The 228255-nt window shown below is 57.8% G+C and carries 215 protein-coding genes, 1 tRNA gene and 1 pseudogene (2 of these 217 cut by a window edge); 121 read left to right on the top strand and 96 right to left on the bottom strand.

Annotated features, from left to right (window positions below; genetic code table 11):
- From pth to ACNSOI_RS04555, 7 genes are all read right to left on the bottom strand, one after another.
- On the bottom strand, positions 1-516 hold the 5' portion of the coding sequence (pth, locus tag ACNSOI_RS04525) for an aminoacyl-tRNA hydrolase (RefSeq protein WP_106693435.1). 75 nt of this gene lie to the left of the window's left edge; 516 of the gene's 591 nt are visible here — the first part of the coding sequence; it begins with the start codon at positions 514-516; its stop codon lies off the left edge, out of view.
- A 21-nt stretch (positions 517-537) separates the two neighbouring features.
- The gene (locus ACNSOI_RS04530) at positions 538-1176 is read right to left on the bottom strand and encodes a 50S ribosomal protein L25/general stress protein Ctc (RefSeq protein WP_061333314.1); all 639 of its coding nucleotides are present in this window, start codon (positions 1174-1176) and stop codon (positions 538-540) included.
- A gap of 165 nt (positions 1177-1341) precedes the next feature.
- Positions 1342-2292 (bottom strand): ribose-phosphate diphosphokinase, encoded by a 951-nt coding sequence (locus tag ACNSOI_RS04535; protein WP_061333292.1) that lies wholly within the window; start codon positions 2290-2292, stop codon positions 1342-1344.
- A 52-nt stretch (positions 2293-2344) separates the two neighbouring features.
- A tRNA-Gln gene (locus ACNSOI_RS04540) sits at positions 2345-2419 on the bottom strand.
- 22 nt (positions 2420-2441) lie between these two features.
- Entirely contained in the window at positions 2442-3305 is an 864-nt protein-coding gene (gene ispE / locus ACNSOI_RS04545) for a 4-(cytidine 5'-diphospho)-2-C-methyl-D-erythritol kinase (RefSeq protein ID WP_420195212.1), read from the bottom strand.
- A gap of 4 nt (positions 3306-3309) precedes the next feature.
- Positions 3310-3936: a lipoprotein insertase outer membrane protein LolB gene (gene lolB / locus ACNSOI_RS04550; RefSeq protein ID WP_420195213.1), complete on the bottom strand. Its 627-nt coding sequence runs from the start codon at positions 3934-3936 to the stop codon at positions 3310-3312.
- Positions 3936-5687 (bottom strand): tetratricopeptide repeat protein, encoded by a 1752-nt coding sequence (locus tag ACNSOI_RS04555; protein ID WP_420195214.1) that lies wholly within the window; start codon positions 5685-5687, stop codon positions 3936-3938. The genes lolB and ACNSOI_RS04555 overlap by 1 nt, the downstream gene beginning before the upstream one ends.
- 234 nt (positions 5688-5921) lie before the next feature.
- Between ACNSOI_RS04555 and hemA the strand changes: the two genes are divergently transcribed.
- The 4 genes from hemA to ACNSOI_RS04575 are packed head-to-tail and all read left to right on the top strand — an operon-like array spanning position 5922 to position 9898.
- A complete protein-coding gene (gene hemA / locus ACNSOI_RS04560; RefSeq protein WP_061333296.1) occupies positions 5922-7211 on the top strand; it encodes a glutamyl-tRNA reductase in 1290 nt (429 codons plus the stop codon).
- Positions 7208-8296 carry a peptide chain release factor 1 gene (gene prfA, locus ACNSOI_RS04565; protein ID WP_420195215.1) on the top strand — a complete coding sequence of 363 codons (1089 nt, stop codon included), beginning with the start codon at positions 7208-7210 and terminating at the stop codon, positions 8294-8296. The genes hemA and prfA overlap by 4 nt, the downstream gene beginning before the upstream one ends.
- Positions 8286-9140 carry a peptide chain release factor N(5)-glutamine methyltransferase gene (gene prmC / locus ACNSOI_RS04570; RefSeq protein WP_420195216.1) on the top strand — a complete coding sequence of 285 codons (855 nt, stop codon included), beginning with the start codon at positions 8286-8288 and terminating at the stop codon, positions 9138-9140. Before prfA ends, prmC begins: the two co-directional genes overlap by 11 nt.
- Positions 9141-9151: 11 nt before the next feature.
- Positions 9152-9898: a HesA/MoeB/ThiF family protein gene (locus ACNSOI_RS04575; RefSeq protein WP_420195217.1), complete on the top strand. Its 747-nt coding sequence runs from the start codon at positions 9152-9154 to the stop codon at positions 9896-9898.
- 136 nt (positions 9899-10034) lie between these two features.
- On the opposite strand, the gene phrB is transcribed toward ACNSOI_RS04575, so the two are convergent.
- Positions 10035-11426 carry a deoxyribodipyrimidine photo-lyase gene (gene phrB / locus ACNSOI_RS04580; protein WP_420195218.1) on the bottom strand — a complete coding sequence of 464 codons (1392 nt, stop codon included), beginning with the start codon at positions 11424-11426 and terminating at the stop codon, positions 10035-10037.
- A 140-nt stretch (positions 11427-11566) separates the two neighbouring features.
- On the opposite strand from phrB, the gene ACNSOI_RS04585 reads away from it, so the two are divergent.
- From ACNSOI_RS04585 to ACNSOI_RS04620, 8 genes are all read left to right on the top strand, one after another.
- Positions 11567-12379, top strand: a complete 813-nt coding sequence (locus ACNSOI_RS04585; RefSeq protein WP_420195219.1) for a hypothetical protein — start codon at positions 11567-11569, stop codon at positions 12377-12379.
- A gap of 22 nt (positions 12380-12401) precedes the next feature.
- Complete coding sequence (locus ACNSOI_RS04590; protein WP_420195220.1) at positions 12402-13289, top strand: mechanosensitive ion channel family protein; 888 nt, start codon at positions 12402-12404, stop codon at positions 13287-13289.
- Complete coding sequence (locus ACNSOI_RS04595) at positions 13270-13761, top strand: ATP-dependent zinc protease (RefSeq protein WP_420195221.1); 492 nt, start codon at positions 13270-13272, stop codon at positions 13759-13761. Before ACNSOI_RS04590 ends, ACNSOI_RS04595 begins: the two co-directional genes overlap by 20 nt.
- A 2-nt stretch (positions 13762-13763) precedes the next feature.
- Positions 13764-14669 (top strand): 30S ribosomal protein S6--L-glutamate ligase, encoded by a 906-nt coding sequence (rimK, locus tag ACNSOI_RS04600; RefSeq protein ID WP_058091875.1) that lies wholly within the window; start codon positions 13764-13766, stop codon positions 14667-14669.
- Between the two features lie 6 nt (positions 14670-14675).
- Entirely contained in the window at positions 14676-15743 is a 1068-nt protein-coding gene (locus ACNSOI_RS04605; RefSeq protein ID WP_420195222.1) for a succinylglutamate desuccinylase/aspartoacylase family protein, read from the top strand.
- 14 nt (positions 15744-15757) lie between these two features.
- Entirely contained in the window at positions 15758-16183 is a 426-nt protein-coding gene (locus ACNSOI_RS04610; protein ID WP_058091873.1) for a secondary thiamine-phosphate synthase enzyme YjbQ, read from the top strand.
- Positions 16184-16379: 196 nt separating this feature from the next.
- Complete coding sequence (locus ACNSOI_RS04615) at positions 16380-16667, top strand: DUF4258 domain-containing protein (protein ID WP_413639359.1); 288 nt, start codon at positions 16380-16382, stop codon at positions 16665-16667.
- Complete coding sequence (locus ACNSOI_RS04620; RefSeq protein WP_319635263.1) at positions 16668-16892, top strand: type II toxin-antitoxin system MqsA family antitoxin; 225 nt, start codon at positions 16668-16670, stop codon at positions 16890-16892.
- A 332-nt stretch (positions 16893-17224) separates the two neighbouring features.
- Here ACNSOI_RS04620 and ACNSOI_RS04625 read toward each other — a convergent pair whose 3' ends face one another.
- The 3 genes from ACNSOI_RS04625 to ACNSOI_RS04635 are packed head-to-tail and all read right to left on the bottom strand — an operon-like array spanning position 17225 to position 21685.
- Entirely contained in the window at positions 17225-18883 is a 1659-nt protein-coding gene (locus ACNSOI_RS04625; RefSeq protein ID WP_420195223.1) for an acetolactate synthase large subunit, read from the bottom strand.
- Positions 18880-20067 carry an L-lactate dehydrogenase gene (locus tag ACNSOI_RS04630; protein ID WP_286254111.1) on the bottom strand — a complete coding sequence of 396 codons (1188 nt, stop codon included), beginning with the start codon at positions 20065-20067 and terminating at the stop codon, positions 18880-18882. The genes ACNSOI_RS04625 and ACNSOI_RS04630 overlap by 4 nt, the downstream gene beginning before the upstream one ends.
- A gap of 4 nt (positions 20068-20071) precedes the next feature.
- Complete coding sequence (locus ACNSOI_RS04635; RefSeq protein WP_286254112.1) at positions 20072-21685, bottom strand: FAD-binding dehydrogenase; 1614 nt, start codon at positions 21683-21685, stop codon at positions 20072-20074.
- Positions 21686-21775: 90 nt separating this feature from the next.
- Here ACNSOI_RS04635 and ACNSOI_RS04640 point away from each other — a divergent pair, with 90 nt between their 5' ends.
- Entirely contained in the window at positions 21776-22780 is a 1005-nt protein-coding gene (locus tag ACNSOI_RS04640; RefSeq protein ID WP_106693464.1) for an AraC family transcriptional regulator, read from the top strand.
- A 2-nt stretch (positions 22781-22782) separates the two neighbouring features.
- On the opposite strand, the gene ACNSOI_RS04645 is transcribed toward ACNSOI_RS04640, so the two are convergent.
- From ACNSOI_RS04645 to ACNSOI_RS04660, 4 genes are all read right to left on the bottom strand, one after another.
- Positions 22783-24723: a CocE/NonD family hydrolase gene (locus ACNSOI_RS04645; RefSeq protein WP_420195224.1), complete on the bottom strand. Its 1941-nt coding sequence runs from the start codon at positions 24721-24723 to the stop codon at positions 22783-22785.
- 177 nt (positions 24724-24900) lie between these two features.
- Complete coding sequence (locus ACNSOI_RS04650; RefSeq protein ID WP_058091755.1) at positions 24901-26286, bottom strand: PhoH family protein; 1386 nt, start codon at positions 26284-26286, stop codon at positions 24901-24903.
- Between the two features lie 24 nt (positions 26287-26310).
- Positions 26311-26802, bottom strand: a complete 492-nt coding sequence (locus tag ACNSOI_RS04655) for an HPP family protein (RefSeq protein ID WP_072677927.1) — start codon at positions 26800-26802, stop codon at positions 26311-26313.
- A gap of 104 nt (positions 26803-26906) precedes the next feature.
- The gene (locus ACNSOI_RS04660) at positions 26907-27638 is read right to left on the bottom strand and encodes an START domain-containing protein (RefSeq protein ID WP_286254118.1); all 732 of its coding nucleotides are present in this window, start codon (positions 27636-27638) and stop codon (positions 26907-26909) included.
- A gap of 137 nt (positions 27639-27775) precedes the next feature.
- Between ACNSOI_RS04660 and ACNSOI_RS04665 the strand changes: the two genes are divergently transcribed.
- Complete coding sequence (locus tag ACNSOI_RS04665) at positions 27776-28783, top strand: DUF2804 domain-containing protein (RefSeq protein WP_420195225.1); 1008 nt, start codon at positions 27776-27778, stop codon at positions 28781-28783.
- A 14-nt stretch (positions 28784-28797) separates the two neighbouring features.
- Here the strand turns inward: ACNSOI_RS04665 and minE are convergent, their stop codons facing one another.
- The 5 genes from minE to ACNSOI_RS04690 all read right to left on the bottom strand — a co-directional run bounded on the left by minE (position 28798) and on the right by ACNSOI_RS04690 (position 31358).
- On the bottom strand, positions 28798-29049 hold the full coding sequence (gene minE, locus ACNSOI_RS04670) for a cell division topological specificity factor MinE (protein WP_061332319.1): 252 nt from the start codon (positions 29047-29049) through the stop codon (positions 28798-28800).
- A gap of 3 nt (positions 29050-29052) precedes the next feature.
- Positions 29053-29865: a septum site-determining protein MinD gene (gene minD / locus ACNSOI_RS04675; RefSeq protein WP_061332318.1), complete on the bottom strand. Its 813-nt coding sequence runs from the start codon at positions 29863-29865 to the stop codon at positions 29053-29055.
- A 64-nt stretch (positions 29866-29929) separates the two neighbouring features.
- Positions 29930-30694, bottom strand: coding sequence for a septum site-determining protein MinC (gene minC, locus ACNSOI_RS04680; RefSeq protein WP_106693471.1), 765 nt, complete (start codon positions 30692-30694; stop codon positions 29930-29932).
- Between the two features lie 23 nt (positions 30695-30717).
- The gene (locus tag ACNSOI_RS04685) at positions 30718-31080 is read right to left on the bottom strand and encodes a HopJ type III effector protein (RefSeq protein WP_072677923.1); all 363 of its coding nucleotides are present in this window, start codon (positions 31078-31080) and stop codon (positions 30718-30720) included.
- Positions 31080-31358 (bottom strand): DUF1244 domain-containing protein, encoded by a 279-nt coding sequence (locus ACNSOI_RS04690; protein WP_058091762.1) that lies wholly within the window; start codon positions 31356-31358, stop codon positions 31080-31082. The genes ACNSOI_RS04685 and ACNSOI_RS04690 overlap by 1 nt, the downstream gene beginning before the upstream one ends.
- A 115-nt stretch (positions 31359-31473) precedes the next feature.
- Between ACNSOI_RS04690 and dinB the strand changes: the two genes are divergently transcribed.
- Both dinB and ACNSOI_RS04700 read left to right on the top strand, forming a co-directional pair.
- The gene (gene dinB, locus ACNSOI_RS04695; RefSeq protein ID WP_058091763.1) at positions 31474-32538 is read left to right on the top strand and encodes a DNA polymerase IV; all 1065 of its coding nucleotides are present in this window, start codon (positions 31474-31476) and stop codon (positions 32536-32538) included.
- Between the two features lie 164 nt (positions 32539-32702).
- Positions 32703-34115: a pectin acetylesterase-family hydrolase gene (locus ACNSOI_RS04700; protein ID WP_286254128.1), complete on the top strand. Its 1413-nt coding sequence runs from the start codon at positions 32703-32705 to the stop codon at positions 34113-34115.
- Here ACNSOI_RS04700 and ACNSOI_RS04705 read toward each other — a convergent pair.
- The 3 genes from ACNSOI_RS04705 to ACNSOI_RS04715 are packed head-to-tail and all read right to left on the bottom strand — an operon-like array spanning position 34088 to position 36597.
- Complete coding sequence (locus ACNSOI_RS04705; protein ID WP_286254130.1) at positions 34088-34765, bottom strand: hypothetical protein; 678 nt, start codon at positions 34763-34765, stop codon at positions 34088-34090. The genes ACNSOI_RS04700 and ACNSOI_RS04705 overlap by 28 nt on opposite strands.
- Before the next feature lie 55 nt (positions 34766-34820).
- The gene (locus tag ACNSOI_RS04710; RefSeq protein ID WP_061332312.1) at positions 34821-35384 is read right to left on the bottom strand and encodes a phosphatase PAP2 family protein; all 564 of its coding nucleotides are present in this window, start codon (positions 35382-35384) and stop codon (positions 34821-34823) included.
- Positions 35350-36597, bottom strand: a complete 1248-nt coding sequence (locus ACNSOI_RS04715; RefSeq protein WP_061332311.1) for a glycosyltransferase family 4 protein — start codon at positions 36595-36597, stop codon at positions 35350-35352. The genes ACNSOI_RS04710 and ACNSOI_RS04715 overlap by 35 nt, the downstream gene beginning before the upstream one ends.
- 86 nt (positions 36598-36683) lie before the next feature.
- Between ACNSOI_RS04715 and ACNSOI_RS04720 the strand changes: the two genes are divergently transcribed.
- From ACNSOI_RS04720 to ACNSOI_RS04735, 4 genes are all read left to right on the top strand, one after another.
- Positions 36684-37721, top strand: a complete 1038-nt coding sequence (locus ACNSOI_RS04720; protein ID WP_106693479.1) for an NADP(H)-dependent aldo-keto reductase — start codon at positions 36684-36686, stop codon at positions 37719-37721.
- A gap of 223 nt (positions 37722-37944) precedes the next feature.
- Entirely contained in the window at positions 37945-38280 is a 336-nt protein-coding gene (locus ACNSOI_RS04725; protein WP_106693480.1) for a hypothetical protein, read from the top strand.
- A gap of 145 nt (positions 38281-38425) precedes the next feature.
- On the top strand, positions 38426-40651 hold the full coding sequence (locus ACNSOI_RS04730; RefSeq protein WP_061332308.1) for an acetyl-CoA hydrolase/transferase C-terminal domain-containing protein: 2226 nt from the start codon (positions 38426-38428) through the stop codon (positions 40649-40651).
- A complete protein-coding gene (locus ACNSOI_RS04735) occupies positions 40638-41114 on the top strand; it encodes an FKBP-type peptidyl-prolyl cis-trans isomerase (protein WP_058091769.1) in 477 nt (158 codons plus the stop codon). Before ACNSOI_RS04730 ends, ACNSOI_RS04735 begins: the two co-directional genes overlap by 14 nt.
- Here the strand turns inward: ACNSOI_RS04735 and ACNSOI_RS04740 are convergent.
- The gene (locus ACNSOI_RS04740; RefSeq protein ID WP_420195226.1) at positions 41074-41889 is read right to left on the bottom strand and encodes a lysophospholipid acyltransferase family protein; all 816 of its coding nucleotides are present in this window, start codon (positions 41887-41889) and stop codon (positions 41074-41076) included. The two genes, ACNSOI_RS04735 and ACNSOI_RS04740, sit on opposite strands and share 41 nt — an antisense overlap.
- A gap of 17 nt (positions 41890-41906) precedes the next feature.
- Positions 41907-42668, bottom strand: a complete 762-nt coding sequence (locus ACNSOI_RS04745; RefSeq protein ID WP_061332336.1) for a GNAT family N-acetyltransferase — start codon at positions 42666-42668, stop codon at positions 41907-41909.
- A 241-nt stretch (positions 42669-42909) separates the two neighbouring features.
- On the opposite strand from ACNSOI_RS04745, the gene ACNSOI_RS04750 reads away from it, so the two are divergent.
- From ACNSOI_RS04750 to glpK, 3 genes are all read left to right on the top strand, one after another.
- Positions 42910-43644, top strand: coding sequence for a response regulator (locus tag ACNSOI_RS04750; RefSeq protein WP_058091771.1), 735 nt, complete (start codon positions 42910-42912; stop codon positions 43642-43644).
- Between the two features lie 58 nt (positions 43645-43702).
- Complete coding sequence (locus ACNSOI_RS04755) at positions 43703-45277, top strand: ATP-binding protein (RefSeq protein ID WP_420195227.1); 1575 nt, start codon at positions 43703-43705, stop codon at positions 45275-45277.
- Between the two features lie 259 nt (positions 45278-45536).
- Positions 45537-47018 carry a glycerol kinase GlpK gene (gene glpK / locus ACNSOI_RS04760; RefSeq protein WP_420195228.1) on the top strand — a complete coding sequence of 494 codons (1482 nt, stop codon included), beginning with the start codon at positions 45537-45539 and terminating at the stop codon, positions 47016-47018.
- A gap of 9 nt (positions 47019-47027) precedes the next feature.
- Here the strand turns inward: glpK and ACNSOI_RS04765 are convergent, their stop codons facing one another.
- Together ACNSOI_RS04765 and argF are read right to left on the bottom strand one after the other, a co-directional pair.
- Positions 47028-48101, bottom strand: coding sequence for an ABC transporter ATP-binding protein (locus ACNSOI_RS04765; protein WP_058091774.1), 1074 nt, complete (start codon positions 48099-48101; stop codon positions 47028-47030).
- A 3-nt stretch (positions 48102-48104) separates the two neighbouring features.
- Complete coding sequence (gene argF / locus ACNSOI_RS04770) at positions 48105-49019, bottom strand: ornithine carbamoyltransferase (protein ID WP_061332303.1); 915 nt, start codon at positions 49017-49019, stop codon at positions 48105-48107.
- 210 nt (positions 49020-49229) lie between these two features.
- Here argF and grxD point away from each other — a divergent pair, with 210 nt between their 5' ends.
- The gene (gene grxD / locus ACNSOI_RS04775) at positions 49230-49556 is read left to right on the top strand and encodes a Grx4 family monothiol glutaredoxin (RefSeq protein WP_061332302.1); all 327 of its coding nucleotides are present in this window, start codon (positions 49230-49232) and stop codon (positions 49554-49556) included.
- An 8-nt stretch (positions 49557-49564) separates the two neighbouring features.
- Here grxD and ACNSOI_RS04780 read toward each other — a convergent pair whose 3' ends face one another.
- The 4 genes from ACNSOI_RS04780 to ACNSOI_RS04795 form a co-directional block, all read right to left on the bottom strand.
- Complete coding sequence (locus ACNSOI_RS04780) at positions 49565-50323, bottom strand: TonB family protein (RefSeq protein ID WP_420195229.1); 759 nt, start codon at positions 50321-50323, stop codon at positions 49565-49567.
- A 5-nt stretch (positions 50324-50328) separates the two neighbouring features.
- Positions 50329-52542, bottom strand: a complete 2214-nt coding sequence (locus ACNSOI_RS04785; RefSeq protein ID WP_342631974.1) for a DUF1631 domain-containing protein — start codon at positions 52540-52542, stop codon at positions 50329-50331.
- 161 nt (positions 52543-52703) lie between these two features.
- Positions 52704-54005: an HlyC/CorC family transporter gene (locus tag ACNSOI_RS04790; RefSeq protein WP_420195230.1), complete on the bottom strand. Its 1302-nt coding sequence runs from the start codon at positions 54003-54005 to the stop codon at positions 52704-52706.
- A 75-nt stretch (positions 54006-54080) separates the two neighbouring features.
- A complete protein-coding gene (locus ACNSOI_RS04795) occupies positions 54081-54887 on the bottom strand; it encodes a cytochrome C assembly family protein (RefSeq protein ID WP_420195231.1) in 807 nt (268 codons plus the stop codon).
- Positions 54888-55046: 159 nt separating this feature from the next.
- On the opposite strand from ACNSOI_RS04795, the gene ffh reads away from it, so the two are divergent.
- From ffh to ACNSOI_RS04865, 14 genes and pseudogenes are all read left to right on the top strand, one after another.
- Entirely contained in the window at positions 55047-56435 is a 1389-nt protein-coding gene (gene ffh / locus ACNSOI_RS04800) for a signal recognition particle protein (RefSeq protein ID WP_106693498.1), read from the top strand.
- 165 nt (positions 56436-56600) lie between these two features.
- Positions 56601-56840 (top strand): 30S ribosomal protein S16, encoded by a 240-nt coding sequence (rpsP, locus tag ACNSOI_RS04805; RefSeq protein WP_058091782.1) that lies wholly within the window; start codon positions 56601-56603, stop codon positions 56838-56840.
- Between the two features lie 29 nt (positions 56841-56869).
- Positions 56870-57397, top strand: a complete 528-nt coding sequence (rimM, locus tag ACNSOI_RS04810; RefSeq protein WP_152437468.1) for a ribosome maturation factor RimM — start codon at positions 56870-56872, stop codon at positions 57395-57397.
- 3 nt (positions 57398-57400) lie between these two features.
- On the top strand, positions 57401-58159 hold the full coding sequence (trmD, locus tag ACNSOI_RS04815) for a tRNA (guanosine(37)-N1)-methyltransferase TrmD (protein ID WP_152437469.1): 759 nt from the start codon (positions 57401-57403) through the stop codon (positions 58157-58159).
- A gap of 25 nt (positions 58160-58184) precedes the next feature.
- On the top strand, positions 58185-58541 hold the full coding sequence (gene rplS, locus ACNSOI_RS04820; protein ID WP_022988899.1) for a 50S ribosomal protein L19: 357 nt from the start codon (positions 58185-58187) through the stop codon (positions 58539-58541).
- A gap of 98 nt (positions 58542-58639) precedes the next feature.
- Positions 58640-59545, top strand: a complete 906-nt coding sequence (gene xerD, locus ACNSOI_RS04825; protein WP_230713728.1) for a site-specific tyrosine recombinase XerD — start codon at positions 58640-58642, stop codon at positions 59543-59545.
- A 90-nt stretch (positions 59546-59635) separates the two neighbouring features.
- Positions 59636-60370 (top strand): thioredoxin fold domain-containing protein, encoded by a 735-nt coding sequence (locus ACNSOI_RS04830; protein ID WP_152437471.1) that lies wholly within the window; start codon positions 59636-59638, stop codon positions 60368-60370.
- Between the two features lie 143 nt (positions 60371-60513).
- Entirely contained in the window at positions 60514-61815 is a 1302-nt protein-coding gene (locus ACNSOI_RS04835) for a homoserine dehydrogenase (RefSeq protein WP_152437472.1), read from the top strand.
- 11 nt (positions 61816-61826) lie between these two features.
- Entirely contained in the window at positions 61827-63227 is a 1401-nt protein-coding gene (gene thrC, locus ACNSOI_RS04840) for a threonine synthase (RefSeq protein WP_420195232.1), read from the top strand.
- A gap of 6 nt (positions 63228-63233) precedes the next feature.
- Positions 63234-64967, top strand: coding sequence for a single-stranded-DNA-specific exonuclease RecJ (gene recJ / locus ACNSOI_RS04845; protein WP_420195233.1), 1734 nt, complete (start codon positions 63234-63236; stop codon positions 64965-64967).
- A 265-nt stretch (positions 64968-65232) separates the two neighbouring features.
- A protein-coding gene (gene prfB / locus ACNSOI_RS04850; protein ID WP_420195234.1) for a peptide chain release factor 2 occupies positions 65233-66328 on the top strand; the annotation gives its coding sequence in 2 pieces (ribosomal slippage) (positions 65233-65304 and positions 65306-66328; 1095 coding nt in all).
- Between the two features lie 51 nt (positions 66329-66379).
- The gene (gene lysS, locus ACNSOI_RS04855) at positions 66380-67915 is read left to right on the top strand and encodes a lysine--tRNA ligase (RefSeq protein WP_420195235.1); all 1536 of its coding nucleotides are present in this window, start codon (positions 66380-66382) and stop codon (positions 67913-67915) included.
- Between the two features lie 4 nt (positions 67916-67919).
- On the top strand, positions 67920-68666 hold the full coding sequence (gene ung / locus ACNSOI_RS04860; RefSeq protein ID WP_420195236.1) for a uracil-DNA glycosylase: 747 nt from the start codon (positions 67920-67922) through the stop codon (positions 68664-68666).
- Positions 68667-68724: 58 nt separating this feature from the next.
- Positions 68725-69234, top strand: a pseudogene (locus ACNSOI_RS04865) (transposase).
- Positions 69235-69487: 253 nt separating this feature from the next.
- Here ACNSOI_RS04865 and ACNSOI_RS04870 read toward each other — a convergent pair.
- The 9 genes from ACNSOI_RS04870 to nadB all read right to left on the bottom strand — a co-directional run bounded on the left by ACNSOI_RS04870 (position 69488) and on the right by nadB (position 79340).
- On the bottom strand, positions 69488-69979 hold the full coding sequence (locus ACNSOI_RS04870; protein ID WP_420195237.1) for a hypothetical protein: 492 nt from the start codon (positions 69977-69979) through the stop codon (positions 69488-69490).
- A 2-nt stretch (positions 69980-69981) separates the two neighbouring features.
- Entirely contained in the window at positions 69982-70872 is an 891-nt protein-coding gene (locus tag ACNSOI_RS04875) for an RHS repeat domain-containing protein (RefSeq protein ID WP_420195238.1), read from the bottom strand.
- A 20-nt stretch (positions 70873-70892) separates the two neighbouring features.
- Positions 70893-74354: an RHS repeat domain-containing protein gene (locus ACNSOI_RS04880; RefSeq protein WP_420195239.1), complete on the bottom strand. Its 3462-nt coding sequence runs from the start codon at positions 74352-74354 to the stop codon at positions 70893-70895.
- 57 nt (positions 74355-74411) lie between these two features.
- Positions 74412-74720, bottom strand: coding sequence for a hypothetical protein (locus ACNSOI_RS04885; protein ID WP_420195240.1), 309 nt, complete (start codon positions 74718-74720; stop codon positions 74412-74414).
- Between the two features lie 303 nt (positions 74721-75023).
- Complete coding sequence (locus tag ACNSOI_RS04890; protein ID WP_058091731.1) at positions 75024-75857, bottom strand: HDOD domain-containing protein; 834 nt, start codon at positions 75855-75857, stop codon at positions 75024-75026.
- A 102-nt stretch (positions 75858-75959) separates the two neighbouring features.
- Entirely contained in the window at positions 75960-76943 is a 984-nt protein-coding gene (locus ACNSOI_RS04895; protein ID WP_420195241.1) for a YgfZ/GcvT domain-containing protein, read from the bottom strand.
- A gap of 28 nt (positions 76944-76971) precedes the next feature.
- Positions 76972-77433, bottom strand: coding sequence for a hypothetical protein (locus ACNSOI_RS04900; RefSeq protein WP_420195242.1), 462 nt, complete (start codon positions 77431-77433; stop codon positions 76972-76974).
- Positions 77417-77689 carry a succinate dehydrogenase assembly factor 2 gene (locus ACNSOI_RS04905; protein WP_061332284.1) on the bottom strand — a complete coding sequence of 91 codons (273 nt, stop codon included), beginning with the start codon at positions 77687-77689 and terminating at the stop codon, positions 77417-77419. Before ACNSOI_RS04905 ends, ACNSOI_RS04900 begins: the two co-directional genes overlap by 17 nt.
- A gap of 43 nt (positions 77690-77732) precedes the next feature.
- A complete protein-coding gene (gene nadB / locus ACNSOI_RS04910; protein WP_420195243.1) occupies positions 77733-79340 on the bottom strand; it encodes an L-aspartate oxidase in 1608 nt (535 codons plus the stop codon).
- Between the two features lie 139 nt (positions 79341-79479).
- On the opposite strand from nadB, the gene rpoE reads away from it, so the two are divergent.
- The 13 genes from rpoE to pdxJ all read left to right on the top strand — a co-directional run bounded on the left by rpoE (position 79480) and on the right by pdxJ (position 92870).
- Complete coding sequence (gene rpoE / locus ACNSOI_RS04915; protein WP_061332282.1) at positions 79480-80169, top strand: RNA polymerase sigma factor RpoE; 690 nt, start codon at positions 79480-79482, stop codon at positions 80167-80169.
- A 15-nt stretch (positions 80170-80184) separates the two neighbouring features.
- Entirely contained in the window at positions 80185-80748 is a 564-nt protein-coding gene (locus tag ACNSOI_RS04920) for a sigma-E factor negative regulatory protein (protein ID WP_420195703.1), read from the top strand.
- Between the two features lie 16 nt (positions 80749-80764).
- Positions 80765-81817 (top strand): MucB/RseB C-terminal domain-containing protein, encoded by a 1053-nt coding sequence (locus ACNSOI_RS04925; RefSeq protein WP_420195244.1) that lies wholly within the window; start codon positions 80765-80767, stop codon positions 81815-81817.
- The gene (locus tag ACNSOI_RS04930) at positions 81814-82263 is read left to right on the top strand and encodes a SoxR reducing system RseC family protein (protein ID WP_420195245.1); all 450 of its coding nucleotides are present in this window, start codon (positions 81814-81816) and stop codon (positions 82261-82263) included. The genes ACNSOI_RS04925 and ACNSOI_RS04930 overlap by 4 nt, the downstream gene beginning before the upstream one ends.
- A gap of 81 nt (positions 82264-82344) precedes the next feature.
- Positions 82345-83823, top strand: coding sequence for a DegQ family serine endoprotease (locus ACNSOI_RS04935; protein WP_420195246.1), 1479 nt, complete (start codon positions 82345-82347; stop codon positions 83821-83823).
- A 116-nt stretch (positions 83824-83939) separates the two neighbouring features.
- The gene (locus ACNSOI_RS04940) at positions 83940-86666 is read left to right on the top strand and encodes a bifunctional diguanylate cyclase/phosphodiesterase (RefSeq protein ID WP_420195247.1); all 2727 of its coding nucleotides are present in this window, start codon (positions 83940-83942) and stop codon (positions 86664-86666) included.
- 103 nt (positions 86667-86769) lie between these two features.
- A complete protein-coding gene (lepA, locus tag ACNSOI_RS04945) occupies positions 86770-88572 on the top strand; it encodes a translation elongation factor 4 (protein WP_061332334.1) in 1803 nt (600 codons plus the stop codon).
- A 15-nt stretch (positions 88573-88587) separates the two neighbouring features.
- Positions 88588-89376: a signal peptidase I gene (gene lepB / locus ACNSOI_RS04950; protein ID WP_420195248.1), complete on the top strand. Its 789-nt coding sequence runs from the start codon at positions 88588-88590 to the stop codon at positions 89374-89376.
- A 25-nt stretch (positions 89377-89401) separates the two neighbouring features.
- Positions 89402-89788 (top strand): DUF4845 domain-containing protein, encoded by a 387-nt coding sequence (locus ACNSOI_RS04955; protein ID WP_072678269.1) that lies wholly within the window; start codon positions 89402-89404, stop codon positions 89786-89788.
- On the top strand, positions 89785-90474 hold the full coding sequence (gene rnc, locus ACNSOI_RS04960; protein ID WP_061332276.1) for a ribonuclease III: 690 nt from the start codon (positions 89785-89787) through the stop codon (positions 90472-90474). The genes ACNSOI_RS04955 and rnc overlap by 4 nt, the downstream gene beginning before the upstream one ends.
- Positions 90474-91391 carry a GTPase Era gene (gene era / locus ACNSOI_RS04965; RefSeq protein WP_420195249.1) on the top strand — a complete coding sequence of 306 codons (918 nt, stop codon included), beginning with the start codon at positions 90474-90476 and terminating at the stop codon, positions 91389-91391. Before rnc ends, era begins: the two co-directional genes overlap by 1 nt.
- Before the next feature lie 7 nt (positions 91392-91398).
- Complete coding sequence (gene recO, locus ACNSOI_RS04970; RefSeq protein ID WP_319636416.1) at positions 91399-92139, top strand: DNA repair protein RecO; 741 nt, start codon at positions 91399-91401, stop codon at positions 92137-92139.
- Complete coding sequence (pdxJ, locus tag ACNSOI_RS04975; protein ID WP_061332273.1) at positions 92136-92870, top strand: pyridoxine 5'-phosphate synthase; 735 nt, start codon at positions 92136-92138, stop codon at positions 92868-92870. The genes recO and pdxJ overlap by 4 nt, the downstream gene beginning before the upstream one ends.
- 7 nt (positions 92871-92877) lie before the next feature.
- Here the strand turns inward: pdxJ and ACNSOI_RS04980 are convergent, their stop codons facing one another.
- A complete protein-coding gene (locus ACNSOI_RS04980; protein WP_420195250.1) occupies positions 92878-95748 on the bottom strand; it encodes an ATP-binding protein in 2871 nt (956 codons plus the stop codon).
- Positions 95749-95973: 225 nt separating this feature from the next.
- Here ACNSOI_RS04980 and cysM point away from each other — a divergent pair, with 225 nt between their 5' ends.
- The 5 genes from cysM (at position 95974) to ACNSOI_RS05005 (ending at position 101904) form a co-directional block, all read left to right on the top strand.
- Positions 95974-96867, top strand: coding sequence for a cysteine synthase CysM (gene cysM / locus ACNSOI_RS04985; RefSeq protein ID WP_420195251.1), 894 nt, complete (start codon positions 95974-95976; stop codon positions 96865-96867).
- A 41-nt stretch (positions 96868-96908) separates the two neighbouring features.
- Complete coding sequence (rlmD, locus tag ACNSOI_RS04990) at positions 96909-98252, top strand: 23S rRNA (uracil(1939)-C(5))-methyltransferase RlmD (RefSeq protein ID WP_106693528.1); 1344 nt, start codon at positions 96909-96911, stop codon at positions 98250-98252.
- 85 nt (positions 98253-98337) lie between these two features.
- Positions 98338-100575 carry a GTP diphosphokinase gene (relA, locus tag ACNSOI_RS04995; RefSeq protein ID WP_106693529.1) on the top strand — a complete coding sequence of 746 codons (2238 nt, stop codon included), beginning with the start codon at positions 98338-98340 and terminating at the stop codon, positions 100573-100575.
- Positions 100572-101411, top strand: coding sequence for a nucleoside triphosphate pyrophosphohydrolase (mazG, locus tag ACNSOI_RS05000; RefSeq protein ID WP_420195252.1), 840 nt, complete (start codon positions 100572-100574; stop codon positions 101409-101411). The genes relA and mazG overlap by 4 nt, the downstream gene beginning before the upstream one ends.
- A gap of 148 nt (positions 101412-101559) precedes the next feature.
- Positions 101560-101904 carry a hypothetical protein gene (locus ACNSOI_RS05005; RefSeq protein WP_061332269.1) on the top strand — a complete coding sequence of 115 codons (345 nt, stop codon included), beginning with the start codon at positions 101560-101562 and terminating at the stop codon, positions 101902-101904.
- An 80-nt stretch (positions 101905-101984) separates the two neighbouring features.
- On the opposite strand, the gene ACNSOI_RS05010 is transcribed toward ACNSOI_RS05005, so the two are convergent.
- A complete protein-coding gene (locus tag ACNSOI_RS05010; RefSeq protein WP_138437761.1) occupies positions 101985-102218 on the bottom strand; it encodes a hypothetical protein in 234 nt (77 codons plus the stop codon).
- 104 nt (positions 102219-102322) lie between these two features.
- On the opposite strand from ACNSOI_RS05010, the gene ppc reads away from it, so the two are divergent.
- From ppc to ACNSOI_RS05040, 6 genes are all read left to right on the top strand, one after another.
- Positions 102323-104968 carry a phosphoenolpyruvate carboxylase gene (ppc, locus tag ACNSOI_RS05015; protein ID WP_420195253.1) on the top strand — a complete coding sequence of 882 codons (2646 nt, stop codon included), beginning with the start codon at positions 102323-102325 and terminating at the stop codon, positions 104966-104968.
- A gap of 57 nt (positions 104969-105025) precedes the next feature.
- Complete coding sequence (locus ACNSOI_RS05020) at positions 105026-106396, top strand: HDOD domain-containing protein (RefSeq protein WP_058091708.1); 1371 nt, start codon at positions 105026-105028, stop codon at positions 106394-106396.
- A 228-nt stretch (positions 106397-106624) separates the two neighbouring features.
- Positions 106625-107278, top strand: coding sequence for an adenylate kinase (adk, locus tag ACNSOI_RS05025; protein WP_061332267.1), 654 nt, complete (start codon positions 106625-106627; stop codon positions 107276-107278).
- A 33-nt stretch (positions 107279-107311) separates the two neighbouring features.
- Positions 107312-108016, top strand: coding sequence for a tRNA (adenosine(37)-N6)-threonylcarbamoyltransferase complex dimerization subunit type 1 TsaB (gene tsaB / locus ACNSOI_RS05030; protein ID WP_106693534.1), 705 nt, complete (start codon positions 107312-107314; stop codon positions 108014-108016).
- Between the two features lie 103 nt (positions 108017-108119).
- On the top strand, positions 108120-108494 hold the full coding sequence (locus tag ACNSOI_RS05035) for a hypothetical protein (protein ID WP_061332265.1): 375 nt from the start codon (positions 108120-108122) through the stop codon (positions 108492-108494).
- Positions 108494-109318 (top strand): class I SAM-dependent methyltransferase, encoded by an 825-nt coding sequence (locus tag ACNSOI_RS05040; RefSeq protein ID WP_106693536.1) that lies wholly within the window; start codon positions 108494-108496, stop codon positions 109316-109318. The genes ACNSOI_RS05035 and ACNSOI_RS05040 overlap by 1 nt, the downstream gene beginning before the upstream one ends.
- A 29-nt stretch (positions 109319-109347) precedes the next feature.
- On the opposite strand, the gene plsB is transcribed toward ACNSOI_RS05040, so the two are convergent.
- A complete protein-coding gene (gene plsB, locus ACNSOI_RS05045; RefSeq protein ID WP_420195254.1) occupies positions 109348-111819 on the bottom strand; it encodes a glycerol-3-phosphate 1-O-acyltransferase PlsB in 2472 nt (823 codons plus the stop codon).
- Between the two features lie 140 nt (positions 111820-111959).
- On the opposite strand from plsB, the gene nudC reads away from it, so the two are divergent.
- Together nudC and murI are read left to right on the top strand one after the other, a co-directional pair.
- On the top strand, positions 111960-112790 hold the full coding sequence (gene nudC, locus ACNSOI_RS05050; protein ID WP_420195255.1) for an NAD(+) diphosphatase: 831 nt from the start codon (positions 111960-111962) through the stop codon (positions 112788-112790).
- Positions 112790-113635: a glutamate racemase gene (gene murI / locus ACNSOI_RS05055; RefSeq protein ID WP_082780564.1), complete on the top strand. Its 846-nt coding sequence runs from the start codon at positions 112790-112792 to the stop codon at positions 113633-113635. The genes nudC and murI overlap by 1 nt, the downstream gene beginning before the upstream one ends.
- Here the strand turns inward: murI and ACNSOI_RS05060 are convergent.
- The 4 genes from ACNSOI_RS05060 to ACNSOI_RS05075 all read right to left on the bottom strand — a co-directional run bounded on the left by ACNSOI_RS05060 (position 113613) and on the right by ACNSOI_RS05075 (position 119729).
- Positions 113613-114620, bottom strand: coding sequence for a DUF2156 domain-containing protein (locus tag ACNSOI_RS05060; RefSeq protein ID WP_061332260.1), 1008 nt, complete (start codon positions 114618-114620; stop codon positions 113613-113615). The two genes, murI and ACNSOI_RS05060, sit on opposite strands and share 23 nt — an antisense overlap.
- A gap of 45 nt (positions 114621-114665) precedes the next feature.
- On the bottom strand, positions 114666-115319 hold the full coding sequence (locus ACNSOI_RS05065) for a class I SAM-dependent methyltransferase (protein ID WP_061332259.1): 654 nt from the start codon (positions 115317-115319) through the stop codon (positions 114666-114668).
- Between the two features lie 234 nt (positions 115320-115553).
- Positions 115554-117731 carry an EAL domain-containing protein gene (locus ACNSOI_RS05070; protein WP_420195256.1) on the bottom strand — a complete coding sequence of 726 codons (2178 nt, stop codon included), beginning with the start codon at positions 117729-117731 and terminating at the stop codon, positions 115554-115556.
- A 21-nt stretch (positions 117732-117752) separates the two neighbouring features.
- The gene (locus ACNSOI_RS05075; protein WP_420195257.1) at positions 117753-119729 is read right to left on the bottom strand and encodes an HDOD domain-containing protein; all 1977 of its coding nucleotides are present in this window, start codon (positions 119727-119729) and stop codon (positions 117753-117755) included.
- 227 nt (positions 119730-119956) lie between these two features.
- Between ACNSOI_RS05075 and ACNSOI_RS05080 the strand changes: the two genes are divergently transcribed.
- The 5 genes from ACNSOI_RS05080 to ACNSOI_RS05100 all read left to right on the top strand — a co-directional run bounded on the left by ACNSOI_RS05080 (position 119957) and on the right by ACNSOI_RS05100 (position 127469).
- The gene (locus tag ACNSOI_RS05080) at positions 119957-121273 is read left to right on the top strand and encodes an AAA family ATPase (RefSeq protein ID WP_420195258.1); all 1317 of its coding nucleotides are present in this window, start codon (positions 119957-119959) and stop codon (positions 121271-121273) included.
- 254 nt (positions 121274-121527) lie between these two features.
- Positions 121528-123066, top strand: a complete 1539-nt coding sequence (locus tag ACNSOI_RS05085; protein WP_420195259.1) for a fatty acyl-CoA reductase — start codon at positions 121528-121530, stop codon at positions 123064-123066.
- Between the two features lie 301 nt (positions 123067-123367).
- Positions 123368-125317 (top strand): acetate--CoA ligase, encoded by a 1950-nt coding sequence (gene acs / locus ACNSOI_RS05090; protein WP_420195260.1) that lies wholly within the window; start codon positions 123368-123370, stop codon positions 125315-125317.
- 41 nt (positions 125318-125358) lie between these two features.
- The gene (locus tag ACNSOI_RS05095) at positions 125359-126024 is read left to right on the top strand and encodes a LuxR C-terminal-related transcriptional regulator (protein ID WP_058090659.1); all 666 of its coding nucleotides are present in this window, start codon (positions 125359-125361) and stop codon (positions 126022-126024) included.
- A 356-nt stretch (positions 126025-126380) separates the two neighbouring features.
- Positions 126381-127469: a fatty acid desaturase family protein gene (locus tag ACNSOI_RS05100; RefSeq protein WP_420195261.1), complete on the top strand. Its 1089-nt coding sequence runs from the start codon at positions 126381-126383 to the stop codon at positions 127467-127469.
- 350 nt (positions 127470-127819) lie between these two features.
- On the opposite strand, the gene ACNSOI_RS05105 is transcribed toward ACNSOI_RS05100, so the two are convergent.
- Positions 127820-128797 (bottom strand): D-2-hydroxyacid dehydrogenase, encoded by a 978-nt coding sequence (locus ACNSOI_RS05105; RefSeq protein WP_286254204.1) that lies wholly within the window; start codon positions 128795-128797, stop codon positions 127820-127822.
- 204 nt (positions 128798-129001) lie between these two features.
- Between ACNSOI_RS05105 and ACNSOI_RS05110 the strand changes: the two genes are divergently transcribed.
- The 3 genes from ACNSOI_RS05110 to ACNSOI_RS05120 all read left to right on the top strand — a co-directional run bounded on the left by ACNSOI_RS05110 (position 129002) and on the right by ACNSOI_RS05120 (position 131084).
- Positions 129002-130228: a pyridoxal phosphate-dependent aminotransferase gene (locus ACNSOI_RS05110; protein ID WP_058090650.1), complete on the top strand. Its 1227-nt coding sequence runs from the start codon at positions 129002-129004 to the stop codon at positions 130226-130228.
- A gap of 6 nt (positions 130229-130234) precedes the next feature.
- Complete coding sequence (locus tag ACNSOI_RS05115) at positions 130235-130426, top strand: CPXCG motif-containing cysteine-rich protein (protein ID WP_058090649.1); 192 nt, start codon at positions 130235-130237, stop codon at positions 130424-130426.
- 85 nt (positions 130427-130511) lie between these two features.
- Positions 130512-131084 carry a DUF1439 domain-containing protein gene (locus ACNSOI_RS05120; protein WP_058090648.1) on the top strand — a complete coding sequence of 191 codons (573 nt, stop codon included), beginning with the start codon at positions 130512-130514 and terminating at the stop codon, positions 131082-131084.
- 83 nt (positions 131085-131167) lie between these two features.
- Here the strand turns inward: ACNSOI_RS05120 and ACNSOI_RS05125 are convergent, their stop codons facing one another.
- Positions 131168-132427 carry an aspartate aminotransferase family protein gene (locus tag ACNSOI_RS05125; protein ID WP_058090647.1) on the bottom strand — a complete coding sequence of 420 codons (1260 nt, stop codon included), beginning with the start codon at positions 132425-132427 and terminating at the stop codon, positions 131168-131170.
- Positions 132428-132470: 43 nt separating this feature from the next.
- Positions 132471-133625 (bottom strand): isocitrate/isopropylmalate dehydrogenase family protein, encoded by a 1155-nt coding sequence (locus tag ACNSOI_RS05130; protein WP_106693557.1) that lies wholly within the window; start codon positions 133623-133625, stop codon positions 132471-132473.
- A gap of 199 nt (positions 133626-133824) precedes the next feature.
- Between ACNSOI_RS05130 and ACNSOI_RS05135 the strand changes: the two genes are divergently transcribed.
- Together ACNSOI_RS05135 and ACNSOI_RS05140 are read left to right on the top strand one after the other, a co-directional pair.
- Entirely contained in the window at positions 133825-134589 is a 765-nt protein-coding gene (locus ACNSOI_RS05135; RefSeq protein WP_208622790.1) for an EAL domain-containing protein, read from the top strand.
- 25 nt (positions 134590-134614) lie between these two features.
- Positions 134615-134971, top strand: a complete 357-nt coding sequence (locus tag ACNSOI_RS05140) for a hypothetical protein (RefSeq protein WP_072677863.1) — start codon at positions 134615-134617, stop codon at positions 134969-134971.
- Here the strand turns inward: ACNSOI_RS05140 and ACNSOI_RS05145 are convergent.
- Positions 134965-135867, bottom strand: a complete 903-nt coding sequence (locus ACNSOI_RS05145) for a LysR family transcriptional regulator (protein WP_106693559.1) — start codon at positions 135865-135867, stop codon at positions 134965-134967. The two genes, ACNSOI_RS05140 and ACNSOI_RS05145, sit on opposite strands and share 7 nt — an antisense overlap.
- 147 nt (positions 135868-136014) lie before the next feature.
- Between ACNSOI_RS05145 and ACNSOI_RS05150 the strand changes: the two genes are divergently transcribed.
- The 5 genes from ACNSOI_RS05150 to ACNSOI_RS05170 all read left to right on the top strand — a co-directional run bounded on the left by ACNSOI_RS05150 (position 136015) and on the right by ACNSOI_RS05170 (position 140869).
- Complete coding sequence (locus ACNSOI_RS05150) at positions 136015-137226, top strand: acyl-CoA dehydrogenase family protein (RefSeq protein WP_106693561.1); 1212 nt, start codon at positions 136015-136017, stop codon at positions 137224-137226.
- 261 nt (positions 137227-137487) lie between these two features.
- The gene (locus tag ACNSOI_RS05155; RefSeq protein WP_138437741.1) at positions 137488-138309 is read left to right on the top strand and encodes an SDR family oxidoreductase; all 822 of its coding nucleotides are present in this window, start codon (positions 137488-137490) and stop codon (positions 138307-138309) included.
- 21 nt (positions 138310-138330) lie between these two features.
- Positions 138331-139395: a phosphotransferase family protein gene (locus tag ACNSOI_RS05160; protein ID WP_420195262.1), complete on the top strand. Its 1065-nt coding sequence runs from the start codon at positions 138331-138333 to the stop codon at positions 139393-139395.
- Positions 139395-140084, top strand: a complete 690-nt coding sequence (locus ACNSOI_RS05165; RefSeq protein ID WP_420195263.1) for a histidine phosphatase family protein — start codon at positions 139395-139397, stop codon at positions 140082-140084. Before ACNSOI_RS05160 ends, ACNSOI_RS05165 begins: the two co-directional genes overlap by 1 nt.
- 14 nt (positions 140085-140098) lie before the next feature.
- A complete protein-coding gene (locus tag ACNSOI_RS05170; RefSeq protein WP_420195264.1) occupies positions 140099-140869 on the top strand; it encodes an SDR family oxidoreductase in 771 nt (256 codons plus the stop codon).
- A 77-nt stretch (positions 140870-140946) separates the two neighbouring features.
- On the opposite strand, the gene ACNSOI_RS05175 is transcribed toward ACNSOI_RS05170, so the two are convergent.
- Positions 140947-141813 (bottom strand): DUF6279 family lipoprotein, encoded by an 867-nt coding sequence (locus ACNSOI_RS05175; RefSeq protein ID WP_420195265.1) that lies wholly within the window; start codon positions 141811-141813, stop codon positions 140947-140949.
- 366 nt (positions 141814-142179) lie between these two features.
- Here ACNSOI_RS05175 and ACNSOI_RS05180 point away from each other — a divergent pair, with 366 nt between their 5' ends.
- The 7 genes from ACNSOI_RS05180 (at position 142180) to ACNSOI_RS05210 (ending at position 148289) form a co-directional block, all read left to right on the top strand.
- The gene (locus ACNSOI_RS05180; RefSeq protein WP_420195266.1) at positions 142180-143577 is read left to right on the top strand and encodes a DUF4397 domain-containing protein; all 1398 of its coding nucleotides are present in this window, start codon (positions 142180-142182) and stop codon (positions 143575-143577) included.
- A 145-nt stretch (positions 143578-143722) separates the two neighbouring features.
- A complete protein-coding gene (locus ACNSOI_RS05185) occupies positions 143723-143899 on the top strand; it encodes a periplasmic nitrate reductase, NapE protein (protein WP_072677854.1) in 177 nt (58 codons plus the stop codon).
- An 8-nt stretch (positions 143900-143907) separates the two neighbouring features.
- A complete protein-coding gene (gene napF, locus ACNSOI_RS05190) occupies positions 143908-144405 on the top strand; it encodes a ferredoxin-type protein NapF (protein ID WP_420195267.1) in 498 nt (165 codons plus the stop codon).
- Complete coding sequence (locus ACNSOI_RS05195; protein ID WP_138437734.1) at positions 144398-144721, top strand: chaperone NapD; 324 nt, start codon at positions 144398-144400, stop codon at positions 144719-144721. Before napF ends, ACNSOI_RS05195 begins: the two co-directional genes overlap by 8 nt.
- A complete protein-coding gene (gene napA, locus ACNSOI_RS05200) occupies positions 144718-147222 on the top strand; it encodes a nitrate reductase catalytic subunit NapA (protein WP_420195268.1) in 2505 nt (834 codons plus the stop codon). Before ACNSOI_RS05195 ends, napA begins: the two co-directional genes overlap by 4 nt.
- Positions 147223-147234: 12 nt before the next feature.
- Entirely contained in the window at positions 147235-147705 is a 471-nt protein-coding gene (locus ACNSOI_RS05205) for a nitrate reductase cytochrome c-type subunit (protein WP_058090636.1), read from the top strand.
- Entirely contained in the window at positions 147705-148289 is a 585-nt protein-coding gene (locus ACNSOI_RS05210; RefSeq protein ID WP_072677850.1) for a NapC/NirT family cytochrome c, read from the top strand. The genes ACNSOI_RS05205 and ACNSOI_RS05210 overlap by 1 nt, the downstream gene beginning before the upstream one ends.
- A gap of 25 nt (positions 148290-148314) precedes the next feature.
- On the opposite strand, the gene dacB is transcribed toward ACNSOI_RS05210, so the two are convergent.
- Positions 148315-149889, bottom strand: coding sequence for a D-alanyl-D-alanine carboxypeptidase/D-alanyl-D-alanine-endopeptidase (dacB, locus tag ACNSOI_RS05215; RefSeq protein ID WP_396631692.1), 1575 nt, complete (start codon positions 149887-149889; stop codon positions 148315-148317).
- 267 nt (positions 149890-150156) lie between these two features.
- Here dacB and ACNSOI_RS05220 point away from each other — a divergent pair, with 267 nt between their 5' ends.
- Together ACNSOI_RS05220 and ACNSOI_RS05225 are read left to right on the top strand one after the other, a co-directional pair.
- Positions 150157-150927: a glutathione S-transferase N-terminal domain-containing protein gene (locus ACNSOI_RS05220; RefSeq protein ID WP_106693583.1), complete on the top strand. Its 771-nt coding sequence runs from the start codon at positions 150157-150159 to the stop codon at positions 150925-150927.
- A 92-nt stretch (positions 150928-151019) separates the two neighbouring features.
- Positions 151020-151433, top strand: a complete 414-nt coding sequence (locus ACNSOI_RS05225; protein WP_061333361.1) for a GFA family protein — start codon at positions 151020-151022, stop codon at positions 151431-151433.
- Here the strand turns inward: ACNSOI_RS05225 and ACNSOI_RS05230 are convergent, their stop codons facing one another.
- From ACNSOI_RS05230 to ACNSOI_RS05265, 8 genes are all read right to left on the bottom strand, one after another.
- Positions 151434-152555 carry a PQQ-dependent sugar dehydrogenase gene (locus ACNSOI_RS05230; protein ID WP_286254242.1) on the bottom strand — a complete coding sequence of 374 codons (1122 nt, stop codon included), beginning with the start codon at positions 152553-152555 and terminating at the stop codon, positions 151434-151436.
- 134 nt (positions 152556-152689) lie between these two features.
- Entirely contained in the window at positions 152690-154828 is a 2139-nt protein-coding gene (locus tag ACNSOI_RS05235) for a TonB-dependent siderophore receptor (protein WP_106693587.1), read from the bottom strand.
- A 197-nt stretch (positions 154829-155025) separates the two neighbouring features.
- The gene (locus tag ACNSOI_RS05240; protein WP_420195269.1) at positions 155026-155829 is read right to left on the bottom strand and encodes a (2Fe-2S)-binding protein; all 804 of its coding nucleotides are present in this window, start codon (positions 155827-155829) and stop codon (positions 155026-155028) included.
- Positions 155816-157846, bottom strand: a complete 2031-nt coding sequence (gene fhuB, locus ACNSOI_RS05245) for a Fe(3+)-hydroxamate ABC transporter permease FhuB (RefSeq protein WP_286920520.1) — start codon at positions 157844-157846, stop codon at positions 155816-155818. The genes ACNSOI_RS05240 and fhuB overlap by 14 nt, the downstream gene beginning before the upstream one ends.
- Complete coding sequence (locus tag ACNSOI_RS05250; RefSeq protein ID WP_420195270.1) at positions 157836-158774, bottom strand: iron-siderophore ABC transporter substrate-binding protein; 939 nt, start codon at positions 158772-158774, stop codon at positions 157836-157838. Before ACNSOI_RS05250 ends, fhuB begins: the two co-directional genes overlap by 11 nt.
- Positions 158764-159537, bottom strand: a complete 774-nt coding sequence (locus ACNSOI_RS05255; RefSeq protein ID WP_106693593.1) for an ABC transporter ATP-binding protein — start codon at positions 159535-159537, stop codon at positions 158764-158766. Before ACNSOI_RS05255 ends, ACNSOI_RS05250 begins: the two co-directional genes overlap by 11 nt.
- A 62-nt stretch (positions 159538-159599) precedes the next feature.
- The gene (locus ACNSOI_RS05260; RefSeq protein ID WP_286254250.1) at positions 159600-161402 is read right to left on the bottom strand and encodes an ABC transporter ATP-binding protein; all 1803 of its coding nucleotides are present in this window, start codon (positions 161400-161402) and stop codon (positions 159600-159602) included.
- 84 nt (positions 161403-161486) lie between these two features.
- Entirely contained in the window at positions 161487-161939 is a 453-nt protein-coding gene (locus ACNSOI_RS05265) for a YaiI/YqxD family protein (RefSeq protein ID WP_106693594.1), read from the bottom strand.
- 300 nt (positions 161940-162239) lie between these two features.
- Here ACNSOI_RS05265 and ACNSOI_RS05270 point away from each other — a divergent pair, with 300 nt between their 5' ends.
- The 7 genes from ACNSOI_RS05270 to ACNSOI_RS05300 all read left to right on the top strand — a co-directional run bounded on the left by ACNSOI_RS05270 (position 162240) and on the right by ACNSOI_RS05300 (position 167744).
- Positions 162240-162779 carry a histidine phosphatase family protein gene (locus ACNSOI_RS05270; RefSeq protein WP_244178163.1) on the top strand — a complete coding sequence of 180 codons (540 nt, stop codon included), beginning with the start codon at positions 162240-162242 and terminating at the stop codon, positions 162777-162779.
- Between the two features lie 40 nt (positions 162780-162819).
- Positions 162820-163158: a zinc ribbon domain-containing protein YjdM gene (locus ACNSOI_RS05275; RefSeq protein ID WP_420195271.1), complete on the top strand. Its 339-nt coding sequence runs from the start codon at positions 162820-162822 to the stop codon at positions 163156-163158.
- A gap of 34 nt (positions 163159-163192) precedes the next feature.
- On the top strand, positions 163193-163702 hold the full coding sequence (locus ACNSOI_RS05280) for a phosphate-starvation-inducible PsiE family protein (protein ID WP_106693599.1): 510 nt from the start codon (positions 163193-163195) through the stop codon (positions 163700-163702).
- Positions 163703-163916: 214 nt separating this feature from the next.
- Positions 163917-164996 (top strand): pyruvate dehydrogenase (acetyl-transferring) E1 component subunit alpha, encoded by a 1080-nt coding sequence (gene pdhA, locus ACNSOI_RS05285; RefSeq protein ID WP_420195272.1) that lies wholly within the window; start codon positions 163917-163919, stop codon positions 164994-164996.
- A complete protein-coding gene (locus ACNSOI_RS05290; RefSeq protein ID WP_420195273.1) occupies positions 164993-165997 on the top strand; it encodes an alpha-ketoacid dehydrogenase subunit beta in 1005 nt (334 codons plus the stop codon). The genes pdhA and ACNSOI_RS05290 overlap by 4 nt, the downstream gene beginning before the upstream one ends.
- 10 nt (positions 165998-166007) lie before the next feature.
- Positions 166008-167132 (top strand): dihydrolipoamide acetyltransferase family protein, encoded by a 1125-nt coding sequence (locus ACNSOI_RS05295; protein WP_286254257.1) that lies wholly within the window; start codon positions 166008-166010, stop codon positions 167130-167132.
- Positions 167133-167246: 114 nt separating this feature from the next.
- A complete protein-coding gene (locus ACNSOI_RS05300) occupies positions 167247-167744 on the top strand; it encodes a copper chaperone PCu(A)C (protein ID WP_061333345.1) in 498 nt (165 codons plus the stop codon).
- Positions 167745-167818: 74 nt separating this feature from the next.
- On the opposite strand, the gene ACNSOI_RS05305 is transcribed toward ACNSOI_RS05300, so the two are convergent.
- Positions 167819-169546, bottom strand: a complete 1728-nt coding sequence (locus ACNSOI_RS05305; RefSeq protein ID WP_420195274.1) for an alkyl sulfatase dimerization domain-containing protein — start codon at positions 169544-169546, stop codon at positions 167819-167821.
- 83 nt (positions 169547-169629) lie between these two features.
- Here ACNSOI_RS05305 and ACNSOI_RS05310 point away from each other — a divergent pair, with 83 nt between their 5' ends.
- Positions 169630-170583 (top strand): arsenic resistance protein, encoded by a 954-nt coding sequence (locus tag ACNSOI_RS05310; protein ID WP_420195275.1) that lies wholly within the window; start codon positions 169630-169632, stop codon positions 170581-170583.
- Positions 170584-170598: 15 nt separating this feature from the next.
- Here the strand turns inward: ACNSOI_RS05310 and ACNSOI_RS05315 are convergent, their stop codons facing one another.
- Complete coding sequence (locus tag ACNSOI_RS05315; protein ID WP_106693606.1) at positions 170599-170877, bottom strand: SelT/SelW/SelH family protein; 279 nt, start codon at positions 170875-170877, stop codon at positions 170599-170601.
- A 98-nt stretch (positions 170878-170975) separates the two neighbouring features.
- Here ACNSOI_RS05315 and ACNSOI_RS05320 point away from each other — a divergent pair, with 98 nt between their 5' ends.
- The 4 genes from ACNSOI_RS05320 to ACNSOI_RS05335 all read left to right on the top strand — a co-directional run bounded on the left by ACNSOI_RS05320 (position 170976) and on the right by ACNSOI_RS05335 (position 174507).
- A complete protein-coding gene (locus ACNSOI_RS05320; RefSeq protein ID WP_374813245.1) occupies positions 170976-172208 on the top strand; it encodes an RNA polymerase sigma factor in 1233 nt (410 codons plus the stop codon).
- Between the two features lie 144 nt (positions 172209-172352).
- Positions 172353-172712 (top strand): YciI family protein, encoded by a 360-nt coding sequence (locus ACNSOI_RS05325; protein ID WP_420195276.1) that lies wholly within the window; start codon positions 172353-172355, stop codon positions 172710-172712.
- Between the two features lie 15 nt (positions 172713-172727).
- A complete protein-coding gene (locus ACNSOI_RS05330) occupies positions 172728-173081 on the top strand; it encodes a DUF1428 domain-containing protein (protein ID WP_420195277.1) in 354 nt (117 codons plus the stop codon).
- 106 nt (positions 173082-173187) lie between these two features.
- Complete coding sequence (locus ACNSOI_RS05335) at positions 173188-174507, top strand: serine hydrolase domain-containing protein (protein WP_420195278.1); 1320 nt, start codon at positions 173188-173190, stop codon at positions 174505-174507.
- 15 nt (positions 174508-174522) lie between these two features.
- Here ACNSOI_RS05335 and ACNSOI_RS05340 read toward each other — a convergent pair whose 3' ends face one another.
- Positions 174523-176715 carry an OsmC domain/YcaO domain-containing protein gene (locus ACNSOI_RS05340; RefSeq protein ID WP_420195279.1) on the bottom strand — a complete coding sequence of 731 codons (2193 nt, stop codon included), beginning with the start codon at positions 176713-176715 and terminating at the stop codon, positions 174523-174525.
- Between the two features lie 24 nt (positions 176716-176739).
- Here ACNSOI_RS05340 and ACNSOI_RS05345 point away from each other — a divergent pair, with 24 nt between their 5' ends.
- A complete protein-coding gene (locus ACNSOI_RS05345; protein WP_199008221.1) occupies positions 176740-176967 on the top strand; it encodes a hypothetical protein in 228 nt (75 codons plus the stop codon).
- On the opposite strand, the gene ACNSOI_RS05350 is transcribed toward ACNSOI_RS05345, so the two are convergent.
- Complete coding sequence (locus ACNSOI_RS05350; RefSeq protein ID WP_286254278.1) at positions 176964-177797, bottom strand: zinc-dependent peptidase; 834 nt, start codon at positions 177795-177797, stop codon at positions 176964-176966. The genes ACNSOI_RS05345 and ACNSOI_RS05350 overlap by 4 nt on opposite strands.
- A 42-nt stretch (positions 177798-177839) precedes the next feature.
- Positions 177840-178259 carry a universal stress protein gene (locus ACNSOI_RS05355; protein WP_286254280.1) on the bottom strand — a complete coding sequence of 140 codons (420 nt, stop codon included), beginning with the start codon at positions 178257-178259 and terminating at the stop codon, positions 177840-177842.
- Positions 178260-178345: 86 nt separating this feature from the next.
- Between ACNSOI_RS05355 and ACNSOI_RS05360 the strand changes: the two genes are divergently transcribed.
- A complete protein-coding gene (locus ACNSOI_RS05360; RefSeq protein ID WP_286254281.1) occupies positions 178346-178666 on the top strand; it encodes an antibiotic biosynthesis monooxygenase family protein in 321 nt (106 codons plus the stop codon).
- Here the strand turns inward: ACNSOI_RS05360 and ACNSOI_RS05365 are convergent, their stop codons facing one another.
- Complete coding sequence (locus tag ACNSOI_RS05365; protein ID WP_106693616.1) at positions 178667-179638, bottom strand: ribonuclease Z; 972 nt, start codon at positions 179636-179638, stop codon at positions 178667-178669.
- Positions 179639-179709: 71 nt separating this feature from the next.
- On the opposite strand from ACNSOI_RS05365, the gene ACNSOI_RS05370 reads away from it, so the two are divergent.
- From ACNSOI_RS05370 to ACNSOI_RS05380, 3 genes are all read left to right on the top strand, one after another.
- A complete protein-coding gene (locus ACNSOI_RS05370) occupies positions 179710-180081 on the top strand; it encodes a YidH family protein (RefSeq protein WP_058090609.1) in 372 nt (123 codons plus the stop codon).
- A gap of 37 nt (positions 180082-180118) precedes the next feature.
- A complete protein-coding gene (locus ACNSOI_RS05375; RefSeq protein ID WP_061333335.1) occupies positions 180119-180973 on the top strand; it encodes a crotonase/enoyl-CoA hydratase family protein in 855 nt (284 codons plus the stop codon).
- Positions 180974-181042: 69 nt separating this feature from the next.
- Entirely contained in the window at positions 181043-181561 is a 519-nt protein-coding gene (locus tag ACNSOI_RS05380) for a CPBP family intramembrane glutamic endopeptidase (protein ID WP_244178159.1), read from the top strand.
- On the opposite strand, the gene ACNSOI_RS05385 is transcribed toward ACNSOI_RS05380, so the two are convergent.
- The gene (locus tag ACNSOI_RS05385; RefSeq protein ID WP_106693620.1) at positions 181551-182450 is read right to left on the bottom strand and encodes a LysR family transcriptional regulator ArgP; all 900 of its coding nucleotides are present in this window, start codon (positions 182448-182450) and stop codon (positions 181551-181553) included. The two genes, ACNSOI_RS05380 and ACNSOI_RS05385, sit on opposite strands and share 11 nt — an antisense overlap.
- Before the next feature lie 88 nt (positions 182451-182538).
- On the opposite strand from ACNSOI_RS05385, the gene ACNSOI_RS05390 reads away from it, so the two are divergent.
- Together ACNSOI_RS05390 and ACNSOI_RS05395 are read left to right on the top strand one after the other, a co-directional pair.
- Complete coding sequence (locus tag ACNSOI_RS05390; RefSeq protein ID WP_106693622.1) at positions 182539-183144, top strand: LysE/ArgO family amino acid transporter; 606 nt, start codon at positions 182539-182541, stop codon at positions 183142-183144.
- 94 nt (positions 183145-183238) lie between these two features.
- Positions 183239-185530 (top strand): putative bifunctional diguanylate cyclase/phosphodiesterase, encoded by a 2292-nt coding sequence (locus tag ACNSOI_RS05395; RefSeq protein ID WP_420195280.1) that lies wholly within the window; start codon positions 183239-183241, stop codon positions 185528-185530.
- Between the two features lie 7 nt (positions 185531-185537).
- On the opposite strand, the gene ACNSOI_RS05400 is transcribed toward ACNSOI_RS05395, so the two are convergent.
- Complete coding sequence (locus tag ACNSOI_RS05400; protein ID WP_420195281.1) at positions 185538-186593, bottom strand: alpha/beta hydrolase; 1056 nt, start codon at positions 186591-186593, stop codon at positions 185538-185540.
- 85 nt (positions 186594-186678) lie between these two features.
- Here ACNSOI_RS05400 and ACNSOI_RS05405 point away from each other — a divergent pair, with 85 nt between their 5' ends.
- The 3 genes from ACNSOI_RS05405 to ACNSOI_RS05415 all read left to right on the top strand — a co-directional run bounded on the left by ACNSOI_RS05405 (position 186679) and on the right by ACNSOI_RS05415 (position 188753).
- Complete coding sequence (locus tag ACNSOI_RS05405) at positions 186679-186993, top strand: DUF2007 domain-containing protein (protein WP_420195282.1); 315 nt, start codon at positions 186679-186681, stop codon at positions 186991-186993.
- A gap of 92 nt (positions 186994-187085) precedes the next feature.
- Complete coding sequence (locus tag ACNSOI_RS05410) at positions 187086-188090, top strand: CobW family GTP-binding protein (RefSeq protein WP_420195283.1); 1005 nt, start codon at positions 187086-187088, stop codon at positions 188088-188090.
- Positions 188091-188093: 3 nt separating this feature from the next.
- Positions 188094-188753, top strand: a complete 660-nt coding sequence (locus tag ACNSOI_RS05415; RefSeq protein ID WP_058090601.1) for a hypothetical protein — start codon at positions 188094-188096, stop codon at positions 188751-188753.
- 34 nt (positions 188754-188787) lie between these two features.
- Here ACNSOI_RS05415 and ACNSOI_RS05420 read toward each other — a convergent pair whose 3' ends face one another.
- The 3 genes from ACNSOI_RS05420 to ACNSOI_RS05430 all read right to left on the bottom strand — a co-directional run bounded on the left by ACNSOI_RS05420 (position 188788) and on the right by ACNSOI_RS05430 (position 192818).
- On the bottom strand, positions 188788-189630 hold the full coding sequence (locus tag ACNSOI_RS05420) for a DUF6160 family protein (RefSeq protein ID WP_138437703.1): 843 nt from the start codon (positions 189628-189630) through the stop codon (positions 188788-188790).
- A gap of 102 nt (positions 189631-189732) precedes the next feature.
- Complete coding sequence (locus ACNSOI_RS05425; RefSeq protein ID WP_420195284.1) at positions 189733-191547, bottom strand: choice-of-anchor D domain-containing protein; 1815 nt, start codon at positions 191545-191547, stop codon at positions 189733-189735.
- A gap of 248 nt (positions 191548-191795) precedes the next feature.
- Entirely contained in the window at positions 191796-192818 is a 1023-nt protein-coding gene (locus ACNSOI_RS05430; RefSeq protein WP_420195285.1) for a helix-turn-helix domain-containing protein, read from the bottom strand.
- Positions 192819-193010: 192 nt separating this feature from the next.
- On the opposite strand from ACNSOI_RS05430, the gene ACNSOI_RS05435 reads away from it, so the two are divergent.
- The gene (locus ACNSOI_RS05435; protein ID WP_420195286.1) at positions 193011-193670 is read left to right on the top strand and encodes a class I SAM-dependent methyltransferase; all 660 of its coding nucleotides are present in this window, start codon (positions 193011-193013) and stop codon (positions 193668-193670) included.
- Here ACNSOI_RS05435 and ACNSOI_RS05440 read toward each other — a convergent pair.
- From ACNSOI_RS05440 to ACNSOI_RS05460, 5 genes are all read right to left on the bottom strand, one after another.
- Entirely contained in the window at positions 193667-194689 is a 1023-nt protein-coding gene (locus ACNSOI_RS05440; protein WP_420195287.1) for a PA2778 family cysteine peptidase, read from the bottom strand. The two genes, ACNSOI_RS05435 and ACNSOI_RS05440, sit on opposite strands and share 4 nt — an antisense overlap.
- Positions 194686-195045 (bottom strand): PA2779 family protein, encoded by a 360-nt coding sequence (locus ACNSOI_RS05445; RefSeq protein WP_228704057.1) that lies wholly within the window; start codon positions 195043-195045, stop codon positions 194686-194688. The genes ACNSOI_RS05440 and ACNSOI_RS05445 overlap by 4 nt, the downstream gene beginning before the upstream one ends.
- 135 nt (positions 195046-195180) lie before the next feature.
- Positions 195181-196626: a phospholipase D family protein gene (locus ACNSOI_RS05450; protein WP_420195288.1), complete on the bottom strand. Its 1446-nt coding sequence runs from the start codon at positions 196624-196626 to the stop codon at positions 195181-195183.
- 37 nt (positions 196627-196663) lie between these two features.
- The gene (locus ACNSOI_RS05455; RefSeq protein WP_420195289.1) at positions 196664-197407 is read right to left on the bottom strand and encodes a glutamine amidotransferase; all 744 of its coding nucleotides are present in this window, start codon (positions 197405-197407) and stop codon (positions 196664-196666) included.
- A gap of 15 nt (positions 197408-197422) precedes the next feature.
- Positions 197423-198151 carry a YebC/PmpR family DNA-binding transcriptional regulator gene (locus ACNSOI_RS05460; RefSeq protein ID WP_058091693.1) on the bottom strand — a complete coding sequence of 243 codons (729 nt, stop codon included), beginning with the start codon at positions 198149-198151 and terminating at the stop codon, positions 197423-197425.
- 182 nt (positions 198152-198333) lie between these two features.
- On the opposite strand from ACNSOI_RS05460, the gene ACNSOI_RS05465 reads away from it, so the two are divergent.
- The gene (locus ACNSOI_RS05465) at positions 198334-198756 is read left to right on the top strand and encodes a tetratricopeptide repeat protein (RefSeq protein ID WP_354447546.1); all 423 of its coding nucleotides are present in this window, start codon (positions 198334-198336) and stop codon (positions 198754-198756) included.
- A gap of 25 nt (positions 198757-198781) precedes the next feature.
- Here ACNSOI_RS05465 and ACNSOI_RS05470 read toward each other — a convergent pair whose 3' ends face one another.
- Positions 198782-199582: an MBL fold metallo-hydrolase gene (locus ACNSOI_RS05470; RefSeq protein ID WP_106693643.1), complete on the bottom strand. Its 801-nt coding sequence runs from the start codon at positions 199580-199582 to the stop codon at positions 198782-198784.
- Positions 199583-199769: 187 nt separating this feature from the next.
- The gene (locus ACNSOI_RS05475) at positions 199770-200198 is read right to left on the bottom strand and encodes an SRPBCC family protein (RefSeq protein ID WP_058091690.1); all 429 of its coding nucleotides are present in this window, start codon (positions 200196-200198) and stop codon (positions 199770-199772) included.
- A gap of 168 nt (positions 200199-200366) precedes the next feature.
- Here ACNSOI_RS05475 and ACNSOI_RS05480 point away from each other — a divergent pair, with 168 nt between their 5' ends.
- The 3 genes from ACNSOI_RS05480 to ACNSOI_RS05490 are packed head-to-tail and all read left to right on the top strand — an operon-like array spanning position 200367 to position 206023.
- The gene (locus tag ACNSOI_RS05480; RefSeq protein ID WP_420195290.1) at positions 200367-202475 is read left to right on the top strand and encodes a type VI secretion system Vgr family protein; all 2109 of its coding nucleotides are present in this window, start codon (positions 200367-200369) and stop codon (positions 202473-202475) included.
- Positions 202441-203307 (top strand): DUF4123 domain-containing protein, encoded by an 867-nt coding sequence (locus ACNSOI_RS05485; RefSeq protein WP_286254322.1) that lies wholly within the window; start codon positions 202441-202443, stop codon positions 203305-203307. Before ACNSOI_RS05480 ends, ACNSOI_RS05485 begins: the two co-directional genes overlap by 35 nt.
- Positions 203291-206023, top strand: a complete 2733-nt coding sequence (locus ACNSOI_RS05490; protein ID WP_420195291.1) for a LysM peptidoglycan-binding domain-containing protein — start codon at positions 203291-203293, stop codon at positions 206021-206023. The genes ACNSOI_RS05485 and ACNSOI_RS05490 overlap by 17 nt, the downstream gene beginning before the upstream one ends.
- Before the next feature lie 18 nt (positions 206024-206041).
- Here ACNSOI_RS05490 and ACNSOI_RS05495 read toward each other — a convergent pair whose 3' ends face one another.
- Positions 206042-206800 carry a formylglycine-generating enzyme family protein gene (locus ACNSOI_RS05495; RefSeq protein WP_420195292.1) on the bottom strand — a complete coding sequence of 253 codons (759 nt, stop codon included), beginning with the start codon at positions 206798-206800 and terminating at the stop codon, positions 206042-206044.
- Between the two features lie 370 nt (positions 206801-207170).
- Here ACNSOI_RS05495 and ACNSOI_RS05500 point away from each other — a divergent pair, with 370 nt between their 5' ends.
- Positions 207171-207869: a DUF3592 domain-containing protein gene (locus ACNSOI_RS05500; RefSeq protein ID WP_420195293.1), complete on the top strand. Its 699-nt coding sequence runs from the start codon at positions 207171-207173 to the stop codon at positions 207867-207869.
- On the top strand, positions 207830-208507 hold the full coding sequence (locus ACNSOI_RS05505; RefSeq protein WP_420195294.1) for a DUF3592 domain-containing protein: 678 nt from the start codon (positions 207830-207832) through the stop codon (positions 208505-208507). Before ACNSOI_RS05500 ends, ACNSOI_RS05505 begins: the two co-directional genes overlap by 40 nt.
- A gap of 88 nt (positions 208508-208595) precedes the next feature.
- Here the strand turns inward: ACNSOI_RS05505 and ACNSOI_RS05510 are convergent, their stop codons facing one another.
- Positions 208596-209921 (bottom strand): S8 family peptidase, encoded by a 1326-nt coding sequence (locus ACNSOI_RS05510; RefSeq protein ID WP_286254332.1) that lies wholly within the window; start codon positions 209919-209921, stop codon positions 208596-208598.
- A 90-nt stretch (positions 209922-210011) separates the two neighbouring features.
- Positions 210012-210377: a thiol-disulfide oxidoreductase DCC family protein gene (locus ACNSOI_RS05515; protein WP_420195295.1), complete on the bottom strand. Its 366-nt coding sequence runs from the start codon at positions 210375-210377 to the stop codon at positions 210012-210014.
- A gap of 215 nt (positions 210378-210592) precedes the next feature.
- On the opposite strand from ACNSOI_RS05515, the gene ACNSOI_RS05520 reads away from it, so the two are divergent.
- The 3 genes from ACNSOI_RS05520 (at position 210593) to ACNSOI_RS05530 (ending at position 214128) form a co-directional block, all read left to right on the top strand.
- Positions 210593-211696: an AI-2E family transporter gene (locus tag ACNSOI_RS05520; RefSeq protein ID WP_420195296.1), complete on the top strand. Its 1104-nt coding sequence runs from the start codon at positions 210593-210595 to the stop codon at positions 211694-211696.
- Between the two features lie 252 nt (positions 211697-211948).
- Positions 211949-213100, top strand: coding sequence for an alcohol dehydrogenase catalytic domain-containing protein (locus ACNSOI_RS05525; RefSeq protein ID WP_420195297.1), 1152 nt, complete (start codon positions 211949-211951; stop codon positions 213098-213100).
- A complete protein-coding gene (locus tag ACNSOI_RS05530; protein ID WP_420195298.1) occupies positions 213097-214128 on the top strand; it encodes a proline racemase family protein in 1032 nt (343 codons plus the stop codon). The genes ACNSOI_RS05525 and ACNSOI_RS05530 overlap by 4 nt, the downstream gene beginning before the upstream one ends.
- Before the next feature lie 11 nt (positions 214129-214139).
- Here the strand turns inward: ACNSOI_RS05530 and ACNSOI_RS05535 are convergent, their stop codons facing one another.
- From ACNSOI_RS05535 to ACNSOI_RS05555, 5 genes are all read right to left on the bottom strand, one after another.
- The gene (locus tag ACNSOI_RS05535; RefSeq protein ID WP_420195299.1) at positions 214140-214622 is read right to left on the bottom strand and encodes a VOC family protein; all 483 of its coding nucleotides are present in this window, start codon (positions 214620-214622) and stop codon (positions 214140-214142) included.
- A 207-nt stretch (positions 214623-214829) separates the two neighbouring features.
- Positions 214830-215651, bottom strand: coding sequence for an ABC transporter permease subunit (locus ACNSOI_RS05540; protein ID WP_072677799.1), 822 nt, complete (start codon positions 215649-215651; stop codon positions 214830-214832).
- A complete protein-coding gene (locus ACNSOI_RS05545; protein ID WP_061333489.1) occupies positions 215644-216573 on the bottom strand; it encodes an ABC transporter permease subunit in 930 nt (309 codons plus the stop codon). The genes ACNSOI_RS05540 and ACNSOI_RS05545 overlap by 8 nt, the downstream gene beginning before the upstream one ends.
- Positions 216574-216577: 4 nt before the next feature.
- Positions 216578-217660: a polyamine ABC transporter ATP-binding protein gene (gene potA / locus ACNSOI_RS05550; RefSeq protein WP_416376628.1), complete on the bottom strand. Its 1083-nt coding sequence runs from the start codon at positions 217658-217660 to the stop codon at positions 216578-216580.
- A 38-nt stretch (positions 217661-217698) separates the two neighbouring features.
- Positions 217699-218805 carry a polyamine ABC transporter substrate-binding protein gene (locus ACNSOI_RS05555; protein WP_058091669.1) on the bottom strand — a complete coding sequence of 369 codons (1107 nt, stop codon included), beginning with the start codon at positions 218803-218805 and terminating at the stop codon, positions 217699-217701.
- Between the two features lie 266 nt (positions 218806-219071).
- Here ACNSOI_RS05555 and ACNSOI_RS05560 point away from each other — a divergent pair, with 266 nt between their 5' ends.
- Positions 219072-220037: a hypothetical protein gene (locus ACNSOI_RS05560; RefSeq protein WP_420195300.1), complete on the top strand. Its 966-nt coding sequence runs from the start codon at positions 219072-219074 to the stop codon at positions 220035-220037.
- Here the strand turns inward: ACNSOI_RS05560 and ACNSOI_RS05565 are convergent.
- The 9 genes from ACNSOI_RS05565 to ACNSOI_RS05605 form a co-directional block, all read right to left on the bottom strand.
- On the bottom strand, positions 220017-221204 hold the full coding sequence (locus ACNSOI_RS05565) for an ABC transporter permease (RefSeq protein ID WP_420195301.1): 1188 nt from the start codon (positions 221202-221204) through the stop codon (positions 220017-220019). The two genes, ACNSOI_RS05560 and ACNSOI_RS05565, sit on opposite strands and share 21 nt — an antisense overlap.
- Positions 221204-222349 (bottom strand): ABC transporter permease, encoded by a 1146-nt coding sequence (locus tag ACNSOI_RS05570; RefSeq protein ID WP_420195302.1) that lies wholly within the window; start codon positions 222347-222349, stop codon positions 221204-221206. The genes ACNSOI_RS05565 and ACNSOI_RS05570 overlap by 1 nt, the downstream gene beginning before the upstream one ends.
- Before the next feature lie 25 nt (positions 222350-222374).
- The gene (locus tag ACNSOI_RS05575; protein ID WP_354447507.1) at positions 222375-223352 is read right to left on the bottom strand and encodes an HlyD family secretion protein; all 978 of its coding nucleotides are present in this window, start codon (positions 223350-223352) and stop codon (positions 222375-222377) included.
- Entirely contained in the window at positions 223349-224782 is a 1434-nt protein-coding gene (locus tag ACNSOI_RS05580; protein WP_420195303.1) for a TolC family protein, read from the bottom strand. The genes ACNSOI_RS05575 and ACNSOI_RS05580 overlap by 4 nt, the downstream gene beginning before the upstream one ends.
- A gap of 230 nt (positions 224783-225012) precedes the next feature.
- The gene (locus ACNSOI_RS05585) at positions 225013-225450 is read right to left on the bottom strand and encodes a DUF7282 domain-containing protein (RefSeq protein ID WP_420195304.1); all 438 of its coding nucleotides are present in this window, start codon (positions 225448-225450) and stop codon (positions 225013-225015) included.
- Positions 225451-225554: 104 nt separating this feature from the next.
- Entirely contained in the window at positions 225555-226313 is a 759-nt protein-coding gene (locus ACNSOI_RS05590) for an anti-sigma factor (RefSeq protein WP_420195305.1), read from the bottom strand.
- Positions 226310-226918, bottom strand: a complete 609-nt coding sequence (locus ACNSOI_RS05595; RefSeq protein ID WP_286254358.1) for a sigma-70 family RNA polymerase sigma factor — start codon at positions 226916-226918, stop codon at positions 226310-226312. Before ACNSOI_RS05595 ends, ACNSOI_RS05590 begins: the two co-directional genes overlap by 4 nt.
- A 7-nt stretch (positions 226919-226925) precedes the next feature.
- Entirely contained in the window at positions 226926-227459 is a 534-nt protein-coding gene (locus ACNSOI_RS05600; RefSeq protein ID WP_286254359.1) for a hypothetical protein, read from the bottom strand.
- 82 nt (positions 227460-227541) lie between these two features.
- On the bottom strand, positions 227542-228255 hold the 3' portion of the coding sequence (locus ACNSOI_RS05605) for an XdhC family protein (protein ID WP_106695215.1). Its footprint extends 267 nt past the window's final position; the window shows 714 of its 981 coding nt (coding positions 268-981); its start codon lies off the right edge, out of view — the gene reads right to left on this strand; it ends in the stop codon at positions 227542-227544.

Genomic DNA, 228255 nt, shown 5'->3' on the forward strand with positions numbered 1-228255 from the left:
TCGCATGACTTCGTCGAACACGGCGCCCAGTTGCTCGGCTTCCTGTTTGCCGAGCCGGCCCAGTACAAAGCCGGTGACCTTACGGCTGTCGCCGGGATGGCCGATGCCAAGGCGTAGTCGCTGGAAGTCGTTGGTGCCGAGGTGGGCAATGGTGTCCCGCAGGCCATTATGACCACCGTGACCGCCGCCTTTCTTGAGTTTGGCCGTGCCGGGAGGCAGGTCGAGCTCGTCGTGGGCAACCAGAATCTGTTCAGGAGAGATCTTGAAGAAGTCCGCGAGGGCCTTGATGGCAATGCCGCTGCGGTTCATGAACGTGCTGGGGTTCAGGAGGTGCAGGTCGAGACCCTGCCACTGAATGCGGGCGTAAAGCCCGTGGTACTTCCGTTCGGGGCGTAGCGTCTGGCCCGCATGGCGGGCCAGCGCTTCGACGAACAGGGCGCCGGCGTTGTGGCGGGTATTCTCGTAGTCGGCGCCGGGATTTCCCAGGCCAACCACCATGACAATATCCTGTGCCATTCGCCTTTGCCCCCGGAGTGATTACTCCTCGCCGCCTTCCTCGCCTTCGGCGTCCGCGGCGTCGTCCGCCTTGGCACCTTTCGGCTTGTGGATAGAGGCAACCGGCTGGTCGTGGTCTTCACCCTGCAGCAGGGCAGCAACACGAACGCCTTTCGGCAGTTTCAGATCGCTCAGGTGGACAACCTGGTCCATGGCGACGTCAGTCAGGTCAACTTCGATGAACTCAGGCAGGTTCTGCGGCAGACAGATAACTTCCACTTCGGTCATGGTGTGGGAAACAATGCCACCCTGAAGTTTAACGGCCGGCGCTGTGTCTTCGTTCAGGAAGTGCAGCGGTACGTTAACGTGGATCTCGTGATCCTTGTCTACGCGCAGGAAGTCGGCGTGGGTCAGCAGCAGCTTGTACGGGTGGCGCTGCAGATCCTTCAGGATCACGCTTTCTTTTTTGCCCTGAATGTCGATGGTCAGAATGTGAGAGAAGAAGGCTTCGTTTTCGAGGGCCTTTTTCAGCTCGTTGTGCCAGATGGAGACCGGCGTTGCGTCTTTTCCGCCACCGTAGATGATGGCCGGGATTTTACGCTCTTCGCGACGCAGGCGGCGGCTCGCACCTTTCCCCTGATCGTCACGAGGAAATGCTTCAATAAGGAATTCCTGAGACATGGTATGTACCTCGTTGTTCATCTGAACGGCCCGCGACCAGGCTCGGGACAGATGAGTTCTTTGAATGACCGGATTTTTCCGATCGACTAAAAGAGTCGGGAGCCCTGTTGGACTCCCGACCCGAAAACTGCCTTTAAAGTCTGAGTGTTACGGAGCTTGGCCCGTTCAGACGTTCTCAAACATGGCGCTGATGGACTCTTCGTTGCTCACGCGACGAATCGATTCCGCAAGCAGTCCAGCCATGCTGAGGGGGCGGATTCTAGCACAATTTTTGGCTTTGTCACCCAGTGGAATGGTGTCGCACACCACCAGTTCGTCCAGCTCCGAGTTGTTGATGTTCTCGACAGCCGGGCCGGACAGCACCGGGTGGGTAATATAGGCGACTACGCGGGAGGCGCCGTGCTCTTTCAGGGCGTTGGCTGCCTTGCACAGGGTGCCGGCGGTATCGACGATGTCGTCAACCAGAATGCAGGTTTTGTCTTTGACGTCACCGATGATGTGCATTACCTGGGAAACGTTGGCCTTCGGGCGGCGTTTGTCGATGATGGCCAGGTCGGCATCATCCAGACGCTTGGCAACGGCGCGGGCACGTACAACACCGCCTACATCCGGAGATACCACGACAAAGTTTTCGAACCGCTGCTTTTCGATGTCTTCAAGCAACACCGGGGTGGCGTAGATGTTGTCCACCGGGATGTCGAAGAAGCCCTGAATCTGGTCAGCGTGGAGGTCGACGGTCAGCACACGGTCGACGCCGATGCTGGAAATCATGTCAGCAACCACTTTGGCGCTGATGGCTACCCGGGTAGAGCGAACGCGACGATCCTGGCGGGCGTATCCGTAGTAAGGGATAACGGCGGTGATCCGTGTGGCGGAAGCGCGGCGCAGGGCGTCGGCCATCACGATCAGTTCCATCAGGTTGTCGTTGGTGGGGTAGCAGGTGGGCTGGATAATGAAAACGTCGTGACCACGAACATTTTCATTGATCTCAACGGTGGTCTCACCATCGCTGAAACGGCCAACGGTGGCCTGGCCCATGGGAATATGCAGTTTCCTGGCAATATCGCGCGCCAGTTCAGGGTTGGCATTGCCAGCGAAGATCATCAATTTGGACACGACAGCATCCTTCTCAGTATCGGCGTTTGATTCAGAAGAAGCGGGAGAAAGGTGGCTGGGGTGGCAGGATTCGAACCTGCGCATGACGGGATCAAAACCCGTTGCCTTACCACTTGGCGACACCCCAATATCATCGTGCTTTCTTGGCATCATTTCAGCTCTGTCAGCTTTTTGTGCAGAGGTGAATGGTTCACCCCTTTAGCTACGAACCCCGTGATGCCGGAGGGTTTGCTTTCCCAGATAATCCGGGCTGCGGATTCTGTCGGGAAACGTCCAAAAATGCAAGCCCCGGTTCCGGTTAATCTTGCAGGTCCGAATTGTGAAAGCCATTCCAGGCTCTTTTTAACCTCAGGATACAGTTTTCGAACTACATCCTCACAGTCGTTTCGGTACCTCGAGGCGTCTCCCTCAAAAGCGGGCGCTATTTTCATTTTTGGGGTGTCCCTTGTCAACCCTTCTTCCGAAAAAATCTTCCCGGTGTTTATTTCGCAGTCAGGCTTGAGGACCACAAACCAGTCTTCCGGCGGATTGGCGGGCGTGAGCTTTTCGCCCACCCCTTCGCCAATGGCGGAGCGGCCGCGAACGAACACCGGCACATCGGCGCCCAGATCCAGGCCCAGCTCGGCAAGCTCGTCTTCATCAAGATGCAGTTCCCAGAGGTGGTTAAGTGCCACCAGGGTGGTCGCGGCGTTAGAGCTGCCGCCACCGAGGCCGCCGCCCATGGGAAGTCGTTTTTGAATGCGGATCGTCACGCCGGGCAATGCATGGCTGGCGCGTTCGGCCAGGGCACGGGCTGCGCGAATAATGAGGTTGTCGTTGTCAGGTACCCCGGGAACCGGTTCCTCAAGGCGTATGCGGGCATCCCCCGGGGTCAGGGTGAAGGTGATCTCGTCGCCGTAATCGAGAAACTGAAACAGGGTTTGCAGTTCGTGATAGCCATCGGGTCGTCTGCCCACGATGTGCAGGAACAGGTTGAGCTTGGCCGGCGAAGGCAGGGTAATGCTGCTACTCACGTGCTCAGTCCTTTCTCTGCCAGTCGCTGATTACCACTCGAACGCGCTTGTCGTCCTTCAGGGCGGTGATTCGGGCGGGGAGCCGAGGCAGGTCATCAATGAACGCCTGCCAGCGATCGTAGCGGATTTCCCAGCCGTCCTGGCGAATGATGGCTAGCCGTTGCTGGTCATCGAACAATAACCGGAAATTGCCGTCTGGTGCCGGCAGGCCACGAATCCACCAGGCCAGGTTGTCGATGGGCAGCTGCCAGCCAGTTGCGGCCTGTACGAGCTGTTCCGGGTTCGTTGACTGGTAGGTGTCGCCGTTAGCCAGTTGCAGTTCGAGAAATCCCGGTGTTCCGCGCAGGCTGGTGCTACCCATTCCGAGAAAGGACGACGATAGCGCCAGGTCGTATTGCTCGCCTTGCTGTTCCCAGTGATTAATCACTGCGGTGCCGCTGTCCGATGGTTGGCGCACCGCAAGTTTCCCGGAAAGCTGCCAGTGATTGAATTGACCCAGTGTGCGGGACTGTTCAGCCCAGTTGGCTGGGGGTTGGTCGGTCATGCCTTCCGGGAGTGGTTCCAGCTGAATGGTGGTACAGCCGCCCAGCAGGCTCAGTACCAGCAGGGCGGCGAATAAATTCTTCAACATCAGGAGTTTCCGTTGCCGGTCAGGCGTTGGATGGTTTCAATCAGAATGTCGTGGTCCGGATCCTGTTCCAGGCCTTCCTCCCAGATAACGCGGGCCTGTTCCTCATTTCCGCTGACCCAGAGGGCTTCGCCGTAATGGGCGGCTACTTCCGGGTCCGGGTAGGCGGCCCAGGCGTCGGCCAGGTATTCGAGGGCGGTTTCGGTGTCGCCCTGGCGAAACAGTACCCAGCCCATGCTGTCGAGAATGGCGGGATTATTCGGGTCCAGGGCCAGTGCCTGTTCGATGTAACTGCGGGCTTCATCCAGGCGCTCGGTACGAATGGTCAGGATATACCCGAGCGCATTCAGCGCCACCGCGTTGTCTGGTTGATTCGATAAGATGGCCCTGAGGTCCTCTTCCGCCAGTTCGGTGTTGCCGAGAGAGTCGTGCAGCATGGCGCGGGCATAACGGATTTGAATGTTTTCAGGAAAGGCCTCAAGGGCATGGTTGGCGGCTGCCATGGCGTCTTGTTCGCGCTGCTGGTCGAGCAGCAGGTTGACTTCAAGGAGCCAGAAATTTTCAGCCTGTCCCGGGTTTGACTCCCTCAGTGTGTCAATCTTGGCAAGTGCGCTTTCCAGATCCCCTGTCTCGGCTTGCAGTTCACTTGCCCGGGCGAGGGCGGGGAAGAAGTAGTTTCCGCCTTCTACGCTCATGTAGTAACCGATGGCGTGGGTGATGTTGCCCGCATCTTCCTCTATGCGGCCAAGGTAGTAGCTGGCTTCATCGGTGTGGTGGCCCTGTTCGATCAGTTCCGTAAGCTCCTCTCTGGCCAGCTCCGGCTGACGATTTTCCAGGGCAACCAGAGCGAATGACAGCCGCAGCCCCGGGGTCTGGGGATAGCGTTTGACCAGTCGCTCGAACTCGTCCTGGGCAGCCTGAAGTTCTCCCTCGTTAATCAGGATGCGGCCGTAAAGCGTGCCCAGTTGCCGGTTGGACGGGAATCGCCGGGTGTTTGTGGTCAGGTAGGTCAGGGCTTCTCTTGTTTGACCGGTCTGGTACAGCAGGTCGCCTTTGAGTGCGATGGCGGGCTGGAAGTTGGGTTGCTGGTTGGTGAGCCGCTCAATGCGCTCCAGGGCCTGCTCCGGGGCGCCGGTGATTTTCAGGAGCAGGGCAATGCTGTACTCAAGCTCGGGATTGCCCGGGTGCCGTTCAGCCAGTCGCTCGTATAGCTGCAGCAGTTCCCGTTGCTGGGCCGGTGGCAGGTTGGCAGACATCGCCGCCAGGCTGTCAAAGTCCGCGTCCTCTCCCTGCTCCATAATGCGTTCCATGTGGACCAGAGCGGTTTCAAGATCCTGGCGTTTGACCGCCTGAATCGCGGAAACCCGGTGTGCCAGCAGGTTGTCGGGCTCCAGTTGCAGCCATAGGTCTGCCAGTTGCTGCTGCGCGTTATCGGCATTCAGGGACTGGGCAATGCGCATGGCACGGGTGATGACGCCGCGATCTTTTGAGGTTTTGGCTGCCTGCAGGTAGTTGACCAGGGTTACGTCGTAGCGCCCTCGCTGGGCGGCAATCTCCGCCGCCAGGAGTTGGTAAAGCACTTCCGGCTCGAAATCCGCATAACGAATCTCTTCCTGTGGCGTCGGGGTGACCACTATGGGAGTAGGTTCATCAGCCTTTGGTTCTGTTGTTTCGGAAAAGCTGGCGCAGCCGGGCAGGGCGGCAATGGTGAAGGCCAGCAGGCTGGTAACCAGATACGGTGCGGATTTTTGCATGCAACTTCCCGTGTGCTGTCGGCAGTACGTCAGAGTATGTTCTGTTCTGCCGTAGAATTGAGGCAGATCGGGTTTAGGCCGTGGCCGAGCCTCTATAATGGCATAAGCATTATAACTTGCCCAACCTGTCCGCAGTTCCCGAAGGCGGCGTGTTTTCGGGTGGCAGGCGGTGGCCCTCACCGGTAGAATGGCACAATATGATCCACGACTGGCATAAGGTTTTTTAACCTCGAAATGGCATTGCTGACACTGGGAATCAATCACCGAACCGCACCCGTGGAGATCCGCGAACGTGTGGCTTTTACCCCGGAGCGGATGGCGGAAGCCTTCTCGGAACTCCGGGCGGCGTCCGGTGCCAGCGAAGCGGCTATTCTGTCTACCTGCAACCGCACGGAGCTTTATCTGGCCGGGGACGACGACTGCGCGCCCACGGTGCTGCGCTGGTTGGCCGGTTTTCACGAGCTGGATGTGGCCGACCTGGAAGAAGTGCTCTACGTTCACCGGGATTCCGAGGCCGTTCGCCATATGATGCGCGTAGCGGCGGGGCTGGATTCCATGGTGCTGGGCGAACCGCAGATCTTCGGGCAGTTAAAGGATGCCTACTCCCTGGCCCGCGAGCACGGTGCCACCGGCTCTTTCCTGTCCCGCCTGTTTGAGCAGACGTTCTCGGTAGCCAAGCGGGTTCGAACCCAGACAGCCATCGGGGAAAACCCTGTGTCAGTGGCCTATGCCTCTGTCAGCATGGCGCATCATATCTTTGCCGACATGTCCCGCAACAAGGCGTTGCTGATTGGCGCGGGCAAAACCATTGAACTGGTCTCCCGCCACCTGGCCGATGCCGGCGTGAGAGACTTCCTGGTCGCCAATCGCACCCTGGAACGAGCCCAGGCGCTGGCCGAACTGCACGGTGGCAAGGGCATTGTGCTGTCGGAAATTCCCGATCACCTGGCGGACGTCGACATCATCATTTCCTCCACGGCCAGCCCGTTGCCAATACTTGGCAAGGGTGCGGTGGAGCGCGCGTTGAAGAAGCGCAAGCATCGCCCGTTCTTTATGGTCGACATTGCGGTACCCCGGGATATTGAGCCGGAGGTTGGGTCGCTGGCCGATGTGTATCTTTATACCGTCGACGATCTGCGGCAGGTAATCGAAGAAAACATCCGCTCCCGTGAAGGTGCTGCCCGCGAAGCCGAGAACCTGATCAGCAGTGGCGTGCAGGAATTCCTGGATCAGCTCCGGGCCCTGGATGCGGTCTCTACCCTGAAGGTGTTCCGCCAGCGTGCCGAACTGCTGCGGGATGTCGAATCTGAAAAGGCCCTGCGTGCTCTACGCAACGGCGTCGATCCCGAGACCGTCTTGCGCAGCCTGGCGCGGGGCCTCACCAACAAACTGCTTCACCAGCCCTCTGTGCAAGTGCGTAAAGCCATGGCCGAGGGCCGCACCGAAGTTACCGAATGCCTGCGGGAGCTGTATCAGCTTGATGCCCTGGAAGCTGACGAGCCCACCACCACGGAAAAATTATGAAGCCATCGATCCAGTCCCGCCTCGAACAGCTTGTTGAACGGTTCGAGGAGGTCAACGCGTTGTTGAGCGATGCCTCGGTGATTGCTAACCAGGACAAATTCCGGGAACTGTCCCGGGAATTTGCTGAGATTGAACCGGTGGTGAAGTGCTTCCAGGCCTGGTGTCAGTCCCATGATGACATCGCGGAAGCGAAAGAGCTGGCCAAAGACGGCGATGCCGACATGCGTGCCATGGCGGAAGAAGAACTGGCCGCCGCCGAAGCGCGTAGTGAAGAGCTTGATGAAGAGCTGCAGCGATTGATGCTGCCGAAAGACCCGAACGACACCAAGAATGTGTTCCTGGAAGTGCGCGCCGGTACCGGCGGTGACGAAGCCGCGATTTTTGCCGGCGACCTGTTCCGCATGTATTCCCGTTATGCGGAAAAACACCGTTGGCAGGTGGAAGTGCTGAGCGAGAACGAGGGTGAGCACGGCGGCTATAAAGAAGTCATCGCCCGGGTGTCAGGAGATGGCGTCTACGGAACGCTCAAGTTTGAGTCTGGAGCCCACCGGGTGCAGCGGGTGCCGGAAACCGAATCCCAGGGCCGCATTCACACCTCCGCCTGCACCGTGGCCGTGATTCCGGAGGCCGATGAATCCGAAGCCATCGAAATCAACAAAGCTGACCTGCGGGTAGACACCTTCCGCTCCTCCGGCGCCGGTGGGCAGCACGTCAACAAAACCGACTCTGCCATCCGCATTACCCACCTGCCCACCGGTATTGTGGTGGAGTGCCAGGAAGAACGTTCGCAGCACAAGAACCGCGCCAAGGCCCTGAGCCTGCTGGCGTCCCGGCTGCAGAATGCCGAGCTGGAGAAACAGCAGAAGAGCATGGCGGAAACCCGCAAAAGTTTGGTGGGCAGTGGCGACCGCTCGGAACGTATTCGCACCTACAATTTCCCCCAGGGCCGGGTGACTGACCACCGCATCAACCTCACCCTGTACAAGCTGGATGAGGTGATTGCCGGGGATCTCGACGCCGTGGTGGTCCCCCTGCAACAGGAACACCAGGCTGAATTGCTGGCAGAACTGGCCAATGAGCAGTGAGTCCTCGCTGACCTGTGAAACCCTTCTGAATAACGCCATTGAACAGATCGGTGGGGAATCCCCCCGACTGGACGCCGAATTACTCTTGAGCCACGTAACCGGCCTGGGCCGTACCAGCTTCCGCGCCTGGCCCGAGCGGGAAGTAGCCCCTGATCAGGCGCAAGCGTTTCGCGAATTGGTGGCTGAACGAGTCAAGGGCTTACCCATCGCCTACCTGCTGGGACAGCAGGAATTCTGGTCCTTGCCCCTGAAAGTCAGCCCCTCCACCTTGATTCCCCGGCCAGACACCGAGTGCCTGGTGGAAGCCGCGCTGGAATTGCCTCTGCCTGAAAACGCCCGTGTGCTGGACCTGGGCACCGGTACCGGTGCCATTGCCCTGGCATTGGCCAGTGAAAAGCCGCGGTGGCAGATCATGGCCAGCGATCGTGTTGAGGAGGCCGTCGAACTGGCCCGGGAAAACAGCCGCTCCCTGCAATTGCCGATCACCGTAGTGCAGAGTCACTGGTTCGACCAGATCCCCGAAAGTGGCTTTGACCTGCTGATCTCCAACCCGCCCTATATACCCGCCAGTGACGGTCACCTGCATGAAGGCGACGTACGCTTTGAACCGCCATCCGCGTTGGTGGCGGGTGATGATGGCCTGGATGACATCCGGTTGCTGGTCACCGAAGGCCTCAAACGCCTGAACCCCGGCGGCTGGATGCTACTGGAACACGGTTACGACCAGGGTGAAGCTGTTCGGAATTTGTTTGCCGCAGCCGGATGGCGCAACATAGAAACCCGCCGGGACTACGGCGGAAATGACCGAATGACCCTGGCCCGGAAACCTGCCAGCGACCAGTAGCGAGATCTCTCATGCTCAGCGACGAAGAACTGCTCCGATACAGCCGCCAGATCCTGATGCCCCGGTTCGACATCGCCGGCCAGGAAAAACTCAAGGCCGCCCATGTGCTGGTCATCGGCGCCGGTGGTTTGGGTTGCCCGGTTGCGTTGTATCTGGGCTCAGCCGGCGTTGGCCATCTGACCCTGGTAGACGACGACCAGATCGAACTGGCTAACCTGCAACGGCAGATTGCGTTTGAGCAGAGCTGGCTTGGCGATTCAAAAGCGGAGCGCCTGGCGGAGCGGGTAAGGGCGATTAACCCGGAGATCACCGTTAATGCGGTGAATCGGCGGGTGGATGGCGACGACCTCAAACAGCTGGTTGCCGAATCCACTCTGGTCCTCGATTGCACCGACAACTTCAATACTCGCTTTGCCCTGAACCGGGCTTCGGTCGCCAACAAGGTCCCGCTGGTATCCGGTGCTGCCATCCGTGGTGAAGGGCAGTTGTCTGTTTACGATCCGCGGCAGGCGGATAGTCCTTGTTACCATTGTCTGTATCCTGAGCAAGGCAATGAAGACCTGACTTGTTCCGAAGCCGGTGTTATTGCCCCGTTGGTAGGCATGATCGGTTCAGCTCAGGCCATGGAAGCAATAAAGGTTATCTCGGAAGTGGGCAAACCATTGGTAGGTCGTTTGCTAATCCTTGATGCCTGGCAGATGGAATGGCGGGAAATGAAGCTGGCTAAAGATCCTGATTGTCCGGTGTGTTCCTCGTGATTTCGGAGTAAGGCAGGGTTGGGGGAGGCCTTTCCAAAACACGCCGTGAATACATCCCTGTAGGCTCCGCTCCGCCATCCCTGGCTCCGCAGGGTTTTGGAAAGGCCTCCCCCAACCCCGCCTGCCAACTTCTGAGTTAGTCCTTTAGCGCCTGAAACTTTGCGATGGCTTCCTTGCGACTTTCTTTCAGATCGACAATCGGTTTGGGATAGCCTTTTGGAATAATGCCCCCCTTTGCCGGCTCATGAATCCGTTTGTTATCCAGCTTGGCCAGCTCAGGCACCCACTGCCGAATAAACTCCCCCTTCGGGTCAAAGCGCTCGCTTTGTGTTACCGGATTGAACACCCGGAAATAAGGTGCTGCATCGGTGCCCGTTGAGGCACTCCACTGCCAGCCGCCATTGTTGGAAGCCAGAAAACCATCCACCAGATTCTGCATGAACCAGGCTTCGCCCAGCCGCCAGTCGATAAACAGGTTCTTGGTCAGGAACATCGCGGTGATCATCCGCAGGCGGTTATGCATCCAGCCGGTTGTCTTTAGCTGACGCATAGCCGCGTCCACAATCGGGATGCCTGTTCGGCCGTCTTTCCAGGCTTCAAAGTGGTCTCCCGGCTCATTCCATACCAGCGCCTCCGTTTCTGGTTTGAATGCCCGGTGCATGCTGACGCGCGGGTAGTGATAAAGAATGTGAACGTAAAAATCCCGCCAGGCGATTTCATTAATCCACGTCTCGATGCCTTCGCCCGAAATACCGGACTGCCGTGCGGCAATCAGGCACTGGCGGCCGGATAATACGCCATTGGCCAGATAAGGCGAGAGTTGGCTGGTGCCGTCCACGGCCGGGAAGTCCCGGTTATCTTTATAGCCCTTGGCCCTTTCCGTCAGGAAATGGTCCAGTTGCTGATGGGCGGCGTCTTCGCCGTTGGCCACCAAGGGTTTCGGTGCATCTTTGAACGGTGCGGGCAGGGTGTCGGTTTGCTCGGCTTCTACCTCTGGCCCCATGGACGACGGCGCCGGGTACAGGGTGGGCTGGGTTTCCTCTATCCAGCTGCGCCAGCGGCGGGAGAACGGGGTGAATACCGAGTAGGGTTCGTTCTGCTGGGTCAGAATCTGGCCCACCGGGGCTACGGTCTGGTCGCGGTACTTGGCAACCCGAATACCCAGGTTTGTCAGCCGGTCGTAGGCCTGTTTGTCTCGGCGGCGCTCGTTGACGCCGTACTCTTCATTAAAGTGCAGGCCTGCAATCTGATGTTGTTTGCAGAATGCTTCCAGCTTGTCGAGGCTTTCAGTGAAGGTATCCGCGTACAGAAATGACAGGGTAATGCCCAGCTTGGCCAGCTGGCGGGCCAGGACATTGGCGTGCTCAAGCACGAACTGAACCCGCGCAGCGGACCAGTCGTGCTCCTGCCATTGCCCCGGCGTCACCAGGAAACAGGCCTTCACGGGCTTGCTGCGGGCGCAGGCGGCGGTGAGGGCGGCGTTATCGGCCAGGCGAAGATCGTTGCGGAACCAGACCAGTTCTGTCATCGGGAGAGACTCCCCTGAGTGTAATGCATAGTGGAAATTACAGCCGGTAAATCGTTGATTGGTATATTCGCTGTAACTACCGGATTGGATTATAGTTAAGCAGACCAGCCGGCTATCCAGAAAGGAGTTTTTTCCTCGGCATGACTGACGTTACCGAAAGCCAGCGCGATGGTGTCTGGGCGCACCCCTATCAACTGGCTTCCGGCCAGACTCAACAACACGAACTCGGCTATACCCGTTTATGGGTGACACTGCTGGATATGGAATGGCAGGTACGGGTGCAGAAGCTGGTCCCAGATACCGATCCGATCACTTGGTACGAGACCATCGGGCATACGCTGCCATCCGGTGCTATTTCAGAGCAGCGCTTCGTACGCACCGGTGACAACGGCATGTTACGTTACATACCGGCCATGGCACCGTTGCCAACGGTGATCAAACCCCACCAGCCACTAACCATCCCGGCTGGAGCAACCTGCGTTATCTATGTGGGCACCACGCTGTGGATGAAAATCTGTGTGGGAGATTCAGCGTCGGAGCTAATGGAGCTGCCCCTGGCAACTCCGTCCATGACCTGGTTGGGGCGTAACACCATGCAAGGTGAGTTGTGTTATGCATCAGCCACTTATGGGCGCCTGGCACTTGAGGCTGTCCCCAAGCGGCCGTGGCGGGCATTGACGCCCGTTACCATTATCAATCGTCGCCAGAAATCATTGTTGGTGGAACGCTTCAGCCTGCCAACGCCGTTGTTACCAGTCTACCGTAATGATAAAGGTCGGCTCTGGACTCCAGGTGTAACGGTGGAATCCGACACCGATATGAATTCTGCCAGCCTACACATTGAATCATCCGTTACCGCAGTGGCAGGGCCATGTGAACTTATCGCACCAGCCCGCGAACAGATGGCCCGGGGGCGCAGGCTGGTTCGAGCGTTTGATCATATCTTCGGCTGATGACGAGTTAAGGAGTTTCTGAGTGCTAGAGGCAATACAATCCACCGTCGTTCAGCTTGCCAGCGGTATCGCGTGGGGTAAGTGGTTGTCGGCAGCCGTCCTTCTGTTGCTGGGGCTTTTGATCGGCTCTTTGGTGTCGCGTAATGTCGGCCGTTTGGTCGAGAAACGCACCACCAGACACCATCAAGCCATTATCCGCCGGGTGTTTTTCTATCTGGTTTTCATTATCTTCGGTATGGCCGCGCTGCGAGAGGCCGGTTTCTCCCTGGAGGTGGTGCTTGGTGCCGCGGGTATTCTGACTGTGGCCATCGGCTTTGCCTCGCAAACGTCGGCTTCCAACATCATCAGCGGCTTGTTCCTGGTGATGGAAAAGCCCTTTGAGATAGGGGATATGATTGAGGTTGATGCCACCGCAGGCGAGGTTATCGCCATCGACCTGCTGAGTGTAAAGATCCGAACCCCGGACAATCTGTTTGTGCGGGTGCCTAACGAAACCCTGATCAAAAGCCGGGTAGTGAATCGGTCCCGCTTCCCGATTCGGCGAATTGATTTGAGTGTGGGTATCGCTTACGCAGAGGATGTGGAGCGGGTCAGGGACTTGCTGCTGGGACTGGCACAACAGAATGCGGTTTGTCTTGAGGACCCCAAACCTTTCGTGCTCGTGACTGGTTTCGGAGCATCATCCGTGGACCTGCAATTCTCTTTCTGGGTACCCAAAGACAAGTTCTTCGAGGGCCGTGGTGGCATGATGGTGGCCATCAAGAAAACACTGGACCAGCAGGGTATCGAGATTCCGTTCCCCCATACCAGCATTTATGCCGGTAGCCATTCCGCGCCCTTCCGTGTGCAACTGATGGGCCCGGAACAACAGAAAGATAAGGACTCCCCGGATGTCGCGCGAGACAACTGAAGCAATCAAGACCACTCAACCCATCCAGGCGGATAGCAAGATCGCTCTGGGATGGCGGGAATGGGTGGCCCTGCCGGATCTGGATATTGGCCGCATCAAGGCGAAAGTGGATACCGGTGCGCGCACATCGTGCCTGCACACCTTTCGCACCGAACCCTACACGGAGAACGGAGAGCGCAGAGTGAAGTTCTGGGTTCATCCCGTTCAGAACGATCTGCACCACGTGGTGGAATGCGATGCCAAAGTGCTGGATGAGCGAACGGTGTCGGATTCCGGTGGCCACAAAGAAATGCGGCTGGTGATTGAGACCACCCTGGTGGTGGGTGATCAGAGCTGGCCGATTGAAATGACACTGACAAACCGGGATTCCATGCGGTTCCGGATGTTGCTGGGCCGTACCGCCATGGCGGGCCGCTCCCTCGTTTACCCTGAAGCTTCCTACCTGGCCGGCAAACCGGCATTAAGGATCTGAATATGAAAATTGCGGTACTGTCGCGAAACCGTCACCTGTACTCAACCCGGCGTCTGGTGGAGGAAGGCATTAACCGTGGCCACGAAGTGAAGGTGATCGATGCCCTGCATTGCTCCATGAACATCACCTCTGCGAACCCGTTGATCCATTATCACGAAGAAGTGCTGGAAGACTTCGACGTGGTGATTCCCCGGATTGGTGCCTCGGTCACCTTCTACGGCACCGCCGTGCTGCGCCAGTTCGAGATGATGGGGGTGTTTCCGCTGAACGAATCCGTGGCCATTACCCGTTCCCGGGATAAATTGCGTTCCCTGCAACTGCTGGCCCGAAAGGGCGTGGGCATGCCGGTCACCGGTTTCGCCAACAAACCGGACAACGTGCCGGAGCTGCTGAAGATGGTGGGCGGCGCGCCGGTGGTCATCAAGCTGTTGCAGGGTACCCAGGGTATCGGCGTGGTGCTGGCGGAAACCCGCAAGGCGGCAGAGAGTGTGATTGAGGCCTTTATGGGTCTGAAGGCAGACATCCTGGTGCAGGAGTTCATCAAGGAAGCCGGCGGCGCTGACATCCGCTGTTTTGTGATCGGTGACAAGGTGATTGCGGCCATGAAACGCCAGGGCGCCGAGGGTGAGTTCCGCTCCAACCTGCACCGGGGTGGCACGGCTTCTCTGGTGCGGATTACTCCGGAAGAGCGCCGCACCGCCATTACCGCCGCCAAGGCCATGGGCCTGAACGTGGCGGGTGTGGACTTGCTGCGCTCCAGCCGTGGCCCACTGGTGATGGAAGTAAACTCCTCGCCGGGCCTGGAAGGCATCGAGAATGCCACCGGCAAGAACGTGGCAGGCATGATCATTAACTGGACAGAAAAGAACTACAAACCTTGGAAAACCAAAACCCGGGGCAGGGGATAAGCGCGCATGGCAAGAGCACCGTTTGAAATCGCTGGCGTACAGGTAAAAGCCGGTACCCGTGAGACTGTGGAAGTCCCGGTGGCCAAACTCTATACCCATACACCGCTGCACATTCCTGTGGAAGTGGTGCACGGCCGCCGTGACGGCCCGGTGCTGATGGTGTGTGGTGCGATTCATGGCGATGAAATCAACGGTGTGGAAATCATCCGCCGGGTGTTGAAAAACGGCGCGCTCCGGCACCTGCGGGGCACGCTGGTGGCAGTTCCTATCGTTAACATCTTCGGATTTGTGCAGCGCACCCGTTACCTGCCGGACCGCCGGGACCTGAATCGTTGCTTCCCGGGCTCGGAAACCGGTTCGCTGGGCGGCCGCATTGCCTACCTGTTGCGTACCCAAATTATGGAAAAGGTCACCCACATTATCGACCTGCACACCGGGGCCATTCACCGGTTCAACCTGCCGCAGATTCGCGCCGAGCTGAAAAACCCGGAAACCTCCCGCATGGCCGAAGCCTTTGGCGCGCCCATTATTATCAATGCCGGTTTGCGGGAAGGCAGCCTGCGGGCCTACGCTGATTCACTGGATATTCCGGTGATCACCTTTGAAGGTGGCGAAGCGCTGCGCTTTGATGATGTAGTGATTGCCAGCGGCGTAAAAGGCATCATTCGGGTGATGCGGGAGCTGGAAATGGTACCTGCCAAGAAAGGCCCGAAAGCGCCGAAAAAACGCTCGGAAACCGCCGCCAACTCACAGTGGGTGCGGGCAGATATGGACGGTATCATGCGCCCGGTGGCCAGCCTTGGCCAGAAAGTGCGTAAAGGCCAGAAACTGGCCATGGTGGCGGACCCCTTCGGCGAAACCGAAGTGGCTATTACCTCGCCCTGTTCCGGCATTGTGATCTGCGTGAACAACCTGCCACTGGTGAACGAAGGCGAGGCCATCTATCACATCGCCCGCTTCGACGAGCTGGGCGAAGCTGAAAAAGCCATGGACTACTTCCGCAGCTCCTTCGAGAGCGAAGTGTCGGAAGACGCGGTAGTGCCCGTACACCCCTGGGACGAACTGCAAAAATAACCGGAGTTGGTACTATGATCTGGCACCAGAACACCATCGAACTGGCCCCGCTGCCCAGGGGGTTTCACCTGGTCACCAATGAAATTCTGGCCCAGGCGCCGGAACTGACCAACTGCGAAGTGGGGCTACTGCACCTGTTTATCCAGCATACCTCTGCTTCCCTGGCGGTCAACGAGAATGCCGATCCCGATGTGCGGGGCGACCTGGAGCGCCATTTCAACGTTATGGTGCCCCAGAATGCTCCGCATTATGAACACACCATGGAAGGCCCGGACGACATGCCGGCCCACATCAAGAGTGTGATGATCGGCCCGTCACTGACGCTGCCCATCAGTCACGGCCATCTGGCCCTGGGCACCTGGCAGGGTATTTATGTATGTGAACACCGCGATAATGCGGGTAGCCGGAAGATTGTGGCGACGTTGCAGGGGCGTTGGTGAGCGTTTGTAACCTAAAGTGGCAACCGAATGGATATGTAGCTAGCGTTGCTGAAGAGCGGTCTCGTACATTGCTGGTATTCAAACACGATTCACCACTTGGCAATGCGCTTGCCAGGAATTTCAGCGATTACAAAGTCACAGTCAAAGAGGACCATCTGCCTCATGCAGTATCGATATCAGGGAGAGTACTTCAGGGATGAAACAATGTACGTCAGTCAAGTTTAGCGGCCATGCACTCAGGCGCATGTTCGAGAGATTGCTGTCTACGGAAGAAGTCATATTCACTATACAGACCGGTGAAAGGATAACGGGCTATCCTGACGATAGACCCCACCCGAGTGAATTGCGCCTGGGGTGGGTAGACGATAAGCCTGTTCATGTTGTTGTGGCACAGAATCAGGAGAACAATGAGTGTTACGTGATAACTGCTTATGTGCCATCACCGAAAATCTGGAATGAAGACTTCAAAACCAGGAGAAACTGAATGAAATGCGCAATCTGTAAAAACGGCGAAACCCATTCTGGCACCACCACCGTCACTATGACACGAGGGGAGGCAACCATTGTTGTCAAAAATGTGCCCGCTGAGGTGTGTGATAACTGTGGTGAGTATTACCTCGATGAGGCAATCTCCGCGAAAATTCTGACAATGGCGGAGGAGGCGATCAAGCAGAACCACGAAGTAGAAGTGATTCAATTCGCTGCCTGAGTTAAGGGTTTCCTCACTATGCAGGATGAAAAGCTCGTTCCGCTCTCTGTGCTGTAACAAACTACGCGGTTTCCTAAATAAACCTTCAGTGCGTTTTTCTATAGGCTTGCAAATCTTTTTTTTTGCAGGCCGAAATGCCGGCCCGGTATTCTCTCCAGGAACTCCGGAATTACCTTGAGTTAGCAAAAACGTCCACCCAGCGTCTGAAATCGTTGGCGGGTGAGTTGACGGCCGAGGTCAGCCGCTACCGTGTGTAGTACAGATCAGAGTCTTGTGTGAGGTTTTAGCCGGGCGCAGCCATTCTCGGTGGCTGCGCCCTTTCATCTAGCCCCTCAGGGCGCAATCTTCTTCTTAAGCGCCTTGGTCAGAGGCCTTGGCAGGCTCGGCAGCGATTTCAGCAGCCAGGGCAGAACCTTTCTTTTCACGCCATTCAGGGATTCCGGCACTACTGCTTCGATCAGGTGGGGGCCGGGGTTGTGTTTGGCGTATTCCATGGCTTTGATCAGTTCTTCGGCGGTGGTCACCCGGGTGCCGTGCACCCCCATGCTCTGGGCCAGCAGCGCGTAGTTGGTCACCGGGCCACTGATGTCGAGTTGAGACTTGGCCTTGGCCCCGGCTTCTTCTGCGCCAACCCGTTCCAGCTCCACGTTCAGGATGGAGTAGGAGGCGTTGTTGAAGATGATGGTGGTCACGTTCAGGTTTTCCCGGGCCATGGTCCACAGGGCCTGGTTGGTGTACATGGCGGTGCCGTCACCGATCAGCGCGTAAACCTGGCGGTCGGGGCAGGCGATGGCCGCACCGACCGCGTTCGGCATGCCTTGCCCGATGGCGCCACCGGTGAGGGTGATCATGTCGTGCCTCGGCGAGCCGGCGGTCATGGCGTTGAGCATCAGGCCGGAGGTGATGGATTCGTCCACAATGATGCTGTTCTCGGGCATCAGCTCGCCCACCGCCCGGCAAACTTTTTCGGCGGTGAGTTTGCCTTTGGGCAGGCCGGGGCGTCCAGGCGCCTGCAGCTTTGGTTGGGCGCTGCTGGCACCCAGGGTATCGGCCAGCTTCTTGAGGCTGGCGGTGGCATCCTGTTCCGGAGTGCTCAGGGTGTGCGCGGTGCAGTTGTCGGGCACCAGGTAACTCTGTTTGCCTGGGTAGGCGAAGAAGGATACCGGCGCCTTGGCATCCACCAGAATCAGATGGTCGAACTCGGAAAGCTGCAGGGTAGCGAGTTCTGCCAGGTAGGCAATCCGCTCCACCGGCGGCAGGCCGGCGCCCCGTTCGATACGGGTCGGGAAGGTTTCAGCAAACAGGGTGACACCCTTGTGGGCGGCAATGCGGGCTGCTTCCAGCAGGGCGGGCTCACGCAGCGCTCGGCCACCCAGCAGCAGAGCGGTTTTCTTGCCGCTGCCAATGGCCTCGGCGGCCGCCTTAACAGCGTTATCTTCAGCGGCAGGCGCTTGCGGTTGAGTGGGTGCGGCACAAGGTTTGCCGCCTTCGCCCCAGGACACGTCTGCCGGCAGAATCAGCGTGGCGACCTGGCCCGGCAAACCCCGGGCCGCAGTAATGGCTTCGGCGGCGTCCTGGCAAAGGGCTTCTGTACTTTGTGACGTGCGCACAAAATTGGGGGAGATGTTGCGGGCCACGGTTTCGATGTCAGACTGCAACTGGGCGTCGTATTTCACATGGTAGGTGGCATGGTCGCCAACAATGTTGACCACTGGCACCTTGCCTTTGCGGGCGTTGTGCAGGTTGGCCAGGCCATTGCCCAGGCCGCAGCCCAGGTGCAGCAGGGTGGCGGCGGGTTTGTCGGCCATCCGGGCGTAGCCGTCGGCGGCACCGGTGGCCACGCCTTCAAACAGTGCCAGTACCGCTCGCATTTTGGGTTCGCTGTCCAGAGCGGCGACAAAATGCATTTCGCTGGTGCCGGGGTTGGTAAAGCAGACTTCAATACCCGAATCCACCAGGGTTTTCATGAGTGCCTGAGCGCCGTTAGTCATTGTTGTTCTCCAGCTTGGGTCAATGTGTGTGTGTTTGGCAGGTCCAGGTGGGCCGCGCTGATGTCGGCAATTCGGGTGACGCCGGTCAGGGTCATGGCCAGTTTCAGTTCCTGCTGCCAGGTGTTCAGGAGTCGGGTTAATCCGGCCTGGCCTTCCGCCGCCAGGGCCCAGGCCCAGGGCCGGCCAACCATCACGCCGTTGGCCCCCAGGGCGAGGGCGCGGAAAACGTCCACGCCGTTGCGGATGCCGCCATCCACCAGGATCTCGGTGTCTTTACCAACGGCGGCAACAATATCAGGGAGTTTGCTGGCGGTGGCGGCTACACCGTCGAGCTGGCGACCGCCGTGGTTGGAGACCACGATGCCATCGGCACCTACGTTGACGGCTGCCTTGGCATCGTCCACCTCCAGGATGCCTTTGAGGATCAGCTTGCCGGGCCAGCGTTCCCGCAGCCATTCGATGGCCTGCCAGGTAACGGAGGCGTCGAACTGGGTATCCACCCACTGTTTGAAGGAATCCAGATTGCTGGCCTCGGGCACCGCGTCGCTGAGGTTGCCGAAGGTCAGCGGTTTGCCTTTTATGGCCACTTGCCAAAGCCATCCCGGCCGCGACAGCAGTTGCTGTGCCTTGAGGGCGACGGAACGGGCACCGCTGCTGTCCAGACCGTTGCGGGTGTCCCGGTGTCTGGGGCCGGGCAGGGGCAGGTCGATGGTGAAAATCAGGGTCTGGCAGCCGGCATTCCAGGCTTTTTTCAGCAGGGTGTCTACGTACTCCCGGTCACGAATCATGTACAACTGGAACCAGAAGGGTGCACTGGCGGCGGCTTTCACTTCTTCCAGTGGGCAGATGCCAACGGTAGAGAGGGTGAACGGCACGTCGGCGGCATTGGCGGCTTTTACCGCCTGGGCTTCGCCGCGCTGAGCCATCATGCCGGCCAGCCCCAGGGGCGCCAGGGCAACTGGCATGCTGCAGGATTGGCCGGCCAGCTGGGCGCGGGTGTCTACGTTGTCGACATCAATCAGAACACGCTGGCGTAGGGCGATCTCTTGCCAGCCGCTGACATTGGCCCGCAGGGTTTGCTCTTCGGTGGCACCGCCGTCCAGATAGTCTGCGAGGAAACGGGGCAGTTTACGGCGGGCGAGGATCTGGTAGTCGGCGGCAGTGGCCGGATAACTCAAGGGCATGGTGTCAGCCTCCGTGGGTGATGGAACGGGCGGCCGCCCGGGCAGTCAGAATGCAACCGGGCAGGAAGGTGCCTTCCAGTGATCGCTTGCCGTTGCTGCCTCCACCACCAAAACCGGCCGCTTCGCCCACGCAGTAAAGGCCTCGGACGGGCTGGCCGCCGGCATCCAGCACCCGGCTTTGCAGATCGGTGCGCAGGCCGCCCAGGCTCTTGCGGGTGGTCAGTTGCATGTGAATGGCGATGAAGGGGCCGGCCCCAGGCTTCTGCAGTGGTGCCGGTTTGCAGGTGCGCAGCCGGTCCGGGCCCCATTGGCGGGCGTGGCGTATCATGCGGATTTGCGGGTCGTTGTTCAGCTGGCTGCCTTTGCTGAAATTGGCATCGAAGGCATCGGCGGTGGCTTTCAGAGTGGCAGCGTCAATGTCCAGAGAGCAGGTCAGGGCGTTCATTTTCTTCCCCAGCCCTTCCAGGGTGTCATCCACCAGGAAGTGCCGGCTTTCGTTCTGCATCTGATTCACCAGTGGTTTGTTGCCCAGCAGCAGTTCTTTCAGGAACAGGGGGAATTGCTTGTCCCGGATGCGGGCGTTGTGTTCGGCACCGGAGATGGCAAATTCTTTCAGGGCGATACGCCGGTTCAGCAGGTGCCAGGTCCAGGGTTTTTCCTGTTCGGCCACGCGCTGGCAAAGCCAGTGGGTATCGAAGCCGGTCACCAGGGGCTCCGGCCCGATGCGCTCGCCCCGGTGGTTCAGCCAGAGTGCGGATTTACATGGAATGGTAGACAGGCCGTGGCCCGGGAAATGCGGATAGGGGTGGGGGAAGCCCGCTGCATAGTTCCACATTTCGCCGGCGTGAGTGATGCGCGCGCCCAGGTGATCTTTGGCCCAGTGATGCAGTTTGCCATCGGCAAACGGGTGGGCACCGTTAAGCATGGTGGCAGGTTGCGGGCGATGTTTGGGCCAGTTGGCCCGGCATTCGGCGTGGCTGCCGTTGATGCCGCCCATGGCCAGCACCACATTGGCGGCCTCAAACAGGACCTCTTCGCCGGTTTCTTCGTTGATGGCAATGGCGCCACAGACCTCGCCCGCCTGATGGTCCAGCCCGGTGATCCGGTGGCGGTGATGAATGGTGAGGCGGCCGCTGGCATTTTCCTCATGCAGGGCGTTAACCATGCAGCGCACCAATTCCCGGGAGGTGCCCCAGGTGACGTGGTAGCGGGGCACACTATTGCCATCGCCAAACCGGCCACGTTCTACCCAGTTCACCGCCGGCATGAATTTAATGCCCTCGTTGGCGAGCCAGTCGTGCACCTCGGAGCGGGAATGTTCAACGTAGTAGCGGGCCCACTGCATGGGCCATTCATCATTGGGGTCCAGTTCACCAAAGCGCAGCCAGTCCTGAAGGGCCAGTTCCGGGGAGTCGGCAATTCCCATACGCCGCTGTAGCGGGGTGTCGATCAGCGCCATGCCGCCAAAGGCCCACAACGCGAGGCCGCCAAAGCGTTCGGGGGTATCCCGGTCAACGATGGTAACAGTCTTGCCCGCCCGCAGGGCTTCGAGGGCGGTAACCATGCCCGCCAGGCCGCCGCCGGCAATCAGGATGTCTGAGCAATCAGGTTTTGCCATGGTGCATGTCCAAAATGTGTTTTTGGTTTTGTTGTTACAGACCATATAACGCTATGATCGGATCTGAATTGACTTCAGAGGCCAGAATAATTGACTTTAGAAGCCACCGTTTCCATGGGGTGGGTCAACACCGTGATCGATGCCGCTCGCCGTCTGGGGGTTGGCGACACCGTGTTGCTCGAAACTGCAGGCTTGCCAGCACAGGCACTGGCCTGGGAGCGCTGGCCCATCGATTTCATTACCCGGCTCTGGCACGCCGCCGAACGCTGTACCCACGATCCAGGCTTTGGCCTGAAAGTGGGCACGGGCGTGCGCCCGGCCAGCATTGATGCTGTCAGTTTCGCCATGCAGAGTGCGGCGACGCTGCGTGAAGCCATTACCCTGGTGCAGAAGTATCAGCGTCTTATCTCCGACGGTGGGCGCTTCCAGATGTTGCCCGGTAGCCGGGGTACCTGGATTGTCTACCATCCAAGGCAGGGCCGGCTGGCGTTCAGTCCCCACCAGATTGAGGCCGTATTGTCGGCGGTGGTCAGCCTGACAGACTGGATAGCGGGATCGGCGGTGCGGCCGGTGCGGGTGCAGTTCAGCCAGGCCCGGCTGGGGCCGGTTCGCGGTTATCGGGAGGTGTTTGGCTGCCCGGTGGATTTTGAGCAGGCATTCAGCGGGCTGCTGGTGAGTCATGAGGTGCTGGACAAGCCCCTGCCACAGGCAGACCCGGCCCTGGCTCAGGTACACGAGCAATACAATGCCGGGCGATTGGCGGCTTTGGAAAAGGGCGCAGTGTCGGCAGAGGATCTGCGGCAATGGCTGGTGGCCCGTGTCGGACCCACGTTACCCCGTCGGGCAGAGGCAGCGGGAGCGCTGGGTATCAGTGAGCGGACGCTGGCGCGCAGGCTGGAGACTCAGGGTTACACGTTTAACAGCTTGCTGGATGAGGTGCGCCAGGAACTTGCCCTGGCGGCCGTGCGAGAATCCCGCCAGTCCCTGGCGGATATTGCACTATCCCTCGGCTTCGCCGAGCCGAGCACGTTCTACCGGGCCTTTCACCGTTGGACCGGAATGCCCCCGGCGCGCTGGCGCCGGGAGCTACCTTAGTTCTATCGGATCGATGCGAGCCGCTCTTGACCGTCGGAGGTCAGGATCGGCAGTGCCACTTCGCCGGAAACCTGGACCGTCGAAACCACCAGGTCGCGGGAGAAGGCACCCACAAACGTCGGGTGCTGGCCGTAAATCATCAGTACCAGGCGGTCACCCTCGCTCAGCCGCTCTGCAATGCCCGTGAGCTGAACCTGGTGGCTGCCCAGGCCGCGAATTGGCTGGACCTGCTCGTCAATCAGTTCCGGTGCACCAAATCCGTTCTTGATCACGCCAACCCCGACAAACAGGATGGCGTCGCAGGTGCCCAGGCTCAGAATCGGATCAGAACTTTCAAGGCAGGCATTATCCAGAGTATCCAGGCCAAGACTGACATTGAGATCGACGGTGGGGATGCCGGCAATCACGCCATCCTCCGGCATGGTGGTCAGGGGAACGATGGTGGGCAACACGCCGGCCGGGCCGATCAGCGCGGAAACCGGTAATGACGCTCCGAGAATGTCACGGGCAATCGGGAAGACCTGACCGCCTACGGTCACCTCCGGTGCTGATACCGCATCTCCGGGTGACAGGGTGTAGCAGATCTGCTGGCCGGTGGTGATCACATTGTCTGCGTTACCTTTGCCTAGCAGCTTTTCGTTGAACCAGGCCACGGTCGCCCGGTTGATCTCGATATCACCACAACTGGCCAGGGCGTTCAGGCCGGCGGCAGGCAGTTCGGGCACTGCGTCCAAGTAGAAATCAAAGCTGGCCAGGGTTTCCTGAATCAGCCCCACGTTGGGTGCCAGGTAGTGATGGCTGAACGGGTAGGTCAGCAGCCTCACGTCGCCACCGGCTTTCTTCATCGACAGGTAGTTTTCAAAGGCTTCGTTAAACGGGAACAGGCTGTCGCGCATGCCCTGGAACATCAACACATCCACCGGGTAGGGCGTGCTCTGGGGTGTCTTGATGATATAGCGGCCATCGCTGGTGATGGGCAGCTGGCCGGTGATCGGGTCAAGCAGGTACTCCTGGCTGTTGCCGCTGTCGAACAGCTCCAGCCCGCGCTCGTTGTCCGAGAAGTAGCTGGGGCTGTGGTAGTGGAAGAAGTCCAAAGCGGCCTCGGGGAACCGATTGCCGACAATGCCATCAATCAGCGTGCTCCGAATAAACGGGTCCATGGCGCCGCCGGTGCCGGCATCACCGGCCAGGGACAGGAACGCTGCCCAGTAGTTCTTGGTGACGCTACCCTGGTTCAGGCTGTAGGTGAGATCGTGCCAGGTGATCTGGGGCACCATGGCGTCCATGCGTTGATCCGGGTCCACGTTATACAGCAGATACTGGAAGCCACCGCCGTAACTGCCACCCACGCCACCCAGCAGCAGGTTGTTGTCTCGGTACTTCAGGTAGTCCAGGTGGGTTTCGGCCCAGTCGACAATCTGCACCAGGTCTTCGCCTTCAAAGTCCGGGTCCATCACCCGAACCGTTCCGCCGCTTTCGCCGTGGCCGCGTTGATCAATACTGATAACGGCGTAGCCCGCGTCAATCAGTGGCTTGATCGGTGCCAGCGGATCATCACCTGCGGTTGTGGTGCGTGACCCACTGAAGCCATGGCCCTGCAGTATCAGCGGGTGCTTGGTATCGCAGTCGAACAACGAGGGTTCGAATACCTCGAACACGATGGCGGCACCGTCCACGCGGGATGGCATTTCTACCCGGTAGCTCCGGCCGCCAGCCAGGTCGGTTCCCTGGTTGCACGAGGCGGGCTCGAGCGCGCTGGTGCTGGCCGGCATGGGGCGGCTGATGGCTCTGGCGGTCGGTTGCGGTTGGCTGGCTTGTGGCGTGCTGGCCTGTACACCGGGATTGTTGGTTTCCGATGCGGCGTCGTTGCCACCACCGCCGCCACAGGCAGTCAGAAGGGCAGCGCTCAAGCCGGTGATTGCGAACTTGGTCAGATGGTTCATCGATTTGCCTTATTGTGAGTTGTTGTAACGACAGGTGTCGGAATGTGACAGAGTTCACAATAAGGCGGAAAGAGGGGCGGCACGATGGCCAGTCTGCCGGCTAAAAATGGCGAGAGGGCCAAAAGGCCCTCTGCGACAAGTGTCAGATTTGGCCGGCAGACGGAGCCGGCGATGGGGCTAGAGGTTAGCTTCGGCGAACTCCGCCAGCACCGACCTCGGTACACCCTGCAGGTGGATGTGGCCGCCGTGGCGGAAGCCCTTGAAGCGCTCGGTCATGTAGGTCAGGCCGGAGCTTAGCGGGCTCAGGTAAGGCGTATCAATCTGCGCCAGGTTGCCCAGGCAAATCACCTTGGAGCCGTTACCAGCGCGGGTGATGATGGTCTTGATCTGGTGCGGCGTCAGGTTCTGTGACTCGTCAATAATGATCAGGCTGTGCTGGAAGCTGCGGCCGCGGATGTAGTTCATGGATTTGAAGTGCAGCGGTACCTTGCTGAGGATGTAGTCGACGCTGGCAGTCATGTTCTCATCGTCTTCGTGCAGGGCTTCCAGGTTGTCCACGATGGCGCCCAGCCAGGGCTCCATTTTCTCTGCCTCGGTGCCCGGCAGAAAGCCGATGTCTTCGTCCAGCCCCTGGGTGGACCGGGTGGCGATGATCCGCTTGTAAAGCTTGCTGGCCACGGTCATTTCAATACAGGCGGCCAGGGCCAGGATGGTTTTGCCAGAGCCGGCGGAGCCGGTCAGGTTGACCAGGTGGATGTCTGGGTCCAGCAGCAGGTGCAGAGCCATGGCCTGGTAGATATCCCGTGGCACCAGCCCCCAGACTTCCTCGTTCATCAGGTCGTGTTGGTGCAGATCTTTGATCACCAGCTGGTCGTCGGAGATGTCCACCACCTGGCCGACAAAACCGTGCTCATCAATCACGAACTCGTTGATGTTCAGTCTGGCCAGTTCGCCCTCGCGTTTGAGCAGGTGTTCGGTGACCCCTTCACGCTGTACCGTTTCTACCTTGGCGATGTTATCCCAAAAGGAGTTCTGGAACTCCTTGTAGCCTTTGGGTAACAGATCGATGTCGTCCAGCAACTGGTCGTTGTGGTAGTCCTGAGCCTCTACGCCAAAACCCCGGGCTTTCAGGCGCATGTTGATGTCTTTGCTGACCAGGATGATGTCGCGGGATTTATGCCGGGCCTGAAGGGCGGCCAGGGTATTGATGATCTTGTTGTCGTTCAGGTGCTCCGGCAGGGAATGAGTGCCGATGCCCTCGGTGCTCATGATGATCGACAGGGTGCCCAAAGGCTCTGCCTTTTTACCGCGAACAATCGGTACCCCTTTTTCAATCACTTTCGGGCTGGCATCGCCCAACAATTTGTCGATGTTGCGAATGGCCTGGCGGCAATCGGCGGCGACGGTCTGCTTGCCGGATTTGAGGCTGTCGAGTTCTTCGAGGACCGTCATCGGGATGATGACGTCGTGTTCTTCAAAGTTCAGGAGGGCGTTCGGGTCGTGTATCAGGACGTTGGTGTCGAGGACGTACATTTTTCGGCGAGCTTGCGGTGCTCTTGGCATAGGTAGGGCTACCTCTCTGGTGGCTCAGTCGTTCTCGGCGCAGCGTTGCGTCAGTTCCTTCTGGGAAATCAGCTTCAGCATATCGTAAGTGGTTATGATACCGGTAATTTTTGAATCCCTGGTGACAAAAATACGGTGCAGGTGTTCGCGCATCATGATATTGGCAATGTCTCGCACCGGGGTATCTTCGTCAACCGACAATACGATGGGTGTCATGATATCGCGCACTTCAACCGGCACCTTGCCCATTTCCTCGAAGATGACCATGCGCAGTCGACGGGCTTCTTCCTGCTCTTCCGGGGTCAGGCTGGGCTGGCCCTCGGAGCGAGTCGCATTCCAACGGAATTCGGTGATGTCCTTGAGCGTCGCGATGCCGATAATATCGCCGTTGTCGTCTGTTACCGGGCTGCCGGTGATTTCGTTGTCCGTCAGAAAACGCGCCAGCCGGTCCATGGTCCAGTGGTGCGGTACGGCTTTAACGGTCGGGGTCATGATCTCATGGGCGAGAACGCTCATTGGTGGGCTTCTTCCATTTGCAGTCCTTTTGATGAAGCTTAGCCGTTCCTTGGCTGTCCGTCACCCCTGTCTCTGTGTCTTGATCAACCCTTGGTCTCGGTTGGTCAGCGGTCAGCGGGGACGACCGCCTGGAGATTGCCGTTTTCGCCCCATTCAAGTTGGTAGCCCTGATACTTGTCTTCTTTGGCCACGGCCTCCAGCGCTTGCAGGGACTTCACTGGAATGTCGACCAGCAGATTATTCACCAGCCAACCGGGGAGGGCTCCGTTGGGTTCCGTGTGCTGAACCCAGACCATACGGGTTTTGTCGCCGTTCGGGGTGAAACGGTAAAGGGTGTCTGAGCGATCAACCCGAACCCGGCTGTTGAATTCCGCCCGCATACCCGGCACGGCATTCAGGTCCATCACCACTTCACCGGTGTCGCCGTTGCCCCGGGTGCGTATGCGCAACACGTAATCCCGATCGGTCACCGGCCAGGGCATATCGTTAACGGAGTAAGCGTAGCGATCGTGGAAGTCGCCCTGGCCAAAGGCATAGGATTCGGTACAGTTATGGACCCATTCCTTGCAGGATTCGGGATTGATCATCACTGCCATCAGGTTTTCCAGGGGAACGTCCAGATCGGCCACGGCCTTGAAGGCCTGAAAGCCGGAATTGCTTTGGTCCATGGTGTAAATACGAACGTTGTCGACTTCCTTGCGCAGGGTCCACTCCCGGGCATCCTCTGGCGGGAGAGGCGGGTGGTCACTGGCCAGGCTCGGCAGGGTCAGAAACATGAGTGTACTCAGTACGCCTGCCACCATGCCTTTGAAGCCATGGGCTCTGGTTATTGTCATAAGCTACACTTCCGTGATGAAGGTGTGCTGAGTCTAACATGGAGCCGGTTTCTGCTTTTCGGCAGGAATAAGGGATTGTGAACCAGGTAGCGTACTGTTGCGCTACAACTTATGAATGGCCTGATCTGACGGTAATTATGAACAAGAAGAACCTGATTGATACCAAGGGCAGAATTGCACCAGGGGTGCTGGAACAGCCGGTTGAGACCATTAACTACATGGATTTTGACCTGCGGACGGTCATGGACCGGCCGCGGTCCCGATTGGCTCGCCGTTGGCGGTTCAACCAGTTCCAGTTTGTCAGTGCCATGGCGCCGGGCTGGGTGTTCGGCATGGCGATTGTGGACCTGAAACTGGTGGGCAACGGTTTTTTCTATCTGTTTGATTTTGAAAGCGGTCAAATGTTTGAGCAGTCGTTCATGCAGCCGCTGGCCCGGCACACCGATATTGAACCCTATCCTGAACATGGTCATGCCCGGTTCCGCAAAGGTGGCGTGTCGTTGGCCATAGAGCCGGCCACCGGAGGCCGCAACATCCGGGTGACGGCCCCGGGTAACATTCAGGTGGACCTGGAGTTGCAAGACACCGATCAACCCCTGAGGCTGGTCTGCCCGGCGGGCTACAATGGCTGGGTTTTTACCCGCAAATCGGCCGGGGTTCCGGTTGAGGGGGAGGTGCGTTGGGGCCAGCAGGTATGGCGCTGTGATGAGCAAACCCGCGGCTCTATCGATTGGAGTTGTGGCTTCATGCGCCGGGAAACTGCCTGGAATTGGGCCTGTCTGGCCGGGGTAACGGAGCGAGGGGTGTCTGTGGGGCTTAATCTGGCGGCCGGTGTGAATGAAACCGGGATGACCGAGAACGCCCTGTGGCTGGATGGCCGGTGTGTGAAGCTGGGCGCCGCCCGCTTCGAATTTGACCGGTATCGGCCGGGTGCCGATTGGCGGGTTACCACCGAGGATGGCCTGGTGGACCTGAGCTTTGAGCCTGCAGGCACGCGCAAGGAACGCCTGAACGCTGGCGTGCTTGCCTCCAATTTCCGGCAGTTTGTGGGCACGTTCCGGGGAACGGTCAGAGATGAGGCGGGCCAGTCAGTCCCCGTAGGCGGGCTGCGGGGACTGATGGAAGACCACTATGCCCGCTGGTAAGGCGGGCGCAGTGATTATTTTTCCGGCAGGGTGACGTTCAGTTCCAGTACCGAGCAACTTTCGTTACGGTCCACGTCCACCTGAACCATATCGTCACTGATCTGCACATATTTGCGAATCACGTCCAGCAGCTCCTTTTGGAGCTGCGGCAGGTAATCCGGCATGTCACGCTGGCCCCGTTCGTGGGCCACGATAATCTGCAACCGTTCTTTGGCAACGCTCGCAGTATTGGTCTTCTTGCTTCGGAAATAATCCAGAAAACTCATCCCTTAGCCCCCTTTGAACATCCGTGAGAAGAAACCTTTTTTCTGGGAGGTCATGAAGCGGTGTTCCCGCTCCTCTCCCAGAAGCCGGGCAACGGCGTCGTCGTAGGCCTGGCCGGCATCGCTCTGGTCTTCCAGAATCACTGGCAGGCCCTGGTTGGAGGCGTTTAGTACCACCTGGCTCTCCGGGATCACGCCCAACAGCGGTATCGCCAGAATTTCCTCGACATCGGTCACCGACAGCATCTCGCCGCGTTCTACCCGGTCAGGGTTGTAGCGGGTCAGCAGCAGGTGTTCCTTGACCGGGTCCTGTCCCATCTCGGCGCGCCGCGACTTGCTCTGGAGGATGCCCAGAATGCGATCGGAATCCCGTACGGAGGAAACTTCAGGGTTGGTGACCACAATGGCCTCATCGGCATAGTACAGGGCCATCAGAGCGCCATGTTCAATGCCCGCCGGGGAATCGCAGACGATGTAATCGAAGGTTTCCGACAGTTCGTTGATGACCTTTTCCACACCGTCTTTGGTCAGTGCTTCTTTCTCACGGGTCTGGGAGGCGGGCAGAATAAACAGCGTGTCTACCCGTTTGTCTTTGATCAGCGCCTGGTTGAGTGTGGCTTCGCCCTGGATCACGTTGACGAAGTCATAGACCACGCGGCGCTCACAATTCATGATCAGGTCCAGGTTGCGCAGGCCCACATCGAAGTCGATTACGACGGTCTTGTGGCCGCGCTTGGCAAGGCCGGTGCTGATTGAGGCGCTGGTGGTGGTCTTGCCAACGCCGCCCTTTCCTGAGGTAACGACAATGATTCTAGCCAAGGTTCAGTTCCTGTTTCGCAGTGGATTCGTCATGTCTTCAACGTTGTTATTGGCTGTCACAACATCAGGCCTTGTCCAGTGGCGTCACCACCAGCAGGTCGTCCCTGAGCTGGATCTGCACAGCGCTTTTCCAGCCATTGTCCTGAAGATCTTCGGAGATTTTATAGTGTCCGGCGATGGACACAAGCTCTGCTTCAAGTGACTGGCAGAATACCCGGGCGGTTTCAGCTCCGTGGATGCCTGCCAGCGCGCGCCCCCTGAGTGGTCCGTACACGTGGATATTGCCCGCGGCGAGCACTTCGGCACCGGCCTGAACCGGGGCCAGAATGATCAGGTCCCCTTCCGGCGCATAGACCTGTTGGCCAGAGCGAACGGTCTGGCTGATGATCTTGGCCGGCGCCGGTTCGCTGGTGGGAACGTCAGCGGGGCTGGAGGTCTCGGCTTCCGACTTGGTGGCCTCATCAGGTTGCGCCCGGGCCGGCGCCTGTTCGCGCAGGCTACTGCCGGGAAACAGCGCCAGTGAGGCTCCGCGTGCCAGGCGGCGCTGGTCGTCGTTGCCGGCACGAACGCCGATCACATGGATGTTATGGCGGCGGCAGGTACCAATCATCTTGAAGAAGTCCAGCTCACTGTCCAGCCCTTCGTATTTCTCCAGGCTGATCACCAGGGGTATATCTTTGAAAAATCCCGGAGCCTGGCTGATCTTGTCCCGGAGATTGGCTTCGAACTCGTCGTTGTCGAAGTAATAAAGTTCCAGGGCTGTCAGCGAAACAGAGGCACTTTTCAGCTGGAAACTCTGTTTTAGCCCGGAGGCGGCGGTATCGCTCATGAATCAGTGTCTTCCCTGGTGGCTTACTGGTTGGGTTCGTTGCGGGCTCGCAGTGGCTGCTGATCAAACCGGATGCCAGACCAGCCTGTGCTGATGAACTGGCGGATGTTGCCATGGCTGTCGCCGGTTGGGTCGCCCAGCACCTGCTGATAGTGTTGGGCAAACAGGTTCAGGGTATCCGCCTCGCTCAGGTTGCAGTACTGGCCCAGTGCGAACACCCGGCAGGAACCGGCATTTTCACCGGCATCGTTTCTCAGCGGGCCATTGTTGAAGCCCGTGGGCTGAAACTCGAAATGCTGGTCGATCAGCGCCAGGGTGTCATCAAAATTGGCGTGGCCCGCGTCGAGGGAAGCCAGGTGGATGCGCACTGTCTCATTGATGTTCATTATTTGTGATCCTGCTTCGGACCAATCTGATATTTTTCTTTCCACTGCTCATAAGGCATGCCGTAGATTTCTTCCCGGGCGTCCGGATCGGATAGCTCAAAGCCCCTTTCCTGTGCTTCTGCCCGGTACCATTTGGACAGGCAGTTGCGACAGAAGCCCGCCAGGTTCATCAGGTCAATGTTCTGCACGTCGGTATTCTGGCGCAAATGCTCCACCAGGCGCCTGAAAGCAGCGGCTTCGATCTCAGTGCGGTCAGACTCGGGTATGGGGTTGGTCATGGGGCCTCGCAGATGACGTTCCGGTTTGATGTTAGGGTTCCTGACATTCTCTGCATGTTAGCTTAAGATACAAGGCTGTATAAATGTACAGATTGTTTACGCGAGCCCACGGACCATGCCCCAGCGCAAGATCATTCATGTGGATTGCGACTGCTTCTATGCGGCGGTCGAGATGCGCGACGACCCAACGCTGAGGGACGTGCCCCTGGCGGTTGGCGGCGCCGAGGGCCGGGGCGTGGTGACGACTTGCAACTACCGGGCAAGGGCCTTTGGTGTGCGTTCGGCCATGCCCGGCAGTGAAGCCCGCAGGCTGTGCCCGGGGCTGGTGACCGTGCCACCGGATATGGCGCGATACCGGGCGGCGTCTCAGCAAGTCATGGCCATTCTCCGGGAAATGACCGATCTGGTTGAGCCTCTCTCACTGGATGAAGCTTTTCTGGATGTGTCTGACATAACCGAACACCGGGGCAGCGCCACCCTGATGGCCCGGCATTTGCGAGAGCGGGTCCGGCAGGAAGTGGGGATTACCATCTCCGCCGGCGTGGCCCCGAACAAGTTTCTGGCCAAGATTGCCAGTGACTGGCGCAAGCCCGACGGCCTGTTTGTGATCACGCCGGAGCAGGTGCCGGAATTTGTCGAATCCCTGCCGGTGGAAAAACTGTTTGGTGTGGGCCAGGTGACGGCCGCAAAGCTGCATTCCATGGGCGTGAAAACCTGCGGTGACATGCAGTTGCTGGGGGTGGACACCCTGATTGAGAAATTCGGCAAGCAGGGCTACCGGTTGTTTGAAATGGCCGCAGGCCGGGATGAGCGGCCGGTAATCGTTTCGCGGGTGGCGAAATCGGTCAGCGTGGAGCGGACGTTTTCCCAGGATCTGCCGGACAAGACCGCCTGTGAAACCGTGATGCCCGCCCTGGTGGCGGATCTCAATCTGAGACTCGCCAGGAAAGGGCGGCAGAAACCCATCCACAAGCTGTTTGTGAAAATCCGCTACAGTGATTTTTCAACCCATACCCTGGAGCGGGTACGGGAGTCGGTGGCCGAACCCGAGGTTGCCGATTACCAGCCCCTGCTGGATGAACTGGTTACCCGGGCTGATCGCCCGGTCCGTTTGTTGGGGGTGGGTGTGCGTTTTCGCAACGATGAGGCACCGGTTACCCAGCTGAGGCTGTTCGACTGATCTTTTCCCAAGTGGCTATATCCCCGCCTTTTTTAGTGTAAATCGGTCTTGCGCTCTCTTTGACGTGACATTGTGTCATATCTAGTTTTAGGTTGACGATTTCCTGCTGTAATCGTTGCGGGCCAAGCCCGCCCATTAAAATAACAAGTGCAGGAGAGCAAAATATGAACAAGCCTGACAGGTGGTCCCGGTGTCGCCATAGCGCGCTGGCCGGGTTGTTATTATTAGCCTTTGCCGCCCCCGCCGCTGCGGAACTTGGCGACTACGGGTTCTGGCGAACCCTCGGCAATCTGGTTGCGCCTCCCGGAGCGGATAATCCGGTTACCTCTGACCAACGCCAGGGAGAATACCCCCTGCTGGCAAATCCGCCCGGGTACAACGACGGCTTTTCGCCCGGTGCCTACTACCAGTGGCAGACGGTTCCACTGGCTCCGGAAACCGGGGCGGTATGTGGCAACGGTTCCGAATACAAGTTCTTTGTAAACCGGGTGCCCAACACCTCCAATACGGTGGTTTATTTTGAAGGCGGCGGTGCCTGCTGGGACTATGAAAGTTGCAGCGGTCAGACTGGCATTCGTGGTGCCCGGAACCCCGATGGCATACCGGACGACTACCTGTCGTTGTTGAACCCCGGCGCAAGCCTGGTCAGCCCGTTTGTAGTGCGCCTGCACCCCTGGAGCCGGGTGAAAACCCAGAACTGGAATATGGTCTACGTGCCTTACTGCACTGGCGACATCTACTCCGGTGACCGGGTAGCGGTGTACCAGGACCCGGAGGGTGAGGCTGAACCATTGGTCTGGCACCACAACGGGCTGCGTAATAGCCGGGCGGTGATTTCCTGGTTGAAAGACAATCTTCAGCGGCCCGGGCAGATGCTGACAACTGGCTGCAGCGCAGGTGGCATCGGTGGCTTGACAAACTATTATCCGGCCCGCCGGGACATGGCGCCCACCCGCAGTTTTCTGATCAACGACTCCGGGCCGGCATTCAATGCGCCGGTAGGGGCAGATCCACAACAGTACCCCTCGGTCTTGCTGCAGGGTTTGATCCGGCAGGTGTGGGGGCTGGATCAGGTCAATGGGCCTCTGGCCTATCTGAAGTCTGGTTTGCCCGGATTGAACCTGAATGACCTGGGGTCGCTGTATCCCGCCCTGGCCAGCGCATTACCTCAGGACCGCATGGGGCATACTCATTTCTGGCGCGACCTGAACTACTCATCCTATTCCTACGAACGTTTCTTCGATGACATCGAACAGGCGCCGGATCAGGCTACCAAGGAGACCCTGCTTCACCAGAAATGGGCGCAGGATACCGAACGCCTGAAAAATACCCTGGCCGGGCTGGATAACTTTGGTTACTACCTGCCCATGTTCCGGGATGTGAATGAAAGCCACTGCACCTCAATCATCGAGTTCGCCAATTCGGATATTCAGGAACTGGGCCTGGAACTGGACCACTTCGTGAACAACGTGATGAACGGCAGCGGTTCGGTTATGCAGGCTTCAGAGACCGACACGGTGGCGGATTACAACAAACCGTTCAATCTGCTCTACTGGTCGCTGGACCAGTTGCTCTGAGGGTCTGGTTCGGGCTGGCCCATGGTCTCGATCCGCGCTTCTAGCAGGCGTTGACGCAGATACTGGTCTCGGGTCAGCCCTCCGGGTATTCGGTCCAGGGCCATGACCTCTTCAACAATCGCTTTCTCCCGGACCTTGTAGCGATCAAACTCGGGTTTGGGGGCCGACCGCCAGGCCTCAAGGCGCGCCTCAGACCGGGCCTGATAGCGTTCGATCAGTTCTGTGGCCGCCGCCTTGGCGGCCGCTTCGTCCTGCTCCAGCAGCTGTAGCAGGGCGAGCCTCACCATGAGCGCTTCTGGCGCGCTGACCTGGGTTTCCTGCTCGTAGCGGGCCAGCTGCTGTTCCAGTTGGTCGGCCCGGTTCTGTCGTTGCTGGGCGTCCAGTTCGGCTGCTTCCTGGAAAAAGCGTTGCAGCTCTTCCTCGAAATCGAGTCGTTGGGCGAACTGAATGATTCTGGGGTCTTCCAGCAATGCCTGTTGCTCGGGGGTCAGATCGATCGGTACTGGCGTGTCGGCAGGGGCGTGTGAAAGGGGATCATTGGGGGCACCGTCGTCGACCTGCCCTGGCGGTGTGTCGGCCGGTCCAGGCCAGAGTAACACCAGTGCTGCTGCGGTGGCCACGGCAATGATGAAGGGTTTTCCGTGCTTCATGACGGGCTCCGGCAATAAGGCTTCGGAACCAGTTTAGACCAGATTCTCAGGGACACTAAAGCGTGGCGAAAGTCGCTCCGAACATCAGGACTGACACCCAGCCCATGCCTGCGCCGATGACAGCCCCCGCGGCAACATCGCTCGGGTAGTGCAGGCCCAGAACCACCCGGGAGGCGGCTACCGATAGGGTGAAGGGCAGAACATACCAGGCGGCCACTGGCATGGCGACGAACAGCATGGCCTGGAAACAGGCTGCATGCAGGGTGTGCCCGGAAGGGAAGCTGTATCGATCCAGCGGTGGTGTGCCGCAATTGATGGCCGGAAACGAGATAAACGGGCGCTCCCGGATAAGTTTGTGTTTCAGGCCTTTGTAGGTGAGGGTGCAGGTGAGTCCGGTAAAGGCCATCAGCACCGCCAGCCCCAACCCCTGTTCCGGAGCCAGCAGCGGCAGGGCGAGGATCAGTGCATACCAGAACCAGCCGTCGCCAAGTCGGCTGACGACCCGGAAATAGCTCAGTACAGGCCGGAACCTGACTGCACGGTTGATGGCCTGGCACAGCGCATACTCGCGCTGGTCTGCCAGGTCAAAGAAGCGAGATGCCTTGTTTGTTGATGCCATGGTATCGGGCCTGTGCCGGTTGGTTGAGTACCAGGTGTTCAAATTGTTCAATCTGGCTGTTCCAGCTCAGATCCAGCGCATCCAGGCGGGCCTGGGCGCGAACCCGGCTCAGAAGGGTGGGTTGGTCAGCCAGTCGCAGTGCGTGGTTGATAAAGGCTTCGTCCTCCGACAGCTCTGCTTTCAGACCATTTTCTTCGTGGCGAAGGTGTTCAGCGGCTGCCGCGTCGTCAAAGGCGACCACTCCGAGCCCGCTGGCCATGGCTTCAAGGACCACGTTGCCAAAGGTGTCGGTTTTGCTTGGAAACAGGAACAGGTCGCCCGAAGCATAGTGCCTGGCCAGATCCTCTCCGCGCTGGGTGCCGCAGAAAATGTATTCCGGGTGGCGTTCCGCCAGTTGTTTGCGCATTGGGCCGTCTCCCACAAGAATGAAGCGGGCATTGGGATGGAGGCCCCGGATCCGTTCAAAACAGGCGACCGCCATGCGCAGGTTCTTCTCGGCGGCCAGTCGGCCCACGTAGAGTACTGCCCGGTCACTGTTGGTCAGCCCCCAGCGGGCGCGCAGGTCGTGGTCACGCTTGTGGGGAGTGAAGCGATGGCAGTCCACGCCGCGGCTCCACAGGCCAGTCGGGTGGATGCCCATGGCTTGCGTAACCGCTTGCATTTTGCGGGTTGGTACCAGAGTGATGGCGGTCCGGTTGTGGAACCAGCGGCCATAGGCGCAGAGTAATCGTTCCAGACCGCCGGCACCGTAGTAACGGGAGTAGCTATGGAAATTGGTGTGAAAGCCGGACGACACCGGGATGCCAAGATTTCGGGCGGCGGATACCGCCGCTACGCCCAGCGGTCCCTGGGTGGCAACGTAGATGGCGTCTGGTCGTTGGCTTTGCCAGAGTTTTTTCAGGGTGGCCGGGCGCGACACGCCAAACTGCAGATCGCTGTATCCGGGCAGGGGCAGGCCGGTGACCACCAGCTCACGGGTAAAGAGGCCGTCACCGGTGCTTTCAAACAACCCTTTCTGCTCATGGGCCTGCTTTGGCCTCACCACCGTGATCTTGTGCCCCCGTTGCATCAACCCCTGGCACAGGTGCTTCAAGGTGTTGGCCACGCCGTTGATTTCCGGCGGAAACGTCTCCGAAACAATGGTAATGTGTTGCGGGCGCCGGTCAGTCAGCTTGGGGTTGGTCACGGTGCGTCCTGAATATGTCGCTGTCATGCTTCTACTATGGAAATCCGGCATGACAGCCATGCGACAACTTTGTGACATTCCCTTTACGTCTTCTATGTGCACGAGGAGATCTCATGCAAACGCGAAAACTTGGACAAACCGACATCGATGTCAGTCTGATCTGCCTGGGAACCATGACCTGGGGGGAGCAGAACACCGAGCAGGAAGCGTTTGAACAACTGGAATACGCCATCGGGGCGGGTATCAACTTCATCGACGTGGCCGAGATGTACCCGGTGCCGCCACGGGCGGAAACTCAGGGCCTGACCGAGACCTATCTGGGCAACTGGCTTGCCCGAAGAGGGCGCCGGGAGGATCTGGTGATTGCCACCAAGGTGGCCGGACCGGGCAATGGTTTGAGTTATCTGCGCGGCGGCCCGAGACTGACCCGGGAGCATATTCGCGAAGCCTGTGAGAGCAGTCTGGCGCGCCTGCAAACCGATTACATCGACCTTTACCAGGTGCACTGGCCAGACCGCAGTGCAAATTTCTTCGGCAAGCTGGGGTATCAGCGTAACCCGGACGAAACCTCGACCCCCATCGAGGAAACTCTGGGCGCCCTCGATGAGCTGGTCAAAGAGGGCAAGGTGCGCCACGTTGGCCTGTCCAATGAAACGCCGTGGGGGACCATGGAATATCTGCGCCTCGCTCGCGAGAAACAGTGGCCCAGGGTGGCTTCCATCCAGAACCCCTACAGCCTCCTGAATCGGTCTTTCGAGCTGGGCCTGGCGGAGTTTGCCCACCGGGAAAGCACCGGCTTGTTGGCCTATTCACCCCTTGCGTTCGGTATGCTGACAGGTAAGTATTTGGGTGGAAAATGGCCAGAAAAGGCCCGCTTGACGCTTTACGAACGCTTCAGCCGATACACCGGGGAGCGGGCTGCTGATGCAACCCGTGCCTACGTGGAGCTGGCCCACCACCATGGGCTGACCCCGGCGCAGTTGGCGCTGGCCTGGGTGAATAGCCGCGAGTTTGTGACCAGTAACATTATCGGTGCAACCACCATGGACCAGTTGAAGGAAAATGTCGGGTCTGCGGATATCCGGCTAAGCCCCGACCTGGTGGCGGCGGTGGAGGCTATTCATGATGAGTTTACCTACCCCTGTCCCTGAGTGGGGTAGCCTACGGTGAGGTTGCCCTGTTTCCGGTTTCTCGGGGCAGGGCGGTTACAGATTGCAATATAAGTGATCATTTGTTGACAAAAAAGTGACCAGTTTGCGTCGAGCTACTGGCGCATTTGTGTACAAAGTCACACCATTTTCAGGGACAATCATTAGACTTTGGTACTGAAGCGTTAATGTTCCGAAATCATTTTTCCGGGTGCTTGTTGTCATCATGATCATTCGTCTGTTTATCGCCCTGCTGGCCCTCAACTTCGTCGCGTTCGTAGTGCGCGCCGAAGCCGCTGAGCCTATTCTGGCCGATCGTATGATGGCTGAGCGTGATGACATGGTATCGGCCGAGGAAATCTACGAGCTTCAGGAATGGATGTCTGGAGACTATGAAGACGACCACATGGATGCCTTTGCGGCTATTGGTTCGCGTTTGTTGAGTATCGGATTGAGCCGCCGCGCGCAGCAGAAGGTCTACGCATCTGACCCCGCGCAGCCTGATCATGGCATTGGTCTGTTGAACGAGGGTGCGGCCCTTAACCTGCGCTGGCGCTTCTGAACCACCTTCAAGGCCCCTGTTTTACCCGTATCTTGCCACGTTACTCCCACCAATCAGCCAATCTCATGACCTGACGCATTGTCAGCTTCATTCTGTCGTGTGATCATCGACCCCGTTGCGATTCTCAAACAGTGGAGAGCTGGTGATGGCAGAACAGAACGGAGTCTATTACGACGACGCGAATGCGTGCGTGGACCGGGTAATCGAACGGGTAGGCAAGCGCATTACGCTGGGGTTGCCTCTCGGTCTTGGTAAGCCAGTTCGCTTTGCGAATGCCCTTTACCAGCGCGCCAAGGATGATCCGGAAATCCAGCTGCATATAGTCACTGCGTTGTCGTTGCTGGCTCCCGAGGGCGCATCGTCGCTGGAAAAGCGTTTTCTGGGGCCTTTTACCAAGCGCCTTTATGGCAACATTCCTGAGTTGGACTACGCGCGAGACGTCAATCGGAACCGGTTGCCAGACAACGTGACTGTCTCGGAATTCTTCTTCAAGGCCGGCAGTTATCTCAACAATCAGAGCCAACAGCGCCACTACGTTTGCACCAACTATACCCACGCCGTCCGGGATCTGATGGCGCAGGGGGTCAATGTGTTGGGCCAGTTGATGTCGCCTGGTGAAGATCATGGTCAGCCAGGACACCTAAGCTTCAGTTGTAATCCGGATTTGACCCTGGACATCCTGCCGCTGCTTCGGGAACGGGAAGCCGCTGGCACTCCGGTGGCCATGGTGGCAGAGCTCAATCACCACCTGCCGTGGTTCGGGCATCACGCCGAGGTTGAAGCCAGCCAGTTTGACGTGATCCTGTCTCACCGGGCCTCCGACTATCCGTTATTCTCCGCGCCCCAGATGGCGGTGAGCCCGGCGGACCACCTGATCGGGTTTTACGCTAGCAGCTTGCTGAAGGATGGCGGCACCCTGCAGGTGGGGATCGGGTCTCTTGGCGCCGCCCTGGTGCACAGCGCCATCATCAGACACAAACATAATGACGCCTGGAAAGCCGTGTTCGACCACCTGCAGGTGCAGGATCAGTTTCCGGTGGTGCAGGAGTATGGTGGTACAGAACCTTTTGAACAGGGACTGTATGGGTGCAGCGAAATGATGGTGGACGGTTTTGTCTACCTGCTTCAGGAAGGTATTCTCAAGCGCGAAGTCTACAATCATCCGGAATTGCAGAACCTGATCAACCGGGGTGAACTGACCGAGACCCCAAGCCTGGAGGCCCTGGACGTTTTGCACAACGCAGGCCTGATTGCCTCACCATTGCGGGCGCGGGATGTGAACTGGCTGGTCCGGCACGGGGTGCTGCGCGACCATGTTGAGTTCAAGGGCGGAAGGATACGACTCAATGAGGAGGTGTCGGTTGAGGCAGATCTATCCAATGCCGACACCCGCAAGGCGCTCGAGGCATTGGCGCTGGGTGACAGGCTGGCTGGTGGGATTGCCATGCACGGTGGTTTCTACGTTGGCCCGGAGAAGTTCTATCAGGCCCTGAGAGAGCTTTCAGACGACCAGCGCGACAAGATCTGCATGACCAGCGTTAATTTTATCAACCACCTGTATGACCATCGCTTTGGTGATCAGAAGCTCAAGGTGGCACAGCGGGTCCATGGACGGTTTATCAATTCGGCGATGATGTACACCCTCAACGGTTCGGCGGTGTCGGACGGGCTGGCGGATGGCCGTGTGGTGAGTGGTGTTGGCGGCCAGTACAACTTTGTGGCCATGGCCCATGAGTTGCCGGGGGCTCGCTCCATCCTGGCCCTGAGGGCCACGCGGGTCTCCGGTGGTAAGACCGTCTCGAACATTGTATTCAACTATGCCCACTGCACCATCCCAAGACACCTGAGGGATATCGTGATTACCGAATACGGCATCGCGGACCTTCGCGGGCAGTCCGATGAACAAGTGTTCCTCAGGCTGATCCGGATTGCCGACTCCCGATTCCAGGAGTCATTGCTGGCGCAGGCCAAGAAAGCGGGCAAGGTAAAAGCGGACTTCAAACTTCCAGCACACTGGCGCCAGAATACCCCTGAGAAAGTCGCCCGGGCCCTGAAGGCCGGGGGGGAAGGCGACTGGTTCCCGGCCTTCCCGTTTGGCAAGGATTTCACCGACGAGGAATTGAAGTTAGGGAAAGCCCTTAAGGGGCTGAAAGCCGCAACGGCTACTCCCCGTGGTAAACTGGCGACCATCTGGCAGGCCCTTAAGGCGGACGACGAAGAAGGGCGCTATGACGCCCTGCTTGATCGAATGGGTTTGAAAAAGCCGTCAGGATTCCGGGAAAAGCTGGACCGGAAGCTGGTAATCCATGGCCTGCAAAAACTCGAACCCGTAAAGAAACAGGAAACAAAACAAGCTGATGCAAGCCGATAAGCCGCAACTAAAGCCCGAAGTATTCACTGTCCATTACGTGCTCAAGAACCGTATAGGTGAGCTGGTGGATACCTCGGAAGGCAGTGAGCCACTGCATTTCCTGTACGGCACCCCGGAAATCATAGCGGGCATCCAGGAAGCGGTGAAAGACCGCCGGGTGGGCGATTGTCTCGAAGTCACTATCCCCCCTGAAATGGCCTACGGAGACTACCGCGAAGACCTGGTCCGCAAGGTGCCCCGCTCGCTTTTTGAAGGTGTGGAGAACCTGCAGGTTGGTATGAAGTTCCAGACCAACTCCGGCGACCAGGCCCAGGTGGTGCAGGTGGTGTCCATCGATGGCAACCTGGTGAAGGTAGATGCCAACCATCCGCTGGCTGGCTTTACCCTGTATTTTGACCTGGAGATCGTCGGTCGCAGAGAGGCTACGGAAGACGAGGTAGCCCAGGGGCGCCCGCTGTTCTGAGGCCGGTGGGCGTGGCCTCGAATTCGCCTGCGTGAATATGCTTCAAACCGGCACTGATCTGCTGATGGATTAAAGCGGTCAGGGCGATACTCGATTCCGAGCGGGCCGGGTCTATGGCCGGGTGAATCACCACATCCACCTGGGTCGGCGGTTGCCTGAGCAGCCGGATCAGGTGGGTATGGAAACTGTCGTCACCGATGAATGGGGCGATCGGATCCGGACGATGTGCTCTGCGGTAACCGATGGTTATTGGCTGGATAGGTGTGTTGGCGTCGCGGGCGGCGGCCAGCAAAAAACCGTGGATCGGCAGCACTGCCAGTCCCGAGCTGGTGGTGCCTTCCGGAAACACCAGGACAGACTCGCCGGTATTCAGGCATCGGCTGATCTCCGATTTTATTCGCCTGGCCTGGCCGCTTCCGCGCTGGATGAACAAGGTGCCGGCTTGCCTTGCGAGCCAGCCGATAATTGGCCAGTTGCCCACCTCAGCCTTGGACAGGAACCTCAACGGCGTTATGCACCCCAATATGGGAATGTCAGACCAGCTGATGTGGTTGGCAACGTAGAGTGCGTGGGCTTCCGTGGGCTGGCCGTGCACCCGGATACGGAACCCGAGGCACTGGCAGGCCCGACGGAAGCAGAAAGCGGCCCAGGGTGAACGGTCGACAGGTTGTCGCCGGAACAGGTCGACCAGTTTCAGGGTGATGGCCAGGGCGCAGGTGCCTGCCAGAAACACCAGGAACCCAGTAAGCCGGATTAGTAATCGTATCCACCCCATCTGCTGCTCCTTTGCCTTCAGGCAGTGCGCCCCATGAAATGCCGGCTATACCTGGCGGTCAGTTTGCTGACTTCCAGAACCACCAGCAGGTCCGCGCAGCGGAAGTCCGGGTCCCAGCAGGGTTCTCCACAGACCCTTGCGCCAAGGCGCATGTAGGCGCGAATCAGGGCTGGCACGTCATCGCTGTGTTCGTGTTCGGCGCGGGTCAGGTGTGGCAGGGCCCGGAGTGGGGTTACCCGGAATGCAGGCGCGGCAAGGTATTCATTCTGCAGGTGCCGTGCTATCCGCCAGGCTTTCATGCCGCCATCGGCCATGCTGATACTGGCGCAGCCAATCAGATAGTCCACGTTCCGGCTATCCAGGTATTCTGCCAGGGCTGCCCACAAAAGGGTGATGGTGCCGCCATTGCGGTAATCGGGATGAACGCAGGTCCTGCCCAGTTCCGCAAGGGTGCCCGGCAATTTACCCAGGTTGCTCAGATCGAACTCGCCTGATGAATAGAAGCCGCCAACCGAAGGCACGTCGCTCTGGTGCAGGATGCGAGTGGTTGCAACCACTTCACCGGTGCCGGCATCGGTAACGATCAGGTGGTCGCAAAGGGCGTCGTAGGCATCGGCATCTATACCCGGCGTGGTGGCGCCCAGATCACTGCCATACTCCTCGGAGAAAACCCTGTAACGCAGTCGCTGGGCGGTTTCGATGAGTTGTGGGCACCGTGTCAGGGTGGTTTTCAGCTGGCGCCCACGGCGCGGCTGGGAACGGGCGATTTGTGCTGTCATGGCCTTGGCCTCTTGTTTCAATCACAAGCCAAGGCTATGAAGCTCCTGTGACAGTGAGGTGAACTGCCGGTGACGTCTGTATGACAATGGCCGGGATCTGCCACAAACCGGATTTGTGTCACAGGCTGTAACCCTATGACCGTTCCATGTATATTTCTGAATAGCATGTATAATTGCTGTAACGGTACGTTGCCTGTATTGTCGGGTGGACGACCCCAAAAACCGGAATAAAAAAACAGAGATGGATGGCGTGGAACAGACAAACGAGAGTTGGCGAATCCTGATCGTAGAGGACGATGAACGGCTTGCGGACCTTACCCGCGAGTACCTCGAAAACAACGGGCTGACAGTCTCCCTGGAAACTCACGGTGGAGCCGCAGTTGAACGAATCCGTAATGAGCAGCCAGATCTTGTTGTGCTGGATCTCATGTTGCCGGGCGAAGACGGCCTGTCGATCTGCCGTCGAGTCAGGCCCTTCTATTCTGGCCCCATCATCATGCTCACTGCCCGAACCGACGACCTGGATCAGGTACTTGGTCTGGAAATGGGGGCTGATGATTACATCGGCAAGCCGGTACAGCCAAGGGTTCTGCTGGCCCGAATCCGGGCCATGCTCCGGCGGATGGAAACCGCCCCTGCCGGTAATCCGGAGGAAGGTGGTGAGGAGCCTGTGCGCCTGCAGTTCAATGACCTGGTGGTTGATCGCTCCATGCGGGAGGCCTGGCTCAGTGAAGAAAGCATTGACCTGACCAGCGCAGAATTTGACCTGCTTTGGTTGCTGGCCAGTAATGCCGGTCGGGTGCTCAGCCGTGAAGAGATCTTTACCGCCTTGCGTGGTATCGAGTACGACGGCCAGGACCGCTCCATTGATGTTCGGGTGTCCCGTATAAGGCCGAAAATCGGAGATGATCCCATTCACCCTCGTCGAATAAAAACGGTGCGCAGTAAAGGCTACCTGTTCGTAAAAGAAGCCTGACCGTTTTTCCGCGGCCTGTCCTCCCTGGTGGGCAGGCCGTGTTACCAGGGTAGGCCCAATGTCCCTGAAATTTTTCCTGACAGTCTATGCTCGCCTGGCCGGTGTCACCGCGCTGGTCATTCTGCTGTGTGTTCTTCTGTTCAACGGTATCAACTCCGTTCGTCATCAATTCTGGCATGAACGGTTCGCGGACCCTTTGATGCGCTGGCTGGCGGCGACGCCCGCGCCCACAAGGCAGTATCACTGGATGCCCTCCCTGTTCGACCTGCGTTCTGGCCCGCCGGAACAGTTCGACCTGGACAAAGTGGCCATGGAGCGGCTGGGGTATGGGCAGGTGGTGGCGCAACGTACCGATGTTGGGTTTCGTTATCTGGTTCGCTCTTTCGAGGGTGGCCTCGTTAGCCTGCGCCTTGAGCAACCATACCGGGAAATGGCCCAGGCAGTTGCCCTGGTGGTTCGATGGCATTTGGAAACGGTGAGCGCTGAGCAGCGGGCCGATGTTGCCTCGCAACTGGCGGAGGCCCTGGGCGTGCGTGTTGAACCGGTACAGGACCTGAAGGCGTTGCCCAATCAGGACGTTATTGAAGACATCGCCAACACGGGGCTGGTGGTTTTCAATGAGCAGGGCACCCGAAACACCCAGGTGCTGCTGCGTCTTGAGGAAGGTGATCTGGTTGTTGTTCGCATGCCGTCACCGTTCAATCCCTGGGCCTGGCCAATGATTGTCTTGCTTGGCATCGTGGTGGGCTCGGTGCTGGCGGCAGCTCTGTTCCTGGCCATGAGGTTTGTCGATGGCCATCTCCGGAAGGTGGAATCTGTGGCAGTGCGTATTGGCCGTGGCGAAATGGGCGCCCGGGTGGAGTCTGAGGATGGCACACTGGTGTCGCGGCTTGCCTGTTCGTTTAACAGTATGGCGGAGCACATACAGCGGCTGGTTCAGGTTCAACGGGAAATGATCCACGCCGTTTCCCACGAGTTGCGCACTCCGGTAGCCCGAATTCGCTTTGGTGTCCAGATGATCGAATCCGGAAGCAGCCCGGAGGTTCTCGAGAAGCAGCTGGACGGTATCGATGGTGATATCCAGGAGCTCGATGAGCTGATTGATGAAATACTGACCTACGCCCGCCTGGAGCAGGGTGGGCCGGTGTTCAGCTTGCGGGAGGACTCGGTAACAGACCTGGTTCGGCAAGTGGTTTCTGAACAACAGATGATCCGCCCGGAGATCCGGATTGAGTGTCGTATAGATGAGGAATCCGAGCGTTGGGCCCTGTCGGATGTGGAGCCCAGGTACATCCACCGGGCTATCCAGAATCTGGTGGGCAACGCTGGCCGGTATGCTGCTGGCCGGGTGTTGGTGAACTGCCATCTTGACGAGGACAACTGCCGGGTTGACGTGGAAGACGACGGCCCGGGGATCCCCGAGCAAGACTGGGAGAAGGTGTTCACCGCCTTTGCCCGGCTGGATGACAGCCGCACCAGAACCTCGGGTGGCTATGGCCTGGGGTTGTCCATCGTAAGGCGCATTCTTTACTGGCATGGCGGTCAGGCCTTTGTTGGGCGCAGTGACGAGCTCGGGGGCGCGCGATTCAGCCTGGTTTGGCCAAGACGTAAGCCGGATGACGCCATTTTGTGAGCCAGTGCTCACGACCTCACCTGATGTAACAAAGCTCTACAGAATAGCTACTGAATCCGTCAGCTTCCGGGCTGAGAATAGACAGCGTAAGGGATGACTTTTGAGGTTGTAGTTCTTACGAACTTTCCTTGTTTCATTCGTCATTTGAGGGCCGGATTTATCCGGCCCTTTTTTTATGCAAAATTTCCCGCCAATAGTGGTTATTCACACTCGGACTGCTCTCGGACTGGTAGACTCTCCTGAAAAAAAGGAGATCTGAATGTCCCGCTATTTGCTTGCCATTGATCAGGGTACCACCAGCTCCCGGGCCATCGTTTTCGATGCCAGGGGTACGCAGGTGGCAGTCGCCCAGCAGGAGTTTCACCAGTATTTTCCCCGAGACGGCTGGGTTGAACATGACGCCGTGGAGATATGGGACAGCACCCTGGCGGTGTGTCGCGAGGCTTTGGACAAAGCCGGGGTCCAGGCGTCTGCCCTGGCCGGCATCGGGATTACCAATCAACGGGAAACGACGGTTGTATGGGACCGTGAGACCGGCGAGCCGATCCACCATGCCATTGTCTGGCAGGATCGCCGCACCGCTTCGTTGTGCACCAAGCTCAAGTCGGATGGCCATGAGGCCCTGGTGGTTGAACGTACGGGCCTGCTGATTGATCCATACTTTTCTGCCACCAAGGTTGCCTGGCTGCTGGACAATGTGGAAGGTGCCCGCAAGCGAGCTGAAGCCGGTGAGCTGGCGTTTGGTACCGTCGATACCTGGTTGTTGTGGAACCTGACCAATGGCCAGTCCCATTGCACCGATGCCACCAACGCATCACGAACGGCCCTGTTCAATATCCATAAACAGGACTGGGACGATGATCTGCTGGCGCTTTTTCGGGTGCCCAAAGCGTTGCTGCCAGAAGTGCTCGACTGTGCGGATGAATATGGCGATACCCACGCAGATTGGCTTGGGGCACCGGTCAAGGTGGCGGGCATTGCCGGTGATCAACACGCCGCGCTGATCGGGCAGGCCTGTTTCGAACCTGGTATGGCCAAGAGCACCTACGGAACGGGCTGTTTTCTGATGCTCAATACCGGTGACGACGCCCTGCGTTCGGAAAACCGGTTACTGACCACCATGGCTTACCGGCTAAACGGTAAGCCATGCTATGCCATCGAAGGCAGTATTTTTGTTGCTGGCGCCGCCATGCAATGGCTCAGGGACGGTCTACGCCTGATTACTCACGCCAGCGAGTCGGCCGGCCATGCCGAAACGGTGGGTGTGGATAACCCGGTTTATCTGGTGCCGGCGTTCACCGGGTTGGGGGCTCCCCACTGGGACCCGAATGCCAGGGGCGCTATCTTGGGCCTGACCCGTGATACCGGTATTGCTGAGATTGTCACCGCCGGACTGCAGTCAGTGTGTTACCAGACCAAGGATCTGGTGAGGGCCATTCGTAACGATGGCGCGCGCCTGGAGTCGATCCGGGTAGACGGCGGCATGGCGGTAAACGACTGGGTAATGCAGTTTCTCTGTGACATTCTTAACGTGACCGTTGATCGGCCAAAGGTAACAGAAACCACCGCCCTGGGCGCGGCGTATCTGGCAGGACTGCAGACCGGAGTGTTCGAAAGCCTGGAGCAGATTTCCGATATGTGGGAGTGCGAGCGGCAATTCCGGCCGGATATGAAGCCGGCGCTTCGGGAATCGCTGTATGCAGGCTGGCTGGATGCAGTCGAGCGGGTCTGCAACAACTGACCCGCTCTCTCAACTGGTGCGTTCGAAGGCAATCAGGTGATCGGCTTCGACACGCACCGGCACGTGTTCACCCATGTGGAAGTCCAGGTGGCTCCGGAACAGGGCCTCGAATTCGGTATCTTCCGAGCACCGGAACCGATACAGGGTTGACGTGCCTGCGAAGGTTTTCTCCACCACTTTCGGTTTCAGGTCGGAGTGCTCATCGTAGACGATATCGTCCGGGCGAATCAGAACGTCCAGTAACGTGCCCGGCTTCCATTTATAGGCCCGGTTGCCGTGGATAACGCCCAGTTCGGATTCAATGGTGTCCGGCCCCAGGGCGGTACCGGGAATGAAGCCGCCCTGGCCAACGAAGCTGGCTACGAAGCGGTTGGCGGGTTCGTGATACAGGTTGTAGGGTACGTCCCATTGCTGCAGAGTGCCGTCTTTGAGCACGGCCACCTGATCGCACATGGCAAACGCTTCCTGTTGGTCATGGGTGACGAGGATAGCGCTGATGCCGAGTGTTTTCAGGATATCCCGTACATCCAGGCTCAGCCGGCGCCGAAGGTCGGTATCCAGGTTCGAGAACGGCTCATCCAGCAGAATCAGCGTTGGCTCTGGCGCCAGTGCCCTGGCCAGGGCGACCCGCTGTTGCTGGCCGCCGGATAGCTCGTGGGGATAGTTATTTGCCAGGTCCTGCAGGTGTACAAGGTTGAGCAGCTCCATGACCTTCTGGCGACGTTCGGCCTTGGTCATGTTCCTCAGGCCAAACCCGACGTTATCGGCGATGGTCAGGTGCGGGAATAGCGCATAATCCTGAAACACCATGCCGATACGACGCTTTTCAGGAGCCAGGGTGCGCCCGGGAAGGCTGATTGCCTGGGACTGGAGCTGGATTTCCCCGCTGTTTAAAGGCAAGAAGCCGGCCAGGGCTCTGAGAATGGTGCTTTTGCCACAGCCACTGGGGCCGAGCAGGCACCCAATGTCGCCGTGGCTCAGGGCGAAGCTAACGTCTTTAACGACAGAGTCGCCGCCATAGCCGCAGGACAGGTTGTTGACTTCCAGCAGCCAGTCGGCCGGTGGCAGCAAAGATTCAGGCATGGATCAGTCCAGGCGGTTAAGAATGAGGAACTCGAGCAGGGCCTTCTGGGCGTGCAGGCGGTTTTCCGCTTCATGCCACACCACTGAACCCGGGTGCTCCATCATGTCGGCGGAAATCTCCTCGCCACGGTGGGCAGGCAGGCAGTGCATGAACAGGGCATCCTTGGCGGCCACAGACATCAGTGCCGGGTTGATCTGGTAGTCCTGAAAGGCTTTCTCTCGGGCCTTCTGCTCGTCTTCCTGGCCCATGGAGGCCCAAACGTCGGTGACCAGCAGGTTGGCACCCTTTGCAGCGTCTTCCGGTGTGCGCACCACGGTTACGCGATCACTGTGGGCTTTCAGCAGGTTACTGTCTGGTTCATACCCTTCCGGGCAGGCCACGTTCAGGTGAAAATCGAACTGGGCCGCCGCGTTGATGTAGGAGTGGCACATATTGTTGCCATCACCAATCCAGGCAACGGTAGCTCCGCGGATGCTGCCGCGATGTTCACGGTAGGTTTGCATATCCGCCAGCAGTTGGCACGGGTGGAATTCGTCGGTCAAGGCATTGATCACCGGCTTGCTGGAAGCCGAGGCAAAGCGCTCAACGGTTTCGTGGGCAAAGGTCCGAATCATCACCGCATCCACCATGCTGGATATCACGATGGCGGAGTCCTCGATGGGCTCGCCCCGGCCAAGCTGGGTGTCCCGGGGCGACAGGAACATGGCGGTACCACCGAGCTGGGTCATGCCCGCTTCAAAGGATACCCGTGTGCGGGTGGACGACTTTTCAAAGATCATCGCCAATACCCGGTTTTTCAGGGAATCCCGGGTTTTACCCGCATGCCACTCTTTACGAAGCCTGGACGCATGATCAAGGAGCTGTTCCAGCTCACTGGTGGTCATGTCGTTCAGAGTCAGAAAATGTCTTGCCGCCATGAAAGGCCCCTGTTTCAAGGAAACTGCTGTACGGTTAGCATCTGAAAAGGGCATCAAGTCTAGCCCTTCACAACCCGTAAAACAACGCCGGGGGTGGGGTGGTTGCTCTGGGTCAAACACATCGGTTTGGTGGCTAATCGACCAGCCGTGTACAATGGCGGTTAAGTGCCGTGTAACGGTAAACCTGATTTCAACCAGAGGTATGAGTTCATGGATATCAATGAAACCATCAAGAGCCAGCTCGAAGAGAACCCGGTCATTCTTTACATGAAGGGCACTCCGCAGGCACCGCAGTGCGGTTTCTCCGCCCGTACCGTTCAGGCTCTGATGGCGTGCGGTGAGCGGTTTGCGTTCGTGAACATTCTGGACAATCAGGAGCTGCGCGAAGCCCTCAAAGTCTATTCAAGCTGGCCGACTTACCCGCAGCTCTACATTGGTGGTGAGCTGGTGGGCGGTTGTGACATTGTTCTGGAAATGTCCGAGAGCGGTGAGCTGGCCAAGGCGGTTAAAGACGCGGTCAAGCAAGCCGAAGCCTGAGCTTTCTTTTAGCGGCGCTTCGGGGTGAACACCAGCTTTACCTCGAAGCGGTCCCGCTCTTCTCCTTTTGGCTCCGGATAGGGGCTGGCAGCCAGCGCGGCACGATACGCTGCATCATCAATCCCCTGGATACCCGTCGATTCCACAACCCGTGCCCGGGTCAGCGCGCCATTGGCGAGCAGTCTTAATTCCAGTTCCATCGTGAGTGTCTCCTGCAGGCCCGCTATTGCAGGCACTCGCTCCTGTTCAAGTTGTTCCGCCAGATGGGTGGCCAGCAGAATCAGGTACGGGTCCTGCTCTGACGGCGACAGGGTTATCCGCTGAATCGCTTCCGGCTCGTCTTTGGTGGTTGAGGTTGACGGTGTGGATGCCATCGATTCAGGACTGGCCGGACGCCGTTGTGAGCGGGGCCGGCTGGTTTCGGTTCTGGCTGCTGGTTCTGGGGTGGGCCGGGCGGTTTGGGTCGAGACTGGCTCGGCAACAGGTCGGTTTGCTGAGTCGGTCGTGATTTGCTCAGGGGCCTCAACGGTAAAATCCGGATGCCTCGGGGGTTGTGGTTCAGCGGCGTTGGGGCTGGATGCGGTGCTGGTTTCGGAGGCCGGGGACTGGAGAGTAAACACCAGGCGATGACTGAACTCCCGGGCTTCCCTCAGGGGTGAGGGAAGCCCGGCCAGTAGCAAGGTGTGCACTGTCAGGGCCAGGGAGATGGCCAGAATCAGCCGATAGGACGCCGGGATCGACGGAGGTCGAAGGCCTGGCTCTGACATCGCAATCAGGCGGTTTTGGTGCGCAGGTTGCCCACGACGGCATTCAAGGCGCGGTCAATCAGGGCACCCTGTTCCAGAAGCGTCAGGCGGCCCCGGCGCATTTCGTGGGCCAGCTCCACCCTGGTTTTCTCGATCACCTTCAGGCCCATGCGATTAACGAACACGAAACAATCGGCCTCTTCGATAACCGCAGACAGTTTACATCGGAAGCTGGTACCGTTGACCAGCTTGAACTCAACCCAGTTGCCGATCTCGATGTCATCCAGCTTCGCTACATACTCCGCAATGGCAGCATCTTCCAGTTCCTGCTGGCGCTCAACGGCGGTCTGATGCACGGTGGGCGCTTCTTCTTCGATCTCTTCAGGGCTGTCCTGGCGTGCCTCGATGGCCGCATTGGTGCGGAAGGCTTCCGCCAGTTCGTGCTTAAGCTGCCCCATCATCTGGTCCAGACGGGAAGCGTTGTAAGACACTTCCTCCAGCCCGGCCCGGAGTGTCTTGAGTAAGGCAGGAACAACCCGGACCCATTGATCCCGCTCTTCGTCTTCCTCGTGGGGATGCAGGCACCAGATCAGGTCGTCTACCACCCGGGCCGTCTCGTGCCAGCGGTGCTCGGTGTCGTCACGCAGGTAAGCGAGAAACATGACCCTGCTCCAGCCATTAATCAGAATATCGTGAACCGGCTCGGGCAGGCGGTATCGGGAGACTTTTTCTTTGATCAGCCGGTCGACCGCTTCCTGGGCCTTCTGGGACTTGATGCGGCCCCGTTCAGACTCCCGGGTACGTTGTTCCACCAGAGACGCCTTGCGGTTTTCGCGCTCCAGGAACTGTTCGAACTCCTGGTTCAGTGTTTCGAACAGGGCGACATCGCCGTCAAATTCATTGAGAATTCGCTGCACAACGTTATGAATCTGGCCATAGAGCTTGTCTCTGGCTTTTTCATCACTGGAGCTCCAGCCAATACCGGCACGGGCAAGGGAGTTGAGCAGTTTGCGGGCCGGGTGGGTAGCTTTGCTGAAAAAGCTCTTGTCCTTGATGACCACTTTCAATATCGGAATCTGCAGCCGGCTGATCAGTACCTGTACCGGAGCAGACAGGTTGTAGTCATCCAGTATGAACTCGAACAACATGGAGACCAGGTTGATCAGGTCTTCGTCTACTTCATTCAGGGCCGGCTTGCGTCCATCCTGGCCTTCGGCTCTTGCCAGCAATTGCTGCACGATCTGCCGGAGATCCAGTTCCACCGGTTTGCCGGTGCTTAGATCTTCGCTGTCCTGAAGGTTGTCGTAGCTAGGCAGGGAATTGAGCATATCTGCCAGTTCAGGTCCTCCGACTACCCGCAGGGCCGGGTCCGCACTACGTGGAGGCAGGCCTGAATTGGCCCTCTGCAGCGCCAGCATCTGGCGAATCTGATCAAACAGGGCGGTGTCTTCAGGTCTCTGCTCGTAAGCGGCGGCCTCACCGCCTCCGGCCTTGGGCGCTTCGCCCTGCGCTGGCTTGCCCGGGGCTTTTTGCTGTTGGCCAGCCTTGCCGTGGAATCGGAAGTTGGGGATGACGCCGGCCTGGATCAGTATTCGGTTGGCTTCATCCAGCAGCATGCCCAGGTTGGACACCACGTAGCGGTCAAACTGCTTGAGAACGATCAGCCGCTCCCTGATCTGGATCTCCAGCGCCTGGATGGCCTCGGTGAAAGCGCTGCACAGGTGTTCCGGTGCCATTGGGTTAACCGGCACCTCTTCAGTGGCGTCCGGGTACACTTCGGTGAATCGCGCCTGCAACTGAATCAGGGGGCCCTGGAAGTGTGCCTTGGCCTTGGTGATCATGGCATTCAGGGCAACCTGTTCTTCCAGGTCGTCATTGCCGACCAGCGACAGGGTGTCTGCACTTGCCTGTTGGGTGGTGTCCGGCGTTTGCAGCTGTCCGGCGTGGGGGGGATTAGCAAAGAATTGGGCAACGGCGTTCTGGAAATGCCGCTCAACCCCTTTGCGCTTTATGCGGATTTCCCGCATCGCTTCAAAGTACCGGTTCTGCTCGTTGTTACTACGGGCATTATTCGCCAGTTCGAAGAGTGAATCATCGACAGCGTCAAAAGCCCCTTGCAGCAAATCTCCCAGTCCCGCGACAACCGTGTCACGGATACGGGTTACCTCCGCAGGAACCGGCCGGGAGCTGGCTGCTTCCCGGTGCTCGCGGAGGTAATGTATGCCGGACTGCTTGTTCATGGCCGACTCCTGTTTACGCCTCAACCGGATACATGACCGAGCTTGCTCTTCTTCTATTCTGAATTATTGGTTAAATTTAGCGCATTTTTGGTTGGATTAACATGAATAAACGCTAACCTGGGACGTCATTCAAAAAGCCGGCCTCATCGGCCGTGTCCGGTTCACCGAGCCGGGCGGGGTTCCAGGGCCGGCCGAGACCGTTTGCCGAGGCGTTTGGGGTGCACAATCGCCGCTTTCACCACGTTGTCCTTGATCTGCAGCACTTCCACTCGATGGCCGCCTACCTTGAGGCAAACGTTGGTTTCCGGAATGTTTTCCAGGGTTTCGGTGATCAGGCCGTTCAGGGTTTTCGGACCGTCGGTGGGCAGTTTCCAGCCCAGGGTCTTGTTGATGGATCTGACCGCCGCACCGCCGTCGATGATATAGGTGCCGTTATCCTGTGGGATAATGTCTTGTGAGGTGGCGGAGTAATCGGTGGTGAACTCGCCCACAATCTCTTCAAGGATGTCTTCCAGCGTGGCCAGGCCCAGAACTTCTCCGTATTCATCCACCACGATGCCAAAGCGGCGGCGGCCTTTCTGAAAATTGAGGAGTTGAGTGTTCAGGGGGGTGCTTTCCGGGATGAAATAGGGCTCCTGGCTTAACTGCATCACCATAGCTTTGTTTATCTCCGGCTCCTGCAGCAGTTTGGCGGCACTGCGCAGGTGTAGTATTCCCTGAATGTTGTTGATGTCTCCCTTATACACAGGCAGGCGAGTGTGCTGGCTGCTTCGGAGTTGGCGAATGATGGTGTCCGTGTCGTCGTCCAGGTCGATGCCCGCCACTTCGTTGCGGGGCACCATAATGTCGTTCACGGTCACTTTTTCCAGGTCCAGAATGCCTACCAGCATGTCTTTGTGTTTGGCGGGTATCAATGCGCCGGCCTCATTAACAACCGTTCTGAGTTCTTCCCGGCTCAGGTGGTCCTCTGTGGCCTGAGCTGAGGAAACGCCGAGCAGACGCAAAATGCCGGTTGTAAACAGATTAACGGCCCACACCAGCGGGTAGAGGATTTTCAGTAGCGGCCTCAGCACGTAGCTGGCGGGAAAAGCAATTTTCTCCGGGAACAGGGCGGCCAGTGTTTTCGGGGTCACTTCAGCAAAGATCAGGATAACGATGGTGAGCAGTACGGTGGCGACAGCAATGCCGGCATCACCCCAGATCCGGATGGCGATCACAGTAGCGATGGCCGAGGCGAAGATGTTCACGAAATTGTTGCCGATCAGGATGACGCCAATCAGCTGGTCGGTCCTGCTAAGGAGTTTCTGCGCTCGGCGTGCGCCTTTGTGGCCGGTTTTCGCCATGTGTTTCAGGCGGTACCGGTTGAGGGACATCATTCCCGTCTCTGAGCTTGAGAAGAAGCCCGACAGGATAATCAGACCGACAAGAAGAATGAACAGCGCCGTCAGCGATGTTTCGTTCAAAAGAAAAGCCCTTATGTTGACGACAAGAGTGGAAAATAGGGTGAGTTGGTTTGTAGTGTCAAGCTATTCGGGTGATCAGCCGCCTCTCTGGAACAGAAGTTCCAGCACGAATTTGCTGCCATAGAATGCCAGCATCAGCAGAGCGCACCCCGCCAGAGTCCACCGGCTGGCGGTCATCCCCCGCCAGCCTTTGGTGTAGCGGCCCACCAACAGCCCGATAAACACCATCAGTGAGAGCATGGAAAATAGTGTTTTGTGGGCCAGGTCCTGGGCAAACAGGTCTTCGATGAAGACTGCGCCAGTGACAATGGCCAGTACCAGTAGGACAACGCCCGCCCAGACCATTTCGAACAGCAGGGACTCCATGGTTTGCAGTGGTGGCAGGTTGCGGACCAGCAGGCTGTTGTAGTTGTGTTTGAGCTGCCGGTTCTGGAAATACAGCAGTACCGCCTGAATGGCCGCCAGGGTGAACAGGCTGTAGGCTGTCACTGACAGCGCAATGTGCGACAGCATGCCATAGCTCTGGTCCGGCACAAGGCGGGAAGGGGTCTGGGTGATCAGTGTCATCACAATCGTCAGTGCCGCGATTGGGTAGGCCCCGAGGAACAGGCTTGCGACGGGCTTGGTCAGGTTCAGTCCCAATAACAAAAACACGATCAGCCAGGAAATGAGCACGGAACTTTTGAAAAAGCTCAAATCGAAGCCGCCATCCATGTGCACGGTCTGGGCAATCAGCAGGCCATGGCCAATCAGTGCCAGGATGCCAATCAGGGTGGTGATGGCCAGATTACTCTGTACCCGCCCCCTGAAATGCAGAGCCTGCAGGGCGGTTCCAACGCTGTAAAGAAAGAGTGCGGTAACCGCGAGAATCAGCGTTCCCATGACATCCTTAGTGTGTTGCCTTGTAATGAAAGCGGGCACGGAGTTGTTCAGAGGCTCCGTAGTCTGGGTATAATGTCGCGATTATGCAACAGGAATCAAGCAGCCCGGGCTGGCTTCTTGATTTGTGTGAACAATTTCTCCGGGGTACGGAAGAGCAACATGTTTGAGAACCTCCAGGACCGGCTATCCGGTAGCTTGCGCAAGATCTCCGGCCAGGCACGCCTGACCGACGACAACATCAAAGACACGCTTCGCGAAGTTCGTATGGCGCTGCTGGAAGCGGACGTCGCGCTGCCGGTAGTCAAGGATTTCATCGAAGGTGTCCGGCAGCGGGCTATTGGTCAGGAAGTCCAGCGCAGCCTCACGCCGGGCCAGGTGTTTGTAAAGGTTGTCCAGCAGGAGCTGGAGCGTGTGATGGGCGAGGGCAATGAATCCCTCAACCTGTCTACCCGGCCGCCGGCGGTGATCATGATGGCCGGCCTGCAGGGGGCTGGTAAAACCACGACGGTCGCCAAGCTCTCCCGCTTCCTTAAAGAGCGTCAGAAAAAATCCGTGCTGGTGGTCAGTGCCGATATCTATCGGCCGGCGGCCATCCGGCAGCTGGAAACCCTGGCCGGTGAAGTGGGTGTCGAGTTTTTCCCCAGCACCACCGAACAGGACCCCGTGGACATTGCGAACGGGGCGATTGAGGCGGCGCGCCGCAAGCATATCGATGTGGTGATTCTCGATACCGCCGGGCGTCTGCACGTAGACGAGCAGATGATGGGTGAGATCGGTCGGCTGCATAAGGCCGTGAACCCGGTGGAAACCCTGTTCGTGGTTGACGCCATGACCGGTCAGGATGCCGCCAATACCGCCAAGGCGTTCAACGATGCCCTGCCGTTGACCGGTGTGGTGCTGACCAAGACCGATGGCGACGCCCGGGGCGGCGCGGCGCTGTCTGTACGCCATATCACTGGCAAGCCGATCAAGTTCCTGGGTGTTGGTGAGAAATCCGATGCCCTGGAGCCGTTTTATCCAGACCGTGTTGCGTCCCGCATTCTGGGGATGGGGGATGTGCTTTCCCTTATTGAGGAAGCAGAGCGCAAGCTGGATAAACAGAAGGCCGAGAAACTTACCAAAAAGATCAAGAAGGGTAAGGGCTTTGATCTGGAAGATTTCCGTGACCAGCTCCAGCAAATGAAAAATATGGGCGGCATTGGTGGCCTGCTGGATAAGTTGCCGGGCATGGGGCAGATGGCCCAGATGGCGCAGCAGCAGGTAAATGACAAGTCGGTTGGCCAGATGGAAGCCATCATCTGCTCCATGACGCCCAAGGAGCGCCGTTACCCGGATGTGATCAACAACTCCCGCAAACGCCGCATTGCCGCCGGCTCCGGTACCCAGATACAGGATGTGAATCGACTGCTGAAGCAGCACAAGCAGATGCAGAAGATGATGAAGAAATTTGGCAAGAAAGGCGGAATGGCCAACATGATGCGTGGTCTTGGTGGTATGATGCCGCCCGGCGGCGGTGGTGGTGGCATGCCCCCGTTCGGCCGTATGTAAAAAGCCTTACATATAAAATGGGGAAACCGAGCGTTTCCCTGTTTTCATTGGCGCTTTTTTGGCATAGAATAGCGCCCCTTTCGAGTATGGGTCTTCTCGTCAGCCGCCAGTCGGCATGGTGAGAATCGTACAAAGTTCGTACAACAGAACAGGATATTGGTCGAAATGGTAACAATCCGTTTGGCTCGTGGCGGCTCCAAGAAGCGCCCGTTCTACCATCTGACAGTCACTGACAGCCGTAACTCCCGTGACGGCCGTTTCATTGAGCGTGTTGGTTTCTTTAACCCGGTTGCCCGCGGCCAGGAAGAGCGTCTGCGTGTAAATCGTGAGCGCGTTGATTTCTGGCTGGGCCAGGGCGCCCAGGCAAGTGATCGCGTTGCCCAGCTGCTCAAAACTGCTGGTTAATTGCACGTGAAGACCGGGGTTTGACAGGCATGACACAGCATCCACAGGAAACTGTGATCGGCCAGATCACCTCGGTGTTCGGGGTCAAGGGTTGGCTTAAAGTCTTCTCTTACACTGAGCCCCGGGAAGGGATACTCACTTATCGTGACTGGACTCTGGTTCTTGACGGTAAGCGTATCCCGGTAAAGCTTGAGGAAGGTCGCCGCCAGGGGCAGGGGATCGTCGTCAGGCTTAAAGGTATAGATGACCGTGAGCTGGCCCGCTCCTATGGCGGTGCCGAGATCCGGGTTCCAACCGAGCAGTTGCCGGAATTGCCTGAAGGGGAATTCTATTGGCACCAGCTGGAGGGGCTTGAAGTGTTCACGGTTGAAGGTGAGTGCCTGGGTAAGGTGCATCACCTGCTGGAAACAGGCTCCAACGATGTCCTGGTGGTGCGCGCAACGGCGAGCTCCATTGACCAGCGCGAACGGCTTATCCCCTATCTGCCTGATCAGGTGGTTCACGGGGTGGATCTGGACAACTCGCGCATGGTGGTCGACTGGGATCCGGAGTTCTGACGGGTGTGGATTGGCGCGGTCAGTCTGTTCCCGGATATGTTTTCTGCGGTGACGGATTACGGTATTACCGGCAGGGCAGTTCGTGAAGGGTTACTGACCTTCAGCTGCTGGAATCCCCGGGATTATACCCACGACCGACATCGCACGGTGGATGACCGGCCCTATGGCGGCGGCCCCGGAATGCTGATGAAAATTCAGCCCCTCCGGGATGCCATCCATGAGGCCAGGGCATCGGCACCCGGCAAGGCCTGTGTGGTCTACCTTTCGCCACAAGGTGAAAGGTTGGATCAGTCGGTGGTGGAGTCTCTGGCCGCCGAACAGCAGCTGATTCTCGTTGCCGGTCGTTATGAAGGCGTTGATGAGCGCCTGATATCGGCGGAAGTCGACCGGGAAGTGTCTCTGGGGGATTTTGTACTCTCAGGTGGCGAACTGGCGGCGATGGCTGTGATTGATGCGGTAACACGCCTCATCCCCGGAGCGCTGGGTCATGCGCAGTCAGCGGAGCAGGATTCCTTTGCTGACGGTTTGCTGGATTGTCCGCACTATACCCGGCCCGAGGTTTACGAAGGTCAGGCGGTGCCGGAAGTTCTTTTGGGCGGTCACCATGAACAGATCCGGCGTTGGCGATTGAAAGAATCGTTGAGGCGAACCCGGGAGCGACGCCCCGACCTGCTGGAAAAGCGGGTGCTTACGGAAGAAGAGCGTCAGCTTCTGGAAGAAATTTTGAACGAACCGGGTGTCTCTGAGTCATCAGGGCATTGAAAGATTGGGTATCAGGAGCATTACGATGAGCGGCAAGAACAACATCATCAGTCAACTTGAAGCAGAACAGATGACCAAGGAAATCCCTGCGTTCGCGCCGGGTGACACCGTGGTTGTTCAGGTTCGCGTAACTGAAGGTAACCGTGAGCGTCTGCAGGCGTTTGAAGGCGTGGTTATTGGCAAGCGCAACCGTGGCATGAACTCTTCCTTCACCGTTCGTAAGATCTCTTACGGCGTGGGCGTTGAGCGTACTTTCCAGACCTTCTCCAAGCTGATTGACAGCGTGAGCGTGAAGCGTCGTGGTGACGTGCGTCAGGCCAAGCTTTACTACCTGCGCGATCTGTCTGGTAAGGCAGCTCGTATCAAGGAAAAGCTTAACTGATTCAAGCCCCTGGCTAATCAGTTGCAAAAAAAGCAGCCTCGAGGGGCTGCTTTTTTTATGCTGTAATGCCTACAGGCAGCAAGTGAAGAGGTATAACCTTGCCCCGGCCAGACGATGAGCAACTGATAGCCCGGTTTTCCGATGCCATCTGGCTGGAAGACGGCTTGGGTGAGAAGACCCGTCAAGCCTACGCCAGCGATTTGTTCAGGCTGGCCGATTGGTTGCAGGCCCAGCCCGGTTCGCCAACGCTCCGTGCTGCCCGGCGCACCGATCTGCTGGCCTGGATGTCGAGGGGGTTGGCGGATGGTATCAAAACCAGTACCGCGGCCCGGCGGTTGTCTGGTATTCGTCGTTTCTATCGTTTCCTGCTGCGTGAAGGTTTGATCGCCGAAGATCCGACGCTGAGAATCGACAGTCCGCGGTTGCCCAGGCGGCTGCCGGATACCCTGACAGAAGATGATGTAGATGCCTTGCTCACAGAGCCGGACCCACAGGAGCCGATTGAGCTGCGCGACCGGGCTATGCTGGAAATTCTATACGGTTGCGGACTGCGGGTGTCGGAGCTGACCGGGTTGACCGTTGATCAGGTCAATTTGCGCCAGGGGGTTGTTCGTATCAGTGGCAAGGGTGGTAAAGAGCGGTTGGTGCCGCTGGGCGAGGAGGCCGTGGACTGGTTGGTTCGGTACATGAAAGAGGCCCGAAACGAATTGTTGAAAGGCAAAAGTAGCGACGCCCTGTTTCCTGGTAATCGGGCCACGGCCATGACGCGCCAGACCTTCTGGCACAGAATCAAGCATTATTCCGTTCGTGCGGGCATTCGCAAGCCCATTTCACCGCATACCCTGCGACACGCCTTTGCCACGCACCTGCTCAATAACGGGGCCGATCTGCGGGTGGTGCAGATGTTGCTGGGACACTCCGATCTTTCCACGACTCAGATCTACACCCATGTGGCGCGTCAGCGGCTTCAGGATTTGCACCAGGCGCACCATCCCCGGGGTTAATCTGGTATGTTAGCCGGATGAACTTTTGCTGAGTGGCGGTGTCGCATCACAAGGTTTCGAAATTACAAACACAGAAGGTAAGTTAAACCGATGAATCTGAATATTGTGGCCGTTGTGGCGGGTCTGGTGATGTCACTGACCTGGGTTTCCGGGGCGAGTGCTGCCGACACCGAGGATCAAATTGCCAAGCGCCTGATGGATGCGGTGCCTGGTCTGAAAGTGACCTCGGTGCGGGAGTCTGAGGCGGCAGGCCTTTACGAAGTGCAAAGCAACAATGGCGACACCATTTACACCACGGCCGACGGTGTATACCTGCTGACCGGTGATCTGTTGAAGATTACCGACAACGGTATTGCCAACGTGTCAGAGGCGTCGCGGGCCGGGCAGCGGCAAGAGCAGATGGCGGCGTTTGCCGGCAAGGGTGTGATTACCTACCCGGCCAAGGGTGAGCAGAAGGCGGTGATTGATGTGTTTACCGACATTGATTGCCCCTACTGCCGGAAAATGCACGATGAAGTGCCGCAGTTAAACGAATACGGTATCACCGTGAACTACTACGGTTTCCCCCGTTCTGGCCCGGGAACCCCATCATTCAGAAAGTATGAGTCGGTCTGGTGCGCCGAAGATCAGCGGGAAGCAATGGACGCCGCCAAGGGTGGCAAGTCTGTGGCCCAGAAAACCTGTGATAACCCGGTTGAAGAACAGTACCGCCTGGGTGGTCAGGTAGGGGTCACCGGTACGCCGGCCATTCTTCTCGAAGACGGTAACATGGTCCGGGGCTACGTACCTGCGCGAAACCTGGCCGAAGGTCTCGGGATTCTGTAATTTTCCCCGGAGCTGTCGCACAGCTCCGACGTTTATCGTGTTAACTGCAACTGATTCGGGGCTTATTCAGAGGGCCCCGAATCGGTATACTATTGCCCTTTGTTGCAATCCATCAGCACCCCATCGGGATCAGAGGTGAGAGCTTGAAAGACGTTAATGTCGGAATTTGCGGACTGGGAACCGTTGGCGGCGGTACATTCAATGTCCTGACTCGCAATGCCGCGATTATTGCGGGGCGTGCGGGCTGCAATATCCGGATTACCCGGGTGGCCAGTCGCCATAGCCGGGATGACCTGGAGCTTGGCAGCGTTCCTTTCAGCACCGACATCTTCGATGTGGTGAATGACCCTGACATTGACATAGTGGTTGAGCTGATTGGTGGCTATGATGCCGCCAAAGAGCTGGTACTGGCCGCGATTGCCCAGGGCAAGCATGTGGTTACCGCCAACAAGGCGCTGATTGCCGTGCACGGTAACGAGATTTTTGAGGCGGCCGAGAAAGCCGGCGTTGTTGTCGCCTACGAAGCCGGCGTTGCCGGTGGTATTCCGGTGATCAAGGCGGTGCGTGAAGGCCTGGCGGCCAACCGCATCGACACCATTGCCGGCATCATCAACGGCACAGGTAACTACATCCTGACCGAAATGCGCGCAGGTCGTGAATTTGGTGAAGTGCTTAAGGAAGCTCAGGCCCTGGGTTACGCAGAGGCAGACCCGACCTTCGATGTGGAAGGCATCGATGCAGCCCACAAGCTGACCATCCTTGCAGCGTCAGGTTTTGGCGTTCCGCTGCAGTTCGAGAAAGCCTACACCGAAGGCATTTCCGGCATTACGCCTTACGACATTTCCCATGCCGAGCTGCTCGGCTATCGGGTAAAGCACCTGGGTATTGCCCGTCGCCGTGATGACGGTATTGAATTGCGTGTCCACCCAACGCTGGTGCCGCAAAGTCACCTGATTGCCCAGGTGGATGGCGTGCTCAATGCGGTGCTGGTAGACGGCGACGCAGTAGGGCAGACCATGTACTACGGCCCCGGTGCCGGTGACGAGGCCACAGCATCTGCGGTGATCGCAGACATTGTTGACGTGGCCCGCGCGGTTGCCAGCAACAGTCAGCAGCGTGTTCCCTATCTGGGCTTCCGCCCGGAGGCTCTGGAAGACCTGTCGGTCCTGCCAATGGAAGATGTGCAGTCGGCTTACTACCTGCGTATTCAGGCCTTTGACCATCCGGGTGTGCTGGCCAAGATTGCCGCGATCCTGAGTGAGCATGGCATCAACATCGAATCGATCATGCAGAAAGAGTCCGAATTCAAGGATGGCCGCATCCCGGTCATCATCCTGACCCACACGGTTCAGGAACGCCAGATGAACCTGGCCATCGAGGAAATGGAAGCCCTGGCCGACATCGATGGCAAGGTTGTCCGTATTCGCGCTGAAAACTTTAACTGACAGGTACGCACGTGAGATACATCAGTACACGGGGTGAAGCGCCCGCTCTGGGCTTTGAAGACGTTCTTCTGACAGGCCTGGCTACAGACGGCGGCCTGTATGTGCCGGAATCACTGCCGCACTTCAGTGTGGAAGAAATCCGCAGCTGGCGTGGGCTCCCTTATGCAGAGCTGGCTTACAAGGTGATGTACCCGTTTGTGGAAGACGCCATTCCGGCGGATGATTTTCGCAAGATGCTGGGCGAAACCTACAGCGTATTCAGTCACCAGGCGGTCGCGCCCCTGGTGCAGCTGGACACCAATGAGTGGGTGATGGAGCTGTTCCGGGGCCCCACGCTGGCGTTCAAGGACTTTGCCCTGCAGCTGTTGGGTCGACTGCTGGATTACGTCCTTGAGAAGCGCAAGCAGCACGTGGTGATTATGGGTGCCACCTCCGGTGACACCGGCTCTGCCGCCATCGAAGGGTGCCGCCGTTGCGAGCATGTGGATATCTTTATCCTGCATCCGTACCAGCGAGTATCGGAAGTACAGCGCCGGCAGATGACTACGGTGCAGGGTGACAACATCCATAACATCGCGGTCAAGGGGAACTTCGACGACTGCCAGCGCATGGTAAAAGAAAGCTTCGGCAACCAGTCATTCCTGGGTGGCAAAACCCAGTTGGCAGCGGTGAACTCCATCAACTGGGCGCGGATCATGGCCCAGATTGTTTACTACTTCCAGGCGTCCCTGGCCCTGGGTGGCCCGGACCGCAGCATGGCGTTCTCGGTACCCACCGGCAACTTCGGGGATATCTTTGCCGGTTACCTGGCCAAGAAGATGGGCTTACCCATCAGCCAGCTGGTGATTGCCACCAACCGCAACGACATCCTGCATCGCTTCATGAGCGGCAACAAGTATGAGCAGCATCAGCTGGAGCACACTTTGTCGCCGAGCATGGATATCATGGTGTCCAGCAACTTCGAGCGCCTGCTGTTCGACCTGCACGGCCGTGACGGTGCGGCGGTGAAAGATCTGCTGGAGCGGGCAGCCAAGGGTCCGGTCAGCATCGAAGACTACCGCTGGAAGCACGCCCGCAAGCTGTTCGACAGCGACGCAGTGGACGACAAAACCACCTGCGACACCATTCGGGACATCTACGAGAAGAACGAATACCTGCTGGACCCGCACACCGCCATCGGCGTGCGCGCCGCCCGCAACTGCCGCCGCGACAGCACTGTACCGATGATTACCCTGGGTACCGCTCACCCGGCCAAGTTCCCGGACGCCATCGCCGAGTCTGGCCTGGTTGTAAAGCCGCAACTGCCGGCCCACATGGCGGACCTGTTTGAGCGGGAAGAGCGCTACACCGTGCTGGATAACAACGTGTCCGAGGTGCAGGGCTTTATCGCCAAGCATTGGAAGAACGCCTGATCCGGCATGACTCCTAAAAAAATCCTGCGTCGTCCCCAGCCGTCCGACGTGACGGGCTGGGGGCAAAACCTGCCCCCCATTCTTCGCCGCCTGTACGCCGCCCGCGGTGTGCATTCCGACGACCAGCTCCAGTACACCCTGAAACACCTGGCGTCGCCCATGCAGTTGCGTGGCATAGATCGCGCGGTTGAACTGCTGGCCGAGGCCGTTGCCCAGAAGCAGCGGGTGATGGTGCTGGGGGATTTCGATGCCGATGGCGCTACCAGCACTGCCGTCGCCATGCTCGGGCTGTCCATGCTCGGTGTTGCAGCCATCGATTTCCGGGTGCCCAGCCGCTTCTCCGATGGCTACGGCCTGACGCCGGGCATCATTCACCGGTTACAGGAAGAGGGCGACCTGCCCGACTTGCTGGTGACCGTCGATAACGGTATTTCCGCCATCGAAGGTGTGCGTGCTGCCCGGGAACTGGGCATCAAGGTGGTCATCACCGATCACCACCTGGCCGGTGACGAACTGCCAGACGCCGACGCCATCGTTAACCCCAATCAACCGGGTTGCCCATTCCTGAGCAAGAACGCCGCCGGTGTCGGCGTGATGTTCTACGTGCTCACCGCCCTGCGCAAATACCTACGGGACAACAACCTCCTGCCAGACCCGGAGCCCAACCTCGGCAACCTGCTGGATCTGGTGGCCCTGGGTACCGTGGCAGACGTAGTACCGCTGGACCACAACAACCGGATTTTTGTCGAGCAGGGCATCCGCCGCATTCGCAAGGGCGAAGCCCGGCCGGGCATCCTGGCCCTGCTGGAAGTGGCGGGCCGTGACTACACCGAAATCAGCGCTACGGACCTCGGCTTCGTGGTTGGCCCGCGCCTGAACGCCGCCGGCCGGCTGGATGACATGAGCATCGGCATCGCCTGCCTGCTCGCCGACAGCCGCGACGAAGCCCTGCGCCTGGCCCGGGAGCTGGACAATTTCAACCGCGAACGCCGCAGCATCGAAAAAGATATGAAAACCCAGGCCCAGGACCTGCTGGCTTCCATGTCTCTGGATATTGAAGGCCTGCCCTGGGGCCTGGCGCTGTTCGACCAGGACTGGCACCAGGGCGTAATCGGCATCCTGGCCGCCAGAATCCGCGAACAGACCCATCGCCCCACCATCGCCTTCGCCCCCGATGACGACGGCCAGCACCTGAAAGGCTCTGCCCGCTCCATCCCCGGCCTGCACATCCGCGACGCCCTGGCTGTGGTAGACGCGAAAAACCCGGGCCTGATGAAAAAATACGGCGGCCACGCCATGGCCGCCGGCATGACCATTGCCCGGGACGACCTCGAACGGTTCAGCAACGCCTTCGACCAGGCCGTGCGCGATACCCTGAAACCGGAAGACCTGGAAGCCGCCATCACCACTGACGGCCCCCTGACACCGGACGAACTGAACCTGGACACCGCCTACCTGCTCAAACGCGCCGGCCCCTGGGGGCAGCATTTCCCGGAGCCGGTGTTTGATGGCGAGTTCCGGGTAGTAAGCCAGCGGATTGTCGGTGAGAACCATCTAAAACTGGTGCTGCAGCCGGTTGAGGGCGGCGGCATTATTGATGGTATTGCGTTCAACACCGGGCCGGAAGTGCCGGACTTTACCCGGAGTGGCGCGCGGGTGGTTTATAAGCCGGATGCCAATACTTTTCGGGGGAGAACCAACCTTCAGTTGTTGGTGGATTATCTGGAGCCATTGGGCTGAACTCTCGTTGGAGATCGGCGCTAGAGAAGGGTGGGGTCTGACCCCGAGGGGTCAGACCCCTTTGTAGCCGGCGAGTGGGGAACCCCAGAGCTATGTCTGGGCGCGGGGTGGGCGGAAAGGTTCTCACTCACACTGTGCTTGCACCAGAGCTCAAGCCCACAGCCTGAATACTCCGTACTTTCCGCCTGCTGATTTACCCCGCAAATTCCGGTAGAATCCGCCCTCTGTTTTTATCGCACCATTTTCCAAAGCGAGACAAGGTTTCATGGAAATTAATCCCATAGTGACGAAGATCAAAGAGCTTCGCGAGCGCACCGAAGCGCTGAGGGGGTATCTTTGACTACGATCAGCGCAGTGAACGACTGGTCGAAGTAGAACGGGAACTCGAACTCCCCACCGTATGGGACGATCCTGAGCGGGCCCAGAACCTGGGCAAAGAACGCTCTGATCTTGAGCTGATCGTCAAAACCATCGACAACCTCACCAACGGCCTGGCAGACGCAGAAAGCCTGCTCGACATGGCCGTGGAAGAGGATGACGAAGGCACCGTCCAGGAAATCGAGGCCGACCTCGAAGGCCTTGATAAAGAGCTCGAAAAACTCGAGTTCCGCCGTATGTTCTCCGGCGAAATGGACGCCAACAACGCCTACCTCGACATCCAGGCCGGCTCCGGCGGCACCGAAGCCCAGGACTGGGCCAACATGCTGCTGCGCATGTACCTGCGCTGGGCCGAGCGCCGCGGTTTCAAGTCCGAAATCGTTGAGCTTCAGGAAGGTGAAGTGGCCGGTATCAAGAGTGCCACCATTCACATCCAGGGCGACTACGCCTACGGCTGGCTGCGCACCGAAACCGGCGTACACCGCCTGGTGCGCAAATCCCCGTTCGATTCCGGTAACCGTCGCCACACCTCCTTCTCTTCCGTGTTTGTGTCCCCGGAAGTGGATGACAGCTTTGAAATCGAAATCAACCCGGCGGATTTGCGGGTCGATGTGTACCGCGCCTCCGGTGCCGGTGGTCAGCACGTTAACCGGACCGAATCCGCGGTACGACTGACCCACAACCCCACAGGGATCGTTGTTGCCTGCCAGGCCGGCCGAAGCCAGCACCAGAACAAAGACCAGGCCATGAAGCAGCTCAAGGCCAAGCTCTTTGAGCTGGAAATGCAGAAGCGCAACGAAGAGAAACAGAAAGCCGAAGACTCCAAGTCTGACATCGGCTGGGGTAGCCAGATCCGTTCCTACGTGCTGGACGACAGCCGTATCAAGGACCTGCGCACCAAGGTGGAAACCAGCAACACCCAGTCGGTGTTGGATGGCGACATCGACAAGTTTATCGAAGCCAGTCTGAAGATGGCGCTGTAACCAGCGCCGTTCACCCACACCCGGACAATCCCGACTTCTTAGTGAGCCAACATGACTGAACACACCCAGAACGCTGCACAGCCCGAGGACAACAAGCTGATTGCCGAGCGACGCGCCAAACTGGCGACCATGCGCGAGCAGGGCAATCCGTTCCCGAACGACTTCCGTCGCGATGCCACCGCTGCCGAGCTGCAGGAAAAATACGGTGACAAATCCAAGGAAGAGCTGGAGTCCCTGGGTATCAAAGTGGCCATTGCTGGCCGCATGATGCTCGACCGCAAGGCGTTCAAGGTAGTTCAGGACATGACGGGCCGCATCCAGATCTACGCCTCCAAGGATGTCCAGAAAGACACCAAGCACTGGGATATGGGCGACATCGTGGGTGTGCGCGGTACCCTGTCGAAATCCGGCAAGGGCGACCTGTACGTCACCATGGACGAGTACCTGCTGCTGACCAAGTCCCTGCGCCCGTTGCCGGAGAAGCACAAGGGCCTGACCGACACCGAAGCCCGCTACCGTCACCGGTATGTGGACCTGATGGTGAACGAAGACAGCCGCCGCGTGTTCCATGCCCGGTCGAAGATCATCAACGCCATGCGCCAGTACTTCACCGAGCGCGACTTCATGGAGGTGGAAACCCCCATGCTGCAGGTGATCCCCGGCGGCGCCACCGCCCGTCCGTTCGTGACCCATCACAACGCCCTGGGCATCGACATGTACCTGCGCATTGCCCCGGAGCTGTTCCTCAAGCGCCTGGTGGTTGGCGGCTTTGAGCGGGTGTTCGAGATAAACCGCAACTTCCGCAACGAAGGGCTGTCGACCCGGCACAACCCCGAGTTCACTATGGTCGAGTTCTACCAGGCCTACGCCGACTACAACGACCTGATGGACCTGACCGAAGACATGCTGCGCACCATCGCCCAGAAGGTGCTGGGTACCACCACGGTGATCAACACCCGGGTGCTGAAAGACGGTAGCGAAGAAACCATCGAATACGATTTCGGCAAGCCGTTCGAGCGCCTGACCGTGGTGGACGCCATCCTGCGCTACAACCCAGACATCACCCGCGAGCAACTGGCAGACGACGCACAGGCCCGTGCCGTGGCGAAGAACCTGGGTATCCACGTGAAGGACATCTGGGGCCTGGGCAAGGTGCAGATCGAGATCTTCGAGGCCACGGCTGAGCATCGCCTGATGCAGCCCACCTTTATCACCGAGTACCCGAAAGAGATCTCTCCGCTGGCCCGTTGCAAAGACAGCGACCCGTTCGTCACCGAACGCTTCGAGTTCTTCGTCGGCGGCCGCGAAATCGCCAACGGCTTCTCCGAGCTCAACGACGCCGAAGACCAGGCCGAACGCTTCCAGGCCCAGGTGGCCGAGAAAGACGCCGGCGACGACGAAGCCATGTTTTACGACGACGACTACGTGATGGCGCTGGAATACGGCCTGCCGCCGACCGCCGGTGAGGGCATCGGTATCGACCGCCTGGCCATGCTGCTGACCAACTCGCCGTCCATCCGCGACGTGATCCTGTTCCCGGCCATGCGCCCGGAGCACAAAGCCGAACAGAAACCGGAAAGCGAGTAAGCCCATGCACCCTGCCGAGGCACTGGCTCAACAACTGAAGCCCGGCCGCGGCTGGGATGATTGGCTGGCGGACGAGTTCCGTCAGCCCTACATGCTGCAACTGGCCGAATTCCTGGCCGCCCAGGAACAGGCGGGCAAAGTACTGTTCCCGGAGCAGAGACACTGCTTCAACGCCCTAAACAGCACACCGCTGAACCAGGTCAAAGTCGTCATCCTCGGTCAGGACCCCTACCACGGCCCCGGCCAGGCCCACGGCCTCTGCTTCTCCGTCCGCCCGGGCGTGCCCACGCCGCCGTCGCTGGTCAATATCTTCAAAGAAATCGAAACCGACCTGGCCATCCCCCCCCCAGACCACGGCTGCCTGCAACCCTGGGCAGAGCAGGGCGTATTACTCCTGAACGCGGTGCTCACCGTCGAACAGGGCAACGCCGGCGCACACCAGAACAAAGGCTGGGAGACCTTCACCGACAAAGTGATCGAAACCGTCAACCGGGAGCGGGAGGGCGTGGTGTTTCTGCTCTGGGGCAGCTACGCCAGAAAGAAAGGCCGGCACATAGACCGCAATCGTCATCTGGTTCTGGAAGGACCGCACCCGTCACCGCTGAGTGCTTATCGAGGGTTTTTCGGTTGTCAGCACTTCTCGCAAGCTAATGACTGGCTGGAGAAACAGGGAATAGCTCAAGTTGATTGGGCACTGCCTAGCCGGGATGAGTTGTTGGAAAGGTACAACAAGCCCCCTCTGTCAGCCTAGTTGTCCAGTTGGCGGTTTCGCATGAATTTAACTAGTCAGGGGCGGCATGGGAGCATTCATGCCACGCTATTCCGAAGAGCGTAAAGTCGCCGTGTTGAAGAAGTTGTAGCCTCCGCATAACCGAAGTGTCGTGTCGGTGGCGGCAGAGGAAGGTATATCCGATGTGACTCTGTATAGTTGGTTGAAACAGTGTCGAGAACAAGGAATGCCCGTGCCAGGTACTCGTAATACTGGGGAGGACTGGTCCACGGAGGCCAAGCTGGCCATTGTCGTTGAAACGGCCTCTATGTCCGAAGCCGAACTCAGCGCCTACTGCCGTGAGAAAGGCCTGTATCCGGAACAAGTGCAGCGCTGGAATGAAGCCTGCCTTCAGGGCGCTGGCATGCAACAAGACCAGGATAAAGCGGCTCAGAAACAGGAACGAGAGTCCCGGAAGGCCATCAGAAAGCTCAAAGCGGAGGCGCGCCGCAAAGACAAGGCTCTGGCTGAAACCACTTCGCTTCTGGTGCTATCAAAAAAGCTCGAAGCCTTGTACGGCGAAGACCCGGACAGCAGCGAGGACGACTGACGCCGTTGGAGGAACGTACAAGGCTCCTTGAGCTGTTTGATGAAGCCGTTGCCGGTGGCGCAGCCTAATACAAGCTCATAATGGCCTGTGCTACAAATTGATCCAATTCCTGGCCGTTAAGCCCGAGCATCTCACGCCTGGCAGGGATGATTTGCCACAACCCGCTTGCACCATAGGCAATCTCCCGGTATTCCGTTTATGTACTCTTCCAGCTTGGCAGTGAAGGCGACCAGAGATCTTCCCGTGACGTGCGTCAATGACTAATCTTTCGCACGACACAAGGCCCGCCTGTGTGTTTTTCGGAAACTTGAATCATATCTGGATAGTTCTCCTCATCTCTATACTCGATCAAGGCTCCCGTACCGTTGGAGAAAAAAAGCTCTACTCCAAACTCGCCCGGGAATTCGTCTGTCGAATCCATAGCCTTGAGGAGCAGTATTTGCTTAACTTCCTGACCTAATCTCTCGGCCCAGAAGGAATTCTTTGAAACATCTCTTTGCTCATAACTATCTCCGTAGCGACTCATAGCGCCTGATGCGATGCCAACACTGAAAGCTTCTGTGTTCGAAAAGAAATGCACTCTCGAGCCATCGCTGATCGTAAATTCAACCGGTCCATCGCCCTTTTGTTCAAATTCAGACAAATCCATATCACTTTTAAAAAGTTGGCGCTGTACAGAAATTATCTTTTTACCAATCAGATTTTCAAGAAGTCCCAGGTTCTGCGAAGGAATCGAGTTATTCATAGTCAATCCGCTTTCAGATTTACAAACGTGTCGAATTTTCCGTCGATCGTGCGAACACCTCTTCCCGTACTTTGGTTAAATACATCTCGAACAGTTTTTCCATTCCGTGTTTTAGTTCTGACGATGGGGTTTCTAGCGCTTAATGTTTGACGGATAAGTCTATTTGCAGTCTCTTGCGTTTTTGGAAGGCCGGAAAATGCTTGGTCTCCACGATCCACCTTTTTCTTTAAAGCCTGTAAAGAACGAGTGTCACGAGAACCAGGACGTGCCGGACGTAGAGCACTCGCCACAACGTCATCAATATTCCTCGTGACCTTGGAACCCATCAAACCCATTCTCATTGATGAGCCAACTACTTTGACGCCTGTCACGCCAAAGGTTCCGGCACCAGAACGATTGATCGAGTCTGAAGTCTCCTCCATCGTTGCCACTTCAAGACCGACTCCCAAGGCCTCCAGAGCAATGACTCCCAGGATTGGGACAACAGGGAAAGCCAATTCCCCGTTCTGATCCGCATAGCTATAGGGATTATTGTTTCCGTACGCATACCGATTGAACGAGTGAATGTTCGTTTCGTGCCACTCCACCGGATCTATGCCGGTAAAACGTCCGATCGACGAGGTGTACCAACGGGCCTTGTGGTCGGCCAGGCCCGTCTCTTCATCCAGCCAGTTGCCGGTGTAGCCACGCTCGTCGGTGTTAGTAGTAAGCTTGAGCCCCCAGGGGCCATAGGCCTGTTGCCAGACAACCGCTCCTGTGTCGTCCGTTGCCGCAATGGGCGAGCCCAGATGGTCATTGTGGTAGTAGGTCACCACCTCAGCGGCGCTGAGGGGCAAGGCGGTAAAGGCGAGCACCGCCAGGGCGGCCAGGGTATTGAGAATAGAGTGTTTCATGGTGTTGTCCTCCCTAACGGTTACTGGCCGACGACAGCGGTGTCATCAACAACCTTCGCAGCGGTCTGCGAGTCCACGTAGATGTATTCCTTTAAACCGGCCGACGGGTCATATTCGCCCAAAAGATCACCCATCAGGCTGTACAGCACGTGAGTGGTATCTGTAGGCGTACTCCGGCTGACCCTGGTGTTGGCACCGTCGTAGGTGTAATCGATCACCTTGGCCCCATTGTCGATCGAGGCGAGATTCTTTGCGCCGTCATACACCATGATGTTCGGCCCGTCGCTGGTCATGTTGCCACGGGCATCGTGGGTCAGGGTGAAATAGAACGTGGGGAAGACACGATAGGCCAGCTTGTCGTCGCTGTAATAGTAATCCTGCAAGCTGCCGTTGCGGTCTCGCGTATCGATGTTTCCACGGCCATCGTAGGTAATCGTTTCCGTGCCCCAGGAGCCGGTTGCGGAGGTCATTCGGTTTACATCGTCATAACCAATAGCGCGGTTATGAAGTGCCCCGGCGTTGTCGACGATGCTGGTGATATTCCCAACGTTGTCGTAACCCATATCCAGGTCCACAAAATCCACCTGGCCGTTGTCCGAAACCAGAGTATCCGGGCGCAGCCGATTGTCCAGGGTCTGGGTAGTCACCACGCCATTGGCGTAGGTCATAGTGGATACGGCACCTGAAGGGTGCCTGTCTACGGATGTTACATACGGTGCTGCCTGAGTCTGCCAGCCAAGGGCGTTGGTGCCGTAATTCACAGTACGTCCACTGGGATAGGTGACCGAGGTCAGTTGATCAAGATTATCTATGCCGTAGTTGGTTTCATACGTGGCACTGCCGACTGTGAGCGATTCACCGTCGAGGTTATCGTTTTCGTCGTAGGTATAGCTGCGAATGGCTGCGGAACTGGCCACCGAAGTCAGATTACTGTTGTTGTCATAGGTGAACGTGGCTGTTGGAGTTCCGTCAGAATAGGAGATGGTTTCCAGCCTGTTCATACCATCGTAGGTTCGCGTTTCGATAATTCCACTGGTACCAATTTCCTTGCTGGTCATATTGCCCAAATTGTCCCGCCCGTAAACGGTTGCGCCGGTTTCCTGATGGACCTCCTGCACAAGGAAACCGCGTGCATCACGTATGTACTGGCGGGCGTAGCCAAAAAGCCCCCCATCTGCCTGGATTTCGCCTTGAAAAACCCTGAATACTTCTCCTAATCCATCACGGCGGATACTCGTACCGATGTTTTCCGGCGAAGTTATATCGAGCAGCCAGTTGTCGTTCATGGTGCCATGGCTTGCAATGATCTTGATGGTTTCGTTGCCATTTTCATCTGTTTCGCGAACCTCGAACCCGCTTGGGTAAGAGTAGGTTCTTGATGTCTGGTCAGGAAAATCGATGCTCGTTACGCGTTGAAGTGCATCATACGAGATGTTTTTGCCTTGGGCGCTGTTTGGGTAACTCTCAAAGGTAATATTGCCAATGGCGTCGCGGGCCTTGGTCATTTCCACAAAAGTATTGGCGTTTGTGTCCTCCCTCTTGAGCCCGAGATCTCGCCAGAACCCGTCGAATAAGCGAGTCTCCTTATAGCTTCCGCGAGTAAGAACCGCTGAATCGTCGTTGTAAGCAATTGATACGTCTGCGTGTATCGGAAAAGTGATCCCCGTCAGACGATTCAGACCGTCCCAGGTATAGGTCGTGGTATGTCCTCGTCCGTTTGTTGTTGACTCTAGGGTTCCGTTCGCATTAACCACTCGCGATTCGCTGATTCCCTCAGGAGTAACGATGATCTGAGGCGCTCCCCGGTAATAGTTTGAAAAGCTGGTAACGTGATCGTTGGCATCGGTTACTGTTGCAACATCTCCCTCCGGTGTATAGGTGTACGTTGTCAGGACGCCCGACTTATCTTCTGTCAGAAGATTGCCAGATGAATCATAGGTCCTGTTGATGACCCACTGTGTGACTGGTGCGTTGTTTGGGTAGTCGATCATCTCCTGTGTGACGAGACCTAATATCCAGTTACTCGCAGAGTGGCTGTAGGTGCGAGTACGAGAGCGATCTGTTGTGGCTGTAGTATTCGTTGTCTCGACGATGCTTTGTGGCATTCCGTAGGCATCAAAGTTGGAATACTGCGTTTCAACGGACGTGCCCTGTCGCCAGTGACTCACGTTGGTCAGCAATGGTGCCTGAGTGTTATTGTCAATCCTGCTGGTATCACGCCCATGCCAGAAATTTTCAGTGGAAAGAAGCATGCTGCCATACTGGTAGCTGTACTGCTCCAGCTTATTCCCCTGAAGGTCGTACACTTCCTCGTATCGCTTGGTCCCGATCTCCCAGACATTCGCGCTGGTGGTGTAACCAATATGATAAAAGATCCGCTCATGGTCGGGGGTCACCACATGGGTTTCATCATACCCATATTGGCCATCGTAGGCGGGTATGTAGCTATAAGCCCAGGTTCCGGGTGTTATATCGCGGCCACCATTCTGCTTGCCTGTTACCACTGTTGTTGCTTTCTGGGCGCCAAAATCGAAATACACATAATCATAGTCGTAATCGATGGTGCCGCCCGAAGGGTAGGTTACCGTGTCTACGGCTAAGCTACCGGCATCTCCGTTGGTGGTCATCGGATAATAGGTATACTGCCAGCTCTCACCATCGGGGCGGGTGACCGTGGTTAGTTGGGGAAATTCTGGAATCGTGTTATTCGTGTAGGAGTGGACATAACTCCACGTCTGGCCATTGGCCGTGATAGATGTAAGCCGAGTATTATCACCGCCAACGTTGGTGTAATTGTATTCCACGGTACGCCCATCACTGGCTGTAATCGACTCAATATAGGTGATGCCGTAGAGGTTAGTGTTGTAGTCGATCTCCATCCAGTTGCCATTGGCATCTTCAACCCGGGTGGTGTAAATCTTGAGCCCTGTAGAGTCGTGGTCCCGGTAATCCATGGTGTAAGTGGTGCCGTCCGGAGACTTAACGATTACGTCGTTATTATTATTACAGTTGGCACTCCACCACTGCTTTGTGATCAGCTCAGGACTGTGTTGGTTCGCCAGAACAAGCAGTTGGCGGCTGCCGTCTGCAAGTTCGAGCGATGGGTTGTCTCTTACGGATACTGACCAGAGGTTCTGATTGCAGATTTTGTCGGTATGGGGATCAGATGCCACGATGCGGCCAAAGTGCATACTCCAGCCATATCCGTACGGACTGTAGGGCAAAAATGCATCCTGAGGATTGTTGTAGATCCGGTTTATGTGGATATCAAAACCGCCGTTCCCTGGAACAATCAGATCCGTATAACTCAACTGTAGTTGGCCCGAGAACGGATCTATATGTTCTCCGAAGTTTTGGTTGATGGTTTCCTTAAACGGATTCAAGCCGGGTTCTTCGTAATAATCCCTGATGTTGGCATGGGTTGAAGTGGCAATCACTGTGCTTGCAATCAGGCAGGACACGATCTGAGCGTGAAATGACATTTGTCACCTCCATGTGGTTTGGGCATGTGCGTGGCTGGGCGCCAACTAAGTTTCTTTTTAGAATCCGAAGCTTGGATCTTCGATGACCGGTCGTGCCTTGATTTTTGGCGCTTCGGTTTGCGTTAGAGGCTTGTGAGCGGCTGTTTTCTTGGATAAAGCTGCCTCAGGAAGTGTTTTAATCTGTCGTTCTGAGTTATTGAGCGAGGAAGGCCGTTGGTCGGATAGAAACTCTCCGAGCGAACCAATGGCGGCACTTGAGGGCTGTATAGTCTGGCTGGCACTGGCCGGAATTTCAGTCGAGTTATCTGCGAGAGCTGCAGCAGAGCCGAGAAAGATAAGGATAGGAACAATGATTGTACGATTCATAAACCCACTCCATGTGAAACTGATTAATCCCTGTACAAAATGAAGTTAGGACATGGTCGATAATTGTGCAAATCAATTTACAAAACGAAACAGATGTCATCGAACGGACATGTTTTGGGGAAACATGCGTATTCTGAAGTGGAACTGCAATTTGGCTGATAACTTCAGGAGACCTTAGGCTGAATCCGTAGTAGATCCAGTCCAAGTAAGAAGCATCCTGCGAGTGCTTTTGGCTGAGCGAGCGCTAGCTTCGCTCTCGCGGCAGAAGCGGGAGCGACCTTCCAATCAAAGTATCGGTAGTTGTCACTGAAGCAACGCCATCGCCGCTTCCATCTGAGCGTTGAGATCCTCCTCCTCGCTCATGTCGATATTCGGATCCAACCCCAAACGCCCAAAGGCGGGAATGGTATTCCAGTCCATCTCCGTCCAGGGGTGATCGGTACCCGCCACAAGTTGCAGATTCGCCACCATCACCAGATCGGCATAATCCGCCGCCGGCACCTCGCGCTGGAAATTGGCATACTCCAGCGGCACATTCTGAAGATCGCTCGGGAAATCCCACTTCTTGAGAATCAGCGCGCCAATGCGCGGGTGCAGCTGATCAATGACATTATCCAGCATGATACTACTGATCTGGATGTCCCTGTCCTCCACATAGCGCAGAATAGGCAGCACCCCAATCAGGTGCACAAGCCCCGCCAGCGTGGCCTGATCCGGTTTGAGCTTGGTGTAATGCTGGGCCAGAACGTGGCATACGCCGGCCACTTCAGTGCTGGTTTGCCAGGTGGCGCGCAGCCGCTTGTCGACCATGTCTGAGGTGGCCTGGAACATCTGCTCCATGGCCAGACCCATCGCCAGGTTGCTGGTGTAGGCCATGCCAAGGCGGCTGACCGCCATGTTAAGGTTTTCAATCGCGCGGCTACCCCGGAACAGCGGGCTGTTGCACACCCGGATAATCCGGGCAGAGAGGGCTGTGTCGTTACTGATGACCTTGACCAGGTCAGCGATTGCGGAGTCTTCGGACTCGGCGATGTCCCGAACCTGAAGCGCCACCTCCGGCAGGGTTGGCAGCACCAGTTTGTCGTTCTCAATGGCGTCGGTCAGGTCAGCCTTGATGGTATCTACAATGTTGGCCATGGTCAGTAACGTTCCGCTTGTCTGGGTGCGCCGCTCGCGCGCACGGGGTAAACCGGTATGTGGTTTAATTTATAGCAAATTTTTCCGGTTTTTCCTGTCAACTTATGTATCTGCCTGCGTTGCGGGCTGTTGCTCGGGCACCGGGTAAGGCAAGGGGCGCATGGTCACGGTCACCGAGTCCATGCCCTCCAGCGCCAGGGTGCCTTGCTGAGCGTCGTGCCGGATAACCGCCAGCATCTCTCCCGCCTGGTCAGACGTGAGCTCTGCGTTAACTACCTCGCCAACGCTCTTGCCCTCGCACAGCAGCCTGGTGCCGGGTTCCGGCGCAGTGTCGGAACCCTCAAAACGCAAGCGGAACAGGCTCTTCTTGAGCTGCCCCAGAAAGTGCATTCTGGCGATTACTTCCTGGCCGGTGTAGCAGCCCTTTTTGAAATGAACGCCTTGCAGGTGTTGCAGGTTGAGCATCTGCGGAACATAGGCCTCCCGGGTCTGGGCCGTTAGCCAGGGCACGCCGGCGGAAATGCTGGCAGCGTTCCAATGTGCCATGGGCAACTCGGGCAGTTCCTCCGGTAGGGGTTGATCTCCCTCAAGCTGCCACCATTCGTAGCGGGCCGTCTGGTCACTGGTATCCTCGATTCGAATCAGGATTCCGGAACCGGTGGCCAGCGTCTGCCCCGGCCGGGAAAGCGATTCGGCTGCGTCTCCGCAGGCAGCGATGGCGGCTGGTTTACCGGTCAGGCCAAGGATTCGGGCGGAAGGCAGCACGTCCATGCTGGTTCCGCGGAACAGCATCAGGTACTTGCGGAGGTGGCTCAGGGTGTCATCCGCGAGTTCTGTATCCAGGTCCATCACCAGATCCTGGCCATGCCGCACCATGCGGGTCACACAGTAGGCTCGTCCCTTGGGTGTGCAGGCGGTTGCCCGCAAAGACTGGGTCTGTGTCACCTCATCCACATGCTGGGAAAACTGGCCCTGGACAAATTTGTCGGCGCCCGGGCCGCTGATGCACACCACCAGTCTGTTGGTGAGCTGGGTGTACCCGGCGTCAGACGAATAGTGTGGCCGAGGGTTTTCCGTGGGGTTCATCGTGATCTCCATGTTGGGTCAGCGGAGTTCAATGTGCGTTACGTGTATGGCCGATTCTCAGCCATACGCGCAGGCGTCGGAACTCAGGCTCGGGAGCATTGGCCTGGAATGGCCCGATCTTGCCGGTAATCATTACCATGATGCTACCTGATTTGGAGTCTTGGGGGTGGAGTTTCAAGATCAGGCAGGACGCACCCAGGGTACTTGAGGCGCAGACCCGAACGGATGTCTCGTGGCCATCGCCGAACTGACAGGTTATGCCGCCGCTGTCGGTGCGCAGGGCCTTGACGGCCCTGGGACTGCGTAACAGGCCATAGCGCCGGAAGTTTCGCCAGGCGAAAGCGATTGTGACCGGCACTACCATCAGTAACCAGAGGCTGGTTTCCAGTGCCGCACCAAGGGCAAAAGCGCTGAGCAGTATCCAGGGTGCACTGGCCAGCAGGCCCGTGATGCCGGAGGGGGAGAGAGTCAGATCAATCCGGCTGGACACGGTTCAGGATGATATCAACGATGCGCTGAAGATCCGGGTCTTCCGGCCGGCTGCGTTGCATGAACCATTCGAACATATCGGTGTCTTCGCAGCTCAGCAGTTTCTTGTATCGGGCCTGGTCGTCCGGCTCGAGATCCCGGTACGCTTCCTCCAGGAAGGGCAGCAGCAGAACATCCAGTTCCAGCATGCCCCGGCGGCTGTGCCACCACAGGCGGTGAAATTCGGTATGGTCGTTGGACGCATTGGTGTCTGACATAGTCGGTTGCCTTGAAAAAGAGTGGAGTCTCCCTGTCAGCCCGTCAGGGAGACAGCGTGCGATAAGTGGTGGGTACCAGAACCGTGTCTTGCGGATCGTTCAGCAGGCCCGGGTAGTCCAGTGTGTAATGCAGGCCGCGGCTTTCCTTTCGCTGCAGGGCCGAGCAGATGATCAGGTCGGAAACCGTCACCAGGTTACGCAGCTCGATCAGGTCATTGGTAACCCGGTAATTGCTGTAGAACTCGCCGATTTCCCGGGACAGCAGATCCACCCTGTGCTTGGCCCGCTGCAGACGTTTGGTGGTGCGCACAATGCCCACGTAGTCCCACATGAAATGACGTAATTCGTCCCAGTTGTGAGAAATCACAACGTCTTCATCGGAGTCCCGTACCTGGCTTTCATCCCAGTCCGGTGCGACGGGCGGCTCCGGTATGTCGGATTCCCTCCGGGCAATGTCGGCGGCAGCGGCGCGTCCGTACACCAGGCATTCCAGCAGGGAGTTGCTGGCCATGCGGTTGGCACCGTGCAGGCCGGTGAAGGCAGCTTCGCCCACCACATACAGCTGGTTGATGTCGGTGCGAGCCCGTTCGTCGCTGACAATGCCGCCGCAGGTGTAATGGGCGGCCGGCACCACCGGAATGGGCTCCCTGGTGATGTCGATGCCAAACTCCCGACACTTTTCATAAATGGTGGGGAAGTGGTGCTTGATGAAATCCGCCGGTTTGTGGCTGATGTCCAGGTACAGATGGTCGGCACCCAGGCGTTTCATTTCATGGTCGATGGCCCGGGCGACGATATCCCGGGGCGCCAGTTCGGCACGTTTGTCGAAACGGTCCATGAATCGGCTGCCGTCTGGCAGTTTCAGTACGCCGCCTTCACCGCGAACCGCCTCGGTAATCAGAAACGATTTGGCATGTGGATGGTACAGGCAGGTGGGGTGAAACTGGTTGAATTCCATGTTGGCCACCCGGCACCCGGCCCGCCAGGCCATGGCGATGCCGTCGCCGGATGCACCGTCCGGATTGGTGGTGTAACGGTAGGCCTTGGAGGCGCCGCCGGTGGCAATCACGGTAAATCGGGCGCGGAACAGTTCTACGTGATTGTCTTCCAGGTTCAGTATGTAAGCGCCTACGCATCGGTTGCCTGGCAGGGCGAGTTTGTGGTTGGTGATCAGGTCGACTGCTACCCGGCCCGCTTTAAGATCAATATTGGGGCGAGCCTGGGCCTGGCTGGCCAGTGTGGTCGACACCGCATGGCCGGTGGCATCGGCGGCATGGATGATGCGCCTATGGCTGTGGCCACCTTCCCGGGTCAGGTGGTAGTCTTCGCTGTCGTCCTGGCGGGTAAACTTTACGCCCGAATCAATCAGCCACTGGATGCTCTCTTTGCTGTGCTCCACGGTAAAGCGCACGGCATCTTCATGGCACAGGCCGCCGCCGGCGTTGAGGGTATCCAGGATATGGTTTTCAACGGAGTCGGCATCATCAATCACCGCAGCAATGCCGCCCTGGGCCCAGAGTGTGGCGCCGGAGCTGATGTCTGCCTTGCTGACCACGCACACGCTGAGGTGCTCTGGCAGATTGAGCGCTACGGTCAGACCGGCAGCGCCGCTGCCGATAATGAGAACGTCGTATTCGAAGGACTGTGGCATTGAGTCGTTATCGCGGGCCATAATGTGGACGTGTATTGAACTAAACTTTACGCTTGCTGTCTATTTGGCCTGATGGATAAGCCGCCCGCCGGTTGCTGTCCAGGACCATGGGTTCATGATCGAACGCCGGAAGAGCCGAATGACACAAGCAGCAAATCTTATCAAGGCCACTCCGTTGGCTACCAAGACAGGACATTCTGTTACGTCGTCCATGACTCCTGATAACGACTGGAAACCGGGTGAGCAGACCGACAGTCAGACGGATCTGCAGTTGGTGCGCAAGGTTCGCAATGGCGATCGTGCGGCCTTTGATCTGCTTGTGGTCAAGTATCAGTCGCGGGTGGCCTCCATCATCAGTCGATACGTCTACGACAGCCAGGAAGTAATGGACCTGACCCAGGAAACCTTTGTCAAAGCGTTCCGGGCGGTCGAGCGGTTTCGTGGCGACAGCGCGTTCTACACCTGGCTGTACCGGATTGCCGTTAATACCGCCAAGAACTACCTGGAAGCCCGCGGTCGCCGGCCCCAGGGGTCTGCGGACTCGGCGGACGCCGAGAATTTCGACGACGGCGGTCGGCTGCGGGATGTTGCTTCCCCGGAACGGCTTTTGCAGCGGGAGCAGCTGCAAAAAGCACTGTCGGAAGCAATAGCAGGCCTGCCTGAGGAACTTCGCTCCGCTTTTCTGCTCAGGGAATATGATGGCCTGAGTTATGAGGATATCGCCCGGATTCTGGAATGCCCGATCGGAACTGTTCGGTCGCGGATCTTCAGGGCCCGGGATGCAGTGGACCGGCACTTGGGTCCCTTGCTCAATCATTCAGTGACGTAAATGAGGTTGCATCCGATGGATGAGCGTCTCAGAGAAACCCTGTCCGCGATGATGGACGACGAAGCAGATGAACTATCGGTTCGTCGCCTGTTGTCTCATGGTAATCAGGATGAGGTCAGAAACCAGTGGCAACGCTGGCAACAGGTTCGTGACCTCATGCATGAAAGTCATGGCCCTGAAGAGGGCGTCGATGTGGCGGTGGCTGTACGTGAGGCCCTCGATGGTCATGTACGCCCTGAACCTTCAAGGCTCAAGACTCAGGTTGCCGCAGGCTCCTACTGGCGATGGCCGGTGGCGGCGATGGTCGTTATGGCTCTGGTCATCGGATTTGGCGCCGGCGCCGGATGGGATGGGCAAACCCAGGAGCCGGTGGCTGCGGTGGCAGTGACTGAGCTGTCTGATGAGGATGCACTGGCTTTATCTGCCAGGGTAGAGGAAGTTGCCTTGCAGCGCCTGGACGAAGAGCAGCTTAAACAGATGCGCCAGTTTATGCTCGAACACGCACAGCATAACAGTGTTGGCGCAGGCCGGGGTTCTGTTGGTTATGCCCGGCTGGTGAGTGCCAGCAGTGGCTACTGACGTTGGGGAACGGACGATGAAGTGGGTGGTGAGCAGTTTGGTGTCCCTGGGCCGAAGCGTGTTCGCCGGTGTGCTTGCCGGAGTGTTGATCATGCTGCCTGTTCACGGAGCCAATGCTGAGACGAGCAACGAACTTGCTTCTGCAGATCCCGCTGATGCGATGTCGTGGCTGGAGCGCCTGGGCCCGGCTTTGAACATGACTTCTTACCGAGGTGTCTTCGTCTATGCCCGTGGGGATCAGGTCCATTCCATGAAGATTGCCCATCGGTTTCGGGATGGCCAGGTGGAAGAGCGACTGGTCATGCAGGATGGCGGCAGTGGCGAGATAGTCCGTAAAGGTATGAATGTGGTTTGTGTGCTCCCTGACCGTGGTCGGGTGAGCCTTGATGAAGTGATTCCCTCCGGCCCGTTTGCCGAGGCATTCACAAGTCAGCTGATGCCGTTTGGGCAATGGTATCGCTCGGAGCTTGCTGGTGAAGATCGCATCGCCGGTTATGATGTCGTGACCATCGCGTTAACCGCCCGTGATGACGAGCGTTACAGTCATCGGCTGTGGATGGAAAAAGACACCGGCTTGCTGGTCAAGAGCCAGGTGCGTGACGGTGACGGGGAAGTGCTGGAGCACTTTCAGTTTACCAGTCTCGAAATTACCGATGAAATCGCCGACGAGGAGCTGGAAATACAGACCCGAGGGCGCGAAATAACCCGCACACTGGCAACCAGAGACCCTCAGCAATCGGTGGTCGGCCGCATGAGCGGCTGGACTCTCAACTGGCGGCCGGAGGGCTTCGCACCAGCGGCCGCGCCGCGGTCTGGCAAGGGCAAAGCGGTCGCGTTTTCTGACGGGCTGGCGGCCTTTTCGGTGTTTGTCGAACCGGTTGGCCAGTTGAAAATGCCGACAGGGGCCTCGCGGGTGGGGGCAACCACCATATACATGCGCGAGATCCTGGTCGCCGACAGACCGTTTCTGGTTGCCGTTGTGGGCGAGATTCCCCCGCGTACTGCCCGGAAAGTGGCAGACGCCGTTGAAATAGATGACGCCCTTGCCTTGGAGCTATCAGGCCTGTGATCACCGAGACTGGCAAAGTGGTGGCTCTGAGTGGCGACAGCGTCTGGGTGCAAACCATCCGTGCCAGTGCCTGTGAGAGCTGTTCCGCCAGGGCCGGTTGCGGCCAGAGGGTGTTGGCCAAGGTATCCGGAGGGCGGGCAAATCAGGTTCTGGTGGAGAATACCGTGGGTGCCAGGGTGGGGGATGAGGTGGTGATCGGTATCGATGAACAGTCACTCCTCGCGGCATCCCTGGCTGTGTACGGTGCTCCGCTGCTGCTGATGGTGCTGGCCAGTATCGCCGGTTATCGATGGTTGGGTGGTACTGACGCTGCGGCCATCTTGGGCGCGCTTACAGGGCTGGGGGCAGGATTCTGGTGGGTACGTCGATGGCAGCGTCGGAGTGGTGATCAATACCAGCCGCGGCTGATCAGAGCGAACAGTGCTCATTCCGTGACATGTCTGTGAATCCTACCGTTTTGTAAGTTGAAAAACGGGTTTCCGGCCCCAGAATTACGACGTGATTACAAGCAGAACACGGGGGTCCACATGCCGAGATCAAACACAGAGGTTGCCCGTCTTGCTCCAGTCCGGAGCGCAGGACACTACTGGGCGGCCCTACTGATGCTTTCCGTCATGGTTTCAGTTTTCTGGAGCCAGTCCCTCGCCGCGCGCGGCTTGCCGGACTTTACCGAACTGGTTGAAGAGAACTCCAGCGCGGTAGTGAATATCAGCACCACAAGTGAGCCGCGTAATCAGGGCTCCCGTTTCCAGGGATCGCCGTTCGATGAAAGGCAGCTTGAGCAGTTGCCGCCGTTCCTTCAGGAATTTTTTCGTGGCCCGCAATCACCGTTCGGCGGCTCGCCCCGTTCGCAGCAGCCCCAGCGTTCCATGGGCTCCGGCTTCATTGTGTCAACAGACGGTTATGTACTCACCAACAACCATGTAGTGGAAGGTGCTGACGAGGTCATAGTGCGGTTGAACGACCGTCGTGAATTCCAGGCTACCATTGTCGGCACCGATCCCAGCTCAGACATGGCCGTGCTGAAGATTGAGAACGGTGAGGATCTGCCCGTGGTCAAGGTGGGGCGTTCACGTGACCTCAAGGTTGGCGAATGGGTTTTTGCTATCGGTTCTCCGTTCGGTTTTGACTACACGGTTACGGCAGGCATTGTCAGCGCCCTTGGCCGTTCATTGCCCTCCGAAAACTACGTGCCATTCATCCAGACAGACGTGGCAATCAACCCCGGCAACTCCGGTGGGCCACTGTTCAATCTTGATGGCGAGGTAGTGGGTATCAACTCCCAGATCTATACCCGCTCCGGTGGGTTCATGGGGGTTTCCTTCGCCATTCCCATTGATGACGCGATGAACGTATTCAGCCAGATCCGGGACAAGGGCAGTGTTGCGCGGGGCTGGCTTGGTGTGTTGATTCAGGAAGTAAACCGGGACCTGGCGGAATCTTTTGGCCTGAAACGCCCGAGGGGCGCGCTGATTGCGGAAGTCATGCAGGGGTCGCCGGCTGAGAAGGGAGGCCTGGAATCCGGAGATATCGTGCTGGAATACAACAGCGAGCCGGTTCAGTTGTCATCAGACCTGCCGCCGCTGGTGGGCCGGACGCCGGTGGGCGAATCGGCCCGGCTGACGGTACTGCGGGGTGGCCGGGAAATTGAGTTGGATGTGACCATTGGCCGCTTGCCGGAAGATGGCGATGACAGCTCAGACCCCGTGGTTGGTGAAAACAATGCGCCGTCACAGGACCCGCTGGGCCTGGCGGTTGAATCCCTGACGCCGGAGCAGGCCAGTGCTGCCGGTGTTCAGGGCGGCGTGCTGGTGACCCGGGTAGGCCAGGGGCCGGCAGCGGAAGCCGGGATTCGTTCCCGGGACATCATCACCGAGATTAATCGCGAACAGGTGCGCTCAGTGGAGGATTTCCGGAACGCCACCCGGAAGCTGCCGTCAAACCGGGCGGTTTCGGTCAGAATCGTCCGCCAGGGCCGTGCCATCTATCTGGTGATGAAGCCCTGACACCCTAGAAAACAGGCGTTTCGCAAGCCCCCGGTGTCTTTGACGACAGGCCCGGGGGCTTTTGCTATAATCGCTCGAACTGATAATAAATGGGGTCATGGAACGGACCGTAAACAATGATGACCAGCAAGGAACTTCCCCTCAGACAGCTTCTGCAATTACGCCATGCCTGGATTGCCTGGCTTGTGTTCGTTGTTGCCGTAGCCGCCACCGTGCTTCTATGGCAGGTTTCAATCCGCCTTGTGGAAGACCGCACCGAGGCCCACTTTCGAACCCAGTCCCTGCAGCTGAAAAGCGCCATTGAAGAGCGGTTGCTCAATTATGAGCAGGTGCTGGCAGGCAGTTCCGGTTTGTTCTCGGTAGCCGGGGAAGTCACCAGGGAGCAGTGGCGGGAGTATGTCGAGAAAGTCGATATCGACCGTTACTACCCGGGTATTCAGGGTATCGGTTATGTGCAGCGGATTGGCGTTCGGGATATGGCCGATCACATTGCTTCGGTGCGGGCCGAAGGTGTCTATAACTATCTGGTCAAGCCGCTTGGTACAGGCCCGTTCTATTACCCTATGGTGTACCTGGAACCGGGCACAGATCGCAACCGCAGGGCGCTGGGTTATGATGCCTTCAGTGATCCCATCCATCGGGTAGCAATGGAAAAGGCCCGGGACGATGCTGTGCCAACCGTGACGGGGAAGGTGGTTCTGGTTCAGGAATCGTTGGCGGAAGACCAGGCCGGGTTCCTGATGTACTACCCGGTGTACCAGGGCGGAGAAATTCCGGACATCCGCGCAGAACGGCGAATGATGCTGTCTGGTTATGTGTTCAGTGCCTTCCGGATGAATAACCTGATTGATGGCATTGTCGGCCTTATCTCTCCCTTTCTTGACGTGCGGATCTACGACAGCGGTGTGGTCGCCCGGGATACTCTGATGTATGGCTCCAACCTGGGATCGCTGGACAATGAATTCAGCTTTGAAATGAGCCAGACCATCTCCCACGGCGGCCGGGACTGGCTGTTGCAAACCCGTTCAACACCTGCCTTCGACTTTCTGGCGGCAGACCCTCGCCCACCGATTGTGCTGGGGTCCGGGTTGGCCATCAGTGCTTTGTTGTGCCTGTTTGTGCTGGCGCTGATTCGTTCCCGGCTGATCGCCCAGATCAGCGCTGGCCGTTACCGGGCCATTACCGAAGGAGCTGCCAATGTCACGCTGGTGATGGATCGTCGTGGTGAGCCGCTTTATGCCAGCCCGTCCAGTCGGGACATCCTGGGCTTCGACCCCGACAAGGTTCATTCCATGCAGCTGGAAGCCCAGGTGCATCCGGACGACCTGCCCCTGCTGCAGCGCGGCTTTGAGGAATCCATGCGTGCGCCGGGCAAGCAGATGCCGGTCGTGCGGGCTCGTATCCGGGATGCTGAGGGCCAGTGGCGTGACATGGAAGGCACCTATACCGCCATGTTGTCGGTGCCTGGTGTGAATGGTGTAGTACTGAGCCTGCGGGACCTGACCCAGCTCAAGGCTGCCCAATCCGAGTTGCACCGCCTGGCGTTCTACGACCCGCTCACCGGGCTGGCAAACCGTCAGTTGTTCCGGGACCGGCTGAACCACGTGGTACGCCGGAGTCGCCGCAGTGGTGAACCAGCGGCGCTGATGTTCCTGGATCTCGATGGTTTCAAACGCATTAACGACACTCTGGGGCACGACGCCGGGGACGAACTGCTGAAGCAGGTGGCGCTGTGGCTGGAAGGCTGTGTGCGTGAGGAAGACTCGGTGGCCCGCCTGGGCGGTGACGAGTTTGTGGTGCTGCTGTCCCAGATCAGTGGGCCGGATGCCGCCGGTAAGGTGGCAGAGTCCATACTCCGGCGCCTGTGCCAGCGAATCCGCCTGAACGACCACGAAGTGGGTATTACCGTGAGTATCGGTATCACCATGATCCCTCACGACAGCGAGGATGCCGGTACCCTGATGAAATACGCAGACCTGGCCATGTACCGGGCCAAGGAGCTGGGCCGCAACACTTATCAGTTCTTCACCCCGGCCATGAATATCAAGGCCGCCCGGCGCTTGCTGCAGCAGGAAGAGCTGGCCACGGCCCTGGATGGCGATCGGTTTGTTCTGCACTATCAGCCCAAGATTGATCTGATCAGCCAGCGGGTGATCGGCGTGGAAGCTTTCCTCCGCTGGCACCATCCGGAAAAGGGGCTGGTGTCGGCGCAGCAGTTCATCAACCTGGCGGAAGAGACCGGTCTGATTGTCCGGCTGGGGGAGCTGGCCCTGCGGCAAGCGTGTATTCAGGTGCAGGCGCTGGAGCGGGCAGGTTTCGAATCCCTGAAGATGGCGGTCAATCTGTCGGTGCGACAGCTGACCGACTCCGGTTTCCTGGACATGATTCGTCAGGTCATTACGGAAACCGGTGTGTCTCCGGAGCGTCTGGAACTGGAAATGCCGGCAGAGCTGTTGAATGAAGACCCGCGTATGCTGCGCGAATTACTGGTGTCGTTGAACGATCTCGGGGTTTGCCTGATCCTGGATGACTTCGGGACCGGTTCCTGCTCGTTGGTCGCGTTACAGCAGCTCCCGCTGGACGTTATCAAGATTGATCATCGGTTCATCCGGGACATTCCCTACAACGTCAGTGCCACGGATGTGGCGTCTGCTGTCATTGCGCTGGCCAAGAAACTGCATCTGACGGTTGTGGCCGAGGGGGTTGAAACCCTGCAGCAGCTCCAGTTCCTGAAATCCGCCGGTTGCGCCCAGTGCCAGGGCAATCTGTTCAGTTACCCGCTGGACGAAGATGCCTTGATCGGGTTCCTGATCCGGCAGTACGAGAAGCCGCTTATTTCCTGATCATGGCAATGGCGGCCCGTTACCGGTAAAATCACGCCGTTCCCGGACCCGGTAGCGGCCATTCCGGGCTCAATCCTACGTCTTATATGAGTAATCATTGTCTGTGACTGAACTGAGCCGAATCCGTAACTTTTCCATTATTGCCCACATTGACCACGGTAAATCCACACTGGCGGATCGTTTTATCCAGATCTGTGGCGGCCTGACAGACCGTGAAATGGCTGAACAGGTTCTTGATTCCATGGATCTGGAACGGGAACGGGGCATCACCATCAAGGCCCAGAGCGTGACGCTCAACTACACCGCCAAAGACGGCGAAACCTACAAGCTGAATTTCATCGACACCCCCGGTCACGTGGATTTTTCCTATGAGGTATCCCGTTCCCTCTACGCCTGTGAGGGTGCGCTGCTGGTGGTAGACGCAGGCCAGGGTGTGGAAGCCCAGTCGGTGGCCAATTGCTATACCGCCATTGAGCAGGGCCTTGAAGTGGTGCCGGTACTGAACAAGATGGACCTGCCCCAGGCGGAGCCGGAGCGGGTGGCGGCGGAAATTGAGGATATCATCGGCATCGAAGCCGCCGATGCGGTGCGCTGCAGTGCCAAAAGCGGTCTGGGCGTGGAAGATGTACTTGAGGATCTGATCAGGAAGATTCCGCCGCCGAAGGGTGACCGCAGTGCACCTCTGCAGGCGCTGATCATCGATTCCTGGTTCGATAACTATCTGGGCGTGGTATCCCTGGTTCGGGTGACCGAGGGCGTTCTGCGTAAAGGCGACAAGATTGTCATCAAGTCCACCAAGAAAGCGTGGAATGCCGACAAGGTAGGTATCTTTAATCCGAAGCCCACCGACACTGATGTTCTGGAAGCCGGTGACGTAGGCTTTGTGGTGGCGGGTATCAAGGATATTCACGGTGCACCGGTGGGCGACACCATCGTGCATCAAAAGTTCGCCGACGAAACCCCGATGCTGCCGGGCTTCAAGAAGGTTCAGCCGCAGGTATACGCAGGCCTGTTCCCGGTCAGCGCTGACGATTATGACGACTTCCGGGATGCCCTCGAAAAGCTGACGCTGAACGACGCCTCCCTGTTTTTTGAGCCTGAGAATTCTGACGCCCTCGGTTTCGGGTTCCGCTGTGGTTTCCTGGGCATGCTGCATATGGAAATTATCCAGGAGCGGCTGGAGCGTGAGTACGATATCGATCTGATTACCACCGCGCCCACGGTAATCTATGAAGTCATTACCAAGCAGGGTGAGACTCTGTCGGTGGACAACCCCTCGCGGCTTCCGGATATTGGCTCTATTGAGGAAATGCGTGAGCCCATCGTGGAGGCGAATATCCTGGTGCCCCAGGAACACCTGGGTAATGTTATTGCCCTGTGTGAAGAGAAGCGGGGTGTTCAGAAGAACATGCACTTCATGTCGACCCAGGTTCAGCTCACCTACGAGTTGCCGATGGCGGAAGTGGTGATGGATTTCTTCGACCGGATCAAGTCTGCCAGCCGAGGTTTTGCCTCGCTGGATTACCACTTCGTGCGGTTCCAGCAGGCCAATTTGGTTCGCCTGGACGTGTTGATTAACGGTGAACGGGTCGACGCCTTGGCATTGATCGTTCATCGGGATCTGGCGCACCGCAAGGGGCGCCAGCTGATCGAGAAGATGAAAGAGCTGATTCCCAGGCAGATGTTTGATATCGCCATCCAGGCGGCAATCGGAACCCAGGTGGTGTCACGGGTTACGGTCAAGGCATTGCGCAAGAACGTTACCGCCAAGTGTTACGGTGGTGACGTCAGCCGGAAGAAGAAACTGCTTCAGAAGCAGAAAGAAGGTAAAAAACGTATGAAGCAGCTAGGCAATGTCGAGGTGCCTCAGGAAGCGTTTCTTGCTGTATTGAAAGTGGATAACTAAAACTAAGGCTCCCGGATGGATATTGATTTTCCGCTGGTACTGGTGGTTCTGACCTTCGCGACTGGATTGATCTGGCTGGCGGATATAGTGTTTTTCAGTAAACGTCGGCAGGCAGCTGGCCCTGACGTTGGCAGTGCCGCGTCTGATGAAAATGCCGAAATCAGTGAACCCTGGTTGGTCGACCTGAGCCGATCGTTCTTCCCGGTGCTGGCCATTGTTCTGGTGCTTCGCTCGTTTCTGGTAGAACCCTTTCAGATTCCCTCCGGTTCGATGCTGCCGACCCTCGAAGTTGGTGATTTTATCCTGGTGAACAAGTACGCCTACGGGCTCCGGTTGCCAGTGGCCGGCACCAAGGTGGTGTCGATGGGTAATCCCGAGCGTGGTGATGTCATGGTGTTCCGTTATCCGGAGGATGGCGCCACCAACTACATCAAACGAGTGATTGGTTTGCCGGGTGACCGGGTGCGCTATCGCGATAAACAGCTGTTCATCAATGATGAACCGGTGGCCAGGGAGTTTGTGGCCCGTCTTCCGCCAATGGAGCGCTGGCGTGAGGAAGTGGGTGGTGTGGAGCACGATGTGTATCTGACCCTGGGCCGGGTTGCAGGCAACGGCGAAGGTGAATGGCTGGTGCCTGATGGCCATTACTTCGTCATGGGGGACAACCGGGACAACAGTAACGACAGCCGGTTCTGGGGCACAGTGCCCGATGAGCTTGTGGTCGGGAAGGCCTTCGCCATCTGGATGCACTGGAAATCGCTGACAAGTCTGCCATCTTTTGATCGAGTGGGTAGCATTGACTAACCCCGTTGTGCCGGAGACAAACATGATGAAAAAGAATAATCCCGTCGGATTACAGCAGCAGGGCGGTAGCGCCCTGACCATGCTGATTGTGGCGATGTTTTTTGGCAGCCTTCTGGCCCTGGGGCTGAAAATCGGCCCTGCCTATCTGGACGATTTCACTATCCAGGAGGCACTGGAGGGTCTTGATGGCACCGAGGGTTTGTCGCGAATGGGGCCGGCGGAAGTGCGCAACCTGATTAACCGGCGCCTGAGTGTCAATAACGTCAGGGGTTTTGACGCCAAACAGATCAGTGTTGAAAAAAATGGCGAGTTCGTGGTCATCAAGGTTGACTACGAGGTTCGCAACCATCTATTCGGAAATGTGGACACCATCGTTCATTTCCAGCATGAGTATGAGTTAAAGGGACAGTGAGTTCACAACCAGATCTGGATCAGTTGCAGCGTCGTATCGGATACACCTTCAAGGAGCCCGAGCGGTTGCTGCTGGCCCTGACCCACAGAAGTTACGGGAACCAGAATAATGAACGCCTGGAGTTCCTTGGGGATTCCATCGTTAATATGGTGATTGCAGAACACTTGTACCTGCACTTCGAGAAAGCCCGTGAAGGTCAGTTGAGCCGGCTCCGAGCGCGGATGGTCAAAGGCGTGACCCTCGCCGAGATTGGTCGCGAATTCCAGTTGGGCCAGTATCTCCGGCTGGGCTCCGGTGAGCTTAAAAGTGGTGGCTACCGGCGCGAGTCGATTCTGGCGGATGCGGTGGAGTCCATCATCGGTGCCATTTACCTGGACAGCGATTTTCATACCTGCCGTGAGCAGGTGCTGCGCTGGTTCGAGCATCGCCTGGCCAATCTGGACATTCAGGACACCCAGAAAGATCCGAAAACCCGGTTGCAGGAATACCTGCAATCCCGGCAGTTCCCGCTGCCTCGTTACGAAGTGATCTCCGTCGACGGTGAAGCCCATGAGCAGACGTTCCACGTCTCCTGTGCCCTACCGTCACTGGATCGAAAGACCAGCGGCACCGGTAGCAGTCGGAGAATTGCTGAACAGCAGGCTGCCCGCAATGCCCTAAAGCAACTGGGCGTGGAGAACTCCTGATGAATGATATTACCCGCCCAGAGAATCCGGACAGCCGTTGTGGTTTTGTCGCCATTGTTGGCCGGCCGAACGTGGGAAAATCCACGCTTCTGAACCATATCCTGGGCCAGAAACTGAGTATTACCTCCCGCAAACCCCAGACCACCCGACATCAGGTGCTGGGTATCAAGACAGACGGGCCGGTACAGGCCATCTATGTGGATACCCCCGGTATGCACGAAGACGAGCCCCGCGCGCTGAACCGTTATATGAACAAAGCGGCGTCGTCTGCCCTGATCGACGTGGACGTGGTGGTGTTCGTGGTGGACCAGCTGGCGTGGACCACAGCCGATGACATGGTGCTGGAGAAATTGTCGCGGTTGAAATGCCCGGTTATCCTTGCAGTTAACAAGGTGGACAAGGTTGAGAACCGGGACAAACTGCTGCCGCACCTTGAGGCACTGTCCAAAAAGCGGGAATTTGCCGAAATTATCCCTTTGTCTGCGTTGAAAGAAACCAACCTCCAGCCACTGGAGGAAGCTGTGGGACGTTTTCTGCCCCAGAGTGTGCACTTCTACCCGGACGATCAGATTACGGATCGCAGCGAGCGCTTTATGGCGTCGGAGATGGTGCGGGAGAAAATTACCCGCCAACTCGGGGCTGAATTGCCTTATTCCGTGGCAGTAGAGATCGAAGAGTTCAAGCACGAGGGGAAAACCCTGCATATCTCGGCCCTGATTCTGGTGGAACGGGAAGGCCAGAAGAAAATCATTATCGGTGACAAGGGCGAGCGCCTGCGCCGCATTGGTCAGGAAGCCCGAGTGGATATGGAACGCATGTTTGGCTCCAAGGTCATGTTACGTTTGTGGGTGAAGGTAAAGCGCGGCTGGGCCGACAGCGACCGGGCATTGAAAAGCCTTGGTATGAGCGATTTCTGAGGTCGCTATGAAGGGAGCGGTGCAGCAGGAGCCCGCTTATGTGATTCACCGGCGTCCCTGGCGGGAAACCGCCTTGCTGGTGGATCTGTTTACCCTGAACCATGGCCGAATGAGTCTGGTGGCGCGCGGCGCCAACAGTGCCAAAAGCCCCCTCAAGGCCCAGCTGCAGCCGTTCCAGCCGTTAATGGTGGACTGGACCGGCAAAAGTGACCTGAAAACACTGGTGCAGCTTGAGGTTCGATCGGCGCCGCTGCTTTCGCAACCCCGTGCCTTGTACAGCGGCCTCTACATCAATGAATTGCTTCAGCGCATTCTGCCAGCGGCAGACCCTCATCCCACCCTGTTTGCGAGTTACATAGAAAGCCTGCAGTCTCTCGCGACACTGGCGGCCAAAACCGATGTAGAGCCAATATTGCGGCACTTTGAACGGGCGTTTGCCGGGGCCCTCGGTTATGACTTTGCCTGGGACGAAGCCACCGATACCGGCTTGCCTGTGGAGGCCGGTGGGTACTACGGTTATGATCCGGTGCAGGGTATTGTGTCTGCCACTGCGTCCGGGGTTCGCTTGCAGCAGATTCCGGGCGAGGCTCTGCTGGCCCTGGCCGAAGGCGACTTTTCCGGTGAGGTGCCGCGCAGGACGGCCAAGCGGATCATGCGTATTCTGATGGACTATCTGTTGCAGGGTAAGCCGTTACACAGCCGCAATCTGTTCAGCCATTCCGTTTCATCATCAGGGAGAACCCCATGAATTCCAGAGTGTTGCTCGGTGTGAATATTGACCACGTGGCCACATTACGCCAGGCCCGCGGCACCCGCTACCCGGACCCGGTTCAGGCGGCACTGGTGGCCGAGGAAGCGGGGGCCGATGGTATTACCATTCACCCCCGGGAAGACCGCCGTCACATTCAGGATCGTGATGTACTGTTGCTGCGCGAAGTCCTGCAAACCAAGATGAACCTGGAAATGGCGGTAACCGACGCCATGCTGGCTTTTGCCGAACAGGTGCGTCCGGAATGTGTCTGCCTGGTGCCGGAGAAGCGCGAAGAGCTGACCACCGAAGGTGGCCTGGATGTCGACGGCCAGGAAGAACGTGTGGCCAAGGCCTGCGATCGCCTGGCAAAGATCGGGGCCGAAGTGTCACTGTTCATTGACCCGGACCCGGTTCAGATTGACGCAGCGGTACGCTGTGGTGCGCCGGTTGTCGAGCTGCACACCGGCGAATACGCCGAAGCGCAGGACCCGGCCGTTCGGGAAAAAGCGTTCAAACAGCTGGCCGATGCCGTCGCCTATGCCCGAAAGAAAGGGTTGATTGTGAACGCTGGCCACGGCCTGCATTATCACAACACCGAGCGGGTGGCGGCGATTCCGGGTATTAACGAGTTGAACATCGGCCACGCCATTGTTGCCAGGGCAGTGTTCACCGGACTGAAAGAGGCGGTCAGGGAGATGCGCGCCATTCTTGAGCGCGCCCGGCCCTGATCCGACCTCAGGTGGTCTCCGGCTGGCGTTGCTGTTCCCTGAACAGTTGCTGCCAGTCGGTTTGTTCACTCCAGATCTGCAGTCGGTCCATGGCTGCCAATAGCTGGTCTTTCTGTAGTTCCATATCCGGCGCCTGGCACTTCAGTGCGGTTTCAAAACGGTTGGCGGCGGTTCTCAGCTCCGGTACGCCGCAGTAGCGGGTTGCGCCGTGGAGCTTGTGTACGCATTCAAGCAGCTCGTCGGTGTCATTGTTGTTCCACAGATCGGCTACCCGCTCGATGTCGGTGTGCAGCTGTTCCAACAACATGCTGAACAGTTCTTCCGCCAGGTCGGCCTTGCCAGCGGCCAGTTGAATGCTTTCATCAACACTCACGCAGTCCTGCTGCATGCGACGGTTTGATGGCCGCAGGGTGCGGCGGGTATCCCGGACTTCCGAGATTTTGAAACTGTCGTTGCTGCTCTTGCAGTCATAACCCGTGTATTCGCGAATCAACTGGACCAGCTGTGTGCTGCTGATCGGTTTTGGCATGTAACCGTCGAAGCCCTGCTGGGTCAGCCGTTCCTGCTCGTCGGCCAGGGCGTGTGCGGTCAGCGCGATGATTGGAGTGTGGTGTGATCCCGTGTCGAGGTCCCGGATACGTGCCGTGGTTTCCACGCCGTCCATGCCTGGCATTTGCAGGTCCATGAACACCAGGTCGAAGGGCTTTTGCCTGGCCTTGGTCAGTGCCTCGAAGCCGCTTGAGGCGCCCTCGGCTTCAAGCCGGCAGTCCTGCAGCAGGGTCATCACCAGTTTCAGGTTGGCGTCGTTGTCATCCACGGCCAGTACACGAGGGACTCTCGAAGGGCCGCTGCTTCTCAGTGGCAGGGACACTTCTCCTGCTCCCTGGTTGCTGGCCTGGATGCCGTGGATCAACAGCAATAGCTCGTCGTAGAAGGCGTCCCGGCACACCGGTTTGGTAAGGTGTCCGCTGGACAGTCCGGACAGCGGCGTGTCGTGGGTTTCCAAGGTGGGGGTCAGCAGCAGTGTTCGGCAGTCCCGCTCCACTTCCAGCGAACGCACCATGTTGCAGTACTGGCTGGAGTTCAGCAGGTGGCGGGTAATGCCGATAATGGCGGCGGCGTAGCCTTCCTGCTTCCGCTGGGCCTCCTCCACGTGTTCTACCAGGGCGGCTGGCGAGGACACCCGTTGTACCGCCACGCCCCAGTCCCGTAACAGGTGTTCGACCGCGAGCCCGGTGGTTTTCTGCTGTTCGAGGTAGATAATCCGCTCGCCGCGCAGGGCGTCTTTCGGCGCGCTGGTATCGGCAGCGGCAGACAGTTCCGGCGTGAGGGTAAACCAGAAGGTAGAGCCCTTGCCGAGTTCGCTTTCCAGGCCAATCTTGCCGCCCATCTCCTCCACTAGTCGCTTGGAAATGGCCAGTCCAAGCCCGGTGCCGCCATACTGCCTGGCGGTTGAGGCGTCGGCCTGGCTGAAGGCATTAAACAACGACTGCTGCTGGGCCCGGGACAGGCCCACTCCGGAGTCCGTGATGCTCAGGCGCAGGGTTACCCGATTACTGTCGGGTGTTTCGTCTTCCAGGCTGGCCCGCAGCACCACTTCACCGGTCTGGGTGAATTTGATGGCGTTATTAACCAGGTTGGTGATGACCTGCTTTACCCGCAGCGGGTCACCCATGATGTTGTCCGGTACATCGTTATAGACAAGCGGCACCAGGTCCAGGTTCTTGGCATGGGCCGCCGGTGCCAGCATGACCATCACCTCTTCCACGATATCCCTTAGCTGGAACGGTACCCGGTCAAGAATCAGCTTGCCGGCCTCGATCTTGGAAAAATCCAGGATGTCGTTAATGATCGTCAGCAGAATCTCGGACGATTTCCGGATGGTGTTCAGGTGGTCCCGTTGCTGGCGGGGCAGGGGGCTTTTCAGCAGCAATTCGGTAAAGCCGATGATGCCATTCAGGGGCGTGCGGATTTCGTGGGACATATTGGCCAGGAATTCGGACTTGATCCGGCTGGCTTCCAGGGCTTCCTTGCGGGCGAAATCCAGTTCGATATTTTGAATTTCAATGGTTTCAAGGGTTTCACGGAGGTCCTCTGTGGCCTGGTCGATGTTCTGCTGCATTTCCGCCTGGGCCTTGCTGAGCTCGGAGGCCATGTCATTCAGGCCGGATTCCAGCTGTTCGAATTCGGGGCCTGCACTGGTGTACACCCGGGTATCCAGCTTACCTTCCTTGAGCCGGGCTACGGCTTCATTGAGCTGGAACACCGGATCGGTGAAGGCCCGGCTCAGGCGCAGGGCTATGGCCATGCTGAGCAGTACCCCGCCAATCACCAGTAGCAGGGAAATCAGTAGCGCCTTGTAGGTTTCCTTTTCGGTGCGGACATGGGACATCTCCACCGCAACCCAGCCCAGCGGTTCCTGTAGCCGGGTAGCCGACTGCCGGACGTCCGGGTCCAGCATGGTTTCAATCATCAGGTCCTGGAGAAAAACCGGTGTCACAAACCGGGTGCTGCTGCCCCGGGTAATCTTTACCGCCAGGTCGGGTTTCAGGGAGGATTCGTCGATGGCATCGGCGCCCCCCGGGCCGGTATGGAGCAAACGCCGGCCGTCAGGTGAGAAGAACGTGATCGAACGGACATCCTGCTCTTCCAGCAGGGCGTTGGACAGGCTGCTCAGCAGGCTGCGGTTGGCAGTGAACAGGCCATACTCGGAGCCGGCAGCAAGCTGGCGGGACAGGGATTCACCTCGATCCCGGAGCAGGTTCTCGATGTTGTTGACCCAGCTGTAAGTGAAAAACAGCCCCAGTAACAAAGTGGTCAACAAGGTGGGAACCAGCGTTACCACCAATACTTTTTTGCGAATGCCCCAGCGCCGCATAATATGTTCCTGCTAGTTTCCTGAGCCTGGCCGGGCCTATCTTGCCCGAAACCGGCACTTCCCTGTGTAATGATCATAGTTGATCTGAATCCCGAAAACTGTGGTAGAGGTTCCGGGAACAAACAGTTATAGCCGCGGGTCATGGATATAGCGACAAGCTGTATTGGGACAATGCGGCCATAACGCGTATGATTCGAACCCAAAAGTGTATCACAGGGTTTCGCTATGATTTTCCCGACCATTGAAGATTATGTAGGGCATACCCCTCTGGTTCGTTTACAGCGTCTGCCGGGGGAAACCTCCAATGTTATTCTGGCCAAGCTGGAAGGCAACAACCCAGCCGGGTCGGTGAAGGACCGGCCGGCCATTAGCATGATTCAGGAAGCCGAACGCCGTGGTGAAATAAAGCCGGGCGATACCCTGATTGAGGCGACATCCGGCAATACCGGTATTGCCCTGGCCATGGCTGCGGCAATCAAAGGTTACCGGATGGTTCTGATCATGCCGGCGAACATGAGCGAGGAGCGCCGCGCCTCCATGCGGGCATACGGAGCGGAGATCGTGACCGTCAGCAAGGAAGAAGGCATGGAAGGGGCACGGGACCTGGCTGCGCGGATGGAATCCGAGGGCAAGGGCAAGGTGCTGGACCAGTTCAGCAACCCGGATAACCCGCTGGCCCATTACCGCACCACCGGCCCGGAAATCTGGGAGCAGACGCAGGGCAAGGTGACTCACTTTGTCAGCTCCATGGGGACCACCGGGACCATTATGGGCGTGTCCCGTTATCTGAAAGAGCGAAATCCCGATATTCAGATTATTGGGTTGCAGCCAGAAGATGGTGCATCCATCCCCGGTATCCGCCGCTGGCCCGAGGCCTATTTGCCGTCGATTTACGACGCTGCCCGGGTAGACCAGGTGTTGGACATTGGCCAGAAAGAAGCAGAAGACACCATGAGGGCGCTGGCCGCCAAAGAAGGAATTTTCTGTGGCGTGTCGTCCGGTGGCTCCATTGCCGCTGCCCTCAAATTATCCCGTGAGGTTGAAAACGCGGTGATCGTGGCCATTATCTGTGACCGCGGAGACCGATACCTGTCTACCGGTGTTTTTCCCGGCGCCTGAACCGGTCATCCAAGCCGGCTACACAAGAGAGATTAACCCCTATGAGTAAGCGTCGCCGCAAGGTTCTGCCCCAGGAACCGGTGCGTTGTGAAATTGAAACCCTTGGCCACGACGGCCGGGGCATTGCCCGGGCCGAAGGTAAAGTCCAGTTTGTGGACGGTGCTCTGCCCGGTGAAACGGTGATGGCAAAGATGGTCAGCACCCGAAGCAAGTTTGATGAGCTGCGTACCCTGGAGGTTCTGGAAGCGGCTCCAGACCGCCAGCAACCGCCCTGTGACTTTGCCGACCTTTGTGGTGGCTGCAGCCTTCAGCACATGAGCGCCGATGCGCAGATCCGGTTCAAGGAAGACACGCTGAGGGAGCATTTTGCCCATTTTGGGGGCATCGAACCCCAGGAGTGGGTTGAACCCATGCGCTCACCCGCTACCCTTGGCTATCGTCGCAAAGCCCGCCTGGGCGTGCGCTATGTGAAAGCCCGGGAGTCGGTGCTGGTAGGATTCCGGGAAAAGCGTAACAGCTTTCTAACGGATATTGACCGTTGTGTGGTGCTGGACCCGCGTATTGGTGATCGCATCAAGCCCCTGCGGGAACTGCTGCATGGCATGGTGGCTTTCGACCGGATTGCCCAGGTAGAAGTGGCCTGTGGTGATGATGTGGCGGCCATGGTGTTCCGTAATATGGACGAACTGGTTCCCGAAGATCGGGAAAAGCTGATTGCCTTTGGTCAGGCCCATGACTTGCATATCTATCTGCAGCCCAAGGGCCCGGATACGGTGCACCGCATCTGGCCGGAATCGTCCGGTCGTGATGGTGAGCGCCTGAGCTACAGCCTGGACGAGTTTGATCTGACCATGAAGTACCATCCGATGGACTTCACTCAGGTCAATGCCGGTATCAATCAGAATATGGTTCATCGTGCAGTGGAGTGGCTGGATGTTCAGCCCGGTGAGCGGGTGCTGGATCTGTTCTGTGGCCTGGGTAACTTTACCCTGCCATTGGCTCGCAAAGGTGGCCGGGTGGTTGGCGTCGAAGGCGATGATGCCATGGTGGTGCGTGGCCGCGAGAACGCACAGCTCAATGGTCTGGATAATGTGGAATTCTTTGGGGCCGATCTGCACGGTGACTTTACCGGGCAAAGCTGGGCCAAAGAGGGTTTCGACAAGATTCTGATCGACCCGCCCCGGTCTGGCGCGGAAGACATCTGCAAGTACCTCACGGCGTTCGGGGCCAGCAGGATTGTCTATGTCTCGTGTAATCCGGCCACTCTGGCAAGAGATGCCGGCGTCATGGTGCGCAACGGTTATCGCCTGGTGCGCGCAGGTGTGATGGATATGTTCCCCCACACTACCCATGTCGAATCCATTGCTCTTTTTGAGCGTGAATGACTCTGACTGATCAGTCGACAGTCAGATGCCGGGGCGCCAGGATCGCGACCCGGGTAACCGGAAAATCAGCGGGTATGCCTCTGCTATGGTAAAAGTTCGGGAAGATTATTCGGTCACTGGTGATGGCGAGATCGACATTGATCGTTGTGTTCGCCACATCGCTGAACAGACGCACCTGGATAATCCGGAGCAGCTCCGGCAGGCCTGTGAAAAAGCGGCCAGGATTGCCGTGCAGGCATTCAGAGAGGATCGCCTCTGGGCGCCCGGCTCCAGTAGTTTCCGTACGGGTCTGGAAATGGCACAGGTGCTGGCCGAACTGCATCTGGACCAGGCCAGTCTGGTGGCTGCGGTGTTGTACCGGGCCGTGCGTGAAGAGCGGGTACCCCTGGAAGAGATCCGCAAGGAATTCGGTGACGAAGTCGCCGGGCTGATCAATGGTGTGCAGCAGATGGCAGCCATTTCGTCGGTGCACCACCCGCTCAAGGGCAATGTGCTGGGCCAGAGTGAAGGGCAACTCGACAATGTCCGGAAAATGCTGGTTACCATGATTGACGACGTCCGGGTTGCGTTGATCAAACTGGCCGAGCGGACCTGTGCGATTCGGGCCGTCAAGGATGCGCCGGAAGAGAAGCGCATGCGGGTGGCCAGGGAAGTCTTCGATATCTACGCGCCCCTGGCACACCGGTTGGGTATTGGTCACATCAAATGGGAGCTGGAAGACCTGTCTTTCCGGTACCTGCACAGCTCAGCGTACAAGAAGATCGCCAAGCTGCTGGATGAGAAGCGGCTGGACCGTGAAGGCTATATCCGGCGAGTAATCGAGACCCTGCAAACCGAACTTCAGGCCTCCGGTATCAAGGGTGAACTCTCCGGCCGGGCCAAGCATATCTACAGTATCTGGCGCAAAATGCGCCGCAAGGGTATCGACTTTTCCCAGGTCTATGATGTCCGTGCGGTGCGCATCCTGGTGCCGGAAGTGCGGGACTGCTATGCCGCTCTGGGCATTGTTCACACCTTGTGGCGGCATATTCCCAACGAGTTTGACGACTACATCGCCAACCCCAAGGAGAACGGCTACCAGTCGCTCCATACCGCGGTGATCGGCCCCGAAGGCAAGGTGATGGAAGTGCAGATCCGCACCCATGCCATGCACGAGGAAGCTGAGTTAGGTGTTTGTGCCCATTGGTTGTACAAGGGCACCGACAAGAACAACAAGTCCACCGGTTACGACGCCAAGATCAACTGGCTGCGGCAGGTGCTGGAGTGGCAGGAAGAGTTGGGCGACTTGTCTGGTTTGGCTGATCACCTGAAGTCAGACGTCGCCTCGGACCGGGTTTATGTCTTCACCCCCGAGGGCCACGTGGTCGACCTGCCCCAGGGTGCCACACCGGTGGATTTCGCTTATCGGGTACACACCGAAATCGGTCACGCCTGCCGGGGTGCCCGGGTGAACAGCCGGATCGTTCCTCTGACCTATCCGCTGAAAACCGGCGACCAGGTATTTATCCTCACCTCCAACAACCCGGCGCCGAGCCGGGACTGGCTGAACCCAAGCCTGGGCTATATCCAGACATCCCGGGCCAGGGCAAAGGTTACCCACTGGTTCAAGCAACAGAATCGTGACCGTAATATCACAGACGGCCACGCTATCCTGGAAGACGAATTCAAGCGTTTGTCGCTGTACGATGTTGATCTGGGGGATTTGGCCAAAAAGGTGAATTACCACTCGCCAGACGATATGTTCGCCGCCATTGGGGCCGGCGATTTGCGGCCTGCGCACGTGGCGAACGTGGCCCAGCAGATGCTGGAGCCGAAGTCTGAACAGCTCGACCTGAAGCTGACCACTGCCCGCAAGAAGGATTATGACACCGAGTCAGACATCCAGATTCTGGGTGTGGGCAAACTCAAGACCCAGGTGGCCAAGTGCTGCAAACCGCTACCGGGTGATGCGATTGGCGGATATATCACGGTTGGGCGTGGTGTCACCGTGCACCGACAGGACTGCCTGACCTTCCTCAGCCTGAGGGAATTCGAGCCCAACCGGATCATCGAGGTGAACTGGGGTGGCAAGCCGGCCTCTGTGTACCCTGTCGATATCGAAATCGAAGCTTACGATCGCTCGGGGCTGTTGCGGGATATAACCCATGTGTTGTCGTCATCCCGCAGTGACGTGCTGGCCCTGAATACCTTGACCAACAAGGATGAGAACATCGCTACCATGAGGGTGACGGTGGAAATCTCCAGCCTGGAACAGTTGGCGCGGTTGCTGGCCCAGATTCGCAACCTGCCGAACATCATCGACGTAAGGCGAAAGCGCGGATGAGCTATTCCATTGATGACCTGAAAACCCTGATGGCCCGGCTCCGGGAGCCAGACACGGGCTGCCCCTGGGACACCCGGCAGACGTTCGCCAGCATCGTGCCCCACACGATAGAAGAAGCCTACGAAGTGGCCGACGCCATTGAACAGGCGGATTACCCGCATCTGAAGGATGAGTTGGGAGACCTGCTGTTCCAGGTGATCTTCTACGCTCAGATGGGGCGTGAGGAAGGGCATTTCGATTTCGATAGCATCGTTGATCACCTGGTCCGCAAACTGATTCGCCGGCATCCCCATGTCTTCCCTGAAGGCACTCTGGAAAGCCGCATTGACCCGAGCAACCGTCCCAGCGAAGCCTGGATCAAGGAGAGCTGGGAGCGTATCAAAGCGGAGGAGCGGGCCGAGAAACCTGTTGTTGAGTCTTCGGTCAGCCGCCTGGATGGCATTGCACGAACCCTGCCGGCCATGGCCCGTGCCGAAAAATTGCAGCGCCGGGCTTCGCGCCATGGCTTTGACTGGCCTGAGGTTGGCCCGGTCTTCGACAAGCTTCACGAGGAGATCGATGAGCTGAAAGACGCATGGCAGGCCGCCCAGAATGGTAGTGGCGACCAGGATGCGGTCGAGGATGAACTGGGTGATCTGCTGTTCGTGTGCGTGAATTTGGCACGATTCATGAAAGTGGATCCTGAGCAGGCCCTGAACCGAACGAACCGCAAATTCGACGCACGTTTTAGGGCGATCGAGGCGGTGCTGGAAAGTGAGGGGCGTGATCTGGATGAGGAGTCCCTTGAAGCGCTGGATGCCATATGGCAGAAGGTCAAGGGGGTTGAAAACCGTTAACGGTCAGTGCCTCGGAACAGTAGCCGATAAGTACAATCCGTTACCAATTTTCAGTCACTGAAATGTCATTCTTCGTCTACACTTCTAGTACGGCTTGCACCATATCGGTGCGCTGTACCGTCAGATAAGATGCAGGGGTGAAGGCACCATGAAAATCAAAGATCTGGTCAAGCATTGGGACAAGCACGGTCGTGGTCGGCTCACTCGTGATGCCGCGTACCTATCGTTGTCTGACCAGCATCACGAGCTGTTGCAGAAAGTGGCAGCGATGTATCCGATGAAATCCTCTCAAGACCTGATGCGTGATCTGATCTCCGCTGCGCTTGATGAGCTGGAAACCAGCTTTCCCTACGTTCAGGGCGACAAAGTGGTTGCTTATGATGAGGATGGTTTTGAGATCTACGAAGACCAGGGGTTGACTCCGCGGTTTGTAGCCCTTAGCCAGAAGCATATCAAGCGGATCAAAGCCCGCCAGCTTGAATCCGTGGCCTGACGCCAGCACCGATTCAGCTCACCACCGGGTTTCCATCAACCCAGGCGCCGTGCGCTTGGGTTGATGTCTGCTCATCTATATTACTTTCCCTTGTCTGCCAGGCGATCCTTCAGCGGCCCCTGAGTAATCAGGTCGTCCAGGGCAGCGGCAATCATGTCATTGAGAATCTCGCTTTCGCTGCGATCTGGATAGAGTTCCGCCAGCGCGGCTACCCGGGCGGCGTCTTCAAGGGGCAGGCGCAGATTGTATTCGTGTGTACGTTCCATCGCCTGTTTTTCCTGTTCCCAGTGCTGGGGCAAATCGGTCACTTTCATGGTGGCTCCTTGGGGCGAGGGGATTGAATCGCCAATAGACTTTTCGAACGGATCCTTAGTATCGTAAGTTTACTTCGTCTCCGTCAATTCAGAAGGAACTCAACGTGACCGAACTGCACCCCGATCTGCGAGAAAATGTGCGTCTGCTGGGCGAATTGCTGGGCCAGAGCATCCAGCGTTTTCCCGGGCAGGACTGCTACGAGCGGATTGAGGAAATTCGCGCGGCCGCCAAAGCCGACCGTCGGCAGGAGAGTGGCTCCGGGCAGCGCCTGGTAACACTTCTGGGGCAACTGAGCGACGATGAACTGTTACCGGTCACCCGCGCCTTCAACCAGTTTCTCAACCTGGCGAACCTGGCCGAGCAGTACCATGGCATTCGCCGTAAGCAGGGACACCCTTCCGACCTGATGGTGGAGTCCCTGGGCGAGGTCTTCGAGCGATTGAAATCCGGAGGCGTTGATCCGGAGGAATTGCACCAGCGGGTGGCGGACCTGCGGATCGAGTTTGTGCTGACCGCCCACCCGACGGAAGTTGCCCGCCGTACCCTGATTCTCAAATACGACGAAATGTCGGATTGCCTGGCCCGGCTCGACCACGACGATCTGATGCCGGCGGAGCGTGATGAGATTGTGGCCCGCCTGTCACAGCTGATTACTGAGGCCTGGCACACCGACGAAATCCGCCATGAGCGGCCGACGGCTGTGGACGAGGCCAAGTGGGGCTTTGCGGTCATCGAGAACAGCCTCTGGCAGGCATTGCCCAGATTCCTTCGAAGCCTGGACCAGTCACTTTCTGATGCAACGGGCAAAGGCCTGCCCCTGCAGAATTCCCCGATTCGCATTGCCTCCTGGATGGGAGGGGACCGAGACGGTAACCCGAACGTGACTCACGATGTGACTCGTCAGGTCTTCCTGCTGGGCCGCTGGATGGCTGCCGATCTTTACCTGCGGGATATTCAGGCTCTGAGGGCCGAGTTATCCATGTGGCAGGCCAGTGATGAACTGAGGGCGCGGGTTGGTGATTGCCGGGAACCCTATCGTCAGGTACTGGCCGAGTTGAGGGAGCGCCTGGTCCGTACCCGGGACTGGGCCGAGGCCGGCGTTAAAGGCCGGGTGGCGGACGAGACCGGTATCCTGTTTGAGAACGAAGACCTGACGGCCCCCCTGGAGCTGTGTTATCGATCGCTGATGGATTGCGGCCTGGCGCAAATTGCCAACGGCCCGCTGTTGGACACCATTCGCCGTGCTCACACATTCGGACTGCCGCTGATTCGCCTGGATATCCGGCAGGAGGCTTCCCGGCATGCGGAGGCAGTGGCAGAGATGGTGGATTATCTGGGGCTGGGAGACTATCTGTCCTGGTCGGAAGACGACCGGCAGGCATTCCTGCTGCGCGAGCTGCAAGGCCGCCGGCCACTGGTGCCCCGCAACTGGGAACCCTCAGAGTCCGTCAAGGAAGTGCTGGCTACCTGCGAGGTGGTGGCGGGCCAGACCCCGGAAGCGCTGGGCTCCTACGTTATCTCCATGGCCAGCAAGCCTTCGGATGTATTGAGCGTGATCCTGCTGTTGCGGGAAGCGGGAATGAAGTTCCCGATGCGTGTGGTGCCGCTGTTTGAAACCCTCAGCGATCTTCAGGGCGCGCCAGACAGCATGGCTGCCCTGTATCAGGTTGATTGGTACCGCGAATACTGTCAGGGCCGCCAGGAGGTGATGATCGGCTATTCGGACTCGTCCAAGGACGCCGGCCAGCTGATGGCAGCCTGGGCCCAGTACCAGGCCCAGGAAAAACTCACCCAGGTGGCCCGCCAGTATGGCGTGCACCTGACCCTGTTCCACGGTCGCGGCGGCACGGTGGGCCGTGGTGGCGGCCCGGCGAACCGGGCGATTCTGTCGCAACCGCCGGGATCGGTGAACGGCAGTTTCCGGATTACCGAGCAGGGGGAAATGATCCGATTCAAGTTCGGTTTGCCCCGGCTGGCGGTACAAAGCCTTACCCTGTACACCACTGCCGTCATTGAAGCGACCCTGGCGCCACCGCCACAACCCGAGGACAGCTGGCGCGAGATGATGGACTGGCTGACGGAGCGTTCCCTCAAATCTTACCGGGAAGTGGTAAGGGAGAACCCGGATTTCGTGCCTTATTTCCGGCAGGTTACACCCGAAACGGCGCTGGGTAAGCTGGCCCTGGGCAGTCGACCGGCGCGCCGGAAAGCCACCGGTGGCGTGGAGAGTTTGCGAGCCATTCCCTGGATTTTTGCCTGGACCCAAATGCGCCTGATGCTGCCCAGCTGGCTGGGCAGCGATGTGGCCCTGGAGGAAGCCGCCCGGCACCAGCGCCTGCCAGAGCTGCGCGAGATGATGCGGGGCTGGCCGTTTTTCCGCACCTATGTCGACATGCTGGAAATGGTGCTGGCCAAAGCCGACCTGCGCATTGCCAGTTATTACGAGCAGACCCTGGTGGAGGATGAAAGCCTCAGGGCCCTGGGGAGTAGCCTCAGGGAACGGCTGAACGGCTGTATCGAGCGTGTGCTGGAGCTCAAGGATCAGCAAGCCCTGTTGGAGAGCGAACCGGTGTTTGCCCATTCCATGAGAGTGCGCAACCCCTACACCGACCCCTTGCATTACCTTCAGGCGGAATTGCTCAAACGCGACCGCGAAAGTGAGGGCAAAGGTGAGGTGCCGGATATGGTGGAGCGGGCGCTGAAAGTCACCATGGCAGGCATCGCCGCTGGTATGCGTAATACGGGCTAACGTGCATAATAACGCCGGGGCCAGAAAGCCCTGAACCGGATAAAGGAGTCTTCCCCGTTGGCACTGTCAGAGCGACTGTCGCATTACCTCGCCCGTAAGGGTATCAGCTATCAGCAGATCGAAATTGCACCGGTAAGCAATCTCGATGCGGCGGTTCTTGCCTCTGGCAAGCCCCAGCATGATTTTATCCAGCCCACGCTGCTGATCGACATCAATGGTGTGGTCATGGCGGTGCATCGCTTCGACAGTACGTTGGATATGGACACCCTGCATCAGTTTACCGGGCGTCGCCTGCAGCCGCTGACCGCGCGCCAGACGGCGAGGCTGTTTGGCGACTGCGAGCCAGGATTCGTGCCACCGGTCGGGAATGCCTGGGATCTGCCGGTGCTGATTGACGAAGATCTCACCACCGCCGACCAAGTGGTGTTCTCAGCTGGCACCAACGATACCCTGGTTGTGATGGATGGCCGCTCGTTCCGGTTGGCACTGGCGGGTGCTCGCGAAGGGCACCTGGTTATCCGGGGGCAGGGTAATGGTTCCCGTGGCGCGCTGAGCCTCGACGAAGTGGCTGACAAACTGCAGAAACTCTATCGTCTTCCGCCCATGCCGGCGCTGGCGTTGCGGATTCTGCGCCTGACCGCCAATACGGAAGCCACCGCCAGAGAGCTGGCGGAACTGATTGAGTTTGACCCGAGCATGACGGCCCAGATCATGCGCTACGCAAGGTCGGCACTGTTCAATTACCCTGGCCAGATCAACTCTGTTCAGGAGGCCGTTACCCGGGTGCTGGGGTTTGATCGGGTCGCCCATATTGCCATGGGTATTGCATCGGTGAGGGCTTTTGATGTGCCTAGGGGTGGAATGCTGGGCATGGATAATTTCTGGCGTCACTCACTTTACTGTGCCTTCCTGTGCCAAAGCCTGGCGGCGCGTTCGGGCCGGGACAAGGGGCTGGCGTATCTGTGCGGGCTGTTGCACAACTTTGGCCTGTTGCTGGTGGGGCACCTGTTTCCCTCTGAATTTCAGGAACTGAACGCTCTTCGGGAGATCAACCCTGAAGCAAGCATGCATTCACTGGAACAGGAAGTGTTTGGCCATAGCGAGCGCCAGGATATCCTGGCGGTTGGCCATGGCGCCATTGGCGGTATTCTGCATCGGCTCTGGCAACTGCCGGAACCTGTCATCAAGGCTGCAGGCATGCACCAGCACCCGGGTTACCATGGTGAGCATGAAGAGTATGTTTTGATGGTCCAACTGGCGAATGCCCTGCTGAAAGAGCAGGGTATTGGCGACGAGTTCAACCCGGATGATATCCCCGCACTGACAGAAGCGCTTGGCCTGGAGCCAGCAACACTGGCGCTGGTTCAGGAGGAAATCCAGGCCGTTGCAACCGACCTGGATGTGCTGGCGTCGTCGCTTGCATCCTGAGCAAAACGGCGTCAGGCTTCTGTGCCTGAAGCCCCCTGTGTTCCGGTAATTCCAACCATGATACGGAGGTCGACTTTCTCTGTCGGGGCGGACTTCGTATAATGCTGCCTCAATTTTGGGCAGGCGCGCCAGCAAGTGGGCCTGGAGGCCCTGAGAGGTTGTCGCAAAGGCGACGGTTTTTGCCGCAACTTTTCAAACGATAATATAAGACAACGGGAGCACAACGTTATGAGAATCATCATGTTAGGCGCGCCAGGCGCTGGAAAGGGTACTCAGGCTCAGTTCATTACCGAGCGTTTCGAGATCCCCCAGATCTCTACAGGCGACATGCTCCGTGCCGCCGTCAAGGCCGAGTCCGAGCTGGGCAAACAGGTCAAGGAAGTGATGGCCTCCGGTGGTCTGGTGTCTGACGATATCATCATCGCCCTGATCGATGAGCGTATTCAGCAGCCGGATTGCAAGAACGGTTTCCTGCTGGACGGCTTCCCACGCACCATTCCCCAGGCTGAAGCGCTGAAGAACCAGGGTATCGCCATCGATTACGTGGTGGAAATCGCCGTTGAAGACGAAGAAATTGTCAGCCGTCTGTCTGGCCGTCGCGTGCACGAGGGCAGTGGCCGTATCTATCACGTGAAATACGATCCACCCAAAGTAGAGGGCAAGGACGACGAGACCGGCGAGCCGTTGGTACAGCGTGAAGACGACAAGGAAGAAACCGTACGCAAACGCCTGAACATCTACCACGAGCAAACGGCGCCGCTGATTGGCTTCTACCAGGACTGGGCCAGCAAGGCACCTGCCGACGCGCCCAAGTACGTGCGCGTGGAAGGCATTGGTAGCCTGGACAGCATCCGCGACCAGATCCTGTCCCAGCTTAAGTAATCGAAACCGGAGTAGCCCGGGAGGCTTGATTCTGTGAAGCTTTTAGCACTGGATACGTCTTCTGAGGGCTGCTCCGCCGCTCTATGGCTGGATGGCCAGATCAGCGAGCGGTTTGAACTGGCCCCACGGGGCCACACCCGCCTTCTAATGCCCATGGTTCGCGAACTGCTCGCCGAACAGGGGCTTTCCCCGAACGATCTTGACGCCCTGGCTTTTGCCCGCGGCCCGGGCTCTTTCACCGGTTTGCGTATTGCGACCGGGGTTATCCAGGGGCTGGCCTGGGGGCTTAACTTACCGGTTGTGCCGGTGTCGTCGCTGTCGGCTGTCGCCCTGGACGCCATTGAACAGCACCAGTTGGCCGATGGTGAACACATTGCGGTGGCCTTTGATGCCCGTATGGGCGAAGTGTACTGGGGTACCTTCCTGTGTCAGCAGGGGTTGCCGGTGTTGATCGGCGAGGAGCGGGTCTGCCCGCCCGGGGCGGTGAGCCTGCCGGACTCAGACGTATCAGCGAACTGGACTGGTGCCGGCCAGGGCTGGACATTAAAGGGCGATATGCCCGAAGTGGTGGTCTGCCGGATCAGAGCGGTGGATGACACCCTGGTGCCCCGGGCCGCCATGGTGGCACGATTGGCAGAACAGGATTTTCGCCATGGCATCGCGGTGCCGGCGGAGCTGGCGCAGCCGGTCTATATCCGGGATGAAGTGGCCTGGAAGAAACTGCCCGGTCGTGCGTGAAAGGTCGTTTTCTGATCAGAAATGTTGCCGCCTGCCTTTCCAAGAGGCCCTGGTTCTTCCATAATGCAGCAACACACTTGAACCGTTTCTGTGGTTGCGCATTATGATCGGTGGTATTAATCCGGCCAATTCCTCCCTGATTCAAACGGGTAACAACAACCCGGCACGAGAGCGTACCGATGTCGCCAGGTCCCCGGCCGCTTCTCCCCAGGCCCCCGGCGCCGAGTCGGTTCGCCGTGACCTGAATGCGCCCCAGCAAAGCCGGGATACTGCTCCCGGTAACCAGACGGCTAGTGAAGCGACCGATCGTCGCGTTGAAGCCCGCAGGGCCGCTGAGGATGCCCGGCTTGAACGATTCCGCGCCGACGAGCTGCCTTTGCCAGCCTCAAGAGCGCTTTCGACCTTTGCCGGTGTGGCCGCCGCCGGGCAGGAATTCGAGGGTGGCTCGGTTATTTCCGGTATCGACATTCTCGTCTGATGCCAAACCCTTCCCATGATACTTGCCACTCCCTGACGGCGACCGTTGCCGTTGGTTGCAGCCCGCTGGGTGACCAGATGGCTGCACGACAGTTGGCGGAAGAGCTGGAGTTGCGTTGGCTGGGTATCGTCAAACCCAAACAGGTCCGGGAATTTCCGGTGCTGCTGTACATGGACGACGAAGGGCTTGCCCTCCAGTTGACCGGCAAAGGGGCGCCAGGACCGGTGCGGGCGGAGTTTGTGACCGGCAAAATGGGCTACCGTCGAGAGCATGGCGGCGGTACCGGCCAGTTGGTGGCCCGGGCGGTTGGTTTGCAGAAAACCAGGGCCCAGCTGCACGTACTGGATGCCACTGCCGGCCTCGGCCAGGATGCTTTCGTGCTTGCCAGCCTGGGTTGCCGGTTAACCCTGCTGGAGCGAAACCCGGTGATCCATGCCTTGCTGGCAGATGGCCTGGCAAGGGCCGCACTGAATATCGATTGCGCGCCCCTGGTGGCGCACATGCAGCTTGAAGCCGGCAGTTCCATTGACTGGCTTGAGAGCGCCGGCAAGGATGCGGCGGATGTGGTGTATCTGGACCCGATGTTCCCCCACCGGGACAAAGCCGCCCTGGTCAAAAAGGAAATGCAGGTGTTCCGGCAGGTTGTGGGAGACGATGACGATTCTGAACAGCTGCTTGCCGCAGCCCTGGCCTGTGCCCGTTACCGGGTGGTTGTGAAACGCCCCCGGAAGGCGCCCGCGGTGGCGGGGCCGGAGCCCACTACGCGGCTGGAAGGTAAAAGCAGCCGATACGATATCTATTCCATCAAGGCGCTGCCGGCCTGAGATAACCCGGGCCGGCCCGCCTCAAAGACTTACGCATCCAGCATGGTGACCTGCTGAATGGCTTGTCTTTTCTCAACGCTCAATACCAGCCGGGCATCTTCGGCCACCTCATCCAGACCTTCTCCGTAACAAAGCAGGCCGTTGTCATCGGTGGTCAGCACGCCGGTTTTTTGCATATTGGCGATGAAGTTCCGGAACAGGGTTTTGTCGAAGAACTCCGGCGCATTAAGGCCAAACAGGATAGACATCCGCTCGGCCAGCAGCGTGCTTTGCTCTTCCAGTTCCGCCGCGGTCAGTTTGCCCGAACCATACTTGCGGAGAATGCCCAGGGTAATGTGGTAGCGCTCCAGGGTCTGGATGATAAACCGGGACAGGATGCGGGCCCGCAGCATGGCTTCGGTGCCTTCTTCGGGGCGGCCCAGGCGCTCGTCATCCAGTTGGATAACCAAGCCCTGATCAATCAGCACGTCGATCCACTTGTTAATAACCGATTCCACTTCATCCTGACCGAATTTCAGGAACAGTTCGGACTGCAGGTAAGGGTAGGCAACACTGGTAAGGAACAGAACCTTGTCTCTGCGCAGGCTGGTTTTGTTCTCGAACAGGCTGACAATCAGCGCCGGCAGTGCAAACAGGTGCTGGATGTTGTTGCGGTAGTAAGTCATCAGAATGGCGTTGGCGCCTTCCAGGGCAATGATATCGCCCAGTTTCTGGGGTTGGCGGGTGATCAGCCCCATGTTCTCACAGTAAGCAACCCATTCCCGCGCAGAACCCTCTGGCAAGGTGACGGTGTTGGCGTACGGGTAGGCCCTGAGCAAGTGGGCATACTGGTCCATCAGCCTGATCAGCTGCCCCTCATCCATGGCCAGGCGCTCGGTGCCCAGTAAAACCGTGGCGGTCATGCCAATCGGGTTGACCGCCACCGAAGCGTTGATGTTGCTGGCTACCCGCTTGGACAGTTCATCCACGGCCTCGGTGAGCCACGTAGGCCGGTACTCGGCGTCGTAAGCCTCGCTGCGCCAGCTTTCATGGACTTCGTCCAGAACATCGGCCAGTGGTATGGCGTCACCAAAGTTCACCGCTACCCGGCCGAACGAGTTGGTCAGTTTCCGGGCCGTCTTGGCCAGGCCGAAGACGCTCTCCTTTTGTTTCTTCTTGCCGCGCAGCTCGCCCAGGTAGGAGCGGCCCTCCATCACTTTCTCATAACCGATGTAAACCGGCACGAAGACGATGGGTTTGCGGTGATCCCGCAGGAAACTGCGCACCGTCATCGACAGCATGCCCGGACGTGGTGGCAGCATGCGCCCGGTGCGGGAGCGGCCGCCCTCGACAAAGTATTCCACCGAGTAGCCGCGGGTGAACATCACGTGCATGTATTCGTTGAAAACCGTGGCGTACAGCGGGTTATCCCGGAAGCTGCGGCGCATGAAGAAAGCCCCGCCCCTGCGCAGGATAGGGCCAACAATGGGCATGTTCAGGTTGATGCCGGCGGCAATGTGGGGTGGCATCAGGCCGTTCTTGTAAAGCACGTAGGACAGCAACAGGTAATCGATGTGCGAACGATGGCAGGGAACATAGACCACGGCATGGTCCTGGGCGACTTCCTTGGCCACCTTGATGTTGTTGACGGCGATGCCGTTGTAGATGCGGTTCCAGAGCCAGGCCAGCGCCAGTTCCAGGAACCGGATGGTCACGATGGACATGCTGGCGGCAATTTCGTCCGCGTACTTGTAGGCTTTGGCGCGAACCTTTTCAGGCGGGATGTCGTCTTTGGCGGCGGTTTCCCTTATCGCTTCCTTGACAGCCTGGGTGCGCACCAGGCCTTCCACCAGGGTACGGCGGTGAGACAGGTCAGGCCCCAGCACCGCCTGGCGAACCCGGCGGAAATGGGTGCGCAGAATACGTGCGAGTTTCCGCTTGGCTTTTTCTTCGTTGTTCCGGTATTCGTCGACCACCTGTTTGAGTGACAGGGGCTGGTTAAACTGCACATAGGTGTTGCGACCATGCACCAGAATGATCAGGAACTTCTGCAGCCGCCCGGCAACCGACCAGGTGTCTGACAACAACAGCTTGACCAGGGATTTCTCTTTATCCGGAGAACGGCCCCAAAACAATGAGACAGGAACAATCTGTACGTCCTGTTCGGGATGCTCCAGGCCAAACTGCACGAGGCCGGTGAACTCTTTGGTGGGAACCGGGGTTTGCCGACCTCCGCTGAACGGCCCGCCAATGCGTTTGTACAGATAGAAAAAGGAGTGGGCCGGCCCGTTTTTTACGGGCAGGCTGTCGGTTGCGCCGGGCAGTCGGGCATGGATGACCTCTTGCTCCAGCACCAGGCGGCTGGACAACGAGCTGTATTGGAGCACATAGCACACCGGTTTGTCCGGATCGAGCCCCAGGGCCTCCAGGGTATTGCCGCTGACATCGGTCCTGACCCATAAAAACAGGATCTTGCGGAAAAGAGACAGGATCAGGCTGCGAATGCCCTGATAAAGTCGCATAAGATGTTACTCCGGTACTGGAAACAGGCGCCAAGTTTAACGGGTTGAGGCGGGTGCGGAAAGCGGTATACAGATTCTTGGTAGTGATTGTGATGTGTTACATTGCCGCTCAGACAAACGGTTGCTGATAAGGCAAAAGCATGGTGAGCAAAAGCGAGCAGTGGTTGCCGGGCTGGCATGAGGACGCCCCAGTGCAGGGGGACCTGCTTCTGGCGTTTTCCGGAAACAATGTCCTTAAGCCGGATAACGGCTGGTTGTTGGCCTGGGGCGGTCCGGAAATGGGCGACAGTCGCCCGGAGGCCCTTGCGCTGGGTACCTGGAATGGCCGGCGTCTGTTTGTTTGTACCTTGCCAGACTCCGGGCTACCTGGCGCCCAGTTGGTTACCTTGAGGGACGCCCTGCTGGTGTCACCCGACGCGCCTGCAGATTTGCTCAGTACCGGCTTCCAGGTATTGCAGTGGTGGCAGGATCACCGCTTTTGCGGTCGCTGTGGAGAGCGAACCGAGTCACATCCCCGGGAGCGGGCTCGCTGGTGCAGCCGTTGCAATATTCCCTGGTATCCCCGAATCGCACCCTGTGTGATTGTGGTTATCCGGCGCGGCAGCCAGTTCCTGCTGGCGAGTTCTTCCAGGGTGACCCGGAATTTCTACAGCCTGATTGCCGGTTTTGTCGAGCCAGGGGAAAGCCTTGAGCAGGCCGTGGCCCGGGAAGTAAAAGAAGAGACCGGATTGGACGTTGGCAACATCCGCTACCGGAGTTCCCAACCCTGGCCTTTTCCCCATCAGATGATGGTGGGCTTTTTTGCCGATTTTCAGGGTGGCGAACTCAGCCTGCAGGAAGATGAGCTGGCGGATGCCGGCTGGTTCAGTGCCGACGATCATCCACCCATTCCGCCCGATACCACCATTGCCGGCCGCCTGATCAGTGCCATGAAACAGGAAATTGCCGAGAATGGGAGCGATGCCGGATGATGGCCGGGGCGTCTCCTCGGGTGCTGGTATTCGATTCCGGGGTTGGCGGGCTCAGCGTGGCTGCCCGAATTCACCAGTCGCTTCCCGGTGCGGACCTGGTGTATCTGGCGGACAACGCTGGTTTTCCCTACGGCGGTCAGAGCGAACAGGTGGTGATTGAGCGCTGCTGCTCTCTGATCCGGCAAAGTCTGCAACAGTCGCCTTGTGACATCATCGTGGTGGCCTGCAACACCGCCAGCACGGTGGTGCTTCCGCACCTGCGGGCCATGACGGAGCTGCCGGTTGTGGGTGTGGTGCCAGCTATCAAGCCCGCCGCCGCCTGCACCGTAAATGGTCGGGTTGGGCTACTGGCAACGCCGGCAACGGTACAGCGACCCTATCTGGACAAGCTCATTGCCGAGTTTGCCAGTGACTGCGACGTGGTGCGGCTTGGCCACCCTGGGCTCGTGTGCTGGGCAGAGCAGCTGGTGCAAGGCGCAGAACCGCCCCAGGCAGAACTGGATGCGGCTATGGCGCCACTGCGTGAGGCGGGTGTCGATACCGTAGTGCTCGGCTGTACTCACTATCCGCTGTTGTTACCCTGGCTCCGGAAAAGCCTGCCGGAGGTCACTGCATGGGTGGATTCCGGTGACGCCATCGCTCGCCGGGTCGCCTTTTTGCTGGGTGAATCCGGGCGTTTGGCGGCAGCGGAAACCCCCAGAGCGGATACCGGTGGCGTAGTGTCAGAGGCCCGCTTCACCGGGGACGCCCCGCCGGATGTTGCCCTGTTCATGGCCGAAATGGGGATTTCAGTGGCGCGGGTTTGCGAGCATTGGCCCGGCGTTACAACAGCCGGGTCAGCTTGAACATGGCGAGGAATTCCAGAGCCGGAATAGCGCGTTTATGGCAGCAGTAGGTTTTGAAGTTGTCACCCCGGAAGCGGGATTTGGTGAACTCCAGGCCTTTGAAGTTGTATAGGAAATTGCCTTTCTCGTAGATGCCGTGCATCAAACGTTTCAGTAATCGGCTTTCCTGGTGTTCGGTGGCCTGGTCCAGCGATAGCGGAATCAGGCCCAGGTCCAGGAAGGGCACACCTTCGGCCTTGAAGGTGTCCATGGCGTGGGCCATCAGGGTGTAGAAAATGCCCTGTCGAAAATCGGCGTTGGCGCGGGAGATATTCGGTACGTAACTGATGATCTCGTTGTTGCGGTAGATCGGATCAAAATAGATGAAGCCCACCGCCTTGCCGTCCTGGTAGGCGTAAAAGTGTCGCTCGTTTTCCCGGTAGTCCATTTCCATGGGGCGAATCAGGAAGCGGATCTCGTTGCTCTTGCATTTGCGGGTGCGTATCCAGGCCTCGGAGATTTCTCGGGTGTGGTCGTCACTGAACCGCTCCATGACCGTAATGCCACTCTTCTCAGCCTGATTCAGTGCAGTGCGCAGAATCTGCTTTTTCTTGCCGGTCAGAGACCAGGACTTGAGATCAATCCGGGATTCGCAGCCAAACTGGGTGCCATACAGGCCGAAGCGAAGGTGTAGAAAATCCACCACCGATTTCGAAACCTGGATGTAGCAGGCGTTGGGAAAGGTCTGCTGGAACTTCTCCAGCATGGCGGGGAAATGCTCGGGTGCGCTCACTGGATCGGACAGGACAAAGGTACCGCCCCATTTGCGCATATAGGCAATGTAGCCCATACCCGGCACATCAAAATACTGCATGCCCGGCTGCAGGGTTGAGAACGACTGAGAGTGCTGACCGTATTTCTTGAGGTAGTTGACGCGCTCGGCGAAGCTGAACTGGCCGTCTGCCAGTTCCCTGATGTTGTCGAGGGCAAGAATCTGATCTGACATGATGAAGCTCCCGGTAACCTGTTGTTATTTTGAGTCGGAAGAGATTCAGGCTTGCTTGCGGCCAAGAATCGACCAGTAGCAATCCATGTTCAGAAGTTTGAAATGCTTTTTCTCGGTAACCTGAAGGCCCAGGCGCTGCATGTGTTCCGGGTAGTTGTAGATCTTGTGGAAGGCGTTGTTGGCAAACAGCCAGAAGATGAACACCGCCATGTACCAGTAAAGCTTCTTGAACATGCGGGAGAGGATGTTGCCGGTCGGGTAGCAGAAGTCACCAACCACCACGCTGGCGTCAGCCTTGCCCAGGCGAATCAGGTGTTCCAGCACTTTCACCATCATGTCTTCGTCAAACACGTTGAGGAAAAAGTTCGCCACTACCATGTCGTACTGCTCGAACTCGTTCACCTTCATAATGTCGCTGTGAATGCGGCGGATGGTCAGGTTCGGCGCTTCTTTCTGCTGGGCATCGGCAAACTTGCGGAGCATGGTTTCAGACAAGTCGACCACGGTCACATCGGCGCCCAGTTCGGCGGCGCGGATGGCGTCCCGGCCGTGCCCAACGCCGGCAAACAGGATGCGGTCACCGGGTTTGACGGTTTCCACGTCGAGCATGGCGGTTTTACAGCGGTGAATGTTCTTGCCGCTGTACAGGTTGCTCAGAAAGTCATAGACGGGGCCGATGTACTTGTACTTGTCGCGCATGATGACTGCTGCCTTCTTCTTGTTCGCTGGTTGAACGTCACCGTTATTGTGATTGTTATTCCGACAGCCTGTCGGACAGTCCGGTGATCGGTTACTGATAACCTGAGCTTAGAGAAGGGGTGGGTTCAAAGATGTGCAGTACTGCGCAATTCCAGATACACAAAGTAACGTATCGAAACACTTTGCAAACCGGGTCAATGTTTTAGTTAGGAGTGTCCTACAATCGAAAACCGGTTATCCGGTGTGGGCGAAGGCCAGGCCATCGCGGGTCAGCAGCCGGTCAATATCGGCCGCTGGTCGGGCGGGGCCGTAGAAGAATCCCTGCACCTGATGGCAGCCCAGGCTTGTCAGGTAGTTGAGCTGGTCGTCTGTTTCCACGCCCTCTGCGACGATCTCCAGTTTCAGGCCGTGGGCCATGGCAACGATGGCGTTCACTATGCAGGCGCCGTCCTCTCCGCTGCGAATGGCCCTGACAAAGGATTGATCCACTTTCAGGGTGTGGATGGGCAACCGGTGCAAATAGTTGAGGGAGGAGTAGCCGGTGCCGAAGTCGTCAATGGCGATGCGTACACCGCAATCCGCCAGTTCTTTCAGTTTCCGGCTGATCTGTTCCAGATCGTTCATGATCACGTTCTCGGTGATCTCGATTTCCAGATTGCCGGCAGGAAAACGATGGGACTGGACCTGCTCCAGCAATGTCTCGACAAAGCGCGGATGCTCTACCTGGCTGGGTGACAGGTTGACCGCCAGGCGCAGGTTCGGATGCCCGCTGTTGATCCAGTGTCCTACGTCTCTGCAGGCCTGGTCCAGCACCCGCTCACTGAGCTTGCCGATTAGCCGGGTTTCTTCCGCCAGTGGCAGGAAGTCGCCCGGATAGATCAGCCCCCGTTCCGGATGTTGCCAGCGCACCAGAGCCTCCAGCCCCACCACCTGGTTGGACTTGGAGCAGACTTGAGGCTGGTAGAACACCCTGAGTTCGTCCCGCTCCAGGGCCAGCCGTAAATCCCGTTCAAGGCTGAGCCGGTTGGCGGTATTGATGCTCATGCTGTCGGAATAGAAACGATAGCCATCTTTACCGCGGGCTTTGACGTGATACATGGCAATATCCGCGTTCTGGATCAGCTGGTCCATGGAGTTTCCAGCATCCGGGAACACTGCGATGCCAATACTGACCCCCACAAAGACTTCATGGTTACCCAGCTGGAAAGGATCTTTCAGGGTCTGTATCAGTTTTCTGGCAATGCCCCGGGCGTCTTCCGGGCTGTTTACCGAGGGCAGCAGCAGGGTGAATTCGTCACCGCCGAAGCGCGACAGGGTGTCGCCACGCCGCAGGCACTTCTCCAGCCTGTGGGTGACGGCCTGCAGCAGGCGGTCACCCATGGCGTGGCCCAGGGTGTCGTTGACCACTTTGAACCGATCCAGATCCAGGAACATAACCGCCAGTTTTTGCTTGGCCCGCCGGGCCTGGGTGATGGCCAGCTCCAGGCGGTCCTTGAACAGGGCGCGGTTGGGCAGTCTGGTGAGCAGGTCGTGGTAGGCCTGGAAATTGATGAACGCTTCGGCCTCCTTGCGCTCTGTTACATCCCGGGCGATGCCGTAATAACGGGCCGGCTGGGTGGTCGAGCCGCCCCGGGTGTCGCCGGTCTGGGGCCAGGTTTGCGGGTCTACCGGGAAGGCGGTGATTTCGAAATGCCGGGTTGCCTTGCTACTGCCTCGGGTTTTCAGGCGCACTTCCAGCGTTCTGGGGTTATCCACCGAGATATCCGGCCCCTGCAGGGCATAGGTGCCCCTGGCCACGTCCCGGTCGTCCAGAATGTGCCCAAAATGACGACCGCAGAGCTCCGAAGGCTGATAGCCCAGCAGGCTTTCCACCTTGTTGTTGATGAAACAGATATGGCCGGTTTTATCGAGCATGAATACGATATCCGGTGAACTGTTGACGATGTAGCGGTGCAGGGCTTCGGATTTCTCCAACCGGGTCTGGATCATTTCGTGGGCTTTGATCAGAGACTGTTTGCCCAGTACGCCCTCAACCGTGGTCAGCAGTTCCTCGGGATCAAACGGCTTGCGTATGTAGTCCAGGGCTCCCCGGCGCAATGCCCGACTGACGGTACCGAAAGATCCTTCGCCGCTGACCACAACCACACCGCAATCCGGCTGGTGGCTGGCTATGCGCTCCATCACCGCAAAACCATCGGTGTCGGGCATGTTGAGGTCGAGCAGTGCCAGGTCAAAGGCCTTCCTGGCCAGTTGTTCACAAGCCTGTTTTCCGCCATTGGCTTCGGTTACCTCGAAACCTCGGCCTCTCAGTAATTTGGCCAGGCTGGCCAGGAGGCGTGGTTCGTCATCGGCTATCAGAATCCTGGCCGGTTCGGACCCATGGAAGGGCTGCTTGCTCTGCTCTAATGCCATTGGTCTGCTTCCGCTAATTCGTCAGTCGGTACCATGCTTGTTGTGGCCTGCCGCCGGGAGCAGAATCCGGAAGGTAGTGCCTTCCTGCCCCGTGTGACAAGCGATGATGCCCTCCATGTCATCAATCAGCTGCTTGACAATGCTCAGGCCAAGGCCGCTGTGGCCCTGGCCCTTCGAACTGGCTACCGGCGCATACAGGTTGCGCCTGACGGCCTCGGGAATGCCGGGGCCATTGTCGGTAATTTGTAATTCAACCCAGCGGCGCTGGTTCTGGAATATTGGTGCTGCTGTACTCAAGGAAATCTCGCCATTGCCGGGCTCCAGGCTCTCAACGGCGTTGCGGATCAGATTGATGATGATCTGCCGGACGGCAGAGGCGCTGCCCTGCACCTGGGTGTCCTCACGGCACGGCCTCAGTTTGAGGGTGCGGTCGTCGCCGTTGAACAGGCTGTCCTGAAGGATGCGGGCAAGGCTTTCAAGCTCCCGGTTCAGGTCTGTATCGCTGGTGGTGCCGGGCGCATCGCCGGTGCTGATTTGCAGCAACAGATAGCCTGCCCGATCCAGTTCCTCCTGAATTATGTCGAGGTCTTCCTGGACGGTCTCATCATGCATCCGGGCACGAAGCTGGAAAATGTACTGTTTGATGATGGTCAGGGGGTTGCTGACTTCATGTACCTGGCGACGTATCCGGTCGTGGGCGATCTGGCTGTCGACGCCTGGCCCTTCGGTTGTCTGACCTTCAATCAGCTGCGTAAGCTCGTGGATGAACAGCCGAACCAGCTGGGTAGTGACCTCCATTGATTCGGAGTCGGTGCCCAGGGCAAAGATCGCGTGTTTTTGCCCACCCTGCTGAACAGGAATCGCCAGGAGAGACGGCGTTCTCAGAATGGCCAGCAGTTGCCGGTCAAGTACGCTGGGCTCACGTTCGTTCAGGCTGACCAGAGTGCCGCCGTTCCACGCATCGGTCAGGACGCTGCCGCCAGGCTGGGGCGACAGGCGCAGGTCCGGAAGGTTGGTGCCGGTACCGGAAAGCAGCCTGAGCTCCTCTGCCTCGGGGCCAAAGCACAGGGCCGGCAGTCCGGTCAGGACGCCCAGACTGCTGACGGTACTGGCGATCAGATCGCACGGGGTCGTGCTGTCTGTGGCTCGCAGCTCAAGGGTTTTGCTGGCGATCGCCTGGTGTATCAGGGTTTGCCTGAGCTGCCGGGCGCCTTCCTCACTCTGGTAGGCGGTGTCCAGAGGAATTCCGAAGGAGGCCGCCATGGTGGCTACTTCTTCGTTGATTCTGTCGCAGATTTCCCGTGTCAGGTCTTCCTGCAACCCAAAGATCGTTCCTGCAGCAGCAATGCCCGCTGAGTCTGAGAGGGCAAGCCGGGTCGACAGGCTGATCAGTTTCACCAGGTGGCTGGCGTCCCGGAGCTGGGTTGGTAGCGACTGCTGATATCGCATGGCGTCTGCCGCCAACGGTCCTAACCCCCATACGGTTACAAAATGGGCGGCAATCTCATTCTGGTGGTTGAGGATGTCCTGTTTGCGTTCCTGGGGCTGGGTCTTGATGGCGATCAGTTCACCAATGTTGTGAACCATGCCAAGCAGGAACGCTTCTTCAGGGCTTGGGTAGCGTGTCAGTGTGGCCAGGGCCCGGGCGGTCAGGGCTGTGGTCAGAGAGTGGCGCCAGAAATCCCTCAGTTGCTGCCACTCGTCGCCGCCGAGTTCAAATAGCAATTGTCGCAATGCCGATGTCAGCAGTAGGGTCTGGAAGCGGCGGGTGCCCAGACGAAGCAGTGCCTGCTCAACGGAGCGGATGGGAGGATTACTTCTGTACAGCGCGGAGTTGGCCAATGACAGAAGTCGGGCGACGAGTGCGGTGTCCGTGGCGACAATCTGGCTGATCTCGCGGTAACTGTCTCCGGCATGACATGCTTTCAGCGCCCGCAGGGTTACCTCCGGCAGGCTCGGTAGTTGAAGATCAGCTGCAATATCCATCGCATTAGTCATCGCGCGCCCTTTGTCCTTGCTCCGCGTCATTGTGTTTGCGGGGCAAGGTTCCCTGTTCTGTATCAGAGTTTTATGACAGGGTGTTCATTCTTCTTATAAGTCAGTGAGCTTAGACAATAATTCACATGTGTTAAACCTTTATTGCTGATTTTTTAAGCAGGGTATTTCAAGTCTGTGATATGTGTACCCTTTTTACAGGTTAAAATGTCGCTTATAGTGACAAGCCTATGGATTCGTCTGTTTTCGGTTGCTCAAGCTACGAGGGAAGGCAAAAGTTGCGCCAACCAAGAACCATCGCGGTAACAGGCGGTAAAGGTGGAGTGGGAAAGACCACCGTTGCCGTCAATCTGGCGCTTGCCCTGGCCAAAGCCGGGCAGAAAGTGCTGTTGCTGGACGCGGACACAGACCTTGCCAACGTGAGTCTTTTGGTGGGGCTTTATCCGGAACGCACGCTTGCCGATGTGATCGCCGGCCAGTGTGGTCTGGCTGGTGCGGTGCTGAAAACGCACTACGGGCTGGATATTGTCCCCGGTGCTTCGGGAGTGCAGGACTGCATGGAAATGCCCGATGGCGACAGTCTCAAGCTCCTGAAATCGCTGTATGAGCTGGAGCACCGCTATGATTACGTGATTATCGACACAGCATCGGGGCTCCAGTCAGTCGGGCTGCACATGATCGCTGCGGCGGAGCTGGCTTGCGTGGTGGTCACGCCAGACCCGGCGTCGCTCACCGATGCTTTTTCCCTCATCAAGGTTCTTAAGCGCCGCGGATACCGTCGCAAACCGTCCGTGATTGTCAATATGGCCCAGGGCGCCAGCCAGGCAAGGTCGGTGTTCCAGCGTCTGAACGGTGCCTGCCAGCGGCACCTGCAGTGGACTCTGCATTACCTGGGGGCACTTTGGCGGGATGAAACGCTTCGGCAGTCTGTGCTCAATCAACACCCGGTGACCCTGCTGCCCACCTCTGACCCCTCCTGCCGGCAGTTTCACACCCTGGCGGAAATGCTCAATGTTCATCTGGCGGCACTGCCTCGGCGCAAAGCCGGTATAGCGGCTTACTGGCATCAGGCCGCGCGCCGGCAAGCCGGGCAGGCTGATGCCGCCATTCCCGGTGGTGAATCCGTTGGCGAGCAATGTCGCGCCCTGGTCGGGCAGTTGGAAAAATTGCTGGCGGCAAAGCCGGACGATGCCATGCTCCGGTATGACGCATTTACCCGTCTGTTTGCACTGTTGGGGCGCAACCCTGATGCCGATACCGTGGAGATCGTACAAACCGGGTTGGCATCAATGAAATGGGAGCATCTGCGCCAGGTTGACCGGGATAGGCTGGCGGCCCACCTGCGGCACCTGGCCGAGGATCTGGCGTCACCCTCGGCTCAGCCGAAGCCCGCTGCATTGCCTCAAGGGGTGGAGGGACCACTGTACGATCGAGTCAGTTTTGGCGAGCAGGATCAATTACTTCGTGTGCTGCGGGAGAAACCTTCGGATGTTTCCCTGGATGACCTCTTGCGTTCACTGGCAGGCAGGGATCCTTCCCGATCGTGAACGAGCCAAGAGTATGTGCCCACTTGCTGGTCATTTTTTTAAGGGTTTATGTGTCGTAATTTTGCAGTCTGTCACCGCCCTGTAACGATCGTTGTGCAAGAATTGACCGAAATCGTGGCCCGCATTATGCAGGCAGCTCTGACAGGCGGATGCAAAACGGATGCATACATGTCGGGGCAAAGGAAACCGGCCCCCCGCGACTTTTGACCGGCGTTGATCGCTGGTGACATCGATCTCAGAGAAGGAGTTCTACTATGGCAAACCAGCAAGTGAATCAAAAAGACTCTTCGTCGAAGGTGCTCGGGCAGCTCCGCGGCAAGCGGGTGCTGATTACCGGAACCACCGGCTTCCTGGGAAAGGTGGTTCTGGAGAAGCTGATCAGGTCCGTCCCGGACATTGGTGGCATTTACTTGCTGATTCGGGGCAATAAACGTCATCCTGACGCCCGCAGCCGCTTTGATAATGAGATTGCCACGTCATCGGTATTTGATCGCTTGAGGAGTGTCGATGCGGACTGGTTTGAAACCTTCCTCGAGGAGCGGGTTCATTGCATTACCGGTGAAGTGACGGAACCTTGTTTCGGTATGGGTGAGGACGCCTGGCAGAAACTGGCCGGAGAACTGGATGCCGTGATCAACTCTGCTGCCAGCGTGAACTTCCGGGAGGAGCTGGACAAAGCCCTGACGATCAACACCCTGTGTCTTGAGAATATCGCCGGGCTGGCCCGAGAGAATGCGGAGCTGGCAGTTCTGCAGGTGTCTACCTGCTATGTTAACGGCATGAATTCCGGGCCGGTCACCGAATCGGTGATCAAGCCCGCAGGTGAGTCAGTTCCCCGCTCAAGCGAGGGGTATTACGAGATTGAAGAGCTGGTGCAGTTACTGCAAGACAAGATTGCCGATGTTCGCGCCCGTTACTCCGGTAAAACCCTTGAAAAGAAGTTGGTGGACCTGGGTATTCGGGAAGCAAACCGCTACGGCTGGAGCGACACCTATACCTTTACCAAGTGGTTGGGCGAACAACTGTTGATGAAGGCGCTGAACGGCCGCAGCCTGACCATTGTTCGGCCCTCCATCATTGAAAGTGCCCTGGAAGAGCCTGCCCCTGGCTGGATTGAAGGCGTCAAGGTAGCGGATGCCATTATCCTGGCCTATGCCCGGGAGAAGGTGACCCTGTTCCCGGGTAAGCGCTCGGGTGTGATTGATGTCATTCCGGTGGACCTGGTGGCCAATGCGATTGTTTTGTCGCTTTCCGAAGCCCTGGCAGAACCTGGTCGGCGCAGGATCTACCAGTGCTGCAGTGGCAGCTCCAATCCGGTCTCACTGGGGCAGTTCATCGACCACCTGATGGCGGAATCCAAAGCCAATTACGCCGCCTACGATCATCTGTTCTACCGGCAGCCCAGCAAGCCGTTCATTGCGGTTAACCGTACCCTGTTTGACCTGGTGGTGAGCGGTGTGCGCCTGCCCCTGAGTGTGACAGATAAGGTATTGAAGTTGTTGGGTAATTCCCGTGATCTGAAAATGCTCAAGAACCTGGATACCACCCAGTCACTGGCCACTATTTTTGGTTTCTACACAGCCCCGGATTACATCTTCCACAACGATGAACTGCAGGCGTTGTCTGCCAGAATGGGTGAGGTCGACAAGGGGCTTTTCCCGGTGGACGCACGCCAAATTGATTGGGAAGTCTATCTGCGCAAGATCCACCTGGCGGGTTTGAACCGCTATGCCCTGAAAGAAAGAAAGGTCTACAGTCTTCGGGCTTCCTCGCAGCGCAAAAAAGCTGCCTGATCATCATTCCTGGGTCCGGCCAGCGGCCGGGCCGGCTCTCCCGACGTCCTGTATTGCCATTCCCCGATCTGCAACTATTCTTGATAAAGCCGCTGTTGAGGCTGCTAAGCCCTGCCTTGATCGACGCATTGCTGAACAGGTTAGCCCGAAAATGGCGGTAGGTTAGGACGTTAGTCTAATTCATTGTGCGGTGGCACACATGTTGAACTACATGCATCTGTCTTAAGGGCAAATATCGCCCGACCACCCTGAATTTTAAAAAACCGACAATGACAACAGACTCTGATTAAGGGGGAGCACAATGACTGATAAACAGGTATATCCGGTGAGTCCGGAAGTTGCCGAGCGTGCACTGGTCAGCAAAGAGCAGTATGAAGCAATGTATCGCCAGTCCGTAGAAGACCCGAATACGTTCTGGGGTGAGCACGGTAAGCGCCTTGACTGGATCAAGCCCTATAGCAAGGTCAAGAACAGCACCTACGATTACAACAACCTGTCCATCAAATGGTTTGAAGACGGTGTACTGAACGCCTCCGCCAACTGTCTGGACCGCCACCTGGAGAAACGTGGCGATCAGACGGCCATCATCTTTGAAGGCGACGATCCTTCGGTATCCCGCAACGTGACCTACCGGGAGCTGTACGAAGAGACCTGCAAGTTTGCCAATGCGCTGAAAGCGCAGGGCGTTAAGAAAGGTGATGTGGTCACCATCTACATGCCGATGATTGTGCAGACTGCGGTTGCCATGCTGGCCTGCGCCCGAATCGGTGCGATTCATTCGGTGGTGTTCGGTGGCTTCTCCCCGGAAGCGCTCGCTGCCCGGGTGGTTAACGGCAAATCCCGTTTTGTGATTACCGCTGATGAAGGTCTGCGCGGTGGCCGTGCCATCCCGCTGAAGAAGAATGTGGACCACGCGCTCAAGCACGAGGAAGACGCCAAGGTCGATAAGGTGATCGTGGTTACCCACACCGGCAACAAAGAGGTCCCCTGGACCGAAGGCCGTGACGTTCGTTACGAAGACCTGATCAAAGATGCGCCGGCCGAGTGTAAGCCGGAGCCGATGAACGCGGAAGACCCGCTGTTCATGCTCTACACCTCCGGTTCCACCGGTGCGCCGAAGGGCGTTCTGCACACCATTGGCGGTTATATGGTCTATGCCTCCATGACCCACCAGTATGTGTTCGACTACCACGACGGTGACGTTTACTGGTGTACTGCCGACTTCGGTTGGGTGACCGGCCACAGCTACATTTTGTATGGCCCGCTGGCCAATGGCGCCATCACCTTGCTGTTTGAAGGTGTGCCCAACTACCCGGACAGCTCCCGCATGGGCCAGGTTGTCGACAAGCACAAGGTCAACATCCTGTACACCGCGCCCACTGCAATCCGTGCGCTGATGGCCCAGGGTGAGTCCTGCATGGACGGCACTACTCGAGAAAGTCTCAAACTCTTGGGTTCGGTCGGTGAGCCGATCAATCCCGAGGCGTGGGAGTGGTACCACCGGGTCATCGGTAACAGCAAGTGCCCGATTGTGGACACCTGGTGGCAGACCGAGACTGGCGGAATCCTGATTTCTCCGCTTCCGGGTGCGGTCGACCTGAAGCCGGGTTCCGCCACCAAGCCGTTCTTTGGTGTGCAGCCAGCGCTGGTGGATAACGAAGGCAACATCCTGGAAGGCAAGACCGAGGGTAACTTGGTCATCCTGGACAGCTGGCCGGGTCAGATGCGCACCATTTACGGTGATCACGAGCGGTTCATCCAGACCTACTTCAGCACCTACAAGGGCATGTACTTCACCGGCGACGGTGCCCGTCGCGATGAAGACGGCTACTACTGGATCACCGGCCGGGTGGATGACGTTCTGAACGTGTCTGGCCACCGCCTGGGTACTGCCGAGGTTGAAAGCGCCCTGGTGGCTCACGAGAAGGTGGCCGAGGCTGCCGTGGTTGGCTATCCCCATGAAATCAAGGGGCAGGGCATCTACGTGTACGTGACCCTGGTGCAGGGTGAGGAGCCGTCTGACGAGCTGAAGAAGGAGCTGGTTCAGTGGGTTCGTAAAGAAATCGGCCCGATTGCGTCTCCGGATGTGATTCAATGGGCACCTGGACTGCCGAAAACTCGTTCTGGCAAGATTATGCGCAGGATTTTGCGTAAGATTGCTGCAAACGAGCACGATCAGCTTGGAGATACGTCGACCCTGGCTGATCCGGGCGTAGTGGATGATCTGATCAGCAGCCGGGCGTTCCAGTAACGCCGGCGGCTGACAGCCCTAACCTGTGAGGACTCTGTTGAATGACACAAACAATTATCGTCGCTGATGATCACCCGTTGTTTCGGGCTGCATTGAAACAAGCGGTCAATCAGGCGGTGCCGGATGTCGAGACTGTGGAGGTTGACAGCATCAAGTCACTGCAGGCGGCGGTAGAGTCGCACCCGGATGCAGACCTGATCCTGCTGGATCTGAACATGCCGGGTGCCCATGGTTTCTCCGGGCTGGTGTTCATGCGAGGCCAGTACCCGGGGTTGCCGGTGGTGGTTGTGTCGGGTTCCGAAGACTTGCAGGCCATGCGTCGCTCGATTGACTACGGTGCCTCCGGGTTTATCCCCAAGAGTGCACCGCTGCCAACCATTACCCTGGCCATTCAGGCGGTTCTGGAGGGCGATGTCTGGCTGCCTGAGGGCATAGCCGACAAGATTGAGCGGATGCAGTCTGAATCCACCGATTTCTCGGAGCGCCTGGCGTCTTTGACGCCGCAGCAGTTCCGGGTGTTGGGTATGTTGGCTGAGGGGCTTCTGAACAAGCAGATTGCTTATGATCTGGATGTGTCTGAGGCTACCATCAAGGCGCACATCACGGCGGTGTTCCGCAAGCTGGGTGTTCGTAACCGGACTCAGGCGGTGATTGCCATTCAGCAGATGGAGCTTGATCCTTCGGAGCAGTCGCTCTCGGGGGGCTGAGATTCAGCTTTTAGCAGATGTATTGAGAACGGGCGCCTTCGGGCGCCCGTTTTTTTGTTCTCGAGTTTTGGTGGAGGGGAGAAGGTTGGAGGGCTTTTCTGAAACACGCTGTGAATACGTCCGTGTACGCTCCGCTCCGCCATCCATGGCTCCGCAGGGTTTCAGAAAAGCCCTCCAACCTTCTCCCCCGTAGTCCGGCAGTGAATTTAGAGTACATATGTAACCCCCTATGTCTGGAATGATTAACAAAAATCCGCTGTAGCCATTGTTTAGTTGATTTTCTTGTTATAAATTCGGCGCACACATGTACGCTGTAAATTTATTATTGTCGAAATTCAACTAAGCAAAGGTGCAAAATGAACGCAGCAGTGAAACCGGGAGCGGCGGAGGCCGTGGTGTATGGTAAGCCGGACGAGCGGGAGCTTCGGGACCGGATGAAGAAGGAGCTGCCCGCTGATACGTTCAAGGCCCAGACCTGGCGGGTTATCTGGTTCTTGCCTCTGCAGGCCGTTATCTGGGGTGGGCTGGCGGCGATTCTGATGGCGGGGTTGCCGTGGTATGCCAATCTTGGCCTGGCGTTGCTGGTGGGGCATACCATTGGTTGCCAGGCTTTGTTGGCTCATGAGGTGTTGCACGGGGCATTGGGCATGAGCCGGCGTTGGCAGAATTTTTTTGGCTGGCTGGGGTTTGGTCCGTTGATGGTGCCACCGGAGTTCTGGCGTAAGTGGCACAACGTGGTGCATCACGGTAATACCAACACCGGCGACACAGATCCGGACAGCTTCGGCACGCTGCGCCGCTATAAAACCAATCCCGGGCAGAAGAAGTTTCACAAGCTGGCGCCGGGTTCAGGCACCTGGTACAGCTATCTGTTCCTGACCTATTCGTTCACTTTTCACGCCCAACTGGTGCTGTGGATTCAGGCGAAACACCGAAAGCAGTTCAAGGGCTTTAACCGCAATCTGGCCATTGCTCAGGTGTTTCTGTGTCTGGCGTTGTGGGTTGCTTTGGCGGTTGTCTCGGGCCCGCTGGCGGTGTTCACGGTGCTGATTCCGTTCATGACGGCCAATGCCTTGGGGCAGGGCTATATCCTGACCAATCACTTCCTGCGGCCGCAAACGCCCACGAACAATCCGTTGGATAACTCCATGAGCCTGCGCAGCAACCCGGTTCTGGACCGTTTGCATTTCCGGTTCAGTCATCACATCGAACACCATTTCTTCCCGAAGATGGCCCACAACATGGCGCCGCGGGTTCGGAAGTGGTTGGAGGAAAACGAGCCGGAGCGTTACATGGCGATGCCTCATGGCAAGGCTCTGAATATGCTCTACACCACGCCTCGGGTATACAAGTCCGCCACGGAGCTGGTGGACCCCAACGACGAAAGCCGCGTTTTTGATTTGTTGCCGTTGCAGCGGGAGTTTTCTGCGGCCAATCGGGTTTAAGCTTGGGAGTGTGAGCGTGTTGGGGTGCGCCTTCCAAAACACGCTGTGAATACGTCCATGTACGCTCTGCTCCGCCATCCCTGGCTCCGCAAGGTTTTGGAAGGCGCACCCCAACACGCTCAATCTGACGGCATCGGTGGATTCGAACCAAAGCGAGCTGGAGGCACCCCGAACGGCTAGCTCGTAGGAGCGGATGACCGGTAGGGCTTTCCAAAACTCTGCGGAGCCAGGGATGGCGGAGCCGAAGCGTCACATGGATGTGCCGAAGGAGCGTGTTTTGGAAAGCCCTACCGGTTAGCCGCTCCGGGCTTTAACCAAAAGGCAAAGAACCCGAGCGGCGATCACAAAGGTTAACCGGCGTACCCAAGCTCCTTGTTAACAAGGTTGAACAGCTCGCCACCCTTGTGCCAGCGGTCAAAGTTCTCCAGGAACTGGTCCGTCAGCGCCCGCTTCCAGCCGATGAAATCGCCCGCCATATGCGCCGTCATGATCACATTATCCCGCTCCCAGAGCGGATGATCCTCCGGTAACGGCTCCTCCTCGAACACATCCAGGGCCGCGCCGGCAATTTCGCCGTCGTCCAGCGCCTGGATCAGATCATCCGTCTTCACAATGGGCCCGCGGCCAATATTGATCAGCCTGGCCGACTTCTTCATCGCCGCAAACGCCTTGCTGTCGAACAGTCCCTCGGTTTGCGGTGTCAGTGGTGCGGCAATCACCACAAAGTCCGCATGGCTCAGCTGGTCATACAATTCATCGTTGCCGTGCACCGCTACAAAGTCCGGGTCTTTCTGTCGGGGTGTGCGGGCAATGCCATGGGCATGCATGCCTGCGGCGTTAACCAGTCGGCCGATTTGGCGGCCGATGGAGCCGGCGCCCACCACCAGCACCTGCTTGCCTTCGGCCCGCTCCGTGTCTCGATGCTTCCACTCGTGCTTCAGTTGTAAGCGGATGGACCGGGGGAAATCCTTGGCGAACATCAGAATGCTGCACAGCACATATTCCGCAATGGTCCGGTCGAAGATGCCCCGGGCATTGGTCACGGTAACGTTGCCTTTGATCAGCGCCGGGAACATGAGTGCATCGACACCGGCACTGGTGGCGTGAATCCATTTCAACCGGTCTGCGGTTGGCCAGGCGGCTTCCAGAGCTTCAGTCCGGAAATCGGTCACCATCATGACATCGGTGCCCGGCAGGGTGTCCCGGAGTGTCTGTTCATCGCAGGCGAAGCGAACTTCCGCCCTGGCCTGAACGGCTTCGATGCCGGGAGGCGGTGCCTCGCCAGGCGCTGTCAGAACAGTGACAACCGGTTTGTTGGACGCTGTCATTTCACCTCCGCAGGAATCGCAATGATTGGTTTTAGTCCATCGTTGTAGTCTGGTAGGCGAGTGGGTGTGGGTCAACCTGGCTTGACGGATCCATTGCCTCGGCGGGTTTGTTCAGTCTTTAGTCCCACGGGCCTTGTACCGCTGATTTTTACTGACTAACCTGCAGGGGTAGGTCTTTATTTACCCTGTTATCGGGAGGTGCGTATGGCGGAATCCGCGAACAAGGATACCGGCGAGACCAAGCCGCGGAAAGTGAAGTACCGCAAGACCAAGGCCAGCTGGAACCCGGCCATGCAGGCCATTCCTGTTTCGGGGATTCGCCGGCTGGTGAATATGGCATCCACCATGAAGGATGTGATTCACCTGTCGATAGGGCAGCCAGACCTGCCAACACCAAAGCATATTATTGATGCCTACATTGACGCGCTGAACGCCGGCCAAACCGGCTACACCATGGATGCCGGCCTGCCGGAACTGCTGGTGGCCCTGCGGGATTACTATGGCAAGCGCTACAATCGCAAGCTCACCCGCGACAATATTCTGGTGACAAGCGGTGCCACCGAGGCCATGTACCTGGCCATTTCGGCGACTTCGGCGCCCGGTCGGCAGTTTATCGTGACGGACCCGTCGTTCCTGCTCTATGCACCCCTTATCCGGATGACCGGCGGTGAGGTGAAGTTTGTGCCCACCCGGGCTGAGAACAACCACCAGCTGGACCCGGATGATGTGATCCGGGCCATGGGGGCACGGACATTCGCCCTTATCCTGAATAACCCCAACAATCCGACCGGAGCGGTGTATCCCCGCAGTACGGTCGAGACGATTCTCGAGGAGTGCGCCTATCGCGGGATTCAGGTTTACGCAGATGAGGTCTATGACCACCTGATCTTTGATGATGATGATTTTGCCAGCGTCCTGAACTGTTCTATGGATCTGGATAACATCATGTGCATCAGCAGCTTCTCCAAGACCTACAGCATGGCGGGTTTGCGGGTTGGTTGGGTCATCTCCAGCCAGGCGGCAATCAAGTCGCTAAGGCGCTACCATATGTTTACCACCTCGGTGGCCAATACACCGTCGCAGTTTGCCGGTGTCGCTGCCCTGACGGCAGACCAGCAGTGCGTGCGCGACATGGTGGATATTTATCGCGAGCGTCGGGACAAGATTGTGGAGCTGATCGACCAGACTCCCTATCTGACCGGCTACAAGCCCGGCGGCGCGTTCTTCGCTTTTCCAGATTTGCCGCCCCATGTGGATGGTTCTGATCTGGCGCTCCGGATGCTGAAGGAAACCGGGGTATGTGTGGTGCCGGGTGACGCCTTCGGTGAGCACTGCACCAATGCCCTGCGCTTCAGTTTCTCGACGACCTGTGAGCGGATGGAAGAGGCGTTCGACCGGATCATCCCCTGGATGGCCAAGCAGCAGTTCTGAGCTCGCATGTCTGCGCTTGATTCAGTTCTCGTTCAATGCCCTTACTGCTGGGAGACGCTGGAAATCAGCGTCGACCCCTCGGTGGCTGAACAGGAGTATGTCGAGGATTGCCAGGTGTGCTGTCAGCCCATCGTGCTGACCGTAACGTTTGATGAACGGCTGACCCCAACCGTGCAGGCCCGTGCTGAGAACGACTGACTCCCTCACCAATCGTTAATCAACACGGCTTGCGTGGAAGGCATGCCTGCCGCAGGATAGGGGGCTCGGTTTCAGAGGAAGAAAAATGAAAACATTCATGCAGGTTCGGGCCTGGTTCCCGGTTCTGGTGCTGGCGGTACTGGCCAGTGGTTGTGCGAGCATTTCACCTTATGCCATCTCCGAGGGCGAGATTGAGCGGCATCTCAAGCGGGCCGTGGCCGACTATGATCGGCAGCATTTGCAGAGTGGATCGCCGCTCAGCCTGAGTCTTAGTGATGCAGATATTACCCTGGGGCCGGATGGTCGCGATGTGGCGGTGATTGATCTTCGGGGGCAGGTGGCTTTGAACGCACTGATGGCCAAGCTGCCGGTGGACTTGGCGCTCAAGGTTGAAGGTGCACCAGTGTATGACAGTCAGGAAAAAGCGGTGTACATCCGCCGGCTCCAGCTTCTGGAGAGCTCCATTGATTCACCCTTTTTCAAGGGCGACCTGGCGCCGGTCACGGACAACGTGATGCGGGTGGTGGCCCAGATGCTGGAAACCATGCCGGTGTATCGCCTCAATGAAGAAGACTTTGCCCAGCGGATGCTGGGCATTGTACCCGTGGATATCCGGGTTGCTCCCGGGCGCCTGGAGTTTGTCACCGCCGACAGATGATACCGCCGCGGTTCCAGGATAGGTTCTGTGAGAAAGGCCGAATGATGGATGTCATCCGGTCTTTTCGTTTCTCGAAATGGGTCTCAGGCGGTGGCTTTCAGAGCCTCCTCGAAGATGCCGGTCGCTTCATCAATCTGGTTCTGGGTGACGATCAGTGGCGGCAGCCATCGGACGATTTCCTGGTAAGGCCCGCAGCGCAGCATCAGTAACCCCCGGTTTTCGCATTCCTTGAGGATCTTGCCGGCGCGTTCGCCATCGGGGCAGTCGCCCCGGCGCATTTCAACTCCTACCATCAGGCCTTTGCCCCGGACATCGGCCATCTCCGGATAATCCTTTTTCAGGGCGTGCAGGTTGTCCCACAGGCGTTTGCCCATGCGGTCTGCATTCTCCACCAGGCCTTCTTCGCGAATGACATCAATGGTAGCAATAGCCGCCGCCGCAGCCACGGCATTGCCTCCGTAGGTGCCACCCTGTGAACCGGGCCAGCCTTTGGACATGGTTTCCTCGGAAGCCGCCAGGGCAGAGATCGGGAAGCCGCTGGCCAGGCCCTTGGCGATCATGATGGCGTCCGGGGTGACACCAAAATGCTCATGTGCCCAGAACTTGCCGCTGCGGCCGAAGCCGGCCTGAACTTCATCGAACACCAGCATGATACCGTGTTTGTCGCACCGTTCCCGAAGGCCCTTCAGGAAGCGGGCGTTGGCGGGTACGTAGCCGCCTTCACCCTGAACCGGCTCAATCAGCATGGCTGCGGTTTCCTTAGGGGCGGAATAGGTCACGAAGATTCTGTCCAGCTCCCGCAGGCAGAAGTCGGTGGCTTCATCCAGGCTCCAGCCATAGTGAAAAGCGTGTGGAAAGGGGGCAACCACAACGCCACCCATCATCGGGCTGACACCGGCCCGAAGGGCAACGCTGGAGGTGGTCATGGACAATGACCCCATGGTGCGGCCATGGAAACCGCCATGGAATACAATCACGTTGGGTCGTCCGGTGGCCTGGCGAACCAGTCGAACCGCACCCTCGGCCACCTCGGTGCCAGAGTTGGAGAAGAAAAAGGCATTCAGAGGGTCTGGTGTCAGCTCTCCGAGTTTTTCCGCCAGTTCCGGCAGCCTGGGGTTCATCACCGTGGTTGCCTGGGCGTGAATCATGGTAGCCACCTGTTTTTGGGCAGCGGCCACCACTTTCGGGTGGCAATGGCCAGTGCTGGTGACACCGATGCCGGAGGTGAAATCCAGATACCGACGGCCCTCGGGGTCAATAATATAGGCGCCTTCGCCCTTGGCGGCAGTAATGCCGGTAGCCTGCTTGAGCAGGGGAGACAATTTGCCTTTGTGGTCGGTCATGGGCACCTCCCGAAGTGAATGAAATACCTCTTTAGCAGACTAGTCAGGCCTGCAGGCGTTTACAAATGGCATCGCCAATCTGGCTGGTAGCCCGTTGCTGGTTACCCTGTTCGGCAAGGTCAGCGGCTACTGCGTCGAACAGCTCCTTCCCGGCCTGTGCCAGTTTGGGGTCTTTACGGCCAAGCCAGTCGAGCATGCGCGCCGTGGTAAACAGCATGGCGGTGGGGTCTGCAATACCCTGGCCGGCAATATCCGGTGCGCTGCCATGGGTGGGCTCAAACATGGATGGCATGTGCGGGTCGGTCGGGTTGAGGTTGCAGGAAGGCGCAACGCCCATGCCGCCAGAAAGCACGGCTGCCAGGTCGGTCAGGATATCGCCCTGCAGGTTGCTGGCCACCACCACATCAAAGGCCCAGGGGCACTGAACAAACTTCATGCAGGCGGCGTCTACCAGCTCGTGATGGGTGGCCACGTCGGGAAAGTCGTGGCTGACTTCCTCAAAGACTTCGGTGTACATGTCACCCCAGTAACGTAAGGCATTACGCTTGGTCACCAGGCACACCTGGCTTTCACAGCTTCGGCCATCCAGTGTGCGGAAGGCGCGGGTACGGCCTTCCTGCACCCGCTCACCAGCCCGCTTGCGGGCCTGCTCAAAGCCGTAACGGATGATCCGTTCGGTGGCCCGGCGGGTGAAGACCTCCATCTGGGTGGCCACTTCGTCTGGCTTGCCCTGACGCAGTCGCCCGCCCTGACTGACGTACTCGCCTTCACTGTTCTCGCGAATCACCAGCATATCGATGTCCTTGGCGCGATCATCTTTCAGGTACTGCCTGGCGCCGGGCAACAGTCGCGCAGGGCGTTCACACACCCACTGGTCGAAACCTTTACGCATGTCCAGCAGGGGAGCCAGGGAAATGCTGTCTGGCAGGAGGTACCGGTTGGTGTCGTCCATAGGGCCGGGATCGCCCAGGGCGCCCAGCAGGATGGCATCATAGGCCTTTAGCTGGGTAAGCGCGTCTTCCGGCCAGGATTCTCCGTACTCTTCGTGCCAGGCATGGGATGGCCAGGGAAATCGGGTCCATTCCAGTGCCAGGTTGTGCTTCGCGCGCAGGGTCTCCAGACAGCGGACTGCCTCGGCGACAACTTCCGGGCCGATGCCGTCTCCGGGGGTAACTGCGATGCGAGTGGTCTGGGCCATTCCGGAGCCTCCTAACGTGCGGTGTTTGCGGGTTTTGAACAACAACCCCAGTGTAGTCCTCGGGCTGGCAGATGCCAGTGGTGGTGGCTTTAATTAATTGACGAAGTTTTACGACCCGTTGGTTGATAGCTATAGTGGAAACTAATTGATTCTTTTAAGCTTCAAGTGACATGTATCTGTTTTTTGTTCCGGAGCCCGTGTGAATAAACCCGAAGTACTATTTGATGAGTCACATTGTGAGCAGTGTGCCTGTGGGAACGGTCTGGATTTTGCGTTCAGTTTTGCTTTCCAGCCCATCGTGGACGCGGACAACAAAACGGTGTTTGCCTACGAGGCGCTGGTGCGCGGCCCCGAAGGAGAGGGCGCCATGTCGGTGCTGTCCAGGGTCAATGAAAACAACCGTTATGCGTTTGACCAGATTTGCCGGGTCAAAGCGGTCAAGCTGGCAGCCAAGCTCGACATGCAGCCGCTTCTCAGCATCAACTTCATGCCGAACGCGGTGTACAAGGCTGAATATTGCATCCGGACCACTCTGGCGGCGGCGAAAACCTACAACTTTGATACCCGGAAAATCATCTTCGAGATGATTGAAAACGAGGATCTCAGTTCCGTAGAGCATCTGTCCTCCATCATCGAGGCGTACCAATCGATGGGGTTCAGCACTGCGATTGACGATTTCGGGGCCGGTTACTCCCGCTACAACATCATGATGCTGAGCCCGCCGGATCTCCTGAAGCTGGATATGGCGCTGGTGCGGAATATTCATGACGATTCCAATAAACAGGCGGTTGTGCTTGGAATCATCACCATGATGCGCCATCTTGGTGGTCGGATTATCGCGGAAGGCGTAGAAACCAAAGAGGAATACTTCTGGCTGCGCTCCCAGGGAATTGCGCTCTATCAGGGCTACCTGTTCGCCAAGCCGGGGTTTGAGTGCCTGCCGGAGCCCGTGTTCCCGGACTGACCACCTAAATGTAAAGGATAACTCTGTGCTGTACCGGATTATTACGCTTGTTGGCGGCCTGGTCTTTGTGGTTGCCCTGTTTGCCCTGCTGTGGTTCTTCTGCAAAAAGTTTCTGGAACACCACGGTGTAAAAGAGCAGAGTTCGGATCGGGCCATGGTGCTGGCTACTTGGACCTTTGCCGGCATTGCAGTTGGCCTGGTGTTTGCTGTCGTGGGCTCGTTTGTGCTCGGCCCCTGGGCTTTCTATCGCACCTTGCGGGGCCACGACGTGCCAGTGTCAGACGCCGCCGCAATCTGGTGGGGTTTTGGAATTGTAGTGCTTTCCCTGGGCATTACCGCTGCCGGTTTCTTCGGCTTCCTTGCCCTGGTAGGCGCCTACTGATGTTGTGGCAGGCTGCGTAGCAGGTCCCGGAACCACACCAGCGCAGGCTCCCGCTCATAAGCCTTGTGCCAGTACAGATGCACATCAATGGAGGGCATCTGTGCCGGCGGGCTCATCACTTCTATCTCCCCCCGCTCGGCAATGATCCGTGCGTAGGTTTCCGGCATGGTCAACAGCAAGTCGGAATTCTCCACCACCCGGCAGGCAGCATAATAGTGCTGGCAACGCAGCCTTATGCTGCGCTGCACGCCGTGCCGGGACAGCTCAAAGTCCTCAATACCCGGGCCCTCGGTACGGGACGAAACCAGTACATGTTTTGCCTTCAGGTACGCCGGCATATCCAGCCCGTCTTTAATGGCCGGGTGCCCCTTGCGCGCCAACACCACCAGGCGGTCCTGCCGAAGCAGTTCATGGCTGGTCTGATTGCTGACCGGCAGCAATACATCAATGGCGAAATCCAGTTTGCCGGCGGCTAACTGGGTTTCCATATCCCGCCTTGGTATCCGCTGGGAGACAATCTCCATGTCCGGGTAGGGTGCCAGTTTGCCCATCAACTGGGGCAGAAAGGTAGACTCCAGCACATCCCGCAACCCCAGTGTGTAAGTCTTGCGCTGACTGGCTGGGTCAAAGGCATGGAACTGGTTTACCGCGCTTTGCACCTGATTCAGCCCCGGCCGCATCGACTCCAGAAACCGGCGTGCTAACGGAGTGGGCACCATCTGGTTACCCTGGCGGGTAAACAATGGGTCATCAAAGTGATCCCGCAGCCGCGCCAGGGAATGGCTCACCGCGGGCTGCGTCAGGTGCAGCGCCCTGGCGGCGCGGGTCAGGCTGCCCTCCCGATAAATGGTATCGAAAACATGCAGCAGGTTAAGGTCCAGTCGATTCAGGGCCATAAGGCGCGTCCGGTTTCGGAATAAGTAAGGGTAATGATAAACGATAAGAACAATTCAGTCGCGTAATAGCGCGTTGGCTCCTAGACTGTTTTCCATCTGAACAAAAGTGCGCCCCGGTTGGGGCAGGCAAGCGCGAGGAGCTGCACCATGGATTTCAATATTTCCGAAAAAGGCCAGGATTACCTCAAACGCGTGAAGCAGTTCATGCGTGACGAGATCTTTCCCATTGAAGAGCAGTACCACAAGGAGCTTGCCTCCCTGGAAAACCGCTGGGTGGTGTTGCCGATCATCAAAGAACTGAAAGAAAAAGCCAAGGCCCAGGGCCTGTGGAACATGTTCTTTCCGGACGACAAATACGGCTGTGGCCTGCTCAACTCCGACTACGCCCTGATTGCCGAGGAAACCGGCCGCAGCTTCATCGCCCCGGAAATCTTCAACTGCAACGCGCCAGACACCGGCAACATGGAAGTGCTGATCCACTACGGATCGGAAGAGCAGAAAGCCGAGTGGCTGCCAAAATTGATGAGCGGCGAAATCCGCTCCGCCTTCTGCATGACCGAACCGGCGGTTGCCTCCTCCGACGCCACCAACATGGAAGCCACCGCGATGGTTGAAGGTGACGAAGTGGTGCTCAACGGCCGTAAATGGTGGAGCACTGGCATCGGCCATCCGGACTGCAAAGTGGGTATCTTCATGGGCGTGACAGACCCGGACGCCCAGAAACACCGCCGCCACTCCATGGTGCTGGTGCCACTGGACACCCCGGGCATCACCATCGAGCGCATGCTGCCGGTCTTCGGCGCCTACGATGAGCCATACGGCCACGGCCAGGTACTGTTCGACAACGTACGCCTGCCCAAAAGCGCCATCATCGCCGGCCCCGGCCGAGGCTTCGAAATCGCTCAAGGACGTTTGGGGCCGGGCCGCGTGCACCACTGCATGCGCGCCATCGGCGCCGCTGAGCGCACCCTGGAGCTCATGATCAAGCGCGCCATGACCCGCGAAGCCTTCGGCCGTCCCATCGCCAAGTTGGGTGGCAACCCGGATGTCATCGCCAATGCCCGCATGAACATTGAGCAGGCGCGTTTGTTGACGTTGAAGTGTGCCTGGGCGTTGGATACCAAGGGCATTATGGGTGCGCTGCAGGAGGTGTCGATGATCAAGGCGGTGGTGCCGGCGATGCTGCAGCAGATTGTGGATGACGCGATTCAGGTTCACGGTGGGGCTGGTGTCAGTGACGATGATTTCCCGCTGACGGCATTGTTCGGTTACGCTCGGGTACTAAGGTTGGCCGATGGCCCGGACGAAGTTCATCGGGCGATGGTGGCTCGGTTGGAGCTCCGGAAGTATAAGTCCTGAGCCGTTAATCCAAACATTGGGTGCCGGGAGCAGGTGGGAGAAGCTTTCTGAAACACGCTCCTTCGGCACATCCATGTGGCGCTTGGGCTCCGCCATCCCTGGCTCCGCACAGTTTCATAAAGCTTCTCCCACCTGCTCCTGCAGGCATGGTCGGGGGATTCTGAACGGCTAACGCAACCATTTGGGAGCTGATGTCGGGTAGCAGCTCTTACTCTAATGAAAAAGAAAGTGAACTCCCAAACATAACGGAGAGAAACACAGATGACACAGCGAGTATTTATAACCGGCGGGGCCAGTGGCCTGGGTCGGGCGATTGCATTGCGGTATGCCAAAGAAGGCGCGAAAGTCTGCATTGGGGACATTAACCCGGAGCAGGGCGTGGCCGTTGAGGCGGAACTGAACAACGCGGGCGGCGAGGGCTATTTCGTTGAGTGCGACGTTCGCCGCCTGAGTGACTTCGAGAAAGTCCGTGATGACCTGGTTCAGAAATGGGGCGGCGTGGACGTTGTCGTCAACAACGCTGGCGTTGCCTCCGCAGGCTCCATCGAAGACACCACCATAGGCGACTGGGAGTGGATCCTCGATATCAACGTACTGGGCGTTGTGCGTGGCTGCAAAGCCTTTACGCCGCTGTTCAAGGAACAGGGTTCCGGCGCGTTTGTGAATGTGGCCTCCATGGCCGGGCTTATGCTGGCGCCCCTGATGGACAGCTACAATGTGTCCAAGGCCGGGGTGATTGCCCTGTCTGAAACCCTCAGCCAGGAGCTGCGGGATTCCGGTATTCACGTCAGCTGTGTGTGCCCGGCGTTTTTCCAGACCAACCTGGCCAGCACCATGCGGTCGGATATTCCCGGCATCCAGCAGAACGTCAACAAGCTGATGAAGCGGTCCAACATCACCGCCGAAAACGTGGCCGAAGATATCTTCCGCAGCGTGAAAGACAAAGACTTCTGGGTACTGCCCCACGCCAAAGAGCGCCGGATGTGGATGCTCAAGCGCCATGCGCCCTGGGCGTTTGACTGGTTGATGCACCAGGAAACCAAGCGCTGGATGAGCAAGATGGGTGGCAAGGCGAACGCCTGAATACATCACAGGAGAGATTGAATGACTCAGATCGACCAGGCCGTAGACATCCGGGAAGGCGAAGAGCTGGATATCAGCGCCGTCGACCAGTTCATGAAACAGGCCATTCCCGGCCTGGAAGGGCAGCCGAGTATCAAGCAGTATCCCGGCGGCGCCTCCAACCTGACCTATCAGGTGGACTACGGCGAGCAGTCTTACGTACTGCGCCGGCCACCGTTCGGCAAGATTGCCAAGTCGGCCCACGACATGCTGCGGGAAGCGCGGGTGATGGACGCGTTGAAGCCGGTTTACCCCTATGTGCCCAACATTGTCGCCATCTGCGATGATCACGGCGTGCTGGGGTGTGATTTCTATGTGATGGAGAGGCTCAAGGGCATCATCCTGCGCCAGGATTTCCCCAAGGATTTCGAGCTGAGTGCGGAAGATACCCGCAAGCTGTGCCTGAACGTGATCGACAAGCTGGTGGACCTGCACACCGTGGATGCCACGGCAGCCGGCCTGGACAAACTGGGTAAGGGTGCCGGCTACGTGCAGCGCCAGATTGGAGGCTGGAGCGACCGTTTCCGCAAGGCCCGCACCGAGGATGTCGGTGACTTTGAACAAGTGATGGCGTGGCTGAACGACAAGATGCCGGACGACATCGCCCAGGTTGTCATCCACAACGATTTCCGTTTCGACAATGTGGTTCTGAACCCGGACAACCCGTTTGAAGTGATTGGCGTGCTGGACTGGGAAATGGCCACCATCGGTGACCCGCTGATGGACCTGGGCAACAGCCTGGCGTACTGGATTGAAGCGGACGACGAAGGCCCGTTCCAGATGCTGCGGCGCCAACCCACCCACCGGCCGGGCATGCTGACCCGCAAGGAAGTGGTGGACTACTATATGGAGAAATCCGGCTTCCGGTCTGAAAAGTTCGATTTCTACGAAATCTACGGTCTGTTCCGATTGGCAGTGATTGTCCAGCAGATCTATTACCGCTTCTATCATGGACAGACCAAAGACAAGCGCTTTGCCGCCTTCGGCCACGCTGCCAATTATCTGGAGAAACGGTGCCAGCGCCTGATCAGCGAGAGCTCGCTGTAATGGCCACGATTTATCTGGTGCGCCACGGCCAGGCCAGTTTTGGCAAAGAGAACTATGACCAGCTCTCTCCGCGAGGCTGGGAGCAGGGCAGGATCCTGGGTCGCTGGTTGGCCGACAAGGTGGAGCCCGGCGCCATTTTTGGCGGTAACCTGCAGCGCCATCGGGAAACCGTGGAAGCGATCACCACCGGTTACGGTGCAAGCCTGCCGGATATGCAGGTGATGGAAGGCTTGAACGAGTTTGATCACGTTGAAGTGGTGGAGCGCCTGCGCCCGGAATGGGCGGACAAACAGGTGATGGCCCGGGACCTGGCCAGTTTCCCGAAGCCGGCAAGGGCATTTCAGCAGGCCTTTGAAAAAGCGGTCGCCCGCTGGGTGAGTGGCGAGTATGACCACGAATACGCGGAATCCTGGCAGGGTTTCCGGCAGCGGGTGAGCAGTGCGCTGAATCAACTGATTGAGCTGGCGGACGGTGCCGATGTCATTGTCTCAACCTCCGGCGGGCCCATTGCAGTGATTGCCCAGCACCTGCTGGAGTTGTCCGACCACAAGGCGCTGGAGATGAACAACGTGATTGCCAACACCAGCGTGTCCCGCATTCTGTATTCCGGCCCCCGGCGCAGCCTGGCCGTATTCAACAACTATAGCCACCTGGAAGCGGAAGACCCCGCCCTGGTGACATTCCGATAATCTGAGGGAAATCCATGAGCAACGTAAACCTGTTCGACCTGACTGGCAAAGTCGCCCTGGTAACCGGTGCCAGCCGTGGCATCGGCGAGAGCATCGCCCGCACGCTGGCCCACTACGGCGCCCACGTGATCGTCAGCAGCCGCAAGATTGACGGTTGTGAAGCCGTGGCCAGCCGCATCCGTGCCGATGGTGGAAGCGCCGAAGCCTTCGCCTGCCACATCGGCGAGATGGACCAGATTGAAGCGGTGTGGGAGCATATTGCAAAAGAGCACGGCAAGCTGGATATCCTGGTAAACAACGCCGCCGCCAACCCGTATTTTGGCCCGGTGGAAGATACCGACCTGAGCGCTTTTCACAAAACCGTGGACGTGAACATCCGTGGCTACTTCTTCATGTGTGCCCGTGGCGCCCAGCTGATGAAGAAAAACGGTGGCGGCTCCATTGTTAACGTGGCCTCGGTGAACGGTGTGAACCCCGGTCACTTCCAGGGCATCTATTCGGTGACCAAGGCGGCGGTGATTTCCATGACTAAATCCTTCGCTATGGAGCTTGGCCAGCAGAACGTGCGGGTGAATGCCCTGCTGCCGGGCCTGACCGACACCAAGTTCGCCAGCGCCCTGACCACCAACGAGGCTATCAAGAAACAGGCCATGGCTCACATTCCCATGAAGCGGGTGGCAGATCCGGACGAAATGGCCGGTACCGTGCTGTACCTGGTGTCCAACGCTTCCAGCTACACCACCGGTGCCTGCATTAATGCTGATGGTGGTTACCTGACGGTTTAATATCCGCCGAAACGAAAAAGGGCCGGAGAGTTCGTTAGCTTCGGCCCTTTTTTGTGTCTGGTGGTTAGCTGGCCAGATCAGGAGCAGGTCAGGGCGGTGAAGTCCTGGTTCAATTTGCTTGCCCGGGCCTGTAGGTGCTCCCGGTGCTGTTGGTCGCCAGCCTTGATCAACGCATACATCAGGTTCGCCATGGCCTGCTGGCTTTCCCTCATCATTGCTTGGTATTCGGGACCTCGGGCGTTTTCGGAGTTAATCACCAGTTCGCGGATGGCCTCATCAAAACCGGGCTGGTCCCGGCCTTCCATGGTCTCCAGCAGGGTCTGTTGCCAGTTCTTACGGCCCTGGAGCCAGATTTCTGTTTGTTGACCGCGATCGGCAGACCACTCTTCAACCAGAGCCTGCTGCTGCCCATTCAGGCTGCCCAGCCACCGTTCAACCCGTTTGGCGGTTCGCTCTGCCCGCGCCTTGGCAGTTTGTTGCGGGTCGCCTGCCAGCATTTCCTGTTCAAGCTCAGCCTGATCTTCTGCCATGTTCCTGGCCAGCTCGGTCACCTGGTCATCAGACAGGCTGGCCAGCAGATTCACAGCCACTGGTACGGCTCTATCCAACAAATCCGGTACAAAGACCAGTAGTTGTTGTTGGTGATACTCAATGGTGTCGATATCCGGTGCGCCATCGGCTATGTCGGCCTCAAGTTCGTCCAGCCAGGCGCGGTAGCGGGGTAGCTCCGTTGAGCAATGCCACTGGCGCAGGCTGTCCAAGTCCTGGTTCAGCTGCTGTTTCTGCGCCCGGCTCAGGGTGACATAATCTTCTACCCACCAAACCACACCCCAGTCCGCATAGCGATAGGCCATGCGGGTAGAGCTGCAGCCAGCCAGGACGAACAGGGCGACAAGGGAAAGCGTTGTCAGCTTCAGGGTTTTCGTGCGGTGCCGCTGATCCATGGTGCCTGTCTCTCGGTGGTAAAACTTTACATCCCTATTATGATGTTGCGATCGCCTATCTGCGCGCTAATCACTTTAGTCTAGGTACGGATTGGCGAAAATTTCAGATGCTGTTCGCTCACAATTGCCGAGGAGGTGTCATGTCTTCCGATAAAATGACGCGTGTAGAGGATCGTTTCTGAGTGCCTGCCAGCATAGAGAAAATTGTATTCAGCTCACATTCGTGAGCTCGAATGTAAAAAACTGTGAATCCGTTTTTTTACCCTCCCCGTAGATTGCTTTGACGCATTAGTCAGGGACTGAACTGATGCAGGTTCGAACCAAATAAACCGATCGTCAAGCTTTGTACAGTGAGGAACAGCGACAATGAAAACGATAGTGGCTTTACCGGTTTTGATGGCCGGCAGCGTTTTGCTTTCTGGTTGTTTTGATGGTTCGAGCAGTACTCCAAGAACCGATGTTCGGGTTGTTCATGCCGTATCCGACGCCCCTTCTGTTAACGTCAGTTTCAATGGCGAGGCGCTGGTTACCGGTGCGGACTTCAAGCAGGCTGCGACCTTGCGGCCAAATCGCGGCAATTATTCAGTTGATGTTGATGCGCTCTTACCAACAGGCGATCAGTTGACCGTCATCGAGGTCGGAAGCACCCGGTTTGAGGCAAACACCCGATACGATATTATTGCGACCGGTACCGTTGGCGGCAGCGACATCGAGCCGGTGGTGCTGACAGACGATGGCCAGCGGGATGATCCGAACTCGGCTCGCTTGAGGGTGGCCCACCTGTCACCAGCGGCTGACAGTCTGGTGCCGGCTGTGTCTGTTTATGTGACCGCTGATGGCGCCGACCTGCCAGCAGAACCCGCTTTCAGTTTTGCATTCCGTGATTCCGTTGGGCCGCTGGAGCTGGACGCCGGAACCTACCAGATCCGTGTGACCGCCGAGGGCAGCACCGATGTGGTGTATGACAGCGGTGCCGTCGAATTGCCTGCAGGCTCTGATCTGTTGATTGCCGCTATCGATAACACGGTGTACGGCGAGTCTCCGGTCAGCCTGCTAGTGATTAATGGCAGCGAGACGTCTGAAATTCTGGACAAGGACACTGGAGCAGGCATTCGCGCGGTTCACAACTCTTCAGATGCACCTAATGTTGATATTTATCTGAACGAAGATCCTGACGGCTCAGCTGCAGCTTCCGACGTAGCTTTTGGCGAGACAGTGCCGACTTTCGCCAGACTGGGAGAGTATGTGGGACTGGAGACCGGCGATAACCGCGTCGCGGTGACAGCAACTGGCGACCTGGCTACTGTGTTGGATGAAGACCTGCCCCTCGGTAACGGCAGCCTTCTGACCATTCTGGCAGCCGGTTCTGTAGGGGCGGGAACACTCGAAGCCCTGGCCTTTGCAGACGACAACCGCCGTATTGCCACAGAGGCTCGCCTCCGGGTTATCCACGGCGCGGTAGAAGCACCGCTGGTGGATGTATTCCTGGTTCCTGCGGCGGATGCCGGTACCAATCAGGGCAATGCCATGCCGGCACTGGATGACTTCGCCTATGGTGACTCGTCGGGCTATCTTGGAGTGCCGGCCGGTGATTATGTCGTGTTTATCACCTCCGCCGATGGCACCGAGGTGCTCTTCCGTTCCGGTGAAATCAGTCTCGCAGCCGGTGGAGTTTATACGGCAGTTGCTCGTCTCGCTCCTGAAGATACCGAGAATACAGCTGGTCTGACGCTGCTGGACGATTTCGTGCCGCCAGCGACCTGATTCCTGCCTCCAGGACCCAGATGAAAGCCCCGGCCCCGTCCGGGGCTTTTTTGTCTATACCCCCAAAGAAATACCAAATTTGATTTTTGCCAAGTTTGCTCTGTTTGACTAGGGTAATGAATACACACATAAAAAAGGCGGGTTTATGGACGACCTCCAACAACTGACGCCGGAGCAGCGCAAGAGCAGCGAATTCCGGTTATTTGTCTTCATCATCGTCTTCCTGTTTCCCATCCTGGCCGTTGCCGTGGTGGGCGGCTACGGCTTCCTGGTCTGGATGTCCCAGGTATTCATGGGCCCGCCGGGGCCACCCGGGGGATAGGGGCGAACATGGCTGTGAACGAGTCCCGCCGGCTTTTTCTGCGCGGCGGCAGAGCGGTTGCGTCGAAGTGGCGAGCGCCCTGGACAAGCCAGGCCATCACTGACCAGTGCACCCGTTGCGATCGCTGCATTGAGGCCTGCCCGGAAGACGTGCTGTTTCGTGGTGATGGCGGTTTTCCGCAAATCCGCTTTACCGGCGAAGGCTGCACATTGTGTGGGGAATGCGCCAGGTCCTGCCCGGAACCGGTGTTTGACCTGGCCCGTGAGGCATTCCCCTGGCGTGCCCAGGTGCAGGATAACTGCCTTGCCAAAGCCAATATCCATTGCCAGACCTGCCGCGACGCCTGCGAGCCAATGGCCATCCGATTTCCACCCAGGCTTGCTCATGTCGCCGTCCCGGAGATTGCCGAAGACGAGTGTACCGGATGCGGTGCCTGCGTCGCCGTGTGCCCTGAAGATGCCATCAGTCTGATTACTCAGGAACAGAGAGAGCCAGCCCATGCCTGATTCGCAGAAAGCCGAAATTCACATTGCCAGTTTTCTGGTACACGTGCGCCCGGAGTCTCTGGATGCTGTTCTTGAACTGCTTGAGCAAACGCCGGGCCTGGAGGAGGGCACTCGAGACCCGATTGGGAAACTGGTGGTTCTGGCAGAGGGTAGTAGCCATCAGGATTTGCTCGGTGCCATGGAGTTGATTGAGAGTGCGCCAGGCGTTCTGGAATGCATTCTGGTTTACCACGAAGTGATGTCGCCCGAAGAGGCGAGGCAACAGTTGATTGCTACAGGACAGTCAGAAACAGAACAACAGGAAGCAATGTCATGAACCTGACACGACGTGAATTCGCAAAAGCCAATGCGCTGGCCATGGCGGCATCTGCTGCCGGCCTGTCGATACCGGCGGCGGCCAGTAATCTGATCACGAATGCTGAGCTCACTGAGCTCAAGTGGAGCAAGGCGCCCTGTCGTTTTTGTGGCACCGGTTGCAGTGTGATGGTCGCAACCAGGGACAACCAGATTGTGGCGACCCATGGCGACACGCAATCGGAAGTGAACCGTGGTCTGAACTGTGTGAAGGGCTACTTTCTGTCGAAGATTCTGTACGGTCGCGACCGGCTGACCAAGCCCTTGCTGCGTAAACGCGACGGTAAATTTCACAAAGAGGGCGATTTTCAGGAGGTCAGCTGGGACGAAGCCCTGGATGTGATGGCAGAAAAATTCACCAGTGCCATCAAGGAGCACGGACCGGAAAGCGTTGGCATGTTTGGTTCCGGCCAGTGGACCATCTGGGAAGGTTACGCGGCGAGCAAGCTGTTCAAGGCCGGCTTCCGCTCCAACAATATCGATCCTAATGCCCGCCATTGTATGGCATCGGCGGTGGCAGGCTTCATGCGGACCTTTGGGTCCGATGAGCCGATGGGGGTCTATGACGACATCGAAAGCGCTGATGCCTTCGTGCTTTGGGGCGCCAACATGGCGGAAATGCACCCGATCCTCTGGACTCGGGTAACGGACCGTCGCTTGTCCCATCCCGGTACCGAAGTGGCCGTGCTCTCAACCTACGAACATCGCTGCTTTGATCTGGCCGACCTGCCGATGGTGATGGAGCCCCACGCCGATGTGGCAATTCTGAACTACATTGCCAATTACATCATCCAGAGCAACGCGGTGAACCGGGATTTCGTCAGTAAACATACCCGGTTTGTGCGTGGCGCAGACGACATTGGCTACGGTCTGAGGCCGGAAGACCCGCGCGAGCAGAATGCCAAGAACGCCAATAATGCCAACGACTGGGAAGACATGTCGTTTGAGGATTTTGCCCGGCATGTCCGTGAGTACGATGTGAAGAAGGCCGCCGAGATCTCCGGCGTCTCTGAAACACGGCTCGAACGCCTGGCAAAGCTATATGCTGATCCGGACAAGCGTGTCACCACCTTCTGGACCATGGGCGTAAACCAGCATACCCGCGGCGTTTGGGTGAACAACCTGATCTATAACATCCACTTGCTGACAGGCAAGATTGCCACCCCGGGCAACAGCCCGTTCTCGCTGACTGGTCAGCCTTCCGCTTGCGGTACCGCCCGTGAAGTAGGCACCTTCGCCCATCGCCTGCCAGCCGATATGGTGGTGGCTAATCCGGAGCATCGGGCCAAGGCCGAGAAAATCTGGAAACTGCCGGAGGGCACCATCCCGGCCAAGCCAGGTTATCACGCAGTGCTGCAAAGCCGGATGCTGAAAGACAGCAAACTGAAGGTGTACTGGACCCAGGTCACCAACAATATCCAGGCTGGTCCCAATACCATGCAGGAAACCCTGCCGGGCTGGCGTAATCCCGACACCTTTATCATTGTCTCCGACATTTATCCCACGGTTTCGGCGCAGGCCGCAGACCTGATTCTGCCCGCCGCCGGTTGGGTTGAAAAAGAAGGGGCGTTTGGTAACGCTGAGCGCCGGACTCAGCTCTGGCGCCAGCTTGTGAACGCACCAGGAGACGCCCGCTCAGACCTCTGGCAAACCGTGGCCCTGTCTCAGCGAATCAAAGTGGCCGATGTGTGGCCAGAGGATCTGATTGCCAAGGCACCCGAAACGCGGGACAAAACCCTGTTTGACGTGCTATTCCGCAACGGCAATGTGGACCGTTATCCACTGGACGACCTGCATCCGGAATATGAGAACCAGGAGTCGAAAGACTTTGGTTTCTACATCCAGAAGGGCATTTTCGAGGAGTACCGCCAGTTTGGTGCCGGCAAAGGCAAAGACCTGGCCGATTTCGAGACCTACCACGCCACCCGCGGCCTGAGATGGCCAGTCGTTGACGGCAAGGAAACCCTGTGGCGCTATCGCGAAGGGTCAGACCCATACGTGGCGGAGGGCAGTGGTTTCCAGTTTTACGGCAACCCGGACAACCGGGCACGAATCTTCGCGGTACCCCATGAGCCGCCTGCGGAATCTCCGGACGACGAATACCCGTTCTGGCTGTGCACTGGCCGGGTATTGGAGCACTGGCACACTGGTTCGATGACCCGCCGTGTGTCCGAGCTGCACAAGGCAGTACCGGATGCGCTGTTGTACATGAACGCCGATGATGCCCGTGACAGGGGCTGGCGGCGCGGCAGTGAGGTGAAGGTGATCAGCCGCCGGGGAGAAGTCCGGGTTCGGGTGGAAACCCGTGGCCGTGTTCGTATGCCCAAGGGCATGGTGTATGTGCCTTTCTTTGATGCCGGAAAGCTGATCAACAAGGTCACGCTGGACGCAACTGACCCCATTTCCAAACAGACCGACTTCAAGAAGTGCGCTGTCCGTCTGGAACTGGTTAACCTGGCTTGAGGAGACGTCACCATGAGAACGCTTGTATTTTTTCTGGCCGCCTCCCTGGCCTTCCTGGCGTATGCCGAGAGCGATCATTTGTCACCCTCTTCACCGGATGGACTGCGCAAAGGCGGAACTCTCGGACAAGATCTGCCCGCACCGCCTATCGCCGGTGATCCCAGAGAGGTGAAACGGGAAGTGCGTAACTATCCGGAGCAACCGCCGGTGATTCCCCATGCCATCCGCGACTATCAGGTAGACAAGAACTTCAACCGTTGCCTGGATTGCCACAGCCGCGAGGCAGCCGTGCAGGCGGGTGCGCCCATGGTGAGCGTGACTCACTTTATGGATCGTCACTTTCAGGTGCGGGCTGAGGTAACGCCGGGGCGCTATTTCTGTACCCAGTGCCATGTGCCCCAAACCGATGCCCAGCCGCTGGTGGAGTCAGATTTCAAAGCCGTGGATGAAGTGATCCGTGCCTCCAACAGAGGAGATCGCTGATGATGAAACGGCTGAAGCTCTACTGGAATCTGTTGCGCAAGCCCAGTGTGCACTACAGCCTCGGTTTCCTGACGCTCAGCGGCTTTATTGCCGGGATCATCTTCTGGGGTGGTTTCAACACGGCGCTGGAAGTGACCAACACCGAGCAGTTCTGCATAGGGTGTCATGAGATGTACAGCAACCCGTATCAGGAGCTGAAAACAACCATCCATTACACTAACCGATCAGGTGTACGTGCCGAATGTTCAGATTGCCACGTGCCCCACGGCTGGACTCACAAGATTGGCCGAAAGATGGAAGCCTCGAAAGAAGTCTGGGGTTGGATATTTGGCTCCATCAACACCCCGGAGAAATTCGAGGCCAAGCGACGTGAGCTGGCGGAGCGGGAGTGGCAGCGGCTGAAAGCCAACGATTCCCTTGAGTGTCGTAATTGCCATGAGTTCGATTCGATGGACTTCACGCTGCAGGATCCAAGGGCGTCCCAGGCGCACTCAACGGCATTGGCAGACGGCGAGCAAACCTGCATCGATTGCCACAAGGGCATCGCGCACAAGCTGCCTGACATGGCCGGGGTATCCCGGTAGGTTCAGGCTTTTACTGGCCGGTGCCTTACTGGATGGAAGGCCCCGAGCCATCAGCCGGTGACTGGGACAGGGACGTTCCGACCGGTGGCCGGAAATGCAGGGAGTAAAGCACGCGATCCAGCACCGCCTGGCCATTCCATGCCGGGTTGTTATTGACCATGCCGACGATGGCCCAGGTGGTGTTCCTGTCATCACGAGTAAAGCCGGCGATGGAGCGCACATGCTCAAGGTAGCCGGTTTTGATCCGGCCCTGGCCGTCCATGCCGGTATTTCTCAGGCGCCGGGACATGGTGCCATCCATCGCAATGATCGGCATGGAGGCCATCAAGTCTGAAGAATAGGGACTGTTCCAGGCGTGCTGCAAAATCTGGGCGCCCTGGCGCGCGGTAATCCGGCCGTGGCGTGTCAGTCCTGCGCCATTATCAATCACCATGCCCGCCGTATTGATGCCAAGCCCTTCTAGCCAGTCATAGATGGCGCGGATGCCCGCCACCCGGTCATCCTGTTCATCATCCTTGCGAAATTCGGCGCCAATGGTCAGCAGCATTTGCCGGGCCATGACGTTACTGCTCCACTTGTTGATGTCCCGCACCATGGTTACGAGGTCTGGTGAGGTGGTGCGCATAACCAAGCGTGCTTCATCCGGTGTAGTCTCGAAGCGATCGCCGCCACTGACAATCACGCCCATTTCAGACAGCACGGAACGGATCAGGGAGGCGGAATAGCGCTCATGGGGCAGCAAAGACAGATAGGTTGTGGTCCGGCAACCCTGCGGAAGTTCGCCGGTAACCTGAACGGTTACCCTGTGATCGTTATGGAACACCGGTTTCCAGTCAAAGCGGCTGCGAGCGGGGCAGGGGCCTTCCGGCAGGGCGGTTACCCGGTTATCAATGGTGACTTCACCAAGATCGGGCGTAGTCCAAGCCTGGGTACCCCGTTCATCTGCGCGCACCTGAAAATGCAACAGGTTAAGGTTGGTCAGGTAAGCGGAGGGCTCCACCAGAAACGGCGCGTGGGGATTGTTGCCGTTGTCTTCAAAGGCAGGGAAACCACCATCCACCCGAAAATAACTGCCATCCAGAACCAGATCGCCTTCAATCCGGTTAATACCCATGCTGCGCAGTTCCCGAAGGGTACCCCAAAGTCGCTCAAAGGTGAGTTTGGGGTCGCCACCGAAACGCACATACAGGTTGCCCTGCAGGGTATCGCCAACCATGGTACCGTCGGTCAGGAAGTCGGTATTCCAGTGATGAGTCGGGCCCAACAATTCCAGAGCGGCGTAGGTGGTGACCAGTTTCATGATGGAGCCAGGGCTCATCAGTTCGTCAGCGTTCACATACTGCTCAATGCCCGGCCCGTTAAGGGGAATGGCTGCAACACTGAGGGCCTGCTCGCTATTCAGGGACTTGTTTGCGTAGTCTTTGATCTGACTGGCCCAGAGACGGGATTCCGCAAAGGCTGCGGCAGCGGTATTGCTTTCCTGGGCCAGGGCCGGCGTGCTTGCCATGGTGCAGGCAGCCGCAATGGCCAATACCAGCCGCTTGGGTGAGGTTACACACCTTGAAGCGCAGGTCCTCGCCTGCAAACCCTGAATCAGCATCACACCAGCCCGTTGTTATGTTCTCTTTGTACAATAGCTCATCCCGTGGTTTTGTACTATGCAGAAAAGCTATACATGACGTTAAAAAATGGCAGTAGAGTCGTTGTTTATATTGAGTTTTTGTGACAGCACGTAAGTGCCTTTCAGAATCATGGGGTTAGCTTTGACCGGACCTTGCTGACACCCAGGCCAATGGGGCAGACAGCGATTGTGAGACAATGCCGCCCCAGAGCCCGTGAACCGAATACAACGAACAAAGGGAACAATATGCTCAAAGCGATCAGACATCAGGTGAACGTACTGGAATCCGTGGCAACCTCTTCCTTTGCTGCCTGGCGTGGATGCCTGGTGATCAAGGCTATTCCGCAGCCGGAGAAACCTATCATTCTGTATGATATGGAAGCCTGCCCCTACTGTCGCCGTGTGCGGGAAGTGCTGACCGCGCTGCACCTGGATGTGGAAATACGACCCTGCCCCAAAGGCGGCCGTTTCTTCCGCCCGGAAGCCGAGGCCCTGGGCGGCAAACAGCAGTTTCCGTTGTTGGTGGATCAGAACACCAACAAGGTGATCTACGAATCTGAGGATATTGTTGCGTACCTGTTCAGTCAGTATGCCGGTCGGTCTGTGCCCGGCTACTATCAGTCCAAAGCCTGGCAGCCAGCTTTAAATTCAATCGGATCGGCCGCCAGTGAACTGCGCGGCTTGCGTGCCACCTCTGGTAGCCGCCCGGAGCAGGGGCTGCACCTTTGGAGTTTTGAGGGTAGCCCGTATTCGCGTCTGGTGCGGGAAAGATTGTGCGAGTTGGAGATTCCCTACACACTGCATAACTTGGGCAAGGAGCACTGGACCGAAATCGGCCCGGCCAAACAACGTTTAAAGCCAGGCGAGTACAGGCCCATACCGGGCGGCAAGCGGGATGCGTTTTTTCAGCAACACGGCCGTGTTCAGGTGCCTTACCTGGAAGACCCCAATACTGGCCAGCAGCTGTTTGAATCAGGCCGGATCATGGCTTACCTGAACAGTCAGTACGGCGGCTGAGAGTCACGCAATGGCTGGCCCGGGGTGGCATTCCGGGCCCGACACGGTATGATCAGCGCCCATAGTTTGTGAGCCAGAATCGGGAGCGCGTGATGTACACCGGCCAATGCCTTTGTGGTGATATCCAGTTTGAATACGATGGCCCACTTGGCCCGGTTGCCCTGTGCCATTGCAGCCAGTGCCGTCGGGCGCACGGCAGTGCTTTCTCAGCCAGTGTGCCGGTTCAGACGGTGCGCTTCCGGTATGTTGCCGGACAGGATCAAGTGCGTGAATTCGAATCCCGGCCCGGCAAATACCGGGCTTTCTGCCCCCGTTGTGGCAGTCAGCTATACAGCCGTGTTGACGCCATCCCCGGTATCCTGAGACTGCGTGTGGGCGTGATCAACGAGCCCCTGGGAAAAAAGGCGGCCCAGCACGTCTACGTGGGGTCAAAGTCTGACTGGTTTGATATCACCGACAACCTGCCCCAGTTCGAGAAAACCGAACGCACCAACGATCCGCACTGATCACTCGGCCGGCACCACCCGGTACACCTTGCCCTGGCGTGAATCGGTCAGCAGCCACAGGGCGCCATCCGGCCCCATGCGCACATCCCGGATTCGCTCACCGAGATTGGTGAGCAGATCTTCTTCCTCAATCACTTGTTCGTTGTTAATGGTCAGACGCACCAGTTTTTGACTCCTCAGGGCACCGACAAACAAATCCCCCTGCCATTCGGGGAAAAGGTCGCCGGTATAAAATGCCATGCCAGAGGGGGCAATGGACGGATCCCAGTAGTGCAGTGGATCGGTTACACCGTCCATAGTGGTCTTGTCTGAGATGGGGATGCCGGAGTAGTCGATGCCGTAGGTGACCTTCGGCCAGCCGTAGTCATTCCCCGCCCTGATAATGTTAATCTCGTCACCACCCCGGGGGCCATGTTCATGGCTCCAGACTTCACCGGTGTCCGGGTGCAGGGTCATGCCCTGGATGTTGCGGTTGCCGTAGGTGTAGAAGGTGTTGTTGGTGCGGGAATCATCTATAAAAGGGTTGTCTGGAGTTGCGTCACCGTTGGTGGAAATGCGATGAACACCACCGGCATCGTCCCGATTGTCCTGGGCTCTGTCCATTTCACCCCGGTCACCGATGGCCACGTAGAGATGGCCGCTCCGGTCAAAAACCATCCTGCCCGCAAAGTGCCTGCCATTGCTGGAGCGGGGTAAAGCTTCAAAAATCACTTCAACCTTCTCAAGCGCTTCGCCGTTGTAGGTGGCACGGGCAACCCGGGTAGTCATGCCGTCACTGTTGCGGTGTGCGTAACTCAGAAACAGGGTCTGATTGTCGGTGAACTGCGGGTGCAGCACCACATCCAGAAGGCCGCCCTGGCCGGAGGCAACCAGCTCCGGCAATCCCTTCACCGGCTCTCGCACAAGATTGCCGTTTTCAATCTGGCGAAGCCGACCCTCACGTTCGGTGACCAGCATGGTGCCGTCGGGCAGGAAAGCCAGGCTCCAGGGGTGCTCAAGGCCCTGGGCGACGGTTTCTATCCGGAAATCGGTTTTGTTGGATGAGAACGTCTGGTCAGACCATACTGGGGACGCTGCCAGTACTGATAAGCCCGCGGCGATGAAGATAGTCGAGCGGTTCATGAGGTCTCCTCCAAGCTAAGGTAGTGTCAGCGGTGCCACGCCGACGACTAGTGAGTAATCTAGACGATACCAGAGTGTACGACACAAAAAAGCCACCGGTTTGCGGTGGCTTTTTTGTGTTCGTCAGGAAGGACTCAGAAACGGTAACTCAAGGTGCCCGTTACTGTGCGTTTGGTGCCTATGAAACAATCGCCCCGAGCCAAGCAGGTCGTGAAGTAGGTCTCATTGGTCAGGTTGTTGACGTTCAAAGCCAGTTCCCAGTTGTCACGACCGTAGGCAATCATGGCGTCCAGCAGGGTTTCTGCGGGGGTCTTGAGTTGGTCTGTGCCATCCCAGCTTGACCCGACATAGCGCACACCGGCACCGGCCCGAAGCCCCGGAATACCAACTGAACGCAGGTCATGTTGGCTCCAGATCGATGCTGTGTGGGCGGGAATGCTTGGCAGTCGGGCACCTTTGTTGTTGCCCTCCTCAACCTCGGTATCGGTGTAGGCGTAGTTGGCGATCAGGTCCCAGTGGGCATTCACGTCCACTTTTGCTTCCAATTCGATGCCACGGGCGCTGGTCTCGCCATTCTGAATCTGATTGTTCGGATTCACGGGGTCAGGAGCCTGGCGGTTCTTTTCGCGCAGATCGTATACCGTAGCGGTATACAGGCTCGCGGAGTCAGCCGGCTGATACTTTACGCCGACTTCAACCTGCTCACCTTTTAACGGCTCGAACGGATTGTTGAAAGCATCAAGACCGGTGACCGGTTTGAAGGATTCCGAGTAGCTGATGAAAGGCGTGATACCGTTGCTGAACTTGTACATCAGGCCAGCCCTGCCGGTGACCTCCTCGTCGGTGAAGGCCGAGCCGCCCTCGGTCTTGTTGCGGGCGCTGTCGTGCCGAAGGCCCAGCACGGCAATCCAGCGATCATTAATGGTCATCTGATTCTGGGCGTAGAACCCACTCTGGATGATGGTATTTTCCGGCGTGTCACTGAAATCACTTTCGGTCAAACGGTCATAGTTTCCGTAGACCGGATTAAACACGTTCAAGTCGCCGATGTCTGCCTTGTAGGCTCGGCGGCTGCTGCTGACCGCATGCTGGTAATCCCAGCCAAGCAGTACCGTGTGATCCACATTGCCCGTTGAGAACAAAGCCTCTGCCTGATGATCTGCGGTCAGGGTGTCCAGGTTTGGCTTGTTGGCGTAGGCGACCCGAGCGATATCCCCGTTCTCCTTGAGAGCAGGAGTAAATTGAGGGTAGATGCTCTGGTAGTCTACCTCGGTCTCCGAGTAACGGAGGCTTTGCCGCACTGTCCAAACGTTGTTGAGCTGGTGGCTTAACAACGATGTCACCGCGTTTTCCTTAGTGTTGTAGCGGTCGAAATCTGGTTCGCTGATGAACAGATCGATGGGGATCTGTGGCAGGCCAAATGGTGACGGTTTCAGGGTCCCTTCGATAGGCAGGAACTGTGTGGTGGTGCCTGAACGGTCCTCCTGGTGCAGCGCCATAACAGTCCACTCGGTCTGATCAGTCGGGCGCCAGGTGATCGAAGGTGCGATGACTACTCGATTGTCCTCAACCTTGTTGACCTGTGTGTCGCTATCACGGCCTAGGGCAATAAAACGATAAAGCAGCGTGCCGTCCTCATTAAGCGCCCCTGTTGAATCGACTGCCGCCTGCTTTCGGGAGTGGTTCCCTACCTGCAGTTTCAGTTCGGTAGACTGTTCTGCCTGTGGGCGTTTGGTGGCGAGATTGACCAGGCCCCCCACGTTGCCCTGGCCGTAAAGCACGGAAGAGGGCCCACGAATGACTTCAATGCGTTCCAGCAGGTAAGGCTCTGTGCGAGGGCTCTGATAGAAACCGAAAGTCTTTTGCATGCCATCGAGGAAGATCACTGGATCGCCGCCGCGCACGGACTGCCAGTCGCCCCGGCTATCAAGACCAAACTGCTCGGCTCCTACGCCCACGGTGTAGCGTAAGGCTTCCTGAACACTGGCAACGCCCTGGTCTTGCATCTGATCGGCGGTAACCACAGAGATAGACTGTGGAATTTCGGTAATCGGGGTGTTGGTTTTCGTTCCTGCCCGGCTAGAGGTCGCAATATACCCATCTACTGGGGCAGATGGGTCTTCAATACGCTCGCCACTGACATCGATTGGAGTAAGCGTTTCCTGGGCCAGAACCGGTGTGGTTGTCACTGCTAGCGTCAGGAGCCCTGCGGTCCACGAACCGCGCGGCGGATGCTTGTATTCCTTGTTGTTGGTGGAATTGGGCAACTGCATTCCTGGATATTCCTCTGATGGGTTGGGGGTCAGGTGTAAAAATTGTAACGCGGATTGTAATGATAAAGGTTATCGTTTACAAATGGTGTTTGTGGCTGATCAGGTGATCCATTGTTTGTCCATTGGAATGGGAGCAAGTATGGCTATGGAGCATGAAGTACGGGAAGGGCTGAAAATTGCGGTGTCTGCCATCAGTGTTATGTCGGTGGCCCTGGCTTGTCTGATGCTGATTCCCTGACGTTGCCCATGCGGTCGCGACGGTAGATCCCGCAAGTCCCGCAGTATCCGCCGTCGGGTAAGAGGTACTTCAGGCAGCAGCCTCGCCGTTGAGGCAGTGCACAGCGCTGTTGGCTGAATTCAGCCGGTATCCAGTCGATGTATCTGTTTGCCTCACACTCAAACCGGGCCAGCCAGCTGGTGGCCAGGGCGCAGAGCGCTTCCGGGTCCACCTGATTCCAGACCGCGGAAAATGGTGCACCCAGTGCCAAGCCAACACTGCTCCAGTAGGCGCCGGGACTGACCCCGAAAGACTGCCGGAAGACCGGATACCACGCCTGCATCTGATCAGCGGTTATCTCAATAAATGCCCCGGGCGCCAGGGGTGTCTGGCCGTCATTCAAGTTAACCCAGCGAGACGGCGCGTCAGCGAGTTCCAGCGGGCACAGGAAAATTCGATCGGGGTTCAGGGGGGCGCAGACTCCATCCCGGAACAGCTGTAGCACCCGGGGGGCGATGACCTGCAAAGCCAGGCTCTGGTGTAGCACCGACACGCGGGCCTTGTGCATCCTGGGGCGGCACGCGTCCGGATAATCCTCCAGCAGCTGATTTTCCAGCAGCTCCGGCTTAGCCAGAATCTGTGCCAGGGAAAACAGCGCAGGGCGCTGCCCGGCGTCTTGAGCCAGTGCGCTGTTCAGGGTGTTCTGTGGGCTCAGGCCATGTCCGGTTAACAGATGGCGATAACTGGCCAGCCAGGGATCACCACAAACCTCAGTGACGGCCATGGCGGCTCAATCCCCAGAGAAAGTACAGGCCGCCCACCAGGGCCGCTAATAGCCCGGATGGCAACTGGTTGGGAAACACGACGACCCGCGCCAGATAATCGGCGATGGCCAGCAGCAATCCGCCTGCCAGCGCCGCAACCACAAGCTGACGCCCCACCGTTTGCTGGCCCAGCACCCTGGCAAGATGGGGTGCGATCAGCCCAACAAAGCTCAGCGGGCCGATCACCACGGTGGCGGCTGCAGTGAGTACCGAAGCCATCAGCAGGAGGAGAAGCCGGGCCCGCGCAACCGGCAGCCCCAGTGATGATGCGGCCGAATCCCCCAGAGGCAAAAGGGTAAGCGGTCGTATAACCAGCGAAAGCAGTGCTCCAAGCCCCAGCACAAGTGCCAGCAAACCAATGGCTTCCGGTTCAGACACCAACCAGGTGGAGCCGTACATCCAGTTCAGCAGTCGCGACGCAACGGTTCCCCCGGAAGCCATTACCAGTCTCAACCCGGCATCCATAAAGACGTAAAGCGCCAGCCCGCCCAACAACAGTTGGTTGCCGGCAAAGCGATGACGGCGGGCCAGCAGAATCAACAGGCCCAATGCAGCAGCGGCCCCCGCAGTGGCTCCGACCAGTTGGCCGCCACGGCCGATGTCGAGGCCGGTGAGCACCAGGACCACCATCACCAAAGCCGCACCACCGCTAATACCCAGTAATTCCGGGCTGCCCATGGGGTTGCCGGTCATGCGCTGTATCAGGGTGCCGGCCATGCCCAGAGCCATGCCGGCAAGAATGGCCGCCATCAGCCGGGGGCCACGCCACACCCAGGCATCGCTCCAGTTCGAAACCGGTGTCCAGTTCCAGGAACTCAGGCCGGGCGACCAAGCCATAGACACAGCAATGGTCAGCACCAGCAGCGCCATTAGAATGCCGGCGATCAGAAGTGTTGGCTTGCGGGTGGGCATGAACCCGGCCGGGCTCGAATCTGCGCCGGGCATATGGTGTGTGTTTCGAATGCCCTGCAACGCCATCAGGATAATGGGGCCGCCGATCAGGGCGGTGGTGGTGCCGGTGGGTACAATGGAGCCGTTACCCAGAGTTGTTGCCCAGTGCGCCAGGGTGTCTGCCAGCAGCAAGAGCCCGCCGCCGGTGACCGTGCTCCAAAGCAGTCTCTCACCCAGCGTGCGGGCGCCCAGTAGCCTGGCCAGCACCGGGGCGGCCAGCCCCACGAATGCCACCACACCTACCCGGCTGACCACTACGGAACTCATCAGGACTACCAGAATCAGGGCGCCGCCCCGAACCAGCGCAACCTTGGCCCCGAGTGCCGAAGCCGAAGCCTGCCCCAATTGCAGCAGTGCCAGTGGCCGCATCAACATCAGCATGGCAACCGCAAGAATCAGTACCCGCGGCAGCAACTCCAGGAAGGGCTCCCAGTTATTCTGGACCAGTGAGCCTGCACCCCAGATAAACAGGTTGCCCAGCCATTCGCCTTTGAGCAGAAGAAAGGCCATGTTCATGGCGCCGAGGAAGAAGGTAATCACCAGCCCCGCCAGAATGACGGTGACCGGTGAAAAGCCCAGGCGCCATGTCAGCGCGATCACCAGGCCAATGGCCAGAAGGCCACCCGCCACGGCGGCAAGGTCGGGGCTGAAGGCCAGCAAACCCGGTACAAAAAGGGTGGCAATGGTCACCCCGAACTGCCCGCCGGCTTCCACGCCCAGCGTGGTGGGCGAGGCCAGGGGGTTGCCAAGGATTTGCTGAGTAACAGCGCCTGCCAGGCCCAGTCCGCAGCCGATCAGAACGGCTATTGAGACCCTGGGGGCCCAGCTGTAGTGAGCGAGCACAGATGGGTAATGATCTTCGGTATAGCTCCAGAACGCCGCGAACAGCTCGCCTGGTGTCATCTGGCCCAGCCAGGGAAGGGAGCTGGCCGCCAGGGCGACAAGCCAGAGCAGGGCAATGGCAACCGGAAGTCTTCTGGGGAGGGACGGGGCGGTTGCAGGTACGCGTGCCGAGTCAGCGAACATTGTTGCGGCCTCCCTCCAACAGGGCATCAGCCAGCAAGATCGCCAGGCGTTTTACCGGGTACACCCCGCCGAATGGCCACACCGGCTCAATTTGATAAACCTGGTTTCGCTTGACGGGCGGCAGATAGGTCCAGAAGGGACTGCCTGCCAGGTGATCCGAGAGCCCGGGCAGGGTGGGTGAAATGACAACGATACGACTGTCGTGGTAGGGCGCAATGGCCTCCAGGCCAACCACAGAGAACCCCCAATAGTTACCCTCGTGTGGCCATGCATTGCGCAGCCCCAAGGCTTTGAGGGTGGTCTGATATAGGCCGTTGTGCGCGTAGATACGAACATGTCGGTCATCCAGAAAGTTGACCAGGGCCACCGGCTGCTGATTCATGCCGGCCTCGGCCAGGCGGGTGCGTTGCTCCTCGAGAGTTTGGTCAATATCCGTAAGGATAGCCTCGGCCTGGTGTTCGAGGTTCAGCATCTCGCCAAGCGTGGTCAGCATTTCCCGGGCTTTGGCGAAGGGGGCGGAGCCCTCTTTGTAGACGCTGATGACGTAGGTGGGGGCAATGCGTTCCAGTAATTCGGCCGCAGGCGCCATTTCGGCACTGGTGACAATCAGGTCTGGCTTCAGCTCGGCAATCGCTTCCAGGCTGGGAGCGACCCGGGTACCAACATTGGCAATGCCGCCGGGTAATTCCGGGGCCTGGACCCAGGCGCTATAGCCGTCCCGGTCTGCCACGCCCACCGGGGTCACCCCCAATAGCAAAAGCGCCTCGGTTGCGGCCCAGTTGAGGGCAACGATGCGCTCAGGCGGCCGGGGCAGGGTGATTGAGCCATTTTCGTGGCTCCAGGTTCCGGGGTGCGCGGGTTGGCTGATCATCAATGCAAGTAAGCAGAGATACGCCAGTGGGCGGTGAGCCCGTTGTTCAGTGCACATAAGACACCCACTGGCCGGGCGCCCGTTCCATTACACCCATGGCGACGCCGTAGATGGATTCCAATATGCCGCTGTCCATAATCTCATTGGGCGTTCCATCCGCCACAACCTGTCCGGCCTTCAGGGCCACGAGGCGGTCGCAGAATCTGGCCGCGAGATCCACATCGTGTAATACCACAATGACGGTCAGTTCCCGCTCCTCGGCAAGGCGGTGGACAAGGCGCAGGGTCTCCACCTGGTGCTTCACATCCAGGGCGGAAATGGGTTCATCCAACAGCAGGCAGCGGGTTTGCTGGGCCAGCAACATGGCTATCCAGGCCCGTTGCCGCTCGCCACCCGACAGGGTGTCGACCGCGCGGCCAGCGAATCGTGCCAGGCCGGTGTCATGGATGGCCTGATCAATCAGTGTCTGGTCGCCGGCAGTGTAACGGCCGAGGGGGCCGCGCCAGGGATAGCGTCCGAGTGCGACCAGCTCTCTCACTGTGAGTCCGTCGGTTGCCGGGGGATGTTGTGGCAGGTAGCCCACGGTTCTTGCGAATGCTCGGGCACCTGTAGCCCGGAAAGACTGGCCATGGAGCAGGACTTCGCCGTGGGAGGGCGATATCTGCCGGGCCAGGGTCTTCAACAAGGTGGATTTGCCCGAGCCGTTATGACCGAGCAGCGCCGTTACCTCGCCTTCCTGAAACGCCAGGCTGACATTGTGCAATATGGCGGTGTCACCCAGGCGAACCGCCAGTTGGTCGACTTCAAAAAACGCTGGCATTCAGACTCTCCCTTGGCTTTGGCGGGCAGGATAATCTAAATGCGAATTACTATCAATGTATATCAGGTGTCAGCATTGTTCACCTGGCCGGTTTGAACGCGCCATTGCGCAGCGTAGGCGCCGTTTAGCGCCAGCAGTGTCTTGTGGTCGCCTTGTTCGACCACCTGGCCTCCGTCGATCACCGCGATGTTGTCCGCGTCAACAATGGTCGACAATCGGTGGGCGATCATGATCACGGTTCGGTTGTGGCCAATGCGCCGGAGCGAACGCTGAATTGCCGCTTCGGTTTCGTTGTCCACGGCGCTGGTGGCTTCATCGAGTACCAGAACCGGAGGATCTTTCAGCAGCGCACGGGCCAGAGACAGTCTTTGGCGCTGGCCGCCGGAGAGGCGTACCCCGCGTTCGCCAACCGGAGTATCCAGGCCCTGGGGTAACTGGCTGATGAACGACCAGGCCTCTGCTGTTCGGGCCGCTTCGATAATCTCTTCATCGGTGGCGTCGGGCTTACCGTAGGCCAGATTGTCGCGAATGCTGCCTTCAAACAGGTAGACATCCTGGCTGACCAGACCGATAGCGTCCCGCAGGGATTTCAGGCTCACGTTCCGAATAGCCTGACCATCCAGGCGGATCTCGCCGTGGGTGGGGTCATAGAATCGCAACAGCAGTTTGATCAGGGTTGATTTGCCAGAGCCGGTTGCGCCCACCAAGGCCAGGGTATTGCCGGCGGGTACCTCCAGGCTGATGCCGTTAACACCAGCACCACTACTGGCATAGTGAAAGCCCACCTGGTCAAACGCCACGCTGCCCTGAACCGGTTGTTCAAGGTCTTTGCCAGCCTGGTCCCGAACGTTGACCGGTTCTGCCAGCAGATCGAGAATTCGTCGGGTGCTGGCCATGGCGCGCTCGAACAGGTCAATAACCTCAGCGAGGCCCGTCAGGGGCCAGAGCAGGCGTTGGGTCAGGAATACCAGCACGCCGTAGGCACCGACGTTGAGGTCGCCGTTCAATGCCATCATGCCACCGACTGTAAAGGTCGCCAGAAAGCCGGCGAGAATGGCCATGCGAATCACGGGTATGAACGCTGAACTGATACGGATGGCTTGCCGGTTGGCCTCCACATAGGCCTCGCTGGCCTGTTTCAGTCGGCGAGCTTCACGCAGTTCCGCGGTAAAGCTTTTGATGGTGGCAATACCGCCGAGGTTATTGGCAAGACGGCTGGACAAATCACCAACTTTCTCGCGCACATCGGCGTACAGCGGCCCGGCTTTACGCTGGAAATAGAAGGCGCCCCAGATAATCAGGGGGATCGGTGTAAACGCCAGCAGGGCAATCAGCGGGGACAACACAAAGAACACGGCACCCACCGCGACCACAGTGACCACCACCTGAATCATGGCGTTGGCACCCCCATCGAGAAAACGCTCAAGCTGGTTAACGTCGTCATTCATGGTGGCAACCAGCTGCCCGGAGCTTCGAGCTTCAAAGAAGCTCATATCCAGACGCTGGGCGTGCTCATAGGCGTCTTGCCGAAGATCCGACTGCAGGCGTTGGGCCAGATTGCGCCAGAGGATCTGGTACAGGTATTCGAACAGGGATTCGCCCGCCCAGATGAAAAAGGTCAGTACCGCCAGGATGGTGATCTGTTGCTGGGCGGTCTCAAACCCAAGCCGGGCGACAAAGCTCTGTTCCTGGTTCACAACCACATCGATGGCCACGCCAATCAGGATTTCGGGGGCAATATCAAACAGTTTGTTGATCACGGAGCAGGTGGTGGCGGCGATGATCCGCCGACGATAACCCCGGGCATAACGCAACAGGCGGCCGAGTGCCGCAAAGCTGCTGGTGTGTTGGCTGCTTGTGGCCATGTTCCGCTTCCTTCTCGCCGTGGCTGATCTCACTGAAGGCGGGAAGGTTAGCGGATTTTTGACTGAGTTAAAATAGAATCATTATCACCTTCGGCCGTTGCGTTGCAGCCAGCGGTCCAGTTGATCGGCGAATTCTTTGCGGTCTGCCTGGCCGAAGGGGGCGGGCCCGCCGGTGACTTGCCCGGCGTTGCGCATCTCTTCCATGAAGTTTCTCATGGCCAGGCGCTGGCGGATGTTTTCCTTGGTGAAGGCCTGGCCTCTGGGGTTAAAAACGTCGGCGCCTTTTTCGATGGCTTCAGCAGCCAGGGGGATATCCTGGGTGATGACCAGGTCGCCTTTGGTCATCTGGTCCATGATTTCGTTGTCGGCGACGTCAAAGCCTTGGGGTACCTGGCGGCGGCTGATGTAGGGGCTCGGCGGCAGGGTGATGGCGTGGTTGGCGATGAAGGTGGTCTGGATTTGCCAGCGGGTGGCGGCGCGGCAGAGAATTTCCCGGATGGGGACGGGGCAGGCGTCGGCGTCGACCCAGATTGGCATTTTGGTGTTCCTTTGGTGGCTTGTCGTTGGTGCATTTTAACTGTTCATCGGGTGGGCTTGTTAGGTTTGCGCCGCGTATTTACGTTTGTGCCGTCGCGGTTTGGTGTTGGGCATGTTTAGGGATGGCTTCCAAAAAACCGCTACGAGCACATCCATGTGCGCTTCTCTCAGGCCATCCTTGGCCTTCGAAATTTTTTGGAAGCCATCCCTAAACACGCTTGTTAACAATATCAGTACCTCCGCGATTATTTTGCTGATTTCGAGGGAAGGGGTATGAAAACTAGGTTGGTCTTTTTTCTTATGATTCTTGGATTAGTGCCGGTCAAAGGTGTCGCCTCGGAGGAGCAGGCCTGGACAGCCCTGCGCGAAGGGCGGGCGGTGCTGATGATGCGTCACGCTCTTGCGCCGGGTACCGGCGATCCCGGCGGGTTTGATCTGGAGGATTGCAGTACCCAGCGCAATCTCAACTCGGTTGGGCGGGAGCAAGCGCGTTCGTGGAAGCCGTTTCTGGAGTCTCGGGGTATTGCCGAGGCCAGGGTGTTTTCCAGTCAGTGGTGTCGGTGTCTGGATACGGCTCGGGAAATGGAGATGGGTGAGGTGACGGGGTGGCCGGCGTTGAATTCGTTTTTTCGGAATCGAGGTGATGGCGATACCCAAACGCGGCAAACGATTGCGTTGGTGAATGAGCTTGAGCCGGGGGCGGCGGTGATTTTGGTGTCGCATCAGGTGAATGTGACGGCGCTGACCGGGGTTTTTCCGGCTTCCAATGAGGGGGTGATTCTGGCGTTGCCGCTGTCGGAGAATCCGACCGTTCTTGCGAGGGTGTCTCCCGGGCGGTAGTGGTATAATCCTGTGCTCATTTAATTAACAGGAAATGATAATGTCTCAAATGCCCCCATGCCCCCAGTGCAATTCTGAATACACCTATGAAGACGGCGTTCAGCTGGTTTGCCCCGAGTGCGGGCATGAGTGGAGCGCGGCGGAACAGGCTGAGGCCGAGGCCGGTAAGGTGGTTCGGGATTCCAACGGTAATGAACTTCAGGATGGTGATACGGTCACTGTGATCAAGGACTTGAAGGTTAAAGGGTCCAGTCTGGTGGTTAAGGTAGGCACCAAGGTCAAGAACATTCGCCTGGTGGATGGGGATCACGATATTGATTGCAAGATTGACGGTGTTGGTGCTATGAAACTCAAGTCGGAGTTTGTGAAGAAAGCCTGATTCCCGTCGTCATCGGCAGCACAGGAGCGGTGCCATGGTGGATAAAGAAAAGGACGTTTTGCCGGAGCAATCTGCCCGGAAGCATGAACTTCATCAGGAGCTGCCGATTGATTTCCCCGACCCTTTCTTTCGGGGGTTGCACCGGATTATCCGCTTTGCCATACGCGTGCTGGCGGTGTTGATGGTGGCGGTAATCCTGTGGGGTGTGGGTGATGTGGTGTATATCATCTACGCACGCCTGCTGACGCCACCTTTTCTGCTGTTGGATATCAACGATATCTTCTTCACCTTCGGTGCCTTCATGGCGGTGCTGATTGCGGTGGAGATTTTCATCAACATCCGGCTTTATTTGGGAACCAATGTGTTTCCGGTTCAGCTGGTTGTTGCCACGGCATTGATGGCGATTTCCCGGAAGGTCATTGTTCTGGATTTCGATACGCTTACTCCCATGTACCTGCTGGGTATTGCCGCAACCACGCTGGCTCTGGGTATCACATACTGGTTGCTCAGCCGAAAGAATTCCGGTGAACACTGGCACGATTGAGCCAGTCAGAGGCTTTCCTTTCGCAGTTTGCCCTTCGTGTTTTTATTGTCTAATACTTAATCAGGACATCGGTAGAGATGTCCTGATCAAGATCCCAGATGTGTAACCCACACCAACAACAAGACGACCACCCCAAACGCTGCCGGCGCCCGCCACAAGCAGGCTCTCTGTGCAGCCAGGCTTCTATCGCGAGGCCGGGGGACAGGAGGATGGGATGAGACAAATCCACGAATTCCATGTGGATAGCACCCGCTATCTGGATGACCACGGCAAACCGCTGGGCGAGTTGCCGCCCCAGGCCGGGAACACCGACAGGGTTCTGGCCGCCTACCGCAACATGGTGCTGACGCGCACCTTCGATTCCAAAGCCATTGCCCTGCAACGCACCGGCAAGTGCGGCACCTACCCGTCTGTGCTCGGGCATGAGGTGGTGGGTACAGCTATTGGCCAGGGTATGGCGAAGTCCGATGTGTTTGTGCCCTATTATCGGGATCAGGCCGCCCATCTTCTTCGCGGCGTCAGTCTCACGGAATTACTGCTGTACTGGGGCGGTGATGAGCGTGGCAGCGCCTGGCAGAATTGCGCGGAAGACTTGCCGATCTCGGTGCCCATTGCCACCCAGTGTTGCCATGCTGTGGGCGTGGCGGCGGCGATGAAGATTCGCGATGAGAATCGGGCCGTGGTCTGTTGCATCGGTGATGGTGGTACCTCCAAGGGTGATTTTCTGGAAAGTATCAATCTGGCTGGCGCCTGGCATTTGCCCGTTGTATTCGTAGTGATCAATAACCAATGGGCCATTTCCACACCTCGCAGCCTGCAAAGCGGCGCGGAAACCATCGCGCAGAAAGCCATCAGCGCCGGATTGCCGGGCCACATTGTCGATGGTAACGACTACTTCGCTACGGTTGAGGCTCTGGATACAGCTCTGGGCCGGGCCCATGGCGGCAAGGGCGCGACGGTGATTGAAGCCGTTACCTATCGCCTGGGGGATCACACCACCGCCGATGATGCCACCCGTTACCGAACCGCCGAAGATCTCAAGCGCGCCTGGGAGAAAGACGGCGTCAAACGCCTGCAGAACTGGTTGTATGACAGCGGCCTGTGGAGCCCGGATAAAGAAAAATCCCTTCAGGCCGAATGTAAGCAAACGGTTGAGCGGGCCGTTGAAGAGTACCTGGCGATGGAGGCTGAGCCACCCACCGCGATGCTGGATTATCTGTTTGAAACCCTCCCCGCCGCGCTGCACCCCCAGCGTGAGCAGATCGCCAGCAAATACCGGGGAGGTGACGTATGAGCCGGGCAAAGCGATCCATTGAAACCCGAGACGTGACCCTGGTGGAGGCCGTCAATATGGCCTTGCACCGGGCGATGGCAGACGATGCTAACGTGGTGGTGCTGGGCGAAGATATCGCCACCAATGGCGGCGTGTTCCGGGCCACCGTTGGCCTGAAAGAAGCCTTTGGCTTCAAGCGGGTGATGGATACACCCCTGGCGGAAAACCTGATTGCCGGTACGGCTATCGGTATGGCCTCTCAGGGTTTGAGGCCGGTGGCGGAGTTTCAGTTTATGGGCTTTATCTACGCTGGCATGGAGCAGATTGTCAGCCACGCCGCCCGCATGCGTAATCGCACCCGCGGCCGCCTGCATTGCCCATTGGTGTTTCGGGCACCGTTCGGTGGCGGTATCCATGCGCCCGAGCATCATTCGGAAAGCACCGAAGCCCTGTTTGCCCACATCCCCGGCCTGCGAGTGGTCATTCCAAGTTCCCCGCAACGGGCGTATGGCCTTCTGCTGGCGGCCATCCGCAATCCGGACCCGGTGATCTTTCTGGAGCCCAAGCGTATCTACCGGGCAGTGACCCAGAGCGTGGAGGACAACGGTGAGGCGCTACCGTTGGATACTTGCTTCACCCTGCGCGAAGGCGATGACGTCACCCTCATCACCTGGGGCGCCTGTGTGCAGGAAACCTTGCTTGCTGCCGACAAGCTGGCGGAGCAGGGCGTCAGCTGCGAGGTGATCGACGTCGCCACCGTCAGCCCCCTGGACCGGGAAACCCTGCTGTGCTCGGTGGCCAAAACCGGCCGTGCGGTGATCGTTCACGAAGCCTGCCGCAACGGCGGTGTTGGTGCCGAAGTAGCGGCTTCAATCGCCGAAGGCGCCTTCCTGGACCTTCAGGCCCCGGTGGTGCGAGTCACCGGTTACGACACCATCATGCCTTACTACCGAAACGAGCAGTACTACCTGCCCCAGGTAGAAGACATCGTTAAAGCCGTCGAACAGGTGATCGCGCTCTAGGAGGATAACCATGAAAAACTTCAAACTCCCAGACCTGGGCGAAGGCCTCCCCGAAGCCGAAATCGTCGAATGGCACATCAAGGTGGGTGACACGGTGGATGTGGACCAGGTACTGGTCAGCGTCGAAACCGCCAAAGCCATCGTTGAAGTGCCGTCGCCCCAGGCCGGTACCATTGCCAAACTTTATGGCGAGCCCGGGGACATCATTCACACCGGCGAACCCTTGCTGGCTTTTGAAGGAGAGGGTGACGACACAGGCACTGTGGTGGGGGAACTGAAATCATCCGGAAAAGGCGATGGCAACGGCGCGCAGCAAGATCAGTTTATCGTCGGTGCGGCCCCTTCCAGCAAGCGGGCCCGGGCCAATCGCGCCACACCCGGAGTGCGTGCACTGGCAGAACGACTGGGGGTTGGCCTGGAATCCATCAAGGGCAGCGGCCCGGGTGGTCTGATCACCACTGACGACGTGCACAAACAGGCCAGCCACCAGAAACAACTGGGCGACGCCGCCCCCCTGCGCGGCACCCGTCGCACCATGGCCAAGAACATGGCGTTGTCCCACGCCCAGGTAGTGCCGGTGTCTATCTTTGAGGACGTGGATATCGGTGACTGGAAAAAGGGCACCGACATCACCATGCGCCTGGTGCAGGCCATCGGCAAGGCCTGCGAAGCTGTGCCGGAACTGAATTGCTGGTTTGATGGCGACAACCTGAGCCGGCAACTCCTGAACGAGGTGCATGTGGGCATCGCCGTAGACACTGCGGACGGCCTGTTTGTGCCGGTGTTGCGGGACATTACCCATCGTAGCCAGAAGGACCTGCGCCAGGGCCTGGAGAACCTGCGCGAGGCGGTAGCCACCCGCAAGATACCGCCGAAAGAGATGCAGGGCGCCACCATTACCCTGTCCAATTTCGGAACTATGACCGGCCAGTACGCCAACCCTATTGTCAGCCCGCCACAAGTGGCCATCGTGGGGGCTGGGCGAATCCGGGATAAGGTTGTGCCACATAACGGCACTGCGACCATTCGTCGCATCCTGCCGCTGTCGCTTACCTTCGACCATCGGGCGGCAACCGGCGGGGAAGCCTCGCGGTTTCTGGGGGCGATGGTCCAGGCCCTGAATAACGCATCGTGACCAGCCAACACTATTTGATGAAAACGGGTTAAAACACACTTGCCATCACGGCAAGTGATGGCAACACTTACTTCGAAAAGACTTCAAGACCACATAACAACAGAGTTAGTACCCATGAAACGCACACATTTATTCAACGTCGGCCTCCTGTTGGCTGCCGCGACACTGGCTGCTCCTGTCCTGGCTCACGATTACAGCCAGGGCGACATTCACATAGAGCACCCCTGGAGCCGACCAACCCCCCCGGGCACGCCCATGGGCGTGGGTTACATGATCATTAGTAATCACGGCAATCAGGATGTCACCCTCACCAGTGCCCAATCACCCCGGGCGGGTAACGTGTCGATCCACGAAACCCACATGCACGACGGAGTGATGCGCATGAGCCCTGTCAAAGGCGGGCTGGTGATTCCCGCCGGGGAGACCGTTGAGTTGAAACCTCACAGCTACCATCTGATGTTGGAACAGCTCACCCAGCCATTGGCGGAGGGTGAGTTCATTCCTGTGGAATTGGCTTTTGACGGTGCTGAGGGCATGGCCGTAGAGCTGGAGGTGCATCCCCTGGACGGCAAAGAAAAGGCAATGGACCATTCCGGGATGCATCATCACTGACTTTACGCCACGCTCCAGGTAAATGGTGCCTGCCTCTGTCTGCGGTGACCTGGTGGTTACTGTTCTGCGTTGAATCAGGTTTCCAGATTCGGCTCAAACAGCTGAATAAACCGGGTAAAGCCAATCCGTCCCCCTTTGACATACTCAAAATCCGACAGAATGGCCAATGCGGGGTTGCGGATGCCGGCAAGCATCCGCTTGAAGTCGAGGCTGTCAATGCGCACATGGATGCTGGCATCTTCCGAGACGCCCTTCCGGAGTTCTGACGCGCCACCTCTCACCGTGAGCGTGAAGCTCTGCTCCAGGTCGGGAAACTCAAACACGACGGATTGATAGATGTCCCATGCGGCTTCACCTTCAAGGTTGACACTCATACCGTCGAAGAAGGCCCTGATGGGAATGCCTTCAAGCATCGTATCGTTGGGAGTTACCGCCATCAGTGGCAGGATGATGTCGCCCGCCAATTCGGCGGCGGAGGTCAGGTAGTAATGGCGGGCTCCGGGATTGGTTTCGGCTGACGCCAGGGCATGCAAGGCGAGAATGCGATGCTCTGTGGCGGCCTGGTGTTCCGGACTCAGCCGCAGCACATAGTCCGTCAGCTCCAGCACCCATTGATGGTCTTCGTTACTGGCAGCCTTCTCCACAGCAGTCATCAATGCATCTTCACCGCCGGCCAGTTGGGCCATGCGCTTGGCTTTTTCTCCGGGTGGCGTAGGGTGCAGATTGCTGGGGTTGCCATCGAACCAGCCAAGTGTTCCGCCAAAGACCATACGGGCAGACCACTCCGGTTTGCCATAAAACTCCTGCAGGAACGGGGACCGTGCCAGGCGGGGTGGCAGACGGATTTCATGAGCGATTTCGTCAGGGGTTTTGCCGGCATTCATCATTCGGATGGTCTGATCATAAACATAGCGAATAGCATCCCGGTAGTCGGTCAGGTGCTTGCGGATCTCCGCTTTGCCTGTCACCGGGCGTGAGTGGCCGGGTACCAAATATTCCGGCTCCAGATCCCTCATCATTTCCAGGCTGTCAGCCCAGGTTTTCGGGTCGCGGTAGCTGGTGCCGCGAATGGTGTAGAGGTTGGGAAAGGCGCGGTAGAAGTTGTCGCCCGGCAGCAGCACTTTCTGTTTTGGTAGCCACACCACCACCTGGTCGTCGGTCTCGCCAGGTGCGTGCTTGAGTATCATCTCCACACCGCCTACGGTAATGCTCAGCTCGTCTTGAAAGGTCTGAGTCGGTCGCAGAATCTGCAGGGTGCTGTGTTCCTGTAAATCCACAAAGGGGCCGATACCCACATTGGTTCGGTCGGCATCGGGCAGCCGGCTGCCGTACATACGAAAAGAACGCTGGGTGATGATGGGCTGGAGTACACTCACGGTCTGGTCGACTGCTTTCTCCAGAGAGTGGTGAGCATAAATTTCGACCGGGTCGCCGTTGTTGATAAAAGCTGGCGCCCCATGGATATGGTCTGGATGCGAGTGGGTATAGATAATGGCCCGCACCGGTTTGTCAGTGATTGCCCTGAAACGCTCGGCGATTCGTTCCGCCGCTTCCAGCGACTCCATGGTATCGACAATGGTGACGGCATCATCGCCTTCGATCATGATGGAATTGGCGATACCGAAGCCAACGGCAACGTAAACGCCGTCGGTGACTTCAATCACGTCTTCCCGGAATTCTTCGCCATGGCGGTCAAGCGCTTCGGGTGTCAGGGTTCCGGATGCCGGCGGCCTGTCGGTGCCGGAAGGGCTGCAGGCGGAAATCAGGAGGACGCTCAGTAACAGGAAGGCGATGCGGGGCATGGTGAGATCCTTAATGTTGTTGTTTCTGGTAGCGCACATGAGTGTTGCACTGATCGTGACTGTTGAACCAGGAGGCTTTGCTGTTGGCCCGTGAAGTGATGGAAGAGTATCAGGTCTTTATCTATCTGATGGCTATCTGCCTGGGCCTTTTGGTGGGAGTGTGGATGCCCGACCTTGGTGGGCGTCTGGAATGGATTCTTTGGCCTCTGCTGGGCTCTTTGCTCTACGCGACTTTTACCCAGGTGCCTCTGGTGCGCCTGCGGGATGCGTTTGCAGCGCCTCGATATATGTTCGCGGCGGTGATTGGCAACTTTCTTTTGCTACCGTGCATCGTCTGGGGATTAATGGCGCTTGGCCCGGCTATTCCAGCTGTCCAGTTGGGTCTGTTGCTGGTCTTGTTGGTGCCCTGTACTGACTGGTTTATCACCTTTACCCATCTGGGGGGCGGTGACACCAGAAGTGCCATTGCGTTCACGCCCATTAGCCTTTTGTTCCAGCTGCTGCTGTTGCCATTTTACGTGTGGTTGTTCCTGGGCACAGAGATCACCGCCAGTGTGGCCCAGCAGGAGTTGATACTGGCATTCGCCGGGTTGATAGTCGCGCCCCTGATTGCGGCTTATCTGACGGAAACCTGGGTGGCGCGGAGCAAAAACCGGCAATCTGTTGTGATAGCTCTTGGTTGGCTGCCGGTACCGTTGTTGGCCCTGGTGGTCTTCTGTATTGCAGCTGCGCAAGTGAATCTGGTCTTGGCGTCGGTTGGAATTCTTCCCTGGCTATTGCTGCTCTTTGCCGCATTCTTGCTGGCTGCCGGGATGTTGTCGGTGGTCGTCGCCAGGGTTGCGCGGTTACCGGTCAAGCAGGGCAGGGTGTTGGCGTTCAGCTTTGGCAGCCGGAATTCGTTTGTCGTCCTCCCACTGGCGCTGTCATTACCCGCCTCGTATGAGCTGGCCGTCGTTGTGGTGGTGTTTCAATCCCTGGTGGAGCTTTTCGGGATGGCTTTTTTCCTGTGGTGGGTTCCCAAGAAGCTCCACCGTTAACCTCCCTGGCCTGAATTACGCTGGTTTGTCTGAATGCCCGAGGGAGTGCTCCGGCGCTATCTGATCCCGCACCAATTGCTTCAATTGCTTGATGTCCGGGAAACCTCCCTGTTCCTTGCGGGACCAGATACGGGTGTCGTTTACCCAGACTTCGAAGATGCCGCCGGTGCCGGGTTTCAGGGTAAGTTCGTCGACCATGCCGTCGAAGGTGGTGAGGAGTTCCTGGGCCATCCAGGTGGATCTCAGCATCCAGTTACAGCCGGTGCAGTAATGTAGGGTGATTCGCGTTGCCATTTGTTAATGCTTCCTGCATGGAAAAATCTATGTGCCATGCTATCAAATGATGTGTGGTGTTTCCTTCGCTCAAGGCAATGGACGGCAGTGTGCAATCAATGTCATCAGACTATCCGGCAATCGGCCAACTATACCATCAGCATTCCCGGCAGGTGCTGGCTACCCTTATTCGTTTGTTAGGCGACTTTGAACTGGCCGAGGAAGCCATGCAGGAGGCGTTTGCCGCTGCTGTGCGCCAGTGGCCTGAAGAAGGGCATCCGGATAATCCGGTTGCCTGGCTGATCCGGGCCGGCCATCACAAGGGCATTGATCATATCCGCCGGGGTCAGACCGCCAGGCGCTATTCGCATCTGATGGCGGTAGACGAAGAAAACTCTGAAGCTGCCGCTCCAGAGGGTATCGAAGACGACCAGCTTCGATTGCTGTTTATCTGTTGCCACCCGGCGTTATCGTTGGATGCACGAGTTGCGCTAACCCTCCGGGAAATGTGCGGCCTGACCACAGAGCAGGTAGCCAGCGCCCTTCTGCAAAAGCCGGCCACCCTGGCCCAGCGGATTGTACGAGCCAAGAAGAAGATCCGTGAGGCGGGGATTCCCTACGAGGTGCCGGAACCGAGGCAGCTTTCCGAGCGCTTGCCCGGGGTGCTTCGGGTCATTTACCTGGTGTTTAACGAGGGCTATTCCCGGAGCGATGGCGATTCGCTGGTGGATGTGAGCCTGTCGGGCGAGGCCATTCGGCTGGCTGAGGTGCTGGCAAGATTGCTTCCCGAGGGTGAAGTGTTCGGCCTGTTGTCACTGATGCTACTGCACGATTCCCGCCGAAGCGCCCGTGAGGACGAGCAGGGCGATCTGATTACGCTCGAGGATCAGGACCGTTCAAGGTGGGACCAGAAGCAGATCGAACTCGGGCTGAAGTGGCTGGAGCAGGCACTGGCGAGAACGCCGGCCTCTCCGTATACCCTGCAGGCATCCATAGCGGCGGTGCACGCCCAGGCTCGCCGGGCGGAAGACACGGATTGGCGGCGAATTGCCCGGTTATACGATGCCCTGTATCGCCAACACCCATCGCCGGTAATAGCACTTAACCACGCTGTGGCCGTTGCCATGCGGGATGAGCCGGAAGCCGGACTGGCGCTCCTGGATGGCTTGCTGGGCAACAAGGAAATCCTGACCTACCACCTGTTCCATGCGGCCCGTGCCGACCTGTTGCGCAGAGCCGGTGATTTCGAATCTGCGATCGTTGCCTACCAGCGTGCCCTGGAACTTGCGACTCAGGGGCCGGAGCGCCGTTTTCTGAAGCGACGGCTTCAATCCCTTTCTGGCGGTGTTTGAAAAAATATTCCCGACCTGTCGATTTCCGGGGTGTTGGCTCGACTAAACAGTAGAACCCCCCCCCCGCAGGAGACGTTTATCGCGCAAAGCGGGCGAACCCAGTTCAAACCAGATCCTGCCCCACTGGCAGAAGGAGGGTAATCCATGAAATACGTTGCTCTGGTGTATTACCAGGAGAGCATTATCAACGCCATGACCGATCAGCAGTGGCATGACCTGAACCAGGAGTGTGTGGCCGGAGTAGAGCGGCTGACCGAACAGGGAAATTACGTCACCGGCCAGCCTCTGCAGCCAACCGACACGGCCACCACCGTGCAGGTTCGCAATGGTGAGGTGTTGATATCCGACGGCCCGTTTGCCGAAACGAAAGAGCAGTTGGCCGGGTTTTACCTGCTGGAAGCCAGAGACCTGAACGAAGCCCTGCACCTGGCCAGCCGGATTCCACCGGCACGCTTCGGCAGCATTGAAGTGCGGCAGGTACGGGAGCTGCCACCGAAAGACTGAATCAGGAGAAAAGTCATGAGTTATATCGATGGATTTGTGGCCGCCGTGCCAACCGCAAACAAACAGAAGTACATCCAGCACGCCAGCGAGGCCGCAGCGGTGTTCAAGGAATACGGCGCTACCAGAATGGTGGAGTGTTGGGGGGATGATGTGCCAGACGGCAAGATCACGTCGTTTCCTATGGCCGTGAAGTGTCAGCCCGAGGAAACGGTGGTTTTTTCATGGATTGAGTGGCCGTCTCGCGCTGTAAGAGATAAAGCTATGCCAAAGATTATGGACGATCCGCGCCTGCAGCCGGATGTGAATCCTATGCCGTTTGATGGCAAGCGGCTGATCTACGGCGGCTTTGAAGCGGTGGTAACGGAATAGTGTTGCAATAAATGTCGTTCGCTCTGCCCTGAAATAGCCTAGGATTTCAGGTAACGCGGTGTTCATCACCGGATAAAAGGATGGCTTTGAGGGCAGGGTGAAGGATATGGCTGATCGTTATTTGTTTTCGAGCTTCTTTAAGACCTTGGCGCTGTGTGCTGTGCTATCCGGGAGCCCTGCGCTCGGCGAAACCGCTTTGACTGCGGAAGCTTCTGATCCTGTGCGTCTCGGCTGGATGCAAGGCTTTCCGCCTCCGGCAGATAAACTGGTTATGCAGCCGGAATCCGATTTTTTCAGCTTTCCGAAGATGCGCTGGACCGTGTGTCATATCCGTGAGTTGATGCCGACCAAACAGGTTAGCCGTGGATTGTCTGCGCCAGTACCCCTGACATATGCCCTGGACCGGGGAATTGATTCGGTGAGCTTCGTGCCAATGGGAGCAGAAGCTGAAATGAGTTGGGCCGAGTCGCTGGCGGCCAACTACACGGATGGGTTGCTTATTCTGCACGGCGGCAAGATCGTGTACGAGTACTACTCAGGATGTTTGGAAGAGGCCGGCAAGCACGCAGCGATGTCGATGACCAAATCGCTCACCGGACTGCTAGCCGAGATTCTGGTGGTGGAGGGTGATCTGGACGAAAGCGCAACCGTCAGTGCCGTTATTCCGGAACTCAAGGACAGTGCCTTTGGCAGCGCGACGGTTCGCCAGGTTATGGATATGACCACGGCGCTTCAATTCAGCGAGAACTATGCTGATCCGAATGCCGATATCTGGATGTACTCCAGGGCTGCCAGCCCCCTGCCCAAGCCCGAGGGCTATTCCGGCCCAAATGGATACTTTGAGTATCTTCAAACGGTCAGGAAGAATGGGGATCATGGCGATGTGTTCGGGTATCGCACCATCAATTCCGATGCGTTGGGCTGGATTATCTCCCGGGTGACCGGCAAGGATATGGCACAACTGCTCTCGGAACGGGTATGGCAAAGGATTGCTGCAGAGCAAGATGCCTACCTGACCGTGGACGCCAAAGGCACACCTTTCGCCGGTGGTGGCCTGAGTGCCGGTTTGAGAGACCTGGGACGAGTTGGCCAGCTACTGCTGGATGGAGGCAAGGTTAATGGCGAAGCGCTGTTCCCCCGCGAGGTTGTCGATAACATTCGTGCAGGTGGAGACAGAGAAGCTTTCGCCAAAGCTGGCTACGCTACCTTGCCCGGCGGCAGCTACCGAAGTATGTGGTGGGTCTTCCACAACAATCACGGCGCCTTTGCGGCACGCGGGGTTCACGGCCAGACTATCTATGTGGACCCCACGGCGGATATGGTGATTGTGCGGTTTGCTTCGTTCCCGAGCGCTGCCAACGCTCAAATTGATCCCACCTCATTGCCTGCCTATCAGGCGCTGGCTGAGTACTTGATGGCCAAGTGAAAGCCGGTATCCGGCCTACTGTTGTAGGCCGGCCTTTCGGGCCCTGGCCGCATGCAGCTTCTTGTAGCTCTCGATCATCTTCAGGTGCCGGTCCAGGCCGCGCAGGTCCATGCCGGTTTCCTCCAGGCCATAGAAGCGCACCGTGCCGTTAATGGAGCCGACCACGGCGTTCATCACCTCGTCACCAAACATACGGCGGAAGTTGTAGAGGTAGTCGTCCAGCTCCAGTTCTTCGTTCAACGTGGCTTCGAGCGCCGCGTTCATGGCCTGATAGAACAGGCCCCGTTCGACGGTGTTGTCATTGAACTGCAGGAACATATCCACCAGCTCCTGGGCCTCTTCCAGTTCGCCCAACGCCAGGTAGATCAGCAGTTTCAGTTCCAGAATGGTCAGCTGGCCCCACACGGTGTTCTCATCAAACTCGATGCCGGTGAGGGTGACGATAGTCATGTACACGTCCAGCTCAGCCTCTTCCAGGCGCTGCACCAGATCGGTCAGTTCGTCTTCATCCAAACGGTGCAGGTTCAGGATGTCTTCCCGGAATGCCAGCGCCATGTTGGTGTTGTCCCACACCAGGTCTTCCACCGGATACACCTCGGAGTAGCCCGGCACCAGAATGCGGCACACCGGAGCGCCCAGGTCTTCGAATACCGCCATGTAACATTCCTTACCCATGTCCGCGAGGATGCCGAACAGGGTGGCGGCTTCTTCTTCGTTGGTGCCGGAGAAATCCCACTCCACAAAATCGTAGTCGGATTTGGCACTGAAGAAGCGCCAGGACACCACGCCGCTGGAATCGATAAAGTGCTCAACGTAGTTGTTGGGCTCAGTTACCGCCATGGAGTTGAACGTAGGCGCGGGCAGGTCGTTCAGGCCTTCAAAGCTGCGGCCCTGCAGCAGTTCGGTCAGGCTGCGTTCCAGTGCCACGTGGAAGCTGGGGTGCGCACCGAAGGAGGCAAAGACGCCGCCGGTTTTTGGGTTCATCAGGGTCACGCACATCACCGGGAACTGACCACCCAGAGAGGCATCTTTCACCAGTACCGGGAAGCCCTGTTCTTCCAGGGCTTTGATGCCCTCAACGATCTCCGGGTACTTGGTCAGCACACTCTCGGGCACGTCCGGCAGGGCGATTTCGTTTTCGATGATCTCTTTCTTCACCGCCCGCTCGAAGATTTCCGACAGGCACTGTACCTGGGCTTCCTGCAGGGTGTTACCGGCACTCATGCCGTTGCTCAGGTACAGGTTCTCGATCAGGTTGGAGGGGAAGTACACGGTTTCCCCATCCGACTGGCGCACGTAGGGAATGCTGCAGATACCCCGCTCCGGTGTGCCGGAGTTGGTGTCGAACAGGTGGGTACCGAGCAGTTCGCCATCCGGGTTGAAGATCTCCAGGCAGTAATCGTCCAGGATGCCCTCGGGCAGCTCGCCGTCCGGGCCGGGCTGGAACCATTTCTCGTTCGGGTAATGCACGAACTCGCTGTTGGCGATGTCTTGGCCGAAGTACTGGTCGTTGTAAAAGAAGTTGCAGTTCAGCCGCTCAATAAACTCACCCAGGGCAGAGCACAGGGCGGCCTCCTTGGTGGCGCCCTTGCCGTTGGTAAAACACATGTGGGCGGCGGTATCGCGCACGTGCAGGGACCACACGTGAGGCACAATGTTGCGCCAGGAGGCAATTTCGATTTTCATGCCCAGGTCTGCCAATATGCCGCTCATATTGGCAATCGTGGTTTCCAGGGGCAGGTCTTTGCCTTCGATGTAGGTGCTGGAGTCGGTGCCCGGTGCAGCGGTGAGAAGGGCCTGGGCGTCTTCGCCCAGGTTTTCGACGACGTCAATCTGGAAGTCCGGACCGGTTTGCACCACCTTTTTGACCGTGCAACGGTCGATGGAGCGGATTATGCCTTGGCGGTCCTTATCGGAAATGTCTTCCGGCAGCTCCACCTGAATCTTGAAAATCTGCTTGTAGCGGTTTTCCGGGTCTACAATGTTGTTTTGCGACAGGCGGATGTTGTCTGTGGGGATATCCCGGGCGTTGCAGTAAACCTTCACAAAGTAGGCTGCGCACATGGCGGACGAGGCCAGGAAATAATCAAAGGGGCCGGGTGCCGAGCCATCGCCCTTGTAGCGGACGGGCTGGTCTGAGACGACGGTGAAATCGTCGAATTTGGCCTCAAGCCTCAGGTTGTCGAGATAATTGACTTTGATTTCCATGGGCAGCTTACCGGATTCAGAAATATGAGCAGTTTACGCGGAATAGACGAGGTAATCCCCGATGCGCGGGATGGTCTCACAAAAACCGAAAGGACGATACTTTACGTCCTCAGTGAAACCCAGAAGGAGCTGGGTGGCCGCAATGTGCCTACGGTGATGCTCTACGGCCGAGTGCTGGAATACGTGAACATCAGCGAGCAGGAGTTGCACCTGTACCTGGACCGGCTTGGTGTAAAGGGTGATGGCTGTTAAGGGCGTTGGCGGCTGAAGTCTCTCGGGTCCAGCCGATAATAGCCGCACAGGGCTTTGTAGACATCCGGCTGGGCTTCAAGCAGGTGCTCCGGCTGTTGAAAGAAGGTTTCCGTCAGTACCGCAAAGAACTCAGCGGGTTCAGTGGCGCCGTAAGGGTCAAGCCAGGGCTTGTGGTGGTGTGCCAGCCGATGTTGCAGGTGGTCCCAGGCCTTGGTCATGGTTTCCTGCCAGTTCCGGGCCTGCTCGCCATACAGTGGTGGTGCGCCATCGGCGGTGCCGTCCAGGTAGTCCAGCTGGTGGGCGAATTCGTGAAGGATCACATTATGGGGGCTGTGTGGCTCGGCGATGGCGTTTTCGCACTCGCTCCAGGCCAGTACCACCTGGCCACGGGAGGAAGCTTCGCCGGCGCGGACCTGGTCACTGTGGCTTACCACCAGGCCGTCGCTCTCAGTGCCCTGAGCCCGGTAGACGTCCGGATACACCAGAATACTCTGCACCTCGTCGTAGTCTGAAAACGGCCGTTCCAGAATCAGCAGGCAGGCGTGGCCAGCGATGGTCACGCGTACTCTGTCGTCTACCTCAAAGCCATCGCAGCCGTAATAGTCCTTCTCTGAGACAAACAGCTGCACCAGGCGCTCAAGCCGTTTTCTTTGCTGGGGTGATAGCCGTTTGTAGGCGGGGAGCTGCTTTTTCAGACAGCTGCGCCAGGGCTTGGGGAAGGGCTGCTGCAGTTCCCGCTTTCGCCGCCAGGTGCGATAGAAAAACAGGTAAAACAACGACCCGGCAAGCAGAGTGGTGGCAAAGACAGCAAAAATGACAGGCGCAGACATCAACAACTTCCCCAGGCGTGTCTGGCCAGTCTACCTCAACGATCAGCGAACCACGAAAACCGAAATGTCGCTGTGTTTTACGATCTCAGCGGCGTTAGAACGCAGCAGGTGCAGCTTATCTCCCAGTCCGGGCGTGTGCGATGCCATCACAACAAGGTCTGCGCCAGTATCTTTGATGGCGCCCAGTAACTTGGAATCCAGTTCCACGGCCGTATCGACAGACTCAAGTACCTTGGCGTCCGTTTTTATGCCGTGGGCTTGGCCTTGCTCATGGGCAAACCCGGCAAGTTTCTCGGCAAGCTCTTTCGGGTTGTGGGCGGCGGCGCCGGGCGTGCTATTGGTGACCGTCACGTAGCACAGGCTTGCCTGATAGTGCTTTGCCATGTCGATGGCGGTGCTCAGGGTTTTGGGAATCTTGTCCATGTGAGAAAGATCCACAGGTACGAGTATTTTTTTGTACATGGTTCAGTCTCCATTGCTCAGAATTTGAACTTATGTCTTCAAGTCTGGACCATGAAACGACAGGTCGGCAAATCAGAGGCAGCTTTATGAAGTATATTTTTGAAGTCACCGTGAAGGACGGCCACACGGCGGAGGATTATGCAGATGCTTGGGTAAGAGCCAGCGAGCTGATTCAGCAGGCGCCGGGGGCGCGGGGCACTGAACTGCACCGCAAGATCGGCGAGCCGAACAAGCTGATTGCCATCGCCAGCTGGGACAGCAAGGCAGACCGGGATGCCATGGACGCAACCAAGGACCCCCGGATTATGGACATCATCAAAAGCGCGGCGCCGTTCGTGGAGATCCGGCCTTTGGGTGAATTTGAAGACCCGGAATGGGTGGTGATGCCGCCCGGGTACAACGGGTAATCAGTGGTCATCGAGCTTGTTCAGCGTCAGGTCTTTGTCCAAACGATAGGTATCGAAATCTTTGGCCAGGAACAGGTGGCCTCTGTAGTGCTGTAACGCCTCCGCTGCCAATTGATTAATATGGGGCGTGCCGCCAGGTACCGACTGGTAGCGTGAGCTGAAATGAGTCAGCACCAGGTTAGGCAGTTTCACGCTCTGGGCGAATCGGGCTACCTGTTGGGCTGAGCTGTGTTGGGGCCAGGGGCCAACCCGGTCGGCCACGTCCTGTGTATAAGTGGCTTCGTGGATGAGTACATGAGTGCCTTGGCTGGCCTCTTTCAGAAGCTCCGGTGTGTCGTTATCGCCACCCACAATGATGCGCCGGGCGGTTCTGGGTATGTGCGTGTAGTCGTCGCTCTTCAGTAACCGGCCGTCATCCAGCAACACGTCGTTGCCCTTTTGCAGATCGCCCCAGGCCGGGCCAGCCTCTATGCCGTCCGCCGCCAGTTTCTCCTGCTTTAACTGGCGCTCCAGATTTCTTTCGGTAAAAACATAGGCCCGGCAGGCTACCCTGTGGGAGAGCGCCACGTTGGTAACGCCCATACGGTCATCCTGCCAGTAGAAATCCGGCGCCTCGGAGTTGATGAAGTTCAGCGGGTAGCTCAGGCTCGAATCACTGTTTTCAATCACCGCATCAATAAAGCGGCGGACCTGTGGCGGGGCAATGATATCCAGCGGTTCTGTGCGGCCGAGCATGGAGGCACTGGTGAGCAGACCGGGCAGGCCGAAAATATGGTCGCCATGGATGTGAGTGATGAAAATGGCACGTAGCTGCATCACCGAATACCGGGTGCGCATCAGTTGGTGCTGGGTACCCTCACCGCAGTCGATCAGGTACCAGGGTTTGGGGCCGGAGCGGCTCAGGGCCAGTCCGGTGACATTGCGTGACCGGGTTGGTGTTCCGGCGGATGTGCCCAGGAAAGTAAATTCCATCGTGCCTCGTTTCGCGGTAATGTGCCCCCTAATGATACGAAACCTTTTGCCTAGAGGATACGTGCCGCACCATGTCTGACCTGAAAGACCCCCGGGTACTGTTCGCCGCAGAGCGCACTCTGTTGGCCTGGAACCGCACCAGCCTTGGGCTGACCGCCTTCGGCTTTCTGGTAGAGCGGGCGGGTTTGCTGCTGGCGGCATTGGCACCGGAGACGGGCAACAGCATGAACCTGGTGGCCATGTATTGGTTGGGGATGCTGTTCATTCTGCTGGGTGCCGCAACAGCCTTTTACGCCACCCGCCAGTTTGCAGCGGTGTTGAAAACCCTGAGCCCGGAAGAATTTCCCAATGGCTATAACGCCCGCTGGGGAATGACCATCAACCTGATCGTGGCGTTCCTCAGCCTGGCACTGGCAGCTGCCCTGTTTGTCAGCCAGTACTAACACAATCCAAGAACGACAGAATCAAAGGAGTCACACCTTGTCTGAGCTAGCCAACTACGAAAGCTTTAATATCGAAGTAAAAGACCAGATTGCCCACGTGCAGTTCAGCCGCCCGGAAGCCCTGAACACCATGAACAAGGCGTTCTGGCTGGAACTGCCCCGCTGTGTGCAGGACATCGAAGCCAATACCGATGCCCGGGTGATTGTGATTTCCTCCACCGGCAAACACTTTTCCGCCGGTATGGACCTGGGCGTATTCTCCGATCCCAAATCCGTGCCCATGAGCGGTGATCCGGGCCGGATGGCGGAGAACCTTCGCCGGGTGGTGCTGCAGCTGCAGGATACCCTCACATCCCTGGAAAGAGTGCGGCTGCCGGTATTGGCAGCGGTTCATGGCGGCTGCATTGGCGGTGCCCTGGATCTGGTGTGTGCGGCCGACAGCCGTTACTGCACCGCGGATGCCTATTTCACCATCAAGGAAACCGAGCTGGGCATGACCGCCGATGTGGGCACCCTGCAGCGCCTGCCCAAGCTGATGCCCGAGGGCGTGGTGCGGGAACTGGCCTACACTGGGCGTAAGTTCGGGGCAGAGGAAGCTCATCGTCTTGGTTTCGTAAACACGGTATACGAATCCCAGGAAGCGATGCTGGAGGGCGTCATGGCCATTGCAGCGCAGATTGCGGCCAATTCGCCCCTGGCGGTAACCGGTTGCAAGGAGATGATTAACTTCAGCCGTGATCACAGTGTGGAAGACAGCCTCAAGTACATGGCTACCTGGCAGTCTGGCATGTTCCGCCCCACCGACATGATGAAATCCTTCCAGGCAAAGGCCCAGAAACAGGCGCCCGTCTACGATGACCTGTTCCCGGTCAAGGATCTGTTCTCTAACTGATCCATGCCTGACCGCCGGAGCTCTTCAATCTCAACATCTGCCGCCCTTTTGTTTCAGGGCGGCATTGGTGTGGTTGGCCTTCTGGCCATCTGGCTGTTCGGTATTCCGATACTGTCTGGCGGCTTGAGCCTTGCCGAGGCGGTTTTGTTTGGCGTGATTGGTGCTGCTGTTACCTATCTTTCGCTGCTGTTGCTGACCCAGAACTCCTGGTTGTTCCCCGATGACCTCAGCAGCCAGATGCAAGCGCTCTATGATTTTGTGTCCGGTTACCGCTGGCCGGTATTATTGGCATTGGCTGTGCTCGCCGGCGTTGGTGAAGAACTCCTGTTCCGGGGCGCGGTTCAGGGCTGGTTGCTGCAATACACCGGGCCCTGGACGGCGGTACTGGCGGCGTCTGTGCTGTTCGGCCTTGTACACTATGTGTCATTCACCTACTTTCTGGTCGCTACGGGCCTGGGCCTGGTGCTGGGTGCCGCCTACCAGCTCAGCGGCAGTCTTGAGCTGGTCATGGTGTGGCATGCGGTTTATGACATGCTGGCGATATACTGCTTGCTGAGGTATCCGCACTGGTTTGGTGTCAGGGCCTGACCTGCGTGTGAGGACTTTTCTCAAGTAATCGGTTGTTGGTAAGTGCCTGAGTCAGGCGTTCCAGAGCTTCTCCGCTATGGCGCCAGAAATGCCAGTAGAGTGGCACCTCCAGTGATTGTCCCGGGGCGAGACTGACCAGCTCTCCAGATTTCAGCTCCCGGGTTGCCTGTATCTCCGGGATCATGCCGTATCCCAGCCCCGCGCAGGCGAGCTTCACGAAACCCTCCGATGAGGGACACAGATGGTGGGGAAAGGCGCCATCGTATCCACATTGCGCAAGAAAGCGGTGTTGGAGCAGGTCATCTGGCCCGAAGACAATTGCCGTGGCTTGTTTCAGGCTTTGAGGATTGATGCCGTCCGGAAAATAGCGGCGGACATAGTCGGGCGTTGCCAGGGGGAGATAATGCATTGTGCCCAGCGCAACGCATCGAGCGCCGGCAAGGGGTTGTGGGCTGCTGCAAAGGCAGGCTGCAACATCGCCCTCCCGCATCCGCCGCAGGCCAATATCCTGATCTTCAATCACCAGATCCAGCAGCAATTCGTCTTCAATGCATACTTCGCCGATGACATGGGCCCACCAGGTCGCCAGGCTGTCCGCGTTCAACGCAATGCGTAATCGGCTGGCTCGTTCGGTCAAAGCGGGCAAAGTTCTGGCCAGGTCTCTTTCGAGTAGTTGTACCTGTTGAACGTGATTGAGCAGCCGCCGGCCGGCGGGGGTTGGCGCGAGCGTGGGACTGCGAACCAACACCGGTTGGCCCAGTCTGATCTCCAGTGTACGAATGCGCTGGGAAACTGCGGATTGAGTGAGCCCCAGGGTGTCCCCGGCACGCTCAAATCCGCCGCATTCAACCACGGTTGCCAGTGCTTCCAGCAGCTTGTAATCAATCATAAGTATAATTAATGCACTATTAGCAGGATGAATTTCAAGTATATAGGTTTGCGGTTAGTCTGGCCCCTCAATCTTCGGAGGAGCGGGCGTGTTTGAAAGTTATCTGACCGGTTTGCTGGTGTGTGGCGGTATTATTGTCGCAATTGGTGCACAGAATGCCTACGTACTGAGCCAGGCGATTCGTCGCGAGCATCACTGGTGGTCGGCCGGCGTATGCATGACGTCCGATATCCTGCTGTTCACTCTGGGTATGTTTGGAGTAACCGCTGCCTTGATGGCTATGCCAGAAGCTCTGGAGATGTTGCGCTGGCTTGGTGTGGTATTCCTGGGCTGGTTGGCGATTCAGGCATTTGTCAGGGCTGGACGGGGCAGGGCAGCGCTTCAAGCTGGGGCAGAGGCCCGAAGAAGTCTGAAAGGCGTGCTGTTGACTACTCTGGCGGTCACCCTGCTCAACCCTCAGGTTTATCTGGATACCTTATTGCTGATTCCTGCGGTGGGTGCTCAGCAATCGAGTGCCCCCAGTTTTGTTGCAGGCGCAAGCAGCGCGTCCGTTATCTGGTTTGGTGGGCTGGCCTGGCTGGGTTCTTCGCTGGCACCGTTACTGTCGCGGCCGGGCGCCTGGCGGGTGATTGATGGTGTTATTGGTTTGATGATGCTCGCCATCGCCCTTCAGCTGGCGTTTTCAGGTCTGTGAAATTCAAGTGATCGTGCGAAGTCCGTTTTTCTGCCTATACTCACGTCAGTAACAGAGGAATAGCTTTAACAACAACCACTCCGGCGGAGTTAATTTGGGAATCTTCAAGCGCAATCTTTGGATGTTGTTCTGGCTGGTTGTTGCTGTTGGTGTGCTTGTCCTGTCGTTTATCCTGACCAGTATCTGGCAATCCACACTGCGTGCCCAGGAAGCTCACCATCAGTCCCGCGTTGAGCTGATCAGTCAATCTGCCATCAACGTGTTACGTACCCAGGAGTTGATCCTGGACGTAGCCGCCGCTGAGCTTGTGCGCCTGGATCTTGTCAACGCCACCCCCGAGGTGTTGCCCTTTCTCGACAATATCATGGAGGCCAGCCCGGCGCTCGCAGGTTTCGGTATGGCCTTGCCGGATGGGCAATTGGTGAAAGTGACATCCACTGTGGATGTCAGCCTGATGCCGAACCTGTTGGAGCAGGAGGAATCCCGGGACGGCTTCCAGCGGGCTATGGAGTCTGATCGGTTGGTGGTGGGCCGCACCTACTATTTGCCGGCGGTCGGGGCCTGGATTATTCCCGCCCGCAAAGCCATAAGGTATGCCAGCGGCGAAGTGATTGCGGTGATGTCTGCCGGAATCCGCGCCGATGGCGAAAAAGGGGTGTTCGGGAACAATCTGCACACCGGAGCGGACGACTCTGTGATGATCTTCCGGGAGCACGATGGCTATTTGCAGTTTATGTCCAGCGAAGGCGTCACGCCGGATATGTACGCCGACATCCAGCGGACACCGGAACAGCGTGAAGAGGACAGGCAAGGCCTGATAGCGGCCAATGATGCGTCTCTTGAGGAACTGAAAGTAAGCCCGGAACCCAGTATCTATTACAGCCATAGAGACGGTGATACGTTCATTGGTGGCGCCTGGTATTCCCCGGACTATGAACTCTGGATTGTTTCTGAATCCAATATTCGTTCGGTCTGGAGTACCTTTCTGGATCGTGCCCTGGTGTTGTTGGCGGTGTTTGTCGCCCTATTCTTCCTGCTCTTCTATCTCGTGCGCCAGATCGAGCGCGCAGAGAAAAAACGCCGCTCGGCCCTGATGTATCAATCTCGTCACGATGACCTGACGTCGTTACTCAACCGGGTAGGCATGATTGACCAGATCCAGCAGCTTGTGAATCGCGACGAGGGCTTTGGCGTTGTCTTGCTCGACATCGATAATTTTCGAGGTATCAACGATCGATTCGGGCAGGAACACGGCGACAAGGTACTGAGCGAGTTCGCCCGGTGTTTACGTGAGCTGACCAGTGAACAATACGGCGCATCGCGACTTGGCGGTGATGAGTTCGCAGTGATCAGCCGTATCCATGAGCCTGAGAAGCTGCTGGCATTCTGTAGCGATCTGCTGCGAGGGCTGGCCCGCCATATGGCCACCGGACCAATGGGGCTCCAATTGGGCGCCAGTGTGGGGGCTGCTGCGTTTCCGGACCACGGAGATTCATTCAACAGCGTTATTCGAAGTGCCCACCTGGCGCTATACCAGGCCAAGAGGACCCGCAACGATGTGTGCCTGTACCGGAACGAATTTGAGGCAGGCTATTTGCGGCGCGTGCACATTGAACAGCGACTTCGTGGGGCTATTCACCAGGGCAGGATATTTATGGCGTACCAGCCGCAGCTGGACGCCTGTGGCCGGGTAGTGGGCGTTGAGGCGCTGGCCCGGTGGGATGATGAAGAGCTCGGGTATGTGCCGCCCAATGAATTTGTTGAAGTGGCAGAATCCTGTGGCTTGATGGTGGAGCTCGGCAACTACGTGTTGGGCCGGAGTCTCTCAGACTTCCGGACGATTCTTGACCAGGCGCGAATGCCATTGGAGCTGTCGGTGAACATCTCCGCCATGCAGTTTATGCAGTCAGGCTTTGCCGATCTGGTGTTGTCTGAATTGCAAAAGCATGGCGTGCACCCCCACTACCTGACCCTGGAGATCACCGAAACGGTTTTCATGGCAGGTTTTGACCAGGTCATCCCAGTGCTGGAACACCTTCGGCGCGAAGGCATCAGTTTGTCCATGGACGATTTCGGTACCGGTTATTCGTCCCTGAGCCTGTTGCGCAAGCTGCCGATCGATGAACTGAAGATCGACAAGAGCTTTGTGGATAACATCATTGATGACGAGCCTGCCCGAAACATGGTCGAGAGCATCATTGCCATTGGCAAGAATCATCGCATGCGCCTGGTTGCCGAGGGGGTGGAAGAGCAAGCCCAGTTCTCAACGCTGGTGGCGATGGGCTGCGGGCGCTTCCAGGGTTACCTGTTCAGCCGTCCGGTGCCGGCGAGCGACGTGGCCTCCGTGGTCCGTCAGTGCAACGACAAGGCTGCGCCCCCCGTCTGAGGCAACCTCAGGCGTGTTGCTTCTCCACCTGGCTCAGAAACTCACCGATGTCCTCAAAGGCTTGTTCCGCTTCCGGCAGCAGGGGTGAGAAGATGTGCCATACGTGCACCATGTTCTGCCAGGTGTGAAGTTGCACCGGAGAGCCTTCGGCCCGGGCTTTGGCGGCATATCGGGTGGCGTTGTCCAGTAGCATCTCCGTGCTGCTGGCGTGAATCAGCGTGGGCGGCAAGTCGTTAAGGTTTCCGCGCAGGGGCGACGCCACGGGATTGGTGGGGGAAATGCGAAACGCCGCCAGGGTACCCCACCAGAGTACCGGTAGCGGAATCTTCGACAACCCTCCGAAAACCGGCCCAAGTAAGGGATCGGTACGGATATTTTCCCGGTTGCTGGGGGCGGTCAGGGTGAGGTCTGTGGAAGGTGACAGGGCAACAGCTGCATCGGCCTGGCGCACCCCGTTGTCCCGAATCCAGGCCAGCAGAGACAGGGTATGGCTACCACCGGCAGAATCGCCCGCTACCACCATGAACTCCGCCTTCTCTTCGCCATCCGGGCCGTGGTTCAGCAGCCAGGTATAGGCCTGGCGGCAGTCGCGAATGCCGTCCATAAAACGGTGTTCCGGCATCAATCGGTAATCCAACGCAAACACCGCCGCATTGGCCAGTTGTGAGAACCGGTCGGTAATGGCGCGATGACTGCGGGGGCTTCCTGCGGCCCAGGCGCCACCGTGAATGTAGAGCACCCGGCGGCGGGTATCGGCACCCGGTGCAATCACCCATTCGCCCCGGGGTTGATCGTTGTGGCGAATCTCGGATTTAACCTCTACACCTTCACCGAGACTGTCCAGATGATTTCTGAGTGCAATCAGGCGGGCTTTGCCCTTCAGGCCCCGGGACGCTCGCCCCATGTCTTTGATGCGTTCCATCACCTCGTTGTGGGCGGGGTTCGGAGCCACTTCCCGCACCGCCCAGTCACCGCCATCGTAGTGGGAAAGGTCATGCACCCGGAACAGCAAGAAGGTTGAGAGAACGATGAGCGCAACAACAGCGAGCAGAATCCAGAGCATGGGTTTTCCTTTTGGGGCTCTATAAAAAGGGAACTATGCTGAAACTATATTCGTACCATGGCCAAGCATACAGAGGAAAGTCATCTTGCAAATAGCCTATCGGGCCCGGGATATCACCGAGGCACACATTGTTGCCGGCATGTTGGAGGCCAATGGCATCGACACCTATGTGGGCGGGCACTACCTGCAGGGTGCGATGGGGGAGATTGGTGCTGCCGGATTCAGCAATGTTCATGTGGACGATGAGGATGTTTACCGGGCCAGAGTTCTGATTGACCAGTACGAATCCGACCGGGTGGTAGCAGCCTCGCAGCGCGACGAGCATGACAAGCCGGATCATTATGCTCGCTGGTTTATTGTTGTAATCGTTGCTTTGGCCTGGCTTCTATGGCGATTCTGAGCTGATCGAATGGTTTGGCTTTTGTTGTTGCGCCCCCACTGGTACTGGGTGCCTCATTTTTGTTATGTTGTAACGCTTTTGAGGCCGCACTCATGTCTGATCCCGTCCGTCCTGTTCCTACCAATCTGATCCTTGGTTTTCTTGGTGTAGGCAAAACCACCGCCATCCTTGATTTGCTCCGGCAGAAGCCGGAAGGCGAGGTTTGGGCGGTTTTGGTGAACGAGTTTGGTGAGGTTGGGATCGACGGCGCCATCCTGGAGACCGAGGGAGCCGTGGTACGGGAAATTCCCGGCGGCTGCATGTGTTGTGTTGCCGGCCTGCCCATGCAGATTGGCCTTAACCAGCTGATTGCCCGTGCCAAGCCCGACCGGCTGTTGATTGAACCCACCGGTCTTGGCCATCCCTCCCAGATTCTGGATACCCTGACGGGCGAGTATTATCAGGATGTCTTGAAGCTGGGCCCGGTGATTACTCTGGTCGATCCCCGCAAACTGGAAGACCCCAGGGTGCAGGACAACGTTCAGTTCCGGGACCAGGTGGCGGCGGCGGATATATTGGTCGCGAACAAGACGGACTTGTGCACAGACAACCAGGTGCACGCATTTGATCAATGGGCGGCCCGGCTCGCACCGGAGGGCCGTCCGGTGTATCACACCAACCATGGCCACCTTTCGGTTGGCTGGCTTGATGGCACGGCCGCGTTACCCGAGGTGTCTGAGCCTCATGCGCACCATCATCACCATGCCAAGGAGGGGGATACACCACCACCGCCGTCAATTCATGAGAACCCATGGCAATTGGTTACCAACCGGGGGCAAGGTCACAATAGTATTGGCTGGCGGATTCATCCTGAGTTGATGCTGGACGAAAATGCGATACTGGCGATGGCCATGGATGACCGGCTGCAGCGCTTCAAGGCCGTCATTCATACCCGGGATGGCTGGCGCGTTGTAAACGTTGTGGACGGCGCTGTTACCATCCTGCCGGGCGAGCCCAGGGAGCTTTCCCGGGTGGAATTGATTTCAGCCGAGGCACTGGATGCCTCGGAAATGGACCAGCTGCTGCGGGCCGCAGCCGGGCTGACCGACCAGGATTAAGGTATGAGAATTCGGATTACTCACCAGAGAATCACCCTGTTTCTGCAATCCATTCTGTTGCTTGAGGCGGTGCTTGCGATCTGGGGGCAGCGCTGGTTTACCGCGTTCCTGACCAGCATGATCATTGTGATCACGCTGTTCCCGATACTGTTTGAGCGGCGGTTCCGGATTCACATTCCCCCGGAACTGCAGTTGGCGGCCATCGGGTTCGTGTTCGCGTCACTGTTCCTTGGGGAGATTCACGACTACTACAACCGGTTCTGGTGGTGGGACATGGCGCTGCATACCATGTCTGGCTTCCTGCTGGGGATTCTCGGTTTCTTGCTGGTTCACATCATGAACGAGACCGAAAAGATCCACGTTCACATGAAGCCCGGGTTTGTAGCGTTCTTTGCCTTTATGTTCGCGCTGGGCGTTGGTGCCTTGTGGGAGATCTTCGAATTTGCCATGGACAGCCTGTTTGGCATGAACATGCAGAAGCCAATGCTGGGCGACCCTTCCGGGCTGACCGATACCATGTGGGATCTGATCGTTGACGCACTGGGCGCGCTGATCATTTCAATTCTGGGTTGGCGGTACTTGAAAAATCCTGAACGGAACTCGTTCCTGGAACGCTGGATTGATTCGTTTATCGAGCGTAATCCACGCTTTTTCAGAAAGTGAGGGAAAGCCCGGCAAGCTGCCGGGCTTTTCGGTTTTAGTGGCCGTAGATGCGCATGGTGGTGTCTTGAACCACCAGGTTGTCCATCATCACCGAGCCGATAGAGGTGCCGCCCACCAGCACCTGATCAATCGACATGTCCGCCGCGAAGGTGTTCAGGTCGATGGCCAGGGCGTCGCCGGCACCACCCAGGCGGGTACCCTTGTACACGTCCATATCAATGGTGGCTCCAAGAGTCAGAACGCCCGGATTCGCGGCGGAGCCGTCGAGCCGGGTGCCCATGTAGTCAGCGCCGGTCATCTTCAGGCCGCGGATGCCCAAGGCCAGGAAGTCGAAATCAACGTTCAGCTCGGAGATGCCCACCTGGGTATTCAGGTTGAGGGTGTCGGTGGCGGTATCAACGCGGATGCCAACCTTGGTGAAGGCACCCACCATGTTGAAGTTGCTGGCCAGTAAGGTCGAATCGGTATGACCCTCCAGCGTCCAGTCACCGGTGCTGATACCGAAATCGATCGGCGCCGCGGTGATCGGGAAGATGTTGATCAGTGCGTCACCATCATCCGCGATGTCGATATCGATCTTGATGTTGTCGATCAAATCACTGGTCTGACCGAACAGGGCGTCGCGGAAATCGGTGATCTCCTCGAACAGATCTGTACGGTTGGCGCCACCAATCTTGATGTCTTTGATGGACAGTGAGCCTTCATCGGTGTACCGGAATTCGCCGATGTCCACCCGGGTTTCCAGCTCAATGGTGACACCGGCCTGACCAGTGATGTTGCCCATATGGGCGTCGTCAAGAGGCTTGAGGTCGGCTTGTGCGGCAAACGGCAAGCCCGCCATGGCCAGCACTAACGCAGTTTTTTTCAGGCTTTTCATTGTATTGTTCCTTTTTGGTTTTGTTATTCGACGTTTCCAATGACGTAGCCACAGCCGGCTATCGCCAGCTGTGGCTGTGTTATCCGGCTACGCCGGATTTCCTTACTGTTCCGGGGTCAACTCCAGTTCAATGGTGTTGCCGGAACCGGTGAGGAACTGGTTGAGCAGACCAGTCAGCAGTCCGCAGTTCTCCAGCGGTGGCAGATCGTAGACACCGTTGACGGTGCCGCCGGTCGCTGGCGAGAAGTTGGAGCCTTCAACCGAAGCGAGGTCGATGCTGACGGGCTCGCGAGTCATACACTCGGAACCCCCTCCAACCCGAAGCGGCAGGCCGAGAATCTTGATAGCCACCTTGGGCACTTTCACGTACAGCTGTGAGTTGGCGGTGAGCTTGCCGTTGATCAGCGTGCCGGTGGTGACGTCAGCCTGTTCAAATTCAACATTGGCTGAGGCATTCAGCCTGCTGAAAAGCAGTTTGATGGAGAAGTTGCCATAGGTTGGGTCCAGCTCCAGGTCGGCCTCGAAGGTGCCCGTCGCCAGATCCAGCAGGGTGGCAATGGAACCGTTCAGGGGCAGGGTGCCGCCCGAGGACTTAATGAAGGTAGAGCCTTCCAGGCCGAGTAGCAGCTCAAGTTCTGAACCGGTTTGCTCAAAGGCCTCAGCGGAGACAGGAACGCTGACTTCCGGTGTTTCCGGGTCGTCTGAACGGATCACCAGGTTGGCGTTGCTGACGCCAACCGCGTTGGCGGTATAGCTCAACTCAACGGTACAGCTTTCGTTGGCGGCTATGGTTGTGCAGTTGTTGGTTTGAACAAAGTCTGCAGCGCCGGCACCTTCAAGCGCAATGCTGTCAATCAGCAGGACTTCGTTACCGCTGTTGCTGATGGTCACTTCCGCCGATGCGCTCTGGCCCAGCTGGATTCGGCCCAGGTCAATAGCGTCTGGATTAACGCCGATTTCCGGTGTCGGGGCCAGTACACCACGGCCGGTCAGCGCCACATCAACCGCAGGGTTGTCGGCATCGGTCGACTCGATGGTGAGGGTTGCATTGCGAGTGCCTTCGGTGCTTGGAGCGAAGGTCACGTTCACGTCACAGGATTCACTCGGAGCCAGGCTTGCGCAGTTGTTGGTCTGCAGGAAGGCGTCGGCATCGGTGCCGCTGATGACAACGTTGTTAATGCCCAGCGCGGCATTACCGGTGTTGGAAACGGTGACGGTTTGCTCTGCCGTCAAACCCGCTTGCACGTTTCCGAAGGCCAGGTCTTCCCGGTTTACGCCAATACGCGGCGTTTCGGACACCTCACCGCTAACCAGAATGGTTTGCAGCAGATTGTCCTGATCCGGAAGTTGCACGCAGTCGGTGAGAATCTCGCCGATGGGGGCCGGCGCAATATCGCCATTCGGGGTGCGGGCTGTCAGGTCAAGGGTAAGCCCGCCAACGCGAATCTCAGCTTCACCGATATCGTCTTCGGTAAAGAGCACTTCAGGCGCCTGGCCTGAGGCTGGAACATCGAATTCGCCGCTTACATTGGGAATGAATGTGGGCGGAATCGTCAGTTCGACAATCTGTTCCAGACTGCGATTGGCGGTCACCACGGTGTTGAAGCTGGTTGCGATGCCTTCGACCGTTTCCGAGCCAACCAGCTTGAGCCCGGTGCGGGCGTCGTCGTTCACTACGGTAATGGCGGTGACTTCAAACTGCGGGGTGGGCTCACCAACGTTGGCCACTGTGGGAATGTCTGCGCTGATCTGGGCGCGGATAGGTTGGGTTCCGATCAGGGGGAACGGGCATTCGAACGCCAGTTCAATGGATACCGGCTCTGCGGCTACGTTGCTTGCACCACCGGCCATCAAGGCCGCTGCCGCAACGGCCGGGCCGAGCTTGCGGACACTCGTATTGAGGTTCCTGAGTTTCATGAGTTCGTCCTCTGTCTATCTGTAGTTGTTGTAGTCGGGTTGCAGACAACACCGATGACGGACCGCTCAATCGGACTTGCAAAGATCCCTTTGCCACACGTGCGGGGCACGCATGAGTGCAGGGTCATTTAACGGTCTTGGGGCGGCGTGGGTCATTGCTTGCCCCGGCAGGGTTTTTGTCCAAAACGGAGAAGAGGGGAGGGATTGCCTAAAGCGTGAACAGCATCAACCTAATAGCTGAACCCTGTTCACTTTTTTTTGCGTGCCTTGCGACGAACGTCGCCGGGCGTATGGCCGGTCCATGACCGGTAAGCTTTGGTGAAGCCGGCCTGATCACTAAAGCCCAGTTTTTCAGCAATGGATTCCAGTGGCACATTGGTGTCTTTCAGGTACAGCGTGGCAAAGCTTTCCCGGATGTCGTTTCTCAGTTCGCGGAACGAGGTGCCTGCGCTGGCCAGGTGTTGCCTGAGCGTCCTCGGGCTGATGTCCAGGCGCCGGGCAATGTTTTCAGTGGTGCAGGGGCGGCCGGGCTGGCTCATGATCAGTTCCCGCACCTGCATGACCGTCTCGTCGGCCTCCAGGGTTTGCTGTTTGCGGTCGTGGCGGGTGCGGGCCACCAGGAATTCCAGGCTGGCGTCGTCTTTCCGGATCGGTAGTCCATTGAGCGGCATGGTGACCTGGCTTACGTTGGCATCGAATTCAAACTCGCAGCCTGGCGCCAGCCGTTTCCAGTCCTCTTCGGGTATGACGCTGGGGAAGTCGAACTGGAAGTTGAAATGGCTGCACACCTGGCTGGATACCCGGTGAATGCTACCCATGTAAATTTTGGTCAGGCAGGGGCGAAGGCTCCCAAGCCCCCATGTATCTATCAGCCGGATTCGAAAGGTAGAGCCGGTGGAAGCCAGTTCCATATCCATCAACGGCAGCCCCACCCGGAGATACTGCACGATCATGCTGATCAACCGCCTCGGATTCTCCTGGCCAAGTACCGCGAACCCCAGCAGCCCATGGCTTGGGAGATCCAGTTGCTGGCCGAACTCGAAGGCGGCTCGTTCATCGGTCATTAACCAGTCCGCTTTGCCGAGCACCGCCAGAACCTGGTTTATCGACAGGCTGGCCTCCGGACTTTCGAGCATGTCTTCAGTAACGCCGGTATCCTCAAGAATGGTGTGGCGCTTTACGCCCCGGCTTTCCATGAACCGGATGAACCGGTAAGCATAGCGGGCCGACACAATTGGCACTTCCAGGGCAAGACTGTTCAACGTATCCATGTTTTGTCTCTGGGCCGGATTACCCCGGCGTTTCGTCATAAACCATACAGTTGTTATTATTCATGCCTATTACAGGCTGCTTCAGGCGCCAGTATAGGCACCGTAAGGGAGTGGCTTTCCGGCAGCTGGTCACAAACTGGTTTCATGGCCGGATATGACAATGAAACTTTCGACAGGTTGGGAATTGCCAAAATGGTAGAGGGTGATGGCGGCCGGCTCCTGTGCCCGGTGTGTGAATCGGGCACTTTGCAGCCGTTTCGCACGGTTATGGAAAAACGCTACCTGCGCTGTGGGCAATGCCTGGCAACGGTTATGGCCCCTGAGTGTCACCTGACGGCAGATGAGGAGCGCGCCATATACGCGCTGCATAACAATGACACCGGGGACGCCGGCTATCGCCGGTTTCTGTCGAAGCTGTCAGAGCCCCTGTTGGCGAAGCTGGCTGATGGTGCCCGGGGACTGGATTTCGGCTGCGGGCCGGGGCCGGCGCTTACGGACATGATGCGGGTGGCGGGTTTTGACATGGCGCTGTACGATCCGTTCTTCCACCCTGCCACGTCGGCCCTCGAGCAGCAGTACGATTTCATTACCTGTACCGAGGTGGTAGAGCACCTGTACCGCCCTGCTGAGGTGTTCAGGCAACTGGATTCGTTGCTCAAGCCGGGGGGCTGGCTGGGGATTATGACGTGTTTCCAGACCGATGATGATCGGTTTGATCATTGGCACTATCGGCGCGACCCAACTCACGTGGTGTTTTACCGGGAACAGACGTTCGCCTGGCTGGCTGACCGCTACGGTTGGCAGTATGAAGTGCCTCGTAAAGACGTGGTACTGATTCGCAAGCCGGGCTAGCGCTCTATCGTGTCAGCGGGGCAATCCGGTATCGGTGGGCAGGAGCTTCGGCTGCCTCCGGTTGTGCCTTTTGGCAGCTCAGGTGCCTGGCCAAAACGTTCCGGGTTCAGGTTGGCCGCGCAGGCCAGAGCCTTGCTGGCCTGCTCCGGGCAAGACCGGGCGCTGAGGGCGTAAGCCAGGTTATTCCAACCCTCCGAGAATCCGGGGAATCGGTTAACGGCGCGCAGGAAGTGTGATGCGGCGCCCTCGGCATTGCCCTGGTCGTACGCCAGATTACCCTGGGCCATGATCGGTGCGGGTTGGTCTGGCCACTGCTGTTCGGCGGCCTGGTAGGCTTGCTGAGCGGCCCGGGTGTGGCCGGTGCTTTCCAGATCGTGGGCCGCTCGCAGGTAGGGCAGGGTTTCCGCTGTTGCGGGCAGTGTGTCTGGCGGCAGAACGACCACCGCCCAACGGTCGGCCCGGTTCCAGGTGGCGTGAAACACCTTGTAGGGCATCCGGTAATGGCGCCGGGTGTCTGTGTTCATAATCAGGACTTCCTCTTCACTGTCGTAGCCCACCACTACCGCAAAGTGCCACTGTGGCCACCAATTGAACCTCAGGTTCTGCATGATCAGAACGGGGTTGCCTGCATTCACCTCGCCAAGCACTGCCTCAAGGTTGGGCTTCAGTGGATACACCACCATGTCGTGGGAGCGGGCGCCGGCGACCATTTCAACTTGTAGTGACCCCTGACGGCCGGGCAGGTAAACCAGTTCTTTCAGGATCTCCGGGTCCGTTGCCAGGCCCTGGGTGTTCAGCATGGTTGCCAATGAGGCCGGCCCACACTGGTACTTTTCCTGGGGGTAGAAAGGGACGTGATCCAGCAACGCCTGGTCCAGCGTTGTGCTGTCCTGTTGCGCAGGGGCTGCAGTCTCTGGCCAGGGCGGTGTACTGGCACAGCCTGCCAGCAGGATCAGCCCCAGAAGGGCTGCAAACCTGCCGGCAAAGCCGGACTTGTTGATGGGGGCGGAAGGTGTCACCGAATGCAATTGATGAAGGAGAACAGGTTCGTGGCACACAGCATGTCGGTGATGATGAATACCAGAAGGAACAGCACGATAACGCCGACAACGCCTTCCCCGGCGGGGGCCTCAGCCAGTTGTTGCTCGAAGTCTGCCAGCTCGGCCGGTGTCAGGTTCTGGATACGTTCGGCAACCTGAGCTTCGCTGACACCCATCTGCGCCAGTTTGTCCTGCACGTTCTGGTCATCGAGCATGTCCAGCAGTTGCTGGCGGTCAAGGTCGGTCTGTTGCTGCTGAATCAGCTCGCCCGTGCCCACCATGCCGGCATGGGCCGAGACGGAGAAGGTGGTTGCGAACGACATCAAGATGACCATGATCAGGGAAAGCTGTTTCATGTGACGTCTCAGGCTGTTCATATCAGACTCCTTGGTTCTTGGGTTATCGAAAAACCTTAGATGGGAATGTGTACTGATTCAACATACAAAACGTTCACGCTTTCATGCTAAAGCTCAGAATGTGGAGAGTCCCGTGGCTTCCATAACCCTGTATTGCCAGTACTTCAGCCTCGAGTGATCGGCCCAGGCTGAATAGGGCAGGCTCAGGGCCTGTTCGTTGTCTGGGCCGTGTGTCCAGTAGTCGTCAAAGAAGGCGTTGGCCTTCTGCGCGACAGGGTCATCCTGTTGTACGGCCAGCCACACGTTGGATTCCAGGTTCAGGTCATCCAGATTACGACGGGTAAAGTTGGCGGAGCCCAGCAGCAGTTCAATTTGCTCATTCTGCCCACGGTAGATGACAAGTTTGCTGTGGCACTGCTCGCCCCGGGTGTTGCACCAGCGCACCGGAATGCCGGCCTCGTGCAGTTCACGGGCAACAGGTCGGTTTGGAATGCCGTTCTTCTCGTGGCCAAAGGCATCCTTGTTGGCATCCAGCAGCAGGCGGATCTCGACGCCCCTGCGCTGTGCTTCCAGCAGCCCGTTGATGATTGGGCGGTGCGACAGATAGAACATGGCCATGTCTAACTGCTCCCCCGGCTGGCTTCGATTGATCATATCCAGAGCGGCGTCCCGGATGGCGGACTCGGTAAGAAGCTTGATGGTGCCTTGTGAAGGGTCGGGCAGCTGGCTGTCTTGAGTCATCCGTTCCAGCCAGCGCTCGAGTGTGCTGCTGTCGGCACCGGACATCCGGATAACAGCCTGTTCGCTTCGGATGACATCCAGAACCGCGGGGCCACTGAAGGCCAGCCCGATATTGCTATGCCGGCTGCTGCCATTGTGGGGGTTTGCAGAGGTGACAACCGCCCGGAACCGGTCGCCTTCGTCGGCCACCAGAAGCTTCCGGTGGTTGGCTTTGAAATTCGGTAGCGCCAGATAGCTTCGGATGGTGGCGGGTTGGTTGCCAAGGGCATTGGGCAGCCAGCCACCATCCGGGTTGTTGCCCAGCCACCGGCAACACAATCGCCATAGGGATGACCAGGCCGGGTTGCTGTCGCGCAGCGGTGCCAGATCCGTGACAACAACCTCAACGCCAGCGGCAGACAGGGTATCAAAGTGAGGTGAGTGGGTGCCCCCGTAAAAGGTGTTCAAGGGGTCTGAAATCAGAACAATATCCATGTCTGGTTGAGCATTCTTTCGCTCAAGCAAAGCCTGGGTGAGCTGTTCGGCCAGGGGGCGAAGGTGGATGTCCTCGGGGCCGGTACTGTTGAACAGGAACATGTCCAGCAAGATGAAGGTTTCTGCCTGTTCGATCAGGCGGAAGATTTCGTCGAATATCTCATGATCCAGCGTTGACTGCCCATCACTGAAATGGCGGGTGGTGTCTGTCAGCAGCTCAGCGTCTTCCAGTGGTGCGGCATCGCCCTGATAACGAATGCCGGGCGGCAGGGGCTTGAAGGAATGCCAGAGGCCAAGGCCGATCAGGCTGAGCAGGACAACGCCGACAATGAACTTGAGGATCATGGTGGGTTCGTTCCATCGAATGGGCATGGGTGCTGGTTCAGTGCTGCTGTTTGATCACCCAGTCGGCGAAAAGCCGGAGCAATTGGCTGGCCGTGGGTGCTGGCTGAACGGAACTCAGCAAGGCGTTTGCGTCCAGGCCTTCGGTCTCAAGATCAGGGTACTGGACTTCCAGGTAGGCTTTCATGATCTGTTCGTTGAACTCCGGGTGGAACTGAACGCCCCAGGCATTCTTGCCAACCCGGAAGGCTTGATGGGGTTCAAAGGTGGAGCGGCCCAAAAGCACAGCGCCCGGAGGCAGTTCTATTACCGACTGTTTGTGAGTCAGCTGGGCCGGGAACTGTTTCGGCAGCTGGCTGAACAGTGGGTCGTCCTGGGCGCTGTCAAACAGGGTTACCGCCTGGGTGCCGGTCTCCCGGCCGTCTGGGTGATAATCCACTTTGCCGCCAAGCGCGTGGGCCAATAATTGATGCCCATAACACACGCCCAGAAGCGGAACGCCCGCTTCAACCGCTTGCCGAACCCACGCTGCCGTCGTTTCACTCCAGGCCGCACGCTCGCTCACCATCGCCGGTGAACCAGTAATGACGATGCCTTGCCAGTCGCCAGGTTGCCCAGGCGGCGGTGCTTGAGTGACGTCTGCAATCGTGAGTTCTAAATGGCTGGAAAGCGCCCGCGAAAACCAGGCATCAAAGTCCCCGAACTGATCCCTGATCTGCGGGTAGGTAGACCCGGTTTTCAGAATCACCACGCGGGCTTTGTGGGGTGTTTGTGTTCCAGCCATAGCCAGCTCCAACTCTTATGACTCTTCCGGGAGTTCCGCGTTGTGGAACACGTTCTGAACGTCGTCCAGATCGTTCAGCATGTCGAGGAACTTCTCGAACATCGGAATATCGTCGCCTTCCACCACGGTGGTGGTTTTGGGCAGGAACTGGATTTCGTCAACATCAAACTCGATGCCTTCAAACGCCGATTCCAGGGCCTGTTTGGCCTTTGCGTATTCGGTGTTGGGGGCAAAGACAGTGATCTTGCCATCTTCGTTTTCGATGTCTGTCACATCGACATCGGCTTCCATCAGTGCTTCCAGAACGGCCTCTTCATCCTGGCCGGAAAAGGCGAAAATGGCGCAATGGTCAAACATGTGTGCCACAACACCAGGGGTGCCGATTTTGCACTTGGTCTTGGTGAAGGCCAGGCGCACATCGCCGAAAGTGCGGTTGGGGTTGTCGGTCAGGCAGTCGACAATCACCATGCAGTTGCCGGGGCCGTAACCCTCATAACGAGCCGGGGAGTAATCTTCGCCCGCGCCACCCTTGGCTTTGTCGATGGCTTTTTCAATCACGTGTGCGGGAACCTGGTCTTTCTTTGCCCGCTCAATGAGCCCGCGAAGCGACAGGTTGGCCTGGGGATCTGTGCCGCCAGACTTGGCGCTCATGTAGATTTCCCGGCCGTACTTGCTGTAGACCTTGGTTTTTGCCGCGGCCGTCTTGGCCATGGATTCTTTGCGGTTCTGGTAGGCTCTGCCCATCTGTGGTGCCTCTTGGGTTTTCTGTAAAAGGTCGGATTTTACTCAACTAGCGGCCTGGGTGACAGCCTATTTTGCCGGCTGGCGGTTCGAAGGTACCAGTTGAATGATGCTTTGGTAGCGGCGACGTGGTGGGCACCGGCTGTTAGCGTGTCATGGTGTATCAGTCTCGGTGGAGTTTCGCTATGAACGTTGTCCGGCCAACGGTTTTACTGGTCATTGCCATGGCTTTGGCCCCCGTTACGGGGATCAGTGCCCAGGAAAATGATGAACAAACCCGCATAGCCCGGGATATGGTCAAGGCGTTGCAGGCCTATGCGGTATACAAAATGGGGCAATATGACGAAGCGTTTGACCGTTACTGCGAGCTGGCTGAGCGAGGCAACAGCCAGGGTATGCTGAATGTGGCCAACATGTATGCCGCCGGTCTCGGAACCGAGAAGAACCTGGAAAAGGCGTTCGAGTGGTATCTGGAAGCCGCGGAAGCTGGCGATGCCATCGGCATGGAGGAAGTGGCCAGTGCCTATCGCCAGGGCCTGGGTGTGCCCAGAGACGAAAATCTGGCCGATGAATGGCTGGCACGAGCACAGGCTGCGCGCCAGCCGTGATTCACGGAACCATAAACCGAGCGAATCAGACGTATTCCACCGGCTGTCGGTAGTTATCCTGTGAAACCAGATCAATCCCGCAGTCCATCTCGCTGACCCAGTTCAGGAAGCGGTCGACCATCACTGGCCCCTCGAAACGCTTGCCGTGCTGGGGCACGATCATAGCCACATCCATGCCGCGAACCATATTGGCCCAAAGGCCGCACACCTTCTTGGAGGCGATGTAGCGCCGATGGAAACCGATCATGTTGGGGATGTGCTTGTCGAAATCCTTGACCGGTTCGTGGTCATCTTCACTGCCCATAGAGGCGCCAAGATCACCTGAGAACAGGATCTTGGAGACCGGATCATAGAACTGGAGGTTGCCCACGGAGTGCATGAAGTGCGCAGGCAGGCACTGAAGGTAGCTGTCACCGAACCGGACGTTAGCGCCGCCATCAGGAATGCTGACGATGCGGTCGTAAACGCTTCCGCTGAGCTGATTGGTGACATAGCTGGACACCAGGTGTGGAAGGAATCTGGCCCACAGCTTGGAAGTCACAATCTTGGCGCGGGTGTGAACAATCCAGCGATCGATGGCGCCGATGATGTCTGGGTCCTGGTGAGACGCAAAAACATAATCCATGTCGCGGATGTTCATATACTTCGAGGCGGCTACGGACAGTGGTGTGTAAGTGAGGTCTCCACCGGGATCAATCAGGGCTTCATGTTTGCCATCGACAACCAGGAACTGGTTCGACTGGACGCCTTCGCCAGTCACCAGTGAATCAAACATCAGGCACTTGTGGTGTCCGTTGTCGAAAAGCACAATCGGTTCAGCCGCCATTTCGCTCTCCCGCAGAGGATTGGTTGTGCCATCAGGAAGCCCGTTAGGCCCCTGATGGCCGGATATTGCAAGTTGCGCGGGAGGTTACAGAATTGACAAATGTGAAGTGTTGCCTCAGGTCAATTATCTGATATTCATCAAGTAACGGTTTGTCACGCCGGCTGCCCGGGCCGGGGCTCTTATGGCATCAGGCCAGCTTGGGGACCCGCTTGATTCCTCGGCGCAGGCCCTGCTCCAGAGCGACGCTGACCACTTTCCCGGAAAACGGCACTATGTCTTCAAAGGTGATGGTGTAGTTCAGCTGGGTTTGGCCATCCGGGGTCTCCGAAAAGCGAATCCTGCCCAGATGGTTCTTGATCGGGCTCATGCTGGTGATGGCGTACTCAATCAGCGTATCGGGCTCGAAGTTCAGTACGGTTTCCTCCAGAGAGAGGGGGCCGATGCCGATCTTGCGCACAGAGCCAAGGCCGTTCGGGTCTGCCTGGTCACTGTCTTTGATCCGTTTGACCGGTGCGCCAAGCATTTTTCCGAAACGCTGGTGATCTGCAAACAGGGCGAATACCTTTTTGCGAGGGACATTAAAAGTCTCATTGATTTCAATGGTGTACATAGCCATGGTCGCTCTCTTGTTGTAGGCATTGGGACAAGAGTAACCGTTCACAGAGTTCAACAAAAGTCGCAGATGTGGGCAGATGCAAGGTTGGCCTTACAATCCACACTGGTTATACTCATGCACGCTCAGGACGAGTAAGCAGTTCATCATTAATCTTCAGGGACCGAAGTCATGCCCCAGGCAAGCGGATTGCAGTTCACCGCCCGTGTAGGCGAATTCCCCTCAGATCACTTTGTTGTCGTCAGCTTCGCGCTGACCGAAAGCCTTTCCCAGCTGTTTCAGGGTCGAGTGCATCTGGCCAGTACTGACCCGGACGTGCAGGCGGCGGATATCCTGGAACAACCGGTGGACCTGGTGGTGTGGCAAGACGGCCAACCCCTGCGGCGTTTCACCGGCGTGGTCAATGAATTCGTCCGCGGCAACACCGGCCATCGCCGCACCGCCTACGAAGTGGTCATCCAGCCCCCGGCCTGGCGCCTGGGTCTGATGCACAACAGCCGCATCTTCCAGACCCAGACCACCGATGCTATCGTGCGCACCCTGCTGGAAGAGCGGGGCATCATCGACACGGTCTTCGATTTCAAACGCCCCCCGGAAGAACGGGAATACTGTGTCCAGCACCGGGAAAGCGACCTGCAGTTCATCAACCGCCTGGCCGCCGAAGAAGGCTGGCACTACCGCTACCAGCACGGCAGCGTGGACGGCGAAGAACAACCGGCGTTAATCATCGCCGACCACCACGGCGACGCCCCGAAACTCGACCCGGTCCCCTGCAACACCCAGGCCGGCGGCAGCAGCAAACAGGCCTGTGTATTCAGCTTCGCCTACGAAGAGCGCATCAAAGCCGCCTCCGTGGCCATGAAGGACTACACCTTCAAAAACCCAGCCTACGCCCTGATGCATGAACAAAGTGCTGGCGGTGTTAACCATAGAGAAGACTATCAACACTACGACTACCCCGGCCGTTACAAAGCCGACGCCAGCGGCCAGCCCTTCACCCAGGCCAGACTGGACGCTCTGAGAAACGACGCCTCCCTGGCCAAGGGCGAAAGCAACCGCCCGGACTTTACCCCCGGCGCCAAAGTGGAACTGCAGGAACACGACAGTCAGAGCCTGAACCGGGAATGGCTGCTGACCGCCATCACCCACACCGGTAAACAGCCCCAGGCCATGGAAGAAGAGGGTGGCAGCGAACCCACCAGCTACCACAATGACTTCACCGCCATTCCGGCGGACAAAACCTGGCGGCCCCTGTGTGAACACAAGCCGATGATGGACGGTCCCCAGATGGCCATCGTCACCGGCCCCGAGGGTGAAGAGATCCATTGTGACCAGTACGGCCGGGTGAAAGTCCGGTTCCCCTGGGACCGCTATTCAAAGAACGACGAACACTCAAGCGCCTGGCTACGCGTAGCCCAGGGTTGGGCCGGCGGCCAATACGGCTTTATGGCTTTACCGAGAATCGGCAACGAAGTGATTGTGTCCTTCCTGGACGGTGACCCGGACCAGCCCATTATTACCGGCAGGACTTACCACGCTACCAACACACCGCCGTACGCGCTGCCGGAACACAAAACCCGGACCACCCTGAAAACCAAGACCCATAAGGGTGAGGGCAGCAACGAACTCAGGTTTGAAGACGAAGCGGACCAGGAACAGATCTACGTCCACGCCCAGAAAGACCTGGACCTGCTGACGGAAAACAACCGCACCGAAGTCATCAAGAACGACAGCCACCTGACGGTGGAAAACAACCGCTTCAGCCACACCAAAGGCAATAGCCACCACACCACCGAAGGCGAACACCGGGAAAGCATCGGCGCCGACTACAGCCTTAACGTCAACGGCAGCCACCACAGCAAGCAGGGCAAGAACCAGCTGGTGGAAGCCGGCACCGAAATCCATCACAAGGCTGGTATGAAAATTGTGATTGAAGCCGGCGCTGAGGTAACGCTTAAAGCCGGCGGCAGCTTTGTGAAGGTGGACCCGAGTGGGGTGACGATTTCTGGGCCGCTGGTGCGGATGAACTCCGGGGGTGGGCCTGGGAGTGGTAGTGGGGTTGGGGTGAAGCTTCCCGAGTTGGCTGCATCACCCGCGATTTACGAACAATCTGTTGCCGAATCTCCGAAATTAGCAACGCCCTCACTGAGGCCTGAGGCTAGCATTAATGCATCGAGGATTAGCCTATTAAGAGAGGCTGCCGCCGCTGGCAGTTTGTCTGTTTCTAGCTGCGAGTATGATGAGAATGGACGCTGCAAACTACATAAGCACACTGGATAGTGTCGCACCCATAGGGGAACAGCCGAAAGAGGCGAGTTACGCAATTATTGATTTGGCATCGGATCCTGATTTTATGAGCTTTCTTTATGGTGGCCAGAATCAAGAGCCGATTGAATGGTGGAGCCTTTTCGAGGGTTCTTGCTGGCAGGCAAGTTGGTTCAACGGACCGGTTTTGGTTGATCTACGATCCAGTGAGGCGTTTGGTAAGCAGGTTGTTTCCCGCATGGAGCGTCGTTCCCTGGGTGTATTAATTGGGTCTTCATTGGGGGCATCGGATCTGCTCCAGCGGAGTCAGCAATGGCTTTTCTGCATGGATTCATCGCAGGAGCGACTACTCAGATTTTACGAACCTCGGATGTTGGCGGCGCTGCTTTGTGTAATGGATAACTCTCAACGAGAGAGCCTTGTGTTGCCCGATGAGCGATTGATTTGGCATGACGGCCAAGTGTGGCGTTCATCGGCTCCATCACGTAAGGGGGGCTTTGCCTCCAAGACTAACAATATTGTTATTAGTGATGAGCAACTTCAGCTTGTGCCCGCATACCGTTTGGCGGCGGAATCACGCGGCTATGCATTCTATTATGAAAATCAGTTGAGCGGATACGAAGACCCTGTTGTGTGGGTTCTGGAGCGTTTTCTTGAAGCGAAGAATTTTGGATTTTCGAAACTATCAAGCTTGGAACGTTGGTTAAGGCTAGCGCTCCTTCATGGTGATGCATTTCACTGCGCTACTGGGTTTCGTGAGGTATTGAGTCAAGAGCATTTGTCCGCCAGTGAACGGCTCGAAGCCATGGAAGGTATGAGGAAGATAGTTAATGTCACGACAGTATGAAGTGCAATTCGGTGATACTCTCTCGCAGATTGCGCAGCTCCATAACGTATCGGTATCGCAAATTCAGGAGCTCAATCCAATGATTGAGAATCCCGATCAAATTCAGGAAGGTTGGAAATTGGATCTTCCCGCCGAAAATGGCGACGCCCATAATCCGGGCAACCTACCTCCATCCAGATCTGCCAATGATAATACCTCTACCGATGCTTCATGCACTGAATGCCAGTTGGAGTACGTTGAATTGGTGCACATCACAGGTGAGGAGGGGGCTGTACATGCTCTCACGGAACGTCAATGTAATGATTTGATTTCGGCGGTCGAAGAACTACAACTGCCCTTGATAGGCTTGCAGAGCGCAGAGGGCCAATCGGATGAGCGAGTAGCGGAGGCTAAGACTGAAGCCTGGCAGGCCTTAAAGGATCTCAATGCCCTTCCCCCAATTGCATCTAGCACCACGGTCGAGGAGCTGATTGCGGAGTATCGAGCTCGTTGGCAGCTCGCTCAAGAGCGTCTGCATAGGCAGGAGCGGCGAAGAGAACGCATTCGAAGTGAACTGAACCAAGTGCGCCGTGACGTTCTCAGTCCACTTCACCGTCGGCCGTCTAATGAGTCCAAGGATTTACTTACTGTTAGGATCTTTCGGACTCTGTCGAATGAACTCGAACAGACATTATCCGATATCGAAACGGTCTTGGATGCGCGCAGTCAAGAGGTGAGCGCCGAGCGGGCAAACTATGAATCGCTTGATGAACGACTCCAGTTTCTTCGAGCTGCCTTGGAGGCAGAAGTTGCGTATCGGGTAGCTCAGGCATCCGATTCTTATGATTCGGACACGATGGCCCAGTTGGCCCATGAATCTGCAGTTCTAAGGGAGAGAACTCAGTGGCCTGAATTTATCAGAGATTCTGAGATTGGAGCATTGGTGCAGCGGCAGCAGCGATTGGCGGAAATTGAAGCAGCGCCTGCTCCGGCATGGTGGCGCGAAACAGTTCATTACTTGGTTACCAGTGACCCAACACCATCCTTGTGGAGCCTTATTGATACACGCGAAGTGGATCAATACCGTGAACTCCAGCGCGAGAAAAAACGCCTTCTTGTAGAGCAGGAAGCGGCGCTTAGTCGTATTGTTGGAACTAGCCCGCCTCCCTCCAACGATGTTTTCGCCAGTCCGAACGTCGGCGACACACGAAGCTGGAATGTAGTTGAGATCAAGCGAACGGGAGAACCTGGGTACCGCTATATTACCCGTGAGAGTCTTCAGCAGTTTCGTCAGGGCTGGCGGCCTATGACGATGGCTGACGTAAAGGAAGCCATGTCTTCCAGTCGATTCCGGGAAGCGAGTGAGCAGGCGCGGGATGCAGTTCGTGCGAGCCCTGAGCTGAAACTGAAGCTAGCTCAGTGGAAAAGCAAGGAGGATAATTTTTTCAATCAGCTCAATATCGAGTTGTTTAAAGAAGACATCTCTACTGAGGATGGTCGTTTCTCAGCAGCGGCTGAGGCCCAAATGTTCCGTTTTGCCTCGCAAGCTGGACTGGCCGCATCCTACAATCCAGCCAAAAAAGAAGCGCATATTGGGGGCAAGGTGGAGGGGACCTACAGTCTTCTTGAAGGCAAAGCATCTCTCAGTGCTCAACTGCCAGATGTGAACGGCAGGCCCCTTATCCTGAAATATCAGGATCAGAAGGGGGATCTTGTTCCACTGCATTGCGGACTATTTCGGGTCGACGCGGAGTACTCAATTCAAGGATTTGCCGGAGCTTGTGCTTCTTTGGCCGCTAATGTTAGAGCCTCCAGTGCTCCAGGAAATGTAGGTATTACCGGCGACGCCAACGGTGAGGTATTTGCTGGGGCGTCGTTACAGAACGAGGCGGCGTTTAGTGTTAAGTGGAAGGCAGCGTATGCCGCAGTTCAAGATAGGCAGTCCTCGGGGGAGGATGAGCAGGTTTCGACGCAAGAACAAGAACGGAGGGGCAAGGCCGATGAAGCGTTCAAGTCCTTGTTAGAGGTGAAACCTGAGATTTCACTTTCAGCAGGGGTCGGTGCGGGCTTTGATTTCAAGGTCGGATTATCGGAAAGCAATCGGCTCTATTTGACCTTAAAAGGGCACCTGGTTCTTGGCCCTGGAGGTGGCGGTGGGGTAGCTGCAGAGCTGAATGGTCCGCAGGTGATTGAACTTATTAAGTTTGTTCGTTGGTCGTTGGAGCAATCGGATTTCCGGTTTCTTGAATGGATGGATGTCAGGGCGTTTGCCATGTTGTCCTTGATTCAGCGGATTCAGGCGGTCAGTGGAGAAGATCTGATTGGAGTTGCGGCCTGGCCTCTGGATCGCCTTCAAGATTATTGGAGATCGGTTCAGGAAAGCTATTTGGAATCATTGGAAGCGGCAAGTGGACTTATGAGTGAGGGTCAGGTTTCCAACTATACACCCGAGACTAAGGCAGAAGTTCTATATATGTTTTCAGTCAACGCCTCGAGAGCTATGCGACAAAATAATGAAGACCTTGAACGGCTCGCATCCGCAGCATTTTTTGTTCTGGGTACGATCCAGTCCCATCGCGAGTTTATGGAGGTGCTTCGACGTATGGGGCGTGCAGATAACGGCAAAGGGGGCGTGGTTGATCTGAAGAGCAACTATGTTGATCTAGTGTTGCGTTTTCTGTATCGGTCGTCGAAGTCTCAGGAGACTGAAGAGTGGCTTTCGGGTTTATACGCCTAATCTAGAGTGGTTCGGAGTCTAGTTTTTTACGCAACGGAATCCACTACTCAGGGGCATGCTCGACTCTGGAACCACTCTGCGAGACACTGTTGAGCTATTGATGATGGGGCCTTGGTAGTCACCTCCTCGCATTACCCTTTCAGGTTCTTGGAGGCCTGGCGCGATAGTGACAGGCTCTCCTGACTCTGGACCCTGTGGGTTCATCCGCTCGGAGTTCTGATAATAGTCTGGTGCATAGTAGTCGTTGACCCATTCTGCAGCATTGCCGGTCATGTCATGCAATCCAGCTGGGTTAGGGGGATAACGACCGGGAGCATCCGGCATTGCTCGTTTATCACCGTAGAGCGCTGCTTTCGGGCCGCTTGCAATGCTGACGTTACGTCCCGGTTCTATTTCTCCATTATCTGTAGCGTGCCGAACAGGTTTTCCGCCAGAGCGCGCCGCGTACTCCCACTGAGCTTCTGTCGGTAAGTCAACGGGTTGGTTAGACTGTTCTCCGAGCCAAAGGCAGAAAGCTTTTGCATCGTGCCATGATACTGGGGCGGGAAGCTCTGCGCTGAAGCGTTCTGGGGATTCTTTGCGTTTGTCGTCGTAGAAGCGAGCTTTCATAGAGTGGCCGGATGCGTCTAAAAATATCTCGTAATCTCCTTGAGTCACCTCATACTTCTGGATAAAGAAATCATCCAACACCACTTCATGGGCGGGAATGGTATCCGCACCCATTGCCCAGCCACCAGGGTTGCCCATCATGAATGCGCCACCCTCAACAAAGACCATGGCCTCCATTTGCCTGTGAACCATATCGTCTTTTTTTGAGTCGGAATATCCGCTACAACCAACCAAGTTTACAGAGGTGATTAATGCGACAGGGAGAAAGTGTATGAAATATCTAGATCTCGGCATGCCGTCGGCTTCCTTTCCGCCATTGAACTTTAACGTGGGCATATACTAACGGAATCAGTACTTAAGCTCTATGAAGAAAACCCCATATTCGGATAGGGAGACTTTTTTATAATGATGTGACGCGAATATTACCCATCTACTCCATTTCTGCTGGGGGCGCGGTATAATCCTGCCGGTTTAACGCTCAGGTTTTATCAAAAGCCAGCTCAAAACACGGAAGCAACAATTTTCAAGGAACGAAAAAATGAAAACTCTGAAAATCCTCAAGTACACCTTCACTGTCATCGGCGTAGCCATGCTATTTGGCGCCCTTGCCAGCTACAACAGCACCTCCGCTTTCATCGACCGGGCTACCGAAACCAGCGGGATAGTGACCGAACTGGTGCTCTCCCGCTCCAGCGATTCCACCAGCTACTATCCGGTCGTGGCATTTCAGGATGCCAGTGGCCGAGAGATTGAGTTTCAGTCCCGTTCCGGTTCAAACCCTCCCTCCTTCAGGCGCGGTGAGCGGGTTTCTGTGCTGTATGAGCCCTCGGCGCCGGAGAATGCGCAGATCAACAGCTTCTTTTCCCTGTGGGGGATGTCGTTGATCGTTGGTGGGCTCGGCCTGGTGTTTACGTTGGTCGGTGGCGGGATGGTGCTGTTCGGCATTTTGAAAGGTCGCTCCAAGGCTTATCTGGAGGAACACGGCACCGAAGTGCTCGCAAAGTTTGCGTCGGTTGAGCAGAACACCAGCCTCACGGTCAACGGCCGGAATCCTTTTCGCATTGTCTGCCAGTGGCAACACCCACAAACGGGGGAGCTGCACGTGTTTCGAAGCGACAACCTGTGGTTTGATCCCAGCGACCACATTCACCAGGAGACCGTGCCGGTTCTGGTGGATGAATCCAACCTCAAACGTTATTGGGTGAACACGTCATTTCTGCCCAAGTTAGCCGGTTAGTTTTTTCGATCCTGGCGGAGAGCAACATGCGGAGAAAAGGCACTACTGACTGGCCGCTTCTAAGGGCAGCAGTCAAAGATAATCTCGATATCTTCTTCATGATGCTGGGCATGGGGCTCGTTTGCGGAGTTGTTGGGGGAGGCGTTTTCTATCTTGGCTTTGGCGAATGGGGCGCCATGATCTTCGGAGCCTTTTTCGCGCTGATCGGTTTGGCCTTGTTCGTTTTCTCATTTGTCGCCACGTACTCAAGCATCGGCTATTACTACGAACAGGCCCTTTTGCGTAAACACGGCGTGGAGGTGGATGGCATTCTGACGAGAAAAGAGGCGGACTGCCAGTTTCATCAGGAGTATGACAAATACAACCGGCCATTGGGCGAGGGACACTACCAATGCAACCTGTTGGTTGAGTTTGATTTTCAGTTTAACGGTGAAAATTGCAGTGGTGCTTTCTATCTGAATAAGGCTGAGCTATTCGACAAGCTCAAGGAAGGGGATCCGATGCCGCTGAAAGTTCTGAGGCTTGACCCTTCCGTTCATACGGTTCGTGAGCGGCGCCTCGCGAATATGCTTAAGGGCCGGGAGCCACAGACGCCGTCTCTGATTCCGGAAGGGGCAGAGATCAGCCAGTTGGCGTAGGTGTACTGTCGCTATCCCGGTGAACCCTGCTCATCGCACAAAACGAAAGTAACGCCCGCCAGCCAAAGTAGCTGGCGGGCTCTCTACCTCAAGGGTTCACATTCACCAGCAAATTCGGTGACCCGTTCAGGTTGGTCAGCTGGTTCTGGCTTGCCTGGTTGCGGAGCGTCTGGGCAACCTGTTCCGGTGTCAGCCCTGGGTTCAGGCTGAGCAGCAACGCGGTGGCTCCTGCCACGTGGGGAGAGGCCATAGAGGTGCCGCTGATGGTGTTAAAGGCGGTGTCGCCGGTGTGCCATGCGGCGGTGATGTCGGTGCCTGGCGCCATGATGTCCACGCAGGAACCGTGATTGGAGAAACTGCTGCGACGGTCCTGATTGTCGGTAGAACCTACGGTCACGGCTTCTGCTACACGGTTGGGCGAACCGCTGCAGGCATCGGCGTTGCTGTTACCCGCAGCGACCACCACCGGAATGCCGGAGGCGACGACTTCACGAACAGCGTTGTCCAGTGCTGCTGAATTGCCACCGCCCAGGGACATGTTGGCAACCGCCGGCTTCTCGGCGTTCTCTACCATCCAGTCCAGCGCTTCGATAATGGCACTGGTGGCGCCGGAACCGCTGCAGCCAAGCACGCGCAGGCCGATCACCTGGCTTTCCTTGGCGACACCGAACAGTGAACCGGTTGCGGTAGAGGCAACATGGGTACCGTGGCCGTTACAGTCTTCGGCGGAGTAGGTTGAGATGGTGTCCTCGTCGCCGAAGGAAATCAGCCCGCCCAACAACAGATCGATGATTCCGCCAATCAGCGGCACGCCGCCCAGGCCGCTGTCATCGTGGAAGTTCACGCCGCTGGCCCGGCCCTGAAAGTCGGCATGGGTGGTTCGGATGCCGGTATCCAGAACATAAACGTTGACACCCTGCCCGGCAACGGTGGGGTAGGTAAACTGGGTGTCCAGGGGCAGGGTGGTCTGGTCAATCCGGTCCAGTCCCCAGGTGGCATCCTGTTGGGTTTGCGTGGAGGACGTTGTCATCCAGGTGTCCGGCTCCACTGCGAGCACTCCGGGCAGGGCGGGCAGCAGGTCGGCCTGGCTTTGGGTGAGCTGCACCGTTGCACCGGTCATCACGTTCTCATACAGAAACAGAATGTTCCCGCCGCCAACGGCTGTTAATAGCGCCTGAATACCGGCAGACAGATCACCACCAACGCCCAGAAGCGAGGGCAGGGTTGGGTCGACAGTTACTATGTATCTTTGGGCAATGGTGTTTTCTGTGCTGGCGGTTGTGCTGGTGGATTCCGTTGTTGAAGATGTCCCGAGCAGCCCTGAGAGAAGACTGGCCTGGGCGTGCAGCGGTGTGGTAGAGAGAACGATCGCGGCGGCAAGTGCGCAGGGACCGGTGTTCAGAGAAAAACGCATGGTAGCTCCTTTGATGACTTTTGTTTTTATCGTAGAGCATAATGCATGCGTTAATATTTCAAGTTCAATGCATAATGCATTAAATACTGGTCACGATGGGCCAACCGAACACGCATACTTCTTTTCGAACCGACGATCTGCCCAGGTTTCATAAACCCGTTTTGCGAGCGGATATAAAACAGGCCACAACAGAGGCTTGAGCAACCAGCCAAACGGTGTGTGAGACCAGGCACGAACATTGGCCGGCAAGCCGATTACCCATTCGCCGTTCCAGGTCATCAGGTGCAGCCGCTTGAGCAGTTCCTCACGTGTTGGCAACTGTGCGTTTTGCGCATTCTGCTCGTGGATATCGGCAAAGATCAGATCGCCACGTTGTAACTTTCTGAGCGTGCGGATTTCCTTGGCGCACAGTGGGCAGCGTCCGTCGTAGAAAAGGGTGTCATAACGCGGTGGCATCTGGTTCTCCGGTTCAACTCAGGCTTCGTGCCTTTGTATACGCTGTCGGCAATGCCCCCGGTTCAGTTTTGTGCTCGGGCGAATGGTAATTGTTTGATAATGCAAGCAAGATGCTGGAACGCTACACTAGCAAGTCGCCCGCAACTCGCCTGTGCGGGCCTAATCGGCGTTGTGGATGACACGGCGCTATCCTGACCTGAAGGTACTGAAACAGCATGGATGATTCCCCAACAGAAAACCGCTCTCCCGAGAACCAGCCCGGGAAGAGCGTGCTGGCTGAGCTCTCTACGCCCATCTATGGCCTGTTTATCCTGGGCATCCTGTATACCCTCTATCTTGCTCACCAGATTATCCTGCCTATTGTTCTGGCCGTACTGACCAGCTTGCTGCTCTCGCCGCTAGTGAAGAAAGCCTATATCAATTGGCGGTTGCCAAAAGTGGTGAGCTCGCTGGTACTGGTGTTGGTTGTGCTTGCAGGTATCGTGGGTATTGGCGCTGCGGTTGCAACCCCGGCCCTTGAGTGGGCCCAGAAAGCACCTGAGGGCATATCCAGGCTGTTGGTGGGTGACAGCGAAATCATGCGCCAGCTCGATAAGGTCAGCCAGTCAGCGGAGCAGGTGGAAAAGTCCGTGGATGAGCTGTCGGAGAACGACCAGTCGAAGCCCACAACGGTTGTCTTGCAAACGGAATCCTGGCGGAGCCAGCTGATGTCCAAAGCCCGCAACGGTGTGGCAGGCCTGGCGTTGGCACTGGCGTTAACCTACTTCCTGTTGGTGAGCGGTGACAGGTTGATCTTTAACTTCGTCAAACAGTTACCAAGGCCGCAGCGCAAGACTGTTCTGAGAATCACCCACGACTCCCAGCAACAGATTGCCCAGTATCTCGCCGTGCTGGGGTTGAGTAACCTATCCGTTGGCGTGCTTACCGGGCTTATCTGTTGGGCCATCGGTTTGCCAGACCCAGCCATGTGGGGCCTGATCGCTGGCCTTGCCCGGTTTATCCCATATCTCGGCAACATGCTCACGATTGCGTTGCTGGCAGTGGTTTCCGCCATTACCCTGGATACGCTTTGGATGATGGCCATCGCGCCGCTGAGTTTTATCCTACTGACCACCATTGTTGGCTTTTTCCTGGAACCCTGGATTCACGGCTTTCGCATGGCCATCAACCCGGTCATCATCTTCGTATCCATCTTCTTCTGGGGCTGGCTCTGGGGCCCGGTGGGCGTTCTGCTGGCGGTGCCGCTCATGACCGTCATCCAGGTAGTCCTCAAACAAATACCCCGCTTGCGCCCGGTGTACAAAGTCATAGCCCGATAACCAGCCAATTCAGTTAATGGCTTTTCCCACAAAGTTATGCCGGCGGGAGGTGGGGCGTGTTTTTCTGGCAGGAAAAAAGATGTCTGAGCGAAGCGAGTTATTTTTTCCAGAAGAAAAACACGCCCCACCTCCCAGCCCGCCCCCAAACCAAACGGATGGGCAATAAAAGCAAGAGCCAACACCCCCTGACACAACCCCAGATCTCTCCTATGCTCTGAAGATCACTGAAACCACCAGAACAGGGAGGAGCCAATGTCCGAGATCCCGGCTTCCATGAAAGCCATGGTCCTCACCGGCCATGGCGGCATCGACAAACTTGAATACCAGGACATGCCAGTGCCCAAAGCGGCTGCCGGCCAGGTACTGGTGCAGGTAACCGCCACCGCCAAGAACAACACCGACCGCAAAGCCAGGGAAGGACTCTACCCCACTAAAAAAGGGGAGATGACGTCGTTCCAGATGGGAGGCAAACCCACGTTGACGTTTCCGCGTATTCAGGGCGCCGACATCGCCGGTAGCGTTGTGGCGGTGGGCGAGGGCGTCAGTGAAGCCCGTATCGGAGAGCGGGGCCTCCTGGACTTTAACATCTACGCCAACGACCGCACCGATATCAATCTCACTCCGGACTACTATGGTCATGGCTCCGATGGCGGTTACGCCGAATACGTGGCCCTGCCGTCCGATCAGTTTCACCATATCCCCAACCCTGAGCTGGCCGATGCCGAACTGGCGGCCATGGGCATGTGTTCCTACCAGACCGCCTACCACATGCTCACCTCCGCCAACGTTCAGGCCGGTGAGCGGGTGCTGGTGACCGGTGCCAGCGGCGGCGTGGGCACCGCACTGATCCAGCTTTGCCGGATCATCGGCGCTGTCCCTTACGCATTGAGCCAGAAAGACAAAGCCCAACCCCTGCTCGATCTTGGCGCCGAAGCGGTGTTGGATCGTAGTAACATGAGCACCTTTGTAGACCGGGTCAAGAAAGAAACTGGCGGCAAGCCCCTCGATGCGGTGATGGATCTGGTGGGCGGCGAAATGACGGACATATTCATCGATGCCATGATCTTCGACATGAACGCCCGCAGCACCTACCCGCGCCTGAGCATCGCAGGAGCCAGTGGCGGCAACATCAGTGAAATCCTCTGGACCCGAATCTACCTGTATCAGGTGCAGATTTTCGGGGTATCCCACGGCACCCGTGAAGAAGCAAACCAGCTGATGACCTGGATACGCGACGGCCATCTAAAGCCCGTGCTACACGGCGCCTTCAAACTGTCGGAACTGCACCGGGCGGAGGAGTACTTCGTCAATCGGGGTGGTAATTATCTGGGCAAGATCGTCATCGTGCCGGATGCCCAATGGCAAGCACACGGCCAAGCTTTTGCGCTGGAGGAAGGCGGATGAAACCGGAACTCACTATTCAGTTGATGGATACCCACGCCGGCGGCGATGTCAGCCGTATTGTGACCGGTGGCATCACCGCGTTGCCCGGCGATACCGTGCGAGCCCAGATGGAATATCTGCGGGATGACGCCGACGGCCTGCGCCGGCTGCTGTTGGAAGAACCCTACGGCATCCCCGAAATGTCTGTCGACTTGCTGGTGCCCGCCACCCATCCGGAAGCCGCCGCCGGTTACATCATTATGGAAGTCATGGGTTACCCCATCTACTCCGGCTCCAACACCATCTGCACGGCAACGGCGGTTCTGGAAGCCGGAATCGTCCGCAAACAGGAAGGCAAACAACACTTCAAACTGGAATCCCCCGCCGGCCTGGTGAGCATTGAGGCCACCGTGCATGACGGCGTGGTGGAAGCCATCACCTGCGAAGGCCTGCCCAGCTACATCCATACCCACAACGCCAGTATCAACGTGCCCGGCATCGGCCAGGTCCGCTACAGCGTGGCCTACAGTGGTGGCTTTTACGCCCTGGTAGATGCGAGATCACTGGGCTTCGACCTGACCCTGGACGAAGAACGCCACCTGGCCGAAACCGCCCATGCCATCGTTGAGGCTATCCAGGCTGAACGGGGTTTCTCCCATTACACTCTGGGCGACGTGGGCCCGCTGCCGTTCCTGCACTTCATGGGCCCGGTAGAACAAGTGGCCGAGGGATACTACCGCTCCCGCTCCGCCACCTACGTGCACCCCGGTGTTATCTGCCGAAGCACTACCGGCACCGGAACCTCGGCGCGGCTGGCCTTGATGAATCTCGAAGGCCGAATCAAACCCGGCGATAAACTGGAAACCATCTCCCTGCGGGAAACCGGATTTATTGGCCAGTTCACGGCGGTCGAGCAGGAGGGGGAATACCAGGTGGTCGAAAACAAGATAACCGGCAAAGCCTATGTCATCGCCCGTTCCGACATCGTGGTGAACTGTGATGACCCGATGGTGGAGTGTGATGGCCTGAGGCATATTTTGTCGAGCTGAGCCTGATTCCGTCACCCCCGTTGGGCCGCCTCTATCGCCGAGATGTCGATCTTGCCCATCTCCATCATCGCTTCGAAGGCACGCCGGGCGGCGGCGCGGTCTGGGTCGGCTATGGCTTCTGTCAACGCCACCGGCGTGATCTGCCAGGAGATCCCCCACTTGTCTTTGCACCATCCGCAAGCGCTTTCTTCGCCACCATTGCCAACGATCGCATTCCAGTACCGGTCCGTTTCCTCCTGATCTCTCGTGGCGACCTGAAACGAAAACGCTTCGTTGTGCTGGAAGGCGGGGCCGCCGTTGAGCCCCAGGCAGGGAGTGCCAAGTACCGTGAACTTAACGGTCAGCACATCGCCCTGGGTACCAGAGGGAAAATCTCCGGGAGCGTGGAGTATTTCTCCCACCGAGGAGTCGGGGAAGGTTTGCGCGTAGAAACGAGCTGCGTCTTCGGCATCGCCGTTGTACCAGAGGCAAACGGTATTCTTGGGATGTTCCATGATGGTACTCCTCCATTCGATGTGTCGATCTGCGCTCTGTGTGTTCGTATTGATTGTGCTTACCAATATAGATCCCACACGGGCGCGCTCCAGTGGTTTTACTGGCCTTCACTGGGATGTCGTGTCGCTGGGCTGGGAATCGACAGTGGAAGGAAGAATTTTCAGGAGGGCTATTACCCTCCTGAATGAGTTCTGTGCCATGGGGCGTTAACGGGGCCTGAGCCGCCGCTTCTCCGCCCGCCGCATCCAGAACCACGCGATAAACGCGATCACCGACACCACGGCAATAATGATGGTCGCCAGCGCGTTGATCTCCGGCGACACTCCCATCCGTACAGATGAAAACACCACCATCGGCAACGTCGTTGCCCCGGGCCCGGAGACAAAGCTGGCAATCACCAGGTCATCCAGAGACAGGGTGAACGCCAGCAACCAGCCCGACACCAGGGCCGGTGCAATCACCGGCAGCGTAATCACAAAGAACGTTTTCAATGGCGTACAACCCAGATCCATGGCGGCTTCCTCAATAGAGAGGTCTACCTCTCGCAGCCGCGCACTCACCACCACCGCCACATAGGCACTGCAGAAGGTGGTGTGGGCGATCCAGATGGTCGCCATGCCACGGTCGGTTGGCCAGCCGATCAACTGGGCCATCTGCACAAACAGCAGCAACAGCGACAGGCCCGTGATCACTTCCGGCATCACCAGGGGAGCGGTGATCATGCTGGACAGCAGGGTGCGGCCGCGCATTTTCTTGAACCGGGCAATCACAAACGCGCACAGGGTGCCCAGGCACACCGCCATGCTGGCGGAGTAGAAGGCAATGCGCAGGCTCATCCAGACGGCAGACAGGATCTGCTCGTTGGCGAACAGAGCCCCATACCACTTGGTGGAAAAACCGGCCCACACCGACACCAGCCGCGAGGCGTTGAACGAGTACACGATCAATACCACCATCGGCAGGTACAGGAACAGCATGCCCAGCACCAGCATCGTTTTGGAGAAACCAGGAGCTCTTAACCTAACCATTCTTTTCCATCTCCCGAGCCTGGAAGCGGTGGAACAGCACAATGGGCACCAGCAGAAGTGCCAGCATCACAATCGCCAGGGCAGACGCCACCGGCCAGTCGCGGTTGTTGAAGAACTCTTCCCACAGCACTTTGCCGATCATCAGGGTATCCGGCCCGCCCAGCAGTTCCGGAATCACAAACTCGCCCACGGCGGGTATAAATACCAGCATGGAGCCCGCCAGGATTCCGGCCTTCGATAACGGCAGGGTAATGGCCCAAAAGGTGGTCAGGCTGCGGCAGCCAAGATCAGACGCCGCTTCCAGCAGACGTATATCCAGCTTCACCAGGTTGGTGTAGATGGGCAGGATCATGAACGGCAGGTAGGCGTAGACAATGCCCAGAATCACCGCAAAGTTGGTGTTCAGCATTTTCAGGGGCGAGTCGATCAGCCCCAGCCACATCAGGAACGTGTTCAGCAGGCCCTGGTTGCCGAGAATGCCCATCCAGGCGTATACCCGAATCAGGAACGAGGTCCATGACGGCAGCATCACCATCAGCAGGAACACCAGTTGCCAGTGCTTGGGTGCCCGGGCTATAGCGTAAGCCATGGGGTAGCCGATCAGCAGGCAGAACAGGGTGGCCAGGAACGCCGTCTTCACCGAGCCCCAGTAGGCGGCCACGTACAAGCTGTCGGAGGCCAGGAACAGGTAATTGCCAAAGTTCACCACCACCGACAGGGTGTTGTCGACAAAGCGGAACACCGGTTCGTAGGGTGGAATGGCCATCACCGCCGAGGTCAGGCTGATTTTCAATACCAGCGCAAACGGCAGCAGGAAGAACAGCAGCAGCCAGGCGAACGGTACGCCGAACACCACCCGGCGATGGAACAGCACCGCACGCACCCGCTCCACCACCGGGGCAGGAAACAGCTTTCGATTCATCGCGTCAGTTCCAGAGCAGGATGGGGCTGGAGGCTTCCCAGGACACATAGACCCGGTCGCCCCAGGTGGGCCGCTCACCACGGCGTTCCACGTTGGCCATGGTGGCCTGAACCCGCTTGCCACTGGCCAGCTTCACGTAATAAGACGTGATGTCACCCAGGTAGGCAATGTTGTCTACGGTACCGCAGCTCCAGTTGGTATCACCCTCGGGTTTCTCCGTGGTCAGGTAGATTTTCTCCGGGCGCAGCGCAATCAGGGTTTCGGTGGTTTCTGCGGGCGTGGTTACGCCCCGGTCAATAAACACCGGTGCATCCAGCAGATCACTGGTCAGTGAAATGCTGTCAGAGTTGTCTTCCAGGATGTTCGACTCAAAGATATTCACCGAGCCGATAAACTCCGCCGTCATCCGGCTGTTCGGGCTCTCGTAGATATCAATGGGTGAGCCCACCTGGGCAATCCGGCCATGAGACATAATGGCAATGCGGCTGGCCATGGTCATGGCTTCTTCCTGGTCGTGGGTGACCATCAGGCAGGTTACGCCCACCTTTTCCAGGATATCCACCAGCTCCAGCTGCATTTCCGTGCGCAGTTTTTTGTCGAGCGCGCCCATGGGCTCGTCCAGCAACAACAGTTTGGGGCGTTTGGCCAGGGATCTGGCCAGGGCCACGCGCTGTTGCTGTCCGCCAGACAACTGTTGTGGCCGCCGCTTGCCGTAGGCTTCCATTTTCACCAGTTTGAGCATGGCCGCCACGCGGTCGGCGATTTCGTTCTTCGGCAGCTTGTCCTGTTTCAGACCCATGGCGATGTTCTGCTCTACCGTCATGTGCGGGAACAGCGCATAGGACTGGAACATCATGTTGGTGGGCCGCAGGTACGGGGGCAGGGCAGTGATGTCCTGGCCGTCCAGCACGATGCGACCGGAATCCGGAGTTTCAAAGCCTGCCAGCATGCGCAGCAGGGTGGATTTGCCGGAACCGGAGCCACCCAGCAGGGCGAAGATCTCGCCCTTATGGATGTCCAGGCTGACATCGTCCACCGCCAGGGTGCTGTCAAAGCTCTTGGAAATGCCCTTGATGCTGAGAAGCACCTCCGCTTGCGCGGAGGTGCTGTTGGTTACGGCCACCGTCAGCGACCAGACTTCACGCTGGTCCAGGTACGGGTCATCAGGCGCTGGGCATCCTGGGGCCGACCTTCCATGATGTAGAGATTCTTCATCACCTCATCAGTGGGGTAGATGCTGGTGTCTTCCAGGATCTCCGGGTTCACAAACTCGTCCGCCGCCTTGTTCGGGTTGGCGTACCACACGTAGTTGGTGACGTCTGCGATGATCTCCGGGCGCATCAGGAAGTCCATCAGTTTGTGGGCGTTGTCCACGTTCGGCGCGCCGGCCGGAATGGTCATCATGTCAAACCACAGCACCGCACCTTCCTTCGGGATGGTGTAGCGGATGACGTTGCCGTTCTTTGCTTCGTCAGCGCGGGCAGCAGCCTGCAGGATGTCGCCGGAGTAGCCGGCAGCCACGCACAGGTCACCGTTGGCCAGATCGCCAATGTAGCGGGACGAATGGAAGTAGGTGATGTGGGGGCGCACAGCCCGGATCACATCGCCACCTTTTTTGATGTCGTCGGCGTTGTTGCTGTTCGGGTCCAGGCCGATGTAAGCCATGGCGGCACGGACCATCTCTTCACCGGAGTCCAGCATGGCAATGCCACAACCGCCCGCGGCCAGTTTTTTGGTCACTTCCGGATCAAACACCATGGCCCAGGAGTCTACAGGCGCCTCGTCACCCAGGATTTTCTGGATGCGGCCTTCGTTGTAGCCATAGCCGTTGGTGCCCCACAGGTAAGGCAGGGAGAACTGGCTGCCCGGGTCGACCTTTTCCAGGTTGTCCATCAGGTCCGGGTTCAGGTTGGCCATGTTTGGCAGTTTGCTGTGGTCCAGCGCCACGAAGGCCCTGGCAGTAATCTGCTTGGCTACGTAGTGGTTGGAGGGCACCACCAGGTCATATCCGGAACGGCCAGACAACAAGGCTGCTTCGAGCACTTCGTTGCTGTCGTATACGTCGTAGATAACCTTGATGCCGGTCTCTTCTGTGAACTTCGCCAGAGTGTCCTCGGCGATGTAGTCAGACCAGTTATAAACACGCACTTCTCCGGCGGCAAAAACCGAAGAGGCACCCAGAGACAACGCAACAGCGGCGGCAAGCGCCTGTGGCTTACACAACTTGAACATTGGATGGTGTCCCTCACTGAAAAGGGATGGATACAAAGCGTGCAGGACGCACGCAGTTCTTGGTGGGATTCGAGCGATTTTTAACACGAGAACCCGGCGCGCGCTACAAAAATTTCAATGTTGGGATTGGGGGTTGTACGTAGCTGATTTCACTCTGCGCAAACGCCTTGTCTGGTGGGCCTTTACCCGGTCTTTACATGGGTTGACGGACACAAAGCGCGGCCTGACGAATAATAGAGGCAAACAACAGGTCGCGGAGTAAAAACATGGAAAAATCCAGGAGGTTGTGGACAGTGGGGTTGCTGACTCTTGCAGCCATAACGTTGTCTGGCTGCAAGGTGAGCGCCACATCCGGGGATCGCTACTACGACCGGGATGAACAGCACTTTAGCCGTGGCTATTTCCTGGATGCCCGAGACACCGGGCGCTACTTCCCCGAGGGCAGATGGAGCCTGAATTACGAGACGGAAGTGTGCATTGGCGACACCCTGTATTTTGAAACGGCGGACCGAAGGGTGCGTGTCTATGGCTCGCCCGCCTACAGCGAAAATACCTTTCGCGCCGCCGCCACAGAGGTGAGTACCCGCATAGACGGCGTGCTCAACCGGTTCAGAATGAGCTGGCGTGATTTCGTAGATGAGCGCAGCTCAGCCGTGCCATACCCGGAGCAGGTGATCGCCTGTTTGAGTCCGAGAGTCAGCACCAATAATCTTGCATCTGGCACCCTCGCCGCTGTGGCCGTCGCTCCCTACCACCGAAGCTGGCCCTACGAGGCCGGGCAGATCTTCACCCATGAGCTGGCCCACTACGTTCAGGAAAACCTGAGCCGGTACAACGCCGCTGCATCTCTGCTGCCCTACTGGTTTGCGGAAGGCCAGGCCGCCCTGATGGCCGGTGACCCCGTAGCACCTGCCTACCGGCGTTACGACTATGACCCCCTGCGAGACGCCACCAGAAACGACGCCAGCAATGTCAGCTACCGTTTCGAACATTACGCACTGGCCTACCGCTATCTGGAACGGGCCAACGGCGCCCTGGAGATGACGCTGCTACTGGATCTGGTCCAGTTTATGGACTGGACGGGTGATTACCGCGGGGTGATCAGCACGGGTGAATCACGGGCCTTTGTGGAGACGTTTGATGCCATGGAGCTGGTGGATCATCGGGGACGGTATTTGAGCTTTGCTCGTTTTCGGGCGGACTACCATTCCCTAGTAGGAGCGGGCGGCTGATTCAGCATTCATCCGGTTGCTGCTGCGTCTTCTTTCTGACATTGCGAGCAGCAGGATGCCCAGCCCAAAAAACAACGAGAGGCCGGACAGGTACGCAATCTCGGAGGTCAGGCTTTGGATTGGGGCCCCCATCTGATTGAGGGACAGGAAGCCCTGAATGCCGGGTTTGGCGGGAATCATCATGGTGAGTGAGTCTAGCCACTCCGGGAGATTAGACGCCGGCCAGGCAAACCCTGCCGTGAAGACGATGGGCAACGACGACAGCAGAACAATAACGGTCGTCAGTTCGGGCCTGGGCAAGAGGTAACCGAGCAGGATTGCAAAGAGTGTTGTTGAAGTGAGAAACAACAGGCTGAAACCGATTAATGCGAACTGCGGTGCAGCGTGCGGGACGCCATAAAGCTGAAAGAAAAAGCCGAAATACAAAAGCGCCAGGATCAGGTAGGCGAACACAAACGTTACTAATCTGATCGGAAGTGCCTGTCGGAGCGGGGTAGTGACAAGCCCTGATAACCGGCGGGCCCGATCCTTGATGGTGACCGTGCCTGCTGCAATCAACAGGGTCTGGTGCAGGATCAGAACAAAGACGGCCGGAACAATGTAGTTGATGTATCCGCCCGTTGGGTTGAACACCCCATGTGGAGACATCCTGAACGGCATGATTTCACCGGGAATGTTGGCGGGGCTGCTGCCTTTTCGGAAGCTGCTGATAATCTGTGTTTCAACGGAAAGCGTGGTTGTTGCCTTCAGCAGACCTTCGACAATATTCCCATAAATCAGAAAATAGCTGGCGTCACCGGCGAACGCGATATTCACCGGGCGCCCGAGATAGACGTCTCGCTCGAAGTTGGCGGGGATGACCAGCAGCCCGTGAACGACATCGTTCTCTAACAGGACGGTTGCCTCACTCATGCTTTGTGGGACGGCCGCCACGCGCAACTGGGGCGTTGCGTCGGCCATGCGTATCAATTGCCGGGCGAGCGCTGAACGGTCCTGATCCAGAACCGCCAGGGCCTGTTGCCCCGGAACGTTCTTCTGGTAGGGCAGCGGGTAAAGCAGTGCGTAGAACAAGATGCCACCGATCATAACCAGCATCACCGATCTGTCGTGGATGATATTCGACAGTTCGGCTTTCCAGGCCCCCCACAGACTGGTGTTACGGATCATTAGCTCACCTGCTCTGCAAGTTTGGGGTCAAGCCTTGCCGGAAGTAGCTTCAGCGCTATTGGCAAGACAAGTAGGAAAAGCAGCAACGCAATCAGTGAGCTGACAATGAGAGGCAGGGAGGCGCCGTGGTCGGCAATGTCCACCTGCAATTTGATGTAGTGAGTGGATGGCATCAAGCCTCCCCAGGCCCATGCGATCACATTCATATCACCTCGGGGGAAGGTAATGCCCATAAATGCAAACGCAGGGGCGAGATACGCAGCGCTAACACTCATTGCTTTTACCCGGTCCCGAACGAGAGCGACAATGAGCACTGCCATGGCCTGAACGCTGAAGATGGTCAGGGCCAAACCAAGAAGAAGCCAGACGATGTTGCCGGATGGCTGCCACCCCAGAAAGAGGCGGAACAATACGAGCATCAGCAACCCCTGGAGCCAGAGGAGCAGGCTGACAGGCGCAAGCGCGGCAGTGATCGCTTTGCTCCGCTCAATCAATGGTGCCGGGATGGTTTGTTTTTCAAGTCGCCAGCTTAACGTCAGAACCGTTGAGATAACGATGATAATTTGCCAGAGAGCCGGCGATATTGACGTCACCAGAAAGCGCGCGTAGCTCATGTTGGGGTTATAGAGCGATGTGACTTGCGGGCGCACTGGCACTGCCGAGGTGATGGCTTCAGGGGCAGTCTGGCCATGGCTGATCTTAAGGCCAACACCCGTGCGCGCGGCCAGATCCATGGAGGCGCTTATTAACGATGAATTGATGAATTTGCCGGACAACAGATATTGATTGTTGTAAAAGGCGGTCACCGTCGGGCTGATCGAAAGCCGAAGGTCTCGGCCAAAGTTTTCCGGAATGATAACAAGGGCAAGGATTTCAGATCGCTGAAGGGCATCTGCGCCAGCGGACGCTGAGGCGTATGACCTTAACAGGCTCAGCCCCGGGCTCGCGTCCAACTGACGTTCAACCGTGTAGGATTCATGGCTATGGTCCAGATTGACGACACCTACGGGAAGAGATTGCGGTGTTCCAATCCGGAAGATACTGATCAACAACACGAACAGAACCGGCGGCAGCCAAACGACCACCGCAAGCAGCCAGGGCTGCTCCCGCAGAGCTTTCCAGCCAGTCAGATGCTCACGACCCATCGGGCTCTCCGGTCCGTTGCCGAGCTTACGGTGCCATCTCAAGAAGAACGCTCATGCCCGCCCTTAATCCAGTGATTGGCTCTACAGGTTGCATTTCTACCTCGAACGTTCTCATGTCGAATCCGCGCCCCGGCGTTGTTGCGCGCCATGTTGCGTAGTCCCCGAGCACAGAAATATGGCTGACACGGAATCGTGCGGATTGATCAAGGGCAGGGATTTTCAGGTCAAATTCACTGCCTTCTGTGACTCGGCTGAGCAAATCTTCCCTGACGTTGAACAATGCCCACGAATCATCAAGATCGGTGACAATGATGACCGGGAAACCCTGGGGGGCAAGCTCTCCCTCGTTCAACAGCACATTACTGACAATGCCACCTCTGTGGGCCCGCGCCACAGTATCATCCAGCAGTTCAGCAACTTCGTCTCTCAAACTTGAGGTGGCTGCTTCACCGGCTTGCGCCGCGGTGCGGGCTTCCTGCCGTGGGCCTGCTTCGGCCAGCTTCAATATCTCAGATGCCGTAACCCGTGTTTTCTCGGCCACCTTCCACAGTGTGAACGTATCGTCGGCTCTTTGCCTGGCAACCAGACCCTCATCTGCAAGCGCACGAATACGTTCAAAGGTGGTTTTTGCCAGTGCCTCGGCGGCCAGTGCTTTTTCATACTCGCTGCGAGCTGCGGCGATACGTTCTTCACGCGTTCCACCCTCAACGGCTTGAGCGAGAGATTGGCTTATGGTTTCAAGCGCTTCTATCTGAGTCAGTTTGGCCTCAAGCTCCGGGCTGTCGATGCGGAAAACCTCAGTGCCTGCCTCTACGCGATCCCCACGGCGGACGCTAATGTCTGCAACCCGCCCCGGAATTTTGGACGCCACCATATGTTGCCTGGCCTCAATCTGCCCCTGTAACTGGATGGGGGCAGGTGCGTAGGCTTTCCAGAAGACGATGACAATACCCAACAGGATGACAACAACGATAAGAGGAATGGCAATTCGTTTCGCAGTCACTGAATTTCATCTCCTTCAAGCACGTAGGAAAACAGGCTTTCATAGTCGCCGCTCAGGGTCAGTAACTGAGTAAATGCCAGCACGAAACGGAGAGCCGCTGCATCACGACGGGTCTGTGTGGTCGCCAGGAAGGTTTGGGCATCGATGACATCAAGCGAGCGCCCGAGCCCTTCAGCAAATGCGCGTTCCTGCAATCTTAGCGTCTGCTCTGCCAGGGCCACGGTCGATGCCAGGTCCCGGTGCTCAGCAAGGGCCTGCCGGGCTTCACGGTAGTTCCGGTCGAGTAGCAACTCCAGCCTTCGTTGAGTGGCCTTTTGCAGTGAATCGACCTCACGAACGGTGTTGTCGGCTGCGCCTACCTTGCCGTTGCGGCCACTACGATCCACCAGCGCGATTCGGACGCCCACGCCAACCAGCCAATCCGGCGTGAGATCGCTCGCCAAAGAATCGTTCTCATACACGTTGTAGCTGCCGAACAGAAAAACGTCCGGGCGATACAGGCCCCGGCTCGCTTGGGCAATGTTCTTCGCCTGCTCATGCTTGGTGGACAGAATCCGCAGGCTCGGGTGTTCGCTTAACCCTGCCTCGAACGTATCCCGCGGAGGTAATTGCGGGAGGGTGAACAGAGGCGTTGTTGGATCCAGCCGGCGCGATTCAACCCGGTGCCCGTTATCCTGGAAATCCATATGTATCAACGACGCAAACGCGTTGTGCGCCGTGTCTCGTTGTTCCTCAACCGCTCGGGTGGTAATCCTGGCTCTGTCATAAGCGGCTTCCGCAGCCAGGCGCTCCACGCCGGAAATCTGTGCCTGATCCTCCAGGGCTGTTGCCACATGCAGATGCCTGGCAAGAGCGCTTTCTACCTGTTGCTGAGTGTTCAACGCGCGCTCCGCCATTACCAAACCGAAGTAGGTCGCAACCAGCTCCGTAAACCGGGCCCGCCGGACTTCCTCCAGGACATGTGATGCTTCGGTCTGCTCGAGTTGAAGCAGATTTTTCTTGGCCGTGATTTTTCCGCCGGTATAAATCGGCCACAGAGTGTTTATTGAGCTTCGAGTTATGTTGCGGCTTGTGACGGGTGTCTGGAAAGCTCCGGGGCCGCCAATCAAGTCGATCAGCAATTGCCCTGGTATGGTTTCCGATGCGCTGTTGAGGGGGTTCAGAGACAGCGCATCCAGTTCTATCTGGGAGTCGAGCCGCGTGTAAGACCCCACCAGGTCAACTTGGGGCAGATACAAGCTGTTCGCCGTTGATGCCAAGGCTTCCGCCCGAAGACTGGCTGACTGATTTGCGGACAGCAGATCGTCGTTTTGGAGAAGTGCTTGCCAGGATTCAGATAAGTTCAGAGAGGACGGTCTGTTCTCACCATACGCGCTGACACTCAAGCAGACAGCTAATATGAACGGCAAACATTTTACCTTTTCCCGCACGTTGACCTCGTGTTCTGGAGCGAAAGCGATTTATATCGATGTACGCCAAGTCTAGTCTAATTGTCTCCACACGTGCTCAGGGCTTTGTGGTTTTGAGAATTTTCTTAAATTTCTTAATCCGGGTTGATGGTCCCTGGTAACGCAATGACCTCACCATACACTCAGAAAACACCCTGACAGGAGATGCTGCCAGGGTGTTGTGGAGAGAACATCACAAAAGCTTGAATAGACTACTGAGCGGTAATCACGGTCATTACCAGCTTGCCATCCCGGCGAATCGGGCCGTCTTCCTTGGCACCCAGGGTGTATTCAAAAATACCGGTCTTGCTGCCGCCTTCCTCGTTGTGAATCATCAGCATCAGCTTGTCGCCGCTGGCGACTTCTTCGGTCAGGATGGCCGCGACATCCATATTTTTGCCTTTCTTCAGGGGAGCGTAGGCTACCACAGGGCCGGGCTTCATGGCTTCGTCCGTGCGGTGCACAACCAGCCAGCCGTTCTCTTCAGTCACCACTTTCTTGGCGGTTACCGTGCCTTCGGATACAGATTGGTCATCGCCCCAGACACCCACTTTGTTGCTGTGATCCATCGCCAGCGCTGAGCCGGAGGCGAATGCGCCGGAAACCAGGGTGGCCGCCAGGAATGCAGTGGTTTTGATGTGCTTTTTCATTGTGTGCTCCTTAGGTTCGGTTGTACCCATCCATCACCTTGTTTTTGATGGGAGTACAAGCAGCTACGGAGCGGCGCCTGAAAAGTTTCAGGCGCCATCACAATTTAGTTGCGACCTTTGCCTTGGTCGGCAGAGGTGGGATAAAGGAAGCCGTGAATAGCCGGCCCAGTCGGTTGCCCTGTGGGTGAACCACCCTTCGGCTCAAGGCTGATGCCAAAGGTGGCGCCACGCAGAGTTTCCGGGTCGTAATCACGCAGTGCAGCCTGGTCCAGGGTGAAGTTTTCGCCGATCACGCCCACCGATCGTGGGTTGGGGCCATACTCCTCTGCCACCATCCACAGCTGGTAAGATTTGTCTGGTTGAGGTTCGGCGGTTACCGGCTGGATATTCAGCTGGCGGCTGGTCAGGTCCACCGTCAACAGGAACGCAGGCTGTTCATCGTTGTGCTGGAATACCGCCACGAAGGATTGCGCTTGTGGGTCCGGCTCCGGCTGGGTGGCCAGCACGGCAACCAGTAACAGCGCCGCTGCCGAAGCAATGGCCGTGCTCCAGCGCCAGCGGGTCAGCTGTTTGCGAAGGCTGACGACGTTGTCTGGTGCTGCGCTCCGCGCTTCTGGCGCAGCGTAGTGCTGGTCAGTTTTCTGGTCGATCGTTCGCTGAATTCTGGCAAACAGCTCCGGGCCGGGCGCTACAGGTTCAACCCCATCAAGCATGCCAGCCAGCCGGGCCTCCCATTGCTGAATCAACGCTTCCAGCTCAGGTTCGCGGGCACGGCGAGCCTGCAAGGCATCCCGCTCTTCTTTTGGCAGAGTTCCCAGAACGAACTCTGCAACCAGCATATCCAGGTCGTCGCGTTCGTTCATGGTTCAAGACACCTTTTGATCTGTTTCAAAGCTCGGTGCAACCAGGTTTTCACAGTGTTGATCGGCTGGTCAAAATGCTTCGCCAACTGATCCCGGGACCAACCGTTCAGATACGCCAGACGAACCATGTCCTGGCGATCTTTTTCGAGTTGGTCAATGCAATGGTTCAAGTGCTTTACCGTTTGTTGATCTGAGATTTGTTCATGGGCAGTCGGCGAATGGTCCGCAATACTGTCCAGTTCGTCGCTTGCGGTCTCCCGCCTTGCCGGATGCCGCCGCAGTTCGTCGATAGCGCCATGCCGGGCAATGGCTGCAAGCCAGGTGATCGGTGAGGAACGTTCCGCATCGAACTGGTTCGCCTTATGCCAGACTTTGACATAGGTGTCGTGAATCACATCATCTGCCCAAGCCCGGTCCTTGAGGATACGCAGCACGGTGGCCAGAAGTTTCGGGGCGGTGGCTTCGTATAACTCGGCAAACGCTTTTCGGTCCTGCTGGGCAACCCGGTGCAGGAGCCGGGTGATACCGGAGCTGCCGTCCTGATCAGTGCTAAGGTAGTCACTGGCGCCGGGAGACGCGTCTGGCTGATGTGAGTCAGAGTACATGCGCGCCTCAGTCAGTCTGTTGCGGGGAGCGGGCGTCGGTCCCGATGAACAGGTACACAGAATGTCGGCGGTGGTCTTCTACCCGGTGCAAGGCGACAGCCGGTGCCTTGGGCTCGCCACTTGTGAACTGAATTCGCTCGCCCGCGGGCTTGCCATCACGCTCTCGAACGCCCTTTTCGGCTTGCCAATTTGGCCCAAGGCACTCAGACAGTTCGCTTGCGGCACGGGCGTGCATGGTTTCCGCAACCTCCTTATCCGGAGCAGACACTGTGCAAGTATAGGCGGAGTCTCCGTTGCCCCAGGCCCAGATCTCGCAATGGCCCTTGATCAGTTGCTCTTTTGCCCGGTAGATGGTCACAGAATTGAAGTTGCTGCTGCTTCCCCGGTAATCAGCGAAGCCGGTGGGATAATCCGCCACTATGTTCTGAAGGGTAGCGCAGGGATCTTCCGTACCACTGGTAACAGGTTGGAAACTGCTGCATCCGGCAAGTGCCGCGCTCGCCATAGTAATAACGAGAGCCGTGGTTGTGTTTCTGACCATCAATCGGTTCCTTCGCTGAATAGGGGGCTAAAGAGCATTTGAGCTTAACTGTAGAAGCGATGCAAAGGCCAGACAAGCAAGATCAAAGTTGTTGGCGCGAGATGCCCTGCCGCACCCGAATAATATCTGCCATGACCGCCAGGGCAATTTCTGCGGGCGTTTTGCTGCCGATATTCAAACCTACGGGCATATGAATCCTGCGGATCTGTTGCTCGGTCAGTCCGCCAATGCGCACCAGACGTTCCCGCCGCTTTTCTGAGGTTTTCATGGACCCCATCACGCCGATGTAAAAAGCGTCGGTTTTCACGGCTTCCATCATGGCGGTATCGTCAATGCGCGGGTCATGGGTGAGCGCGACCACTGCGGTAGCGCGATGGCAGCCCTCACGGGCAATAAACACCGAGGGCAGCTCCTGTTGGAGTGTCACGTCCGCCAGGTTGAAGTGCCGAACTTCCTCGGGCCTTGGGTCGCACACAATGACTTCAAAGCCCAAGCTGTGTGCAAAGCTTGCGCAGGCGGTGGCAACCGGTGACAACCCTGCAATAACCAATCGCGAAACCGGGCCAACACGCAATCTCAGGCGGGCCCGGTCTGTCTCTTCGGTAACCCGTGCGCCCAACTCGCTCTCTGGTTCCAGGTGAATGTCTCCGGTTTCCAGTGATACCACCCGGGCAATCGGCCCGTCTCCCGATAGTGCTGACTGCAGCGCCAGAAAATGCTCTCGGGAAGCCGAAGATGCTGGCCAGTGCTCAATCAGAACATCCAGTACTCCGCCACAGGGGAGGGTTACGCGGGG

The organism is Marinobacter sp. GH_1 (genome assembly GCF_048595985.1).
GTDB lineage: Bacteria > Pseudomonadota > Gammaproteobacteria > Pseudomonadales > Oleiphilaceae > Marinobacter > Marinobacter shengliensis.

Coding starts and splice junctions, on each gene's coding strand:
- ACNSOI_RS04740 (WP_420195226.1), bottom strand. CDS start 41,889: ATGGGGTGGATACGATTACTAATCCGGCTTACTGGGTTCCTGGTGTTT.
- era (WP_420195249.1), top strand. CDS start 90,474: ATGAATGATATTACCCGCCCAGAGAATCCGGACAGCCGTTGTGGTTTT.
- ACNSOI_RS05125 (WP_058090647.1), bottom strand. CDS start 132,427: ATGACCGACCACAAAGGCAAATTGTCTCCCCTGCTCAAGCAGGCTACC.
- ung (WP_420195236.1), top strand. CDS start 67,920: ATGCACCCTGCCGAGGCACTGGCTCAACAACTGAAGCCCGGCCGCGGC.
- napF (WP_420195267.1), top strand. CDS start 143,908: ATGGCTGTGAACGAGTCCCGCCGGCTTTTTCTGCGCGGCGGCAGAGCG.
- ACNSOI_RS05565 (WP_420195301.1), bottom strand. CDS start 221,204: ATGATCCGTAACACCAGTCTGTGGGGGGCCTGGAAAGCCGAACTGTCG.
- ACNSOI_RS04890 (WP_058091731.1), bottom strand. CDS start 75,857: ATGGCCAACATTGTAGATACCATCAAGGCTGACCTGACCGACGCCATT.
- ACNSOI_RS05145 (WP_106693559.1), bottom strand. CDS start 135,867: ATGGCCCTGAATCGACTGGACCTTAACCTGCTGCATGTTTTCGATACC.
- ACNSOI_RS05115 (WP_058090649.1), top strand. CDS start 130,235: ATGTCTGCGCTTGATTCAGTTCTCGTTCAATGCCCTTACTGCTGGGAG.
- ACNSOI_RS05595 (WP_286254358.1), bottom strand. CDS start 226,918: ATGTACTCTGACTCACATCAGCCAGACGCGTCTCCCGGCGCCAGTGAC.
- ACNSOI_RS04885 (WP_420195240.1), bottom strand. CDS start 74,720: ATGAATCGTACAATCATTGTTCCTATCCTTATCTTTCTCGGCTCTGCT.
- rlmD (WP_106693528.1), top strand. CDS start 96,909: ATGAGTAAGCGTCGCCGCAAGGTTCTGCCCCAGGAACCGGTGCGTTGT.
- mazG (WP_420195252.1), top strand. CDS start 100,572: ATGAGCTATTCCATTGATGACCTGAAAACCCTGATGGCCCGGCTCCGG.
- rimK (WP_058091875.1), top strand. CDS start 13,764: ATGAAAATTGCGGTACTGTCGCGAAACCGTCACCTGTACTCAACCCGG.
- lolB (WP_420195213.1), bottom strand. CDS start 3,936: ATGTTGAAGAATTTATTCGCCGCCCTGCTGGTACTGAGCCTGCTGGGC.
- murI (WP_082780564.1), top strand. CDS start 112,790: ATGGCCGGGGCGTCTCCTCGGGTGCTGGTATTCGATTCCGGGGTTGGC.
- ACNSOI_RS05300 (WP_061333345.1), top strand. CDS start 167,247: ATGAAACGCACACATTTATTCAACGTCGGCCTCCTGTTGGCTGCCGCG.
- ACNSOI_RS05545 (WP_061333489.1), bottom strand. CDS start 216,573: ATGAATCGAAAGCTGTTTCCTGCCCCGGTGGTGGAGCGGGTGCGTGCG.
- ACNSOI_RS05130 (WP_106693557.1), bottom strand. CDS start 133,625: ATGGCCCAGACCACTCGCATCGCAGTTACCCCCGGAGACGGCATCGGC.
- ACNSOI_RS05150 (WP_106693561.1), top strand. CDS start 136,015: ATGGATTTCAATATTTCCGAAAAAGGCCAGGATTACCTCAAACGCGTG.
- ACNSOI_RS05315 (WP_106693606.1), bottom strand. CDS start 170,877: ATGGCAACGCGAATCACCCTACATTACTGCACCGGCTGTAACTGGATG.
- ACNSOI_RS05495 (WP_420195292.1), bottom strand. CDS start 206,800: ATGGTCTTTGTTGAGGGTGGCGCATTCATGATGGGCAACCCTGGTGGC.
- ACNSOI_RS05330 (WP_420195277.1), top strand. CDS start 172,728: ATGAGTTATATCGATGGATTTGTGGCCGCCGTGCCAACCGCAAACAAA.
- ACNSOI_RS05345 (WP_199008221.1), top strand. CDS start 176,740: ATGAGCAGTTTACGCGGAATAGACGAGGTAATCCCCGATGCGCGGGAT.
- ACNSOI_RS04700 (WP_286254128.1), top strand. CDS start 32,703: ATGAACAAGCCTGACAGGTGGTCCCGGTGTCGCCATAGCGCGCTGGCC.
- ACNSOI_RS04655 (WP_072677927.1), bottom strand. CDS start 26,802: ATGAGCGTTCTCGCCCATGAGATCATGACCCCGACCGTTAAAGCCGTA.
- rpoE (WP_061332282.1), top strand. CDS start 79,480: ATGACACAAGCAGCAAATCTTATCAAGGCCACTCCGTTGGCTACCAAG.
- ACNSOI_RS04720 (WP_106693479.1), top strand. CDS start 36,684: ATGCAAACGCGAAAACTTGGACAAACCGACATCGATGTCAGTCTGATC.
- ACNSOI_RS05270 (WP_244178163.1), top strand. CDS start 162,240: ATGATTCTTGGATTAGTGCCGGTCAAAGGTGTCGCCTCGGAGGAGCAG.
- ACNSOI_RS04955 (WP_072678269.1), top strand. CDS start 89,402: ATGAAAAAGAATAATCCCGTCGGATTACAGCAGCAGGGCGGTAGCGCC.
- grxD (WP_061332302.1), top strand. CDS start 49,230: ATGGATATCAATGAAACCATCAAGAGCCAGCTCGAAGAGAACCCGGTC.
- ACNSOI_RS05370 (WP_058090609.1), top strand. CDS start 179,710: ATGTCTGACCTGAAAGACCCCCGGGTACTGTTCGCCGCAGAGCGCACT.
- ACNSOI_RS04605 (WP_420195222.1), top strand. CDS start 14,676: ATGGCAAGAGCACCGTTTGAAATCGCTGGCGTACAGGTAAAAGCCGGT.
- ACNSOI_RS05385 (WP_106693620.1), bottom strand. CDS start 182,450: ATGATTGATTACAAGCTGCTGGAAGCACTGGCAACCGTGGTTGAATGC.
- ACNSOI_RS04905 (WP_061332284.1), bottom strand. CDS start 77,689: ATGTCAGACACCAATGCGTCCAACGACCATACCGAATTTCACCGCCTG.
- ACNSOI_RS04710 (WP_061332312.1), bottom strand. CDS start 35,384: ATGGCATCAACAAACAAGGCATCTCGCTTCTTTGACCTGGCAGACCAG.
- minE (WP_061332319.1), bottom strand. CDS start 29,049: ATGAGTTTTCTGGATTATTTCCGAAGCAAGAAGACCAATACTGCGAGC.
- ACNSOI_RS05540 (WP_072677799.1), bottom strand. CDS start 215,651: ATGGTTAGGTTAAGAGCTCCTGGTTTCTCCAAAACGATGCTGGTGCTG.
- nudC (WP_420195255.1), top strand. CDS start 111,960: ATGGTGAGCAAAAGCGAGCAGTGGTTGCCGGGCTGGCATGAGGACGCC.
- ACNSOI_RS05085 (WP_420195259.1), top strand. CDS start 121,528: ATGGCAAACCAGCAAGTGAATCAAAAAGACTCTTCGTCGAAGGTGCTC.
- ACNSOI_RS05275 (WP_420195271.1), top strand. CDS start 162,820: ATGTCTCAAATGCCCCCATGCCCCCAGTGCAATTCTGAATACACCTAT.
- ACNSOI_RS04920 (WP_420195703.1), top strand. CDS start 80,185: ATGGATGAGCGTCTCAGAGAAACCCTGTCCGCGATGATGGACGACGAA.
- ACNSOI_RS04750 (WP_058091771.1), top strand. CDS start 42,910: ATGGATGGCGTGGAACAGACAAACGAGAGTTGGCGAATCCTGATCGTA.
- lepB (WP_420195248.1), top strand. CDS start 88,588: ATGGATATTGATTTTCCGCTGGTACTGGTGGTTCTGACCTTCGCGACT.
- ACNSOI_RS04645 (WP_420195224.1), bottom strand. CDS start 24,723: ATGAACCATCTGACCAAGTTCGCAATCACCGGCTTGAGCGCTGCCCTT.
- ACNSOI_RS05430 (WP_420195285.1), bottom strand. CDS start 192,818: ATGGATACGTTGAACAGTCTTGCCCTGGAAGTGCCAATTGTGTCGGCC.
- ACNSOI_RS05340 (WP_420195279.1), bottom strand. CDS start 176,715: ATGGAAATCAAAGTCAATTATCTCGACAACCTGAGGCTTGAGGCCAAA.
- ACNSOI_RS05560 (WP_420195300.1), top strand. CDS start 219,072: ATGGAAAAATCCAGGAGGTTGTGGACAGTGGGGTTGCTGACTCTTGCA.
- ACNSOI_RS05520 (WP_420195296.1), top strand. CDS start 210,593: ATGGATGATTCCCCAACAGAAAACCGCTCTCCCGAGAACCAGCCCGGG.
- ACNSOI_RS05555 (WP_058091669.1), bottom strand. CDS start 218,805: ATGTTCAAGTTGTGTAAGCCACAGGCGCTTGCCGCCGCTGTTGCGTTG.
- ACNSOI_RS04785 (WP_342631974.1), bottom strand. CDS start 52,542: ATGAACAAGCAGTCCGGCATACATTACCTCCGCGAGCACCGGGAAGCA.
- ACNSOI_RS05295 (WP_286254257.1), top strand. CDS start 166,008: ATGAAAAACTTCAAACTCCCAGACCTGGGCGAAGGCCTCCCCGAAGCC.
- ACNSOI_RS05570 (WP_420195302.1), bottom strand. CDS start 222,349: ATGGGTCGTGAGCATCTGACTGGCTGGAAAGCTCTGCGGGAGCAGCCC.
- ACNSOI_RS05105 (WP_286254204.1), bottom strand. CDS start 128,797: ATGACAGCGTCCAACAAACCGGTTGTCACTGTTCTGACAGCGCCTGGC.
- ACNSOI_RS04620 (WP_319635263.1), top strand. CDS start 16,668: ATGAAATGCGCAATCTGTAAAAACGGCGAAACCCATTCTGGCACCACC.
- ACNSOI_RS05485 (WP_286254322.1), top strand. CDS start 202,441: ATGGACGCTGCAAACTACATAAGCACACTGGATAGTGTCGCACCCATA.
- ACNSOI_RS04935 (WP_420195246.1), top strand. CDS start 82,345: ATGCCGAGATCAAACACAGAGGTTGCCCGTCTTGCTCCAGTCCGGAGC.
- ACNSOI_RS04660 (WP_286254118.1), bottom strand. CDS start 27,638: ATGACAATAACCAGAGCCCATGGCTTCAAAGGCATGGTGGCAGGCGTA.
- ACNSOI_RS05515 (WP_420195295.1), bottom strand. CDS start 210,377: ATGCCACCGCGTTATGACACCCTTTTCTACGACGGACGCTGCCCACTG.
- ACNSOI_RS05240 (WP_420195269.1), bottom strand. CDS start 155,829: ATGGCCGTCACTGAGGTTTGTGGTGATCCCTGGCTGGCCAGTTATCGC.
- pdxJ (WP_061332273.1), top strand. CDS start 92,136: ATGAATTCCAGAGTGTTGCTCGGTGTGAATATTGACCACGTGGCCACA.
- relA (WP_106693529.1), top strand. CDS start 98,338: ATGGTAAAAGTTCGGGAAGATTATTCGGTCACTGGTGATGGCGAGATC.
- ACNSOI_RS05460 (WP_058091693.1), bottom strand. CDS start 198,151: ATGGGCAGAGCCTACCAGAACCGCAAAGAATCCATGGCCAAGACGGCC.
- ACNSOI_RS04780 (WP_420195229.1), bottom strand. CDS start 50,323: ATGTCAGAGCCAGGCCTTCGACCTCCGTCGATCCCGGCGTCCTATCGG.
- ACNSOI_RS04650 (WP_058091755.1), bottom strand. CDS start 26,286: ATGCCAAGAGCACCGCAAGCTCGCCGAAAAATGTACGTCCTCGACACC.
- ACNSOI_RS05335 (WP_420195278.1), top strand. CDS start 173,188: ATGGCTGATCGTTATTTGTTTTCGAGCTTCTTTAAGACCTTGGCGCTG.
- ACNSOI_RS05060 (WP_061332260.1), bottom strand. CDS start 114,620: ATGTCAGATCAGATTCTTGCCCTCGACAACATCAGGGAACTGGCAGAC.
- ACNSOI_RS04875 (WP_420195238.1), bottom strand. CDS start 70,872: ATGAAACACTCTATTCTCAATACCCTGGCCGCCCTGGCGGTGCTCGCC.
- ACNSOI_RS05490 (WP_420195291.1), top strand. CDS start 203,291: ATGTCACGACAGTATGAAGTGCAATTCGGTGATACTCTCTCGCAGATT.
- ACNSOI_RS05110 (WP_058090650.1), top strand. CDS start 129,002: ATGGCGGAATCCGCGAACAAGGATACCGGCGAGACCAAGCCGCGGAAA.
- prmC (WP_420195216.1), top strand. CDS start 8,286: ATGAGCAGTGAGTCCTCGCTGACCTGTGAAACCCTTCTGAATAACGCC.
- ACNSOI_RS05355 (WP_286254280.1), bottom strand. CDS start 178,259: ATGTACAAAAAAATACTCGTACCTGTGGATCTTTCTCACATGGACAAG.
- ACNSOI_RS05280 (WP_106693599.1), top strand. CDS start 163,193: ATGGTGGATAAAGAAAAGGACGTTTTGCCGGAGCAATCTGCCCGGAAG.
- ACNSOI_RS04745 (WP_061332336.1), bottom strand. CDS start 42,668: ATGACAGCACAAATCGCCCGTTCCCAGCCGCGCCGTGGGCGCCAGCTG.
- ACNSOI_RS05410 (WP_420195283.1), top strand. CDS start 187,086: ATGTCTGATCCCGTCCGTCCTGTTCCTACCAATCTGATCCTTGGTTTT.
- ACNSOI_RS05360 (WP_286254281.1), top strand. CDS start 178,346: ATGAAGTATATTTTTGAAGTCACCGTGAAGGACGGCCACACGGCGGAG.
- ACNSOI_RS04635 (WP_286254112.1), bottom strand. CDS start 21,685: ATGGCAAAACCTGATTGCTCAGACATCCTGATTGCCGGCGGCGGCCTG.
- ACNSOI_RS05530 (WP_420195298.1), top strand. CDS start 213,097: ATGAAACCGGAACTCACTATTCAGTTGATGGATACCCACGCCGGCGGC.
- phrB (WP_420195218.1), bottom strand. CDS start 11,426: ATGACAGAACTGGTCTGGTTCCGCAACGATCTTCGCCTGGCCGATAAC.
- ACNSOI_RS04735 (WP_058091769.1), top strand. CDS start 40,638: ATGCAAGCCGATAAGCCGCAACTAAAGCCCGAAGTATTCACTGTCCAT.
- ACNSOI_RS05290 (WP_420195273.1), top strand. CDS start 164,993: ATGAGCCGGGCAAAGCGATCCATTGAAACCCGAGACGTGACCCTGGTG.
- ACNSOI_RS04980 (WP_420195250.1), bottom strand. CDS start 95,748: ATGCGGCGCTGGGGCATTCGCAAAAAAGTATTGGTGGTAACGCTGGTT.
- dinB (WP_058091763.1), top strand. CDS start 31,474: ATGCCCCAGCGCAAGATCATTCATGTGGATTGCGACTGCTTCTATGCG.
- ACNSOI_RS05205 (WP_058090636.1), top strand. CDS start 147,235: ATGAGAACGCTTGTATTTTTTCTGGCCGCCTCCCTGGCCTTCCTGGCG.
- ACNSOI_RS05010 (WP_138437761.1), bottom strand. CDS start 102,218: ATGAAAGTGACCGATTTGCCCCAGCACTGGGAACAGGAAAAACAGGCG.
- ACNSOI_RS04895 (WP_420195241.1), bottom strand. CDS start 76,943: ATGAACCCCACGGAAAACCCTCGGCCACACTATTCGTCTGACGCCGGG.
- ACNSOI_RS05415 (WP_058090601.1), top strand. CDS start 188,094: ATGAGAATTCGGATTACTCACCAGAGAATCACCCTGTTTCTGCAATCC.
- ACNSOI_RS05525 (WP_420195297.1), top strand. CDS start 211,949: ATGTCCGAGATCCCGGCTTCCATGAAAGCCATGGTCCTCACCGGCCAT.
- ACNSOI_RS05470 (WP_106693643.1), bottom strand. CDS start 199,582: ATGGCGGCTGAACCGATTGTGCTTTTCGACAACGGACACCACAAGTGC.
- ACNSOI_RS04755 (WP_420195227.1), top strand. CDS start 43,703: ATGTCCCTGAAATTTTTCCTGACAGTCTATGCTCGCCTGGCCGGTGTC.
- ACNSOI_RS04625 (WP_420195223.1), bottom strand. CDS start 18,883: ATGACTAACGGCGCTCAGGCACTCATGAAAACCCTGGTGGATTCGGGT.
- ACNSOI_RS05005 (WP_061332269.1), top strand. CDS start 101,560: ATGAAAATCAAAGATCTGGTCAAGCATTGGGACAAGCACGGTCGTGGT.
- ffh (WP_106693498.1), top strand. CDS start 55,047: ATGTTTGAGAACCTCCAGGACCGGCTATCCGGTAGCTTGCGCAAGATC.
- ACNSOI_RS05600 (WP_286254359.1), bottom strand. CDS start 227,459: ATGGTCAGAAACACAACCACGGCTCTCGTTATTACTATGGCGAGCGCG.
- ACNSOI_RS05510 (WP_286254332.1), bottom strand. CDS start 209,921: ATGCGTTTTTCTCTGAACACCGGTCCCTGCGCACTTGCCGCCGCGATC.
- ACNSOI_RS05065 (WP_061332259.1), bottom strand. CDS start 115,319: ATGCGCGACAAGTACAAGTACATCGGCCCCGTCTATGACTTTCTGAGC.
- napA (WP_420195268.1), top strand. CDS start 144,718: ATGAACCTGACACGACGTGAATTCGCAAAAGCCAATGCGCTGGCCATG.
- ACNSOI_RS05305 (WP_420195274.1), bottom strand. CDS start 169,546: ATGCCCCGCATCGCCTTCCTGTTACTGAGCGTCCTCCTGATTTCCGCC.
- recO (WP_319636416.1), top strand. CDS start 91,399: ATGAAGGGAGCGGTGCAGCAGGAGCCCGCTTATGTGATTCACCGGCGT.
- glpK (WP_420195228.1), top strand. CDS start 45,537: ATGTCCCGCTATTTGCTTGCCATTGATCAGGGTACCACCAGCTCCCGG.
- ACNSOI_RS05400 (WP_420195281.1), bottom strand. CDS start 186,593: ATGCTCTGGATTCTGCTCGCTGTTGTTGCGCTCATCGTTCTCTCAACC.
- minC (WP_106693471.1), bottom strand. CDS start 30,694: ATGAGCGATACCGCCGCCTCCGGGCTAAAACAGAGTTTCCAGCTGAAA.
- ACNSOI_RS05075 (WP_420195257.1), bottom strand. CDS start 119,729: ATGACTAATGCGATGGATATTGCAGCTGATCTTCAACTACCGAGCCTG.
- ACNSOI_RS04940 (WP_420195247.1), top strand. CDS start 83,940: ATGATGACCAGCAAGGAACTTCCCCTCAGACAGCTTCTGCAATTACGC.
- ACNSOI_RS05590 (WP_420195305.1), bottom strand. CDS start 226,313: ATGAACGAACGCGACGACCTGGATATGCTGGTTGCAGAGTTCGTTCTG.
- ACNSOI_RS05455 (WP_420195289.1), bottom strand. CDS start 197,407: ATGGCTGGAACACAAACACCCCACAAAGCCCGCGTGGTGATTCTGAAA.
- fhuB (WP_286920520.1), bottom strand. CDS start 157,846: ATGTTCGCTGACTCGGCACGCGTACCTGCAACCGCCCCGTCCCTCCCC.
- ACNSOI_RS05120 (WP_058090648.1), top strand. CDS start 130,512: ATGAAAACATTCATGCAGGTTCGGGCCTGGTTCCCGGTTCTGGTGCTG.
- ACNSOI_RS04795 (WP_420195231.1), bottom strand. CDS start 54,887: ATGGGAACGCTGATTCTCGCGGTTACCGCACTCTTTCTTTACAGCGTT.
- ACNSOI_RS05230 (WP_286254242.1), bottom strand. CDS start 152,555: ATGAACCGCTCGACTATCTTCATCGCCGCGGGCTTATCAGTACTGGCA.
- ACNSOI_RS05320 (WP_374813245.1), top strand. CDS start 170,976: ATGTCATCAGACTATCCGGCAATCGGCCAACTATACCATCAGCATTCC.
- rimM (WP_152437468.1), top strand. CDS start 56,870: ATGACACAGCATCCACAGGAAACTGTGATCGGCCAGATCACCTCGGTG.
- ACNSOI_RS05185 (WP_072677854.1), top strand. CDS start 143,723: ATGGACGACCTCCAACAACTGACGCCGGAGCAGCGCAAGAGCAGCGAA.
- ACNSOI_RS05235 (WP_106693587.1), bottom strand. CDS start 154,828: ATGCAGTTGCCCAATTCCACCAACAACAAGGAATACAAGCATCCGCCG.
- ACNSOI_RS05165 (WP_420195263.1), top strand. CDS start 139,395: ATGGCCACGATTTATCTGGTGCGCCACGGCCAGGCCAGTTTTGGCAAA.
- ACNSOI_RS05210 (WP_072677850.1), top strand. CDS start 147,705: ATGATGAAACGGCTGAAGCTCTACTGGAATCTGTTGCGCAAGCCCAGT.
- ACNSOI_RS05195 (WP_138437734.1), top strand. CDS start 144,398: ATGCCTGATTCGCAGAAAGCCGAAATTCACATTGCCAGTTTTCTGGTA.
- adk (WP_061332267.1), top strand. CDS start 106,625: ATGAGAATCATCATGTTAGGCGCGCCAGGCGCTGGAAAGGGTACTCAG.
- ACNSOI_RS05100 (WP_420195261.1), top strand. CDS start 126,381: ATGAACGCAGCAGTGAAACCGGGAGCGGCGGAGGCCGTGGTGTATGGT.
- ACNSOI_RS05070 (WP_420195256.1), bottom strand. CDS start 117,731: ATGGCATTAGAGCAGAGCAAGCAGCCCTTCCATGGGTCCGAACCGGCC.
- ACNSOI_RS04730 (WP_061332308.1), top strand. CDS start 38,426: ATGGCAGAACAGAACGGAGTCTATTACGACGACGCGAATGCGTGCGTG.
- cysM (WP_420195251.1), top strand. CDS start 95,974: ATGATTTTCCCGACCATTGAAGATTATGTAGGGCATACCCCTCTGGTT.
- ACNSOI_RS05170 (WP_420195264.1), top strand. CDS start 140,099: ATGAGCAACGTAAACCTGTTCGACCTGACTGGCAAAGTCGCCCTGGTA.
- ACNSOI_RS05475 (WP_058091690.1), bottom strand. CDS start 200,198: ATGGCTATGTACACCATTGAAATCAATGAGACTTTTAATGTCCCTCGC.
- ACNSOI_RS05095 (WP_058090659.1), top strand. CDS start 125,359: ATGACACAAACAATTATCGTCGCTGATGATCACCCGTTGTTTCGGGCT.
- recJ (WP_420195233.1), top strand. CDS start 63,234: ATGACTCCTAAAAAAATCCTGCGTCGTCCCCAGCCGTCCGACGTGACG.
- ACNSOI_RS04685 (WP_072677923.1), bottom strand. CDS start 31,080: ATGAACATCAATGAGACAGTGCGCATCCACCTGGCTTCCCTCGACGCG.
- ACNSOI_RS05255 (WP_106693593.1), bottom strand. CDS start 159,537: ATGCCAGCGTTTTTTGAAGTCGACCAACTGGCGGTTCGCCTGGGTGAC.
- ACNSOI_RS05160 (WP_420195262.1), top strand. CDS start 138,331: ATGACTCAGATCGACCAGGCCGTAGACATCCGGGAAGGCGAAGAGCTG.
- ACNSOI_RS04725 (WP_106693480.1), top strand. CDS start 37,945: ATGATCATTCGTCTGTTTATCGCCCTGCTGGCCCTCAACTTCGTCGCG.
- argF (WP_061332303.1), bottom strand. CDS start 49,019: ATGGCGGCAAGACATTTTCTGACTCTGAACGACATGACCACCAGTGAG.
- lysS (WP_420195235.1), top strand. CDS start 66,380: ATGACTGAACACACCCAGAACGCTGCACAGCCCGAGGACAACAAGCTG.
- ACNSOI_RS05535 (WP_420195299.1), bottom strand. CDS start 214,622: ATGGAACATCCCAAGAATACCGTTTGCCTCTGGTACAACGGCGATGCC.
- ACNSOI_RS05035 (WP_061332265.1), top strand. CDS start 108,120: ATGATCGGTGGTATTAATCCGGCCAATTCCTCCCTGATTCAAACGGGT.
- ACNSOI_RS05500 (WP_420195293.1), top strand. CDS start 207,171: ATGAAAACTCTGAAAATCCTCAAGTACACCTTCACTGTCATCGGCGTA.
- ACNSOI_RS04665 (WP_420195225.1), top strand. CDS start 27,776: ATGAACAAGAAGAACCTGATTGATACCAAGGGCAGAATTGCACCAGGG.
- ACNSOI_RS05250 (WP_420195270.1), bottom strand. CDS start 158,774: ATGTGCACTGAACAACGGGCTCACCGCCCACTGGCGTATCTCTGCTTA.
- ACNSOI_RS04705 (WP_286254130.1), bottom strand. CDS start 34,765: ATGAAGCACGGAAAACCCTTCATCATTGCCGTGGCCACCGCAGCAGCA.
- ACNSOI_RS04690 (WP_058091762.1), bottom strand. CDS start 31,358: ATGACCAACCCCATACCCGAGTCTGACCGCACTGAGATCGAAGCCGCT.
- ACNSOI_RS04880 (WP_420195239.1), bottom strand. CDS start 74,354: ATGTCATTTCACGCTCAGATCGTGTCCTGCCTGATTGCAAGCACAGTG.
- ACNSOI_RS04575 (WP_420195217.1), top strand. CDS start 9,152: ATGCTCAGCGACGAAGAACTGCTCCGATACAGCCGCCAGATCCTGATG.
- ACNSOI_RS04530 (WP_061333314.1), bottom strand. CDS start 1,176: ATGTCTCAGGAATTCCTTATTGAAGCATTTCCTCGTGACGATCAGGGG.
- ACNSOI_RS04870 (WP_420195237.1), bottom strand. CDS start 69,979: ATGAATAACTCGATTCCTTCGCAGAACCTGGGACTTCTTGAAAATCTG.
- ACNSOI_RS04610 (WP_058091873.1), top strand. CDS start 15,758: ATGATCTGGCACCAGAACACCATCGAACTGGCCCCGCTGCCCAGGGGG.
- prfA (WP_420195215.1), top strand. CDS start 7,208: ATGAAGCCATCGATCCAGTCCCGCCTCGAACAGCTTGTTGAACGGTTC.
- ACNSOI_RS05435 (WP_420195286.1), top strand. CDS start 193,011: ATGGTAGAGGGTGATGGCGGCCGGCTCCTGTGCCCGGTGTGTGAATCG.
- ACNSOI_RS04630 (WP_286254111.1), bottom strand. CDS start 20,067: ATGCCCTTGAGTTATCCGGCCACTGCCGCCGACTACCAGATCCTCGCC.
- nadB (WP_420195243.1), bottom strand. CDS start 79,340: ATGCCACAGTCCTTCGAATACGACGTTCTCATTATCGGCAGCGGCGCT.
- hemA (WP_061333296.1), top strand. CDS start 5,922: ATGGCATTGCTGACACTGGGAATCAATCACCGAACCGCACCCGTGGAG.
- ACNSOI_RS05265 (WP_106693594.1), bottom strand. CDS start 161,939: ATGCCAATCTGGGTCGACGCCGACGCCTGCCCCGTCCCCATCCGGGAA.
- ACNSOI_RS04715 (WP_061332311.1), bottom strand. CDS start 36,597: ATGACAGCGACATATTCAGGACGCACCGTGACCAACCCCAAGCTGACT.
- pdhA (WP_420195272.1), top strand. CDS start 163,917: ATGAGACAAATCCACGAATTCCATGTGGATAGCACCCGCTATCTGGAT.
- ACNSOI_RS05080 (WP_420195258.1), top strand. CDS start 119,957: ATGGATTCGTCTGTTTTCGGTTGCTCAAGCTACGAGGGAAGGCAAAAG.
- ACNSOI_RS04830 (WP_152437471.1), top strand. CDS start 59,636: ATGAATCTGAATATTGTGGCCGTTGTGGCGGGTCTGGTGATGTCACTG.
- ACNSOI_RS05325 (WP_420195276.1), top strand. CDS start 172,353: ATGAAATACGTTGCTCTGGTGTATTACCAGGAGAGCATTATCAACGCC.
- ACNSOI_RS05450 (WP_420195288.1), bottom strand. CDS start 196,626: ATGATCCTCAAGTTCATTGTCGGCGTTGTCCTGCTCAGCCTGATCGGC.
- ACNSOI_RS04925 (WP_420195244.1), top strand. CDS start 80,765: ATGAAGTGGGTGGTGAGCAGTTTGGTGTCCCTGGGCCGAAGCGTGTTC.
- ACNSOI_RS04595 (WP_420195221.1), top strand. CDS start 13,270: ATGTCGCGCGAGACAACTGAAGCAATCAAGACCACTCAACCCATCCAG.
- ACNSOI_RS05260 (WP_286254250.1), bottom strand. CDS start 161,402: ATGGCCACAAGCAGCCAACACACCAGCAGCTTTGCGGCACTCGGCCGC.
- ACNSOI_RS04615 (WP_413639359.1), top strand. CDS start 16,380: ATGAAACAATGTACGTCAGTCAAGTTTAGCGGCCATGCACTCAGGCGC.
- ACNSOI_RS05480 (WP_420195290.1), top strand. CDS start 200,367: ATGCCCCAGGCAAGCGGATTGCAGTTCACCGCCCGTGTAGGCGAATTC.
- ACNSOI_RS05425 (WP_420195284.1), bottom strand. CDS start 191,547: ATGAAACTCAGGAACCTCAATACGAGTGTCCGCAAGCTCGGCCCGGCC.
- ACNSOI_RS05175 (WP_420195265.1), bottom strand. CDS start 141,813: ATGGATCAGCGGCACCGCACGAAAACCCTGAAGCTGACAACGCTTTCC.
- ACNSOI_RS05585 (WP_420195304.1), bottom strand. CDS start 225,450: ATGAAAAAGCACATCAAAACCACTGCATTCCTGGCGGCCACCCTGGTT.
- plsB (WP_420195254.1), bottom strand. CDS start 111,819: ATGCGACTTTATCAGGGCATTCGCAGCCTGATCCTGTCTCTTTTCCGC.
- ACNSOI_RS05445 (WP_228704057.1), bottom strand. CDS start 195,045: ATGGTCATCTTGATGTCGTTCGCAACCACCTTCTCCGTCTCGGCCCAT.
- dacB (WP_396631692.1), bottom strand. CDS start 149,889: ATGCTGATTCAGGGTTTGCAGGCGAGGACCTGCGCTTCAAGGTGTGTA.
- ACNSOI_RS05040 (WP_106693536.1), top strand. CDS start 108,494: ATGCCAAACCCTTCCCATGATACTTGCCACTCCCTGACGGCGACCGTT.
- rpsP (WP_058091782.1), top strand. CDS start 56,601: ATGGTAACAATCCGTTTGGCTCGTGGCGGCTCCAAGAAGCGCCCGTTC.
- rplS (WP_022988899.1), top strand. CDS start 58,185: ATGAGCGGCAAGAACAACATCATCAGTCAACTTGAAGCAGAACAGATG.
- ACNSOI_RS04585 (WP_420195219.1), top strand. CDS start 11,567: ATGACTGACGTTACCGAAAGCCAGCGCGATGGTGTCTGGGCGCACCCC.
- ACNSOI_RS05220 (WP_106693583.1), top strand. CDS start 150,157: ATGCTCAAAGCGATCAGACATCAGGTGAACGTACTGGAATCCGTGGCA.
- ACNSOI_RS05365 (WP_106693616.1), bottom strand. CDS start 179,638: ATGGAATTTACTTTCCTGGGCACATCCGCCGGAACACCAACCCGGTCA.
- ACNSOI_RS04555 (WP_420195214.1), bottom strand. CDS start 5,687: ATGCAAAAATCCGCACCGTATCTGGTTACCAGCCTGCTGGCCTTCACC.
- ACNSOI_RS05350 (WP_286254278.1), bottom strand. CDS start 177,797: ATGTCTGCGCCTGTCATTTTTGCTGTCTTTGCCACCACTCTGCTTGCC.
- ACNSOI_RS04765 (WP_058091774.1), bottom strand. CDS start 48,101: ATGCCTGAATCTTTGCTGCCACCGGCCGACTGGCTGCTGGAAGTCAAC.
- acs (WP_420195260.1), top strand. CDS start 123,368: ATGACTGATAAACAGGTATATCCGGTGAGTCCGGAAGTTGCCGAGCGT.
- ACNSOI_RS05420 (WP_138437703.1), bottom strand. CDS start 189,630: ATGAAAAGCCTGAAAAAAACTGCGTTAGTGCTGGCCATGGCGGGCTTG.
- ACNSOI_RS05225 (WP_061333361.1), top strand. CDS start 151,020: ATGTACACCGGCCAATGCCTTTGTGGTGATATCCAGTTTGAATACGAT.
- ACNSOI_RS05155 (WP_138437741.1), top strand. CDS start 137,488: ATGACACAGCGAGTATTTATAACCGGCGGGGCCAGTGGCCTGGGTCGG.
- ACNSOI_RS05180 (WP_420195266.1), top strand. CDS start 142,180: ATGAAAACGATAGTGGCTTTACCGGTTTTGATGGCCGGCAGCGTTTTG.
- ACNSOI_RS05465 (WP_354447546.1), top strand. CDS start 198,334: ATGAACGTTGTCCGGCCAACGGTTTTACTGGTCATTGCCATGGCTTTG.